The organism is Pseudomonas sp. SWI36 (assembly GCF_002948105.1).
GTDB classification, from domain to species: Bacteria; Pseudomonadota; Gammaproteobacteria; order Pseudomonadales; family Pseudomonadaceae; genus Aquipseudomonas; species Aquipseudomonas alloputida.
Window position 1 is genome coordinate 2,777,205 of sequence record NZ_CP026675.1, and the last position, 230,686, is coordinate 3,007,890.

The 230,686-nt window shown below is 62.5% G+C and carries 176 protein-coding genes, 4 pseudogenes and 2 riboswitches (2 of these 182 only partly in view); of the genes and pseudogenes, 97 read left to right on the top strand and 83 right to left on the bottom strand.

The features are described from left to right. Nucleotides 1-525, bottom strand: the 5' portion of a protein-coding gene (locus tag C4Q27_RS13390; protein WP_104886947.1) for a YggS family pyridoxal phosphate-dependent enzyme. 162 nt of this gene lie to the left of the window's left edge; the window shows 525 of its 687 coding nt (coding positions 1-525); the start codon lies at nt 523-525; its stop codon lies beyond the left edge, outside the window. Nucleotides 526-590: 65 nt separating this feature from the next. On the opposite strand from C4Q27_RS13390, the gene C4Q27_RS13395 reads away from it, so the two are divergent. Continuing rightward, nucleotides 591-1,589, top strand: coding sequence for a type IV pilus twitching motility protein PilT (locus C4Q27_RS13395; RefSeq protein WP_104886948.1), 999 nt, complete (start codon nt 591-593; stop codon nt 1,587-1,589). Nucleotides 1,590-1,716: 127 nt separating this feature from the next. On the opposite strand, the gene C4Q27_RS13405 is transcribed toward C4Q27_RS13395, so the two are convergent. Beyond that, a complete protein-coding gene (locus tag C4Q27_RS13405) occupies nt 1,717-2,340 on the bottom strand; it encodes a C40 family peptidase (protein WP_020191289.1) in 624 nt (207 codons plus the stop codon). 164 nt (nt 2,341-2,504) lie between these two features. Here C4Q27_RS13405 and C4Q27_RS13410 point away from each other — a divergent pair, with 164 nt between their 5' ends. Then, a complete protein-coding gene (locus C4Q27_RS13410) occupies nt 2,505-2,924 on the top strand; it encodes a TM2 domain-containing protein (RefSeq protein WP_010955634.1) in 420 nt (139 codons plus the stop codon). Between the two features lie 90 nt (nt 2,925-3,014). On the opposite strand, the gene C4Q27_RS13415 is transcribed toward C4Q27_RS13410, so the two are convergent. From C4Q27_RS13415 to C4Q27_RS13425, 3 genes are all read right to left on the bottom strand, one after another. Next, nucleotides 3,015-3,713: an SPOR domain-containing protein gene (locus C4Q27_RS13415; protein ID WP_014859104.1), complete on the bottom strand. Its 699-nt coding sequence runs from the start codon at nt 3,711-3,713 to the stop codon at nt 3,015-3,017. A 1-nt stretch (nt 3,714) separates the two neighbouring features. After that, entirely contained in the window at nt 3,715-5,451 is a 1,737-nt protein-coding gene (gene argS, locus C4Q27_RS13420) for an arginine--tRNA ligase (protein WP_010955633.1), read from the bottom strand. A gap of 187 nt (nt 5,452-5,638) precedes the next feature. Beyond that, nucleotides 5,639-7,858, bottom strand: a complete 2,220-nt coding sequence (locus tag C4Q27_RS13425; RefSeq protein WP_010955632.1) for a primosomal protein N' — start codon at nt 7,856-7,858, stop codon at nt 5,639-5,641. Nucleotides 7,859-8,025: 167 nt separating this feature from the next. Between C4Q27_RS13425 and rpmE the strand changes: the two genes are divergently transcribed. The 3 genes from rpmE (at nt 8,026) to C4Q27_RS13440 (ending at nt 10,511) form a co-directional block, all read left to right on the top strand. Then, the gene (gene rpmE, locus C4Q27_RS13430) at nt 8,026-8,241 is read left to right on the top strand and encodes a 50S ribosomal protein L31 (RefSeq protein WP_003249127.1); all 216 of its coding nucleotides are present in this window, start codon (nt 8,026-8,028) and stop codon (nt 8,239-8,241) included. 2 nt (nt 8,242-8,243) lie between these two features. Next, the gene (locus tag C4Q27_RS13435) at nt 8,244-9,065 is read left to right on the top strand and encodes a thermonuclease family protein (protein ID WP_064491030.1); all 822 of its coding nucleotides are present in this window, start codon (nt 8,244-8,246) and stop codon (nt 9,063-9,065) included. A gap of 177 nt (nt 9,066-9,242) precedes the next feature. Next, a complete protein-coding gene (locus C4Q27_RS13440; RefSeq protein WP_004575488.1) occupies nt 9,243-10,511 on the top strand; it encodes a malic enzyme-like NAD(P)-binding protein in 1,269 nt (422 codons plus the stop codon). A gap of 154 nt (nt 10,512-10,665) precedes the next feature. Here C4Q27_RS13440 and C4Q27_RS13445 read toward each other — a convergent pair whose 3' ends face one another. Beyond that, entirely contained in the window at nt 10,666-13,116 is a 2,451-nt protein-coding gene (locus tag C4Q27_RS13445; RefSeq protein WP_371919370.1) for a penicillin-binding protein 1A, read from the bottom strand. Between the two features lie 206 nt (nt 13,117-13,322). Here C4Q27_RS13445 and pilM point away from each other — a divergent pair, with 206 nt between their 5' ends. The 11 genes from pilM (at nt 13,323) to C4Q27_RS13500 (ending at nt 28,342) form a co-directional block, all read left to right on the top strand. Then, complete coding sequence (gene pilM, locus C4Q27_RS13450) at nt 13,323-14,204, top strand: type IV pilus biogenesis protein PilM (RefSeq protein ID WP_064491028.1); 882 nt, start codon at nt 13,323-13,325, stop codon at nt 14,202-14,204. Continuing rightward, complete coding sequence (locus tag C4Q27_RS13455) at nt 14,201-14,737, top strand: PilN domain-containing protein (RefSeq protein ID WP_020191285.1); 537 nt, start codon at nt 14,201-14,203, stop codon at nt 14,735-14,737. The genes pilM and C4Q27_RS13455 overlap by 4 nt, the downstream gene beginning before the upstream one ends. A gap of 11 nt (nt 14,738-14,748) precedes the next feature. Further along, the gene (locus C4Q27_RS13460; protein WP_064491027.1) at nt 14,749-15,750 is read left to right on the top strand and encodes a pilus assembly protein PilP; all 1,002 of its coding nucleotides are present in this window, start codon (nt 14,749-14,751) and stop codon (nt 15,748-15,750) included. Then, nucleotides 15,674-16,936: a type IV pilus secretin PilQ gene (locus tag C4Q27_RS13465; protein WP_010955626.1), complete on the top strand. Its 1,263-nt coding sequence runs from the start codon at nt 15,674-15,676 to the stop codon at nt 16,934-16,936. Before C4Q27_RS13460 ends, C4Q27_RS13465 begins: the two co-directional genes overlap by 77 nt. A gap of 4 nt (nt 16,937-16,940) precedes the next feature. Further along, on the top strand, nt 16,941-17,459 hold the full coding sequence (aroK, locus tag C4Q27_RS13470; protein WP_010955625.1) for a shikimate kinase AroK: 519 nt from the start codon (nt 16,941-16,943) through the stop codon (nt 17,457-17,459). Between the two features lie 96 nt (nt 17,460-17,555). Then, the gene (gene aroB, locus C4Q27_RS13475; protein WP_104886949.1) at nt 17,556-18,653 is read left to right on the top strand and encodes a 3-dehydroquinate synthase; all 1,098 of its coding nucleotides are present in this window, start codon (nt 17,556-17,558) and stop codon (nt 18,651-18,653) included. A gap of 15 nt (nt 18,654-18,668) precedes the next feature. After that, a complete protein-coding gene (locus tag C4Q27_RS13480; protein WP_020191281.1) occupies nt 18,669-20,258 on the top strand; it encodes an SPOR domain-containing protein in 1,590 nt (529 codons plus the stop codon). A 373-nt stretch (nt 20,259-20,631) separates the two neighbouring features. Continuing rightward, the gene (gene gltB, locus C4Q27_RS13485) at nt 20,632-25,077 is read left to right on the top strand and encodes a glutamate synthase large subunit (protein WP_020191280.1); all 4,446 of its coding nucleotides are present in this window, start codon (nt 20,632-20,634) and stop codon (nt 25,075-25,077) included. A gap of 123 nt (nt 25,078-25,200) precedes the next feature. Then, nucleotides 25,201-26,619 (top strand): FAD-dependent oxidoreductase, encoded by a 1,419-nt coding sequence (locus C4Q27_RS13490; protein ID WP_003249156.1) that lies wholly within the window; start codon nt 25,201-25,203, stop codon nt 26,617-26,619. Nucleotides 26,620-26,813: 194 nt separating this feature from the next. Beyond that, nucleotides 26,814-27,878, top strand: coding sequence for a uroporphyrinogen decarboxylase (gene hemE / locus C4Q27_RS13495; protein WP_064491024.1), 1,065 nt, complete (start codon nt 26,814-26,816; stop codon nt 27,876-27,878). Between the two features lie 116 nt (nt 27,879-27,994). Further along, a complete protein-coding gene (locus C4Q27_RS13500) occupies nt 27,995-28,342 on the top strand; it encodes a YgiW/YdeI family stress tolerance OB fold protein (protein ID WP_014859120.1) in 348 nt (115 codons plus the stop codon). A gap of 68 nt (nt 28,343-28,410) precedes the next feature. On the opposite strand, the gene C4Q27_RS13505 is transcribed toward C4Q27_RS13500, so the two are convergent. Continuing rightward, nucleotides 28,411-29,598 (bottom strand): MFS transporter, encoded by a 1,188-nt coding sequence (locus C4Q27_RS13505; protein ID WP_232968725.1) that lies wholly within the window; start codon nt 29,596-29,598, stop codon nt 28,411-28,413. Between the two features lie 165 nt (nt 29,599-29,763). Here C4Q27_RS13505 and C4Q27_RS13510 point away from each other — a divergent pair, with 165 nt between their 5' ends. Further along, nucleotides 29,764-30,663: a LysR family transcriptional regulator gene (locus C4Q27_RS13510; RefSeq protein ID WP_064491022.1), complete on the top strand. Its 900-nt coding sequence runs from the start codon at nt 29,764-29,766 to the stop codon at nt 30,661-30,663. Nucleotides 30,664-30,739: 76 nt separating this feature from the next. Next, complete coding sequence (locus C4Q27_RS13515; protein ID WP_010955617.1) at nt 30,740-31,513, top strand: ParA family protein; 774 nt, start codon at nt 30,740-30,742, stop codon at nt 31,511-31,513. On the opposite strand, the gene trxC is transcribed toward C4Q27_RS13515, so the two are convergent. From trxC to C4Q27_RS13540, 4 genes are all read right to left on the bottom strand, one after another. After that, nucleotides 31,510-31,944, bottom strand: coding sequence for a thioredoxin TrxC (gene trxC / locus C4Q27_RS13520; RefSeq protein ID WP_010955616.1), 435 nt, complete (start codon nt 31,942-31,944; stop codon nt 31,510-31,512). The genes C4Q27_RS13515 and trxC overlap by 4 nt on opposite strands. A 130-nt stretch (nt 31,945-32,074) precedes the next feature. Next, a complete protein-coding gene (gene selO, locus C4Q27_RS13530; RefSeq protein ID WP_104886951.1) occupies nt 32,075-33,535 on the bottom strand; it encodes a protein adenylyltransferase SelO in 1,461 nt (486 codons plus the stop codon). Nucleotides 33,536-33,718: 183 nt separating this feature from the next. Further along, entirely contained in the window at nt 33,719-37,027 is a 3,309-nt protein-coding gene (gene mscK, locus C4Q27_RS13535) for a mechanosensitive channel MscK (protein WP_104886952.1), read from the bottom strand. 35 nt (nt 37,028-37,062) lie between these two features. Continuing rightward, entirely contained in the window at nt 37,063-38,805 is a 1,743-nt protein-coding gene (locus C4Q27_RS13540; protein WP_104886953.1) for a potassium/proton antiporter, read from the bottom strand. Nucleotides 38,806-38,979: 174 nt separating this feature from the next. Between C4Q27_RS13540 and C4Q27_RS13545 the strand changes: the two genes are divergently transcribed. Continuing rightward, entirely contained in the window at nt 38,980-41,130 is a 2,151-nt protein-coding gene (locus tag C4Q27_RS13545; RefSeq protein ID WP_064491018.1) for a dermonecrotic toxin domain-containing protein, read from the top strand. Between the two features lie 42 nt (nt 41,131-41,172). Here C4Q27_RS13545 and betA read toward each other — a convergent pair whose 3' ends face one another. From betA to betI, 3 genes are all read right to left on the bottom strand, one after another. Then, entirely contained in the window at nt 41,173-42,870 is a 1,698-nt protein-coding gene (gene betA / locus C4Q27_RS13550) for a choline dehydrogenase (RefSeq protein WP_010955611.1), read from the bottom strand. Nucleotides 42,871-42,947: 77 nt separating this feature from the next. After that, entirely contained in the window at nt 42,948-44,420 is a 1,473-nt protein-coding gene (betB, locus tag C4Q27_RS13555; protein ID WP_003249182.1) for a betaine-aldehyde dehydrogenase, read from the bottom strand. Nucleotides 44,421-44,459: 39 nt separating this feature from the next. Next, on the bottom strand, nt 44,460-45,116 hold the full coding sequence (gene betI, locus C4Q27_RS13560) for a transcriptional regulator BetI (protein WP_014859113.1): 657 nt from the start codon (nt 45,114-45,116) through the stop codon (nt 44,460-44,462). 532 nt (nt 45,117-45,648) lie between these two features. On the opposite strand from betI, the pseudogene C4Q27_RS13565 reads away from it, so the two are divergent. The 3 genes and pseudogenes from C4Q27_RS13565 to C4Q27_RS13570 all read left to right on the top strand — a co-directional run bounded on the left by C4Q27_RS13565 (nt 45,649) and on the right by C4Q27_RS13570 (nt 52,398). Then, nucleotides 45,649-47,183 (top strand): annotated as a pseudogene (locus C4Q27_RS13565) (BCCT family transporter). Next, the gene (locus C4Q27_RS29435) at nt 47,131-47,595 is read left to right on the top strand and encodes a hypothetical protein (protein ID WP_172830944.1); all 465 of its coding nucleotides are present in this window, start codon (nt 47,131-47,133) and stop codon (nt 47,593-47,595) included. The pseudogene C4Q27_RS13565 and the gene C4Q27_RS29435 overlap by 53 nt, the downstream one beginning before the upstream one ends. 117 nt (nt 47,596-47,712) lie before the next feature. Further along, nucleotides 47,713-52,398, top strand: coding sequence for a dermonecrotic toxin domain-containing protein (locus C4Q27_RS13570; protein WP_104886954.1), 4,686 nt, complete (start codon nt 47,713-47,715; stop codon nt 52,396-52,398). A gap of 44 nt (nt 52,399-52,442) precedes the next feature. Here C4Q27_RS13570 and C4Q27_RS13575 read toward each other — a convergent pair whose 3' ends face one another. The 4 genes from C4Q27_RS13575 to gpmI all read right to left on the bottom strand — a co-directional run bounded on the left by C4Q27_RS13575 (nt 52,443) and on the right by gpmI (nt 57,606). Then, nucleotides 52,443-53,210 carry a divergent polysaccharide deacetylase family protein gene (locus C4Q27_RS13575; RefSeq protein WP_064491016.1) on the bottom strand — a complete coding sequence of 256 codons (768 nt, stop codon included), beginning with the start codon at nt 53,208-53,210 and terminating at the stop codon, nt 52,443-52,445. An 8-nt stretch (nt 53,211-53,218) separates the two neighbouring features. Further along, entirely contained in the window at nt 53,219-54,535 is a 1,317-nt protein-coding gene (locus C4Q27_RS13580; protein WP_004576741.1) for a S41 family peptidase, read from the bottom strand. A gap of 78 nt (nt 54,536-54,613) precedes the next feature. Then, on the bottom strand, nt 54,614-55,930 hold the full coding sequence (locus C4Q27_RS13585) for a murein hydrolase activator EnvC (RefSeq protein ID WP_014592693.1): 1,317 nt from the start codon (nt 55,928-55,930) through the stop codon (nt 54,614-54,616). 140 nt (nt 55,931-56,070) lie between these two features. After that, nucleotides 56,071-57,606: a 2,3-bisphosphoglycerate-independent phosphoglycerate mutase gene (gpmI, locus tag C4Q27_RS13590; RefSeq protein ID WP_104886955.1), complete on the bottom strand. Its 1,536-nt coding sequence runs from the start codon at nt 57,604-57,606 to the stop codon at nt 56,071-56,073. Nucleotides 57,607-57,813: 207 nt separating this feature from the next. Between gpmI and C4Q27_RS13595 the strand changes: the two genes are divergently transcribed. Genes C4Q27_RS13595 through secB form a run of 3 tightly spaced genes read left to right on the top strand, consistent with a single transcriptional unit; the run spans nt 57,814 to nt 59,008 of the window. Continuing rightward, nucleotides 57,814-58,227 carry a rhodanese-like domain-containing protein gene (locus tag C4Q27_RS13595; protein ID WP_010955605.1) on the top strand — a complete coding sequence of 138 codons (414 nt, stop codon included), beginning with the start codon at nt 57,814-57,816 and terminating at the stop codon, nt 58,225-58,227. Nucleotide 58,228: 1 nt separating this feature from the next. Beyond that, nucleotides 58,229-58,483, top strand: a complete 255-nt coding sequence (gene grxC / locus C4Q27_RS13600; protein ID WP_003249204.1) for a glutaredoxin 3 — start codon at nt 58,229-58,231, stop codon at nt 58,481-58,483. A 39-nt stretch (nt 58,484-58,522) separates the two neighbouring features. Next, the gene (gene secB / locus C4Q27_RS13605) at nt 58,523-59,008 is read left to right on the top strand and encodes a protein-export chaperone SecB (protein WP_003249206.1); all 486 of its coding nucleotides are present in this window, start codon (nt 58,523-58,525) and stop codon (nt 59,006-59,008) included. A gap of 155 nt (nt 59,009-59,163) precedes the next feature. Here the strand turns inward: secB and trmL are convergent, their stop codons facing one another. Continuing rightward, nucleotides 59,164-59,625: a tRNA (uridine(34)/cytosine(34)/5-carboxymethylaminomethyluridine(34)-2'-O)-methyltransferase TrmL gene (gene trmL / locus C4Q27_RS13610; protein WP_003249209.1), complete on the bottom strand. Its 462-nt coding sequence runs from the start codon at nt 59,623-59,625 to the stop codon at nt 59,164-59,166. On the opposite strand from trmL, the gene C4Q27_RS13615 reads away from it, so the two are divergent. Continuing rightward, entirely contained in the window at nt 59,624-60,061 is a 438-nt protein-coding gene (locus C4Q27_RS13615) for a hypothetical protein (protein WP_064491015.1), read from the top strand. The genes trmL and C4Q27_RS13615 overlap by 2 nt on opposite strands. An 891-nt stretch (nt 60,062-60,952) precedes the next feature. Beyond that, nucleotides 60,953-62,011, top strand: coding sequence for an IS110-like element ISPpu11 family transposase (locus tag C4Q27_RS13625; RefSeq protein ID WP_104887859.1), 1,059 nt, complete (start codon nt 60,953-60,955; stop codon nt 62,009-62,011). A 1,806-nt stretch (nt 62,012-63,817) separates the two neighbouring features. On the opposite strand, the gene ntrC is transcribed toward C4Q27_RS13625, so the two are convergent. The 4 genes from ntrC to glnA all read right to left on the bottom strand — a co-directional run bounded on the left by ntrC (nt 63,818) and on the right by glnA (nt 68,701). Continuing rightward, on the bottom strand, nt 63,818-65,254 hold the full coding sequence (ntrC, locus tag C4Q27_RS13645; RefSeq protein WP_010955601.1) for a nitrogen regulation protein NR(I): 1,437 nt from the start codon (nt 65,252-65,254) through the stop codon (nt 63,818-63,820). Continuing rightward, nucleotides 65,251-66,336 (bottom strand): nitrogen regulation protein NR(II), encoded by a 1,086-nt coding sequence (glnL, locus tag C4Q27_RS13650; protein WP_010955600.1) that lies wholly within the window; start codon nt 66,334-66,336, stop codon nt 65,251-65,253. Before glnL ends, ntrC begins: the two co-directional genes overlap by 4 nt. Before the next feature lie 267 nt (nt 66,337-66,603). Then, nucleotides 66,604-67,146: a gamma subclass chorismate mutase AroQ gene (gene aroQ / locus C4Q27_RS13655; protein WP_104886959.1), complete on the bottom strand. Its 543-nt coding sequence runs from the start codon at nt 67,144-67,146 to the stop codon at nt 66,604-66,606. Nucleotides 67,147-67,294: 148 nt separating this feature from the next. Continuing rightward, nucleotides 67,295-68,701, bottom strand: coding sequence for a type I glutamate--ammonia ligase (gene glnA / locus C4Q27_RS13660; protein ID WP_003249219.1), 1,407 nt, complete (start codon nt 68,699-68,701; stop codon nt 67,295-67,297). A 448-nt stretch (nt 68,702-69,149) separates the two neighbouring features. Here glnA and thiI point away from each other — a divergent pair, with 448 nt between their 5' ends. Further along, nucleotides 69,150-70,604 (top strand): tRNA uracil 4-sulfurtransferase ThiI, encoded by a 1,455-nt coding sequence (gene thiI / locus C4Q27_RS13665; RefSeq protein WP_003249221.1) that lies wholly within the window; start codon nt 69,150-69,152, stop codon nt 70,602-70,604. 128 nt (nt 70,605-70,732) lie between these two features. Further along, nucleotides 70,733-72,553 (top strand): translational GTPase TypA, encoded by a 1,821-nt coding sequence (typA, locus tag C4Q27_RS13670; protein ID WP_010955599.1) that lies wholly within the window; start codon nt 70,733-70,735, stop codon nt 72,551-72,553. Nucleotides 72,554-72,720: 167 nt separating this feature from the next. Here typA and C4Q27_RS13675 read toward each other — a convergent pair whose 3' ends face one another. Next, the gene (locus C4Q27_RS13675; protein ID WP_003249225.1) at nt 72,721-73,125 is read right to left on the bottom strand and encodes a YkgJ family cysteine cluster protein; all 405 of its coding nucleotides are present in this window, start codon (nt 73,123-73,125) and stop codon (nt 72,721-72,723) included. A gap of 184 nt (nt 73,126-73,309) precedes the next feature. Here C4Q27_RS13675 and C4Q27_RS13680 point away from each other — a divergent pair, with 184 nt between their 5' ends. The 5 genes from C4Q27_RS13680 (at nt 73,310) to C4Q27_RS13700 (ending at nt 78,658) form a co-directional block, all read left to right on the top strand. Continuing rightward, nucleotides 73,310-75,760 (top strand): glycogen/starch/alpha-glucan phosphorylase, encoded by a 2,451-nt coding sequence (locus C4Q27_RS13680; protein ID WP_020190970.1) that lies wholly within the window; start codon nt 73,310-73,312, stop codon nt 75,758-75,760. 237 nt (nt 75,761-75,997) lie between these two features. After that, the gene (locus C4Q27_RS13685) at nt 75,998-77,008 is read left to right on the top strand and encodes a class 1 fructose-bisphosphatase (RefSeq protein WP_010955595.1); all 1,011 of its coding nucleotides are present in this window, start codon (nt 75,998-76,000) and stop codon (nt 77,006-77,008) included. A gap of 3 nt (nt 77,009-77,011) precedes the next feature. Beyond that, nucleotides 77,012-77,608 (top strand): DUF924 family protein, encoded by a 597-nt coding sequence (locus tag C4Q27_RS13690; RefSeq protein WP_104886960.1) that lies wholly within the window; start codon nt 77,012-77,014, stop codon nt 77,606-77,608. Nucleotides 77,609-77,834: 226 nt separating this feature from the next. Then, nucleotides 77,835-78,089, top strand: coding sequence for an outer membrane protein assembly factor BamE (bamE, locus tag C4Q27_RS13695; protein WP_003249234.1), 255 nt, complete (start codon nt 77,835-77,837; stop codon nt 78,087-78,089). Then, nucleotides 78,086-78,658 (top strand): lipocalin family protein, encoded by a 573-nt coding sequence (locus tag C4Q27_RS13700; RefSeq protein WP_064491073.1) that lies wholly within the window; start codon nt 78,086-78,088, stop codon nt 78,656-78,658. The genes bamE and C4Q27_RS13700 overlap by 4 nt, the downstream gene beginning before the upstream one ends. Nucleotides 78,659-78,805: 147 nt before the next feature. On the opposite strand, the gene C4Q27_RS13705 is transcribed toward C4Q27_RS13700, so the two are convergent. Further along, nucleotides 78,806-80,170 carry a formimidoylglutamate deiminase gene (locus C4Q27_RS13705; RefSeq protein ID WP_064491074.1) on the bottom strand — a complete coding sequence of 455 codons (1,365 nt, stop codon included), beginning with the start codon at nt 80,168-80,170 and terminating at the stop codon, nt 78,806-78,808. A 144-nt stretch (nt 80,171-80,314) separates the two neighbouring features. On the opposite strand from C4Q27_RS13705, the gene hutC reads away from it, so the two are divergent. The 14 genes from hutC to C4Q27_RS13785 all read left to right on the top strand — a co-directional run bounded on the left by hutC (nt 80,315) and on the right by C4Q27_RS13785 (nt 97,983). Then, nucleotides 80,315-81,025 carry a histidine utilization repressor gene (hutC, locus tag C4Q27_RS13710; RefSeq protein ID WP_172830964.1) on the top strand — a complete coding sequence of 237 codons (711 nt, stop codon included), beginning with the start codon at nt 80,315-80,317 and terminating at the stop codon, nt 81,023-81,025. After that, complete coding sequence (locus C4Q27_RS13715) at nt 81,022-81,594, top strand: HutD family protein (RefSeq protein ID WP_064491075.1); 573 nt, start codon at nt 81,022-81,024, stop codon at nt 81,592-81,594. Before hutC ends, C4Q27_RS13715 begins: the two co-directional genes overlap by 4 nt. Before the next feature lie 426 nt (nt 81,595-82,020). After that, nucleotides 82,021-83,694 carry a urocanate hydratase gene (gene hutU / locus C4Q27_RS13730; RefSeq protein ID WP_014592682.1) on the top strand — a complete coding sequence of 558 codons (1,674 nt, stop codon included), beginning with the start codon at nt 82,021-82,023 and terminating at the stop codon, nt 83,692-83,694. A gap of 108 nt (nt 83,695-83,802) precedes the next feature. Further along, entirely contained in the window at nt 83,803-85,335 is a 1,533-nt protein-coding gene (hutH, locus tag C4Q27_RS13735) for a histidine ammonia-lyase (RefSeq protein ID WP_064491103.1), read from the top strand. 158 nt (nt 85,336-85,493) lie between these two features. Beyond that, the gene (locus C4Q27_RS13740; protein ID WP_003249253.1) at nt 85,494-86,897 is read left to right on the top strand and encodes an amino acid permease; all 1,404 of its coding nucleotides are present in this window, start codon (nt 85,494-85,496) and stop codon (nt 86,895-86,897) included. Between the two features lie 15 nt (nt 86,898-86,912). Next, the gene (gene hutI / locus C4Q27_RS13745) at nt 86,913-88,118 is read left to right on the top strand and encodes an imidazolonepropionase (RefSeq protein WP_104886961.1); all 1,206 of its coding nucleotides are present in this window, start codon (nt 86,913-86,915) and stop codon (nt 88,116-88,118) included. A gap of 10 nt (nt 88,119-88,128) precedes the next feature. Then, entirely contained in the window at nt 88,129-88,932 is an 804-nt protein-coding gene (gene hutG, locus C4Q27_RS13750; RefSeq protein WP_064491101.1) for an N-formylglutamate deformylase, read from the top strand. A 169-nt stretch (nt 88,933-89,101) separates the two neighbouring features. Beyond that, the gene (gene pip / locus C4Q27_RS13755; RefSeq protein ID WP_003249260.1) at nt 89,102-90,073 is read left to right on the top strand and encodes a prolyl aminopeptidase; all 972 of its coding nucleotides are present in this window, start codon (nt 89,102-89,104) and stop codon (nt 90,071-90,073) included. Beyond that, a complete protein-coding gene (gene dtd, locus C4Q27_RS13760; protein WP_003249262.1) occupies nt 90,070-90,507 on the top strand; it encodes a D-aminoacyl-tRNA deacylase in 438 nt (145 codons plus the stop codon). Before pip ends, dtd begins: the two co-directional genes overlap by 4 nt. A 263-nt stretch (nt 90,508-90,770) precedes the next feature. Further along, entirely contained in the window at nt 90,771-92,510 is a 1,740-nt protein-coding gene (locus tag C4Q27_RS13765) for a glucan biosynthesis protein G (protein ID WP_218277938.1), read from the top strand. After that, nucleotides 92,503-95,076, top strand: a complete 2,574-nt coding sequence (gene mdoH / locus C4Q27_RS13770; RefSeq protein WP_064491099.1) for a glucans biosynthesis glucosyltransferase MdoH — start codon at nt 92,503-92,505, stop codon at nt 95,074-95,076. Before C4Q27_RS13765 ends, mdoH begins: the two co-directional genes overlap by 8 nt. A gap of 340 nt (nt 95,077-95,416) precedes the next feature. Beyond that, a complete protein-coding gene (locus C4Q27_RS13775; RefSeq protein WP_029380729.1) occupies nt 95,417-96,214 on the top strand; it encodes a transporter substrate-binding domain-containing protein in 798 nt (265 codons plus the stop codon). A gap of 79 nt (nt 96,215-96,293) precedes the next feature. Beyond that, nucleotides 96,294-97,256 carry an amino acid ABC transporter permease gene (locus C4Q27_RS13780; RefSeq protein ID WP_010955582.1) on the top strand — a complete coding sequence of 321 codons (963 nt, stop codon included), beginning with the start codon at nt 96,294-96,296 and terminating at the stop codon, nt 97,254-97,256. Next, nucleotides 97,249-97,983, top strand: a complete 735-nt coding sequence (locus tag C4Q27_RS13785; RefSeq protein ID WP_064491104.1) for an amino acid ABC transporter ATP-binding protein — start codon at nt 97,249-97,251, stop codon at nt 97,981-97,983. Before C4Q27_RS13780 ends, C4Q27_RS13785 begins: the two co-directional genes overlap by 8 nt. 112 nt (nt 97,984-98,095) lie before the next feature. Here the strand turns inward: C4Q27_RS13785 and C4Q27_RS13790 are convergent, their stop codons facing one another. The 3 genes and pseudogenes from C4Q27_RS13790 to C4Q27_RS30010 all read right to left on the bottom strand — a co-directional run. Beyond that, nucleotides 98,096-99,046 carry an RHS repeat-associated core domain-containing protein gene (locus C4Q27_RS13790; protein ID WP_104886962.1) on the bottom strand — a complete coding sequence of 317 codons (951 nt, stop codon included), beginning with the start codon at nt 99,044-99,046 and terminating at the stop codon, nt 98,096-98,098. Nucleotides 99,047-99,199: 153 nt separating this feature from the next. Beyond that, a complete protein-coding gene (locus C4Q27_RS30005) occupies nt 99,200-100,093 on the bottom strand; it encodes a methyl-accepting chemotaxis protein (protein WP_371919371.1) in 894 nt (297 codons plus the stop codon). A gap of 9 nt (nt 100,094-100,102) precedes the next feature. Further along, nucleotides 100,103-101,419: pseudogene (locus tag C4Q27_RS30010) on the bottom strand (methyl-accepting chemotaxis protein); the annotation flags it as partial. Between the two features lie 302 nt (nt 101,420-101,721). On the opposite strand from C4Q27_RS30010, the gene C4Q27_RS13800 reads away from it, so the two are divergent. Next, nucleotides 101,722-102,780, top strand: coding sequence for an IS110-like element ISPpu11 family transposase (locus C4Q27_RS13800; protein WP_104887859.1), 1,059 nt, complete (start codon nt 101,722-101,724; stop codon nt 102,778-102,780). Nucleotides 102,781-103,451: 671 nt separating this feature from the next. Here the strand turns inward: C4Q27_RS13800 and C4Q27_RS30015 are convergent. The 11 genes and pseudogenes from C4Q27_RS30015 to ubiE form a co-directional block, all read right to left on the bottom strand. Beyond that, on the bottom strand, nt 103,452-104,324 hold the full coding sequence (locus tag C4Q27_RS30015) for a methyl-accepting chemotaxis protein (protein ID WP_370688723.1): 873 nt from the start codon (nt 104,322-104,324) through the stop codon (nt 103,452-103,454). Nucleotides 104,325-104,354: 30 nt separating this feature from the next. Then, nucleotides 104,355-105,368, bottom strand: a pseudogene (locus C4Q27_RS30020) (methyl-accepting chemotaxis protein); the annotation flags it as partial. A gap of 101 nt (nt 105,369-105,469) precedes the next feature. Next, a complete protein-coding gene (locus C4Q27_RS13815; protein ID WP_020192065.1) occupies nt 105,470-106,177 on the bottom strand; it encodes a 16S rRNA (uracil(1498)-N(3))-methyltransferase in 708 nt (235 codons plus the stop codon). After that, on the bottom strand, nt 106,174-106,962 hold the full coding sequence (gene tatC / locus C4Q27_RS13820; protein WP_104886964.1) for a twin-arginine translocase subunit TatC: 789 nt from the start codon (nt 106,960-106,962) through the stop codon (nt 106,174-106,176). Before tatC ends, C4Q27_RS13815 begins: the two co-directional genes overlap by 4 nt. Next, nucleotides 106,959-107,336, bottom strand: coding sequence for a Sec-independent protein translocase protein TatB (gene tatB, locus C4Q27_RS13825; protein ID WP_020192064.1), 378 nt, complete (start codon nt 107,334-107,336; stop codon nt 106,959-106,961). The genes tatC and tatB overlap by 4 nt, the downstream gene beginning before the upstream one ends. 3 nt (nt 107,337-107,339) lie before the next feature. Continuing rightward, nucleotides 107,340-107,612 carry a twin-arginine translocase TatA/TatE family subunit gene (locus C4Q27_RS13830; protein WP_010955575.1) on the bottom strand — a complete coding sequence of 91 codons (273 nt, stop codon included), beginning with the start codon at nt 107,610-107,612 and terminating at the stop codon, nt 107,340-107,342. An 81-nt stretch (nt 107,613-107,693) separates the two neighbouring features. Continuing rightward, nucleotides 107,694-108,029, bottom strand: a complete 336-nt coding sequence (locus tag C4Q27_RS13835) for a phosphoribosyl-ATP diphosphatase (protein WP_003249283.1) — start codon at nt 108,027-108,029, stop codon at nt 107,694-107,696. Between the two features lies 1 nt (nt 108,030). Further along, nucleotides 108,031-108,423, bottom strand: a complete 393-nt coding sequence (gene hisI, locus C4Q27_RS13840) for a phosphoribosyl-AMP cyclohydrolase (protein ID WP_064490835.1) — start codon at nt 108,421-108,423, stop codon at nt 108,031-108,033. 72 nt (nt 108,424-108,495) lie between these two features. Then, nucleotides 108,496-110,118 (bottom strand): ubiquinone biosynthesis regulatory protein kinase UbiB, encoded by a 1,623-nt coding sequence (gene ubiB, locus C4Q27_RS13845; RefSeq protein WP_104886965.1) that lies wholly within the window; start codon nt 110,116-110,118, stop codon nt 108,496-108,498. Next, a complete protein-coding gene (locus C4Q27_RS13850) occupies nt 110,115-110,738 on the bottom strand; it encodes an SCP2 domain-containing protein (protein WP_104886966.1) in 624 nt (207 codons plus the stop codon). The genes ubiB and C4Q27_RS13850 overlap by 4 nt, the downstream gene beginning before the upstream one ends. Continuing rightward, entirely contained in the window at nt 110,738-111,508 is a 771-nt protein-coding gene (ubiE, locus tag C4Q27_RS13855) for a bifunctional demethylmenaquinone methyltransferase/2-methoxy-6-polyprenyl-1,4-benzoquinol methylase UbiE (RefSeq protein WP_004576729.1), read from the bottom strand. The genes C4Q27_RS13850 and ubiE overlap by 1 nt, the downstream gene beginning before the upstream one ends. A 124-nt stretch (nt 111,509-111,632) precedes the next feature. Here ubiE and C4Q27_RS13860 point away from each other — a divergent pair, with 124 nt between their 5' ends. Further along, nucleotides 111,633-111,908 (top strand): polyhydroxyalkanoic acid system family protein, encoded by a 276-nt coding sequence (locus tag C4Q27_RS13860; protein ID WP_003249289.1) that lies wholly within the window; start codon nt 111,633-111,635, stop codon nt 111,906-111,908. A gap of 18 nt (nt 111,909-111,926) precedes the next feature. Here the strand turns inward: C4Q27_RS13860 and C4Q27_RS13865 are convergent, their stop codons facing one another. Beyond that, a complete protein-coding gene (locus C4Q27_RS13865; protein ID WP_371919366.1) occupies nt 111,927-116,687 on the bottom strand; it encodes a hypothetical protein in 4,761 nt (1,586 codons plus the stop codon). Nucleotides 116,688-116,867: 180 nt separating this feature from the next. Here C4Q27_RS13865 and C4Q27_RS13870 point away from each other — a divergent pair, with 180 nt between their 5' ends. Both C4Q27_RS13870 and C4Q27_RS13875 read left to right on the top strand, forming a co-directional pair. After that, complete coding sequence (locus C4Q27_RS13870) at nt 116,868-117,287, top strand: phasin family protein (RefSeq protein WP_020191651.1); 420 nt, start codon at nt 116,868-116,870, stop codon at nt 117,285-117,287. Between the two features lie 10 nt (nt 117,288-117,297). After that, nucleotides 117,298-118,089 carry a phasin family protein gene (locus C4Q27_RS13875; protein WP_020191650.1) on the top strand — a complete coding sequence of 264 codons (792 nt, stop codon included), beginning with the start codon at nt 117,298-117,300 and terminating at the stop codon, nt 118,087-118,089. Between the two features lie 111 nt (nt 118,090-118,200). Here C4Q27_RS13875 and C4Q27_RS13880 read toward each other — a convergent pair whose 3' ends face one another. From C4Q27_RS13880 to gshB, 14 genes are all read right to left on the bottom strand, one after another. After that, entirely contained in the window at nt 118,201-118,815 is a 615-nt protein-coding gene (locus tag C4Q27_RS13880) for a TetR/AcrR family transcriptional regulator (RefSeq protein WP_064490831.1), read from the bottom strand. A 12-nt stretch (nt 118,816-118,827) separates the two neighbouring features. Then, nucleotides 118,828-120,510, bottom strand: a complete 1,683-nt coding sequence (gene phaC / locus C4Q27_RS13885; RefSeq protein ID WP_010955568.1) for a class II poly(R)-hydroxyalkanoic acid synthase — start codon at nt 120,508-120,510, stop codon at nt 118,828-118,830. Nucleotides 120,511-120,559: 49 nt separating this feature from the next. Further along, complete coding sequence (gene phaZ / locus C4Q27_RS13890) at nt 120,560-121,411, bottom strand: poly(3-hydroxyalkanoate) depolymerase (RefSeq protein ID WP_010955567.1); 852 nt, start codon at nt 121,409-121,411, stop codon at nt 120,560-120,562. Nucleotides 121,412-121,473: 62 nt separating this feature from the next. Then, a complete protein-coding gene (gene phaC / locus C4Q27_RS13895) occupies nt 121,474-123,153 on the bottom strand; it encodes a class II poly(R)-hydroxyalkanoic acid synthase (RefSeq protein WP_020191647.1) in 1,680 nt (559 codons plus the stop codon). Between the two features lie 268 nt (nt 123,154-123,421). Further along, a complete protein-coding gene (locus tag C4Q27_RS13900; RefSeq protein WP_003249306.1) occupies nt 123,422-123,799 on the bottom strand; it encodes a gamma-butyrobetaine hydroxylase-like domain-containing protein in 378 nt (125 codons plus the stop codon). A gap of 166 nt (nt 123,800-123,965) precedes the next feature. Further along, nucleotides 123,966-125,309: an ATP-dependent protease ATPase subunit HslU gene (gene hslU / locus C4Q27_RS13905; protein ID WP_003249308.1), complete on the bottom strand. Its 1,344-nt coding sequence runs from the start codon at nt 125,307-125,309 to the stop codon at nt 123,966-123,968. Nucleotides 125,310-125,385: 76 nt separating this feature from the next. Then, complete coding sequence (hslV, locus tag C4Q27_RS13910; RefSeq protein WP_003249309.1) at nt 125,386-125,916, bottom strand: ATP-dependent protease subunit HslV; 531 nt, start codon at nt 125,914-125,916, stop codon at nt 125,386-125,388. Between the two features lie 210 nt (nt 125,917-126,126). Further along, a complete protein-coding gene (locus C4Q27_RS13915; RefSeq protein WP_010955564.1) occupies nt 126,127-127,398 on the bottom strand; it encodes a dihydroorotase in 1,272 nt (423 codons plus the stop codon). Next, on the bottom strand, nt 127,395-128,399 hold the full coding sequence (locus C4Q27_RS13920) for an aspartate carbamoyltransferase catalytic subunit (RefSeq protein ID WP_003249311.1): 1,005 nt from the start codon (nt 128,397-128,399) through the stop codon (nt 127,395-127,397). Before C4Q27_RS13920 ends, C4Q27_RS13915 begins: the two co-directional genes overlap by 4 nt. Before the next feature lie 12 nt (nt 128,400-128,411). After that, nucleotides 128,412-128,930: a bifunctional pyr operon transcriptional regulator/uracil phosphoribosyltransferase PyrR gene (pyrR, locus tag C4Q27_RS13925; RefSeq protein ID WP_020191541.1), complete on the bottom strand. Its 519-nt coding sequence runs from the start codon at nt 128,928-128,930 to the stop codon at nt 128,412-128,414. A gap of 49 nt (nt 128,931-128,979) precedes the next feature. Then, nucleotides 128,980-129,405: a Holliday junction resolvase RuvX gene (gene ruvX / locus C4Q27_RS13930; protein ID WP_010955563.1), complete on the bottom strand. Its 426-nt coding sequence runs from the start codon at nt 129,403-129,405 to the stop codon at nt 128,980-128,982. Then, on the bottom strand, nt 129,405-129,974 hold the full coding sequence (locus tag C4Q27_RS13935) for a YqgE/AlgH family protein (RefSeq protein ID WP_003249318.1): 570 nt from the start codon (nt 129,972-129,974) through the stop codon (nt 129,405-129,407). Before C4Q27_RS13935 ends, ruvX begins: the two co-directional genes overlap by 1 nt. A gap of 171 nt (nt 129,975-130,145) precedes the next feature. Next, nucleotides 130,146-131,051, bottom strand: a complete 906-nt coding sequence (locus C4Q27_RS13945; RefSeq protein WP_014592660.1) for an energy transducer TonB — start codon at nt 131,049-131,051, stop codon at nt 130,146-130,148. A 91-nt stretch (nt 131,052-131,142) separates the two neighbouring features. After that, nucleotides 131,143-132,096 carry a glutathione synthase gene (gshB, locus tag C4Q27_RS13950; protein ID WP_010955561.1) on the bottom strand — a complete coding sequence of 318 codons (954 nt, stop codon included), beginning with the start codon at nt 132,094-132,096 and terminating at the stop codon, nt 131,143-131,145. A gap of 238 nt (nt 132,097-132,334) precedes the next feature. Here gshB and C4Q27_RS13955 point away from each other — a divergent pair, with 238 nt between their 5' ends. From C4Q27_RS13955 to C4Q27_RS13985, 7 genes and pseudogenes are all read left to right on the top strand, one after another. Next, nucleotides 132,335-132,736, top strand: a complete 402-nt coding sequence (locus tag C4Q27_RS13955) for a PleD family two-component system response regulator (protein WP_010955560.1) — start codon at nt 132,335-132,337, stop codon at nt 132,734-132,736. 47 nt (nt 132,737-132,783) lie between these two features. After that, the gene (gene pilH, locus C4Q27_RS13960; protein WP_003249327.1) at nt 132,784-133,149 is read left to right on the top strand and encodes a twitching motility response regulator PilH; all 366 of its coding nucleotides are present in this window, start codon (nt 132,784-132,786) and stop codon (nt 133,147-133,149) included. Further along, nucleotides 133,146-133,700, top strand: coding sequence for a chemotaxis protein CheW (locus C4Q27_RS13965; RefSeq protein WP_010955559.1), 555 nt, complete (start codon nt 133,146-133,148; stop codon nt 133,698-133,700). Before pilH ends, C4Q27_RS13965 begins: the two co-directional genes overlap by 4 nt. Nucleotides 133,701-133,747: 47 nt before the next feature. Then, complete coding sequence (locus C4Q27_RS13970) at nt 133,748-135,772, top strand: methyl-accepting chemotaxis protein (RefSeq protein WP_231114307.1); 2,025 nt, start codon at nt 133,748-133,750, stop codon at nt 135,770-135,772. A 12-nt stretch (nt 135,773-135,784) separates the two neighbouring features. Continuing rightward, nucleotides 135,785-140,724: pseudogene (locus C4Q27_RS13975) on the top strand (Hpt domain-containing protein). After that, nucleotides 140,717-141,190 carry a chemotaxis protein CheW gene (locus tag C4Q27_RS13980; protein ID WP_003249336.1) on the top strand — a complete coding sequence of 158 codons (474 nt, stop codon included), beginning with the start codon at nt 140,717-140,719 and terminating at the stop codon, nt 141,188-141,190. Before C4Q27_RS13975 ends, C4Q27_RS13980 begins: the two are co-directional and overlap by 8 nt. A 140-nt stretch (nt 141,191-141,330) precedes the next feature. Continuing rightward, nucleotides 141,331-141,948, top strand: coding sequence for a hemolysin III family protein (locus C4Q27_RS13985; protein WP_010955556.1), 618 nt, complete (start codon nt 141,331-141,333; stop codon nt 141,946-141,948). Here the strand turns inward: C4Q27_RS13985 and C4Q27_RS13990 are convergent, their stop codons facing one another. Then, nucleotides 141,949-142,668, bottom strand: coding sequence for a 16S rRNA (uracil(1498)-N(3))-methyltransferase (locus tag C4Q27_RS13990; protein ID WP_019436737.1), 720 nt, complete (start codon nt 142,666-142,668; stop codon nt 141,949-141,951). Nucleotides 142,669-142,816: 148 nt separating this feature from the next. After that, on the bottom strand, nt 142,817-144,223 hold the full coding sequence (locus tag C4Q27_RS13995; RefSeq protein WP_104886968.1) for an adenosylmethionine--8-amino-7-oxononanoate transaminase: 1,407 nt from the start codon (nt 144,221-144,223) through the stop codon (nt 142,817-142,819). 371 nt (nt 144,224-144,594) lie between these two features. Here C4Q27_RS13995 and C4Q27_RS14000 point away from each other — a divergent pair, with 371 nt between their 5' ends. From C4Q27_RS14000 to C4Q27_RS14010, 3 genes are all read left to right on the top strand, one after another. Next, a complete protein-coding gene (locus C4Q27_RS14000) occupies nt 144,595-146,463 on the top strand; it encodes a flavin monoamine oxidase family protein (protein ID WP_064492984.1) in 1,869 nt (622 codons plus the stop codon). Between the two features lie 196 nt (nt 146,464-146,659). Next, complete coding sequence (locus tag C4Q27_RS14005; RefSeq protein WP_010955552.1) at nt 146,660-147,211, top strand: cytochrome b; 552 nt, start codon at nt 146,660-146,662, stop codon at nt 147,209-147,211. Nucleotides 147,212-147,243: 32 nt separating this feature from the next. Further along, nucleotides 147,244-147,822, top strand: coding sequence for a YceI family protein (locus C4Q27_RS14010; protein WP_020191536.1), 579 nt, complete (start codon nt 147,244-147,246; stop codon nt 147,820-147,822). Between the two features lie 140 nt (nt 147,823-147,962). On the opposite strand, the gene C4Q27_RS14015 is transcribed toward C4Q27_RS14010, so the two are convergent. From C4Q27_RS14015 to ahcY, 5 genes are all read right to left on the bottom strand, one after another. Then, nucleotides 147,963-149,843 carry a DEAD/DEAH box helicase gene (locus C4Q27_RS14015; protein ID WP_020191535.1) on the bottom strand — a complete coding sequence of 627 codons (1,881 nt, stop codon included), beginning with the start codon at nt 149,841-149,843 and terminating at the stop codon, nt 147,963-147,965. A 218-nt stretch (nt 149,844-150,061) separates the two neighbouring features. Next, a complete protein-coding gene (locus C4Q27_RS14020) occupies nt 150,062-150,850 on the bottom strand; it encodes an ABC transporter substrate-binding protein (RefSeq protein ID WP_012053904.1) in 789 nt (262 codons plus the stop codon). 169 nt (nt 150,851-151,019) lie between these two features. After that, nucleotides 151,020-152,096: a hypothetical protein gene (locus C4Q27_RS14030; protein WP_064492986.1), complete on the bottom strand. Its 1,077-nt coding sequence runs from the start codon at nt 152,094-152,096 to the stop codon at nt 151,020-151,022. 93 nt (nt 152,097-152,189) lie between these two features. Next, nucleotides 152,190-153,035, bottom strand: a complete 846-nt coding sequence (metF, locus tag C4Q27_RS14035; RefSeq protein ID WP_104886969.1) for a methylenetetrahydrofolate reductase [NAD(P)H] — start codon at nt 153,033-153,035, stop codon at nt 152,190-152,192. 166 nt (nt 153,036-153,201) lie between these two features. Next, a complete protein-coding gene (gene ahcY / locus C4Q27_RS14040; RefSeq protein ID WP_021783768.1) occupies nt 153,202-154,611 on the bottom strand; it encodes an adenosylhomocysteinase in 1,410 nt (469 codons plus the stop codon). A 20-nt stretch (nt 154,612-154,631) separates the two neighbouring features. Beyond that, a riboswitch (S-adenosyl-L-homocysteine riboswitch) is annotated at nt 154,632-154,728 on the bottom strand. Between the two features lie 178 nt (nt 154,729-154,906). Here ahcY and C4Q27_RS14045 point away from each other — a divergent pair. After that, on the top strand, nt 154,907-155,308 hold the full coding sequence (locus tag C4Q27_RS14045; protein WP_003249362.1) for an acyl-CoA thioesterase: 402 nt from the start codon (nt 154,907-154,909) through the stop codon (nt 155,306-155,308). 112 nt (nt 155,309-155,420) lie between these two features. Here the strand turns inward: C4Q27_RS14045 and C4Q27_RS14055 are convergent, their stop codons facing one another. Continuing rightward, nucleotides 155,421-156,656 carry a sodium:proton antiporter gene (locus C4Q27_RS14055; RefSeq protein ID WP_064492987.1) on the bottom strand — a complete coding sequence of 412 codons (1,236 nt, stop codon included), beginning with the start codon at nt 156,654-156,656 and terminating at the stop codon, nt 155,421-155,423. A gap of 282 nt (nt 156,657-156,938) precedes the next feature. On the opposite strand from C4Q27_RS14055, the gene C4Q27_RS14060 reads away from it, so the two are divergent. Together C4Q27_RS14060 and C4Q27_RS14065 are read left to right on the top strand one after the other, a co-directional pair. Then, a complete protein-coding gene (locus C4Q27_RS14060) occupies nt 156,939-157,772 on the top strand; it encodes a DMT family transporter (protein ID WP_020191826.1) in 834 nt (277 codons plus the stop codon). A 28-nt stretch (nt 157,773-157,800) separates the two neighbouring features. Beyond that, nucleotides 157,801-158,187 (top strand): MAPEG family protein, encoded by a 387-nt coding sequence (locus C4Q27_RS14065; RefSeq protein ID WP_010955544.1) that lies wholly within the window; start codon nt 157,801-157,803, stop codon nt 158,185-158,187. A 51-nt stretch (nt 158,188-158,238) separates the two neighbouring features. On the opposite strand, the gene C4Q27_RS14070 is transcribed toward C4Q27_RS14065, so the two are convergent. After that, nucleotides 158,239-159,390, bottom strand: coding sequence for a murein transglycosylase A (locus C4Q27_RS14070; protein ID WP_104886970.1), 1,152 nt, complete (start codon nt 159,388-159,390; stop codon nt 158,239-158,241). A 119-nt stretch (nt 159,391-159,509) separates the two neighbouring features. Between C4Q27_RS14070 and C4Q27_RS14075 the strand changes: the two genes are divergently transcribed. After that, a complete protein-coding gene (locus C4Q27_RS14075) occupies nt 159,510-159,968 on the top strand; it encodes a cytochrome c (protein WP_021783774.1) in 459 nt (152 codons plus the stop codon). A gap of 74 nt (nt 159,969-160,042) precedes the next feature. Here C4Q27_RS14075 and C4Q27_RS14080 read toward each other — a convergent pair whose 3' ends face one another. The 4 genes from C4Q27_RS14080 to C4Q27_RS14095 all read right to left on the bottom strand — a co-directional run bounded on the left by C4Q27_RS14080 (nt 160,043) and on the right by C4Q27_RS14095 (nt 164,698). Then, entirely contained in the window at nt 160,043-160,435 is a 393-nt protein-coding gene (locus C4Q27_RS14080; RefSeq protein WP_104886971.1) for a DUF1090 domain-containing protein, read from the bottom strand. A 132-nt stretch (nt 160,436-160,567) separates the two neighbouring features. Beyond that, nucleotides 160,568-162,268, bottom strand: coding sequence for an NAD-dependent DNA ligase LigB (ligB, locus tag C4Q27_RS14085; protein ID WP_104886972.1), 1,701 nt, complete (start codon nt 162,266-162,268; stop codon nt 160,568-160,570). 228 nt (nt 162,269-162,496) lie between these two features. Then, entirely contained in the window at nt 162,497-163,687 is a 1,191-nt protein-coding gene (metK, locus tag C4Q27_RS14090; RefSeq protein WP_003249375.1) for a methionine adenosyltransferase, read from the bottom strand. An 18-nt stretch (nt 163,688-163,705) separates the two neighbouring features. Further along, complete coding sequence (locus C4Q27_RS14095) at nt 163,706-164,698, bottom strand: metalloregulator ArsR/SmtB family transcription factor (protein ID WP_003249377.1); 993 nt, start codon at nt 164,696-164,698, stop codon at nt 163,706-163,708. Nucleotides 164,699-164,949: 251 nt separating this feature from the next. Between C4Q27_RS14095 and tkt the strand changes: the two genes are divergently transcribed. The 9 genes from tkt (at nt 164,950) to C4Q27_RS14140 (ending at nt 174,430) form a co-directional block, all read left to right on the top strand. Further along, nucleotides 164,950-166,947 (top strand): transketolase, encoded by a 1,998-nt coding sequence (tkt, locus tag C4Q27_RS14100; RefSeq protein WP_020191821.1) that lies wholly within the window; start codon nt 164,950-164,952, stop codon nt 166,945-166,947. 151 nt (nt 166,948-167,098) lie between these two features. Then, nucleotides 167,099-168,157 carry an erythrose-4-phosphate dehydrogenase gene (gene epd, locus C4Q27_RS14105; protein WP_064492596.1) on the top strand — a complete coding sequence of 353 codons (1,059 nt, stop codon included), beginning with the start codon at nt 167,099-167,101 and terminating at the stop codon, nt 168,155-168,157. Between the two features lie 12 nt (nt 168,158-168,169). Continuing rightward, complete coding sequence (locus C4Q27_RS14110) at nt 168,170-169,333, top strand: phosphoglycerate kinase (RefSeq protein ID WP_010955537.1); 1,164 nt, start codon at nt 168,170-168,172, stop codon at nt 169,331-169,333. Next, entirely contained in the window at nt 169,333-169,584 is a 252-nt protein-coding gene (locus tag C4Q27_RS14115) for a hypothetical protein (protein WP_020193575.1), read from the top strand. Before C4Q27_RS14110 ends, C4Q27_RS14115 begins: the two co-directional genes overlap by 1 nt. A gap of 160 nt (nt 169,585-169,744) precedes the next feature. Next, nucleotides 169,745-170,074, top strand: a complete 330-nt coding sequence (locus C4Q27_RS14120) for an MliC family protein (RefSeq protein ID WP_004576614.1) — start codon at nt 169,745-169,747, stop codon at nt 170,072-170,074. A 100-nt stretch (nt 170,075-170,174) separates the two neighbouring features. Further along, entirely contained in the window at nt 170,175-171,239 is a 1,065-nt protein-coding gene (fba, locus tag C4Q27_RS14125; protein ID WP_010955535.1) for a class II fructose-bisphosphate aldolase, read from the top strand. A 212-nt stretch (nt 171,240-171,451) separates the two neighbouring features. After that, a complete protein-coding gene (locus tag C4Q27_RS14130) occupies nt 171,452-173,581 on the top strand; it encodes a bifunctional diguanylate cyclase/phosphodiesterase (protein ID WP_064492595.1) in 2,130 nt (709 codons plus the stop codon). Between the two features lie 39 nt (nt 173,582-173,620). Then, complete coding sequence (locus tag C4Q27_RS14135; RefSeq protein ID WP_054889349.1) at nt 173,621-174,121, top strand: M48 family metallopeptidase; 501 nt, start codon at nt 173,621-173,623, stop codon at nt 174,119-174,121. A gap of 12 nt (nt 174,122-174,133) precedes the next feature. Next, entirely contained in the window at nt 174,134-174,430 is a 297-nt protein-coding gene (locus C4Q27_RS14140) for a helix-turn-helix domain-containing protein (RefSeq protein ID WP_003249396.1), read from the top strand. A 25-nt stretch (nt 174,431-174,455) separates the two neighbouring features. Here C4Q27_RS14140 and C4Q27_RS14145 read toward each other — a convergent pair whose 3' ends face one another. Then, nucleotides 174,456-174,908, bottom strand: a complete 453-nt coding sequence (locus C4Q27_RS14145; protein ID WP_064492594.1) for a GNAT family N-acetyltransferase — start codon at nt 174,906-174,908, stop codon at nt 174,456-174,458. 153 nt (nt 174,909-175,061) lie between these two features. Between C4Q27_RS14145 and C4Q27_RS14150 the strand changes: the two genes are divergently transcribed. Beyond that, on the top strand, nt 175,062-175,799 hold the full coding sequence (locus C4Q27_RS14150) for an ABC transporter substrate-binding protein (protein ID WP_020192742.1): 738 nt from the start codon (nt 175,062-175,064) through the stop codon (nt 175,797-175,799). Between the two features lie 18 nt (nt 175,800-175,817). Here C4Q27_RS14150 and yccS read toward each other — a convergent pair whose 3' ends face one another. The 7 genes from yccS to C4Q27_RS14185 form a co-directional block, all read right to left on the bottom strand. Beyond that, nucleotides 175,818-178,001, bottom strand: coding sequence for a YccS family putative transporter (gene yccS, locus C4Q27_RS14155; protein WP_020192743.1), 2,184 nt, complete (start codon nt 177,999-178,001; stop codon nt 175,818-175,820). Between the two features lie 211 nt (nt 178,002-178,212). Continuing rightward, nucleotides 178,213-179,394, bottom strand: a complete 1,182-nt coding sequence (locus tag C4Q27_RS14160) for an NAD(P)/FAD-dependent oxidoreductase (RefSeq protein ID WP_020190675.1) — start codon at nt 179,392-179,394, stop codon at nt 178,213-178,215. A gap of 122 nt (nt 179,395-179,516) precedes the next feature. Continuing rightward, nucleotides 179,517-180,854: an ATP-dependent RNA helicase DbpA gene (gene dbpA, locus C4Q27_RS14165; RefSeq protein WP_230065385.1), complete on the bottom strand. Its 1,338-nt coding sequence runs from the start codon at nt 180,852-180,854 to the stop codon at nt 179,517-179,519. A gap of 112 nt (nt 180,855-180,966) precedes the next feature. Further along, the gene (gene mdtD / locus C4Q27_RS14170; protein ID WP_003249408.1) at nt 180,967-182,394 is read right to left on the bottom strand and encodes a multidrug transporter subunit MdtD; all 1,428 of its coding nucleotides are present in this window, start codon (nt 182,392-182,394) and stop codon (nt 180,967-180,969) included. A 109-nt stretch (nt 182,395-182,503) separates the two neighbouring features. Beyond that, the gene (locus C4Q27_RS14175; protein WP_104886973.1) at nt 182,504-183,823 is read right to left on the bottom strand and encodes a TldD/PmbA family protein; all 1,320 of its coding nucleotides are present in this window, start codon (nt 183,821-183,823) and stop codon (nt 182,504-182,506) included. Continuing rightward, complete coding sequence (locus C4Q27_RS14180) at nt 183,823-185,265, bottom strand: TldD/PmbA family protein (protein WP_104886974.1); 1,443 nt, start codon at nt 185,263-185,265, stop codon at nt 183,823-183,825. Before C4Q27_RS14180 ends, C4Q27_RS14175 begins: the two co-directional genes overlap by 1 nt. A gap of 31 nt (nt 185,266-185,296) precedes the next feature. Then, entirely contained in the window at nt 185,297-187,099 is a 1,803-nt protein-coding gene (locus C4Q27_RS14185) for an acyl-CoA dehydrogenase (protein WP_104886975.1), read from the bottom strand. A 142-nt stretch (nt 187,100-187,241) separates the two neighbouring features. Here C4Q27_RS14185 and C4Q27_RS14190 point away from each other — a divergent pair, with 142 nt between their 5' ends. After that, entirely contained in the window at nt 187,242-187,925 is a 684-nt protein-coding gene (locus tag C4Q27_RS14190) for a hypothetical protein (RefSeq protein ID WP_104886976.1), read from the top strand. Nucleotides 187,926-188,919: 994 nt separating this feature from the next. Here the strand turns inward: C4Q27_RS14190 and putA are convergent. Then, nucleotides 188,920-192,873, bottom strand: a complete 3,954-nt coding sequence (gene putA / locus C4Q27_RS14200) for a trifunctional transcriptional regulator/proline dehydrogenase/L-glutamate gamma-semialdehyde dehydrogenase (protein WP_012053883.1) — start codon at nt 192,871-192,873, stop codon at nt 188,920-188,922. A gap of 355 nt (nt 192,874-193,228) precedes the next feature. On the opposite strand from putA, the gene putP reads away from it, so the two are divergent. The 9 genes from putP (at nt 193,229) to C4Q27_RS14245 (ending at nt 203,983) form a co-directional block, all read left to right on the top strand. After that, on the top strand, nt 193,229-194,707 hold the full coding sequence (gene putP / locus C4Q27_RS14205) for a sodium/proline symporter PutP (protein WP_041167205.1): 1,479 nt from the start codon (nt 193,229-193,231) through the stop codon (nt 194,705-194,707). A 106-nt stretch (nt 194,708-194,813) separates the two neighbouring features. Then, a complete protein-coding gene (locus C4Q27_RS14210; RefSeq protein WP_010955521.1) occupies nt 194,814-195,650 on the top strand; it encodes a 23S rRNA (adenine(2030)-N(6))-methyltransferase RlmJ in 837 nt (278 codons plus the stop codon). A gap of 192 nt (nt 195,651-195,842) precedes the next feature. Next, the gene (locus C4Q27_RS14215) at nt 195,843-197,600 is read left to right on the top strand and encodes a carbamoyltransferase (protein ID WP_003249431.1); all 1,758 of its coding nucleotides are present in this window, start codon (nt 195,843-195,845) and stop codon (nt 197,598-197,600) included. Continuing rightward, complete coding sequence (locus tag C4Q27_RS14220; protein ID WP_104886977.1) at nt 197,584-198,714, top strand: glycosyltransferase; 1,131 nt, start codon at nt 197,584-197,586, stop codon at nt 198,712-198,714. The genes C4Q27_RS14215 and C4Q27_RS14220 overlap by 17 nt, the downstream gene beginning before the upstream one ends. Further along, nucleotides 198,714-199,610 carry an antimicrobial resistance protein Mig-14 gene (locus C4Q27_RS14225; protein WP_064492588.1) on the top strand — a complete coding sequence of 299 codons (897 nt, stop codon included), beginning with the start codon at nt 198,714-198,716 and terminating at the stop codon, nt 199,608-199,610. The genes C4Q27_RS14220 and C4Q27_RS14225 overlap by 1 nt, the downstream gene beginning before the upstream one ends. Continuing rightward, entirely contained in the window at nt 199,607-201,010 is a 1,404-nt protein-coding gene (locus C4Q27_RS14230) for a PIG-L deacetylase family protein (protein ID WP_064492587.1), read from the top strand. The genes C4Q27_RS14225 and C4Q27_RS14230 overlap by 4 nt, the downstream gene beginning before the upstream one ends. Before the next feature lie 48 nt (nt 201,011-201,058). After that, entirely contained in the window at nt 201,059-202,015 is a 957-nt protein-coding gene (locus tag C4Q27_RS14235; protein WP_003249439.1) for a glycosyltransferase, read from the top strand. A 65-nt stretch (nt 202,016-202,080) separates the two neighbouring features. After that, complete coding sequence (locus tag C4Q27_RS14240; protein WP_010955517.1) at nt 202,081-202,854, top strand: glycosyltransferase family 2 protein; 774 nt, start codon at nt 202,081-202,083, stop codon at nt 202,852-202,854. A 37-nt stretch (nt 202,855-202,891) separates the two neighbouring features. Then, a complete protein-coding gene (locus tag C4Q27_RS14245) occupies nt 202,892-203,983 on the top strand; it encodes a glycosyltransferase (RefSeq protein WP_104886978.1) in 1,092 nt (363 codons plus the stop codon). 3 nt (nt 203,984-203,986) lie between these two features. On the opposite strand, the gene C4Q27_RS14250 is transcribed toward C4Q27_RS14245, so the two are convergent. Then, entirely contained in the window at nt 203,987-204,592 is a 606-nt protein-coding gene (locus C4Q27_RS14250) for a hypothetical protein (RefSeq protein ID WP_020191475.1), read from the bottom strand. A 100-nt stretch (nt 204,593-204,692) separates the two neighbouring features. Between C4Q27_RS14250 and C4Q27_RS14255 the strand changes: the two genes are divergently transcribed. From C4Q27_RS14255 to hldE, 3 genes are all read left to right on the top strand, one after another. Beyond that, nucleotides 204,693-205,868 (top strand): O-antigen ligase, encoded by a 1,176-nt coding sequence (locus C4Q27_RS14255; protein WP_104886979.1) that lies wholly within the window; start codon nt 204,693-204,695, stop codon nt 205,866-205,868. Nucleotides 205,869-205,883: 15 nt separating this feature from the next. Next, the gene (gene msbA / locus C4Q27_RS14260; RefSeq protein WP_010955513.1) at nt 205,884-207,692 is read left to right on the top strand and encodes a lipid A export permease/ATP-binding protein MsbA; all 1,809 of its coding nucleotides are present in this window, start codon (nt 205,884-205,886) and stop codon (nt 207,690-207,692) included. Nucleotides 207,693-207,822: 130 nt separating this feature from the next. After that, nucleotides 207,823-209,244: a bifunctional D-glycero-beta-D-manno-heptose-7-phosphate kinase/D-glycero-beta-D-manno-heptose 1-phosphate adenylyltransferase HldE gene (hldE, locus tag C4Q27_RS14265; protein WP_003249449.1), complete on the top strand. Its 1,422-nt coding sequence runs from the start codon at nt 207,823-207,825 to the stop codon at nt 209,242-209,244. An 81-nt stretch (nt 209,245-209,325) separates the two neighbouring features. Here hldE and C4Q27_RS14270 read toward each other — a convergent pair whose 3' ends face one another. The 4 genes from C4Q27_RS14270 to C4Q27_RS14285 form a co-directional block, all read right to left on the bottom strand. Next, a complete protein-coding gene (locus tag C4Q27_RS14270; protein ID WP_003249451.1) occupies nt 209,326-210,294 on the bottom strand; it encodes a hypothetical protein in 969 nt (322 codons plus the stop codon). Between the two features lie 58 nt (nt 210,295-210,352). Further along, on the bottom strand, nt 210,353-211,165 hold the full coding sequence (locus tag C4Q27_RS14275) for an aldo/keto reductase (RefSeq protein WP_064492584.1): 813 nt from the start codon (nt 211,163-211,165) through the stop codon (nt 210,353-210,355). After that, nucleotides 211,162-212,337 (bottom strand): FAD-binding oxidoreductase, encoded by a 1,176-nt coding sequence (locus C4Q27_RS14280; RefSeq protein ID WP_064492583.1) that lies wholly within the window; start codon nt 212,335-212,337, stop codon nt 211,162-211,164. Before C4Q27_RS14280 ends, C4Q27_RS14275 begins: the two co-directional genes overlap by 4 nt. 88 nt (nt 212,338-212,425) lie before the next feature. Continuing rightward, nucleotides 212,426-212,758, bottom strand: coding sequence for a multidrug efflux SMR transporter (locus tag C4Q27_RS14285; protein WP_004577390.1), 333 nt, complete (start codon nt 212,756-212,758; stop codon nt 212,426-212,428). An 86-nt stretch (nt 212,759-212,844) separates the two neighbouring features. On the opposite strand from C4Q27_RS14285, the gene C4Q27_RS14290 reads away from it, so the two are divergent. From C4Q27_RS14290 to C4Q27_RS14315, 6 genes are all read left to right on the top strand, one after another. Next, complete coding sequence (locus C4Q27_RS14290; protein ID WP_104886980.1) at nt 212,845-213,735, top strand: LysR family transcriptional regulator; 891 nt, start codon at nt 212,845-212,847, stop codon at nt 213,733-213,735. 11 nt (nt 213,736-213,746) lie between these two features. Further along, the gene (gene waaA / locus C4Q27_RS14295; protein WP_004577391.1) at nt 213,747-215,018 is read left to right on the top strand and encodes a lipid IV(A) 3-deoxy-D-manno-octulosonic acid transferase; all 1,272 of its coding nucleotides are present in this window, start codon (nt 213,747-213,749) and stop codon (nt 215,016-215,018) included. Between the two features lie 238 nt (nt 215,019-215,256). After that, nucleotides 215,257-217,401: a type I secretion system permease/ATPase gene (locus C4Q27_RS14300; protein WP_004577392.1), complete on the top strand. Its 2,145-nt coding sequence runs from the start codon at nt 215,257-215,259 to the stop codon at nt 217,399-217,401. Beyond that, nucleotides 217,398-218,816 carry an HlyD family type I secretion periplasmic adaptor subunit gene (locus C4Q27_RS14305; RefSeq protein ID WP_104886981.1) on the top strand — a complete coding sequence of 473 codons (1,419 nt, stop codon included), beginning with the start codon at nt 217,398-217,400 and terminating at the stop codon, nt 218,814-218,816. The genes C4Q27_RS14300 and C4Q27_RS14305 overlap by 4 nt, the downstream gene beginning before the upstream one ends. A gap of 243 nt (nt 218,817-219,059) precedes the next feature. Then, entirely contained in the window at nt 219,060-219,866 is an 807-nt protein-coding gene (locus C4Q27_RS14310) for a hypothetical protein (RefSeq protein ID WP_049587468.1), read from the top strand. Beyond that, nucleotides 219,863-225,280: a S8 family serine peptidase gene (locus C4Q27_RS14315; protein ID WP_256600081.1), complete on the top strand. Its 5,418-nt coding sequence runs from the start codon at nt 219,863-219,865 to the stop codon at nt 225,278-225,280. Before C4Q27_RS14310 ends, C4Q27_RS14315 begins: the two co-directional genes overlap by 4 nt. 130 nt (nt 225,281-225,410) lie before the next feature. On the opposite strand, the gene C4Q27_RS14320 is transcribed toward C4Q27_RS14315, so the two are convergent. Continuing rightward, on the bottom strand, nt 225,411-226,847 hold the full coding sequence (locus tag C4Q27_RS14320; RefSeq protein ID WP_064613788.1) for a TolC family outer membrane protein: 1,437 nt from the start codon (nt 226,845-226,847) through the stop codon (nt 225,411-225,413). A gap of 160 nt (nt 226,848-227,007) precedes the next feature. Continuing rightward, nucleotides 227,008-227,114: riboswitch (TPP riboswitch) on the top strand. Nucleotides 227,115-227,268: 154 nt separating this feature from the next. On the opposite strand from C4Q27_RS14320, the gene thiC reads away from it, so the two are divergent. Next, nucleotides 227,269-229,149, top strand: a complete 1,881-nt coding sequence (thiC, locus tag C4Q27_RS14325; RefSeq protein ID WP_003249473.1) for a phosphomethylpyrimidine synthase ThiC — start codon at nt 227,269-227,271, stop codon at nt 229,147-229,149. A gap of 144 nt (nt 229,150-229,293) precedes the next feature. Then, a complete protein-coding gene (cytX, locus tag C4Q27_RS14335; RefSeq protein WP_020190063.1) occupies nt 229,294-230,577 on the top strand; it encodes a putative hydroxymethylpyrimidine transporter CytX in 1,284 nt (427 codons plus the stop codon). On the opposite strand, the gene C4Q27_RS14340 is transcribed toward cytX, so the two are convergent. Beyond that, nucleotides 230,546-230,686 carry the 3' portion of an RsiV family protein gene (locus C4Q27_RS14340; RefSeq protein ID WP_003249476.1) on the bottom strand. 606 nt of this gene lie beyond the right edge of the window, so 141 of the gene's 747 nt are visible here — the last part of the coding sequence; its start codon lies beyond the right edge, outside the window; the stop codon is at nt 230,546-230,548. The genes cytX and C4Q27_RS14340 overlap by 32 nt on opposite strands.

The window sequence follows — 230,686 nt, forward strand, 5'->3', positions numbered from 1 at the left end:
GGCCTCCTGGGTGGCGCGGTCTTCGGTGGGTTCCGGGATTGCCATCAGCCCGCGCAGGCGCAGGTTGGGCAGTGCGGCTACGGCTTTGGCCAACGCGGGTAGGTCGGCCGGGGTGCAGCCGGATTTACTGTCTTCGCCGCTGACGTTTACCTGCAGGCAGATGTTCAGCGGCGCCAACCCGGCGGGGCGCTGTTCCGACAGGCGTTGGGCAATTTTCAGGCGGTCCACGGAATGCACCCAGTCGAAATGCTCGGCGATGGCTTTGGTCTTGTTCGACTGAATGGGGCCGATGAAGTGCCAGATCAAGGGCAAGTCGCTGAGGGCCTGCTGCTTTGTCAGTGCTTCCTGTAGGTAATTCTCCCCGAAGTCGTGCACACCGGCGGCATGGATCTCGCGGATAGCGCTGGCGGGCTTGGTCTTGCTCACGGCCAGCAACTGGACGCTGGCCGGATCACGCTCGACTGCCTGGGCAGCACTGGCGATACGGGCGGAAATCGCGGAAAGGTTGTCTGCTAGGGTGGACATGGATCGATGCCGGCAGCTGTGGGGTCTGCGGCATTCTACCTGCTTGAAGGCCTTTGGGGAGTCTTATGGATGTGACCGACCTGTTGGCCCGAGCTGTGGATGCGGGGGCTTCAGACCTGCACCTGGCGACGGGCCAGATTCCGATGCTGCGCCTGGATGGCGAGTTGCAGCGTATGGGCTTGCCGCCGTTGAATCAGGGTGCCTTGATCGAGGGCATGGCCAGCGTGCTGGATGACGATCAGCGCCGGCAGTGGGCCCAAGGCGATGAAATGGACCTTGCGCTGGAGTTGCCGGCGCTTGGGCGCTTTCGGCTGAACCTGTTTCGCCAGTTGAATGGCCCGGCGATTACCTTTCGGCTGATCCCGGGGCGCATTGCGACGGTGAGTGAGCTGGACCTTGCGGATGTGTTTCAAGCTGTTGCGCATTGCCGGGATGGCTTGATCCTCGTGGGCGGGCCGACCGGTAGTGGCAAGTCCAGCACCCTGGCAACGCTGCTCGACCAGCTGAACCGCGAGCGGGCGCTGCACATCATTACCCTGGAAGACCCTGTCGAGGTCATCCATGCCAGCCAGCGCAGCCTGGTCAACCAGCGTGAGATGGGGCGCCATAGTCGCGGCTTTGCTCAGGGGCTGCGCAGTGCGCTGCGCCAGGACCCGGACGTGATCATGATCGGCGAGTTGCGCGACCTGGAAACCATTCGCCTGGCCCTGCGCGCGGCCGAAACCGGGCACCTGGTGCTGGCAACCGTGCATGCGCGTTCGGCGACCAGCAGCATCGACAGGTTGGTGGAGGTGTTTGCTGCCGAGGAAAAGCCGTTGGTGCGGGCGATGCTGGCCGAGTCGCTGCGCCTGGTGGTCGCGCAGGTGCTGGTCAGGCGCGTAGGGGGTGGGCGGGTGGCGGCGCGGGAAGTGCTGGTGGCGACGCCGGCGGTGCGTAACCTGGTTCGGGAGGGGCGGTTGGCGCAGTTGTCTTCAGTGATGCAGGGCGGGGCGGCGGAGGGGATGCTGACGATGGAGGGGGCGTTGCGGAGGCTGAGGGAGCGAGGGTTGATCAAAGGCTTGTAGTACCTGCAAAGGCCCTTTCGCGGGCGCGCCCGCTCCCACAGGTATGGCGCTGCCCGCGAGAGCGACGCGCTACCTGTGGGAGCGGGCGTGCCCGCGAAGGGGCCGGTACCGGATAGCGCCGATCAGATTAACGCTTGGCCAGACTCAGCTGCTGCTCTTTCGGCAGCACCCGCTTGGCCACCACGTAGTGCTTCTGCCAGTAAGGCTTGCTCAAGGTGTCGATACTCACCCGCTTGCCACGACGTGGAGCGTGGATGAAGCGGTCGTTACCCAGGTAGATGGCTACGTGATTGACCCGACGGCTCTTGATGTTGAAGAAGATCAGGTCGCCAGGCTTCAGATCACCCTTGGCCACCTTCACCCCGTGGCCCCGGGCCATGGCATTGGAGGTGCGCGGCAGGTCGACGTCGGCGACGTCGTTGAAGGCGTATTTGACCAGCCCGCTGCAGTCAAAGCCTTTTTTCGGGCTGCTGCCGCCCCAAACATAAGGGGTACCGAGCACATTTACCGCACGGCTCAGCACATCGCTGCTTTGCTTAGGCGACATGGCGGCGACATTCGCACCGCGGCTGCTGGCGGCATTGCTCGGGCGGGCGCGTAGCGCGGTCTGTTTGACTGGTGCGCGTTTCACCGAGGCGTTGGTCGTGTAGCCGGTGAAACCATTGGGAAGACGTTGCTCACGATTGGTGGCGTGGGCGGCCAGGGGCAATAATAGGCAGAGGGTCAGCCATGTCTTGATCAAAGGCGGCATAGATGAAGCTCTTATGAATAGTTATGTGTTGGCGCGCAACTTTATAACAGCTTTTTGATCAGTTATTGATCCGTTGGTCGATTGCCAGGCGCCGTATGTCGGCTTGCGACGAAAAAGTCACATTTTTTCTTAGAAAATTTTCGGATAACCCACAGGGGCTATGAATGAACAGTTATCAACAGGGGGTGCCCTTTCACGACACCCACAGCAAAACCATCGGCTACCTGCTGTGGATTTTCGGCTTCACCGGTTCCCATCGTTTCTATTACGGCAAGCCGATTACCGGGACCATCTGGTTCTTCACCTTGGGCTTGCTGGGCATTGGCTGGTTGATCGACCTGTTCCTGATCCCGTCCATGGACCGTGAAGCCGACCTGAGGTTTCAGTCCGGGCGTATCGACTACAACATCGCCTGGATCCTGCTGACCTTCCTGGGGGTGTTTGGCCTGCACCGGCTGTATCAGGGCAAGTGGATCACCGCGATCATCTACTTCTTTACCGGCGGGTTGTTCCTGGTGGGGGTGCTGTATGACTTCTGGACGTTGAACAGCCAGGTGTCCGAAAGGAATGCGGGGCGGGGCTGACGGTAGCGGGGCTGCTTTACAGCCCCTTCACGGGCAATGCTGTCCATATAAAGAAGGCCTTGTCGCACCGCTGCGGCAAGGCCTTCTTCATTACTGACGGGTCTGCCGCTGTTGCAGCAACAGGTTGCTGAACCCGGCCCCAGCCAGCTGCTTCTGTGCCCCGGTCAACTGCTCGCGGTTGCTGAACGGCCCGACCAGCACGCGGTACCAGGTTTCATCCTTGACCGTGCCCGACTCCACTTTCACGGACTGGCCCAGCAGGATGATCTGTGCCCGTACCTTGTCGGCATCGGCCTGCTTGCGGAACGAGCCGGCCTGAAGGAAGTACTGCGTGGTCGCCGCCGGCTTGATCACGGGTGGTGGCGGTGGCGGGGTCTGGCCGAGCAACGCTGCCTGGGCCCTCGCCGTGTCGATTTTCGCCGCTTCTGCTGGTGTTACCGGGGTTACTGGCTGGGCCGGCACCGGTGGGGTTTTCTCCGGTACGGCTTCCGGCGGCACGATCACCTCAGACTCCGGCAGCAGGGTGTAGAAGTCGTACTTCGGCTTCACCGGCTGTTGCGGGGTAGCTTGCGCGGGCTTGCCGGCTTCGGCCGCTTTCGCCGGTTTCTCCTGCTCGGGCTTGGTGCGCTTGATGTCATCGCCACCGGGTTCGAGCTTCATCAGGAACACGATGAACGCGCCTACGGTCAGGCCGACCGCCAGCCATACCCAGCCGGGGATCGGCTGTTTGGCCGGTGCCGTCTGGCGGCTGGCGCCGCGTTTCGGGGCAGGTTTTTTCTTGGCAGCCAACTTACATGCGCTCCAGGGTTTCCAGGCCGAGCAGTTCCAGACCTTGTTTGAGGGTGCGGCCAGTCAGGGCGGCCAGGCGCAGCCGGCTCTGCTGCTGCGAAGGGGTTTCGGCTGCGAGGATCGGGCAGTTCTCGTAGAAGCTGGAGAACAGGCCGGCCAAGTCGTACAGGTAGCTGCACAGCACGTGCGGCGTGCCTTTTTCGGCGACGTTGTTGAGGATTTCGCCAAACTGCGCCAGGCGCGCGGCCAAGTCCTGCTCGTGGGCAGCTTGCAGCACGATTTTGCCGTCGACTTCGTCAAAGCCTTTGCCCAGCTTGCGGAACACGCCGGCTACGCGGGTGTAAGCGTACAGCAGGTAAGGCGCGGTGTTGCCTTCGAAGTTGAGCATCAACTCGAAGTTGAAGCTGTAGTCGCTGGTGCGGTGCTTGGACAGGTCGGCGTATTTCACCGCGCCAATGCCCACCACCTCGCCGATGTGGCGCAGTTCGTCGTCGGCCAGGCTCGGGTTTTTTTCCTTGACCAGCGCGTAGGCGCGCTCCTTGGCCTCGGTGAGCAGGTCGATCAGCTTCACGGTGCCGCCGTCACGGGTCTTGAACGGGCGGCCGTCGGCGCCGTTCATGGTGCCGAAGCCCATGTGCTCCATTTGCATCGGGTGGCCGACGAAGCCAGCGCGGCGGGCCACTTCGAACACCTGATTGAAGTGCAGGGCCTGGCGCTGGTCGACGAAGTACAGTGCGCGGTCAGCCTTCAACACGTTGCTGCGGTAACGCACGGCAGCCAGGTCGGTGGTGGCGTACAGATAGCCGCCGTCAGCCTTCTGCACGATCACCGGCAGGGGGTCGCCGTCGCTGTTCTTGAACTCTTCGAGGAACACGCATTGGGCGCCCTGGTCTTCGACCAGCAGGCCCTTGGCCTTGAGGTCGGCCACCACGTTGGCCAAGTCGTCGTTGTAGGCACTTTCGCCCATCACGTCGGCCATGGTCAGCTTGACGTTGAGCAGCTCATAGGTCTTCTGGCAGTGCGACAGCGAGATGTCCTTGAAGCGTGTCCAAAGGGCCAGACACTCGGGGTCACCGGCTTGCAGCTTGACCACCAGGCCGCGAGCGCGAGTGGCGAACTCTTCCGATTCATCGAAGCGTTTCTTCGCCGCGCGGTAGAAGTTTTCCAGGTCCGACAGCTCGTCGCTGGTGATCGGGTTTTCCTGCAGGTAGGCCATCAGCATGCCGAACTGGGTACCCCAGTCGCCGACGTGGTTCTGGCGGATGACGTTGTCGCCCAGGAACTCCAGCACGCGCGCAACGCTGTCACCGATGATGGTCGAGCGCAGGTGGCCGACGTGCATTTCCTTGGCCAGGTTGGGTGCCGACATGTCGATCACCACCTTTTGCGCCGGGCCGGCTTTGCGCGCACCCAGGTGGGCGTCGGCCAGGGCGGCATCCAGGCGGTTGGCCAGGGCGTCGGTGTTCTGGAAGAAGTTGAGGAAGCCGGGGCCTGCAATCTCGACCTTGCTGATGTCGGCGCTGGCCGGCAGGGCGTTGATCAGTTTTTCGGCGAGGTCGCGCGGCTTCATGCCGGCCGGCTTGGCCAGCATCATGGCGATGTTGCTGGCGAAGTCGCCGTGGGTCTTGTCCCGGGCGTTTTCCACCTGGATCGCCGGCGACAGCCCTTCAGGCAGCACACCGTCGGTGACGAGTTGGGTGAGGGCTTGCTGGATCAGCTGGCGAATGGTGTCTTTCATGGGGATCTCTTTTCGACCGCAAGCGCGGTGAGCGCCTGGATGCGCAGGTGGAAAAACTGGGCATTATCCGTTGCCGGGAGCAGGTTGCCAACCTTTGGGCGGCAAGCTGGGGGCCACAAGCGGCAAGAAAAAGCGGCATCGCACCCGCCCGGCGCTTGCTTGCGGCTGGCAACTCGCAGCTTGCAGCTCAATACAGGTCTACCGGGTCGACATCCAGCGACCAGCGCACCTGGCGCCCGCTCGGCAACTGCTCCAACACTAGCAACCAGGCGCTGATCAGTCGATGCAACGGCGCCCGGGTATTGGCCTGTATCAACAATTGTGCGCGGAATCGTCCGGCGCGGCGCTCCATGGGCGCCGGTACCGGGCCCAGCAGTTCGATACCCGGCAGGCGCTGTTCGGCCACCAGACGCTCGGCGGCGGCACAGGCTTCGTCGAGGAAACCTTCGGCCTGCCCCGGCTTGTGTGCTTCGGCACGCAGCAAGGCCAGGTGCGAGTAGGGCGGCAGCCCGGCGGCTCGGCGTTCGTCCAGGGCCTGTTCGGCGAAGGCGAAGTAGCCTTGCTCGGTTAGCTGGACCAGCAGTGGGTGGTCGGCCAGGTGGGTTTGGATGATGACCTTGCCGGGCTCTTCGGCCCGTCCGGCCCGTCCGGCCACCTGTACGATAAGTTGTGCCATGCGCTCGCTGGCGCGGAAGTCACCGGAAAACAGCCCGCCATCGGCATCAAGGATGGCCACCAGGGTCACCCGCGGGAAGTGGTGGCCCTTGGCGAGCATCTGGGTGCCGACGAGGATGCTCGGCTGGCCGCGCTGGATGGTGCTGAACAGGTTGTGCATGGCGTCCTTGCGCGCCGTGCTGTCGCGGTCCACGCGCAGGATCGGGTAATCCGGGAACAGCACCTTCAGGCGCTCTTCGGCGCGCTCGGTACCGGCACCGACCGGGCGCAGGTCGACGTGGTTGCATTGCGGGCACTGGTGCGGCAGGCGTTCGTCATAGCCACAGTGGTGGCAGCGCAGCACGCCGGAGCGCTGGTGCACGGTCATGCGCGCATCGCAGCGTGGGCATTCGGACAGCCAGCCGCAATCGTGGCACAGCAGGGTTGGAGCAAAGCCGCGGCGGTTGAGGAACACCAGCACTTGTTGGCCGGCCTCCAGCGTCTGTCGGATAGCCTGCTGCAGCGGGCCGCTGATACCGCTGTCCAGTGGCAGGCTCTTCACATCCAGGCGCAGCATGCGCGGCGGGCGTGCCCCCCCGGCGCGTTGGTTCATACGCAGCAGGCGGTAGCGGCCGGTCAGGGCGTTATGCAGGGTTTCCAGCGAGGGTGTGGCGGAACCGAGCAGGATCGGGATGTTCTCCTGGTGAGCGCGTACCAGCGCCAGGTCGCGGGCGTGGTACCGCAGGCCTTCCTGCTGTTTATAGGAGCCGTCGTGCTCTTCGTCGATGATGATCAGGCCGGGGTTTTTCATCGGCGTGAACAATGCCGAGCGGGTGCCGATGATGATATCGGCCTCGCCGTCCCGTGCCGCCAGCCAGGCATCCAGGCGTTCGCGGTCGTTCACCGCAGAGTGCAGCAGGGCAATGCGCGCGTTGAAGCGTTGCTCGAAGCGGGCCAGGGTTTGCGGGCCGAGGTTGATCTCCGGGATCAGCACCAGCGCCTGCTTGCCGGCTTCCAGGGTTTCACGGATCAGTTGCAGGTAGACCTCGGTCTTGCCACTGCCGGTGACGCCGGCCAGCAAGAACGCGCCGAAACCGCCAAAACCCTCGCACACGGCGTCGAAGGCTTCGCGTTGCTCTTCGTTGAGCGGCAGTTCCGGCTGTGCCAGCCAGTGCTCATGGCGTAGTGCCGGCAAGTGGCGGCGCGTCTCGATCTGCACCAGATCCTTGGCCAGCAGCAGGTCGAGGCTGTCCTTGTTCAGGTTGAGTTTGGCCAGCAGGCTGTGGGCCACGCCATGCGGGTGCTGAGCCAGGGTCTTGAGGGCGTCGCGCTGGCGCGGCGCGCGGGCGATGCGCGGGTCTTCCAGGCGGGCGCCAGGGGCTATGTGCCAGAAGCGTTCCTGGCGCATCTCGGCGGCCTCGCCCTGGCGCAGTAGCGTGGGCAGCGCCCAGCTCAGGGTATCGCCCAGACTGTGCTGGTAGTACTGGGCGGTCCACAGGCACAGCTTGAACAGCGACGCGGGGATGGGGGACACCGGGTCGAGCAGGGCGCTGGCAGGCTTCAGTTTGTCGGCGGGCACTTCGCTCTGCGTGCACACCTCTATCAGCACGCCGATCATTTCGCGGCGGCCAAAGGGCACGCGGATGCGCATGCCAGGGGTCAAGGTCAGGCGCGCCATGCTCGCCGGCGCCTTGTAGTCGAACAGGCGCCGCAGCGGAGAGGGCAGGGCAAGGCGCAGGATGACGTCGGACACGCGGAAAGTCTCGGAGGGCGTTACAAGGACTGGCGAGCCTAGCAGACGACGGTCGGTGCAAGCGACATCTTGCGCTGACGGTGTGCTCTGGTATTATTCGCCGCCTAATTACGTGCGGTATTCAACAATTGGTGTTGGGTGGCGGCACGCAGCTCGAGGAAGTGACCATGAAAGAAGGTATCCACCCGAACTACGAAGTAGTTGCAGTCACCTGCAGCTGCGGTAACAAGTTCGAAACTCGTTCGACCCTGGGCAACGTCCTGTCGATCGACGTTTGCAACCTGTGCCACCCGTTCTACACCGGTAAGCAGAAAGTTCTGGACACCGGTGGTCGCGTACAGAAGTTCGCCGATCGCTTCGGCATGTTCGGTGCCAAGAAGTAATCATGCGCATGGCGAATCCTTCGGGTTTCGCATTGTTGCTGAAGAAGGCGTCCCTTGTGGGCGCCTTTTTTGTGGGCGTTATCTGGCATTTCCCGGTCCTGGCGTTCTGCCCACAGCCGGACAAGCCCCAATGGGTAGCGGTACGACAGGTGGTTGATGGCGACACCTTGCGTCTGGTCGATGGCCGCAGCGTGCGGCTGATCGGTATCAATGCCCCGGAAATGGGTCGCAAGGGGCGTACCAGTGAGCCCTATGCCGAAGCTGCCAGGCGGCGATTGCAGGCCTTGGTCAAGGCCAATGACGATCGCGTCGGGCTGGTGCCTGGTGTTGAAGGTAAAGACAAGTACGGTCGCACACTGGCGCACATCTACAGCCGCAATGGCGACAATCTGGAAGCGCAATTGCTTAGCGAGGGCTTGGGCTACCGCGTGGCCATTGCCCCTAATGTACGTCTCAGCGGTTGTCAGCAGCTTGCCGAACAAGCTGCGCGCCAGGCTGGCGTTGGCCTGTGGCGGCATTCGCCCGTAGTGGCTGCAGGCAATGTCAGGCAGTCAGGTTTCGCTGTTGTGCGTGGTCGTATCGAAGGTATCGAGCGAAATCGTGGTGGGGTCTGGCTGACCCTGGGCAGTACCCTGGTGCTGCAGGTTCCCGCTCGTCTGCAGCGCAACTTCCCCGCCAGCTTCTTCGATAACCTCAAGGGACGCCAGGTCGAAGCGCGCGGGTGGGTGCTGGATCGTTCCCGCAGGGGTGGCCTCAAGCCCGGGCAGCGACGCTGGGTGTTGCCATTGACCGATCCGAGCATGTTGGAGCGCATTTCAGGCTAAAAGATGTAGACATTTCGCTACTGGATTGTACACACTGTTGGTCGTATGCCCCGTGGGTTGTAGCGTAAAGTCGTAGGCTAAAGGCCTTGACACAAGTGACCGGCCAGTCTTGTGGCTCCCCGGCTCTTTGCGTATCCTCGGCGGTCCGTCAGAACAGTAAATAGCGGAATGCCCACCATGTCAGACCTGAAAACCGCCGCTCTCGAATATCACGCTCAACCTCGTCCGGGGAAACTGAGCGTTGAACTCTCCAAGCCCACTGCCACCGCCCGTGACCTCGCCCTGGCCTACAGCCCAGGTGTTGCAGAGCCGGTGCGCGAAATTGGCCGTGATCCAGAGCTGGCTTACAAATACACCGGCAAAGGCAACCTGGTTGCGGTGATTTCCGATGGCACTGCCATCCTCGGTCTGGGTGACCTCGGCCCACTGGCTTCCAAGCCGGTCATGGAAGGCAAGGGTGTTCTGTTCAAGCGTTTCGCCGGTATCGATGTGTTCGACATCGAAGTCGAATCGGAAAGCCCGCAAGCGTTCATCGACACCGTTCGCCGCATTTCGATCACCTTCGGTGGCATCAACCTTGAAGACATCAAGGCACCTGAGTGCTTTGAAATCGAACGTACCCTGATCGAACAGTGCGACATCCCGGTGTTCCACGATGACCAGCACGGTACTGCCATCGTGACTGCCGCTGGCATGATCAACGCCCTGGAAATCGCCGGCAAGAAACTGGAAGAAGCCAAGATCGTCTGCCTGGGCGCCGGCGCTGCTGCCATTTCCTGCATGAAGCTGCTGGTAAGCATGGGTGCGAAGGTCGAGAACATCTTCATGATCGACCGTAGTGGCGTGATCCACGCTGGCCGTGACGACCTGAACCAGTACAAGGCGCAGTTCGCCCACGCGACCGACAAGCGCACCCTGGCCGACGCCCTTGACGGTGCCGACGTGTTCGTAGGTCTGTCTGGCCCGAACCTGCTGAGCCCGGAAGGCCTGAAGTCGATGGCTGCCAACCCGATCGTGTTCGCCTGCTCGAACCCGGACCCGGAAATCTCGCCAGAGCTGGCGCATGCCACTCGCAACGACGTGATCATGGCTACCGGTCGTTCCGACTACCCGAACCAGGTCAACAACGTACTGGGCTTCCCGTTCATCTTCCGTGGTGCTCTGGACGTTCGCGCCAAGCGTATCAACGAAGAGATGAAGATCGCTGCCGCTATCGCCCTGAAAGACCTGGCCAAGCTGCCAGTGCCGAAGGAAGTTTGCGAAGCCTATGGCGTTGAAGGCCTGGAGTTCGGCCGTGAGTACATCATTCCGAAGCCGCTGGATGCACGCTTGATCACCGTCGTTTCCGATGCTGTGGCCAAGGCTGCCATCGAATCCGGCGTGGCTACCCTGCCTTATCCGAAGCACTACCCGCTGACCAGCGTGGATGAAGTGTTCAACGGCTGATTGCAGCAAGCGACATAAAAAAGCCCCGGCTCGCATGAGCCGGGGCTTTTTGTTGGGGCTTGGGAATGTGTCAGGGCTGCAAGGTGTTGGTCAGGGCACTTGTGGCGCCTATCAGATCGATCGCCCACGCAAAACCTGAGTCAGGCGCCCTGCCTTAGAACAGATCCATCGGCGTCGCTTCATCGGCTGGCAGCGGGCTGCCCGGTGCCGCGCCATTGCCCAGCTCGTCCACCGACGGCGGAGAATCTTCGGCCTTGAACAGCTCGAAGTAGGCATTCGGTGTGCTCGGCGATGCAGCGCGCCCGCTGATCGGGTCGACGCGCAAGCTGAGAATGCCTTCCGGTTCTGCCGGGGCATGCGCAGGCTTGTCCTTGAGCGCCGCGCCCATGAAGTTCATCCAGATCGGCAGTGCCGCAGTCCCACCATATTCGCGGCGGCCGAGGGTTTCCGGTTGGTCGAAGCCGACCCAAACGGTAGTCACGTAATCGGCGTTGTAACCGGAGAACCAGGCGTCCTTGGATTCGTTGGTCGTACCCGTCTTGCCCGCCAGGTCGGTGCGGCCCAAGGCCAGCGCCCGGCGGCCGGTGCCGCGCTTGATCACGTCCTGCAGCATGCTGGTGAGGATGTAGGTGGTACGCCCGTCGATGATCTGTTCGGCCACTGCCGGCGCTTGCGATGCCGCGCCCACCTGGCTGAAGGCAGAAGGTGCCTCGCCTGGCATGGCCGCAGTGCTGATTGGCTGCTCGGGTGCGGCCAGGCCCGCCTGGTCTTCGGCACCTTGCGGTACGCGGGCCGGGTTGGCGGTGAACAGTGTCTCGCCGCTGCGGCTCTCGATGCGCTCGATCAGGTACGGGGTGATCTTGTACCCACCGTTGGCAAAGGTGCTCCAGCCGGTGGCGATTTCCATCGGGGTCAGGGTGGCGGTGCCCAGGGCCAGCGACAGGTTGCGCGGCAGGTCCTGCTTGTTGAAGCCGAACTTGGCGATGTAGTCGATGGTGCGGTCCACGCCCATGGCTTGCAGCAGGCGGATCGACACCAGGTTACGTGACTTGTACAGCGCCTCACGCATGCGGATAGGGCCGAGGAAGGTGTTGGTATCGTTCTTCGGTCGCCACACTTTATCCACTGACTCGTCAACGAACACGATCGGCGCATCGTTGACCAGGCTGGAAGCGGTGTAGCCGCTGTCCAGCGCGGCGCTGTAGATGAATGGTTTGAAACTTGAGCCCGGTTGGCGCTTGGCCTGCACGGCGCGGTTGTAGTTGCTCTGCTCGAACGAGAAACCGCCGACCAGGGCGCGGATGGCGCCGCTGTTCGGGTCGAGGGTGACCAGGGCGCTCTGCGCAACGGGCACCTGGCTGAACTTCAATGTGCCATCGTCAAGGCGTTGCAGGCGCACCAGGTCACCGACCTGGGCCACGTCGGCCGGCGATTGCGGCGAACGGCCCTGGGCGTTGTTGTTGATGAACGGGCGCGCCCATTTCATGGTGTCCCAGGCAACCTGCGCCTCTTGGCCGTCACGGGTCAGCACCTTGAGGCCGGTGTGTTCCACCTGGGTGACAATGGCTGGCTCCAGGCCGCCAAGGGTGCGTTGCTTGCCCAGCTCCTGCAGCCACGCTGCCTGGGTGCGGCCCGGGAAGCGTGCTTCAGGGCCACGGTAGCCGTGGCGCTCATCGTAATCGGAGAGACCCTTGAGGACGGCCTTGTTGGCCATTTCCTGCATGTCGCTAGGCACGGTGGTCGTGACGCGGAAGCCTTCGGTGTAGGCGTCGCTGCCGTAACGGCCGACCATTTCCGCGCGGGCCATTTCGGCGATGTAGGGGGCATTCACCTCAGGCGTCGGCACGTGATAGCTGGCATTGAGCGGCTCGGCCAGGGCGGCCTCGTAGCTGGCCTGGTCGATCTTGCCCAGCTTGTACATGCGCCCGAGGATCCAGTCGCGGCGCTCTTTGGCGCGCACAGGGTTGGCCAGCGGGTTGAAGCGCGACGGTGCCTTGGGCAGGCCGGCGATCATCGCCATCTGCGCCAGGCTCACGTCACGGATGGACTTGCCATAGTACACCTGCGCAGCTGCATCGATACCGTAGGCGCGGTTGCCCAGGTAGATCTTGTTCACGTACAGCTCGAGGATTTCGTCCTTGGTCAGCTCACGCTCGATCTGCAGGGCCAGCAGGATTTCGTTGGTCTTGCGTGAGAAGCTGCGCTCGCTGGTGAGGAAGAAGTTCTTCGCTACCTGCATGGTGATGGTGCTGCCGCCGGTCTGGATATGACCGGTTTTCACCAGCTGGGTTGCTGCGCGCATCAGGCTGCTGGGGTCGACGCCGTAGTGGTTGAGGAAATTGTCGTCCTCGGCTGACAGCAGCGCCTGAATGAATTGTGGGGGAATTTCCGCGAAGCGGATCGGCGAGCGGCGCATTTCGCCGAATTCGGCAATCAGCTTGCCATCGCTGCTGTACACCCTGAGGGGGATCTGCAACTGGATGCTTCTGAGGGACTCGACCGAGGGCAGGCTGGGACTAAGATACAGAAACGCACCGCTCACACCGAGTACGAGCGCGCAGATGACTGCGACGGAAGACCACCAGAAGAACTTCAGCAGACGTATCAAGGCTTTTCGGTGTCCAGGTTGGGAGTGGATTGCACGCAGGTCCGGTGGACCAAAAAACGCTGGGCATTATAAGCATTTTTCGCCTTTCCGGGTGACCGGCCAGGCTACTCGTCGACTCGATGGGTAGCCCTGGCCCAGTGTTGCCGCGGGGTTGCGACAGGTGGCTGCGCTTGGCAGCTGTAACAGACAGCAAAGGAGTCGCGATGTTTGGACGCTTCGGCAAGGATGCCGGTTCACTCGTGGGGGTGGAAATTACGCCCGACGCCGTTCGGATCATGCAACTGCAGCAGCGCAATCGACGCTGCCGTGTGATGGGGTCGGCACAAGAGCTGTTTCAGGCGCCGCTGGCCGATGACTGGGCTCAGGCGCCTGGGGGGGTGGTGGCTGCGCTGCAGCGAGCTTACCGGCGCAGCGGCCTCAGGCAACGCCGGGTAGCGCTGGCATTGCCGGCCAGTCAGGTTATCTGCAAGTTGTGCCATCTGCCGGTGGAGCAGAGCGGGGCGCAGTTGGAGGCACAGCTGCTTGCCGATGCAGAGCGGCTGTTTCCGTTTCCGCTGGAAGACCTGGCCTTGGATTTTCAGGTCATGGGGGCTTCCCATGACCAGCCAGGTTGCTCCGAGGTAATGGTTGCAGCCTGTCGGCAGAGTGCGCTGGCGTCACTCGAAGCCGTCGTCGAGGAGGCGGGCTTGCAGTTGGAAGCCGTCGAGGTCGACAACATTGCCTTGTGCCGCATGTTGCCACAGGGTGGCCTTGAGGGAGCAGCGCTGCTGCGTGTCGAAAACCGCAGCGTAACCCTTCATGACTGGCAGCCGGGCAGGGCGTACCAGCGCTGTGAGCTGCAAACGACTGGCCCGGACATGAACGGACAATGGCCAGAGCGTCTCCAGGCTTTACTGGTCGGGCAGAGCCGGCCTGCGGGGTTGTGGGTTGCCAGCAGCTCATCGATCAATCCGGGCTGGCTACAAGCTTTGGGCAGCCGGCTGAATGTGCCGTGCACCTACCTGCCTGGGCTGGCAGGGCTGGAACATGTTGATGGGGCGATGCTGCTGGCCTGCGCCTTGGCCTTGGGAGGGCTGCGCCCATGATGCGGCTGAACCTTCTGCCCTGGCGCGAACGGCAGCGTCAGGCGGCGCTGCGGCGCTTTCGAGGCCAGTTGATTGCTGGCGCACTCCTGGCTTTGTGCGCCGTGATGCTGGTCGATCAGCTGGCCCGCCAACGCGGGCAGCAGCAGGTGCTGGCCAATACCCAGCGCCAAGCGACCCTTGATATACAGGATGAGCAGTTGCAGCCGCTGGCCGAAGTGCGTGCACAGCATGAAGCGCTACTTGCCCGTGTGGTGGCCCTGGAGGGCCTGCGCGCCCATCAGGGTGTATTGGCCGGTGTCTTCGCCGACCTTGAAGGGGCGTTGCCTGAAGGTGTGCAGCTAGTCGGCCTGAGCCTTGATAGTGGTCGCCTGCAGGTGACAGGGTTGGCTGCGTCCGGTGCTGTGGTGGCGCAGTTCATGCGCGACTTGAACCGCTCGAACGTTTTGCTCGATCTGGAGCTCAAGCGCATCAAGAGCCTGCCGGACGGCGATGAGTTTCTGCTCACCGCTCGCGTTGCGGCGTTCTGGTCGTGAGTCCAGCGCAGATGCTCGCTTGGCTGGCGGTGGTCGAGGGCTCAGGCCGCTTCCGACGGTTGGCGCCAGCGCTGGTGGCTGTGGTGGTGTTCAGCCTGGGCTGCGCGATGCGCCTGCCTGCCCTGTTACAGCAGCAGGCGCGGGAGGATGCCAGGCATGTCGAGTTGAACCAGCTGCAGGCAGCCAATGCAGCGCAGTTGGCCGAACTGGAGCGGCTGAAGGCTTTAGTGGTGATTGCCGAACAGCGGTTGCAAGAGGCGCACTGGTATCTGGCCGCCGGGGAGAGCATGAGCGACCTGCTTGAACGGCTGGCAGTGTCGGGGCATGCACATGGCTTGCTTGTCGAACGCCTCGATGTAGAGGCGGGTGAGCAACAGGCCGGATTCAGCAAGGTACCGCTGGTAGTGCAAGTGGTGGGGCGTTATCCGGCCTTGCGGCTGTGGCTGGACGACTGGTTAGGGCAGGCACGGATTCTGCGCAGCGGTGACATGAGCCTGGCAACCGTTGATCGCCAGCCTGGACTGTTGCGCCTGCAGTTGCGGGTTGATGCCTATCACGCGGCTACGCCCGTGAAGGCACCTGCAATGCTGGCGCACCTGCCGGCAAGGGCCGCAATGGCTGCGCCTGAAGTGGACCCGTTTGCGCCCGCTGCGGCGCGAGTGGCCAGCGCCGGGCTGGTCGGCGTGCCGTTGGCGCAGCTGGAAATGGTCGGCAGCCTGGCGCGCGGGGCGGCACGCGAGGCTCTGCTGATGGCGGCTGGCAAGCTCTATCGCGTACGCCCGGGCGACCGGGTAGGGCGTGATCAGGGGGTAGTGATGCATATAGACCAACGTCAGGTCGAAGTGCGAGAGCGGCTGTTCATGGCGGGGGTATGGCACGAGCGCACGGCGTTCATCACCCTCACCAAGCGCCTGGGCAAGGAGGCCTCGGACCCGAATGAAAACGTGGATGAAATACCTGTTGGCGACCCTGCTGTCGATCCCGCTGGCTTCGGCGACGCCTTACCAGGGTGAACCCCTGTCGCTGAACTTCCAGGATGTTGAGGTGCGTGCGGTGCTGCAGGTGCTGGCTGACTACGCTGGCGTCAACCTGGTCGCCAGTGACGCAGTACAAGGCAGTGTCACTTTGCGTTTGCAGGACGTCCCGTGGGATCAGGCGCTTGACCTGGTGCTGCGCAGCAAGGGCCTGTCCCGGCGCCAGGAGGGCAATGTGCTGTTGGTGGCACCTGCAGCCGAGTTTGCCGCGCAATCAGCAGACGCCCGGGTGAGTCAGGCGCTGGATGCGCACCTGCAGCCATTGCGTCGGGAGCTGCTGCCCATTCACCACGCCAAGGCCGCCGATCTGGCGCAGTTGCTGCTGGCAGGCCTGGAGGGTGACGGCATCCCTCCGGCTAGCTTGAGTGTCGATGAGCGCACCAATACGTTGGTGGTGCATCTGCCCGCTGACCGCCTGGCCGAGATGCGCCAGCTGGTGGCGCAGTTGGATGTGCCGGTGCGCCAGGTAGCGATCGAGGCGCGTATCGTCGAGGCCAACGTCGATTATGAGAAAAGCCTGGGGGTACGCTGGGGTGGGCCGCTGTACGGCGAAAAACTGCGGCCCGGCAAGGAGCTGTTCGTCGACCTCGGTCTGGAGCGTGCCGGCAGCAGTATCGGCCTGGGTTTGTTGCGCGGTGACGTGCTGCTGGACCTGGAGCTCAGTGCCATGGAAAAAAGCGGCAACGGCGAAATCATTTCGCAGCCCAAGGTGGTCACGGCTGACAAGGAAACGGCGAGGATCCTCAAGGGTACCGAGGTGCCTTACCAGGAAACGAGCCAAAGCGGCGCTACCTCGGTATCGTTTCGCGAAGCCTCGCTGTCGCTGGAAGTAACGCCACAGATCACCCCGGACAACAAGGTGATCATGACCGTCAGGGTGACCAAGGACGAGCCGGATTACGTCAATGCCTTGAACAACGTACCGCCGATCCGCAAGAACGAGGTCAATGCCAAGGTTCGTGTGGCTGACGGCGAAACGATCGTGATCGGGGGCGTCTACTCGACTTCGCAAAACAATGTGGTCGACAAGGTGCCATTTTTCGGCGATCTGCCGTATGTTGGGCGGCTGTTTCGACGCGATGCATTACAAGAGAAAAAATCCGAGCTGCTGGTCTTCCTGACTCCGCGTATCATGAGTGACCAGGCGATTGCTGTGAGTCGTTGATTCTGTGCGAAATTTGATACTTGTGGGGCCCATGGGCGCTGGTAAAAGCACCATCGGACGCCTGTTGGCCAAAGAGCTGCGCCTGCTGTTCAAGGATTCCGACAAGGAAATCGAACTGCGATGCGGCGCGAACATCCCGTGGATATTCGACAAGGAAGGCGAGCCGGGTTTCCGTGATCGCGAGCAAGCGATGATTGCCGAGTTGTGCGCGCTCGACGGTGTGGTGCTGGCCACCGGCGGTGGCGCGGTGATGCGCGAAGCCAACCGGCAGGCGCTGCATCAGGGTGGCCGGGTGATCTACCTGCATGCTTCGGTCGAGCAGCAAGTCGGCCGCACCGCGCGCGACCGCAATCGCCCGCTGCTGCGCACGGCCAATCCTGAGGCGACCTTGCGCACCTTGCTGGAAACCCGCGACCCGCTCTACCGCGAGATCGCCGACCTGGTGGTTGAAACCGACGAGCGGCCACCACGCATGGTGGTGATCGATATTCTCGAGCGCTTGCAGCAGTTGCCGCCCCGTTAACCCGGGACTATTCTCGGCCTCCAGCGCCGAGGCGAGGCTCAACGTTACCGCGCAGGTCGCCGGATGGCGCCGCGCCCAAGTACATTGTGGGGATACATGCAGACACTAAAGGTCGACCTGGGCGAGCGTAGCTACCCGATCTACATTGGCGAAGGCCTGCTGGACCAGCCTGAGCTGCTGGCGCCGCACATTGCGGGTCGGCAGGTTGCCATCGTTTCCAACGAGACCGTCGCGCCGCTGTATCTCGAACGCCTGAGCAAGGCCCTTGGTGCCTACTCGGTACTGCCCGTTGTGTTGCCCGATGGTGAAGCCCACAAGAACTGGGAAACATTGCAGCTGATCTTCGATGGCCTACTGACAGCTCGGCATGATCGTCGTACTACTGTGGTCGCTCTGGGTGGTGGCGTGATTGGTGACATGGCAGGTTTCGCAGCCGCCTGCTACCAGCGCGGTGTCGATTTCATCCAGGTGCCGACTACCCTGTTGTCCCAGGTCGACTCTTCCGTAGGTGGCAAGACCGGCATCAATCATCCGCTGGGCAAGAACATGGTCGGTGCGTTCTATCAGCCCAAGGCGGTGCTGATCGATACCACCAGCCTCAAGACCCTGCCAGCGCGCGAGCTGTCTGCAGGTCTGGCCGAAGTGATCAAGTACGGCCTGATTTGCGACAAGCCGTTCCTCGCCTGGCTCGAAGACAATATGCAGGCACTGCGTGCCCTCGATTCGACAGCCCTGACCGAGGCCATCCGCCGCTCCTGCGCGGCCAAGGCCGCAGTGGTGGGTGCCGACGAGCGCGAGTCCGGCCTACGGGCCACGCTGAACCTGGGGCATACCTTCGGGCATGCTATCGAAACCCATATGGGCTATGGCGTGTGGCTGCACGGCGAAGCCGTCGCGGCGGGCACAGTGATGGCCCTGGAAATGTCCATGCGCCTTGGCTGGATCGACCAGGCTGAGCGCGATCGTGGAATCCGCCTGTTGCAGGACGCAGGTTTGCCGGTGGTGCCACCACAGGAAATGACCCCGGCGCATTTCATGGAGCACATGGCGGTCGACAAGAAGGTGCTCGACGGTCGTTTGCGTCTGGTGCTGCTGCGCCAGATGGGCGAGGCCGTGGTGACCGACGACTATTCGAAAGAGATTCTCCAGGCCACGCTGTCGGCGGACTACCGCGCGATCGTGGCCCAGCTTTGAGGTTGTGACAGCGCAATGACAAGTTTGCATGCCGATGAGGCCTTTCTCGACCATTACCAGTTGAGCCATGATCCGTTCGCGCCCCGCGTACCTGGCTTCAAGTTCTTCCCGGCCCAGCGCAAGCCCGTGCTTGGCCAACTGCACCACCTGGCGCGCTATAGCCAGTTGATGCTGGTGGTCAGTGGCCCATTGGGCAGCGGCAAGTCGCTGCTGCGCCAGGCCCTGGTGGCCAGCACCAACAAGCAGGCTGTGCAAAGTGTGGTGGTGTCGGCCCGCAGCGCCAGCGATGCCTCCAGTATGCTCGCGCAGGTTGCGCAGGAGCTGGGTGTCGCCCAGCCCGAGGTGCAGGCGATCCTGTCGAAGGTGGTGCAGCTGGCACTGACCGGGCAGGAAGTGTATTTGCTGGTGGACGATGCGGAACAACTCGACGAGTCGGCACTCCAAGCGTTGCTGGAGTTGGCGGCGGGGGTTCCTGAAGGGCGTCCGCACGTGTTTCTGTTCGGTGAGCCATCGCTGATTGCCGGGCTGGATGAGCTCAATGTCGAGGAAGAACGTTTTCACATCATCGAGCTTGCGCCCTACAGTGAAGAAGAAACCCGCGAGTACCTGGAACAGCGCCTGGAAGGGGCTGGTCGGGGCATCGAGGTGTTCAGCCGTGAACAGATCGCCGATATCCATGAAAACTCCGACGGCTGGCCTGGCAACATCAATCAGGTCGCCCGTGACACTTTGATCGAAGCCATGATCGCCAGCCGCTCGACGGCCAAGCGACCAACCATGGGGTTCAAGATGCCTAAAAAACATGTGCTCGCACTGTCCGCTGTGGTCGTGGTTGCCGTTGCGGCCGCGGTATTGATGCCCAAGAAAGGCGACAAGGCCCCTGCCGAAGCGCCGGCTGCCCAGGCCCAGTTGCCACTGGGCGACGGCAAGCAGGGTGCTGCCATCGAGTTCTCTGGCTCGTCCCAGCCAATGCCGCTGCCACTGGTTGGCCAGTCGCAGCCGGTGATGCGCGAGCCGCTGGCCCAAGCCGCAGGCATGGGCGAGGGTGAAGAGGGAGGCCCGGCTGTCGACACCGCGCTGCAGCCTGGCAACCCGCCACCCACCGTGACCACCATCGCTCCGCCACAAGGTGTGCCGGCTGGCCCGGCGCCTGCGCCTGCCCAGCCCGTGCAGTCGGTTGCGCCTGCGCCCAAGCCTGTTGCAACCCAGCCCGCCAAGCCGGTTGCGCCGGCCAAGCCAGCACCGGCGCCGACCCAGGTCGCCGTGGCCAAGCCGGCTGCCAAAGCTGCGGAAAAACCAGCCGCCGCTGGCGCTGGCAACAGTGGCTGGTATGCCGGACAGAAGCCGGGCAATTATGTGGTGCAGATCCTTGGTACCAGCTCCGAGGCGTCGGCCCAGGCTTACGTCAAGGCCCAGGGTGGCGACTATCGCTACTTCAAGAAAAACCTACAGGGCAAGCCTCTGTACGTCGTGACTTACGGCAGTTTCGCCAACCGCGACGCAGCGGTTGCGGCAATCAAGAACTTGCCAGCGAAGGTCCAGGCTGGTAAACCTTGGCCACGTACCGTCGGCAGCGTCCAACAAGAGCTGGCCACGGCCCGCTGATACCTTCCGGGCGGCATCACCCCGCCGCCCAGTAGCTAAGCGAATTCTAGCTTTCGACTAGCCTGCTGCGCCCGAGCGCGGCAGGCTTTTCTGTCCCGGACTGCCGGCCACAAGCCCTTAGTTGCAGTCATGGCTGAAACGCTTCAGACTCGAGCCAAGCCGCTATCACGGCGCATGGCGCAAAAACATTCAAAATTGCGACATAAATTTTCAATGACGAGACATGAAAATTTGTGGGCGTCGCTGTCGCTGTGCAACAATGGTTTTCCATGACCACCGCAAAAAAGCTGGCGTTTGATCGGCGTGGATGGTAAGTGGTTGTTAAAAAAGAGATTTACCTCCGTTGAGAGGTGAACCTGGTGAGAATGTGTCTATGAAAACAGGTCTGTACCATCCCGAAGAATTCAAGGACAACTGTGGTTTTGGCCTGATCGCCCATATGACGGGTGAGCCGAGCCACCACCTTCTGCAAACTGCCATGCAGGCGCTGACATGCATGACCCACCGCGGCGGCATCAATGCCGACGGCAAGACCGGTGACGGTTGCGGTCTGCTCATGCAGAAGCCCGATCAATTCCTGCGTGCCATGGCCCAGGAGCACTTCGCTGTCGAGCTGCCCAAGCAGTACGCCGTCGGCATGGTGTTCTTCAACCAGGACCCGGTCAAAGCCGAAGCTGCCCGCGCCAACATGGACCGCGAGATCCTCGCCGCTGGCCTGAAACTGGTCGGCTGGCGCAAGGTGCCGATCGACACCAGCGTCCTCGGCCGCCTGGCCCTGGAGCGCCTGCCGCAGATCGAGCAGGTGTTCATTGGCGGTGAAGGCCTGAGCGACCAGGAATTCGCCATCAAGCTGTTCAGTGCCCGTCGTCGTTCGTCGGTGGCCAACGCCCACGACGCCGACCACTACATCTGCAGCTTCTCGCACAAGACCATCATCTACAAAGGCCTGATGATGCCGCGCGATCTCGCGGCGTTTTATCCAGACCTGGGTGACGAGCGCCTGCAAACCGCGATCTGCGTGTTCCACCAGCGCTTCTCCACCAACACCCTGCCGAAATGGCCGCTGGCGCAGCCGTTCCGCTTCCTCGCCCATAACGGCGAGATCAACACCATCACCGGCAACCGCAACTGGGCCGTTGCTCGTCGCACCAAGTTCGCCAATGACCAGATCCCGGACCTCGAAGAGCTCGGCCCGCTGGTCAACCGCGTCGGTTCCGACTCGTCCAGCATGGACAACATGCTGGAACTGATGGTCACCGGTGGCATCGACCTGTTCCGCGGCGTGCGCATGCTGGTACCGCCAGCGTGGCAGAACGTCGAGACCATGGACGCCGACCTGCGCGCCTTCTACGAATACAACTCCATGCACATGGAGCCGTGGGATGGCCCGGCCGGTATCGTCATGACCGAAGGCCGCCACGCGGTGTGCCTGCTCGACCGTAACGGTCTGCGCCCGGCGCGCTGGGTGACCACCACCAATGGTTACATCACCATCGCCTCGGAAATCGGCGTATGGGGCTATCAGCCTGAGGAAGTGCTGGCCAAGGGCCGTGTCGGCCCGGGCCAGATCCTTGCCGTGGACACCGAAACCGGCCAGATCCTCGACACCGACGCCATCGACAACCGCCTGAAGTCGCGGCACCCGTACAAGCGCTGGCTGCGTCAGCACGCCACCCGCATCCAGGCGACGCTGACCGACGACCAAGGTGTGGCCAGCTACGACGCTGACCAGCTCAAGCAATACATGAAGATGTTCCAGGTCACCTTCGAAGAGCGTGACCAGGTACTGCGCCCGTTGGGTGAGCAGGGCCAGGAAGCCGTTGGCTCGATGGGTGACGACACGCCGATGGCCGTGCTGTCGCAGCGCGTGCGCTCGCCGTACGACTTCTTCCGCCAGCAGTTCGCTCAGGTAACCAACCCGCCGATCGACCCGCTGCGCGAAGCGATCGTGATGTCGCTGGAAATCTGCCTGGGTGCAGAGCGCAACATCTTCCAGGAGTCCCCGGAGCACGCTTCGCGGGTCATCCTCAGCTCGCCGGTCATCTCGCCCGCCAAGTGGCGTTCGCTGATGAACCTGGAGCGCGAAGGCTTCGACCGCCAGCTGATCGACCTCAACTATGAGCAGGGCGTCGGCCTGGAAGCGGCCATCCGCAACATTGCCGACCAGGCCGAAGAAGCTGTGCGTGGCGGCAAGACCCAGCTGGTGCTGAGCGACCGTTATATCGCCCCGGGCAAGCTGCCGGTGCACGCTTCGCTGGCCGTTGGTGCAGTGCACCACCGCCTGACCGAACAGGGCCTGCGTTGCGACAGCAACATCCTGGTGGAAACCGCTACCGCCCGTGATCCGCATCACTTCGCCGTGCTGCTGGGCTTCGGTGCCTCGGCCGTTTACCCGTACCTGGCGTATGAAGTTCTGGCTGACCTGATCCGTACCGGCGAAGTGCTGGGCGACCTGGACGAAGTGTTCAAGTACTACCGCAAAGGTATCTCCAAGGGCCTGCTGAAGATACTGTCCAAGATGGGTATCTCCACCATCGCCTCATACCGCGGTGCACAGCTGTTCGAAGCCATTGGCCTGGCCGAGGAAGTGGTAGGCCTGAGCTTCAAGGGCGTGTCCAGCCGCATCAAGGGTGCGCGCTTCGAAGACCTGGAAAACGACCAGAAGCTGCTGGCGGCCGAAGCCTGGAGCGCGCGCAAGCCGATCCAGCAAGGTGGCTTGCTGAAGTTCGTCCACGGTGGCGAATACCACGCCTACAACCCGGACGTGGTCAACACCCTGCAAGCCGCCGTGCAGCAGGGCGACTACGCCAAGTTCAAGGAATACACCACGCTGGTGGACCAGCGCCCGGTGTCGATGATTCGTGACTTGCTCAAGGTGAAAGTGGCCGACCAGCCGCTGGCGCTGGAGCAGATCGAGCCGCTGGAGGCGATTCTCAAGCGTTTCGACTCGGCGGGTATCTCGCTGGGTGCACTGTCGCCGGAAGCCCACGAAGCGCTGGCCGAGGCCATGAACCGCCTGGGCGCACGCTCCAACTCTGGTGAAGGCGGCGAAGACCCGTCGCGCTATGGCACCATCAAGAGCTCGAAGATCAAGCAGGTGGCCACCGGCCGTTTTGGTGTGACCCCGGAGTACCTGGTCAACGCCGAAGTGCTGCAGATCAAGGTTGCCCAGGGCGCCAAGCCGGGTGAGGGCGGCCAGTTGCCGGGCGGAAAGGTCAACGGCCTGATCGCCAAGCTGCGTTATGCGGTACCGGGCGTGACCCTGATCTCGCCACCGCCACACCATGACATCTACTCGATCGAAGATCTGGCGCAGCTGATCTACGACCTCAAGCAGGTCAACCCGCAGGCGCTGGTATCGGTCAAGCTGGTAGCCGAAGCGGGCGTGGGCACCATCGCCGCAGGTGTGGCCAAGGCCTATGCCGACCTGATCACCATCTCCGGTTACGACGGTGGTACCGGTGCTTCGCCGCTGACCTCGATCAAATACGCCGGCGCCCCTTGGGAACTGGGCCTTGCGGAAACCCACCAGACCCTGCGTGGCAACGACCTGCGTGGCAAGGTGCGGGTGCAGACCGACGGCGGCCTGAAAACCGGCCTGGACGTGATCAAGGCGGCCATCCTCGGCGCCGAAAGCTTCGGCTTTGGTACCGCGCCAATGATTGCCCTGGGCTGCAAGTACCTGCGCATCTGCCACCTGAACAACTGCGCCACCGGCGTGGCCACCCAGAACGACAAGCTGCGCAAGGACCACTACATCGGCACCGTCGACATGGTGATCAACTTCTTCACCTTTGTCGCCGAAGAAACCCGCGAGTGGTTGGCCAAGCTGGGCGTGCGCAGCCTTGGCGAGCTGATCGGCCGTACCGACCTGCTCGAAGTGCTGCCAGGTGACACCGAACGCCAGCAATACCTGGACCTGTCGCCGCTGCTGGGCAGCTCGCACATTCCTGCGGACAAACCGCAGTTCTGCGAAGTCGACAAGAACCCGCCGTTCGACCTGGGCGAGTTGGCCGAGAAGATGGTTGATATGGCCATGCCGGCCATCCGCGACCAGGCGGGTGGCGAGTTCAGCCTCGACATCTGCAACTGCGACCGCTCCATTGGTGCGCGTGTGTCGGGCGAAATCGCCCGTCTGCACGGCAACCAGGGCATGGCCGCGGCGCCGATCACCTTCCGCTTCAAGGGCACTGCGGGCCAGAGCTTTGGCGTGTGGAACGCTGGTGGCCTGAACCTGCACCTGGAAGGCGACGCCAACGATTACGTCGGCAAAGGCATGACCGGTGGCAAGGTCACCATCGTGCCGCCAGCCGGCAGCCCGTTCGAAACCCAGCACAGCGCCATCGTCGGCAACACCTGCCTGTACGGTGCCACTGGCGGCAAGTTGTTTGCCGCAGGTACTGCGGGCGAGCGCTTCGCTGTACGTAACTCCGGCGCCCATGCTGTTGTCGAGGGCACTGGCGATCACTGCTGTGAATACATGACCGGCGGCTTTGTCTGCGTTCTGGGCAAGACCGGTTACAACTTCGGTTCTGGCATGACTGGCGGCTTTGCCTACGTGCTCGACATGGACAATAGCTTCGTCGACAAGCTCAACCACGAGCTGGTGGAAATCCAGCGTATCAGTGGTGAAGCGATGGAGGCCTACCGTAGCCACCTGGCGCGTGTCCTTGCCGAGTATGTGGATGAGACCGGCAGCGAGTGGGGGCGTGAGCTCTCGGAGAACCTGGACGACTACGTGCGGCGCTTCTGGCTGGTCAAGCCGAAGGCAGCCAACCTGAAGCAGCTGCTGTCCAGCACCCGTGCCAACCCGCAGTAAAAACAGCTGCAAGTGGCAAGCCTTGAGCTGCACGTAATGGCAGTGAGAGGTTTGCCCGGCTTAAGTGATCGTCTTGCGGCTTGCAGCGTGTAGCTTGCAGCTGCTGTAAAGAGGTTTTGAAAAATGGCTGAACGTCTGAACAACGACTTCCAGTTCATCGAAGTGGGCCGAAAGGACCCGAAAAAAAAGCTGTTGCGCCAGCGCAAGAAGGAGTTCGTGGAAATCTACGAACCGTTCAAGCCGCAGCAGTCCGTGGAGCAGGCGCACCGCTGCCTGGGCTGCGGTAACCCGTATTGCGAGTGGAAGTGCCCGGTACACAACTTCATCCCCAACTGGTTGAAGCTGGTCTCCGAAGGCAACATCCTGGCCGCGGCGGAACTGTCGCACCAGACCAACACCCTGCCGGAAGTATGCGGCCGTGTTTGCCCGCAAGACCGCCTGTGCGAGGGTGCCTGCACCCTGAACGACGGTTTCGGCGCGGTGACCATCGGCTCGGTGGAGAAGTACATCACCGACACCGCCTTCGCCATGGGCTGGCGTCCGGACATGTCCAAGGTCAAGCCAACCGGCAAGCGCGTTGCCATCATCGGCGCCGGCCCGGCGGGCCTGGGCTGCGCCGACGTGCTGGTGCGCGCCGGGGTAACCCCGGTGGTGTTCGACAAAAACCCTGAGATCGGTGGCCTGCTGACCTTCGGTATCCCCGAGTTCAAGCTGGAAAAGACCGTGCTCAGCAACCGCCGTGAAGTGTTCACCGGCATGGGCATCGAGTTCCGCCTGAACACCGAGGTGGGCAAGGACGTGACCATGGAACAGCTGCTCGCCGAGTACGACGCGGTGTTCATGGGCATGGGTACCTACACCTACATGAAGGGCGGCTTCCCGGGTGAAGACCTGCCGGGCGTGCATGACGCACTGGACTTCCTGATCGCCAACGTCAACCGCAACCTGGGCTTCGAGAAGTCGCCGGAAGACTTCGTCGACATGCAGGGCAAGAAAGTGGTGGTGCTGGGTGGTGGTGACACCGCGATGGACTGCAACCGTACCTCGATCCGTCAGGGTGCCAAGGCAGTGACCTGTGCTTATCGTCGTGACGAAGCCAACATGCCGGGTTCGCGCAAAGAGGTGAAGAACGCCAAGGAAGAGGGCGTGAAGTTCCTCTACAACCGTCAGCCCATTGCCATTGTGGGTGAGGACAAGGTCGAAGGCGTCAAAGTGGTCGAGACCCGCCTGGGCGAGCCTGATGCCCGTGGCCGCCGCAGCCCTGAGCCAATCCCGGGCTCCGAAGAGATCCTGCCGGCAGACGCCGTGGTAATCGCCTTCGGCTTCCGCCCGAGCCCGGCACCGTGGTTTGAACAGCATGGCATTCAGCTGGACAGCCAGGGCCGTGTGGTTGCCCCGGAGAAGGGCAAGTTCAAGCACCAGACCAGCAACCCGAAAGTGTTTGCAGGTGGCGACATGGTGCGCGGTTCGGACCTGGTGGTGACTGCGATCTTCGAAGGGCGTACGGCTGCCGAGGGTATCCTGGACTACCTCGAAGTCTGAGGTTCGACCTGTTCGCGGGCATGCCCGCTCCCGCAGGGTTAAGCGCAGAACCCGTGGGGGCAGGCATGCCCGCGAAGCTTTTGTATACAAAAACGCTTGATCTGTGGCATCCAATAGACAAAACACATGGCCATGGCCGTGCCTTTTGCGCTGGTGTCTGAGAAAATGCCCGCACTATTTTTCCGGATGCCGACATGACTGCCCTGAAGAACGATCGTTTCCTGCGTGCACTGCTCAAGCAACCCGTAGACGTCACCCCGGTGTGGATGATGCGCCAGGCCGGCCGCTACCTGCCGGAGTACCGCGCCAGCCGCGCCAAGGCCGGTGACTTCATGAGCCTGTGCATGAACCCGCAGTTCGCCTGCGAGGTCACCCTGCAGCCGCTGGACCGCTACCCGCTGGACGCAGCGATCCTGTTCTCGGACATCCTTACCATTCCCGATGCCATGGGCCTGGGCCTGTACTTTGAAACCGGTGAAGGCCCGCGTTTCAAGAAGGTCATCAGCACCCCCGCCGACATCGAGGCGCTGCCAGTTCCGGACCCACAGAAAGACCTCGGCTACGTGATGGATGCGGTCAGCACCATTCGCCGTGAGCTCAATGGCCGTGTGCCGCTGATCGGCTTCTCCGGCAGCCCGTGGACCCTGGCCACCTACATGGTCGAGGGCGGCTCGTCGAAGGACTTCCGCAAGACCAAGGCCATGGCCTACGACAACCCGCAAGCCCTGCACCTGCTGCTGGACAAGCTGGCCCAGTCGGTCACCAGCTACCTTAACGGCCAGATCCTGGCCGGCGCCCAGGCCGTACAGATCTTCGACACCTGGGGCGGCAACCTGTCGGCGGCGGCCTACCAGGAGTTCTCACTGGCCTACATGCGCAAGATCGTCAGCGGCCTGATCCGCGAGCACGAGGGGCGCAAGGTGCCGGTGATCCTGTTCACCAAGAATGGCGGCTTGTGGCTGGAATGCATTGCTGAAGCTGGTGCCGACGCGCTGGGCCTGGACTGGACCTGCGAGATCGGCGACGCCCGTCGCCGCGTGGGTGACAAGGTGGCGCTGCAAGGCAACATGGACCCGACCGTGCTGTACGCCAAGCCCGAGGCCATTCGCAAGGAAGTGGCGCGCATCCTGGCCAGCTATGGCCACGGCACTGGCCATGTGTTCAACCTTGGCCACGGCATCACGCCGGAAGTTGACCCGGAACATGCGGGTGCATTCATCAACGCCGTGCACGAACTGTCGGCGCAGTACCACCAGTGACTTGATGCACTGCACAGTAAACCCGGCTTCGATGCCGGGTTTTTTGTACGTTAAGTTTGAATTCAGCGATCGTCGCTAATCTGGTCCCATCGAAACCGAAACAGGACCCGATCCTCATGAAAATCCGTTATCTCGCGCTCATCCTCGCCCCCTTGTTCAGCACTGGCGCATTTGCCGCTGGCTACACCGGCCCTGGCGCCCAGTCGGTAACTACGGTTGCCGCCGCCAACGACGCCGCCGATGACACCCCGGTTGTGCTGCAGGGCTTCGTGACCAAGAAGATCAACAACGACGACAAGTACGAGTTCAAGGACAACACCGGCACCATCACTGTCGAGATCGACGATGAGGACCTGCCGCCGACGCCGTTCAACGACAAGACCAAGGTGAAGCTGACCGGTGAGGTTGAAAAGCACCTGATGAGCCGGGAAGTGGATGTGGATATTGTCGAGATCATCAACTGATCTGATGGCCTCTTCGTGGTCACCCCCCGCACCCACAGGTTGTGGGTGCGGGCGTGCCCACGAACGCATCAAACCGTTTTGGGTGGTAACTTGCTCAGGTGCAACGCCACCATCAAGGCCACCGCCAGCAAGCTGCCAATGAACAGCCCGATCCCGTTCCAGCCCCACTGGTGCCAGAACACCCCGCCCGCCGTACCGGCCACGCTGGAGCCAGCGTAGTAGCAGAACAGGTACAGCGACGACGCCTGCCCCTTGGCCTTCAGCGCCCGGCGGCCGATCCAGCTGCTGGCCACCGAGTGCGCACCAAAGAAGCCGAAGGTGAACACCAGCATGCCCACGATCACCATCACCAGTGGACTGGCCAGCGTCATCAGCAAGCCAACCGCCATTACCACGATACTGGCCCAGAACACCTTGCGCCGGCCCAGTTTGTCCGCCAGGGCGCCGACCTGTGCCGAACTGTAGATACCCGACAGGTAAACCACCGACAGCAGGCCGACCAGCGCCTGGTTCATGTGGTAGGGCTCGGCCAGCAGGCGGTAGCCGATGTAGTTGAACAATGTGACGAAGGCGCCCATCAGCAGGAAGGCTTCAAGGAACAGCCAAGGCAGGCCGGCGTCCTTGAAGTGCATGACAAAGCCGTCCAGCAGGCTGCGTGGGTTCATCGTCTGTGCGCGAAAATTGCGTGACTCCGGCAGCACCTTCCAGAACACCAGCGCGGCCACCAGGGCCAGGCCGCCAATGGTCAGCATCGCCATGTGCCAGCTGACGAAGTCGATCAGTACGCCCGTGATGAGCCGCCCGCTCATGCCGCCAATCGCGTTGCCGCCGATGTACAGGCCCATGGCCAGGCCAATGTGTTGCGGGTGGATCTCTTCGCTCAGGTAGGTCATTGCCACTGCCGCCAGGCCGCTCAGCGACAGGCCGACCAATGCGCGGGTGGCCAGTACCAGCTCCCAGCTGGGCATCACTGCGCTGGCCAAGGTGGACAGGGCGGCGCAGACCAGCGCGAATACCATCACGGGCTTGCGTCCGATGCGGTCAGAAATGGGGCCGGTGATCAGCAGGCCGAACGCCAGCATGGCGGTGGACACCGACAGCACCAGGCTGCTCTGTGCCGCGTTGATGGCAAACTCCCTGGACAGCAGAGGCATCATCGGCTGTACGCAGTACAGCAAGGCGAAGGTGGCGAAACCGCCGCTGAACAAGGCCAGCACGGTTTTCATGAAGGCAGGTGTGCCTTTTTCGATCCACATTTCGGTCAGGGTGGCAGGTTTTGGCTCAAGGAGGAGGGGGGCTACTGCAGTTTTCACGGGCGGGTACCTCTGGCGCAATGAAAAAAGCATATAGCTGGCTAACGATTAGATCCAATATATTGTTCGACCTATTTGAGATGTTTGGCGACTTGTTTGGAGCGGATCATGGAACTGCGTCATCTGCGTTACTTCATTGCTGTGGCCGAAGAGCTGCACTTTGGCCGCGCCGCCCAGCAGCTGGGTATTTCCCAGCCGCCCTTGAGTCAGCAGATCCAGGCCCTGGAGCAGGAGTTGGGGGCCCGGTTATTCGACCGGACCAACCGTCGTGTCGAACTGAGCGAGGCCGGTCGATTGTTCCTCGAGGAAGCGCGCCAGGTATTGGCGCAGGTGGAGAAGGCCGCGGATGTCGCCCGGCGTGCGCAGTTGGGCGAGCTGGGCGAGATGAAAATCGGTTTCACTTCCTCGGCCCCGTTCACCTCGAAAATCCCCAAGGCCATTCACGCCTTCCGTCAGCGCTTTCCGGCGGTGCACCTGAACCTCAAGGAAATGAGCAGCCGTGACGTTGCCGAAGGGGTATTCGACGAGTCCATCGAGGTGGGGTTGATGCGGCCGATGCCGCTGCCGGAGGGGTTGGTGGCCACCGAGTTGTTCCGAGAACCGTTGGTGGCGGTGATCAATGCCTCGCATCCGCTGGCCGAGGGCACTGAGCAAGGCGTCTACATGGCGGCGTTGGCCCCTGAGCCCTTCGTGTTCTTCCCGCGCAGCTATGGCAGCGGCTTGTATGCACAATTGCTGAGCATGGCCCGGCATGCGGGTTTCAGCCCCCATTTTGCGCAAGAGGCAGGGGAAGCGATGACCATCATCGGCCTGGTCTCGGCGGGGCTGGGGGTGTCGGTGTTGCCGGCGTCGTTCCAGCGCATGCGCATCGAAGGGGTGGTGTACCGCACCTTGCTCGATGAAGAGGCGATGACGGCGGTGTGGCTGGTGCAGCGCGAGCGTGGTCATTCGGTGATGGCCAAGGCATTTGCCGAGTTGTTGACAGGGCAGGTGGTCGGTCAGGCGTGATGCCGGTCAAATGGCACTGGTCATTGCCCCACTGCCACCACATACTCGGGCATTCGTTGATACACGGAGGTCAATCATGCGGCGCGTGGTGTTCAATCAGAAAGGTGGCGTGGGCAAGTCGAGCATTGCCTGCAACCTGGCGGCGGTCAGTGCCAATGAAGGCTACCGGACCTTGTTGATCGACCTGGATGCCCAGGCGAACTCGACCCAATACCTCACCGGCCTGACCGGAGAGGACATCCCCATGGGCATCGCCGATTTCTTCAAGCAAAGCCTTTCCAGCGGGCCGTTCAGCAAGAAGAACAAGGTCGATATCTACGAAACCCCGTTCGACAACCTGCATGTGGTCACCGCCACTGCCGAGCTGGCCGACCTGCAGCCAAAGCTGGAGGCAAAACACAAGATCAACAAGCTGCGCAAGTTGCTCGACGAGCTGGACGAGGATTACGAGCGTATCTACATCGATACCCCGCCGGCGCTTAATTTCTATGCGGTTTCTGCGCTGATCGCTGCCGATCGCGTGCTGATCCCCTTCGACTGCGACAGCTTTTCGCGCCAGGCCCTGTATGGCCTGCTGGCCGAGATCGAAGACCTCAAGGAAGACCACAACGAAGACCTGGTGGTCGAAGGCATCGTGGTCAACCAGTTCCAGTCACGTGCCAGCCTGCCACAGCAGATGCTCGACGAGCTGTTGGCCGAAGGTTTGCCGGTGCTGCCGGTGTACTTGGGCAGCTCGGTGAAAATGCGCGAATCGCACCACGCCAGCCTGCCGCTGATTCACCTGGAGCCGCGGCACAAGCTGACTCAGCAGTTTGTCGAGTTGCATTCGCTGCTTGAAGAAAACGCTTAAACCCCTTGGCTACGCAGCCACTCTAGCAGCGACTGGAGTGGAAACGCCCCGGCCTGACGGCTGATTTCGCGGCCGTTCTTGAACAGCAGCAGGCTGGGGATCGAGCGTATGCCCAGTTGCCCTGCGAGGTTACGGTTGGCTTCGCTGTCGAGCTTGGCCAGGCGACAGCGGCCAGCAAGCTTCCGGGCGGCCTCTTCGAAGGTGGGGGCGAATGACTTGCACGGGCCGCACCAGTCGGCCCAGATGTCGACCAGCAGCGGCAGGTCGCCTTTGATCTGGCTGGCGTAGCTGGCTTCGGTAAGTTCGAAGGGGGTGCTCAACAGCACATCCTTTTTGCAGCGACCGCATTTCGGCGCATCGCCCAGGCGCTCGGCGGGCAGGCGGTTGAGGCCGTTGCAGTGGGGGCAGGGGATTACCAGTGGGTCGGTCATTTCATCTCCGGTGTTGGGTTCACGGTTTCCTTGTGGGAGCGGGCGTGCCCGCGAACACCGGCGAAGCCGGTGCAATCCATCACGTTGCCTGCTTCGCGGGCACGCCCGCTCCCACAGGATTCGGCGCTAATCAGGAAGAGCAGCTGATTTCCAGGTGCTTGCCCCACTCCGGCGGTCGCTCGGCGTAGGCCTGCATCCCGGGCTGTTCCTCGAACGGCCTGGTCAGGACTTGGTGCAGCCGTCGAACTTCACTGTAATCCCCCGCCTCGGCCGCTTCGATGGCTTTCTGCGCCAGGTAGTTGCGCAGCACGTACAGCGGGTTTACCGCATGCATACGCTCACGGCGGCCTTCGGCATTGCCGGGTTCACGCCCACAGCGGGCCAGGTAGTCTGCGCCCCAGGCATCGAAACCGGCCAGGTCGATAAAGTCATCGCGCGCCACCTTCAGCGCCTCAGCCACCGGCTGCTCACCCAGTTTGCGGAAGAACAGGCTGTAGTCCACGCCACCGCGTTGCATGCACTGCAGCAGGCGCTCGACCAGCGCCATGTCATCATCTTCGGCGGTGGTCAGCCCCAGGCGCCGGCGCATCAGGTCCAGGTAATGGGCCTGGTACAGCGGCAGGAACAGGCCCAACGCTTCCTTCAGTGGCTCAACTTCGATCACGGTGGTCAGTGCCTGGGCCAGCGCGCTGAGGTTCCAGTGGGCGATGGGCACCTGGTTGGCGTAGCTGTAGCGGCCTCGATCGTCGGAGTGGTTGCAGATGAAGTTGGCGTCGAAGTCATCCAGGAACGCATAGGGGCCAAAATCGAAGGTGATGCTGAGGATCGACATGTTGTCGGTGTTCATCACGCCGTGGCAGAAGCCATACGTCTGCCAGCGGGCGATCAGTTCGGCATTGCGCTCGACGATGGTGCGGAACATGGCCAGGTAAGGCTGCTCGGCGTCACGGCATTCGGGATAGTGCTGTTCCAGCACATGGTCGATCAACACGCGCTGCTGCTCAGGCTGCTTGGTGTAGTAGAAGTACTCGAAATGGCCGAAACGCACATGGCTCTGCGCCAGACGCGTCAGCATGGCCGCGCTTTCACGGGTTTCGCGCCACACTGGGGTGCTGGAACCGATTACGCACAGTGCCCGGCTGGTAGCGATACCCAGGGCGTGCAGGGCTTCGGAGGCGAGAAACTCGCGAATCGACGAGCGCAGCACGGCGCGGCCGTCACCCATGCGGGAGTAGGGTGTCTGGCCGGCGCCCTTGAGGTGCAGGTCCCAGTGTTCGCCTGCGTCGTTGAGCACTTCGGCCAGCAGCAGGCCACGGCCGTCGCCCAGACGTGGGTTGTACGAGCCGAACTGGTGGCCGGAATAAACCATCGCCCGAGGGTCGGCCTCTTCCCACAGTTTGTGGCCGCTGAACAGTTCGGCGAACACCGGCAGCTCGGCCTGGGCGGGGTCGAGGTCGAGCAAGGCCATGGCCGACTCGCTCGCTACCACCAGGCGCGGGTCTGCGATGGGTTCAGGCAGCACCTGGGTGGAGAACGCATCGCCCAGGCGGGCGAAGCGGTTGTCGAAGGTGAGTTGGTCGAGGGCTTTCACGGGACTGCTCCTTGGAATCGGTGCCTATGGGGCCGCTTGGCGGCCCTTCGCGGGTGAACCCGCCCCTACAAAGAACATGCAGTGCCTGAAAGCAGTGCGGTCCCTGTGTAGGAGCGGGTTCACCCGCGAACGAGGGCGAAGCCCTCGCAGCCATTTTGCACACAATAAAGTATTCGAGCCTATTCAGGCCGAAGCAGTGCCATCCGGTTTCGGCTGCTCCATCGGAATCAATTGCTGCTTGCTGCCCTTCGCATCCATCAGGAACACCTCTACCTGGCGTACCGAGATCTTGATGTTGTGGGCCTTGAACTCGCGGTTGATGTAGCGGTTGATCTCGTCCAGCGTCGGGTTGCGGTCGCCCAGGTCGCGGACGTGCATGCGCAGTTCGTGGTCCAGCGAGCTTTCGCCGAAGTTGAGGAAGTACACGATCGGTTCCGGATCCTTGAGCACGCGTGGGTTCTCATGCGCGCCCTTGAGCAGCAGGTCGCGCACCAGGTCGAGGTCTGAGCCATAGTCGATGCCCAGCTTCAGCGTCACCCGGGTGACCGTGTCGGTCAGCGACCAGTTGATCAGTTGGCCAGTGATGAAGGTCTTGTTGGGGACGATGATGTCCTTGCGGTCGAAGTCGGTGATGGTGGTGGCGCGGATGCGGATCTTGCTTACCGTGCCCGACAGGTTGCCGATGGTGATGGTGTCGCCAATCCGTACCGGGCGCTCGAACAGGATCATGATGCCGGAGATGAAGTTGGCGAAGATTTCCTGCATGCCGAAGCCCAGCCCTACTGACAGCGCGGCCACCAGCCATTGCAGCTTGTCCCAGCTCACCCCCAGGGTCGACAGGGTGCTGACGATGCCGATGCCGACGATGGTGTACGACAACAGTGTGGTGGTGGCGTAGGCACTGCCCTGGGCCAGGTTCAGGCGAGACAGCACCAGTACCTCCAGCAGGCCTGGCAAGTTACCGGCCAGGGCGAAGGTGATGCCGACGATCACCAGCGCGCCGAGCAGGTCGCCGAGGCTGATCGGTACCATGCTGGCGGCGGCGCCGGTGCCGCTGGTGTATTCGTAGAGGACGAAATTGTTGAGGTAGGCGAACACCGAGATCAGGTCGGCCCACACCCAGTACAGGCCGGCGATGAAGCCGCCGAGCAGGGCCAGGCGGATCAGGCGCAGCGACTGCTGGTTGACCTGTTCGATATCCAGCGTTGGCTCCTCGGTGATGACTTCGCCATCCAGCCCTTCCTTGGCTGCCGCACGCTTGGTCAACGCACGCTGGTAGGCCAGGCGTCGTGCAGCCACCGACAGGCCGCGCACGAAGGCGGCTTCTATCACCAACCAGAACAGCAGCAGGTACAGGGTGTAGATGAGGCGGTCAGTAAGCTTCAGTGCCGTGTAGTAGTAGCCGAAGCACACGGCAACGAACAGGGCGATGGGCAGGGCGGTGAATGCTACCCCCACCGCCCTGCGGAACAGCGAGGTGTCACGGTGTGCCGGGCTGCTGAGCAGCAGACGGCTGAGCAGCCAGGCCATCAGCGCATAGCAGGTCAGCACCACGCCGATGCCCAACACGTCGTCTGCCAATGCCGAAGGCTGGTGCTCGGCCACCGCCACCACGCCGACCAGTGCCAGCACAACGGTGCCCAGGCGGCGAACCCAGCCGCGCAGGAACTCGACCTGCGGTTTGTGCCAGCGGAAGTGGACTTCCGCCACGCCACCGGGTGCGAGGATACGGTAGGCGGTATAGAACACCAGCCAGGCCTGGGCCAGCTGCCAGAGTGCGGCGCCCAGGTTGGCATTCTGCCCGCGGGCGTCGATCTGCAGGGCGTAGCTGCACAGCGCCAGACCAAGGCTGACCGGCATCGCCAGCAGAATGTTGATTAGGATTGCCTGGGGCGTGTGCCATTGGCTGTCACGGCGGAAGTGGCCGATATCCTGGTGCACTTTGCCTAACCGTTGGTAAAGGTATTTGCGCCGCCACAACAGCGCGCCGATCACCAACAGCAGCGGCAGGAACAGCAACGGGCGCTGGCTCAGGCCATCGGCCAGCTCTTTCAGGCTGGAGCCCCATGGCAGGTTGGCGACCTGGTCGGCCAGGCGCTTCGGCACGTATTGCAGCCAGTCCCAGTCCAGCGGCTTGTTGCTGGGGATCCAGAACATTTGCTCGTCGAGGGTGGTGCGCAGGCTCTGCGCGGTGCCCAGCAGCTGCTTCTGGTTGAGCTGCAGGGTGATCGATTCGTTGAGCAGCGCCGACAGCTCGCGGTTCAGCCGCTCCAACAGGTCGCTGCGGGTGATGGCCACTTCCAGCAGGGCCTTGCGCAGCTGCGGTGTCACATCTTCCTGCGGTTGCGCCGCCAGCAGCTTGTCGACGTAGGTGACCGGGCTGCTCATCTGCTCGCGTTGCTGGTTGACTTCGAACTGGTACAGGCGGGTGTCGGCGATCTGGTCGGCCAGGTCGCGGTCGACCTTCAGGTGCGGTAGGGTCTGTTTCTGTTTATAGAGAATCTTCGACAGCAGCAGGCTTCCCTTGAGCACGTTGATCTGCTCGTCAAGCGCCTGGTCGGCCTGGGTCAGGCTGTCGAGCTGCTGCTTGGTGCGCAGGTTCTGCTGGGTCAGTTCGTTAAGGCGATCGGTGCTCTTGAGCAGGTAGTCGGAAAGCTTGAGGTTGATCGCACTTTCAGTGGCCAGCAGGCTGCTGCCGCCGGCCTTCTGAGCCTCGATCGACTGCTGGGTGACGGCTTCCTGGGACTGGGCCAGGCGTTTGGCGTTGATCAGGGTCTGCAGGTCCTGGATTTCCTGCTCCAGGCGCGCAGCGCGCTCGACCAGCAGGTCGTGACGCGCATTGCCGAGGTCTTGCAGCAGGCTGTTGCCGGCCAGTTCCTGGCGGCGCAGCAGGGTCAGCGCGTTGAGCGAGGCCAGCTCGGCGTTGAGCTGGTTGCGCTGGTCGGCATTGATGGCTTTGCCACCGTCCTTGCCGGTTTTGAGGATGTTGTTGATCTGCTGGGTGCGGGTCTGGCTGCTGCTGATCTCGGCCTGGGCGCGCTCGGGGCGGGTTTGCGAGTTGATGATCAGGCTGTTGGCTTCAGACAGCGCCTTTTGCAGCTCGCCCTGCTGCGTGTTGCGTTCGCTGAGCATCTGTTCAAGCTGTGGCACGGTGAGGTTGGCGTAGCGCTGTGCCACCGGTTGTGCCTTGGTTTCCTTGAGCTTGGCCAACTCCTTCTGGCTGTCGCTGGTCTCCTTGGGGGCACTGCTCAGCTGCTGCTTCAGTGCAGCCAGTTTCTTTTCGTTGTCTTCCTTGGCAGCAAGCAGGCTCAACGTTTGCTCGAGCACCTGCTGCAGCGCCTTCTGGTCTGCCTCGGGCAGCTTGCGCTCGGCGATCTTGTCGAGGCTGTTCTGGATACTGGCGGTGGTCGGGGCTTCTGCCGCGCTAGCGGCAAAAGAAAGGGACAGGCACAACCCGAGCAGGGTTGTGCGAAGGTACACGCGCAGGGACATAGGCAGACTACTTGTGGATCCGGCTGAAACGAAGTTTAGAGGAACAATCCTGGTCCGGGTCGCGTTCCTTCGGGGAATCTGACGCCTACTTTCTGGATCTTGTTCCCGTCCATGGTCGCCACGGTCCAGATCGTGCCATGCCATTCGACCTGGTCCCCCACTACTGGAGCGCCTCCGACCTTCTGTCGGATGAACTGCGCCAGCGGCATTTTCGCGTCGAGGCCATCGAGCTTCAGGCCATACAACGCTGCCACCGCCCCCAGTTCGGCATCGCCTTCGAGCACGAAGTCGCCGAAGAAACGCAGGTCCAGGCCACGCTGTGGCGCTTGGCTGAACAACTTGCCGAGGGCCGGCAGGTTGTGTTCGTGGCCGATCACGCAGAGCATGTCGCCAACCTCCAGCACGGTGCTGCCCGACGGGTGCAGCAGTTGCTCACCACGGAACAGCGCGGCAATCCGCGTGCCTTCGGGCATTTTCAGTTCGCGCAGGGCGGCACCGATGCACCATTTTTCTGCGCCCAGGCGGTAGACGAACATCTCCCACTCGCTGGTGATGTGCACCTCAAGGGCGGAGCGGGAGATCGGCGCCGGGTCTGGCGGCACCGTTACTTTCAGCAGCTTGGCCACCCACGGCAGGCTGGTGCCTTGCACCAGCAGCGATACCAGCACGATGAAGAAGGCCAGGTTGAAGAACAGCTGGGCGTCTGGCAGGCCCGCCATCAGCGGGAACACCGCCAGAATGATCGGTACCGCGCCGCGCAGGCCGACCCACGAAATGAAGCCCTTTTCGCGGCCGTGGAAAGCCTTGAACGGCAGCAGGGCCGCGACCACCGACAGTGGCCGCGCCACCAGGATCATCCACAGCGCCAGGCCCAGTGCCGGCAGGGCGATGGGCAGCAGGTCGTGCGGGGTGACCAGCAACCCCAGCACCAGGAACATGCCGATCTGGGCCAGCCAGGCCATGCCGTCGAGCATATGCAGGATGCCATGGCGGCTACGGATCGGCTTGTTGCCCAGCACCAGGCCGCACAGGTAAACGGCGAGGAAGCCGCTACCATGCAGGGCGTTGGTCAGCGAGAACATTACCAGGCCGCCGGCCACTACCAGAATGGGGTACAGGCCGCCGGCCAGATTGATACGGTTGACCAGTTGCAGCATCAGCCAGCCGCCACCCAGGCCCAGCAGCGCGCCGATACCGAACTCACGCAGCAAGTGGCCCAGCAGGCTCCAGTGCAGGCCGGTCTCGCCGCTGGCGATCATGTCGATCAAGGTGACAGTGAGGAACACCGCCATCGGGTCGTTGCTGCCCGACTCGATCTCGAGGGTAGCGGAAACCCGCTCGTTCAGGCCTTTGCCGCCAAGCAGTGAGAACACTGCAGCGGCGTCGGTGGAGCCGACGATGGCGCCGATCAGCAGGCCCTGGATCAGGCTCAGGTTGAACAGCCAGGCGGCGATCAGGCCGGTGAGGGCGGTGGTGATCATCACCCCGACCGTGGCCAGCGACAGCGCCGGCCACAGCGCCACGCGGAAGCTTGCCACCCGCGTACGCAGGCCACCGTCAAGCAGGATGACGGCCAGTGCCAGGTTGCCCACCAGGTAGGCGGTTGGGTAATTGTTGAAGATGATGCCGCCACCATCGACACCGGCGAGCATGCCGACGGCGAGGATGATGACCAGAATAGGGATACCCAGGCGCGATGACAGCGAGCTGACCAGGATACTTGCACCCACCAGCAATGCGCCGATCAGGAACAGGCTGTTGATGGTGCTTGCATCCAAAGGCAGGTACTCCGAGACAGCGGGGAAGGGGCGTGGTAGCGCATTCAGCAACAGCTAGCAGGTCGCGTGCCAATCGATTCTAACCTGAGGCCGACGCAGGCTGTAAAGCGATACCGCATCGTCGCTGCGGCTTGCGGCTGTAATGGTTCGCCCACTGTCAGGCAGCCAAGTGACATGAATGTCAAAGAAACCACTTCTCTCGCCCAGGTGGCCCAGCGCCTGCTCGGGCAATTTCCTGATTTGCACAATCTGGCGCGCCAGGCGGCGGGCCACGTGCTTCGCCGCCAACTGGGGTACTGGCTGGACCCGGACGGGCTCTATTGGCACGAGTTCCAGTCGGCGGCCAGCAGTTCGTCGAGCTTCACCGGCTGGCGCCACAGTGGGCCGCCACTGCGGTCTTTGAGCCTTACCGAACTGGTCATCCAGCGATTCGGCCCGCAGCAGCAGGCCAGTGCTGACGAGTTGAGTGTTTATGGTGGTTTCTACCGGGTGGATGCCAGCCACGCAGTTTACGACGAGCGCAACGAAGTGCGGCTCGACCCTCGGCAAGTACTGACGGCGTTCTGGCAGTTGGATTTTGCAGGGCGCTACACCGAGGCGCTGAGCAAGTTCCGGTCACGGCATGGCGAAGACTATTGTGTCCTGGCCCGTGCCCGCTTCATTGCTGCTGTGGGCCAATCTGCGCTGAGCCAACCTGAGCGCCAGGAACTGATGGCGGTGACGGTCGCTGATGCCGCTCTGCCAAGCACCGTGCAAGGCCTGCGACAGGCCAGGCAAGCGAATGCCCAACCTCAATGGAACGCACTTGTCATCGGCGGTATCAGCGCCAAGCTGATGTTCTTGCACAAGCTGAAGACTGGCAGGTTGTGCCTCTATCTTGCCGATGCGCAGGCTGTGGTGAAGGTATTCGACGATCGCCATGCGTTCCAGATGTGGATGGCTGACCAGGCCACCACGACTGCGGGGCGAGAGCGGCTGGTCAGGCTGTTCGTCGGGGACGGGGTACTGGCGCAGTCGCTACGCCCGCGTCTACGCAATTACTTCAAGTTGCTCGCACAGTCGCGAGGCGACACCACGTTTTCAGGACAGGCCATTGAAGGGGACCTGTTCGTTCGTCTGCGCGATTCGGTCATGGATGATCTGACCAGCGACGCCCACGAACGGCTGACCACCAACGCACAGTTGCGCAAGGCCGATTGGCTGTCGGGCTTGCAAGCAGCGAGTTTTATAATTGCGCCGATGGCGCCGCTTGGCTGGCCAGTGATATTGGCATCGCTCGGTCTGGGCACCGCAAGCCTGGCGCTGCACCTGGACCGGGCAATCAATGGCAAGCAAGCCTGGCGCACGGCGGCATGGTGGTCAGTGCTGACGGATATCCTGTTCATCCTGCTCGATATAGCCATGATGCGTGCCAGCGAGCTGTTCACTGATGGCCACGTCCCCCCGCGTGTGACTGGTCAGGCGCAAGCCTCCGCTGCCAAGGTCGATTGGGAGCTTTACATGGCGCCGGCGGCAGACGACCTGCTGGCTGTGTCGGATCAGGCGCTGGCCCGCCAGGAAGCCCTGTTGGGCGCGGTTCCGTGGGCTGATCTCGATGCCGTGGGGCCCAATGGCGAGTATCTGGATGCATTCGGTGAGCCCTACCCCGTCTACCGCGATGAGCTCGGGTTTGGTTCGCCCGCCATTGCCGAGTACACCAGCTCGCCGGAGCGCTACAACAACCTGTGGCGGGGTATGCCGCTGGAGGGCACTCGCGCCGGGAATATCCAGCGCAGCCATGACCTTGCCCGCGCACTTGGGCAGATTGGCGTCAGTAATCAGGTGAGGCTGTATCGGGCTGCCTCCAGCCTGCGGGGCACGGGTTTTCAGGCAGTTGGTGAGGGTGCCATTGAAGTGGGTGACGTGCTGGTGACCACCGACTTCACGTCATTCACGGAAAACCCCTATGCCCTCTGGGAGGTTTTCAACGACCCGCAGACCCAGGTCAGCGGCCGGGGGGCTTTTGATGAAAATGCGTTGGTGTATGTATTGGAACCGGGCGAAGACATGCAGGCGACGCCCATCGGGCCCTTTTCAAGGCGACCTGATGAAGCGGAGTCTTTGATGATGCCCGGGCGCTACCTGCAAGTGGAAAAGGTGACGGCCGTTCAAGGGCACAATTATCGCTTTACCGAGGTGTGCCTGAAGGCACTGGCGCAGGCGCCAGGCGGGAAGGCCGTGCGTGAAATGCGCACAGGACAGTTGTTCGATCGCCAGGCGCTGGCGGGGCGACTGGGTGTCGAGGATGATTCGTTGATGCGCACATTCTTTGCGCTGCCCGCCTGAGCAAACGTGAAAGGGGCCGCTGCGCGGCCCCTGATCAAGGCCTCAGCCCTGTTTCACTTCACGCATCGGCTTGCCTTTCACTGGTGCATCCCCCGCCACGTAGTACTTGGCGGTGCTGCGCGGCAGTGGCTTGCGACCACGGATCTTGTCCGAAATCTTCTCGGCGATCATGATCGTGGTGGCGTTGAGGTTGCCGGTGATGATCAGCGGCATGATCGAGGCATCGACCACGCGCAGGCCCTTCATGCCGTGCACGCGGCCTTCACCATCGACCACCGCCATGTCGTCGGTGCCCATCTTGCACGAGCAGGACGGGTGGAAGGCGGTTTCGGCGTGCTCGCGGATGAACTTGTCCAGCTGCTCGTCGGTTTGCACGTCGGCGCCCGGGCTGATTTCGCGGCCACGGTACGGGTCCAGCGCCGGCTGGGCCATGATTTCACGGGTCAGGCGGATGCCGTCACGGAATTCCTGCCAGTCCTGCTCGGTGGACATGTAGTTGAACAGGATGCTCGGGTGCTGGCGTGGGTCTTTCGACTTGACCTGAATGCGGCCACGGGCAGGCGAGCGCATGGAGCCCATGTGCGCCTGGAAGCCATGTTCCTTCACGCCATTGGAGCCGTTGTAGTTAATCGCAACCGGCAGGAAGTGGTACTGGATGTTCGGCCACTTGAATTCCGGACGAGTCCGGATGAAACCCCCGGCCTCGAACTGGTTGCTGGCGCCGATACCGGTGCCGTTGAACATCCATTCGGCACCGATCGCCGGCTGGTTCCACCATAGCAGCGACGGGTATAGCGAAACCGGCTGGGTGCAGGCGTACTGCAGGTAAAGTTCCAGGTGGTCCTGCAGGTTTTCGCCAACGCCCGGCAGGTCGTGCACAACCGGGATGTCGAGGCTTTCCAGCAGGGCGCGCGGGCCGACGCCGGAGCGCTGCAGCAGTTGCGGCGAGGCGATGGCCCCGGAGCTGACGATCACTTCCTTGCGGGCGCGGGCTTCAACGCGCTCTTCGCTGTCGCCGACCAGGTAGGTCACGCCGATGGCGCGCTTGCCGTCGAACAGAACGCGATCCGTGAGGGCGTGAGTGACGATGGTCAGGTTCGGGCGCTTCTTGGCCTGGTCCAGGTAACCACGGGCAGTGCTGGAGCGGCGGCCGTTCTTGGTCACGGTGCGGTCCATCGGACCGAAGCCTTCCTGCTGGTAACCGTTGAGGTCTTCTGTGCGTGGGTAACCGGCCTGTACGCCAGCTTCGACCATGGCATGGAACAGCGGGTTGTTGCCGGCTTTCGGCGTGGTAACGCTGACCGGGCCTTCGCCGCCATGGTAGTCGTTCGGGCCGATGTCACGGGTTTCGGCCTTGCGGAAGTACGGCAGGCAGTCCAGGTAGGTCCAGTCTTCCAGGCCTGGCAGTTCTGCCCAGCCGTCGAAGTCCATGGCGTTGCCGCGGATGTAGCACATGCCGTTGATCAGCGACGAGCCACCCAGGCCCTTGCCACGGCCACATTCCATGCGGCGGCCGTCCATGTACGGCTCCGGGTCGGTCTCGTAGGCCCAGTTGTAGCGGCGGCCTTGCAGCGGGAAGGCCAGGGCGGCTGGCATCTGGGTGCGGAAGTCGAAGCGGTAGTCGGGGCCACCGGCTTCCAGCAGCAATACGGTGACGCCGGCGTCTTCGGTCAGGCGGGTCGCCAGGGTGTTACCGGCCGAGCCGGCACCGACGATGATGTAATCGAATTCTTGGGACATGAAAGTACCCTCGTGTTGGCGGTGATCGGGGAGCGGGAACGCCCGTGCGCGGTGGCACGGGCGAGGCTAGACAGGGTTCAGAAAACCGAGTTGTAGCCGCCCAGCTCGACCTGGACCGACTTGATGCGAGTGTATTGAGCCAGCGAGCTGACGCCGTTTTCACGGCCGACGCCCGACTGCTTGTAGCCACCTACCGGCATTTCGGCCGGCGATTCACCCCAGGCGTTGATCCAGCAGATACCGGCTTCGAGCTTGTGGATGATGCGGTGGGCGCGGGTGATGTCGTTGGTGCAGACGCCGGCGGCCAGGCCGTAGTCGGTGTCGTTGGCACGGCGGATCACTTCTTCTTCGGTTTCGTAGGTGAGGATGCTCATCACCGGGCCGAAGATCTCTTCCTTGACGATGGTCATGTCGTCGGTGCAGTCGGTGAACACGGTCGGGGCAACGAAGGCACCTTTGGCGAAGTCACCGGCAGTCAGACGCTCGCCGCCGCACAGCACGCGGGCACCTTCTTCCTTGCCTTTGGCGATGTAGCCCAGCACGCTTTCCATGTGCTGGAAGCTGACCAGCGGGCCGAAGTTGGTGTTTTCGTCTTCCGGGTTGCCAACGCGGATGCGGGCAACGCGCTCGGCGATCTTGGCTTCGAAGGCCGCCTTCATTTCAGCCGGGATGAACACGCGGGTGCCGTTGGTGCACACCTGGCCCGAGCTGTAGAAGTTGGCCATCATGGCGATGTCAGCGGCCTTGTCCAGGTCGGCGTCGGCACAGATGATCAGTGGCGACTTGCCGCCCAGCTCCATGGTCACTTCCTTCAGCGAAGAGCTGGAGGCGCTGGCCATGACTTTCTTGCCGGTGGTGGTGCCGCCGGTGAAGGACACTTTTTCGATGCGCGGGTGCTCGGTCAGCCAGGTGCCGACTTCGCGGCCGCTGCCGGTCAGAACGTTGAACACACCGTTCGGCAGGCCGGCTTCGGTGTAGATCTCGGCCAGTTTCAGGGTGGTCAGCGAGGTGACTTCCGACGGTTTGAAGATCATCGCGTTGCCAGCGGCCAGGGCCGGGGCAGACTTCCACAGGGCGATCTGGATCGGGTAGTTCCAGGCACCGATACCCACGGTCACGCCCAGCGGCTCGCGGCGGGTGTAGACGAAGGACGATTCGCGCAGCGGGATCTGCTCGCCTTCGATGGCCGGTACCAGGCCTGCGTAGTATTCCAGCACGTCGGCGCCGGTGACGATGTCGACGTAGCGGGTTTCGGAGTACGACTTGCCGGTGTCCAGGGTTTCCAGCATGGCCAGCTCGTCGTTGCGCTCGCGCAGGATGTCGACGGCGCGGCGCAGGATGCGCGAACGCTGCATGGCAGTCATCGCAGCCCAGACTTTCTGGCCACGCTCGGCGCTTTCCACGGCCTTCTCGACGTCAGCCTCGGTAGCACGCTGTACGTGGGCGAGGACTTCGCCGGTGGCCGGGTTGATGGCTTCGAAAGTGGCATCGCTGCCAGCGTCGACGTAAGCGCCATCAATGTAGAGTTTTTGCGTTCCGAAACGGGCCATAGTGTCCTCGCAAGTGCAGTTTGTGGTTTGGCTTGCGCGTCATGCTCCTGCCGGGTTGGCAAGGGCCCTGCGCGCATTGTCAGCAGCCTGGTCGTTTGTGCCCAGGGTGTGCTGCTTGGCCAGTTGTAGTTCCATGTATTCGTAAGCAATCCGTATCGCCTGGTCGGTGTCGAATGCATCACCCGACAGGGCGCCACGCAGCCACAAACCGTCGATCAGGGCTGCCAGGCCGCGGGCTGCCTTGCGCGCATGGTAGAGCGGCAGGGCGCGACGGAACTGGCAGCACAGGTTGGAATACAAGCGGTGGTCGTTGATCCGCTGCAACCTGTGCAAATCGGGCTGGTGCATGCTGGAAGCCCAGAAGGCCAACCAGGTTTTCATTGCCGGGCCGTTTACCTGGCTGGCATCGAAGTTGCCCTCGATGATCACTTTCAGGTGAGCGCGCGGGCTGTCGTCTTTCAGGGCCTGGCGACGTGCTCTGACGCCTTCGTTGAGCATGCTCATGATGTAACCCATCGTCGCTGCGATCAGGCCGTTCTTGTCCCGAAAGTAGTGACTGATGATGCCGTTCGACACACCGGCCAAACGGGCAATCAGCGCAATGCTGGCGTCCCCCAGTCCGACCTGATCGACCGCCTGCAATGTGGCTTCGATCAACTGCTGGCGCCGGATGGGTTGCATACCGACCTTGGGCATCTTGCTATCTCCTCAGGCCTGCGAGCAGACGACAGGCGGCTGACTCGGCGAAGGCCAGTCTATTTTGTTTTGATTGAACGTTCAATCAATAAAGAATAAGCTCTGCGACAATTTGTGCCATTGACAGTTTTTCAGGCGGTCGAGAAGGCACGGATTGACACCCCAGGAAATCGCGTAACCCCCGGAATACAAGGTGTTGACGGGCATGAGCGATGCGAAATGCAGATTCTGCCGCACGGCCATTGGCCCTGCGACAGGCCCTTGGAGCGGGCGGGGTGACCTGTGACGAATGCGCGCACCTCCGTTGAGGCGTGGCATTTTCAGCAGGCCACCTGTCTGTTTTTGGCAACGTATCGATTCGGGATCACGGTTTCCAGGGTTCTTTTATAACACCTGATGCAGTGGGGATATTCCACCAATTGCTCGGGAAAGACTGATTAGCCTCCACAGCCGCACTGCCCGGAGCATTCGTGCAATGAGTTCTGCCTCACTTACCAAGCCCCCCGCCGAGAGGGTACGGGTCAACCGCGTGGTGTTTTTCACCTCCGCGCTGATGATCCTTGTTCTGACTGCCTTGCTGATCGCTGTACCCGAAACCGCCGGCCAGGTGCTGGGCGTGGCCCAGAAGTGGCTGACGCGCACCTTTGGCTGGTACTACATGCTGGTCATCTGCGGATACCTGCTGTTCGTCGTCTACCTGGCTTTCTCCGACTACGGCAGCCTCAAGCTGGGTGGCAAGGACGACCAGCCTGACTTCAGCTATGGCGCCTGGGCCGGCATGCTGTTCTCGTCCGGTATCGGTATTTCGCTGCTGTACTTCGGCGCCTCCGAGCCCCTGGACCACTACTTCAACCCACCGGAGGGCACTCCTGCCAGCCTCGAGGCCGCGCGCCAGGGCCTGCAGCTGACCTTCCTGCACTGGGGCCTGCACGGCTGGGCGATCTATGCCCTGGTCGGCCTGGCCGTGGGTTACTTTGCCTACCGCCACAACCAGCCGTTGGCACTGCGCTCGGCGCTGTACCCGCTGGTGGGCGAGCGTTGGGTCAAGGGCGCTGCCGGCAACGCCGTCGATATCTTCGGCATGTTCGTCACCCTGCTGGGCCTGGTGACCAACCTGGGCATCGGCGCGATGCAAGTGTCGTCCGGCCTGGAATACCTGTTCGGCATGGACCACAGCAAGACCAACCTGCTGGTGGTGATCCTGGTCATGGCCGGCGTGGCTACCGTGGCAGCGGTATCGGGCGTGGAAAACGGCATCCGCCGCCTGTCCAACCTGAACATCATGCTGTTCAGCGGCCTGTTGATCTTCGTGCTGCTGGGCGGCGAGACCCTGCACCTGCTCAACGGCTTCGTGCAGAACGTCGGCGACTACCTGAACGGCATCGTGCTGAAAACCTTCGACCTCTATGTGTATGAAGGCGAAGCCGGCAAGTCGGAGCGCTGGTTGGGCCTGTGGACCGTGTTCTACTGGGCCTGGTGGATCTCCTGGGGCCCGTTCGTCGGCATGTTCATTGCGCGTATTTCCAAGGGCCGCACCGTGCGCCAACTGGTGATGGGCGTGCTGCTGATCCCGCTGGGCTTCACCCTGGCCTGGCTGTCGATCTTCGGCAACACCGCACTGGACCTGGTGATCAACCAGGGCGCCGTGGAGCTGGGCAAGACTGCGCTGGAACAGCCATCGATGTCGATCTACCAGCTGCTGGAATACTTCCCGGCAGCCAAGATCGTCATTGGTGTGGCAGTGTTCGTCGGGTTCGTGCTGTTCCTCACGCCGGCCGACTCCGGCGCGGTGATGATGGCCAACCTGTCGTGCACAGGCGGCAAGGTCGACGAAGATGCCCCGCACTGGATGGTGGTGTTCTGGTCCGTGGTGATCACCCTGGTGACCATCGGCCTGCTGTTTGCCGGTAACTTCGAAGCCATGCAGACCATGGTCGTGCTGGCGGGCCTGCCGTTCTCGGTGGTGCTGGTGCTGTTCATGTTCGGCCTGTACAAGGCCATGAAGCAGGACGTGGTGATCGAGCAGGAGCGCGCCGAACTGGCCGCCCGTGGCCGTCGCGGCTTTAGCGAGCGCCTGACCCAGCTGGAACTGCAGCCGACCCAGGCCGTGGTGCAGCGCTTCATGGACAAGCAGGTCAGCCCGGCGTTGAAAGAAGCCGCTGCACAGCTGCAGACGCAGGGCTTCGAGGTGGAAACCCGCGTTGGCCAGTCGCGCAACCTGATGGGCTTGCGGGTGATGATGGAAGAGGGCAACCCGTTCGTCTACGAAGTGAGCCTTGACGGCTATATGGCCGCGCCGAGCGAGGCGCCGGTCGAGGGTGAGCCTGAACTGCGCCAGCGCTTCTACCGCGCCGAGGTCTATCTGCATGACGGCAGTCAGGAGTACGACCTGATGGGCTTTGCCCCAGACCAGATCGTGCGTGATGTGCTCGATCAGTTCGAGAGCCATCGCCAGGTGCTTGGCCGCGTCTATAGCTGACAGCCCGGCAGGTCGCCGCACCGCCAGGTGCCGCGGCCTGCCAGCAGCAATATGTAGCACCTGTTTCGATACCATTTCCAGGACGCTTTGTGGTTCATTCCACAACGAGTCCTGGTCATGCCCGCCACTCACGCGCACAACCTCAAACACGCAGTCGCCGCCCAGTTCGCCAGCCGTCCCATGCTCCGCCAGGTCGTAGGCGAACAGGTCATGAAGGTGATCCTGGAGCACTATCCTCTGGTTGGCGTGCATCGCCCTGAAATGACCTCGGCTGCACCGCTGTACCTGATGTCCCTGCAGCCGGATGGTGTCTGGCGCCCTCAGCCGCTGGTGGATGTTGTGCTGCAGGCCCTGCTTGCGGCTAAACCACTGGACCTCGCCCCGGCGGGCGACTACCGCCTTAGCCTGAACCCGCCCCGGCGCTTTTTCGCCATCGAGTCGAGCTTCGAAACGGCTGAGGGCGATTTGATCGAGCCCGCGCGCCTGACCGATGGCCTCAACGCGTTGCTGCCAATGCTGCTTTGGCACTTCCAGCAAGCGCAGATCGACTATTGGAACGGCGACGGCACGATCGACCGGGACCTGTGGTTGCAACAGTTGTTGCGCGCCAACCTGCTCGATGGCCTGAAAGACGAAGCGCTGGACGACGAACAGCGCAAGCTTCTGCGTGACCTGATGATGGGCAACCGCACCGGGCTCGATGTGCAGCTGGTGCGGGTAGCCTTACGTGAGGGCGAAGACACGTTCCATGAGCTGTTGCCCGGCTTGCTGATTACCGCCTCCAGTGAGGTTCGCGAACTGACACTCTGGTGTTCTCCCGAAGGCCTGGTCCGCAGTTTCGACGCCCAGGCTGCATTCGGCGCGGCGTTGCAAATACAGATGGCTGGACGTTACCGGTTTGATGAGTTGAACTGGCAGGGCCTGACCGTGGAGGGCGACGCTTTCGCCCTGTACAGCGCCTCGCTGCTGGAAATCTTGCTCGAGCGCGTGGCCCGCCTGCGCTGGAGTGCGATCGACAGCGTCGACCAACTGGAGCACTACTGCCACTTGGCCTGCGACCCCGCATCATTTTTCGCCGAGTTCAGTGACCATGGCACCGGTGGGCTGGGCCTGGCGCTTCCCAAGGGCCTGTCGCGAGCCGATACGGATAGCCAGACCGCTTACCTCCAAGCCATGCTCGACTTGTCGCTACTGCAACAGCACAGCCCAGCGCAGGGCATTCAGGACGGTCTGCCGGACTTGCACACCTATGCGGCGACGCGCCTGCGCGAAGCGATGCTGCATGACCACCCGGTAGACGCCAATTATTTTCCTGATGACCTTCTCCTCACGGTCGAGACCTTTGTCAGTGACGGTCACGGGCTGGGCTTCGGCCAGAAGACCGGTGAAAAGACGTTGACCCTGACGCAGCTGGCGATCGGCCGCCTGGATGCCACCGCAGGCGGGGTGGTGACACACATCGCCCACCGGGAAAACCAGCTGATCATGAAGTGGATGACCATTGATTACGTCCGTGAGCTGGTGCAGCGAGTCGATATCGGCGGCAGTTATCCACGGCATGTTCAGTCGATGCTCGATCGCTCGGCGAGCCGCGCCGAACACATCTCGGCATTTGCCATACGCTGGCGTGTCACCCTGATGTTCGATGCTGCGCGGGCGCGTGCCGTCAAACGGCTCGACAAATTCGCCTACGGCGCCCTGGCAGAATTCTGCCGTAGCGGCGCGGAAGGGGCAGCCGCTGTGCGGATTGCACCGCTTGCGTTCAAACGCTCGCCGACATCAGAGAGGGTCGACGTCGCGCATGGTTTCTACGTGATCGAACTCATCGAGTTGGGTGTTCATCTGTTGTACTGCCCGCTGTACACCGAAAAGGCGCTGATTCAGTACGACAGCGCTCAAGCACTGTTGGATGCGATCAGCCGCCCGGGGGCGTTGCAGGACAACGTGCTGCTGTGGATTGAGCAAGCTCAGCGCGCGGTCTACGACAATGGTGGCTTCCGGGAGCCGCACCTGCCCCAATGGCTGCTCGACCCTTACACCCTCCCGGAGAAACCGCAGCCTGTTCAGTTGGCGCTGCAATTCTGGGCGCGGGACGTGGATCGGCAGATGTTCGAAGCCAAGGGCCGGATGTTGCTGGAGCTGGCGGATCGCAGCGCCATGAGCAACAGCGAGGTGCGCTGGCGACTGGTCACCGCATTTTCCTGGGAACTGCTGAATGTTGTGTTTCCGGTGTTGCCAGGGCCGCTCACCTCGGTTGCCTGGCTCTACATCGGCATGCGCAGCTTGATCAACGATGTGCAAGGACTGGCCAGCTCGCATCTCGACGAGCGCATCCAGGCGATGGTCGATGTGCTGAACAACACCTTGCTGGCGCTGATACACCTGCAGACGCCGAAACTGGCAGCGCCGCCCGTTTCTGGCGACCTGCCGCCAGTGCTGTTCCAGGGGCCACCTGCCGGCACTGGGGTCGAGCTGGCGAACCTTTGCGCAGCAACGCGGGAGCCCAGCGCCTCGGTCGACAGCCTGCAGGCCATGGCCAACACCCACCTCGATTTTTCCTGGCGTGGGGCTGGGGGGCTCAATGGCCTGTCAAGTGCCCAGCGCGGCCAGATGCGCGCGTTGGCGGTCAGTGTTTTGCTGGAAGGGCGCGAACCGCAGACGCAGGGCGTGGCCGCGGGGCTGGTACGGATCGGGGATGATTTCTATGTGTCTCTGGACGGTGATGTCTACCGAGTCAGCCTTGATAACGCAGCGTTTCGCATCATTGGTCCGGACGGCACGGTTGGGCCATACCTGATGCGCGACGGCAATGTCTGGCGCCTCAATAATTCGCGCTTGCACGGTGGCAATGATCGCTCCGGCGAGTTGGCCCGCGAGCGATTGCGCAAGAAGCTTGACGGGCCGATCGCCAAGGCTCAGGCCGAGATAGAGCGGCTTATCCTGGCCGCAGAGGCTGCCACGAAGGATTTCAACGCGTTGAGCGAGCAGATTGTCGGTTTGCGTGATCCGGTAAAAAAAGTCGAGGAACGGTTGCAAAAGGCGCCACCCACCGAGCCGGGCGAACGTGCGCAATTCGAGCAGGCTACCGAGTTGTTCAAGCTCAAGTTCCAGCAGTTGCAAGAGCAGACGAGTAAGTTGCGCAACCAGCGCCTGCCCTTGAACGAGAGATTGTTCCTTGATTATCTCGAGGCCGAACGCAACATTACCTACGTGCTTGACAAGTCGAGCGCCTCGACGCACGTCGGCAGCGTAAGAGATCAACGGATACTCTTGGGCCAGGTCCGCAAGAACCTGATCAGCTTTGGCATGTTTTTCATTGATGAGCTACTGGCCTTGGGTGGGTTCAGGGAATATGACCAACTCACCAATGCGCTCAATGTCGCACCGCCAGAGAAACAGGCCGAGTTGTATGCCAGGTTCCGGACGATGTTGGAAAAGTTGCTTGAAGAGCAGCCCAGGATCATCAATGTCTCCAGCCAGCTGGATCGCCTGTTGGCCATCACCGACATCGACATGCAAGTGCCTTACGTCAATACCACGCTGACCGTTTCGAGCATTATCGAGAGCCGTAAGACGACCACGATCAACATCCGGTTTTTCCAGGCCATGGGCCTGGTCGAGCTGGCCCTGCAGTGGCACAAAGGCACGCCTACCCAGCACTACATGATCTTCCGCCATGCGCTCGCCAGTCAGCGTTTGCGGGTGGCTGCACAAACCCATCATCTGCTGATGTTCTGTGACTTGCCTGTCGCCGAACGAATCGAGGTGCTGCAAAGTGCGTGGGACGAATACCTCGCGGCGATTCTCAACGCCGAACGGATCAAGACACTCGGCAGCAAGCTCATCGATGTCCAGCGCCTTGAGGCCTACAAGCAACAGATGGTGGAACTGAAAACCATAGCCGGTGAGGCGTTGGTCGAGGCCATGCGCGAGCAGGCGGACGGGCAGGTCCGTGGCACACGTCGTGCGGTCTATTCACGAAAGAGCCTGCAGGTGGCCCATACGCGGGCTGGTCAGATAGTCATTGGCAGCGAATCGGTGGTCGACGGGCAGGCTGTGCTGCAAGTTGTAGCGGCTTTCAACAAGAGTGCGCTGCATCGCTTCCAGAAGCAGGGAAACACCTGGGTTGAAGAGGTAGCCGCGGGCGAACCGGAACAGCAGTCGCGGACTTCTACGCCGGAGTCCGAAAGGAACAACCGGGAACTGGCCGAGGCCATGCTGGCACAGAACGAAAATGTCATCGCTCAAGCCAGAGCCCTGGTTGCCAAGGATGCTGACGACATGGGCCTGATGTCGATGCTGGACGGCCAGATCAACGAAGTGTCCGAGTTGCGTGAACAGCTCAGCGATGCCAACGCAGAGCACGCGCTGCTGGCGGGCATGGACGATGCGCTGATTCAGTTGCGTCAGGCCCGCCGCGACTGTTTGGTAGCGCTTTACAGCAAGACGCGCTATCCAGGTGCCAGAGGGCTGAATTTTCTCCATCAGCAGGGTTTGCTCGCCGTGGAATATGTCGGGCCTCGGCAGGTGGTTTCCGATGGCTATCTGGACGAGTACCGGATCAGCCTGTTGCGTGCTCCCGGTGAGAGTCGAGGTAAACCCTTGTGGGCCGCGCATTTCCATTTTGCCGACTCGCAGGCGGCGCCGACGGCGTTTGGCAAAGGCCATCTCAAGCTGTGGAGCCAGCGCAAGATGGGGTATCGCGAGCAAATGAAGGCGGCGAGCGAGGGGCAGGTACTGAGCATTTATCGGGGTAACCTGACCTACGCACAGGCCAGGGATGTCATTCCGTTCAACCTCTGAACATTCGCCCGGGTGGCCCAGCGGCTGCCCGCGATCGGCAAATGCTAGCGATTGCTGTAACGGCCATGCTTACCGTGTGCAGGCATGGCCTGGTTGCCACGTGTGGCGATCATCTGTTGCAGCGTGACCAGTTCGATACCCAACTGCTTGAGCCGTGGAATCTGACTTTCCAGCACCGCTAGCGTCTGCGGGTAGGGGTGGCCGATCAACACGGCCGAGCCTTGCTTGCGGGCCAGCGTAATACCCTGTTGCAGCTGAGCGTCGATGGCTTCCGGCGTGCGCACGTCATCCAGAAATACATCCCGTGATACATGCGCGACATCGTGTGCTTGAGCCTCGGCCGCGGCAACCGTGGCGGCACTGGTGCGGCTGTCGACAAAGAACAGATGGCGCCGCTGCAGCTCGCCCATCAACCACGCCATGGGTTCACGCTGTGCGGTCATGCGGCTGCCCATGTGGTTGTTGATGCCGGCGGCGTAGGGCACCTTGACCAATGCTGCGTCCAGGCGCCGCGCCAGCTCTTCGATGGCGATGCCCGGGTGCCAGGCATAGGGCCCGGTGGCCGGGTCCATGGGCATGTGCAGGATCACCGTCTTGCCGGCCTTGTGCGCCTGGCGTGCAAAGTCGGTGGCATGCGGGGTGTCGGGCATGATCGCCATGGTCACCGGCCCAGGCAGGGCCAGGGTACGGCTGTCGCGCTCCGGGCTCTGGCCCAGGTCGTCGATGATGATGCTCATGTAGGCCTTGTTGGCCGGTGCCGCTTGCGCGATTCCGGCCATCAGGCAAAACAACAGACACAGCAGAAAACGCATAGGGTGGCTCAGTCGCCCTTGGTGATGTTCAGGCCCTTGAGCAGGCTCAGTGCCTGGCTCAGCTGGAAGTCGTCATCCTGCGGGCGTTCCTTGCGCTTGCTGCTGCCGGTCGGGCGGTCGGCGCCGCCGTTGCCGTTGCCCAGGTGGCCCTGCAGGTCGGCTTCCTTGAAGTTTTCGGTGTCGGCTTCGGCGGTGAGCTTGGCCGGGCGCACCTCGATGTCCGGGACAATGCCCTGGGCCTGGATCGAGCGGCCGTTGGGGGTGTAGTACAGCGCAGTGGTGAGCTTCAGGGCGCGGTCGTTGGCCAGTGGCAGCACGGTCTGCACCGAGCCTTTGCCGAAGCTGTCGGTGCCCATCAGCACGGCGCGCTTCTGGTCCTGCAGGGCGCCGGCGACAATTTCCGATGCCGATGCACTGCCACCGTTGATCAGTACCACCAGCGGCACGCCTGCGCTGGCATCGGCCGGGTCGGCCGAGAAACGCAGCTCGGAGTTGGCGATGCGGCCCTTGGTGTAGACGATCAGGCCTTTGGTCAGGAAGTGGTCGGCCACTTCCACTGCCGATTGCAGCACGCCGCCTGGGTTGTTGCGCAGGTCCAGCACCACCCCGCGCAGCTTCTTGCCGTTGTCCTTGCGCAGCTTGGCCAGGGCCTTGCCCACTTCGTCACCGGTCTTGACCTGGAACTGGGTGATACGGATGTAGCCGTAGTCGTTCTCCAGTAGCTGGCTCTTCACGCTCTTGACCTGAATGACTGCACGGGTCAGGTTCACGTCGAACGGGTTGCCGCCGTCGCGCACCAAGGTCAGGGTTATCTTCTCGCCGACCTTGCCGCGCATCTTGTCGACGGCTTCGGTCATGGTCTGGCCGCGGGTCGGGGCGCCGTTGATCTTGACGATCAGGTCACCAGCCTGCACGCCGGCCCGCGAGGCTGGGGTGTCGTCGATTGGCGAGACCACCTTGATGAAGCCGTCTTCCTGGCCTACTTCAATGCCCAGCCCGCCGAACTCTCCGCTGGTGCTTTCCTGCAGCTCCTGGAAGTCCTCGGGGCCAAGGTAGGCCGAATGCGGGTCAAGGTTGCTGAGCATGCCCTTGATGGCGTTTTCCAGCAGGGTCTTGTCGTCTACCGGTTCGACGTAGGCGGCCTTGATGCGGTCCAGGACCTCGGCGAAGGTGCGCAGTTCTTCCAGCGGCAGTGGCGCCTTGGCGGTCACCTCGGTGGCTGGCACTGCGGCGGCCTTGGCCGGCTCTGCGGCGGTGGCCAGGGGCGCGCCGACCGCCAGGGCGATGGACAGGGCCAGCTGGGTGAGACGAGGCGAGTGCAGCATGTCGAACGAACTCCTGATCCTGTAAGCGCTCCCTGGGGAGCATCGGCGCAGCACTCAGGCTGCGCCGTAGAAATTTGACTAGCCCCGGCACCACTGCGAAGGGTCGGTAGGCCGGCCCTGCTGGCGGATAGCGAAATACAAGCCTGCCGCGTCCTGACCACCGCTGTCGCCAACGGTGGAAATGGCTTCACCGGCCTTGACGATATCACCGGCATTCTTGAGCAGGCTCTGGTTGTGGCCGTACAGGCTCAGGTAACCGTTGCCATGGTCGAGAATGACCAGAAGCCCGGCACCGCGCAACCAGTCCGCGAATACCACACGCCCGCCGTGCACGGCACGTACCTGGGTGCCTGGGTTGGCGCTGATCATAACCCCGTCCCACTTGGCACGGGCGTCGCTACCGCGGGCATCACCGAAACGTGCCAGCAATCGACCATTGACTGGCCATGGAAGTTTGCCCCGCGCAGCAGAAAATGCGCCGCCGTAGTTGGCGCCATCGCTGGAAACCATCGGCCCGAGGGTGGTACGGGCCTTTTTCGGCGGTTCCACTGGCTCTGCAGGCTCACGGGCCCGGTCGCGGGCAGCGGCGGCGGCCAGCGCTTCCTGCTGGCGGCGTTTTTCCGCTTCCTGCTGCGCCAGCAGGGCCTTCTTGCGTGCCTCTTCAGCTTCACGCGCCTGGCGGGCGAGGGTTTCCTCGATGGTCTTCAGGACCTTGGCCAGGTCGGCCTGGTCCTGTTCGCGCGCTTGCAGCTTCTGATCGCGGTCCTTCACATCGCTGTTGAGCTTTGCCAGTACCTGCTGGCGCTTGGCGCGCTCGGTTTCCAGGGCCTGGCGACGGCTGTCGAGGTCGGTGCGCTGGGCCAGCAGTTGTTGTTGCTGGCTGGAAATTTCCTGTTCGACGTTGGCCAGTTGGCGCAAGGTCTCGTTGAAGGTGCGCAATTGCTCCAGGCGCGCCTTGCTCAGGTAGTCGTAATAGGTGAGGGTGCGGGCGAATTTCTCGGGGTTCTGCTGGTTGAGCAGCAGCTTGAGGTATTCCTCGCGACCGTTGTTCTGGTAGGCCGAACGGGCCTGAATGGCGATCAGTCGTTGTTGTTCAACGCGGGCGCTCTGGAGTTTTTTTTTCTCGGTATCAAGGCGCTCCAGCTCGCCTTCAGTCTTTTTTAGTTCTTGCTGCAGGGCCTCCACCTGCTTTTCGAGGTTGCCGATGTCGGTTTCGGTGGCTTTGAGGTCTTTTTGCACACCTGCCTTTTCTTCCTGGAGCTTGCTCAGCGTTTTCTTGAGCTCGGCAATGTCCTGGCGGGTGGCATCCAGTTGCTGCTGGGTCTGCGCACGCTCATCGGCGAAGGCCGGGCTGAGCAGGCAAGACAGGGCTAGGAGGATCAGGGCGCGAAGCATGGGGTTTGGCGTACCAAGGATGGAGACTGGCCTAGTATGCCCGCCTGGGCAGGCAAAAAAAACGCCTCGCTGCGGATGCAGGGGGGCGTTTGTCTGGAATTCATGTGCAATTGGGGCTGCAACGCAGCCCCTTTCGACATTCAGGCGTCGACCAGAATCGAAGTACCGGTCATTTCCACCGGCTTTGCCAGCCCCAGCAGCTTCAGCATGGTCGGCGCCACGTCGGCCAGCACGCCGCCCTCGCGCACTTTCACGTTGCGCTTGCCCACGTAGATGAACGGTACCGGCTCGGTCGTGTGCGCGGTGTGCGCCTGGCCGGTGCACTCGTCCTCCATCTGCTCGACGTTGCCGTGGTCAGCGGTGATCAGCGCTTCGCCGCCGACCTTGTCCAGTGCCTCGACAATGCGCCCTACACAGGTATCCAGTGCTTCGACGGCCTTGACCGCTGCCTCGAACACGCCGGTGTGGCCGACCATGTCGCCGTTGGCGTAGTTGACCACGATGACGTCGAAGCGCTGCTGTTCGATGGCTTCGACGATGCGATCGGTCACTTCCGGCGCGCTCATTTCCGGTTGCAGGTCATAGGTGGCGACCTTCGGCGACGGGATCAGGATGCGTTCTTCGCCTTCGAACGGCTCTTCGCGGCCACCCGAGAAGAAGAAGGTGACGTGGGCGTATTTCTCGGTTTCGGCAATGCGCAGCTGGGTCTTGCCGTTTTTCGCCAGGTATTCGCCCAGCACGTTGTTCAGGCTGGACGGGGCAAAGGCTGCTGGTGCCGGGATCTTCGCCGAATACTGGGTCAGGCCGATGTACGCCGCCATCTTCGGCAGGCGCGCACGGGCGAATTCCGTGAAGTCTGGCTCTACGAATGCACGCGACAGCTCGCGAGCACGGTCGGCGCGGAAGTTCATGAAAATCACGGCATCGCCATCTTCGACCTTGACGGCTTCGCCAATGCGCGTGGCCTTGACGAATTCGTCGCTTTCGTCGCGGGCGTAAGCTGCTTCAAGGCCTGCCAGGGCTGTGTCAGCGGTGTACTCGGCAGCGCTGTCGACGATGAGGTTGTAGGCAGCGCTGACGCGGTCCCAGCGGTTGTCGCGGTCCATGGCGTAGTAGCGGCCGATCAGGCTGGCGATACGGCCCTTGCCCAGTTTGGCGAAGGTGGCGTCGAGCAGTTCGATGGACGACTGCGCGCTGCGTGGCGGGGTGTCGCGGCCATCGAGGAAGGCGTGCAGGTAGATCTTTTCGGCGCCACGCTGGGCGGCCAGTTCGGCCATGGCCACCAAGTGGTCCTGGTGGCTGTGTACGCCACCATCGGACAGCAGGCCGAGGATGTGCACGGCCTTGCCAGCACCGACTGCCTTGTCCACAGCACCGGTCAGTACCGGGTTTTCGAAGAACTCGCCGTCGCGGATGGCCTTGGTCACCCGCGTGAAGTCCTGATACACGACGCGACCTGCGCCGAGGTTCATATGACCGACTTCGGAGTTGCCCATCTGCCCGTCCGGCAGGCCGACATCCATGCCCGAGCCGGAAATGAGGCCATGCGGCTGGGTGGCGCACAGGCGGTCATAGACCGGTTTATTGGCGGCAAAGATGGCGTTGTGTTCGGGGATATCGCTATGGCCGAAGCCATCCAGGATAATCAGGACCAGGGGTTTGGGCGTGCTCGTCATCAATCAAACTCACGGTTGTTCAAAGATGATAAAGACACGCATTTTAGGGCAAATACGCCACCTGCGGCGAATATTCGTCCCATTCCACCGACCGGCGCACCTGTGGTGGCAACATGAAGGTGGTTTTGTGGCCGGCCCGTCGGGCTTTGGTGGCACCAAGGGGCTGTGTATACTGGCCGGCATTTTCAATCGCCTGGAACACCGCTGATGGTTGCTCACCTGATTCAATTCGCGACAGATCACTACATCCTGGTTGCGATCTTCCTCATTCTGCTGGTCCTGCTGCTCATCAATGAAATCCGTCGTGGTGGCCAAAGCCTGACTAACGGCCAACTGACAGCCCTGGTCAATGCCGAGAAGGCCCTGGTGATCGACATTCGCCCGGCCAAGGAATACTCCGCCGGTCATATCGTCGGTGCGGTGAACATCCCGCAGGACAAGCTGGCCAACCGCATGACCGAGCTGGGCAAGCATAAAGAAAAGACCCTGATCGTCGTCGACGCGATGGGCCAGCAGTCCGGCACCATTTGCCGCGAGCTGCTCAAAGCTGGTTACAACGCCGCCAAACTGAGCGGTGGCGTTTCCAGCTGGAAAGCCGATAACCTGCCCCTGGTGAAGTGATATGAAGCCTGTCATCGTCTACTCCAGCGACTACTGCCCCTACTGCATGCGCGCCAAGTACCTGCTCGAGAGCAAGGGCGTGGCCTTCGAGGAAATCAAGGTCGACGGCAAGCCGCAGGTTCGCGCCGAGATGAGTCAGAAAGCCGGCCGCACGTCGGTGCCGCAGATCTGGATCGGCAGCACCCATGTCGGTGGATGCGATGACCTCTATGCCCTGGAGCGCGCGGGCAAGCTCGACGCGTTGCTGGCGGCCTGATTTGCACTGCATTCAAAAACATTAGGATAAGGATCTGACATGACTGACCAACAGACCAACGGCGCTGCTGCAGAAGACAACAGCCCTCAGTTCTCCCTGCAACGCATCTATGTGCGTGACCTGTCGTTCGAGGCCCCGAAAAGCCCGCAGATCTTCCGTCAGACCTGGGAACCGAGCGTTGCCCTGGACCTGAACACCAAGCAGAAATCCCTGGAAGGCGACTTCCACGAGGTCGTGCTGACCCTGTCGGTTACCGTCAAGAACGGTGACGAAGTGGCCTTCATTGCTGAAGTGCAGCAGGCCGGTATCTTCCTGATCGCCAACCTCGATGCGCCTTCGATGAGCCACACCCTGGGTGCGTTCTGCCCGAACATCCTGTTCCCTTATGCCCGTGAGGCCCTGGACAGCCTGGTGACCCGCGGTTCGTTCCCGGCGCTGATGCTGTCGCCGGTCAACTTCGACGCCCTGTACGCGCAAGAAATGCAGCGTATGCAGGAAGCGGGTGAAGCGCCTACTGTGCAGTAATTACTGCCGGTATAAAGAAAGCGCCTCTCGGGGCGCTTTTTTGTTGCCTGTGCGGGCCTCTTCGCAGGTAAACCCGCTCCTACAGGGGATCGCGCCGTTGCCTCGACCTGCGTAGGAGCGGGTTTACCCGCGAAGAGGCCGGCACAGGCAACACATCAGCTCCCGGCAAACCCGTTCTGCCGCCACGCCTCATACACCGTCACCGCCACGGTATTGGACAGGTTCAGGCTACGGCACCCCGGCCGCATCGGCAGGCGCAGGCGATGCTCGGCCGGCAGGCTGTCCAGCACCTCGGCCGGCAACCCGCGGCTCTCTGGCCCGAACAGGAAGGCGTCGCCCGGCTGGAAGGCCACTTCGTGGAACGGGTGCGAGCCCTTGGTGGTAAAGGCGAACAACCGTGGGTTGCCAAGGCTTTCCAGGCATCCGGCCAAGCTCTCGTGGCGCTTGAGCGTGGCATACTCGTGGTAGTCCAGCCCTGCGCGGCGCAGGCGCTTGTCATCCAGTTCGAAGCTGATGGGTTCGATCAGGTGCAGGGCGCAGCCGCTGTTGGCGCATAGACGAATGATGTTGCCGGTATTCGGCGGAATTTCTGGTTGAAAAAGGATGACGTGAAACATGCACGGCTCCAAACGTGAAGATGACGGGCATTCTACCCCTGAACCGGACGTGCGTTCGAAGGCCTTCCCACGGGTGATGCTGTCGTTGGCGATCGTCGGCTTGATGGTAGGGCTGATGATCGGTCGCCTGACTACGCCGGACGAGCGTGAACTGCAGCAGGTGCAAGTGATGCAGGATGGCCTGGAGCTGTGGTTCAACGAAGAGCCCCAGCTGCATGGCGAGAACGTGGAAGGGACGGTGGCGTTGCTGTTCCAGGCCCAGGGCAAGGCTCAGCAAGGGCAGCTCAGCTTGCAGGGCAAGCCGGTGAGCTGGCGGGTACAGCACAGCAAGGAAGGTTTGTTGCTGACGGTGGTGGCCGCGCGCCCCCTGCACGGCGAATGGGCCGGTGCAGAGGACGCTGGGCGCTGGCGGGTGCAAGTGAAACTGCACGAATAAAAGAGGGGATATCCCGGCCTGCCTGTACCAGGGTCCCCAAAAGGGGTACTGCGTATAAAGGGGGGATGCCCGGCCTGCCTGTACCGAGGTCCCCAAAAGCGGCGGTGCTGCAAATAAAAGAGGGGTTCACCCGGCCTGCCTGTACCAGGGCCCCCGAAACTGGAGATGTATTGCTTATTGCAGGGGGCGTGCCAGTTTTGCAAAAGCCGTGAATACTGGGCTTTGCGGGTGATTTGGCCGGATTTTGAGGGGATTTGTGCCTTCGAGAGGTGCAGCGGGCACAGGAACGGTGCATTCAGACGGCTGAAATGGCTGGGGCCGCTTTGCGCCCCATCGCGACACAAGGCCGCTCCCACAGGACCGTGGTAGGAGCGGGTTTACCCGCGAATACGGTGGCGGCGGCAACGGTGAGCGGCAGGTGGAGATTGGCCAGCAGGCCCGGCCTCTTCGCGGGTGAACCCGCTCCTACGACGACCGCGATGTGTGCCCACCGCCGTGGTAGGAGCGGGTTTACCCGCGAATACGGTGGCGGCAGCAACGCTGAACGGCAGGTGGAAATTGGCCAGCAGGCCCGGCCTCTTCGCGGGTGAACCCGCTCCTACGACGACCGCGATGTGTGCCCACCGCCGTGGTAGGAGCGGGTTTACCCGCGAATACGGTGGCGGCGGCAACGCTGAACGGCAGGTGGAGATTGGCCAGCAGGCCCGGCCTCTTCGCGGGTGAACCCGCTCCTACGACGACCCCGATGTGTGCCCACCACCGTGGTAATCGATGGACTCGCCCCCGCCGAGGCATCACAGTGCCACGGTGGTGTTCGAAGAAGCCAACGGCAGCGAGGGCGAGACCATGAAAAAGCATAGTTCGAAACACGATTCCCTGTCTTCCACTGATGTGGAGCTTTGCACAACCATCTGCGTAGACCTGGCCAAACAGGTCTTCCAATTAGCAGGCGAGGACGCTACCGGTCGGGTGATCTACGAAGATCGCATCAAATCCCGCCAAGCGTTCCACGATTTCCTGCTCAGGCTGCCAACGACCGTGGCCGTCTTGATGGAGTGCGGTCCAGGTGCACAAGCCTGGGCCAGACTGCTGCAGGCCAAAGGTAATCCGGTTCGCATCCTGCCGGCGCAACGTGTCGCCGAACATCGCAGCGGTGCTAAGAACGATCGTAACGACTGCTATGCCATTTTGCGTGCCGGTCGCGATACGAGCATCGCTTCGATACCGATCAAGAGCACCACAGCACTGGCTATTCAAGCGCTGCACCGTATCCGGCGCGGTAACATCAAGCGACATACCGCGCTGGGTAATCAGATCCGTGGTTTGCTACTCGAGCATGGCGTATCCATGCCCCAGGGCGATGCCGCGGTCAATAAGCATGTGCCTCAGGCGCTTGAGGATGCTTCCTTGCCTCTACCCGACCTGTTGCGCGAGTTGCTCGATGAGTTGCTGATGGACTGGTTGTCTCTAGGTGAACGCATAGCGGCGCTGAGCCGCCGGCTCGAAGCGACTGCCCAAGAGGATAAAGTCGCTCAGCGACTGATCACCATTCGTGGCGTCGGCCCTATCATTGCCACGGCGATCGTGGCGAAACAGACCGACCCCAGCCGCTTCGCCAGTGGCCGAATGTATTCCGCCTTCTTCGGTATCGTGCCCGATCAGCACAGCAGCGGAAACAAAATCAGATTGGGCAAGATGAGCAAGCGCGGTGACGGCTACATACGCAGCCTGATGATCCAGGGCGCGCATGCTGTCTTGAGTCAGTTAAGGCCTGATTCCGATCAGCCAGATGATCGCCGCCTCTTGCGCTGGCTATCCCGCCTTGGGCGCAAGGAGGCGGCGATCAGGCTGGCTAATCGAAATCTGCGGATTATCTGGGCCCTGTTACAGAGCGATCAGGTTTACCAACGCAAACCGAACGAAAAACCGGAGGCGGCTATGAGCCTCTGACCAACCGGGTAATGCCACCGGGGCGCTAGGCGCTCCAACCCCTGCTAGTGAACATTGACCCTAGGTAAGACCGTCGCAGACCGATGCCTCCGCTCCTACAGGCCTGATAGTGGCCTCAATGTAAACGGCACACTGCGAGCTCACCACGATGTTGGCCAGAAGCAAAAAGCTTCCTCGAACAGGCCTGATACATAGATGCAACCGGGTTCCTATGTTCAAAAAAGCAGCTAGACAGTGTGGGCGAGTCCATACATAGGAGCGGGTTTACCCGCGAATACGGTGGTGGCGGCAACGCTGAACGGCAGGTGGAGATTGGCCAGCAGGCCCGGCCTCTTCGCGGGTGAACCCGCTCCTACGACGACCGCGATGTGTGCCCACCACCGTGGTAGGAGCGGGTTTACCCGCGAATACGGTGGCGGCAGCAACGCTGAACGGCAGGTGGAAATTGGCCAGCAGGCCCGGCCTCTTCGCGGGTGAACCCGCTCCTACGACGACCGCGATGTGTGCCCACCACCGTGGTAGGAGCGGGTTTACCCGCGAATACGGTGGTGGCGGCAACGCTGAACGGCAGGTGGAGATTGGCCAGCAGGCCCGGCCTCTTCGCGGGTGAACCCGCTCCTACGACGACCGCGATGTGTGCCCACCACCGTGGTAGGAGCGGGTTTACCCGCGAATACGGTGGTGGCGGCAACGCTGAACGGCAGGTGGAGATTGGCCAGCAGGCCCGGCCTCTTCGCGGGTGAACCCGCTCCTAAGACGACCCCGATGTGTGCCCACCGCCGTGGTAGGAGCGGGTTTACCCGCGAATACGGTGGCGGCAGCAACGCTGAACGGCAGGTGGAAATTGGCCAGCAGGCCCGGCCTCTTCGCGGGTGAACCCGCTCCTACGACGACCGCGATGTGTGCCCACCGCCGTGGTAGGAGCGGGTTTACCCGCGAATACGGTGGCGGCGGCAACGCTGAACGGCAGGTGGAGATTGGCCAGCAGGCCCGGCCTCTTCGCGGGTGAACCCGCTCCTACGACGACCCCGATGTGTGCCCACCACCGTGGTAGGAGCGGGTTTACCCGCGAATACGGTGGTGGCGGCAACGCTGAACGGCAGGTGGAGATTGGCCAGCAGGCCCGGCCTCTTCGCGGGTGAACCCGCTCCTACGACGACCCCGATGTGTGCCCACCACCGTGGTAGGAGCGGGTTTACCCGCGAATACGGTGGTGGCGGCAACGCTGAACGGCAGGTGGAGATTGGCCAGCAGGCCCGGCCTCTTCGCGGGTGAACCCGCTCCTACGACGACCGCGATGTGTGCCCATCACCGTGGTAGGAGCGGGTTTACCCGCGAATACGGTGGCGGCGGCAACGGTGAACGGCTGGTGGAAATTGGCCAGCAGGCCCGGCCTCTTCGCGGGTGAACCCGCTCCTACGACGACCGCGATGTGTGCCCACCGCCGTGGTAGGAGCGGGTTTACCCGCGAATACGGTGGCGGCGGCAACGCTGAACGGCAGGTGGAGATTGGCCAGCAGGCCCGGCCTCTTCGCGGGTGAACCCGCTCCTACGACGACCCCGATGTGTGCCCACCACCGTGGTAGGAGCGGGTTTACCCGCGAATACGGTGGTGGCGGCAACGCTGAACGGCAGGTGGAGATTGGCCAGCAGGCCCGGCCTCTTCGCGGGTGAACCCGCTCCTACGACGACCGCGATGTGTGTCCATCGCATCAGCCTTGGGGGCAGAGGTGATCCTGTGGGAGCGGCCTTGTGTCGCGATGGGCTGCAAAGCAGCCCCAGCAATCTAGAAGGCTAATTCAGAGCTCAGTGGTCATCACCTTCCTCATCATCCCCACCAGCCACATTCATCCCCAGCTCCTTGATCTTGCGTGTCAGGGTGTTACGCCCCCAACCCAGCAACAGCGCGGCATCGCGACGGCGACCGGCGGTGTGCTTGAGTGCCGTCTCGATCATGATCCGTTCAAAGCTCGGCACTGCGCTGTCCAGCAGGCTGGTCTGCCCGCGCGCCAAGGCCTGGTCGGCCCACTGGCGCAAGGCCTGCTCCCAGTTGGTTACCGGCGCGGCATCGTGTGGCAGGTTCAGCAGTTCGGGTGGCAGGTCGCCGATCAGCACTTCGCGGCTGGAGGCCATCACGGTGATCCAGCGGCAGGTGTTCTCCATCTGCCGCACATTGCCAGGCCATGGCAGGTTGCGGATGAACTCTTCGGTTTCCGGCTTGAGGATCTTCGGCTCGACTGCCAGCTCCTGGGCCGCCCGGGCAAGGAAGTGGCGGGCGAGGGCGGGGATATCCTCGCGGCGGTCGGCCAGGCGCGGAATATGGATACGGATCACGTTCAGGCGGTGGAACAAGTCCTCACGGAACTTGCCGGCCTGCACCAGTGACTCCAGGTTCTGGTGGGTGGCGGCGATGATGCGCACGTCGACCTTGACCGGCACATGGCCGCCCACGCGATAGAACTCGCCATCGGCCAGCACACGCAGCAGGCGGGTCTGGGTGTCGGCAGGCATGTCCCCGATTTCGTCGAGGAACAGCGTGCCACCATCGGCCTGCTCGAAACGGCCGCGACGCAAGTTGGCAGCACCTGTGAAGGCGCCTTTCTCATGGCCGAACAGCTCCGACTCCATCAAGTCCTTGGGGATGGCAGCCATGTTCAGGGCAATGAACGGCGATGCTGCGCGTGGGCTGTGCCGGTGCAGGGCGTGGGCCACCAGTTCCTTGCCGGTGCCGGACTCGCCGTTGATCAGCACGGTGATGTTGGAGTGGCTGAGGCGGCCGATGGCGCGGAACACCTCCTGCATCGCCGGAGCTTCACCAATGATTTCCGGGGTGCGCGCCAGGTTCTGTGGCACATCCAGGCCTTGCTGCTCCTGGGCGTGCTGGTTGGCGCGCTTGACCAGCGATACCGCTTCGTCGACGTCGAATGGCTTGGGCAGGTACTCGAAGGCACCGCCTTGGTACGAGGCCACGGCGCTGTCCAGGTCGGAGTGGGCGGTCATGATGATGACCGGCAGGCGCGGGTGCTGCTCGCGGATCTGCGCCAGCAGGTCGAGGCCGCTGGTGCCAGGCATACGAATGTCGGAAATGATCACGTCGGGTTGCTGACGTGCCAGGCGCCCCATGACACCGTCTGCGCTGTCGAAGCTCTGGGTGGTCATGCCTTCCTGTTGCAGGGCTTTTTCCAGGACCCAGCGGATGGAGCGATCATCGTCGACGATCCATACGGTTTCACTTCGGCTCATGAGGCGGTGGCTCCTTGTTCCAGAGGCAGGTAAATCGAGAAGGCGGTATGGCCAGCGTGGCTTTCACACTCGATCAGGCCCTGGTGCTGGCTGATGATGTTCTGGGTAATGGCCAGGCCCAGCCCGGTACCGTCCGGGCGGCCACTGACCATGGGATAGAAGAGGGTTTCCTGCAGTTCCGGCGGGATGCCTGGGCCGTTGTCGATGATCTCTACCCGCGCTACCAGGCGGTGACGCACGTGGCCGATGGTGAACTGGCGCAGGGCGCGGCTGCGCAAGGTGATGCGACCCAGGCGCAGCTCATTCTGCGAGCTGATCGCCTGCATGGCGTTGCGCACGATGTTGAGTACGGCCTGAATCATCTGTTCTCGGTCGATCAGCACGTCCGGCAGGCTTGGGTCGTAATCGCGCACCAAAGTGATGCACCCTTGGCTTTCGGCATCGACCAGGCTGCACACCCGCTCCAGCACTTCGTGAATATTGGTCATGGCCAGCGACGGCAGCTTGTTGGAGCCCAGCATGCGGTCGACCAGGTTACGCAAGCGGTCGGCCTCTTCGATGATCACATTGGTGTAGTCGCGCAGCCCTTCCTCGGGCAGTTCGCGGGCCAGTAGCTGGGCCGCTCCGCGGATGCCGCCAAGGGGGTTCTTGATTTCGTGGGCCAGGCCGCGCACCAGCATCTTGGTGGTTTCCTGCTTGCTCAGTTGGGCCTCTTCCTTGGTGATGCGCAGCAGACGGTCCCGCGGGTGCACCTCGAGCAACAGCAGGGTCTGGCCTTGATGCAGTATCGGCGTTACCGCGTAGTCGACGGTGATGGTCTGCCCGGTCAGCGATGTAAGCTGCGCTTCACGCTTGGTGAACGGGTGCGCCTGCTCGACCGCCTGGCGCAGCGAACTGAGCGCCTCGGTCGATTCGGTGAACAGCTCGCTGATGAATTGCCCATGGCTGCGCTGGCCACTGACGGCCAGCAGCATTTCTGCGGCCGGGTTCATGTACTCCAGGCGCAGCTCGGCGTTGAGCAGCAACGTGGCGGTGGTCAGGTTGTCCAGAAGCAGACGGTGCTGTGCATCGCTGATGGTCATAAGGCGTCGTTGACCTCGTTTGGCGCTTGCCTGGCACTTGGGGCCAGAACCGGGCGTGCTGTGGATCCGCTGATGCGAGACTCTCTTCCTGCAAAAAATGCAAGAAACAAACCAAGGCTCCGAAAAGAAGCGGAAATAGCTGAGAAAGGCCTGGATTTGCGCTTAATCGGATCAAAATGTGCTGAGCGGGCGCTCCGCGCGACCTGTTTTGGGGTGCATGGCGGAGCGTTTGGCGTTGTTATGCACCAATATAGAGCATTGACGCATCTAGTGTTTCGGGCACAGCTGTGCGGTCGCCCGGACCAGGACAAGGTGGCGTATCGGGTCATTGGTGCGGGCGTGCAGGGCGTTGGCGAGTTTACGCGCGCAGTCCTTTGGAGGGTGCCGGTCGAAGCGCCCCAACTCGAACAGAAGCGTTGCCTGAAGCTTGTCCAGACGAGGTCGCAGTTGGTCGACCAAATCAAGGACGGCTGCTGATGGCCTCTGCTCTAGCATGACCCAGCGATCGAGCAAGGTGTACTGCACCAGCTTGTTGGCCTCGATCTGGTCGCTGAAGAAAGCTGCGGCGCGTTCAGGGCTGAGGTCATGGTCGGCAGCCTGCTGGCGCACCAGGGCAAGGACTTCGCGCTCGCGCTCGGGCGCTGCTACGGCAAGGTTGTGTTCCCACTTGTGCAGTGCAACCGAGCTGGCCAGCTCCAGTCGGTACTCGATGTTGGATAGGAGTGGGTTGAATTCAGGCTGGGAGGCTTCAGGAGCGATGCAGCCGATCAAGGCAAACGGCAAGCAAAGTGACGTGATGGCCAGGCGCATGGTGTTCTCCATTCAGAGGGAGAATGGATTGTGCGCAGTTGACCAACTGCTGCTTGTAGGGGCGTTCTGATTCGCATGTATGAAAACAAAAACGGCCTCCCGAGGGAGGCCGTCGTGATCATGTCATCGGCGCGAGGCGCCAATCAGATCAGCAGCTGTAGTACAGCTCGTATTCCAGCGGGTGTACGAAGGTACGGACCTTGATTTCTTCTTCGCTCTTCAGCTCGATGAAGGCATCGATGAAGTCGTCGGAGAACACGCCGCCCTTGGTCAGGAACGCACGGCCTTTATCCAGCTCTTCCAGAGCTTCTTTCAGGCTGCCGCACACTTGCGGGATGTTCTTGGCTTCTTCTGGCGGCAGGTCGTACAGGTTCTTGTCGGCCGCGTCGCCTGGGTGGATCTTGTTCTGGATGCCGTCCAGGCCAGCCATCAGCAGGGCCGCGAACGCCAGGTACGGGTTGGCCGATGGGTCCGGGAAGCGTGCTTCGATACGGCGGGCTTTCGGGCTGCCGACGTAAGGAATACGGATCGAGGCGGAACGGTTGCGAGCCGAGTAGGCCAGCATTACCGGGGCTTCGAAGCCTGGGACCAGACGCTTGTACGAGTTGGTCGACGGGTTGGTGAAGCCGTTCAGGGCCTTACCGTGCTTGATGATGCCGCCGATGAAGTACAGGGCGGTGTCGGACAGGCCGGCATAGCCTTCACCCGAGAAGGTGTTCTTGCCGTCTTTCCAGATCGACATGTGCACGTGCATGCCCGAGCCGTTGTCGCCGTACAGTGGCTTCGGCATGAAGGTGGCGGTACGGCCGTAAGCGTCGGCAACGTTGTGCACGACGTATTTCAGCGCCTGTACTTCGTCAGCCTTCTTCACCAGGGTGTTGAACTTGACGCCGATTTCGTTCTGGCCGGCAGTCGCCACTTCGTGGTGGTGAACTTCAACGGTCTGGCCCATTTCTTCCAGGGCGTTGCACATGGCAGTACGGATTTCGTGGTCGTGGTCGAACGGCGGAACCGGGAAGTAGCCGCCTTTCACGCCTGGACGGTGGCCTTTGTTGCCGCCTTCCACGTCAGCGCCGGTCATCCACGAGCCCTGCTCGGAGAAGATCTTGAACATCGAACCGGAGATGTCCGAGTGGAACTTCACTTCGTCGAAGATGAAGAACTCAGGCTCTGGGCCGGCGAATACGGTGTCACCGATGCCGGTGCTCTTCAGGTACTCTTCAGCGCGCTTGGCGATGGCGCGTGGGTCGCGGTCGTAGCCCTGCATGCTCGACGGGTCGACGATGTCGCAGGTGATGATCAGGGTTGGTTCTTCGGTGAACGGGTCCAGAACGGCGGTTTCGTCGACCGGCATCAGGATCATGTCGGAAGCTTCGATGCCTTTCCAGCCAGCGATGGAGGAACCGTCGAACATCTTGCCGACTTCGAAGAAGTCTTCGTCCAGCGCATCACGCGACGGCATGGTCACGTGGTGCTGAATGCCTTTGGTGTCCGTGAAACGCAGATCAATCCACTTGACGTCATGATCTTTGATGAGTTGAACCGACTTCGACATGTTGTCCTCCGGATGGTCTAGAGCGCGGTGGGCCGCTGCCCTGGAAAAAGGGTGTTGCCGGGCGCGGATAGTCGGCCAAGCTTACCTGCCTCACAAGGGAGCAAATTGCATGCCAGTGCCCGAAAATGGCGAGGGTGGGATAAAAGGGGGCGTTTGCGGGCATTTGGCGTTGGGTTAGCGGGTGAAAGTGCACACTTACGATGCGTTTTTTGATCGTGTCGCACCAATAGGGTGCGTGGCGTGTGGCGTGCCAGCTTCTAGGGCCTCTTCGCGGGTAAACCCGCTCCTACGGGCGGGTTTGCCCGCGAAAGGGCCGGAACAGGCGCTGCAAAACCTGGCCTCTGCATTTATCTCAAAGCTTCTGATCAAAAGTTGGTCAAATCCTGAGCAATTTCCGATATAATTCGCGCCCCTCATTTTCGGCAGGCCCTGCGCGCGCTGTTAACCAATGAAACTTATCGTCAAAGTCTTCCCAGAAATCACCATCAAAAGCCGGCCGGTGCGCAAGCGCTTCATCCGCCAGCTTGGCAAGAACATCCGCAACGTGCTCAAGGATCTCGACCCTGAGCTCGCGGTCGATGGTGTCTGGGACAATCTCGAGGTGGTCACCCGCGTCGAAGACGAAAAAGTCCAGCGCGAGATGATCGAACGCCTCACCTGCACCCCGGGTATCACCCACTTCCTGCAGGTAGAGGAATACCCGCTGGGTGACTTCGACGACATCGTCGCCAAGTGCAAGCACCACTTCGGCCACCTGCTGGCCGGCAAGCACTTCGCCGTGCGCTGCAAACGCGGTGGCCACCATGACTTCACCTCGATGGACGTCGACCGTTACGTCGGCAGCCAGCTGCGCCAGCAGTGTGGCGCCGCCGGGATCGAGCTGAAAAAGCCTGAAGTGCTGGTGCGCATCGAAATCCGCGACCAGCGCCTGTACGTGATCCACAACCAGCACAATGGCATCGGCGGTTATCCGCTGGGTGCCCTGGAGCAGACCCTGGTGCTGATGTCCGGTGGTTTCGACTCCACCGTTGCGGCCTACCAGATGATGCGCCGCGGCCTGATGACCCACTTCTGCTTCTTCAACCTCGGCGGCCGTGCCCACGAGCTGGGCGTGATGGAAGTGGCCCATTACCTGTGGAAAAAGTACGGCAGCAGCCAGCGCGTACTGTTCATCAGCGTGCCGTTCGAAGAAGTGGTTGGCGAGATCCTCAACAAGGTCGACAACAGCTACATGGGCGTGACCCTCAAGCGCATGATGCTGCGCGGCGCCGCCCATATGGCCGACCGCCTGCAGATCGACGCGCTGGTGACCGGCGAAGCGATTTCCCAGGTGTCCAGCCAGACCCTGCCGAACCTGTCGATCATCGACTCGGCCACCGACAAGCTGGTGCTGCGCCCGCTGCTGGCCAGCCACAAGCAGGACATCATCGACCAGGCCACCGAAATCGGCACCGCGGACTTTGCCAAGCACATGCCGGAATACTGCGGCGTGATCTCGGTAAACCCGACCACCCATGCCAAGCGTCACCGCATGGAGCACGAAGAAAAGCAGTTCGACATGGCCGTGCTGGAGCGCGCTCTTGAGCGCGCCAAGTTCATTTCCATCGATCATGTGATCGATGAGCTGGGCAAGGACATCGAAATCGAGGAAGTGGCCGAGGCGCTGCCAGGCCAGATCGTCATCGACATTCGCCACCCCGATGCCCAGGAAGACGAACCTCTGGTGCTGGAAGGTATCGAAGTCCAGGCCATGCCGTTCTACGCCATCAACAGCAAGTTCAAGCACCTGGACCCCACGCGCCAGTACTTGCTGTATTGCGACAAGGGTGTGATGAGCCGTTTGCACGCACACCATCTGCTCAGTGAGGGACATGCCAATGTGCGTGTTTATCGTCCGACATAAGACGCCGGGGCTGTATGGCGGCAGTATTCGCCATCGCCCTCCCGACCGCCGGGCCCGCTGAGCCTTAAACGGTACATATTGGCCGCCTACACTGGGCGGCAACCGAATCCTCTGATCGAGATACACTTGTGATCGAAAATCTGCGTAACATCGCCATCATCGCCCACGTTGACCATGGTAAAACCACTCTGGTCGACAAACTCCTGCGTCAGTCCGGCACTCTGGAGCGTAACGAGCTCAACGACGAGCGCGTCATGGACTCCAACGACCAGGAAAAAGAGCGCGGTATTACCATTCTGGCGAAAAACACCGCCATCAACTGGAACGGCTACCACATCAACATCGTCGACACCCCCGGCCACGCCGACTTCGGTGGCGAGGTTGAGCGTGTAATGTCGATGGTCGACTCCGTGCTGCTGCTGGTCGACGCCCAGGACGGCCCGATGCCGCAAACCCGCTTCGTGACCAAGAAGGCTTTCGAAGCCGGCCTGAAGCCAATCGTCGTGATCAACAAGGTTGACCGTCCGGGCGCACGTCCTGACTGGGTTCTGGACCAGATCTTCGACCTGTTCGACAACCTCGGTGCCACCGACGAACAGCTGGACTTCAAAGTGGTCTACGCCTCGGCCCTGAACGGCATTGCCGGCCTGGACCACACTGCCATGGCCGAAGACATGACCCCGCTGTACCAGTCGATCGTCGACAACGTACCAGCACCGTCTGTTGACCGCGACGGCCCGTTCCAGATGCAGATCTCGGCACTGGACTACAACAGCTTCCTCGGCGTGATCGGTGTTGGCCGCATCGCCCGTGGCCGCGTCAAGCCGAACACCCCGGTTGTCGCCATCGACACCAACGGCAAGAAGCGCAACGGCCGTATCCTGAAGCTGATGGGTCACCACGGTCTGCACCGCGTTGACGTCGAAGAAGCCCAGGCTGGCGATATCGTCTGCATCAGCGGTTTCGATGAGCTGTTCATCTCCGACACCCTGTGCGCCCCGGATGCGGTAGAAGCGATGAAGCCGCTGACCGTTGACGAGCCGACCGTTTCGATGACCTTCCAGGTCAACGACTCGCCGTTCTGCGGTAAAGAAGGCAAGTTCGTCACCAGCCGTAACATCAAGGATCGTCTGGACAAGGAGCTGCTGTACAACGTTGCCCTGCGCGTTCAGGAGACCGACTCCCCAGACAAGTTCAAGGTTTCGGGCCGTGGTGAGCTGCACCTGTCGGTGCTGATCGAAACCATGCGTCGTGAAGGCTTCGAAATGGCCGTGGGCCGTCCTGAAGTGATCATCCGCGAAGTCGACGGCGTGAAGCAGGAGCCGTTCGAGAACGTCACCATCGACATCCCTGAAGAATCCCAGGGCAAGGTCATGGAAGAGATGGGTCTGCGTAAAGGCGACCTGACCAACATGGTTCCGGATGGCAAGGGCCGTGTTCGTCTGGAGTACAACATTCCAGCCCGTGGTCTGATCGGTTTCCGTAACCAGTTCCTGACCCTGACCAACGGTGCAGGCATCCTGACCTCGATCTTCGATCGCTACGACACCATGAAGTCGGGCCAGATGTCCGGCCGCCTCAACGGCGTACTGGTTTCGGTCGAGACCGGCAAGGCACTGACCTACTCGCTGGAAACCCTGCAGGCTCGCGGCAAGCTGTTCGTTGAACACGGCCAGGAGATCTACAACGGTCAGATCATCGGCCTGAACAGCCGTGACAACGACCTGGGCGTGAACCCGACCAAAGGCAAGAAGCTCGACAACATGCGTGCTTCGGGCAAAGACGAAGTCATCGCCCTGGTACCACCAGTTCGCCACACCCTCGAGCAGGCCCTGGAATTCATCCAGGACGACGAGCTGTGCGAAGTGACGCCTAAGTCGATCCGTCTGCGCAAGAAGATCCTGGACGAAGGCGAGCGTACCCGCGCAGCCAAGAAAGCCAAGAACTGAGTTAGCTCAGGCTGAATGAAAACGCCCCCGGCCGAAAGGCCGGGGGCGTTTTTGTTTGTCTGGGTTTTTTGTGCTGGTGGTACCGGCCTCTTCGCTACAGGATATCCACCAAGGTCAAGACCTGTAGGAGCGGGTTTACCCGCGAAGAGGCCGGTGCAGGCAATAGATCAGCGCCCAACCACCTTGGGCTTGTAGGCGCAATAGCCCGGCCGCGGTCCGACCTTGGGGTGGTTGCGGCAGGTATCCGGGCGCTTGTCATAAATGGTGCACAGGCGGCTTTTACGATCCAGGTACATGCAGTCGTCGTTGCTCATCCGGGTCAGGGTGAAGATCCCGGACTTCTGGTTGAAGCGCTCGATGATGCCTTCTTTTTGCAGGCGCTTGGCCACGTTCTTGGGTGGTTCGTCTTTTTCGAACTCGTCAACCACGCCGATACGGATCAGATCCTTGATCTTCACCTCCACCGGCAGGGTGCAGCAGGTCGAATGGCAGCCATGGCACATGTTGCTGGTGTAGCGCTGCCAGGTCTCCAGGCGGTCGACTTCGGCCGCGGCGATCAGGGTCGTTTTCATCTTTATAGGGTGGATCACGGTCTTGGGGCGCGCGATGATACCGGAATTGTTCAATTTATGAACAACCTTTTGCCGGAATCGCAAAGTGGGCATGAAAACTGCGAACCGTAACTGTCGCTCTCTGTCGAAGGGTCTAGTCTCAACACTCTCCCTCCGCTTTCGTCAACTTGCCCGAGGATGCCGCATGTCCCAGGAACCTAAAGCACGTGACGCCGAAGTCGCGGATTTTCGCGCTGCTGTACTGAACAAGCTGACCTATGCGGTCGGCAAGGACCCCGAGCACGCCTTCGACCATGACTGGTTCGAAGCCATTGCCCTGGCCGCGCGCGATCACATGGTCGACCACTGGATGGATCACACCCGGCAGGCCTATCGGCGCAGCCAGAAGCGGGTCTACTACCTTTCCCTGGAGTTTCTCATCGGCCGCTTGCTGTACGACAGCCTGAGCAACCTGGGCCTGCTGGACATCGCCCGCGATGCGCTGGAAGGGCTGAATGTGGACCTCGAACGCATTCGCCTGCTCGAGCCGGACGCCGCGCTGGGCAATGGTGGCCTTGGCCGTCTGGCGGCGTGCTTCATGGAGAGCATGTCTACCCTGGGTATCGCTGCCCATGGTTACGGCATCCGCTACGAGCACGGGCTGTTCCGTCAGGCCGTGGTCGATGGCTGGCAGCAGGAACAGACCGAGAACTGGCTGGATTTCGGCAACCCCTGGGAGTTCGAGCGCGCCGAGGTGATCTACCCGATCAGCTTTGGCGGCAGTGTCGAAACGGTGCACGATGCAAGCGGCACCCAGCGCCAGGTATGGTGGCCGGGCGAGACGGTGCGGGCGGTGGCCTACGACACGCCGGTAGTCGGCTGGCGTGGATCCAGCGTCAACACCCTGCGCCTGTGGCGTGCGCGGGCGCTGGAAGAGCTGCATCTGGAGCGCTTCAACGCCGGTGACCACTTGGGGGCTGTGGCTGAAGTGGCGCGTGCCGAGAGCATTTCGCGTGTGCTGTACCCAGCCGACAGCACCGAGGCCGGCCAGGAACTGCGCCTTCGCCAGGAGTACTTTTTCGTCTCGGCTTCGCTGCAGGACTTGCTGCGGCGCCACCTGAACATGCACAAGGACCTGCTCAACCTGCCTGATGCAGCGGCCATCCAGCTAAACGACACCCACCCTTCGATTGCGGTGGCGGAGCTGATGCGGTTGCTGGTGGATCAGCACGAAGTGCCTTGGGAAAAGGCCTGGGAGCTGACCGTCGGCACGCTCGCCTACACCAACCATACCCTGTTGCCAGAAGCCCTGGAAACCTGGCCGGTAGCGCTGATGGAGCGCATGCTGCCGCGGCACATGCAGATCATCTACCTGATCAATGCCTACCATATCGATGCGTTGCGGGCCAAAGGCCTGCACGATTTCGACGTGCTGCGCGCGGTTTCGCTGATCGAGGAAGACAACGGCCGAAGGGTGCGCATGGGTAATCTCGCGTTTCTCGGCTCGCACAGCGTCAACGGTGTGTCGGCGCTGCACAGCAAGTTGATGAAGAGCACGGTGTTCTCCGAGCTGCACAAGCTCTACCCGCAACGGATCAACAACAAGACCAACGGCATTACCTTCCGCCGCTGGTTGTACCAGTCCAACCCTCAGCTGACCGAGATGCTGGTCGAGGCGCTTGGGCCGGAACTCAAGGACGACCCGCAGACGCTTCTGGCGGGCCTGGTGCCGTTCGCCGACAAACCCGGTTTCCGCAAGCAGTTCGCTGCCCAGCGGCTGCACAGCAAGCGTGCCCTGGCCAGCATCATTCAGGATCGCATCGGCGTCACGGTCAACCCCGAGGCGTTATTCGACGTTCAGGTCAAACGCATTCACGAATACAAGCGCCAGTTGCTCAACCTGCTGCACACCGTTGCACTGTACCAGGCCATACGCAACGACCCTGGCACCAACTGGGTGCCGCGGGTGAAGATCTTCGCCGGCAAGGCTGCGGCCAGTTACCACCAGGCCAAACTGATCATCAAGCTGGCCAACGATATCGCCCGGGTGGTGAACAACGACCCGACAGTGCGCGGCCTGCTGAAGGTGGTGTTCCTGCCCAACTACAACGTCAGCCTGGCCGAGAGCATCATCCCGGCGGCGGACCTTTCCGAGCAGATATCCACCGCGGGCTACGAAGCTTCCGGTACCAGCAACATGAAGTTCGGCCTCAATGGTGCGTTGACCATTGGCACCCTGGATGGCGCCAACGTGGAGATGTGCGAACAGGTGGGGGCCGACAACATGTTCATCTTTGGCCTGACCTCGCAGCAGGTTGAAGCGCGCAAGCGTGCCGGTGATTTTGGCGCCAATGCTGCCATAGCCGCTTCCAACCGCTTGACCGATGTGTTGCAGGCCATTCGCAGTGGTGTGTTCTCGCCAGACGACCCTTCCCGGTACACCGGGTTGATCGACGGCCTGGTGGCCTATGATCGCTTCCTGGTGTGTGCCGATTTCGATGACTACTGGGATGCTCAGCGCCGGGTCGAGGATCTGTGGCACACACCGCAGGAGTGGTGGCGCAAGGCGGTGCTCAATACCGCGCGGATGGGCTGGTTCTCGTCGGATCGGACCATTCGCGAGTATGCGACCGAGATCTGGAAGGCGCTGGATTGAGACAGGCCTGTGCTGGCTTGTTCGCGGGTAAACCCGCTCCTGCAGGGCTCTCATAAGCCTGTAGGAGCGGGCGCGCCCGCGAATCGCCCCACAACCAGACCACCGGCCTGGCGAAGGCTGAACTACCGACCTATTGTGCCGTCTGAGAGCCGTGGCGAGTCTCATCACTCGCTAGCCCGTCACTCTCCCTGTAAACTGCGTGGGTTTTTCATCCCCCCAATCCGTTCGGAGCCATACATGTCCCGCGTTACCCTGAGTCGCTATCTGATTGAGCAGACCCGCAGCAACAACACCCCTGCCGATCTGCGCTTCCTGATCGAAGTGGTAGCGCGTGCGTGCAAGGAAATCAGCCACCACGTGTCCAAAGGCGCCCTCGGTGGTGTGCTGGGCAGCATGGGCACTGAAAACGTGCAGGGCGAGGTCCAGAAGAAACTGGACGTGATTTCCAACGATATCCTGCTGGAAGCCAACGAGTGGGGCGGTCACCTGGCTGGCATGGCTTCCGAAGAAATGGACAACGCGTACCAGATCCCGGGCAGGTACCCGAAAGGCGCCTACCTGCTGGTCTTCGACCCGCTGGACGGTTCGTCGAACATCGACGTCAACGTGTCGGTCGGTACCATCTTCTCGGTTCTGCGTTGCCCTAACCAGTACCTGAGCCAGAACGAAAGCCTCAACGAAGAAGCGTTCCTGCAGCCAGGTACCGAGCAGGTTGCTGCCGGTTATGCCATCTACGGCCCGCAGACCATGCTGATCCTGACCCTGGGCAACGGCGTCAAGGGCTTCACCCTGGATCGCGAACTGGGCAGCTTCGTGCTGACTCACGAAAACATCCGCGTACCGGAGACCACCGCCGAGTTCGCCATCAACATGTCCAACCAGCGTCACTGGGAAGCCCCGGTACAGCGCTATGTGGGCGAACTGCTGGCAGGCGAGACCGGCCCGCTGAAGAAGAACTACAACATGCGCTGGATCGCCTCGATGGTGGCCGACGTGCACCGCATCCTGACCCGTGGCGGCCTGTTCATGTACCCACGTGACGCCCGCGAACCAAGCAAGCCGGGCAAGCTGCGCCTGATGTACGAAGCCAACCCGATGTCGTTCATCATCGAACAGGCCGGTGGCGCTTCCACCAACGGTTACGATCGCATCCTCGACATCAAGCCAGAAAGCCTGCACCAGCGCGTGTCGGTGATTCTCGGCTCGAAGGAAGAGGTCGAGCGCGTCACCGCTTACCACAAGGAGTAAGTCATGCTCGCACCTTGGCAGCCGTTGCTGGAATGGTGGTTCGGTTGGGGCACCAGTGCCCAGGCCGTGGCTGACGAGAAGAGCACGCTGTGGTTCGGCAAGCATTACGATGCCGACGCCCATGCGCTGTTTGGCGACCTGGTCGAGCACGCCCTGGCGGGTGGGCTCGAAGAGTGGCAGCAAACCCCGCAGGGCTGGCTGGGCCTGCTGATTTTGCTCGACCAGCTGCCACGCATGATCTACCGCGACACGCCGCGTGCCTTCGACGGCGACCGGCGTGCCCAGGTAGTCGCCATGCAGGGCCTGCAGAAGGGCTGGGACTACCAGCTGCTGCCGATCCAGCGCGTGTTCGTGCTGCTGGTACTGGAGCATGCCGAAGTGCTGGACTGGCAGAACCTGTGCGTGGAGCGTTATCGAATGCTGCTGGACGAACAGCCCGAGGCCAACCGCCGGCTGTTCGAAGGCTTCCTCGACTATGCCGAGCAGCACCAGCGGGTAATTGCCCGCTTCGGGCGCTTCCCGCACCGCAACCTGGTGCTGGAGCGGCCGAGCACCAGCGAAGAGATGGACTTTTTGCTGGAACCTGGTTCCCGTTTCTGAGGCCCAGGGAGCCTGCTGCGCAGGCATCGCAACGCAAGGCCGCTCCAACGGGGGCGGCCTTTTTTATTGGGCGCATGATTAATGCTTTGTGATTAATCGCACAGTAGTGGCCATCCGACCAATGGTGTAGGGGCATAGGGGGTGGGGCAGGGAACCTGGGAGGGATTTTCACGTCGAAGGTCACTGCAGGCCACTCGCCTGTATCATCTTTCAGGAGTGTCCCTTCATGTCGTTGCGTTCCCTCGCCCTGTTGTCGCTGTGCGTCGTGCTGACTGCCTGCAGCAAGATCAATCAGGAAAACTATTCCAAGATCAAGGCCGGTATGAACAAGGCCGAGGTCGAGCAGTTGCTCGGCACGCCGACCGAATGTTCTGGCGCGTTGGGCATGAGCAGCTGCACCTGGGGGGACGAGAAGAGCTTCATCAGCGTGCAGTACGCAGCTGACAAGGTGCTGATGTATTCCGGGCAGGGCCTCAAATGAGGCGTGCGTACCTGCTGATGGGGGTATGCCTGGCGTTGCTGCTGGGCGGCTGTGCAGGTTCCGTGCACGACCCGCTGGCGCCGAAAACCGCCGGAAATGTCGACCTCAAGCGCTACCAGGGCAAATGGTACGAGCTGGCGCGCCTGCCCATGCGCTACCAGGAAGGCTGCGAGCAGTCCGAGGCCCATTACAACCTCAGGCCTGATGGCAGTTATGGCGTGCTCAACCGCTGCCGCACCATGGGTGATGAATGGCTTCGCGCCGAAGGGCATGCGAATATCCAGGAGCCGGGGCACACCGACAAGCTATGGGTCGAGTTCGATAACTGGTTCACCAGGCTGGTGCCAGGCGTGGCGCGGGGTGAGTACTGGATTCTTTATGTGGACGACCACTACCGTACGGCCATCGTCGGTAGCCCGGACCGCAAATACCTTTGGATTCTGTCGCGCACGCCGACACTGCCGGCCTGGGAGCGTGAGAACCTGCTGTCCAGGGCGCGGCAGCAGGGGTATGACACCAGCCGCTTGATCTGGCGGGCGTCCGATCAGCAAATAGTAAAAATGCACTGAGTTTTTTGGGGTTGCGTTGCAACCCTTCGCGGGCAAACCCCACAGGTTCTGCACTGAACCCTGGGCTGCCCCCAAGACATTTTGTGGGGCAGTCAACCTGTGGGAGCGGGCTTGCCCGCGAAGGGCTGCAACGCAGCCCCGGTACACTCAGCCCAAAAGCTGGCGCAACACCTCGGCAAACGCCCGCCCGCTTTCTTCTTCTTGCGCATGCCGCCCCTGGCGCACCACCCACTGCCCATTCACCATGACATCGCGCACCTGGCGATCGCCGCCGGCAAACAGCCAACGGTTGAGAATGGCATCACCCTCCGCCATGGCGATGTAGGGGTCCTGCCCATCGAGCACCAGCCAGTCGGCACGCTTGCCCACCGCCAACTCGCCGACCGCCTGCCCCAGCGCCTGCGCACCACCGGCCAGCGCCGCGTCATACAGCGTGCGCCCGACCATCGGTTGGTCGCCGCGATACAGGCGGTTGCGCCGCTGGTCCCGCAGGCGTTGGCCATATTCCAGCCAGCGCAACTCCTCCACCACGCTTAACGACACATGGCTGTCCGAGCCAATGCCCATGCGCCCGCCCTGTGCCAGGAAATCCACTGCCGGGAAGATCCCATCGCCCAGGTTGGCTTCGGTGGTCAGGCACAACCCGGCCACCGCGCCGCTGCGGGCCATGGCGGTCACTTCGTCCGGTTCGGCATGGGTAGCGTGTACCAGGCACCAGCGGCGGTCCACGTCCACGTGCTCGTACAGCCACTGCAGCGGGCGCAGGCCGCTCCAGGCCAGGCAGTCGTCGACTTCCTTCTGCTGTTCGGCGATGTGGATATGCACTGGGCACTGCCTGTCGCTGGCCGCTAACACTTCGGCGATCTGCCCAGGCGTTACCGCCCGCAGCGAGTGGAAGCACAGGCCCAGTTGCTGCGCCGGTTGCGCGGCCAGCAGCGGGGCGAGCTGGGCTTGCAGCTGCAGGTACTGCCCGGTGGAGTTGATGAAGCGCCGCTGCCCGTCGTTCGGCGCCTGGCCGCCAAAGCCTGCATGGCTGTACAGCACCGGCAGCAAGGTCAGGCCGATGCCGCTGTCGGCTGCGGCCGCGCTGATGCGTCGCGACAGCTCGGCGGGGTCGGCGTAGGGCTTGCCGGCCTGGTCGTGGTGCACGTAGTGGAACTCCGCCACCGAGGTATAACCGGCCTTGAGCATCTCGATGTACAACTGGCGAGCGATGACCTGAAGCTGCTCTGGGTTGATCTGCCCGACCAGGCGGTACATCAGGTCTCGCCAGGTCCAGAAACTGTCGTTGGGGTTGCCGGCAACTTCCGCCAGGCCTGCCATGGCGCGCTGGAAAGCGTGCGAGTGCAGGTTGGGCATGCCGGGCAGTAGCGGGCCGGCCAGGCGCTCGGCGTCTTCGGCCGAAGCGCCAGGCTCGATGCTGGCCACACGGCCATCGCTGGCGACCTCAATACGCACATGGCTGGCCCAGCCCGTAGGTAGCAGGGCGCGTTCGGCGAAGTAGGCTGACATCGGTGGAATCCTGTTATTGTTAACTTGTATATACATATACAGGCGTTTGCCTGCCGGGTAAACTGCGGCAAGCTACCGCTCATTTCATTTGCACAAGGATCCATCGCCGTGCCGACACCTCCTGTCTCCGTGCTGGTTGCCCAGATGGGCGAGGGCCCGGCGCCGCTCTACGCCCGGGTCAAACAGATGATCATCCAGCAGATCGACAACGGCAGCTGGCCACCGCATCACCGGGTACCCTCCGAGAGCGAGCTGGTCAACGAGCTGGGCTTCAGCCGCATGACCATCAACCGCGCCCTGCGTGAACTCACCGCCGAAGGCCTGCTGGTGCGCATGCAAGGGGTCGGCACCTTCGTGGCCGAGCCCAAGGGCCGTTCGGCGCTGTTCGAGGTCAACAACATTGCCGACGAAATTGCCGCGCGCGGGCACCAGCATAGCTGCCAGGTGATCACGCTTGCCGAAGAAGCGGCCGGCTCCGAACGGGCGCTGGCCCTGGACATGCGTGAAGGTCAGCGAGTCTTCCATTCGCTGATCGTGCATTTCGAGAACGGCGTGCCGGTGCAGATCGAGGACCGTTACGTCAACGCGGCCATTGCGCCCGATTACCTCAAGCAGGATTTCACCCGGCAGACGCCTTACGCCTACCTGTCCCAGGTGGCGCCGCTGACGGAGGGCGAGCATGTGGTCGAGGCAATCCTGGCCGAGCCGGAAGAATGCACCCTGTTGCAGATCGACCGGGGCGAGCCCTGCCTGCTGATTCGTCGTCGCACCTGGTCCGGCCGCCAGCCGGTGACCGCTGCACGGCTGATCCACCCCGGTTCCCGTCATCGCCTGGAAGGACGTTTCAGCAAATGAGTCAGCTGCAATTGTTGCGTGCGCACAATTACCCGCGCATGCCTTGGAAGAATGGTGGTGGTTTCACCGAAGAGATCACCCGCGACAGTGGCGAGGGCCTGGACGGTTTTGGCTGGCGTCTGTCGATTGCCGATATCGAAGAGTCGGGAGGGTTTTCCACCTTTGCCGGCTACCAGCGGATCATCACCGTGCTGCAGGGCGACGGCATGCGCCTGCTGGTCGATGGCCAGGCCAGTCGGCCATTGCTGGCGTTCGATGCGTTTGCGTTCAGCGGCGAGAGCCAGGTCAGCTGCAAGTTGCTGGGCGGGGCGATCCGCGATTTCAACCTGATCTATGCACCGCAGCGATATCGGGCGCGGTTGCAGTGGCTGGATGGCACCAGCCGGGTGTACAGCTCGGCATCGACGGTGTTGTTGTTTGCTGCCAGCAGCCATGTTGAGGTGACCATCGTGGGGCGTGAAACGCAGCGGCTAGGGTTGTATGACTGCCTGCGGCTGGAGGGCAATGACGAATTGCTTGGGCTGGAGGTTCAGGGGCGGTTCTGCCTGATCGAACTGGTTGAACGCTGAGGGTCTGGCTGTAGGTTTTTGTCGCCTGTGAGATCGAGCGCCGCAGGTGTCCGGCTCGACACATTCTGCGCCTGTGAGATCGAGCGCCGCCGCAGAACTCAAGCCGGACTACGTTTGTTTCGGGCCAATTATGCCTGTGGGATTTGCGCGCGAACGCCTTGGTGCCTATCTCGATATCGCGTCGTACCAACAAGGCGGTCGCGCGCGCCAGGCACATGATGGACTGGCCCGAAACAAACGTAGGAGCGGGTTTACCCGCGAAGCGCCGCGCGGGCGGCGCTCGATCTATACCCCAACATAAATCTCAAGCCAGGAACGGCAAGGTCCGATTATTTTGGTTGTCCATGCTTGTACATACAAGTAAAGGTGTGTTTGTATATTGACCACGACATACCCGCCCGCGGACGACCGCAGAGGACCTTTCCCGTGACCGACAACAACAAATACCGTGACGTTGAAATCCGTGCCCCACGTGGCAACAAGCTGACCGCCAAAAGCTGGCTGACCGAAGCGCCACTGCGCATGCTGATGAACAACCTCGATCCACAGGTCGCGGAAAACCCGAAAGAGCTGGTGGTATACGGCGGTATCGGCCGCGCCGCGCGCAACTGGGCCTGCTACGACAAGATCGTCGAAACCCTGACCCGCCTGGAAGACGACGAAACCCTGCTGGTGCAGTCGGGCAAGCCGGTCGGTGTGTTCAAGACCCACAGCAACGCACCGCGCGTGCTGATTGCCAACTCCAACCTGGTGCCACACTGGGCCAACTGGGAACACTTCAACGAACTGGACGCCAAGGGCCTGGCCATGTACGGCCAGATGACCGCCGGCAGCTGGATCTACATCGGCAGCCAGGGCATCGTCCAGGGCACCTATGAAACCTTCGTCGAAGCCGGTCGCCAGCACTACGGCGGCAGCCTGAAAGGCAAGTGGGTACTCACCGCTGGCCTGGGCGGCATGGGCGGCGCCCAGCCACTGGCCGCGACCCTGGCCGGGGCTTGCTCGCTGAACATCGAATGCCAGCAGAGCCGTATCGACTTCCGCCTGGAAACCCGCTACGTCGACGAGCAGGCCACTGACCTCGACGACGCCCTCGCACGCATCGCCAAGTACACCGCCGAAGGCAAGGCCATCTCCATCGCCCTGCACGGCAACGCCGCCGAAATCCTCCCAGAGCTGGTCAAGCGTGGCGTGCGCCCGGACATGGTCACCGACCAGACCAGCGCCCACGACCCACTGAACGGCTACCTGCCAGCCGGCTGGACCTGGGAACAGTACCGCGACCGCGCGCAGACCGAACCGGCTGCAGTGGTCAAGGCCGCCAAGCAGTCGATGGCCGTGCACGTGCAGGCCATGCTGGACTTCCAGAAGCAGGGCATCCCGACCTTCGACTACGGCAACAACATCCGCCAGATGGCCAAGGAGGAGGGCGTGGCCAATGCCTTCGACTTCCCAGGCTTCGTCCCGGCCTACATCCGCCCACTGTTCTGCCGCGGCGTCGGCCCGTTCCGCTGGGCGGCGCTGTCCGGTGAAGCCGAGGACATCTACAAGACCGACGCCAAGGTCAAGGAACTGATCCCCGACGACGCCCACCTGCACCGCTGGCTGGACATGGCTCGCGAGCGCATCAGCTTCCAGGGCCTGCCGGCACGTATCTGCTGGGTGGGGCTGGGCCTTCGCGCCAAGCTGGGCCTGGCTTTCAACGAAATGGTCCGCAGCGGCGAGCTGTCGGCACCGGTGGTGATCGGCCGTGACCACCTCGACTCCGGCTCGGTATCCAGCCCGAACCGCGAAACCGAGGCCATGCGTGATGGTTCGGACGCTGTTTCCGACTGGCCGCTGCTCAACGCCCTGCTTAACACCGCAGGCGGCGCCACCTGGGTATCGCTGCACCATGGCGGTGGCGTGGGCATGGGCTTCTCGCAGCACTCGGGCATGGTCATCGTCTGCGACGGTACCGATGAGGCCGCCGAGCGTATCGCCCGGGTACTGACCAACGACCCAGGGACTGGCGTCATGCGTCACGCCGATGCCGGTTATGAAATCGCCATCGACTGCGCCAAGGAGCAGGGCCTGGACCTGCCGATGATCACCGGCTGATCACCACGCTTTGGATCGCACCCTGCAAGGGGTGATACTGAACAACAAGAAGGAGCGCGCAGGCACCCACAAGCGGGCCTGCGGCTCCACGCGATTTGGAGTAGTAACGTGACCGAACTCACCCTCAAGCCCGGCACCCTGACCCTGGCCCAGCTGCGCGCGATCCATGCCGCGCCTGTGCGCCTGCAACTGGATGCCAGCGCCGCACCGGCCATCGACGCCAGCGTCGCCTGTGTCGAGCAGATCATTGCCGAAGACCGTACTGCCTACGGCATCAACACCGGTTTCGGCCTGCTGGCCTCGACCCGCATCGCCAGCCATGACCTGGAGAACCTGCAGCGTTCGCTGGTGCTGTCCCACGCTGCCGGTATCGGCGCGCCGCTGGATGACGACCTGGTGCGGTTGATCATGGTGCTGAAGATCAACAGCCTCAGCCGTGGCTTCTCCGGCATCCGCCGCAAAGTCATCGACGCGCTGATTGCCCTGGTCAACGCCGAAGTCTACCCGCACATCCCGCTGAAAGGCTCGGTAGGCGCATCCGGTGACCTTGCCCCGCTAGCGCATATGTCGCTGGTGCTGCTGGGCGAAGGCAAGGCCCGCTACAAGGGCCAGTGGCTGCCGGCCACCGAAGCCTTGGCGATTGCCGGCCTCGAACCGCTGACCCTGGCCGCCAAAGAGGGCCTGGCCCTGCTCAACGGTACCCAGGCCTCCACCGCCTATGCCTTGCGTGGCCTGTTCCAGGCCGAAGACCTGTATGCCGCGGCCATCGCCTGCGGCGGCCTGAGCGTCGAAGCTGCGCTGGGCTCGCGCTCGCCCTTCGATGCGCGTATCCACGAAGTGCGTGGCCAACGCGGCCAGATCGACACCGCGGCCTGCTTCCGCGACCTGCTGGGCGACTCCAGCGAAGTGTCGCTGTCGCACAAGAACTGCGACAAGGTCCAGGACCCGTACTCGCTGCGCTGCCAGCCGCAGGTCATGGGTGCCTGCCTGACCCAGCTGCGCCAGGCCGCCGAGGTACTGGGCATCGAAGCCAACGCCGTGTCGGACAACCCGCTGGTGTTCGCTGCCGAAGGTGATGTGATCTCCGGCGGCAACTTCCACGCCGAACCGGTGGCCATGGCCGCCGACAACCTGGCCCTGGCCATCGCTGAAATCGGCTCGCTCAGCGAGCGCCGCATCTCGCTGATGATGGACAAGCACATGTCCCAATTGCCGCCGTTCCTGGTGGAAAACGGCGGGGTCAACTCTGGCTTCATGATCGCCCAGGTCACCGCTGCCGCCCTGGCCAGCGAGAACAAGGCTTTGTCGCACCCGCACAGTGTCGACAGCCTGCCAACTTCGGCCAACCAGGAAGACCACGTGTCGATGGCCCCGGCTGCCGGCAAGCGCCTGTGGGAAATGGCCGAAAACACCCGTGGCGTGCTGGCCATCGAATGGCTGGGCGCGTGCCAGGGTCTGGACCTGCGCAAAGGCCTGAAGACTTCGGCCAAGCTGGAGCAGGCGCGCCAGGCGCTGCGCAGCGAGGTGCCGCACTACGACCGTGACCGTTTCTTCGCGCCGGATATCGAAAAGGCCGTGGACCTGTTGGCCAAGGGTAGTCTGACCGGCTTGCTGCCGGCGGGTGTGCTGCCAAGCCTGTAATGCTCCTTGGGGCCGCTTGGCGGCCCTTCGCGGTCAAGCCCGCTCCTGCACAGATTGCGATCTGCAAACGCTATCCATGTAGGAGCGGGCTTGCCCGCGAAGGGGCTGCGCAGCAGCCGCTCAATCTCACGACCACAAAAACAATTCAAGGACGTGACATGCAACAAGCTCAAGGTCTCAAGCGCGGGCTAAGTGCCCGCCACATCCGTTTCATGGCCCTCGGCTCCGCCATCGGCACCGGCCTGTTCTACGGCTCTGCCTCGGCCATCCAGATGGCAGGCCCGGCCGTGCTGCTGGCCTACCTGATCGGCGGCGCTGCAGTGTTCATGGTCATGCGCGCTCTTGGCGAAATGGCCGTGCACAACCCGGTGGCCGGCTCCTTCGGCCACTACGCCACCACCTACCTCGGCCCAATGGCCGGTTTCATCCTTGGCTGGACCTACGCTTTCGAGATGGTCATCGTCGCCATCGCCGACGTCACCGCGTTCGGTATCTACATGGGCTTCTGGTTCCCGGAGGTAGCCCGCTGGATCTGGGTGCTGGGCATCGTTTTCCTGATCGGCGGCCTCAACCTGTGCAACGTCAAGGTATTCGGCGAAATGGAATTCTGGCTGTCGCTGCTCAAGGTCGGCGCCATCGTGGCGATGATCCTGGCCGGCCTCGGCATCATGGCCTTCGGTTTCAGCCAGGTGGGTACCGGGCATGCCGTGGGCATGAGCAACCTGTTCGACCATGGCGGCTTCATGCCTAACGGCGTGGGTGGCTTGATCGCGTCGTTTGCGGTGGTGATGTTCGCCTTCGGCGGTATCGAGATCATCGGCGTCACTGCCGGCGAGGCAAAAGACCCGCAGCGCGTCATTCCCAAAGCGATCAACGCGGTGCCACTGCGGATCCTGCTGTTCTACGTGCTCACCCTGTTCGTGCTGATGTGCCTGTACCCATGGCCGCAGATCGGCAGCCAGGGCAGCCCTTTCGTGCAGATCTTCAGCAACCTGGGCATTGGCTCTGCCGCTGCCGTGCTGAACGTCGTGGTGATTTCCGCTGCCATCTCCGCCATCAACAGCGACATCTTTGGCGCTGGCCGCATGATGTATGGCCTGGCCCAGCAAGGCCACGCCCCGCGCGGCTTCAGCAAGTTGTCGAAACATGGCGTACCGTGGATGACCGTTGTGGTGATGGGGGCTGCGCTGCTGATCGGCGTATTGCTCAACTACCTGATCCCGGAAAATGTGTTCCTGCTGATTGCCTCGATCGCCACCTTCGCCACGGTGTGGGTGTGGCTGATGATCCTGCTCACCCAGGTAGCCATGCGCCGCAGCATGAGCCGCGAGGAAGTGGCCCAGCTCAAGTTCCCGGTACCGTTCTGGCCATACGGCCCGGCCATGGCCATTGCGTTCATGGTGTTCATCTTTGGCGTGCTCGGCTACTTCCCGGACACCCAGGCGGCATTGATCGTCGGCGTGATCTGGGTGGTGTTCCTGGTGGCGTCCTACCTGCTGTGGTGCAAGCCGCGCGCAGGGCAGGGCCAGCCGGTAGCGGAGCCGGCCGAGCTGCACCGCTAGCAAAGGAGATTGTGCATGAGAACCCTCTGGCAGCATTGCCATGTTGCGACCATGGCCGATGGCCGTTACTCGGCCATCGAGGACGCGGCGATCGTCACCAGCGCCGGGCTGATCGAGTGGATAGGCCCACGCGCCGAGCTGGCGCCCGTCGAAGCTGACCGCACGGTTGACCTGGGTGGTGCCTGGGTCACTCCCGGGCTGATCGACTGCCACACCCATGCGGTGTTCGGCGGCAACCGCAGCGGCGAGTTCGAGCAACGCCTGCAGGGCGTGAGCTATGCCGAAATCGCCGCGCAGGGCGGTGGTATTGCGAGTACCGTGCGGGCTACCCGGGCAGCCAGCGAAGACGAACTGTTCGCCAGTGCTCGCCAGCGCGTTCAGGCACTGATGCGCGATGGCGTGACCACCCTCGAGATCAAGTCCGGCTACGGCCTGGACCTGGCCAACGAGCGCAAGATGCTGCGAGTGGCCCGCCGCCTGGCCGACGAGCTGCCGCTGACGGTGCGTGCCACGTGCCTGGCGGCGCACGCTTTGCCCCCGGAGTACGCGGGTCGGGCCGACGACTACATCGCGCACATCTGTGACGAGATGTTGCCTGCCCTGGCCAGCGAAGGCCTGGTGGATGCCGTGGATGCCTTCTGCGAACACCTCGCGTTCTCGCCGGCCCAGGTCGAGCGGCTGTTCATCAAGGCGCGCGAACTGGGCCTGCCGGTCAAGCTGCATGCCGAACAGCTGTCATCGTTGCACGGCTCAAGCCTGGCCGCGCGTTACCAGGCACTGTCGGCTGACCACCTGGAGTTCATGATAGAGGAAGACGCCGTGGCCATGGCAAACGCCGGCACGGTCGCCGTGCTGCTACCGGGTGCGTTCTACTTCCTGCGTGAAACCCAGCTGCCGCCAATGGATGCATTGCGCCGCCACGGGGTAAAGATTGCCCTGGCCAGCGACCTCAACCCCGGCACCTCGCCAGGGTTGTCGCTGCGGTTGATGCTGAACATGGGCTGCACCTGCTTCCGCATGACGCCGGAAGAAGCCCTGGCCGGCGTTACGGTCCACGCTGCCACGGCATTGGGCCTGGGTGACAGCCACGGCTCGCTGCAAGTGGGCAAGGTGGCCGACTTCGTCGCCTGGCAAATCGAACGCCCCGCCGACCTGGCCTACTGGCTGGGTGGCGACCTGCCCAAGCGCGTAGTGCGCATGGGCCATGAAATCTCCAACTGAGCGAGGCACGATGGACAAGGTACTGAGTTTTCACCAAGGTCGCCTGCCGCTGCTGATCAGCATGCCGCACGCTGGCTTGCGTCTGACCGACGCCGTGCGCGACGGCCTGGTCGACCAGGCGCAAAGCTTGCCGGACACCGACTGGCACATCCCGCAGTTGTACGACTTTGTCCGTGACATGGGCGCCAGCGTGGTGGCCGCAGAGTACTCACGCTTCGTCATCGACCTGAACCGTCCGGACGACGACAAGCCGCTGTACGTCGGCGCCACCACGGGCTTGTACCCGGCGACCCTGTTCGGCGGCGAACCCCTCTTCAAAGACGGGCTGGCGCCGTCTGGCGAAGAGCGCAGACGCTACCTGGAGCAGATCTGGCGCCCTTATCACGCGACCATTCGTCGTGAGCTGGACCGCTTGCGTGAGCAGTTTGGCTATGCGCTGCTGTGGGATGCCCATTCGATCCGTTCGCTGATCCCGCACCTGTTCGACGGCAAGTTACCGGACTTCAACCTGGGTACTTTCAACGGCGCCAGTTGCGATCCGGCACTGGCTGAGCGGCTGCAGGGTGTGTGCGCCAAGGTGCAAGGTTACAGCCATGTGCTTAATGGTCGGTTCAAAGGCGGTCACATCACCCGGCATTATGGCGACCCGGCCAACCATATCCATGCTGTGCAGCTGGAGCTGGCGCAAAGCACCTATATGGAGGAAGTCGAGCCATTTGCCTACCGGGAAGACTTGGCGCAACCGACGCAAGCGGTATTGAGGCAGCTACTGCAAGCGCTGCTGGCCTGGGGCGACGAGCGTTACAAGCGTTGAGTGGAGGCGGCGACGCTATCGGCGTCGCCAGGCACCGTGGGAGGCAGTTGCCGGAATTCTGCGCAAGGGTCGATTCGCGCCGTTCGAACGCGTCAGCAAGGACGGTGCTGAAAGCGCAATTCAGGTTTATGATGGCCCACGGCCGAATAATCCTCACACGGAGTGCGCAATGCAGACCCTCTACCCGCAGATCAAACCCTACGCCAGGCACGATCTGGCCGTGGAAGCGCCGCATGTGCTTTATGTCGACGAAAGCGGCTCGCCGGAAGGTCTGCCCGTGGTGTTCATCCACGGAGGCCCCGGTGCTGGCTGCGACGCCCAGAGCCGCTGCTACTTTGATCCCAACCTGTACCGCATCATCACCTTCGACCAGCGCGGCTGTGGCCGCTCCACGCCCCATGCGAGCCTGGAGAACAACACCACCTGGCACCTGGTCGAAGACCTGGAGCGCATTCGCGAACACCTTGGCATAGACAAGTGGGTGCTGTTTGGTGGCTCTTGGGGCTCGACCCTGGCCCTGGCCTACGCTCAGGCTCACCCCGAACGCGTGCACGGCCTGATCCTGCGCGGCATCTTCCTGTGCCGGCCGCAGGAAATCGAGTGGTTCTACCAGGAAGGCGCCAGCCGCCTGTTCCCCGACTACTGGCAGGACTACATCGCACCGATTCCACCGGAGGAACGCGGCGACCTGGTCAGGGCCTTCCACAAGCGCCTGACCGGTAACGACCAGATCGCCCAGATGCACGCCGCCAAGGCGTGGTCCACCTGGGAAGGCCGTACCGCCACCCTGCGCCCCAACCCGCTGGTGGTCGACCGCTTTTCCGAACCGCAGCGGGCGCTGTCGATCGCCCGCATCGAATGCCACTACTTCATGAACAACGCCTTCCTCGAACCGGACCAGCTGATCCGCGATCTGCCCAAAATCGCCCACCTGCCGGCGGTGATCGTGCATGGTCGCTACGATGTGATCTGCCCCTTGGACAACGCCTGGGCGTTGCACCAGGCCTGGCCGAACAGTGAGTTGAAAGTGATCCGTGACGCCGGTCACGCGGCTTCCGAGCCTGGCATCACCGATGCCTTGGTGCGTGCCGCCGACCAGATGGCCCGACGCCTGCTCGACCTGCCCCTGGAAGAAGCATGAGGGGCCTGCTGCAGCGCGTGCGCGGTGCGCGGGTTGAAGTGGCGGGGGAGGTGGTCGGCGCCATCGACCAAGGGTTGCTGGTGCTGGTCGCGGTCGAGCCTGAAGATTCCCGTGAACAGGCCGATAAGCTGTTGCACAAGCTGCTGAACTACCGGGTGTTCAGTGACGAGCAGGGCAAGATGAACCTGTCGCTCAAGGATGTCGGGGGTGGCCTGCTACTGGTGTCACAGTTCACCTTGGCGGCCGACACCCGCAATGGCATGCGTCCAAGCTTCTCGACCGCAGCGCCACCGGCCCTCGGCGCCGAGTTGTTCGACTATCTTTTGCAACAGGCAAAAGCTCAGTACGCCGACGTGGCCAGCGGCCGTTTTGGTGCGGATATGCAGGTGCACCTGGTCAATGATGGCCCGGTAACATTTATGTTACAAATATGAGGTCAAAAAACCCGTTGTTCACAGGAAAACAAGGGGTTTTGTACGATAAATAGTTGCTCCAGCCTGATGCGTTGTCACGCAACCTGCTGGATAATCGCGCGCTGCATGGACCTGCGTTCGTAGGTCCGTTTCACTCTGACTCGAGCATTGTCTGGATCCGTTTGGGGAATCATTACGCCCTCTCGGGGTCCGAACAGTGCTCGCCAACCCGGCATTTGTCGCTGGCCGTTGGTTTCATGATCTGTTTTCGGCGAGGGTTGCTCGTGATTGTTAGTCCCCAAAAAGCATCAAGAATCCCCAGCGTCGGGCTACGCAAGGCGCTGATGGCCAGTGTGGCTCTGGTCGGCCTGATGAGCGCGGGCCAGCTGTGGGCATTCAATCTTGACGATGTTGCTGCCAAGGCAAAGGATCTGGCCGGCCAGAAGTACGAAGCGCCAAAAAGCAACCTGCCGGCCGTGTTCCGCGACATGAAGTTCGCGGACTACCAGAAAATCCGTTTCCTGCAGGAAAAGGCCGAGTGGGCCAAGGACAAGACCCCGTTCAAGCTGTCGTTCTATCATCAGGGCATGCACTTCGACACCCCGGTGAAAATCAACGAGGTCACCGCCACCAAGGTCGAGGAAATCAAGTACGACCCGGACCGCTTCGAGTTCGGTGACGTGCCGCACGACCCGGAAACCACGAAAAACCTCGGTTATGCCGGTTTCCGCGTGCTGTACCCGATCAACAAGGCCGACAAGCAGGACGAGATCATGACCCTGCTTGGCGCCAGCTATTTCCGCGTGGTCGGCAAGGGTCACGTGTACGGCCTGTCTGCCCGTGGCCTGGCCATCGACACCGCCCTGCCGTCGGGCGAAGAATTCCCGCGCTTCACCGAGTTCTGGGTTGAAAAGCCCAAGCCAGCCGACAAGCACCTGGTGATCTACGCGCTGCTGGATTCGCCGCGCTCCACCGGCGCCTACAAGCTGACCCTGCGTCCAGGCAACGACACCGTGGTCGACGTGCAGTCCCGCGTGTTCCTGCGTGACCATGTCAGCCGCCTGGGCATTGCGCCGCTGACCAGCATGTACCTGTTCGGCCCCAACCAGCCGTCCAAGGTGCTCAACTACCGCCCGGCCCTGCACGACTCCGAAGGCCTGTCGATCCATGCCGGCAACGGCGAGTGGCTGTGGCGCCCGCTGAACAACCCGAAACACCTGGCCGTGAGTAACTTCAGCGTCGAGAACCCACGTGGTTTCGGCCTGATGCAGCGTCAGCGCGCCTTCAGCGACTACGAAGACCTCGACGACAACTACCAGAAGCGCCCAAGCGCCTGGATCGAGCCGAAGGGTGACTGGGGCAAGGGCAGCGTCGACCTGGTCGAAATCCCGACCGCCGACGAGACCAACGACAATATCGTGGCCTTCTGGAGCCCGGAGAAACTGCCGGAGCCAGGCAAGCCGTTCGAGTACGCCTACCGCCTGCACTGGACCATCGACGAGCCGAAGTTCCAGGCCCCTGATCTGGGCTGGGTCAAGCAGACCCTGCGTTCCACGGGTGACGTCAAGCAGTCCAACCTGATCCGCCAGCCAGATGGCAGCGTGGCATTCCTGGTCGACTTCGCCGGCCCGGCGCTTGCCGCCCTGCCGGAAGACGCCGCCGTGCGCAGCCAGATCAGCGTGGGCGACAACGCCGAGGTGGTCGAGAACAATCTGCGCTATAACCCTGAGACCAAGGGCTGGCGCCTGACCCTGCGCCTGAAGGTCAAGGAAGCCAACAAGTCGACCGAAATGCGCGCCGCACTGGTGCGTGATGTACCGGTCGAGCCTGCCAAGCCTGCCCAGGACGCCAAGCAGGACAAGGCCGCAGCCAAGCATGCCAAGGCCGAGAAAGCCGTCAAGGCTGAGCAATCTGCCAAGGCCGAACAACCTGCCGCCGATGCGGCGCCCACCAACGGGGCCCCGGCCACCACCGAGAAGGTGCTGACCGAGACCTGGAGCTATCAGTTGCCTGCCGATGAGTAACTCAAGCGCAAGGCCGGAATCGCTTGGCGAGTACCTGGCCCACCTACCACTGAGCGACGAGCAGCGGGCTGAACTTGCCAGCTGCACCTCGTTCAGTGAGCTACACCAACGCTTGGCGGCCAACCCGGCCGCCAGCTCTGCCGAGGCCGTGCAGGCCTCGGTGGGCCCGCGCCTGACCGTGGGCAGCGCCGCCGAGCTGGAAGAAGCCGAAATGCTCGGCGTCGACGGCAGCGGCCGCCTGTGCCTGAAGATCGCCCCGCCGATCAAACGCACCAAGGTCGTGCCCGAGCCATGGCGCACCAATGTGCTGATCCGCATGTGGCGACGCATGACCGGCCGGCCCAACGCCCCGCAGCCGCCCAAGCGCGAGCTGCCGCCGGCCCGCTGGCGCACGGTCGGCTCTATCCGCCGTTACATTCTGCTGGCGCTGATGATCGGCCAGACCATCGTCGCTGGCTGGTACATGAAAGGCATCCTGCCGTACCAGGGCTGGTCGTTCGTGGACCTTGACGAAATCGTCAACCAGCCGCTGTGGGACACGGTGGTGCAGGTGTGGCCGTATGCCCTGCAAACTTCCATCCTGATCCTCTTCGGCATCCTGTTCTGCTGGGTGTCGGCGGGCTTCTGGACCGCGCTGATGGGCTTCCTCGAGCTGCTCACCGGGCGCGACAAATACAAGATTTCCGGTAGCAGCGCAGGCAACGAGCCGATCGCGCCCGAGGCGCGTACCGCGCTGGTGATGCCGATCTGCAACGAAGACGTGCCGCGGGTGTTCGCCGGCCTGCGCGCAACGTTCGAGTCGGTGGCCGCCAGCGGCAACCTCGACCGGTTCGACTTCTTTGTGCTCAGCGACACCAACGACACCGACATCGCCGTGGCCGAGCAACAGGCCTGGCTGGATGTGTGCCGTGAAACCAAAGGCTTTGGCCGCATCTTCTACCGCCGCCGTCGGCGCCGTGTAAAGCGCAAGAGCGGCAACCTCGACGACTTCTGCCGTCGCTGGGGTGGCGAGTACAAGTACATGGTCGTGCTCGACGCCGACAGCGTCATGAGTGGCGAGTGCCTGAGCAGCCTGGTGCGCCTGATGGAGGCCAACCCGGACGCCGGCATCATCCAGACCGGGCCGAAAGCCTCGGGCATGGACACCCTGTATGCACGCATGCAGCAGTTCGCTACCCGCGTGTACGGCCCACTGTTCACTGCCGGTCTGCACTTCTGGCAGTTGGGTGAGTCGCACTACTGGGGCCACAACGCGATCATCCGCATGAAGCCGTTCATCGAGCACTGCGCCCTGGCGCCGTTGCCGGGCAAGGGCGCGTTCGCCGGTGCCATCCTTTCCCACGACTTCGTCGAAGCCGCGCTGATGCGCCGTGCCGGCTGGGGTGTGTGGATTGCCTACGATTTGCCGGGCAGCTACGAAGAACTGCCGCCAAACCTGCTCGACGAGCTCAAGCGCGACCGTCGCTGGTGCCACGGCAACCTGATGAACTTCCGCCTGTTCCTGGTCAAGGGCATGCACCCGGTTCACCGTGCGGTGTTCCTTACCGGGGTGATGTCTTACCTGTCGGCGCCGCTGTGGTTCCTGTTCCTGGTGCTGTCGACCGCGCTGCTGGCGACCAACACGCTGATGGAGCCGCAGTATTTCATCGAGCCGTACCAGCTTTACCCGCTGTGGCCGCAGTGGCACCCGGAGAAGGCTGTGGCGCTGTTCTCCACCACCATTGTGCTGCTGTTCCTGCCCAAGCTGCTCAGCGTCATCCTGATCTGGGCCAAGGGCGCCGTCGAGTACGGTGGACGCGTCAAGGTCACCTTGTCGATGCTGATGGAGATGCTGTTCTCCATGTTGCTGGCACCGGTACGCATGATCTTCCACACCCGCTTCGTGCTGGCCGCGTTCCTCGGCTGGGCTGCGACCTGGAACTCGCCGCAGCGTGACGACGATTCCACGCCGTGGGGCGAAGCGGTGCGCCGGCATGGCCCGCAGACGCTGCTGGGCATTGCCTGGGCCGCACTGGTGGCGTGGTTGAACCCGAGCTTCCTGTGGTGGCTGGCGCCTATCGTCGGTTCGCTGGTGCTGTCGATCCCGGTATCGGTGATTTCCAGCCGCACCCGCCTGGGCCTGGCGGCCAAGGACGAGAAGCTGTTCCTCATCCCAGAGGAATACGCCACGCCACAAGAGCTGTTGGCTACCGACCAGTACACCCACGAAAACCGCTGGCATGCCCTGCATGATGGCTTCGTGCGGGCCGTGGTCGACCCGCGGCAGAATGCCCTGGCCTGTGCCATGGCCACTGCCCGCCATGGCCAGGCGGCACCGATCGAAGCGTTGCGTGCCGAGCGCGTTGCCAAGGCGATTGAAGTCGGACCAAAAGGCCTGGACCTCAATACTCGCCTGGCCCTGCTCAGCGACCCGGTGGCACTGAGCCGCCTGCACGAGCAGGTGTGGGCCGAGCACAATGCGGCATGGATCGATGTGTGGCGTGCGTCGATCAACAATGACCCGCATTCGCCGCTGTTGCCGTTGCACCCTGAAAACGCAGGCCAACCGAGCCTCGTCGGCGCCTGATCGGGCCTGTTCGCGGCGGTTCGGCGCCCCGATGAACCCGCTCCTACGGGGCGCCTGATCGGGGCTCTTCGCGGGTGAACCCGCTCCTACGGGGCGCCTGATCGGGCATCTTCGCGGGTGAACCCGCTCCTACCAGGGATACACATGCCCTTGTAGGAGCGGGTTCACCCGCGAAGCTTTTTGGCCTAACCCCCTCATTTTGGCCAACAAAGTCCCCCCGCGGCTATAGGTCCACGGGCCGCCATGCGTTAGCATCCCTCTCCGATACGACGCTTCGGCCAGTACGGCCGTGCCAACACAATAAGATTCGCTACTTTTCTTGCTAGGGGACTTGGTGATGATCAAGAAATACCTTTCGCGACTGCTGGTCGGTGTGACCGCCCTGGTCGCCGTGACCGCGGCCCAGGCGGGCGCCATCGATGACGCGGTCAAGCGCGGCACCTTGCGGGTGGGCATGGACCCAACCTACATGCCGTTCCAGATGACCAACAAACGTGGCGAGATCATCGGCTTCGAAGTCGATATCCTCAAAGCCATGGCCAAGTCCATGGGCGTGAAGTTCGAGGCCGTGTCCACCGCCTATGACGGCATCATCCCGGCCCTGCTGACCGACAAGTTCGACATGATCGGCAGCGGCATGACCCTGACCCAGGAGCGCAACCTGCGTCTGAACTTCAGCGAACCCTTCATCGTGGTTGGCCAGACCCTGCTGATCCGCAAGGAACTGGCTGGCGAGATCAAGTCGTACAAGGACCTGAACAACGAGAAGTATCGCCTGACCTCCAAGCTTGGCACCACCGGCGAAATGGTGTCCAAGAAGCTGATCAGCAAAGCCAAGTACCACGGTTACGACAACGAGCAGGAAGCGGTGATGGACGTGGTCAATGGCAAGGCCGACGCCTTTGTCTATGACGCGCCGTACAACGTGGTGGCGGTAGAGAAAGCCGGCGCCGGCAAGCTGCTGTTCCTCGAAGAACCCTTCACCTACGAGCCGCTGGCCTTCGGCCTGAAGAAAGGCGACTACGACAGCATCAACTTCATCAACAACTTCCTGCACCAGATCAAGCACGACGGGACCTACGATCGTATTCACGACAAGTGGTTCAAGAACAAGGACTGGCTGAAGGAAATGGAATAAGGCTCAGGCCACAAGCCCGGCTTTATGACCCCGACGCGCAGGCAAACCCTGCGCGTTCGCATTTACGGAAGTACCCCACGTGATCAAACACAAGAAAGCCCAGTGGCCTTGGCATGGGTTGACTGCCCTGGTCCTGGTAGGCCTGGCGCTCAGCCTTTACATGGCCACCTCGATGATTTCCTACGAGTGGCGCTGGAACCGCGTACCGCAGTACTTCGCCTACAAGGCCGAGGAAACACAACGCGCTGCCGGCTACGGCACTGTGCAGGAAATCGTCATTTCCGGTGACAACGCCCGCGTCACGCTGAAGGACGAAAGTGGTGCCGAGCAAGTGCTCGATGTGGACAAGGACAGCCTGCAACTGAGCCGCGGCGACGATGTTGCCGAAGGCGACCAGATCGGGGTAACCCGCCATTGGGCCGCTGGCCCGCTGGCATGGGGCCTGTGGACCACCTTGTGGATCTCGGTGGTGTCCGGGGCGCTGGGCCTGGTGATCGGCCTGTTCGCCGGATTGTGCCGGTTGTCGAACAACCCGACCCTGCGCGACCTGTCGACCGTCTATGTCGAACTGGTGCGCGGCACGCCGCTGCTGGTGCAAATCTTCATCTTCTACTTCTTCATCGGCACCGTGCTCAACCTGTCCCGCGAGTTTGCCGGGGTAGCGGCGCTGGCATTGTTCACCGGTGCTTACGTGGCCGAGATCGTCCGTGCTGGCGTGCAGTCGATCGCCAAGGGCCAGAACGAGGCTGCCCGGTCGCTGGGCCTGAACGCTGGCCAGTCGATGCGCCATGTGATCTTGCCGCAGGCGTTCAAGCGCGTGCTTCCGCCCCTGGCCGGCCAGTTCATCAGCCTGGTCAAGGACACCTCGCTGGTGTCGGTGATCGCCATCACCGAGCTGACCAAGAGTGGCCGTGAGGCCATCACCACCTCGTTCTCTACTTTCGAGATCTGGTTCTGCGTGGCAGGCCTGTACCTGCTGATCAACCTGCCGCTGTCGCACATCGCCAGCCGGCTCGAGCGGAGGCTTGCGCAAAGTGATTGAAGTTCGTGACCTGCTGAAAGTCTTCGACACCCGTGGCCAGGTGGTAAGGGCTGTGGATAACGTCACCACTCAGGTCGCCAAGGGCGAAGTGGTGGTCGTGCTCGGCCCGTCGGGGTCGGGCAAGTCGACGTTCCTGCGCTGCCTCAACGGCCTGGAGCATTTCGACCAAGGCCATGTGGCCATCGACGGCCTGCAACTGGCCGACCCCAAGACCGACATCAATGCCTACCGCCGCGAAGTCGGCATGGTGTTCCAGCACTTCAACCTGTTTCCGCACATGACTGTGCTGGAAAACCTGTGCCTGGCGCAAAAGGTGGTGCGCAAGCGCAACAAGGCTGACCGCGAAGCCAAGGCCCGGGCGTTGCTGGAGAAGGTGGGTATTTCGCAGAAGGCCAACGAGTACCCGTCGCGCTTGTCTGGCGGCCAGCAACAGCGGGTGGCGATTGCCCGGGCCCTGGCGATGGACCCGAAAGTGATGCTGTTCGACGAGCCGACCTCGGCGCTTGACCCGGAAATGGTCGGCGAAGTGCTGGACGTGATGAAGACCCTGGCCCAGGAAGGCATGACCATGGTCTGCGTCACCCACGAAATGGGCTTTGCCCGCGAAGTGGCTGACCGGGTGCTGTTCTTCGACCATGGCAAGCTGCTGGAAGATTCCGCGCCAGGCGCGTTCTTTGATTCGCCGAAGGACCCGCGCGCGCAGGCGTTCCTGCGCCAGGTATTGTGAAACTTGGTGGGCGGTAGAGCGTAGCCAACCCCCGAAACTCGCTTTCTGCGGGTTGGCTATTTCACTCATCCGTTGATTTGGAATACAGCTGGCAAATGAATAATTGCGTGGCTTAAGTGATTTTTCTAATTGCTTTTGAAGCTACATGAGGATATTTATTCGTTAGGTAATTTAGACGGCTGCGCGCTGCCTGAATTGCTATTTTGTTCTGTTCAACTCGCCACTTTGCTGCCTCAACTTTCGACGGTGTTTGCTCTAGTTGGAGGCGCTTTGTAGTCAACTGGTCATGCTTGGCTGCAAGCTTCCTCAATCCGGACGCTTTATCGGCGTAACCTGCGTATAAGTAACTTCCCTTTACGCCGTGCTTGCTATTTTCGTATATGACTGTTCCATCCATTTTGCTCATGTCGTCCATGAGCGCTAACATTTCCTCATTTATTTCTTGGAGTCTGGTATCAGTCGTTTGAATATCTTGCTGTATCTGAGCGTGTTTTCTTTCTTCGTTTCCGACGTTAAACTCTAAATTTTCAGTGCTGTCTATGTGATGTTTCAAATTTTTTGAAGCTTTGACTAGAGACTTTCCAGCTTTCCAATCCTTGTAGCGCGCTATAAGTCCACGGGCATTTCCTGAAGGATCATTATAATTAATCGGGTCTCCCGCAGTGTAAGCATATGCATTAAGATTTCCGGCCAAGAATATGCTGGCACGATCGGCAGAAATAAATCGCCTCAGACGGGGGCTGTATCCACGTTCTCCGCGGCCTAACAAGTACACGCCGAAATATTCCAGATACTCTCCGTTGAAGCCTAGTGTTACAGGTAAAGGCCCAGTGCCGTAATTTCCATAAGCACAGTATGTCACGCTGTTGATGGCAGAACTCTGGGTCGAAACCAACACGGACTTTGCTCTGTCCAAAGCAATCAGGTTGGTCTCGGTAAAGAGTGACCCCCCTAGCTGGCACAGCGGAGTGCCGGCCGCGTTCATTACTCTTATTGAACTACCAGGCACTCCAATAGATGCGAGCCGATCATGCTCATAAAAGCGTAACTGACGAGTAGCCATCAGAAGATTCCCTGTTGAATCATGACCTCAAGGATGCGGGCAGCAAGGTAGCCCCGACAACTGGCAAAAATGCCAGGTTGGTGCGCTCCGGTAATTCTTTATGCCCAAGCCTGGGTTGAACGGTCGAGGGGCTGCAAAGCAGCCCCGCTAACCTCAGATGCTGAACCGCCCAACCATCCCCCGCAATTGCTGCCCCAACTGCTCCAGCTCCCCGCTCGAGGCTGCCGTCTGCTCACTGGCCGCACTGGTCTGATCCGAAACATCCCGCACATTGATCACACTTCGGTTGATCTGCTCGGCCACCACGCTCTGTTCCTCACTGGCGGTGGCGATCTGCTGGTTCATGCCCTGAATGCTCGATACCGTGTCGGTGATCTGGCTCAATGCGTGCCCGGCCCTGCGGCTCAGCTCCACGCTTTGTTCGGTCAGGCTCTTGCTGCTGTCCAGCAAGCGGGTCACTTCGTCGGTACCGTTGTGCAGGCTGTCGATCAGTTGGCCGATCTCCTCGGTCGCCGTCGACGTGCGCTGGGCCAGGCCACGCACCTCATCGGCCACCACGGCAAAGCCGCGCCCGGCTTCACCGGCCCGTGCCGCTTCGATCGCTGCGTTCAGCGCCAGCAGGTTGGTCTGTTCGGACACCGACTTGATCACATCGAGGATGCTGCCAATCCGCTGGCTCTCGCCTGCCAGGTGCTGCATGGCCGCCAGACAATGGTCCATCTGTCCGGCCAGTTGTTCGATACGGCCGATGGCTTCGGCGACTACCTGGTCACCCACCTGTGCCTGCTGGTCAGCGTTGGTCGCGGCCAGGGAGGCTTGCTCGGCGTTCTGTGCCACTTCCTGTACGGTGGCGCTCATCTGGTTCATGGCAGTGGCCACCTGGTCGGTTTCCTCGCGCTGCTGATTGATGCGCAGCTTGGTGTCTTCGCTACTGGCCGCCAACTGCGTGGCGGCCTGTGACAGCTGGCCGACACCCTGATCAATGCCGCCGATCAGCTCGCGCAGGCTCAAGGTCATCTCGCGCATGCTGGTTTGCAGCTGGCCCATTTCGTCGCGACGTTGCACGGTGTCGACCTGGCTCAGGTCCCCTTTGGCGATGCGGGCGGCCACAGCCAGCGTCTGGCGCAACGGCTGGGTGATCTGCAAGGTGATCAGCCAAGCCGCCAGAGCCCCTACCACCATTGCCAGTAGCGCCACACTGGTCAGCAGCGACCGGGCGGCCAGGGCCTCACTGTCGCGTTGTTCGACCTTGCGTTTGCCCAGTTCGAGGCTCACTGTTCGCAGCTCATTGCCCATGTTTTCCATGTTGTTCTGCAACTGCTCGACACGTACGGCGGCGCGGCGATACTGATCCAGGCTGGTGCGGTACTTGCTCAGCTCGACACCCGGTTGCTCACTGATGGCGCGTGGCAAGCCCAACGGCGCAAGGCCTTCAAGCAGTTGCGCAAGGCTACTGTCGGCGGCGTCGAGGGCGTTATCACCGACTTTGGCAAAATCCTCGACCGGGACGAAGGTGTAGGCTGGAACCAGGCTTTGCTGGTTGGCACCTTCGACATGCCGGCTGAGGGTGTCCATCAGGCCCAGCACACCACTTTGCTGACTGTCGTCAGGCATTTTCAGCAAGGCCTGGGTCTGCAGTTGGTCAATCGCCTCGCTGAGTGCATGCTCCTGCGACTGCAGGGCTTCGCGCAGGGCTACACGGCTGGCGACGCTGCGCTGCAGTTCGCTGAAGTTGTCGCGCAGGCTCTGCAACAATGCCATTTTTTCTGTCAGCAACTGCCGTGACTCATCGACGTTGCTGCGTTGTTGCAGGGTAGTGAGCATGCTGTTGAGCTGGTCGAGGATATTGCTGATGCGCGCTCTGCTGGCATCGTCGTTGAGCACGCGGTAGGTGATGCGTTCCGCGCGCAGGTCTTTTGTCAGATCGTTGATCAGGCCTATTTCGCTGAGTTGCTGTGAGCGCACGATGGCACCATCCAGGGCACGCCAGCCGCTGATGGTGGTGGCCAGGGTGAGCAGCAGGACCACGGCAAAGCCGAGGGCCAGCTTGGCGGCGACACTGATGTTGCCGAGCTTGCGGTTGAGGGAGCCAAGCATGGGGAATCTCCGAGCGAGTGAGAGAAAGGATGCAGGCGCATGGCTGGCATCACATCCCTGCCCATCGGCAGCGGAGCTGTAGGACTTGACCTGATAATCAGGTAGGAAAGTTCGCCGCGAACAGTAGGATACATATCCTCCTGTGCCGTCCTCTTCGCGGGTAAACCCGCTCCTACGACGGCCTGTGCATGTGTGTAGGAGCGGGTTTACCCGCGAATACGTTGGCGGCGGCAACGGTGAACGGCGGGTGGAGATTGGCCAGCAAGGCCGGCCCATTCGCGGGTGAACCCGCTCCTACGAAGGCCTGTGCATTTGTGTGTAGGAGCGGGTTTACCCGCGAATACGGTGGTGCCGGCAACGGTGAACGGCGGGTGGAGATTGGCCAGCCGGCCTGGCCCATTCGCGGGTGAACCCGCTCCTACGACGACCCCGATGTGTGCCCACCACCGTGGTAATCGATGGACTCGCCCCCGCCGAGGCATCACAGTGCCACGGTGGTGTTCGAAGAAGCCAACGGCAGCGAGGGCGAGACCATGAAAAAGCATAGTTCGAAACACGATTCCCTGTCTTCCACTGATGTGGAGCTTTGCACAACCATCTGCGTAGACCTGGCCAAACAGGTCTTCCAATTAGCAGGCGAGGACGCTACCGGTCGGGTGATCTACGAAGATCGCATCAAATCCCGCCAAGCGTTCCACGATTTCCTGCTCAGGCTGCCAACGACCGTGGCCGTCTTGATGGAGTGCGGTCCAGGTGCACAAGCCTGGGCCAGACTGCTGCAGGCCAAAGGTAATCCGGTTCGCATCCTGCCGGCGCAACGTGTCGCCGAACATCGCAGCGGTGCTAAGAACGATCGTAACGACTGCTATGCCATTTTGCGTGCCGGTCGCGATACGAGCATCGCTTCGATACCGATCAAGAGCACCACAGCACTGGCTATTCAAGCGCTGCACCGTATCCGGCGCGGTAACATCAAGCGACATACCGCGCTGGGTAATCAGATCCGTGGTTTGCTACTCGAGCATGGCGTATCCATGCCCCAGGGCGATGCCGCGGTCAATAAGCATGTGCCTCAGGCGCTTGAGGATGCTTCCTTGCCTCTACCCGACCTGTTGCGCGAGTTGCTCGATGAGTTGCTGATGGACTGGTTGTCTCTAGGTGAACGCATAGCGGCGCTGAGCCGCCGGCTCGAAGCGACTGCCCAAGAGGATAAAGTCGCTCAGCGACTGATCACCATTCGTGGCGTCGGCCCTATCATTGCCACGGCGATCGTGGCGAAACAGACCGACCCCAGCCGCTTCGCCAGTGGCCGAATGTATTCCGCCTTCTTCGGTATCGTGCCCGATCAGCACAGCAGCGGAAACAAAATCAGATTGGGCAAGATGAGCAAGCGCGGTGACGGCTACATACGCAGCCTGATGATCCAGGGCGCGCATGCTGTCTTGAGTCAGTTAAGGCCTGATTCCGATCAGCCAGATGATCGCCGCCTCTTGCGCTGGCTATCCCGCCTTGGGCGCAAGGAGGCGGCGATCAGGCTGGCTAATCGAAATCTGCGGATTATCTGGGCCCTGTTACAGAGCGATCAGGTTTACCAACGCAAACCGAACGAAAAACCGGAGGCGGCTATGAGCCTCTGACCAACCGGGTAATGCCACCGGGGCGCTAGGCGCTCCAACCCCTGCTAGTGAACATTGACCCTAGGTAAGACCGTCGCAGACCGATGCCTCCGCTCCTACAGGCCTGATAGTGGCCTCAATGTAAACGGCACACTGCGAGCTCACCACGATGTTGGCCAGAAGCAAAAAGCTTCCTCGAACAGGCCTGATACATAGATGCAACCGGGTTCCTATGTTCAAAAAAGCAGCTAGACAGTGTGGGCGAGTCCATACATAGGAGCGGGTTTACCCGCGAATACGTTGGCGGCGGCAACGGTGAACGGCGGGTGGAGATTGGCCAGCAGGGCCGGCCCATTCGCGGGTGAACCCGCTCCTACAGCGGCCTGTGCATGTGTGTAGGAGCGGGTTTACCCGCGAATACGGTGGTGCCGGCAACGGTGAACGGCGGGTGGAGATTGGCCAGCAAGGCCGGCCCATTCGCGGGTGAACCCGCTCCTACGACGGCCTGTGCATGTGTGTAGGAGCGGGTTTACCCGCGAATACGGTGGCGGCGGCAACGGTGAACGAAGGGTGGAGATTGGCTAGCAGGGCCGGCCCTTTCGCGGGTGAACCCGCTCCTACAGCGGCCTGTGCATATGTGTAGGAGCGGGTTTACCCGCGAAGAGGACGGACCGGGCGACCGCTAGTTCAGATCACAGCCTGAACCGCCCAACCAACCCTTGCAAATGGGTACCCAACCGCGCCAGTTCCACGCTGGAGCTGGCCGTCTCCTCACTGGCCGCCGAGGTCTGGTCGGAAATATCACGCACATTCATCACGCTGCGGTTGATTTCTTCGGCCACCGCCGTCTGCTCCTCGGCCGCCGTGGCAATCTGCTGGTTCATCGCCTGGATCGACGACACCGTGCGGGTGATGGTTTCCAGCGAGCTGCCGGCGCGGCGGGTCAGCTCGACGCTGCTGTCGGTCAGTTGGCGGCTGTTGTCCATCACGCTGGCCACCCGTTGGGTGCCGCTTTGCAGGCCGGCAATCAACTCTTCGATCTCTTCGGTCGACTGCTGTGTGCGCTGGGCCAAGCTGCGCACTTCGTCGGCAACCACGGCAAAGCCACGCCCGGCCTCACCGGCGCGGGCGGCTTCGATTGCTGCGTTGAGGGCCAGCAGGTTGGTTTGCTGGGCCACCGATTTGATTACGTCGAGTACGCTGCCGATCTTGTCGCTTTCGGTCTTGAGCAGGTTCATCGCTTCGCTGGAGTTGACCACTTCGCTGGCCAGGCGCTCGATCTGTGCCACTGCCTCGCCCACCACGCGATCGCCCTCGCGGGCCTGCTGGTCGGCCATCAAGGCGGCTTCCGAAGCCTGTTCGGCATTGCGTGCCACTTCGTGCACGGTGGCAGTCATCTGGTTCATCGCAGTCGCCACCTGGTCGGTTTCGACCTTCTGGTTGTTGACCCCGGCGCTGGTCTGTTCTGTCACCGCCGACAGCTCCTCGGCAGCGCTGGCGATCTGCGTGACGCCGTCGCCAATGCCGCCTATCAGTTCACGCAAACCTTGGGTCATGCGATGCATGCTGGCCTGCAATTGGCCCAGTTCGTCGCGGCGTTGCACCTGCAGGCTCTGGGTCAGGTCTCCGCTGGCCACACGCTCTGCGGCGCGCAGTGTTTGGCGCAGCGGGATGATGATTTGCCGGGTAATGGCCCAGGCGGCCAGCAGGCCAAGGGCCAGTGCCAGCACGGTGGCAACCGTGAGCAGTGTTTTGGCCTGCGCGGCAGCGGCATCGCGCACCTCGGTTTGCGAAGCGGTCATCATCTGGCTGGCCTGCAGCAGTACCGTGCCTTGTTCAACCATGCGTTGCAGCGCTTGCTCGCTGGCGAGCTGGGCATTGCCGAACTGGGTCACCGCATCGCGGTAGCCGCCCATGGCTGTGGCGGCATCATCCAGGCTGGCAGCATGTTCGGCTGGCACTTTGGCCGGCAGGGCGCGCAGTTCGGCCAAGGCCTGGTCGATGGCCTTCAGTGCCGTTTGCTGGTAATCGGCATTGCCGCTGTAGGTGTAGCCACGCACCTGGAAACGCGCTTGTTGCAGCAGGGCGCTGACGTCCACCGCGTGCTGGTACTGATTGATGTCAGCGCCTTGCAGCAGGCTACGCTGTACGCGGCCTATCAGATCCACGGCCTTATCGGCGCTGCTACCCAGTACATCACGGCTGGCTTCGCGGCGTTGGTCGGCCTGCTTCAGCTCGTTGAATGCCTGCTGGTAGATGCGCACTGCCTCGCGTTGCTGTTCGAGGCGTTGGCGATCGGCGGGTTGTTCGATCTGGCCAAGCATCAGCTGCACCTGGCGATCGAGGTTGCTCAGGGCTTTTTCCAGTTCTGCCAGCGAAGCGTCGTCGCGGCGGCGATCGTACTGCTGGCGGGCGATGCGCAATTCCTGGGTGTATTGCTGGATGACCGAGATGTTTCCCAGTTTGTCGCCACGGTCGATGATGCTGTCCATGCCGTGCCAGCCGGTCAGGGTAATCGCCAAGGTCAACAGAAGCACCAGGCCGAAACCCAGCCCCAGTTTGCGATTGACGCTCACATTGCCTAGCGATTGGGCTAACCATTGATACATGTTCGACTCCCCGGCGGCTTGGCAGCACAAATAATTGTATTGTTGCCAAGGCCATCGGCCCGGGAGGGGGAAACTTGATGGGCGAAGAAGGGGTGTTTGTGTCAGAAAATACGCGAAAGCAGCGCGGTGACGGCGGTCTCCACCCGCAAGATGCGATCACCCAGCTGTACCGGCGCCAGGCCTGCCTTGCCCAGCAGGTCGACCTCGTAGGGGATCCAGCCACCCTCAGGGCCGATGGCCAGGGTAACGGCTTGTTCTACGGCGCGCGGACAGGCTGGGTAAGGGCCGGGGTGGCCGACCAGGCCTAGGGTGCCGGCGGCGATGGTGGGCAGGCGGTCTTCGACAAAAGGCTTGAAGCGCTTTTCGATGATCACCTCGGGCAGCACGGTGTCACGCGCCTGTTCCAGGCCCAGGATCAGGTTCTCGCGAATGGTGTCGGGCTGCAGAAAGGGCGTTTGCCAGAAGCTTTTCTCGACCTTGTAGCTGTTCAGCAGGATCAGCCGCGGCACGCCCAGCGTGGCCACGGTCTGGAACAGCCGTCGCAGCATTTTGGGCCGAGGCACCGCCAGCACCAGGGTCAGCGGCAGCTTCGCCGGTGGCTGCTGGTCGAAGGCCACTTCAAGTTCGGCTTCGTGCTTTTCCAGGCGCAGCACCGTGGCCTTGCCCATCAGGCCGTTGATACGGCCCACGCGCAGGTTGTCGCCCACTGCCACGCGGTGGATTTCCTGCATATGGGTGAAGCGCCGATCAGCAAGAACGACGCGGTTGGCCGAGACGAAGTCGGCCTCTTCAAGAAGCAACAGGTTCACGGTTGGGTCGCTGGTGGCTGGTCGTTATGGTCGTCGGCGGTTTCGTCGTGGGCGCTGCGCTTGCGGATCAGGCTGCCGCACAGCACGCCGACCTCGAACAGCAGCCACATGGGCACGGCCAGCAGGGTCTGGGAGAAGATGTCCGGTGGGGTGAGGACCATGCCGACCACGAAGCAGCCGATGATCACATACGGGCGGACTTTCTTCAGATACTTCACGTCGACCACGCCGATCCACACCAGCAGCACCACCGCCACCGGGATTTCGAAGGCCACGCCAAAGGCGAAGAACAGCGTCATCACGAAGTCGAGGTAGCTTGCGATGTCGGTCATCATCGCTACGCCTGCCGGGGTGGCAGCGGCGAAGAACTTGAACATCAGCGGGAACACAAGGAAATAGGCAAAGGCCATGCCGGCGTAGAACAGCAGGATGCTCGATACGAGCAGCGGAATGGCAATGCGCTTCTCGTGACGGTACAGCCCGGGGGCGATAAAGCCCCAGATCTGCTGGAGGATGAACGGGATGGCCAGGAACAGCGCCACTATCATGGTCAGCTTGAACGGCGTGAGGAACGGCGAGGCCACATCGGTGGCGATCATCGTTGCATTGGCCGGCAAGTGCTCGCGCAGTGGCGCGGAAACCAGTGTGTAGATCTGCTGGGCGAAGGAGAACAGCCCGGCAAAGATCAGGAAAATGACGGCAACGCAGCGCAGCAGGCGGGTGCGCAGTTCGGTCAGGTGCGAAACCAGCGGCATTGGCTGGTCGTGTTCCGGATTCTCGCTCATGGGGCTCGCGGCGGTTGAGGCGGTTCAGACGGTGCGGCCGGGGCAGCGGGTGCTTCGACCGGCCTGGCTTCGAGCCCGGCAGGTGGCTGCACGCTGGCCGTGGTGACCGGCGGCTGCGCGGGTGGCGTCATTGGGTTGAGGATACGCTTGGCTTCCTCTTCCATCTGCAGGATGTGCTCGTTATGCAGTTGGCGGCGGATGTCGTCGGCGCCTATTTCGCGCTCCACTTCCATCTTGATGCTGTTGAAGCTGCGTTTGAGCCGGCCGATCCACAGCCCTGCCGTGCGCGCGGCACCCGGCAGGCGCTCGGGGCCGAGCACCAGCAGGGCGACCAGGCCGACGAGCAGCAGCTCGCTGAAACTCATGCCGAACATGGGTCAGTCTTTCCGCTGCGGCTCTTGGACCGGGTGGGCCTGGCCTTCGATGGTGTGGCCTTGCTGCGGCTGCGCGGTGTTTTGCACCGGTGGCACAGGCTGCGCAGGCGGCGGAGTCTGCTCGGCCGGCTTGGTCTCTTCTTCGTTCATGGCCTTGCGGAAGCCCTTGATCGACTCGCCCAGGTCGCTGCCGAAGTTCTTCAGCTTCTTGGTGCCGAACACCAGGACCACGACGACCAGCAGGACGATCCAGTGTTTCCAGTCAAAGATACCCATTTCGTACTCCTGAAAATTGTGTATACAGCATATCGATGCGGCAACCCGGCGCCTGTGGGAGCGGGCGTCCCCGATAAAACATCAGGCAGATGGCTGGCGAGCGGCCTTTTCATCATGCCCGGAAAGCCCGAAGCGGCGTTCCAGTTCATCCAGCACGGCTTGCGGATGCTGGCCCAGCGCGCTGAGCATCACCAGGCTATGAAACCACAGGTCGGCGGTTTCGTAGATGACATCGCTGTAATCCTTGCTGATCTGGGCATCCTTGGCCGCAATGATCGTTTCGACCGACTCTTCGCCGAGCTTTTCAAGGATCTTGTTCAGGCCCTTGTGGTACAGGCTGGCCACGTAGGAGCTGTCAGGCGCCGCTTGCTTGCGTTCTTCAAGCACTTCGGCCAGGCGGTTGAGGGTGTCGCTCATGTCAGTGTCCTGCGCTGTAGATGGCATCCGGGTCCTTCAGGACCGGGTCGACGATTTTCCACTGGCCGTCTTCAAAGACGCGGTAGAAGCAGCTTTCACGACCGGTATGGCAGGCGATATGGCCCAGTTGCTCGACCATCAGGATGATCACGTCGGCGTCACAGTCCAGGCGCAACTCATGCAGTTTTTGCACATGCCCGGACTCCTCGCCTTTACGCCACAGCTTGCCACGCGAACGCGACCAGTAGATGGCACGCTGCTCGGCGGCGGTCAGGGCCAGCGATTCACGGTTCATCCAGGCCATCATCAGCACGCGTCCGGTCTTGTGGTCCTGGGCGATCGCCGGTACCAGGCCATCGCTGTTCCACTTGATCTCGTCCAGCCAGTCTTTCATCGTCGACTCCAAAGCGGGCCCGCTCCTGTGCCGGGCCCTTTGCGCTAGTGTGCCAGCCACAGGCGCGGCTGGCTATTGGCGCACGATCAGGTAAAGGCCCGCAGCCAGCATCAACCAGGCTGGCCAGGCGGCCGGGGCGGCCAGGCTGGCGGTTTCGGCAGCGCCTGCGGCCAAGACTGCGCCACCGCCAAGCAGGCCGGCACCCAGCAGGCGCAGCGCCCAGCGGTCGCCCTGGCGGCGCCGTTCCGGCAATTGTGGATCGTGCAGGTGAGGCTGCGACAGGCGTTCGAGCAGGTCGCGGGTCATGCCGGCCAGGTGCGGCAGTTGCTCTACCTGGCTGTGCAGGTTGCCGAACACGGCCTTGGGGCTATAGCGGTCGCGCATCCAGCGTTCGAGGTACGGCTTGGCGGTGCTCCACAGGTCCAGGTCGGGGTACAGCTGACGGCCCAGACCTTCGATGTTGAGCAGGGTTTTCTGCAGCAATACCAGCTGTGGCTGTACTTCCATGTTGAAGCGCCGTGCAGTCTGGAACAGGCGCATCAGCACCTGGCCGAAGGAAATATCTTTTAACGGTTTCTCGAAGATCGGCTCGCACACGGTGCGTATCGCTGCTTCGAACTCGTTGACCTTGGTGTTTGCCGGCACCCAGCCCGAGTCGATGTGCAGCTGGGCGACGCGGCGGTAGTCACGCTTGAAGAAGGCAAACAGGTTGCGCGCCAGGTAGTCCTGGTCCTCGGCGGTGAGGCTGCCGACGATGCCGCAGTCGATGGCAATGTACTGCGGGCTCCACGGTTTGACCGTGCTGACGAAGATGTTGCCGGGGTGCATGTCGGCATGGAAGAAGCTGTCGCGGAATACCTGGGTGAAGAACACTTCCACGCCGCGCTCGGCCAGCAGCTTCATGTCGGTGCGCTGGTCGGCCAGGGTGGCCATGTCGGTCACCGGTACGCCGTAGATACGCTCCATCACCAGCACCTTGGGGCGGCACAGGTCCCAGTACACCTGGGGCACGTACATCAGCTCGGAGTCTTCGAAGTTGCGCCGCAGCTGGCTGGCGTTGGCAGCCTCGCGCAGCAGGTCGAGCTCGTCGTAGATGGTTTTTTCGTAGTCGCCGACGATTTCCACCGGGTGCAGGCGACGGGCATCCGCCGAGGCGCGTTCGGCGGCCTTGGCGATCAGGAACAGCCAGGCCAGGTCCTGGGCGATGACCGGCTTCAGGCCCGGGCGCACCACCTTGACCACCACCTCTTCGCCGGTTTTCAGGCGTGCGGCGTGCACCTGGGCCACCGAGGCCGAGGCCAGAGGCTCGACGTCGAAGCGGCTGAACACCTCGCCGACCTTCGCACCGAGCTGTTCCTCGATCAAGGCCACGGCTTGTTTCGGGTCGAACGGTGGCACACGGTCCTGCAACAGCATCAGCTCGTCGGCGATGTCGGGGGGCAGCAGGTCGCGGCGGGTGGACAGCAACTGGCCGAACTTGATGAAGATCGGCCCCAGGTCTTGCAGTGCCAGGCGCAGGCGCGCGCCACGGCTGAGTTCGGTGGGCTTGCGTGGCAGCCAGCGCCACGGCATCAACAGGCGCAGGCTGGCCAGCCACCAGGGCAGCAAGGGCTGGTCGAACAGCAGGTCATCGAGGCGGTAGCGGATCACCACACGCTGGATGCGAAAAAGACGTCGGACGGCGAGCAGCTTCATGCGTTATCGCTGGTATCAAGGGATCGGGAGAGGCGCCTGAGGCGCGCTTCGAGGCGTTCTGTATCAAGCTTCAAGGCATCGAGCTCGCTGAAGGCGGCTTCGGCCTCGCGCTTGCCGACCAGGGTACGGGATTCTTCGGCCAGGTATTCGGACAGGTTCTGGCTGAACCGTGCCAGGCCTTGGCGAGTCCAGCGAGCGCGCAGGCGGATATGGCCGGCCAGCATTGCCGTGGCGACCGGGCCAAGCCAGCGTTGCAGCTCGTGCTCCCAGTCCAGCTCCAGGTCCTGCAGCACACCGAACAGGTCGAGCAGTACGGCGCTGTCGCCGTGCAGTTCGACCTGCGGGCTGTGCAGCACGGCGGTCTTGTCCTTGGCCAGGGCCAGTTGCGCCAGGCTACCGGCGGGGGCGCGCAGGCTGCAATCGACCTCACCCTGCCAATGGGCGGCGAGCATCAGGCCCTCCTCATCGGGCAAGATGAACACCTGCAGGGCCGGTTGGCGGCAGTCGATCTCGATGACCTTGCCTTCCAGCGCGGCCAGCCGCGGCAGGGCCGTGCTGTCCAGGCGCAGGACGCGGTTCAGGCCATGTTCGACGCTGGCGAGCAGCCCGGCCAGCAACATCAGGGCTTGATCCCCCGGTGCACGGCAACGATGCCGCTGGTCATGTTGTGGTAGGTGACGCGGTCGAAACCGGCCTCGACCATCATGCTCTTCAGGGTTTCCTGGTCCGGGTGCATGCGGATCGACTCGGCGAGGTAACGGTAGCTCTCGGCGTCATTGGTGATCAGCTTGCCAGCCAGCGGCATGAAGGCGAACGAGTAGGCGTCGTAGGCCTTGGACATCAGCTTGTTGGTCGGCTTGGAGAACTCCAGGATCAACAGGCGGCCACCGGGCTTGAGCACGCGCAGCATCGAACGGATGGCGGCGTCCTTGTGGGTGACGTTGCGCAGGCCGAAAGCGATGGTCACGCAGTCGAAGTGGTTGTCCGGGAACGGCAGCTTTTCAGCGTCGGCCTGGACGAACTCGATGTTGCCGGCCACGCCACGGTCAAGCAGGCGGTCACGGCCAACCTTGAGCATCGAATCGTTGATGTCGGCCAGCACCACCTGCCCGGTCGGCCCGACAAGACGCGAGAACTTGGCCGCCAGGTCACCGGTACCGCCGGCGATGTCCAGCACGCGGTTGCCGCTGCGCACGCCCGACAGCTCGATGGTAAAGCGCTTCCACAGGCGGTGCATGCCGCCGGAAAGCACGTCGTTCATCAGGTCGTACTTGGCTGCTACCGAGTGGAACACTTCGGCGACTTTTTTCGCCTTCTGGCTTTCAGGCACGTCCTGGTAGCCGAAATGGGTGGTGGGTTCGGCGTGGTCGCCTTTGCGCTGGTCGTTCATATCGCTTCACCGGAAAAAATTACCGCCATTCTAGGGCGAACGGGCGGATTTGTCTTGGCGGGGTGTGCCAGTGGGCAGGGGCGGGCATAATGCTCATTATGTCTACATCTTCAGGAACGCCCGCATGACCCAGATCAGCGTCGAACGCAAACACTCCCTCGGCCGTGATGCCGCCCGCGCCAAGGCCGAAGCGCTGGTCGACAAGCTCAGCCGTGAGTACGACCTCAAGGCCACCTGGAACGGTGACCGCGTGGACGTTGCGCGCAGTGGCGCCAATGGCAGTGTGCACATTGGCGACGACAGCATCCGTGTCGAATTGAAGCTGGGCATGATGCTGTCGATGATGAGCGGCACCATCAAGGGTGAGATCGAGCGGGCGCTGGACAAGGCCCTGGCCTGAGCCAGAGCCGCTCTCAGATTACTGCGGCGCGTCCGCCGGAAAGGGAATGATGCCAATCACCTGCTCCAGGCGCAGATCGCCGCGGTAGATCGCGATGCGCTCGTGTGCGTCTGCGGCCTGCTCGAGCATGGCCTTTCGGCCCCTTACGCCTGCATCCCAGAATTTGAGGTGGCCCTTGACGAAGTCATGCCCCCTCGCTTCGAGGCTGGGATAGTGAAAATGTGCCTCCCACAGTACCCGCTGTGGCGCTTGCACATCGCGAATCTCGTAGACGTCGAGGTAATCATTGGCGTGACGTAGCTGCCGGCGAATCACGGTCTGTCTGATCCGAATCCGCTTCTGCTCAGCCAGGAAGCGAAGGGCCTTGCCGTCGGGATGGCGGGTGTTCAGATACGCGTCGGTGAGCAGCCGAAGCCTTTCGTGATGGACGCGGTCTACCGCTGCCCGAAGGAGATCGACCAAGCTGGCATCCAGTGGATTGTTCAGCTCGGTCAGTTGCTGCTGCACGTCGCGCATGTCACCTGCTGGCCATTCCAGAAAGTCGGCCAGGCTGTTGGGCTCATCGGCATAGTGCGCGGCGAAGGCAATTTTCCCATCCACCTCTGCCAGCAGGCGGCTTGCTCGCTGGCGCAGCTGTGCCCGGTCGTGCTGGGCCGGCCGCGCTTGCTCAGGCACGGCATGCCACACCCCGTCGCGTTGCGCGAAACTGCCCGCAGGCTCCTGGTTGAATGCACTGCGCTGGATGGCCCGATTGCCCATTTGGTCGATTTCCACCAGCAGCGGTCGACCTCGGTCAACACGGATGACCCGGCGCCTGATCGTTGCGGGGCGATGGTAGGGCGCTGGCGAGGGGGGACTGATGCCGCTGTCGAGGTTGGTCAGGGTCGCGCTCAGTTGCTGCTCCGTGATCTGGGTAATGCTGGACAGTTCGCGTATGTATTCGTCCAGCACGTCAGCGACCAGCGCAGGCGAGTCCAGTGTCCTCATGTATTGGGCGCGATCCAGCACAGTACGGTATTTCTGAAGGATATCCTCAAGCAGTTCGGCTTTGACCTGGGCCGTCTCTTCGGTGGCTGCCAGCCCGTCGTGGCTCCAAACCGTACGGCTGAATTCGATGCCGCTGAGCGGCGCGCGCATCGCAAGCAAATGCTCGGCCGTGTCCGCAGAGAGCCGGGTCTTGTCCACGGCGAGGTAGGCCAGGTCACTGAGCAGCTGGGCCCGAATGACCAGTGTCGAATACGTCCTGCGTCGAATGGTCTGGGCGAGTTTCGTGGCTTTATTGGGAAAATCGATCTTGGGGTCCTGCAGTGCTTGCGCGAGGGTCCGGTCCAGCCGCTGGCTGACGACAAGCAGGCGGCGGCTGGCCTGGCTAGAATTGCGTACCCGTTCGCGATAATCGAGGTATTGCTGTATCTGCTCGGCAGTCTCTGGAACGCGGGGCAGCCCGATGGACTGTGCGCTCAGTGCCTGGTGGTCGACCTGCTCCAGCAAGCGGCGGCACAACAGCATGTCGTTTTCGATGGCTGCACCGTACCAATTGCCGTATCGGCGTCGGTTCGGGGCTCGGGTGTCGAATTTGCTGAACCGTGGTTCGGCCATCTCCTTGAATACTTCGATATTCCCGTGCAGCAGCGTGCTCTGCCGTTCCAGGTACAGCGCGGATGCCCTGATTTCCGGTAAGTGGCGTAGGCGCTGGGCTTTGAGTGCCTGCACCTGAAGCTGCAAGGCTGGCGGCGGGGTAGCGCGCTCATGTGCAGGTAATGCATCGATAGCCAGGCTGTATTCCAGCGCGAGGTCGTCATAAGCCTGCAGTTGTACTTGGCTGCGCTCCATCAGTGGTGCCATCTGATTCAGCGCTTGTTGGTTAGCCGTGGCGGTTGCGCTCAACGTGTCGAACCGCTGGCGGTTTTCCGCGTTGATGGATTGCCTGTTCCTTGGCATGCCGCCAAAGAGGGTCAGATTCAAAGTCCATTGGCCATGCCAGCGCGTCAACCAGGGGCCTTTCTGGCGTTCACGACCCACGATATGGTAGCCGTCCGGGGCGCCATTCCATTGGGACACCCATTCGCTGCTGCTCGGCTCTGGGCCGATGATCTGCATGCCGTTCCAGGTCTCGATGACCTCATAGACGTCATCGCCCAGCTTGACGTAGTAACGGCCGGCGATATTGAACAACCCACGCAAACGGCCCTTTGTCAGTGGCGAGTGCCCTTCCAGCGACTGCGAGGCTTGCAACTGGGCCATTGCCTGGCGTTCCTGTACCGACAGGTTGCTCAGGCGCTGCTCGTCATGCCAGCTTTCTACACGAACGCGCGTGGGCTGCGGCGCCTCGACGGGGGCCTGCCACGGTTTCTCCTGTGGCTGCTCGAGCGCTGGGGGCGGGGATTCTTCCTTCGGCGCAGGGCCTGAAAAACGCAACGTAGTGGCCGCTTCGCTGTTGGCAGGTGGCGTTGCGGGGCGATGCGCAAGGAGCAAGGCCAGGTTGGTGAGAAGGTCTATGGCGGCGACGATCTTATCGTCACCGCTGCGCTTGATCAGCGCCTCCACGTCTTCCTTGGCCGCCGACAGCGCCACGACCAGCCATAGCAGGGTGGTCATCGGGCCATGCCAAAGCTGGGTGACGGTATTGAAGATCGCCCAGGCAGCCTCCTTCACCAAAGCCCGCACTTCCTGGGCATTTGAGACGCTGTTGCTGGCTGAGGCCAATAACATGGTGTCGATGCGGGCGTTGAACAGGTGGGTGTCCAGATCATCCGTCCAGGCTTGGAACGAGGCCTGAACCGGGCGTCTTAGGCGTTGCAAGAGACCGTCCAGCAGCTCGACCGGCACATTGAGCAGGTGCGTCAGTTTGGTAATGTTCGGGTGCAGGTGCGGGTGCTTGAAGCCGTCGTTCTGGTAAATCGGACGCGCGGCATCGTCGAGCCAGGCCAATACGCTCTCTTGCAGTTCGCCCCTGCTGCGGATTGCGTCCATCAGCAGTTCGAGGGTCGGAAATTCCTGCAACGTTCTGTCGGCATAGAAGGGGCGGTACAAGACCCAGCTGCCGCTTGCCGGTATTTCGATGATGAACATCCCGTGCACCACATCGCTTGCCGAAGCGCCAGGCGCGCAAAGGAACGCCAGGGGGGCGACGCGCAGAAGGTCCGCGCGATTGTCCATGCCCTGGCAGAAGCTGAGCATTGCCTGGCTTGCCGTTTCGCCAAGCTGTCGCTCGATCTTGGCCTTCAGGGTGCTGAACCGAAGGGCGTAACGCCACTCCCTGGCATGTTGCCTGATTCGTTCGGACCTGCGCGGTTCGGTTCTGACTTGATCTTGCAGGTAAGTGGGGTAGTGACCGCCGATATCGACCTGATGAATCAGCGCCCTGATCTGCTCGATGCTTAGCCAGTCCTTCACGGGCGAGCCATCCTCGAAACTGATACCGGTCATCACCTCGCCAGCCTCAAGGCGCAGCCGGGAGATCGCCAGGTCGGTCAGGGGCTCCGTGCGCAAGAACAGTGACTGCCCTTGTGTGCCGGTGCCGATGATGGCCTGGGAAATGCGGATGTGCACCTTGTTCGGGTCTAGTACCGCCTTGTCTGGGTAGCGGGTCTGCAGGGTCTCACGCAAGCGGCGAGCGGCGTAATCACGGATATCCTCGACATCGCCCAGCGATGTGCAGCCCTTCGACCGACCTTGGTTCGCCGCCAGATCGAGCAGTGCAGTGTGATAGGCGTAGCGGTCCTCAGCGCTGGCATTGAGCAGCCATCGCGGTGGGCTGACAGCGGGTGCAGTTCGTTCCTGCGAAGGCAGGTCGAAGAAGTAAGCTGACGGGTCGCTCACCTGGCGCAGTTGTCGCTCCAGCTCGTCGACGGTTGCCACGCCACCAATACGCAGGCGCCCGATGTCGTCAAGGATATCGTTCAGCAGCTGCCTGGCCTGGAAGGCGAAAGGGCGTCCGATCACCGGTGTGTGCGCCCAGGACAACGCTTTGAAGCGATAGCGTTGCGCTAGCTGCCGTTGCAGCGCGGTGGCAAAGCTGGGCAGGTCGACATGACGGTGAACCGAACCGCAGGGCTTGCATTGCAGAACCAGGTTGCGGTTGCCACTTGTGGTGATGAGCAATAGATCCGGTAGGGTAACGGTGTGTGCCCCGCCATCCGTTTCGAGCGTGACTTGTATCGCCTCGACAGCCAGGCTCTCGAATACCCCGTCGAGCAGTGCGTACATTGCAGCTTTTTCATCATCTGCCAGGCCTTGGCCAGGGAGGTTCTCGAGCAATGCGGCCTTGATGGTGTGTTCCAGCCAGAGCATGCGCGAGACTTGGCTGTCTTCGTCGAGCCCGTTCCAGAAGCCGATCTGGGCTTGCTGGAAGGCGGGTATCAACGCACCAAGCACTGTATCGAAGTCATCGTTGAGCTTCGTCAGGTCAGGGATGATTTCGGGTTGGCGGAGGTTGTCCGGGCTTTGCTGCTGAATTTGAAACACATGGGGTGGGCTGATGCTCAGCTTGTCTGCGGCGCTTAGTTGCACACGTTCCTTGGCCAGAAAATGCCTGAGAAGCTCGTCCGGCAGCCCGCTCTGACGTGGGAGATCACCTGTGCTGGCCGGTGCATGCAGGATGACGAAAGGATCGAGCGATGTGATGTGAGGGTGGTTGCGGTGCAACCATGGATACCGGTCGCTGAAAGTCTGGAATGCTTCTTTTGATAAAACGTCCCGCAGGCTGGGTCGTTTGGAGAAACAGGCTGCCACGCTTTGCTTGAACGTCAGCCTGGGTGGGTTTGCTACAGCAGTCATGGCGTCGATGTCCGTGAGGTGAAGCCTGCGACGCTAGCGCTATGGTCAACGGGGCTTGCGGTATATAGATGCGACAACGACGACCTTAGGGTGAGGTTTCTAATTTTCTTCCCTACCTTAATGCTCAAGCCCAGCCTCCATGGGCGGTTTTCCACCACTCATGAGCATGAGGTACACAGCATGGCCAAAGTGATTGTGAAGAAAAAAGACGAAGCCCTGGGCACGCTTGGCGAGGTGCGCGGCTATGCGCGCAAGATCTGGCTGGCCGGTATCGGCGCCTACGCCCGCGTCGGTCAGGAAGGCTCTGACTACTTCAAAGAGCTGGTCAGGGCGGGTGAAAGTGTCGAGACGCGCGGCAAGAAGCGCATCGACAAAGAGCTCGATGCCGCCAACCACCAGCTTGACGAAGTCGGTGAAGAAGTGAGCCGCGTACGCGGCAAGGTAGAAATTCAACTCGACAAGATCGAAAAAGCTTTCGACGCACGGGTCGGTCGCGCCTTGAATCGCCTGGGTATTCCGTCTAAACATGACGTTGAGGCGTTGTCGATCAAGCTTGAACAGTTGCATGAGCTGCTTGAGCGCGTCGCGCACAAACCATAAGGAGAGCAGGATGGCTGGCAAGAAGAACACCGAAAAAGAAGGCAGCTCCTGGGTCGGCGGGATCGAGAAATACTCCCGCAAGATCTGGCTGGCGGGGCTGGGTATCTATTCGAAGATCGACCAGGACGGCCCGAAGCTGTTCGACTCGCTGGTGAAGGATGGCGAGAAGGCCGAGAAGCAGGCGAAAAAGACGGCTGAAGATGTTGCCGAGACTGCCAAGTCTTCGACCACTTCGCGGGTGTCAGGCGTGAAGGACCGTGCGCTGGGCAAGTGGAGCGAACTTGAAGAAGCCTTCGACAAGCGCCTTAACAGCGCCATCTCGCGCCTTGGCGTGCCGAGTCGCAACGAGATCAAGGCACTGCACCAGCAGGTGGACAGCCTGACCAAGCAGATCGAGAAGCTGACCGGTGCTTCGGTTACGCCGATTTCGTCGCGCGCTGCAGCAACCAAGCCGGCTGCAAGCAAGGCGGCGGCCAAGCCACTGGCCAAGGCAGCAGCCAAGCCTGCGGCGAAAACGGCGGCGGCCAAACCTGCTGGCAAAACCGCAGCGGCCAAACCCGCAGCCAAAACCGCAGCGGAAAAACCTGCCGCCAAGCCCGCGGCAGCCAAGCCAGCGGCGAAGCCGGCAGCGGCCAAAAAACCTGCGGTGAAGAAGGCGCCGGCCAAACCGGCAGCTGCCAAGCCAGCCGCCCCAGCGGCCAGCGCTGCGCCTGCTGCGACCGCGGCACCGGCACCGGCACCTGCCGCCACTCCGGCCAGCAGCACGCCATCGGCACCTACCGGCACCGGTACCCTGATCTGATACCGCGTCGCCTTCTTCGCGGGTAAACCCGCTCCCACAAGATGCGCCAAACCTTGTAGGAGCGGGTTTACCCGCGAATGCGTCGGCTGCAACACTACATCTCCAGCAGGCCTACCCCTCCAGGTACTTCACTGCCAGCTGCTCCGCCGCCGCCCGGGCCTGGGCCTGCAGATGCGGCGCCACCAGCATCATCACCTGATACACCACGATCCCCACATCCCCCTCGCGCCCCAGCACACGCTGGTAATCCAGCGAGAACATCAGCGTCAGTGTGATCTGCTCAACCAGTTGCCCCAGCGCCTGGGTATCACTCTCTACCAGCCCCTGGCTCTTGAGGCTGGCCAACAGCGCCGCCAGCGTGCGTTTGATTGCATTGATCAGGCTGCGCATGCCTCGGGCGAGTTTGGGCAGGCGCCCGGTCAGGTTGGACAGGTCCTGGAGCAGGAAGCGGTACTGAGCCATGCGCTCGACGATCAAGTGCAGAAACAGCCAGTAATCCTCTGCGTCCAGCCGCACCTCCAGCGGTGGGTCCAGCAACGGCATCAACGCTTCTTCAAAACGCTCGAACAAGCCCAGTACCAAGGGCTCCTTGCCATGGAAGTGGTAGTACAGGTTGCCTGGGCTGATGCCGAGTTCGTTGGCAATTTCCAGAGTGGATACGTTGGGTTCGCCCTGCTGGTTGAACAACTGCAGGGCGCATTCAAGGATACGGTCGCGGGTTTTCATCCAGTCAGCAGCTCATCGGGTCAGCACGTAGGTGCCTGGCGCGGGGCCCAGCGGTGGATAAGTGGCGTTGCCCAGTTCAGTGCGTGGTGCCTTGAGCAGGCCGGAGCGGGCGGTGATCCACTCCAGCCACAATGGCCACCAGCTGCCTTCGCTGCGCTTGGCGTCGTGGAACCAGGCGCGTGGGTCGCTGCTCAGCTTGGGGTTGGCCAGGTAGTAGGCCTTGGGGTTGCCTGGCGGGTTGATGATGCTCTGGATATGCCCGCTGTTGGCCAGCACGAAGCGCCGCTCGCCACCCAGCAGCAAGGCCGAGCGGTACACCGCGTCCCATGGTGTGATGTGGTCGTTGCTGCCGGCCACGGTAAAGCTGTCGATATTGACCTGCTGCAGGTCGATCGGCGTACCGCACACCTCCAGCCCGGACGCATAGGTCAACGGGTTGAGCTTGAAAAACTCCAGCAGGTCGCCATGCAGCGCGGCGGGCAGGCGCGTGCTGTCGGCATTCCAGTACAGGATGTCGAACGCCGGCGGTGTCTTGCCGAGCAGGTAGTTGTTGACCCAGTAGTTCCAGATCAGGTCGTTGGGCCGCATCCAGGCGAAGATCCGCGCCACTTCGCCACCGTCCAGCACGCCACGCTGATAGGAGCGTCGCTTGGCCGCTTCGATGGTCTGCTCATCGGCGAACAGGCTGGCCGGGCTTTCGAACTTGCTGTCCAGCAAGCTGACCAGATACGTGGCACTGCGCACCCGGCGCAATTGCTTCTTGGCTTGCAGGTGGCCTTGCAGTGCGGCCATGGTCAGGCCGCCGGCACAGGCACCCATCAGGTTGGGGTCGCGGTTGCCGCTGATACTGCGGCAGGCATTGAGCGCTTCCTCCAGGGCTTGCACGTAGCTGGAAAGGCCCCATTCACGGTGGCGTGGGTCGGGGTTGCGCCAGCTGACCATGAACACCTGCAAGCCGCTTTTGAGCATGTACTGGACGAAGCTGTTGGTGGCGCTGAGGTCGAAGATGTAGAACTTGTTGATCTGAGGCGGCACGACCAGCAGTGGGCGTGCGTGCTGCTTTTCGCTCATCGGCGAGTACTGGATCAGCTCCAGCAGCTCGTTGCGAAATACCACTGCGCCAGGGGTTGCGGCCAGGTTGACGCCCACTTCGAAGGCGCGCTCGTCCACCTGACGCGGCAGCCCATCGTTGTGACGCAGGTCGTCGAGCAGGTGGGCCACGCCGCGCACCAGGCTCTGGCCGCCGGTGTTGAACAGCTCCTTGACCGCCAACGGATTGAGCAGTGAGTTGCTGGGCGCCAGCGCATCGTTGATCAGGTTGAACAGGAAGTGGGCGCGGGCTCGATCATCGTCGTTCAAATGGCTTTCATCGATCCACTGGCGTGTCTGCTTCTGCCAGGCCAGATAGGCTTGCAGGCCGCGGCGGTAGAACGGGTTCTGGCTCCAGGTCGGGTCACTGAAGCGTGCGTCACGCGGGTTCGGCTGGTAGGGCGTGTCCCCCAGCATCACCCGCCCCAACTGCCCGCCAAGCGCCAGCAGATGATGCGCGGTATGCAGCGGGTGGCGCAGGCCGTGGCGGCCGACGTTGCGCAGCGTGGAAAGCAGGTCGCGGCCGCGCAGGCCGAGGATGGCGTTCTGCACGTTCATGCGGGTGGCGGGGAGCGTTGTCGATCCTTTGGCCGGTTTGTCTGTCATGGCAACACTCCCTCGTCTGATCCATTTCCCCTGTCAGGCCGCAGCTGTTTCACCCCCCCGAGGCCGGACGGGGATGCATGACCGCACGCTGACGTTCTTCCTGCAGGAACTTCATGATGATCGGGGCGACGGCTTCGGCACGGGTGATCAGGAACAGATGGCCGTCGTCGATAATGTGTAGCTGGGCATTGGGAATCCGCCAGGCCAGCAGGCGCATGTTGATCAGCGGGATCAACGGGTCGTCGTCGCCAGCCAGTACCAGGGTGGGCTGCCGGATCTTGTGCAGCCAGTGGATGCTGGTCCAGCCCAGCCCTGCGAACAGCTGCCAGTAGTAGCCCAGCTTGCCGCCGGAGCGCACCTTGGCGGCATGGTGCATGGCCAGGTCGGGGTCACGTCGGAAGCCGCCGCCATAGATCATCGGCGCAATGCGGATGACATGCGATGGCTGCACGTAACGCCGGGGGCTGGCCATCATCCACAGCACCTTGGGCTTGCCTGGCACCATTACCGCGCCAGCAGCGGTGGCGGCCAGCACCAGTTTCTTGCAGCGCTCGGGGTAATCGTGAGCAAACTGCTGGGCCAGGGCGCCGCCCCAGGACACGCCGATGACGTTGACCTGGCCGTAGTCGAGGTAGTCGAGCATCCGCGCGGTCAACTTGGCCAGCCCAGGGAAACGGTACGGGTTGCGTGGCGTAGACGAGCCGCCGACCCCGGGCACATCGAAGGCGATGACTTCCAGGTCCGGGTCAAGTGCATCGATGAACGGGAACACCAGCTCGAGGTTGGCGCCGATGCCGTTGAAGATCAGCAACGGCGTCAGGTGCGGCTTGCCGGGGCGAACAGCGGTGCGGATGGACTGGTTGTCCAGCTCGACGGTCCTGAAAATATAGGGTTGCGGCATGCACGTGACTCTTGGGTGAAGTAAACACCGTGGCGCCGTGCAGGCCGCCACGGCGCTGTAACTCAACGCTCGTGAACGTAGGTGCCTGGGGAGGCTTCGCCGGCGGCATAGGTACGGTTGCCCAGGCGGGTCGGTGCCTTTTTCAGCGCGCCGGCACGCTCGCCCAGCCAACTCTGCCAGTGCAACCACCAGGAGTCTGCATGCTTGATGGCATTTTCCTGCCAGGCCACCGGGTCACCCGGGCGATCGGCACCGGTCATGAAACGTGCCTTCGGGTTACCCGGCGGGTTGAGGATGCTCTGGATATGCCCGCTGTTGGACAGTACGAATTCGATCTTGCCGCCGAACAGATGTGCCGAGCGGTAGCATGACGGCCATGGGGTGATGTGGTCGTTGGTGCCGGCGAGGCTGTAGATGTCGCATTTGACCTGTTTCAGGTCGATCGCGGTGCCGCACACTTCCAGGGCGTCGGGGCGGGTCAGCGGGTTGCTCTTGAACATTTCGATCAGGTCGCCGTGGAAGGCGGCCGGCAGGCGTGTGGTGTCGTTGTTCCAGAACAGGATGTCGAACACGGGGGGCTCATTGCCGAGCAGGTAGTTGTTTACCCAGTAGTTCCAGATCAGGTCGTTGGGGCGCATCCAGGCGAACACCTTGGCCATTTCGCTGCCTTCCAGCACGCCCGCCTGATAGGAGTGGCGCTTGGCGGCCTCCAGGGTCTGCTCGTCGACAAACAATGCAACCTGGTTGTCCATGGTGGTGTCCAGCACGCTGACCAGCAGGGTCAGGGCGTTGACCTTGTTCTCGCCAATGGCGGCATAGTGGCCCACCAGTGCGGTACAGGTGATGCCACCGGAGCAGGCGCCGAGCATGTTCAGGTCCTTGCTGCCGGTAATCGACAACACCGCGTCGACGGCTTCTTTCAGCGCATCAATGTAGGTGGACAGGCCCCATTCGCGCTGGGCCTTGGTCGGGTTGCGCCAGCTGATGATGAAGGTCTGCTGCTGCGAGCGCAGGCAGAAGCGCGCCAGGCTCTTTTCCGGGCTGAGGTCGAACACGTAGAACTTGTTGATCTGCGGTGGCACCACCAGCAGCGGACGGGCATGCACCTGCTCGGTGATGGGGCTGTACTGGATCAGTTCCAGCACATCGTTGCGGTACACCACCGCGCCTTCGCTGGTGCCCAGGTTCTTGCCCACTTCGAAGGCATCCATGTTCACCTGGCTGGGCATGCCGCCGTTGTTGACCATGTCCTTGGCCAGGTTGGACAGGCCATCGAGCAGGCTCTTGCCGCCGGTTTCGAAGAAGCGTTTGACCGCAGCCGGGTTGGACAGGGTATTGGTCGGCGCCATGGCCTCGGTCATCAGGTTGATGACGAACTGGCCGCGGCTGATGTCCTGGGGGGACAGGTCGCTGCTGCTCACCCAGTCCTGCAGCTCCTTGCGCCAGGCCAGGTAGGTTTGCAGGTAGCGGCGGTACAGCGGGTTGTTGCTCCAGGCCGGGTCATTGAAGCGACGGTCGTCGCTGTCCGGGGCCAGGCTGGATTTGCCCAGCAACACGTTCTTCAGCTCCAGGCCAAAGTGAGCCACATGCTTGGCGCTGTGCAGCGGTTGGCGCACGGCCTGGCGCAGCACGGTGCGTGCCGAGCTAAACAGGTCCTTGCGGCGGATGCCGATGACCGGGTTCAGCCCCAGGGTGTTTTCCGAGGCCTGCCGCTGCAGCTCATCGTTGTTCTTGTTACTCATCTACGACGCTCCGTTGTCCTGAGACGAGTACCGGTTGCTGTGGCGGGTGCACAGCCCTGAGCCCGGTACTGCTACTCGGGTGACCAGTGATAAGGAACAGCGGTGCTGCGTGGGTTCTGCCGACCTGCAAAGTCATGCAGGGAACTTGCCACACCCATTGGTTACCCGACTTTCGTGTAATGCGCAAGACAGCCCTTCACTGGGCTGTCTGCAAGTCATTCAAACAGATGAATTTAGAAAATGCGCTCTAAACCCCGCAGGCCTTGCGCTAGAGCATGAGCTTGACCACAGATTCGGCTGGGTCGCGGGATTTGCCGGCCTTGTGCAACTCGTCGAGGTATTCCGCCCACAGTTGTTCCTGGCGCAGGCACAGTTGCTCAAGGTATTCCCAAGTGAACAAGCCGCTGTCATGGCCGTCGTCGAAGGTCAGTTTCAGTGCATATTGGCCGGCAGGTTCCAAGCCACTGAGGCCGACGTTGATCTTGCCGAACTGCAGGATGGGGTTGCCGTGGCCCTGGACCTCGGCGGAGGGAGAGTGCACGCGCAGGAATTCGGCGGGCAGGTGGTAGACCTCGCCGGGCGCGTAGGTGAGGCTGAGGGTCTTGGAGGCTTTGTGCAGGTTGATGGCGGTAGGCAGGCGGGCCATGGGCAGAATCTCTCGGGAGCTGATGAAGCACAGCTTCCAGCTTATGGGGGAGGGATTCAAGGGCCTCTTCGCGGGCAAGCCCGCCCCCGTACGGATCACCACAGGCCCAAGGGTTGTGGTGGCGCGTGCAGGAGCGGGCTTGCCCGCGAAACTGTCGAAACCGGTCTTACAGAATGTAACGCGACAGGTCTTCGTTCTGTGCCAGCTCACCCAGGTGGCTGTTCACATACGCCGCGTCGATCTGGATCGGCGCTTCGTCATGGGTGCTGGCCAGGTCGCCCGCACTGAACGACACTTCTTCGAGCAAACGCTCGAGCAGGGTGTGCAGGCGGCGGGCACCGATGTTTTCGGTCTTCTCGTTGACCTGGTAGGCAATCTCGGCCAGGCGCTTGATGCCGTCGGCGAGGAACTCGATGTTCAGGCCTTCGGTCTTCAGCAATGCCTGGTACTGCTCGGTCAGCGACGCGTGCGGCTCCTGCAGGATGCGCTCGAAGTCTTCCGGGGTCAGTGCCTTCAGCTCGACACGAATCGGCAGACGGCCTTGCAGCTCGGGCACCAGGTCGCTCGGCTTGCTCAGGTGGAATGCACCCGAGGCAATGAACAGAATGTGGTCGGTCTTGACCATGCCCAGCTTGGTGTTGACGGTGCAGCCTTCGATCAGCGGCAGCAGGTCGCGCTGTACGCCTTCACGGGACACGTCGGCGCCGCCAACGTTGCCACGCTTGGCAACCTTGTCGATTTCGTCGATGAACACGATACCGTGCTGTTCGACTGCTTCCAGGGCCTTGGCCTTGAGCTCTTCCTCGTTGACCAGGCGGCTCGCTTCTTCATCGCGAACCATCTTCAGCGCTTCTTTCACCTTCAGCTTGCGCGCTTTGCGCTTGCCCTTGCCCATGTTGGCAAACAGGCTCTGCAGCTGGTTGGTCATTTCTTCCATGCCAGGCGGCGCAGCAATTTCGACACCGACGGCATCGGCCACTTCGATCTCGATTTCCTTGTCGTCCAGCTGGCCTTCGCGCAGGCGCTTGCGGAACAGCTGGCGGGTGTTGGAGTCGCTGCTGGTCTGTGCGGCTTCTTCGCTGAAGCTGGTGACGCGTGCCTGGGGCAGCAGGGCGTCGAGGATGCGGTCTTCGGCGGCGTCTTCGGCGCGGTGGCGCACGCGGATGATTTCCTGCTCGCGCAGCATCTTCAGCGCGGCATCGGCCAGGTCACGGATGATCGACTCGACGTCGCGGCCCACGTAGCCCACTTCGGTGAACTTGGTGGCCTCGACCTTGAGGAACGGCGCGTTGGCCAGTTTGGCCAGCCGGCGGGCGATTTCGGTCTTGCCGACGCCGGTAGGGCCGATCATCAGGATGTTCTTGGGGGTGACTTCGGCACGCAGCTCGGCAGGGAGCTGCATGCGCCGCCAGCGGTTGCGCAGGGCAATGGCCACGGCGCGCTTGGCGTCGTCCTGGCCGATGATGTGGCGGTTGAGTTCGTGGACGATCTCGCGGGGGGTCATGGACATGATCAATACGGTCCTTGGGCAGGTGAGTCAGCGTGGAAAAGCCCCTTCACCGGGAAGGGGCGCCAGAACAGCTGAATCAGTCGGCCAGGTCCTGCTCCTCGATGGTCAGGTTGTGGTTGGTGAACACGCAGATGTCGCCGGCGATGTTCAGGGCGGTCTCGGCGATTTCGCGGGCCGAGAGGTCGGTCTTGTTCAGCAGGGCACGGGCTGCGGCCTGGGCATAGGCGCCGCCGGACCCCATGGCGATCAGGCCATCTTCGGGTTCGACCACGTCACCGTTGCCGGTGATGATCAGGGATGCATCCTTGTTGGCCACGGCCAGCATGGCTTCCAGGCGGCTCAGGGAGCGGTCGGTACGCCATTCCTTGGCCAGCTCGACGGCGGCGCGTACCAGGTGACCCTGGTGTTTTTCCAGCTGACCTTCAAAGCGCTCGAACAGGGTGAAGGCGTCGGCAGTGGCGCCGGCGAAGCCCGCGATGACCTGGCCGTGGTACAGGCGGCGCACCTTCTTGGCGTTGCCTTTCATCACGGTGTTGCCGAGGGATACCTGGCCGTCGCCGCCCATGACGACTTTGCCGTTACGGCGGACAGAAACGATTGTGGTCAAGGGGAGAGTCTCCACGCAGCGGGGCGAAAGTGCCTGATGCAGACTCATATGGGGGTGGGGGGAAGGATTTCAACCGGGGGGGATGAATGGTCGCGCTTGGCGGGGGACTATGTGAAGGCATTCGCGGGCACGCCCGCTCCCACAGGGTTACCACATGCCTTGGAATTGTGGTGATCCTGTGGGAGCGGGCGCGCCCGCGAAGCATGTTACTCAGGCCTCGTGGCAGATGTGCCCATCGACCAAGGTATAACGCACCGCGCCCGGCAGGCAGTGGCCGATGAACGGGCAGTTCTCGCCACGGGAGAACCATTGTTCGCCAGCAACGGTGGACGCTTGCGGGTCGAACAGCACCAGGTCGGCCGCGCCACCCACTTTCAGCTCACCGGCCGGCAGGCGCAGGGCGGCAGCCGGGCCGCTGCTCAGGCGGGCCAGCAAGGTCGGCAGGTCGAGCAGGCCGTCCTGCACCAGGGTCATGGCCAGTGGCAGCAGCAACTCGACGCTGCTGATACCCGGCTCGGTGGCGCCGAACGGGGCCAGCTTGGCATCGCGCTCGTGCGGCTGGTGATGGCTGGAGATGGCCTGGATCACCCCCGACTTCACCGCCTCGCGCAACCCGTCACGGTCGGCAGCGGTGCGCAGCGGCGGCTGCACGTGGTACAGGCTGGAGAACTCGCGCAGCGACTCGTCCGTGAGGATCAGCTGGTACAGCGCTACATCGGCGGTTACCGGCAGGCCCAAGGCCTGGGCCTGGGCGATCAGCCGCGCGCCACGGGCGCTGGTGATCTGGCTGAAGTGCGCACGCACGCCGCTCTGTTCCACCAGCAGCAGGTTGCGCGCCAGGGCCACGGTTTCGGCGCTCTCCGGGATGCCCGGCAGGCCGAGGAAGCTGGCCATGGCACCTTCGTGGGCCAGGCCGCCCTGGGCCAGATCGCGGTCCTGGGAGTGGAACACCACCGTCAGGTCGAAGGTGGCGGCATACTCCAGGGCGCGGGCTAGGGTACGGTTGTTGGGGATTTCCTTCAGGCCGTTGCCAAACGCTACGCAACCGGTGTCACGCAGGGCCACCAGTTCGGCCAGTTGCTCGCCCTCCAGGCCCTTGGTCAGGGCGCCGACCGGGTAGACCTTGCTGTTGGCGGCTTCGCGGGCGCGGTCAAGGATAAGTTCGGCTACCGCCGAGGTGTCCAGCACCGGCTTGGTCTGTGGCGGGCAGCACAGGCTGGTGACACCGCCGGCAACGGCAGCGCGGGTTTCACTGGCGATGTTGCCTTTGCGGCTGTAACCCGGCTCGCGCAGGGACACGCCCAGGTCAACCAGACCGGGCGCAGCGACCAGGCCATCAGCCTGGATCGTGCGGCTGGCGCTGAAACCGGCCGGTGCGGCGCCGATGGCGACAATGCGGCCGCCGTCCAGGTGCAGGTCGGTGACCTGGTCCAGGCCGCTGTTGGGGTCGATGACCCGGGCGCCGAGAATACTGATGGTCACTGGGCGTTCTCCTGGTCCAATTGACGTTGCGCGTTCTGCCCGCTCATGGCCATGGACAGCACGGCCATGCGCACGGCGATACCGTAGGTGACCTGGTTGAGGATCACCGAGTGCTTGCCATCGGCAACCGCCGACTCGATTTCCACGCCACGGTTGATCGGGCCCGGGTGCATGACGATGGCGTCAGGCTTGGCCCCGGCCAGGCGCGCGGTCGTCAGGCCGAACAGGCGGTAGAACTCACCTTCGCTGGGCAGCAGGCCACCGGCCATGCGCTCACGCTGCAGGCGCAGCATGATCACCACGTCGACGTCCTTCAGGCCTTCGGCGAGGTCGGTGTAGACCTTTACGCCGTACTGCTCGATACCGATCGGGATCAGGGTTTTCGGCCCGATCACGCGGATGTCCGGGCAACCCAGCGCTTTGAGCGCGAGCATGTCGGAACGGGCCACACGCGAGTGCAGGATGTCGCCGACGATCGCCACGGACAGGTTTTCGAAGCTGCCTTTGTGACGGCGGATGGTGAGCATGTCGAGCATGCCCTGGGTCGGGTGCGCGTGGCGGCCGTCACCGCCATTGATCACGGCCACTTCCGGGCACACGTGCTCGGCGATGAAGTGCGCGGCGCCGGAGTCGGAGTGGCGTACGACGAACATGTCGGCGGCCATGGCTTCGAGGTTGCGCAGGGTGTCGAACAGGGTTTCGCCCTTGCTGGTCGAGGAGGTCGACACGTTCAGGCTGATCACGTCGGCCGACAGGCGCTGGGCTGCCAGTTCGAAGGTGGTACGGGTACGGGTCGAGTTCTCGAAGAACACGTTGCACACAGTCTTGCCGCGCAGCAACGGGACTTTTTTCACAGCCCGGGCACCGACTTCCAGGAAGGAGTCGGCGGTGTCGAGGATCTCGGTGAGCAGTTCGCGGGGCAAACCGTCAAGCGAGAGGAAGTGGCGCAGCTGGCCCTGATCATTGAGCTGCAGCGGGCGCTTGGCGTCGATTGGCGTCATCGCGGGGGACTCTTAAAGGGCGGAAGCGGAGGCGAGGTCCTGGCGCTCGAGGGCGAGCGGTGCGGGTCCGGTCAATTTTACCCGTTCATGGGCGGCCAGCGACAGGGTAGCGCCGAGCACGTTCGGGCGAATCGGCAGTTCGCCGGCATCCAGGTCCAGCAGGCAGACCAGGGTGACGCTGGCCGGGCGGCCGTAATCGAACAGTTCGTTGAGCGCAGCGCGGATGGTACGACCGCTCATCAGCACGTCATCCACCAGCACCAGGTGCTGGCCTTCGACCTCGAACGGCAACTCGGACGGGCGCACTTGTGGGTGCAGGCCGTTCTGGCTGAAGTCGTCGCGGTAGAACGACACGTCCAGGGTGCCCATTGGGCTGGTGTCGCCCATGGCATCCTGCAGGGCCTGGGCAACCCAGACGCCGCCGGTGCGGATACCGATGTAACGGGGCTCGGTGATTGCCCGGCGCGCCAGGTGGGCACGAAGGTCGACAGCCATCTGCCGGATCAGCTCGGCGGGATTGGGTAGGCTCATTGCGGGCTCCTCGGAAGGGTGCGCCGGGTGGGCCCGGCGGCAAAGATGATCAGGTATTGGCCTCCAGCCAGCCTTGCAGCAACAAGGCGGCGGCAATGGCATCGACCGGGTTGTCGCGGTAGCTGCCACGCTGGCCGCCACGGGCCATGCGCTCGCCTTTGGCCTCGAAGGTGGTCAGGCGCTCGTCGTGCGTGTGCACGGGCAGGTTGAAGCGGCCGTTCAGGCGGCGGGCGAACTTTTCGGCGCGGGCGCTCATTTCGCTGGGTGTGCCGTCCATGTTCAGCGGCAGGCCTACGACAATGGCATCTGGCTTCCATTCGGCAATCAGCTTTTCCACCTGGGCCCAGTCCGGTACGCCGTTCTGCGCCTTCAGGGTGCACAGTTCGCGGGCCTGGCCGGTAATCACCTGGCCGACGGCCACGCCGATCTGTTTGCTGCCATAGTCGAAGCCCAGCAGCAGGCGTAGATCAGCCATCAGGCGTGGCCCGCCTGGCTGGTCAGCAGGTGCAGGTTGATCCCCAGGCTGGCGGCCGCAGCCTCAAGGCGCAGGTCGCTGGCCATGCCGAAGACGATTTCCGGGTCGAACGGGCAGTTCAGCCAGGCGTTGTCGGCCAGTTCCGCTTCCAGTTGGCCCGCTTCCCAACCGGCATAGCCCAAGGTGATCAGGCTCTGTTTCGGGCCCACACCGGCGGCGATAGCCAGCAATATGTCCTGTGACGTGGTCAGCGACAGCCCTTCCAGCGCCACGCTGGCCTGGAAACTGCACTCGCTGCTGTGCAGCACGAAGCCGCGGTCGGTTTGTACCGGGCCACCCTGGTAGATCGGCACCTGCAAGGTGCTGGCCGGCGGCGTTTCGTCCGGGCGCAGTTGCTCGAGGATGTCGGCCAGGCTCAGTTCCTGTGGTCGGTTGACCACCAGGCCCATGGCGCCATGCTCATTGTGCTCGACGATATACGTGAGGGTCTGGGCGAAGTTCGGATCGGCCATGTGCGGCATGGCGATCAGGAACTGGTGCTTGAGGTAGCTGGGTGCGAGGGTTTTCATGGGGGATAGTGTGGCGCCAGGTGGCGAGACTGACAAGGTGGGCTTTGTGTCGCTTGTGCCGGCCCCTTCGCGGGCATGCCCGCTCCCGCCGATACTCCACAGGCTTCAGCGCCGGTGAGCAACCTGTGGGAGCGGGCGTGCCCACAAAAAGAGGCCGGCACAGGCAGAAAATCAGTTACTGGACAAACGGTCCCCACGGGCAAAGCGCCAGGTGCGGATGATCTCCAGCCGGTCGAACTCGGCCAGATCCCCGGTAAACGGTGCAAACGGCGCGGCCAGCCGCACGATGCGTTGCGCCGCCTGGTCCAGCACGGGCTGCCCGGATGATTCCAGTACCAGCACCTCGTACAGCGAGCCATCGCGGTTGATCGACACCATCATGCGCAAGTTGCCGTAGATCTGCTGTCGGCGTGCTTCGTCGGGGTAGTTGAGGTTACCCACGCGCTCGACCTTCTTGCGCCACTCTTCCTTGTACCAGGCGCCCTTGTCGCGCATGGTCGACGCGGCGTTCAGGCGATGGATGCGCGGGCGCTTGGCGTACATCTGCTGCTCGTTGGACAGCTCCGCTTCCAGGCTGGCGATCTGGCTGGACAGCTGCGAGCTGTCGAAGTCCGGTGCCGGTGCGGCTGGCTTGGGCTGCGCCTTGCTTTCCTTGGGTTTGGGCTCGACCTTGTGCGGCTTGGGCGCCGTCGTCACCACTGCCGACTTTTTCGGGGGAGGGGGTGGGACCACCTCGGGCCTGGCCGCAGGCGGTGGGGTGATCTTGTTGATCTTGCTGTCCTGGAACGGCGCCAGCTCGGTGGTCTTGGGCACCGCTTTCTTGTCCAGGGTGCCGCTGCCTTGCTGGTTGTCCTGGGCCTGGAAGTCAGCCTTCTCGGGCGGTTTCTCGCTCTTGAAGGTGGCCAGGGTGATGTCCATGGTGTGGCGGATTTCGGCAGGCTTGACCACGGTGAAGCCGACGCCAAGGATCAGCGCCAGGTGCACCAGCGCAGCCAGGAACAGGGTGAAGCCAAGCCGGTCCGCAGGGCGAACACGGGGAGGCAGCAGGTCGGCAGGGACGTCAGCGGGGTGCGTCATCAGGTATCCAGCAACCGCAGGGCGGGGCAGCAGCTCAGTCGAATAGGACCGGCATCATACCCCACTCTACGGCTTTACTTCGCGTTGGCTGTCAGCGTGCCTTTAGCTTGCGATCAATGGCATCCATCAGCTTGCCACCGATATCGGTGTTGTAGGCGGCATCGATCTCGCGGATACAGGTGGGGCTGGTGACGTTGATTTCGGTGAGGTAGTCGCCGATCACGTCCAGGCCAACGAACAGCAGGCCCTTCTCGCGCAGCGTCGGGCCGACCTGGGCGGCGATCCAGCGGTCGCGCTCGGTCAGTGGGCGGGCTTCGCCACGCCCGCCCGCGGCCAGGTTGCCACGGGTTTCGCCGCTGGCCGGAATGCGTGCCAGGCAATAGTCCACTGGCTCGCCATCGATCATCAGGATGCGCTTGTCGCCGTCCTTGATTGCCGGCAGGTAGGCCTGCGCCATGATCTGCTGGGTGCCCAGTGCGGTCAGGGTTTCTAGGATCACCGACAGGTTGGGGTCGCCAGCCCGGTGACGGAAGATCGACGTACCGCCCATGCCATCCAGTGGCTTGAGGATCACGTCGGCATGCTTGGCGGTGAATTCGCGAATGATGTCCGGGCGGCGGCTGACCAGGGTCGGGGTGGTGCATTGCGGGAACAGCGTGGCAAACATCTTCTCGTTGCAGTCGCGCAGGCTTTGCGGGCGGTTTACCACCAGTACGCCGTCGTTCTCGGCTTGTTCCAGCAGGTAAGTGCTATAGACGAACTCCATGTCGAAGGGCGGGTCCTTGCGCATCAGGATCACGTCCAGCTCGGCCAGCGGGCTGTCCTGCTCCTCGCCCAGTTCGAACCAGCGTGCAGGGTCGGCAAACACCTTCAGCGGGCGCATGCGGGCGCGGGCCTTGCCTTCGCCCTGATACAGGTCTTGCTGTTCCATGTAGAACAGGCTCCAGCCGCGTGCCTGGGCGGCCAGCAGCATGGCCAGCGAGCTGTCCTTCTTGTAGGAGATGGACGCGATGGGGTCCATCACAATGCCGAGGCGAACGCTCATGGTGGGTCCTCTTGGCGGCAGGTGGCCGCGGTGGATCGAAAGAAAAGTGGCTCAGGGTGGCGCCGCGAACGCCGACGGTCAAGGGGCGCGGCAGATGGAATGGCCACCCGGAGTATGCTAAAAATGCAGCTGCAAGCCTTGAGCTACAAGCCTCAAGAAAAGAGCATCCATGCGCCGAGCTGCTTTCTTGCAGCTTGCCGCTTGCAACTTGCGGCTTCAATCCTACTGGTAGGCGTCTATGGAACAACCCCTGAAGGTGATGGTGATCGACGATTCCCGCACGATCCGCCGCACCGCGCAGATGTTGCTCGGTGAAGCGGGCTGCGAGGTGATCACCGCCAGCGATGGCTTCGATGCCCTGGCCAAGATCGTCGACCATCAGCCCAGCATCATTTTCGTCGATGTGCTGATGCCACGCCTGGACGGCTACCAGACCTGCGCGGTAATCAAGCACAACAGTGCCTTCAAGGACACCCCGGTTATCCTGCTGTCGTCCCGCGATGGCCTGTTCGACAAGGCCCGCGGGCGGGTGGTCGGTTCCGATCAGTTCCTGACCAAACCGTTCAGCAAGGAAGAACTGCTCGACGCGATCCGCGCCCATGTGCCCGGGTTTGCCGCACCTCAACAACACGCACCCTGACCGAGCCCCGCCATGGCGCGGTCCTACTTTCCTGATGGGGAAACAGCATGGCCCGAGTTCTGATTGTCGACGACTCGCCGACAGAGATGTACAGATTGACCGAATGGCTGGAAAAGCACGGCTACCAGGTGCTCAAGGCCAGCAACGGTGCCGACGGCGTGGCCCTGGCCCGGCAGGACAAGCCCGACGCGGTGCTGATGGACATCGTCATGCCTGGCATGAACGGCTTCCAGGCCACCCGCCAGCTCAGCAAGGACCCGGACACCAGCGCTATTCCAGTGATCGTGGTAACCACCAAGGACCAGGAAACCGACCGTATCTGGGCCACGCGCCAGGGTGCCCGTGACTTCCTGACCAAACCGGTGGAAGAGGAGGCGCTGATCGCCAAGCTCAAAGAAGTGCTGGGGGCTTGACCACCCGCCCGCAAGGCGCGTCGCTGACCGCCTTTGAGTTGTTGCTGGACATCGACCGGCGCTGTCGCCTGCTGGTTGCCGACCAGCCGCCGCAGGACAACCGCGTGCAGCAGTGGAGCGGCATTGGCTTTCGCATTGCCGGGCAGTGGTTCGTCGCGCCCATGGGCGAAGTGGCCGAGGTGCTGCGCGAGCCGCGCAGTAGCCGCGTTCCCGGCGTGCAGCCGTGGGTGTGCGGGGTGGCCAACCTGCGTGGCCGGCTGTTGCCGGTGATGGACCTGAGCTGCTTCTTCGGCCTTGGCCACGCCGCACCGGGCAAGCAGCGGCGAGTGCTGGTGCTGGACCACGACGACCTGTTCGTCGGTTTGCTGGTCGACGAGGTGCTGGGCCTTCAGCACTTTGCCCTCGACAGCCTGCAGCTGTCGCCGCCGCAGCCGCTGATCCCTGCCGCTGCACGCTTTGTGCAGGGGTATTTTCCGCGTGAACGTAACTGGGCGATCTTCAGCCCCTTTGCCCTGGCCCAGGCGCCGGGCTTTCTCGATGTGGCGTTATAGGACCTGCGAACGTGAACAAGCCTGCCACCCCCGTCACTGCCACCACCGTGAGCCCACGTACCCGCAGCATCGCGCAGATCACCGTGCTGTTCCTGATCCTGATCCTTTCGATCATCTTGCTGTTCGCCAACTTTGCTTACCTGAATACCCAATCCAACTACGACAAGCAGTACATCGGCCATGCCGGCGAGCTGCGCGTGCTGTCGCAGCGTATCGCCAAGAACGCCACCGAGGCGGCCACCGGCAAGGCCCTGGCCTTCAAGCTGCTGTCGGATGCACGCAATGATTTCGAGCGGCGCTGGGGCTACCTGCGCCAGGGTGACAAGTCCACTGGCCTGCCGCCTGCGCCACCTGCGGTGCGTGACGAGATGGAATCGGTACGCCGCGACTGGGAAAACCTGCGCAAGAACACCGACATCATCCTGGCCAGCGAGCAGACCGTGCTGTCGCTGCACCAGGTGGCAGCGACCCTGGCCGAGACCGTGCCGCAGCTGCAGGTGGAATACGAAAAAGTGGTCGAGATCCTGCTGCAGAGCGGTGCCCCGGCCAATCAGGTTGCGGTGGCCCAGCGCCAGCTGTTGCTGGCCGAACGCATCCTTGGCTCGGTCAACACCGTGCTGGCCGGTGACGACAGCGCCGCCCAGGCGGCCGATGCCTTCGGCCGTGACGCCGGGCGCTTTGGCCAGGTGCTGGAGGGTATGCTCGATGGCAATGCGACAATCCAGATAACCCGCGTCGAGGACGCCGATGCGCGTGCGCGGCTGGCCGAAATTGCCGAGTTGTTCCAGTTCGTTGCCGGCTCGGTGGATGAAATCCTCGAAACCTCGCCCGAACTGTTCCGTGTGCGGGAGGCTGCGGGCAACATCTTCAGCCTTTCGCAAACCCTGCTCGACGAAGCGTCGCACCTGGCGAACGGTTTCGAGAACCTGGCTGGCGGGCGCACCCTCGACACCGTTGGCGGCTATGCCCTGGGGCTGCTGGCGCTGGCCTCGATCATCCTCATCGGTCTGGTCATGGTGCGCACCACCAACCGCCAACTGCGCGAGACCGCAGAAAAGAACGAACGCAACCAGCAGGCCATCATGCGCCTGCTCGACGAAATCGAAGAGCTGGCAGATGGCGACCTGACGGTAACCGTATCGGTGACTGAAGACTTTACCGGCGCCATTGCCGACTCGATCAACTATTCCGTGGACCAGTTGCGCGACCTGGTCGCTACCATCAACCACAGTGCAGTGCAGGTCGCCGCCGCCGTGCAGGACACGCAGAACACTGCGCGGCAACTGGCCAAGGCCTCCGAGCACCAGGCTGCACAGATCAGCGAGGCGTCCGAGGCGGTGGGTGACATGGTCGAGTCGATCGACCGGGTTTCGGCGCATGCCTACGAATCGGCCAAGGTGGCCGAGCGTTCGGTGGCCATTGCCAACAAGGGCAACGAGGTGGTGCACAACACCATCAACGGCATGGACAACATTCGCGAGCAGATCCAGGACACCGCCAAGCGGATCAAGCGCCTGGGCGAGTCCTCCCAGGAAATCGGCGACATCGTCAGCCTGATCGACGACATTGCCGACCAGACCAACATCCTTGCCCTGAACGCCGCCATCCAGGCCTCGCTGGCCGGTGAGGCCGGGCGCGGGTTTGCCGTGGTTGCCGACGAGGTGCAGCGCCTGGCCGAACGCTCATCGTCTGCCACCCGCCAGATCGAGGCGTTGGTGCGTACCATCCAGGCCGATACCAACGAAGCGGTGATCTCCATGGAGCAGACCACCGCCGAAGTGGTGCGTGGCGCACGCCTGGCCCAGGATGCCGGGGTGGCGCTGGCCGAGATCGAAGGGGTATCGCAGAACCTCGCCGACCTTATCCACAGCATCTCCGACGCTGCCCAGTTGCAGACCTCGTCGGCCGGGCAGATCTCCCACACCATGGCGGTGATCCAGCAGATTACCGCGCAAACCTCTGCCGGCTCCGGTGCCACCGCCGACAGCATCCGCCACTTGGCCCGCATGGCCAGCGAGATGCGCCGTTCGGTGTCCGGTTTCACCCTGCCACCACCGACCGAGCCGCGTTAAGGAATAGTGACCATGGCTTCTGCAGTAAGCCCCGAGCGTCACGAAACAGTGGCGCTGGCCTGGACCAAGGCCGCCATCCTCGATTGCCTGGGCCAGGCACGGCAGGCGCTGGAGCGCTTTGCCGGCGAGACGGGCGACCTGTCGATGATGGCTTTCGTGGTCGACAACCTGCACCAGGTGCACGGCTGCCTGCGCATGCTCGAACTGCGCGGCGCCACGCGCCTGGCGGAGGAGCTGGAGCTGTTTGCCAGGGCGTTGGCCGACGGCCAGGTCAGCCCCCGGGGTGATTGCCTGGGCGCATTGTTCCGCGGCCTGGAGCAGTTGCCCTCGTACTTGGAGCGGTTGCGCGGTGCCCGCCACGACCTGCCACTGGTGATGCTGCCGTTGCTCAACCAGCTGCGCGCCTGCCGGGGGAGGAACCGCTGGCCCAGGCCAGCCTGATGACCGGCGCCGCCCAACGCTTTGCGGGTGACGATGACCTTGCCAACCTCGACCTGTCGCTGGGCAACTGGCGTGATCAACTGCAGGCCGGGTCGGGGCGCGATGCGCTGCGTTCGGTGGTGACTGCACTGTGCGATGACTTGATGCGCATCAAGGAGCGCCTGGACCAGTTCGGGCGCGGCGACCGTCAGCACCGCGAACAGCTCGATGCGCTGCTGGCACCGTTGCGCCACGTGGCTGACACCCTGGCGGTACTGGGCTTTCAGCAACCGCGGCGGGTGATCATCGACCAGGTGCTGGCGTTGCAGGCATTGGCTCAGGGCGAGCGGGCGGTGGACGACGCGGTGTTGATGGATGTGGCGGGGGCCCTGCTGTACGTGGAGGCCTCCCTGAACGGCATGGTCGGCCCTTTGGAGGAAAACGGCCAAGGCAGCCTGCCGGGCTCGGACCTGGCCGAGATACGCCAGCTGGTGCTGAATGAATCGCTGAACGTGTTGCAGCAGGCCAAGGATCTGATCGGCGATTACCTGGAGTCCGACTGGCCGCGGCAACGCCTGCAGCCCTTGCCGGGGCTGTTACAGCAGATCCGCGGGGCATTGGCCATGTTGATGCTGCCGGCCGTGGCCGAGCTGTTTGTCGGCTGCGCAAGCTATGTGCAGCGTTGGTTGCAGCACCTGGAGGAAGAGCCGCCGATTGATGAGCTGACGCACTTGGCCGAGGCACTGAGCGCTGCCGAATGCTACCTGCAATGGCGGACGGCAGACCCGCTGGCCGATGGCCAACCCTTTATCGAGATGGCACGGGCCAGCCTGGCGGCGCTGGGTGTGCAGTGCGCGGTGATCGGGGCCAGCCCAGACCAGGACGGCAATGGCGATGGCATCGATGACGAGCTTCGCCAAGTGTTCCTTGACGAGGCGGGCGAACTGCTGCCGGAAATCGAGCGCCACTGGCTGCGCTGGCGTGCCGACAACCAGCAGCGCGAGGCACTGGGCGAAGTGCGTCGCGCGCTGCATACACTCAAAGGCAGCGGCCGCATGGTCCATGCCGAGGCGGTGGCTGAACTGGCCTGGGGCGCCGAGCACCTGCTGAACCGGGTGCTCGAGGGCCGCAGCGTGCTCACCCCGGAAGGGGTTGTAGCGCTGCAGCAGGTGTTCGTTCACCTGCCTGACTTGCTGGCCGACTTTGCCGCCGGCCAGTTGCCGCAACTGACTGAAATCGAGCAATTGGCCGGGCACCTGCACAGCCTGGCCGAAAACGATGCCCCGACGGCTGCCGGTGTCGATGGCCTCGATCCGCAGTTGCTGGGCATTTTTCGTACCGAGGCGCAGGGCCATCTGGCCAGCCTTGAGGTTTATCTGCAAAGCACCGGTGGCCACGACACGCCGGTCAGTGATGACTTGCAGCGTGCCTTGCACACACTCAAAGGCAGTGCCGCCATGGCCGGTGTGATGCCGGTGGCCGAACTGGCCACTGCCTTCGACCGCCTGGCCCGTGAGTACAAGGGCCATCAACTGCCACTGCAAATGGCCGAAATGGAATGGCTGGAGGCTGCGCGGTCGTTGTTCCATCTGGGCTTGGCGCAACTCGATAGCACGCCCCTGGCCGCCATCCCCGGTGCCGCGGAACTGATCGAGCAGGTTGGCCAGGCCGTGGACCGCCGCCTGGCCAGCCTGCATGAAGACCCGCACCATGCCGGCCGCAGCAAGCGTGATCCGCAGTTGGTCGCCAGCTTCCTGGCCCAGGCCATGGACATCCTGCTCGATGCAGAGACGTTGTTGTCGCGCTGGCAGCAACAGCCCGCCCAGCGCGACGCACTGGATAACCTGCTCGACCAGATGACCACCCTGGGGCACGCCGCGCACCTGGCCGACCTGTGGCAGATGGATGACGTGTGCGAGGCGTTGCTGGACCTGTATGGCGCTGTGGAGGAGGGCAGCCTGCCTGCCGATGCCCGCTTCTTCAGCCAGGCGCAGCGGGCCCATGAAGCCTTGCTGGACATGCTGGACGAAGTGGCGGCCGGGCAGGATATTCCACCGCGCCCGGAGCTGGTCGACAGCCTGCGCAACCTGCTGGACCAGGCCTTGGCGCCAGATGCCACCGGCCTGGTGGGCATCGATACGGTCACACCACTGCACCCGGACATGGACCTGTCCGATACCTTGGGGTTGCCACGCCCGCCGTTGCAACCGCAGGTGGCCGAGCCGCTTGCCGAGGAGCCGGAAAGCCCCGGCGAAGAGCTGCTGGAAGTGTTCCTGGAAGAAAGCTCGGACATCGTCGAGAGCGCCGCGGCGGCCCTGGCGCGCTGGCAGGCCGACCCGCGCAGCAGCGTCGAGGTGGACAACCTGATGCGCGACCTGCACACCCTCAAGGGCGTGGCGCGCATGGTCGAAATTACCCCGATCGGCGACCTGGCCCACGAACTGGAGTTCCTCTATGAGCTGTTGGCTGCGGGTAGATTGCCGCCAAGCGCGCCACTGTTCGCACTGCTGCAGAACTGCCACGACCGGCTGGCGCATATGCTTGACGCCGTGCGCCTGGGGCAGCCGCTGCATGCCGCTACAGCGCTGATCGACTACATTCGCAACTTCAGCAGCGCCGCACTGACAGACAGTGCCGCGGGCCAGGGGCCGCCAGAAGCTGCAACTGCCGAAGTACCGGCAGCAGCGCCAGAGCGGGCACCAGGTGACATGGTCAAGGTCGACGCCGAGCTGCTCGACGACCTGGGTAACCTGGCCGGCGAGCACTCGATCATCCGGGGGCGCATCGAGCAGCAGGTCAACGATGCGCAGTTCGCCCTCAACGAGATGGAGACCACACTCGAGCGCATGCGTGATCAGTTGCTGCGTCTGGATGTCGAGACCCAGGGGCGAATCTCCAGCCGGCAGCAGTTCGAAGGCGATGCCTATGACGACTTCGACCCGCTGGAAATGGACCGCCATTCCCAGCTGCAGCAGCTGTCACGGGCCCTCTTCGAGTCTGCCTCGGACCTGCTGGACCTGAAGGAAACCCTGGCTCAGCGTGCTCAGGAGGCCTACAGCCTGCTGCAACAGCAGGCGCGGGTGAACAGCCAGTTGCAGGAGGGCCTGACTGCCACCCTGATGGTGCCGTTCGAGCGCCTGGTGCCGCGCTTGCAGCGCGTGGTGCGGCAGGTGGCCAGCGAGCTGGGCAAGCAGGTGGAACTGGTGGTTGGCAATGCCGAGGGCGAACTGGACCGCAGCGTGCTGGAACGTATGGTGGCGCCGCTGGAGCATATGCTGCGCAACGCCGTTGACCACGGCCTGGAAAGCCGCGCAATGCGCCTGGCCGCCGGCAAGCCGGAGCAGGGCACCATTCACTTGAATTTGCTGCATGAGGGCGCCGATATCGTCATCGAAATGACGGATGATGGTGCTGGCGTGCCACTGGAAGCGGTGCGGCGCAAGGCCATCAAGCGCGGCCTGCTGGACCCGCAGGCGCAGTTGAGTGACCACGAGATCCTGCAGTTCATCCTGCGGCCAGGCTTTTCCACCGCCGAAAAGATTACACAGATTTCCGGGCGTGGGCTGGGCATGGATGTGGTGCACGAGGAGGTCAAGCAACTGGGTGGCTCGATGAGTATCGAGTCGGCGCAGGGCAAGGGGGCGCGTTTCCTGATCCGCCTGCCGTTCACCGTGTCGATCAACCGTGCGCTGATGGTGCACCTGGGCGAAGAGCAATACGCCATTCCGCTCAATACCATCGAGGGCATCGTCCGCGTGCCACCTGCCGAGCTTGCGGCGTGCTACCAGCTGGACTCGCCGCGCTATGTCTATGCCGGCCACGAATACGAGCTGCGCTATCTGGGCGAGTTGCTGCAAGGCCTGCCGCGCCCCGCGCTGCTGGGGCAGAGCGTGCCGTTGCCGGTGCTGCTGGTGCATTCCAAGGAGCAGTCGTTCGCCATCCAGGCCGACAGCCTGTCGCCCAGCCGCGAGATCGTGGTGAAAAGCCTGGGGCCGCAGTTTGCCGCGGTTGCCGGGTTATCGGGGGCGACACTGCTGGGCGATGGCCGGGTGGTGCTGATTCTTGACCTGCTGGGCCAGCTGCGCGGCCAGCAGCGACGGCTGGCCCGCTTGCCTGGTGGCGGTAGCCAACGCCAGTTGCTTGGCCCGGCACCGCGCCGTGCCTTGCTGGTGATGGTGGTGGACGATTCGGTAACCGTACGCAAGGTAACCAGCCGCCTGCTGGAGCGCCACGGCATGAGCGTGCTCACGGCCAAGGATGGCGTCGATGCCATGGCCCTGCTGGAAGAGCACCGGCCCGACGTGTTGTTGCTGGACATCGAGATGCCGCGGATGGACGGCTTCGAGGTGGCCACACGCATCCGCCGTGACGCACGGCTGAAAGACTTGCCGATCATCATGATCACCTCGCGCACCGGCCAGAAGCACCGGGACCGCGCCATGGCCATCGGCGTCAACGAATACCTGGGCAAGCCGTACCAGGAATCGCTGCTGTTGCAGAGCATCGCCCATTGGAGCCAGGCCCATGCTTGAACTGATTTCCGGCCAGCGCAGCAGCCTGACCGGGCTGTTGCTGCCGTTGGGCGACCGCACGCTGGTGTTGCCCAACGTGGCGGTGGCCGAGTTGAGCGGGCAGCGTAACCTGGTGTGCCAGCACGGCGACCCCGCCTGGCACCTGGGGTGGATCGACTGGCGTCAGCAACGCCTGCCGTTGATCGGTTTCGAGGCCGCATGCGGTGGTGAGACACCGTGCGGGGAGCGGGCTCGCGTGGTGGTGCTCAATGCGTTGGGCGATACCGGTTTGCGCTACCTGGCGCTGTTGCTGCAGGACATTCCGCGCTCGTGCAAGCTCGACAGTCAGCTTAACTACGTGGATGTGGCGCTGGGCAGGTTGGAGCTGGCGGCGGTGCAGGTGGGTGAGCAGGTGGCGCGGGTGCCGGACCTGGTCGCATTGGAAAGGCTGGTGCGTGACGCGGATCTGCAACCTGACCTTGGTTAGGATGTGAGGCGCAGGGCCTCTTCGCGGGTAAACCCGCTCCTACAATGGCTGCGCGCTCCGTTGTAGGAGCGGGTTTACCCGCGAAGGGGTCATCAGCATCACAACAGGAACCCAGCCCACCTCAGGAGGTCTGTGTTTGCATGTATTACGGTGAACGCTTCAACGCCTGGACCCACCTGGTCGGTGCCGTCCTCGCTGCTATTGGTGCCATCTGGCTGATCGTGGCTGCGGGCCTGCAAGGCGACCCGTGGAAGATCGTCAGCTTCTCCATCTACGGCGGCACGCTGCTGTTGCTGTACAGCATTTCCACCCTGTACCACAGCACCCGTGGGCGGGCGAAAGTGATCATGCGCAAGCTCGACCACCTGTCGATCTATCTGCTGATTGCCGGCAGCTACACGCCGTTTTGCCTGGTCAGCCTGCGCGGCCCTTGGGGATGGAGCCTGTTCGGCGTGGTCTGGGGGCTGGCGATCATCGGCATGTTGCAAGAGATCAAGCCGCGCTCCGAGGCGCGGATCCTTTCGATCATCATCTATGCGGTAATGGGCTGGATCGTGCTGGTGGCAGTCAAGCCGCTGCTGAACTCGCTGGGCACTGCAGGCTTCGCCTGGCTGGCTGCCGGCGGCGTGTTCTACACCGTCGGCATCATTTTCTTCGCCTTCGACAGCCGTTTCCGCCACTGGCATGGCATCTGGCACCTGTTCGTCATCGCTGGCAGCCTGATGCACTTCGTGGCGGTGTCGCTCTACGTGCGCTAGTTAAAAGTCGCCCCACAACTGCTGTGCCACCGACAGCGCCACCACCGGCGCGGTCTCGGTGCGCAGCACGCGCGGGCCAAGGCGTGCTGCGTGGAAGCCGGCGGCTTTGGCCTGCTCGACCTCGGCTTCGCTAAGGCCGCCTTCGGGGCCGATCACGAAGGCCAGGGTGGCGGGCTTTTCATGGCTGGTGAGCGGCTCGGCCACCGGGTGCAGGACCAGCTTCAGGTCAGCCTTGGTGCTGCTCAACCATTCGGCCAGGGTCACGGGTGGATGGATGACGGGCAAGGTAGAACGCCCGCATTGTTCACAGGCGCTGATCGCCACTTGGCGCCAGTGGGCCAGGCGCTTGTCGGCGCGCTCGTCTTTCAGGCGCACTTCGCAGCGCTCGCTGACGATCGGGGTGATTTCGTTGGCACCAAGCTCGGTGGCCTTCTGGATCGCCCAGTCCATGCGCTCGCCACGGGAAAGGCCCTGGCCCAGGTGCACATGCAGCGGTGAATCGGCCTGGCCGGCAAAGGCCTGGTCAAGGCTGACGCGGACAGTTTTCTTGCCCACCTCGAGCAACTGACCACGGTATTCCTGGCCGCTGCCATCGAACAGCTGCACGGCGTCGCCGGGTGCCATGCGCAGCACGCGGCCAATGTAATGGGCCTGGGCCTCGGGCAGGTCGTGCTCGCCAAGGCTCAGGGGGGCGTCGATGAAGAAGCGGGACAGTCTCATGGGTTTGCTCGGTAAATAGAGAGACGCAGATCCCCTGTGGGAGCGGGCGTGCCCGCGAATCAGGCGCCGCGGTGCCTGGCAAGGGCTTCGCCCTTGTTCGCGGGCTCGCCCGCTCCCACAGGAAAAGTGGTGTGGCGAATTGCCGGGCCTAGCCCGGGTCGCGGAAGTCGGGGTGGAAGTTGGCCGGCACTGCGACACTGACGCTGTCGCGGGTGGCGATATCGATGCCTTCGCTGGCCACTTCGGCAAGGAAGTCGATCTGCTCGGGGGTGATCACGTACGGCGGCAGGAAGTACACCACGCTGCCCAGCGGTCGCAGCAGGGCGCCGCGGGTCAGGGCGTGCTCGAACACCTTCAGGCCACGGCGCTCCTGCCATGGGTAGGCAACCTTGCCTGCCTTGTCTTGAACCATTTCGATGGCCAGGGCCATGCCAGTCTGGCGTATTTCGGCAACATGAGCATGATCGGCCAAATGTGCAGTGGCTGTGGCCATGCGCGTGGCCAGGACCTTGTTGGCCTCGATCACGTTGTCCTGCTCGAAGATATCCAGGGTCGCCAGCGCTGCAGCGCACGCCAGCGGGTTGCCGGTGTAGCTGTGCGAGTGCAGGAACGCGCGCAGTGTCGGGTAGTCGTCGTAGAACGCCTGGTACACCTTGTCGGTGGTCAGGCAGGCGGCCAGCGGCAGGTAGCCGCCGGTCAGGGCCTTGGACAGGCACAGGAAATCCGGGCGGATGCCGGCTTGCTCGCAGGCGAACATCGTGCCGGTGCGGCCGAAGCCCACGGCGATCTCGTCGTGGATAAGGTGCACGTCGTAACGGTCGCAGGCCTCGCGCAACAACTTGAGGTACACCGGGTGGTACATGCGCATGCCACCGGCACCCTGGATCAGCGGCTCGACGATCACGGCGCTGATCGAGGCGTGGTGTTCGGCCAGGGTCTGCTCCATGGCCTGGAACATGTTGCGCGAGTGCTCCTCCCAGCTCATGCCCTCGGGGCGCAGGTAGCAGTCAGGGCTTGGCACCTTGAGAGTGTCGAGCAGCAGCGCCTTGTAGGTTTCGGTGAACAGCGGCACATCACCCACCGACATGGCGGCAATGGTTTCGCCGTGATAGCTGTTGGTCAGGGTGACGAAGCGCTTCTTGTCCGGTTTGCCGATGTTCTGCCAGTAGTGGAAGCTCATCTTCAGCGCCACCTCGATGCACGACGAGCCATTGTCGGCATAGAACACCCGGTCGAGACCGGCCGGGGTCATGGCGACCAGGCGCTCGGACAGCTCGATCACTGGCTGATGACTGAAACCGGCCAGGATCACGTGCTCGAGCTGGTCGACCTGGTCCTTGATGCGCTGGTTGATGCGCGGGTTGGCATGGCCGAAGACGTTGACCCACCAACTGCTCACCGCATCCAGATAGCGTTTGCCCTCGAAGTCTTCCAGCCACACGCCTTCGCCGCGCTTGATCGGGATCAGCGGCAGCTGCTCGTGGTCTTTCATCTGGGTACAGGGGTGCCACAGGACCTTGAGGTCGCGTTGCATCCACTGATCATTGAGGCCCATGGGCACTTCTCCTGGCTTTGCGGCGTGGTTCGACCGCGTAAGCCTAAGCAATGCCGCAGGGCAGGACAACCGCTGCCGTTCAATGGCGGTGGGTGCCGGTCCATTCGAGCCTGCTGCCATGCACAGAGCAAAGCCCTGCAGGATGTGTTGCCGGAGTGAAGGCTCAGGCCTGAGGCTGCGCGAAGTCACCAGGCTCATGCAGAGGTCCCTGCTACTGTGTGGCATAGCTACCGACAAAAATATGAGCTGCCAAAAGGACTTGATGTCACTGCGCTGGCAGGGTGCTCGGACCTGACGTATTCTTAACGCATCTTCCTGGGGCATTCCTGCCTCTCCCCGTTTCTGTAACCTCTGACTCGGAGTTCGCCGACATGGCTGCTGCTTGGGTGCGCCTGTGCGCGTTGGTATTGATTGGTGTGTCCAGCGGCGCTGCGCTGGCAAAAGACAAGACGCCCACGGCGATTGTCGTGGGGGGTGGCCTGGCAGGCCTGACGGCAGCCTACGAGCTGCAGAACAAAGGCTGGCAGGTGACCCTGCTGGAGGCCAAGGCGGGCATGGGCGGGCGTTCGGGCCTGGCCACCAGCGAGTGGATCGGCAACGCCAAGGCACAGCCGGTGCTCAACCAGTACCTCGACCGTTTCAAGCTTGAAACACTGTCGGCGCCCGAGTTCGTGCGTACCCCGGGTTACCTGATCGACGGCGAGTACTTCAGCGCCAGCGACCTGGCCACCAAGCAACCGGCCACTGCCGAGGCGCTCAAGCGTTACGAGAAAACCCTCGATGACCTGGCCCGCTCGATCGATGACCCGCTGAACCCGCAGGCAACCAGCACGCTGTTCGCCCTCGACCAGATCAACGTATCCACCTGGCTGGACAAACTGCAACTGCCGGCCACCGCCCGTCAGTTGATCAATCAGCAGATCCGCACCCGTTACGATGAACCGTCGCGCCTGTCGCTGCTGTACTTCGCCCAGCAGAACCGCGTCTACCGCGGCGTCAGCGACCGCGACCTGCGCGCTGCGCGCCTGCCCGGTGGCAGCCCGGTGCTGGCCCAGGCTTTCGTCAAGCAGCTGAAAACCATCAAGACCAACTCGCCGGTTACCGCCATTGTCCAGGACAAGGATGGTGTCACGGTAAAAGTCGGCAGCGTCGGCTACAAGGCGGACTATCTGGTCATGGCTGTGCCCCTGCGCGCGCTGGCCAAGATTCAGATGACCCCTGGCCTGGACAGCCAGCACCTGGCGGCGCTCAAGGGCACCAACTATGGTTGGCGCGACCAGATCATGCTCAAGTTCAAGAAACCCGTATGGGAAAGCCGTGCACGCATGTCGGGCGAAATCTACAGTAACGCCGGCCTCGGCATGCTGTGGGTCGAGCCGGCGCTCAAGGGTGGTGCCAATGTGGTGATCAACCTGTCCGGCGACAACGCACGCCTGCTGCAGGCCTTTGGTGAAAAGCAGATGGTCGACCAGGTGCTGATCCGTCTGCATGCGTTCTACCCCCAAGCCCGTGGCGCGTTCACCGGTTACGAGGTCAAGCGATACAGTGCTGATGCTGGCACGGGTGGTGCCTACCTGGCCTACGGCCCAGGGCAGATCAGTAAATACTGGCGCCTGTGGGAACGTCCGGTGCAGCGCATGACCTTTGCCGGTGAGCACACGGATGCCCTGTACCCGGGCACCCTGGAAGGCGCCCTGCGCAGTGGCCAGCGTGCGGCCAGCCAGGCACAGGACCTGTTGGCCGGCAAGTCGTTCGACCCGGCCAAGGCGCTGCCGGTTGCGGCGGCGGCAGGTGCGGCGGCCGCCAAGGAGAGCAAGGGCGGCTTCTTCTCCAATATGTTCGGCGGTTCGTCCGACAAGGGCGACAAAGCTGACAAGGCGCCGGCCAAAGCTGAGCCTAAGCAGGCCGAAGAGGCCAAGCAGGACACGCAGGACAAGCCAGGCTTCTTCAAGCGCCTGTTTGGCGGGGCGCAAGCGCCAGAGGCGAAGGTTGAGCCAATTGCCAAGGCTGAGGAAGTGGCGCCTGCACCTGCGCCCGCTCCACAGGCAGCTCCGGCTCCTGCAGCACCTGCGCCTGTGGCCAAGGAAACGGCTGCCAAGCCTGCGGCAACCAAAGCCGCTCCCGCCAAGCATGCGCCCGCGCACAAGCCAGCCCACAAGCCTGCCGAGACGAAGAAGGCGACAGCCAAGTCGGAGCCTGCGAAGAAGGCTGTAACCAATACCCAGGCCAAGGCGGGCTGATCGATCGACAGTGCCGGCCTGTTCGCCTGAGGGCCGGCACTGCAACCCCAACTCTCCTACTATCGTTAATGTTTTCTTAATGGTCAGCTAACACAATAAATATCGGATTCCTCGATAATCCGAAGCAATTTTTTCCGCTTTTCTTCGATACGTTACGCGTTAGTCTGTGCATAGCTTTCACGGGGAAACACGCAACATGCAACTGCGCAATTCACCTTCTCGCTACGGCGTGGTCAGCATCATCCTGCACTGGGGCGTGGCGCTGGCAGTTTTCGGCCTGTTCGGCCTGGGCTTGTGGATGGTCGGCCTCGACTACTACAGCCCTTGGCGCAAAGCTGGCCCGGACCTGCACAAGAGCATCGGCCTGGTGCTGCTGGCGGTGATGCTGCTGCGGGTAGTCTGGCGTTTCATCAGCCCGCCACCACCGGCACCAACCAACCATGGTGCGGTCACACGCCTGGCGGCCAAGCTGGGCCACCTGGCCCTGTACCTTGGGCTGTTTGCGGTGATGGTTGCCGGTTACCTGATTTCCACCGCCGACGGCGTCGGCATTCCGGTGTTCGGCCTGTTCGAAGTGCCGGCACTGATCAGCGACCTGCCTGACCAGGCAGATGTGGCGGGTGTGGTTCATTTGTGGCTGGCTTGGGGGCTGGTGATTTTTGCCGTGCTGCATGCCCTTGCCGCGCTCAAGCATCATTTCATCGACCGTGACGCGACCCTGACTCGCATGCTGGGCCGCAAAGCTTGACTCTCAACCTCAATTACACAGGAAGGAACAGGATGTTGAAAAAGACTTTTGCCGCTCTGGCGCTCGGTACCGCTCTGCTCTCTGCTGGCCAGGCCATGGCTGCCGAGTACAAGATCGACAAGGAAGGCCAGCACGCGTTCGTTGACTGGAAAATCAGCCACCTGGGCTACAGCTTCATCCACGGTACTTTCAAGGATTTCGACGGCAGCTTCACCTGGGACAGTGCCAAGCCTGAAGCCAGCAAGATCAGCGTCGACTTGAAAACTGCCAGCCTGTGGTCGAACCACGCCGAGCGTGACAAGCACATCGCCAGCGCCGATTTCCTCGACGTGAAGAAGTACCCGGACGCCAAATTCGTCTCCACCAGCGTCAAGTCGACTGGCGACAAGACGGCTGACGTGACTGGCGACCTGACCATGCACGGTGTCACCAAACCGGTGACGTTCAAGGCTACCTTCAACGGTGAAGGCAAGGACCCATGGGGTGGTGAGCGCGCAGGCTTCAACGCCACCACGACGCTGAACCTGAACGACTTCGGCATCAAAGGCCCAGGTGCTACCTCGCAGACCCTGGACCTGGATATCAGTGTCGAAGGTGTGAAGCAGAAGTAATTTCTGCCAGCTGAAAACCGAGGGGGCCGCTTTGCGGCCCTATCACGACACAAGGCCGCGCCTGCAGAGATCAAGAAATTCTCTGCAGGCGCGGCCTTGTGTCGTGATAGGGCTGCGAAGCAGCCCCCTCGGTACTTCTATCAGCCCTTGCGGGTCAGCAGCGCCGGGCGCTCACCGCGTGGGCGGCTTGGCAGGTCATCCAGTTGCTCAGGCGTCGGGAAACGGTCCAGCTTGGACTCCTTGCGAATGATCACTGGCTGTTTTTCCGGCTGACGCGGGTTGCGCACGGCCGGCTCTTGCCGGGCAGCATCGTCACGCGCAGGGCGACCACGGCCACCGCCGCCATCACGACGGGCACCGCCACCGTTGTTGGCGCGGGGCGGGCGTTTTTCTCCGCCACCACTGCGTGGCTGGCCGCCATTGCGGGCTTGGCCCTGGCCGCCAGCGTTGCTGCGTTGGCCATTGCCTTGCCCCTGACCTTGGCCAGCACCACCCGGGCGGCGGTTGCGGCCCTGGTTCTTGCCTTGGTACGGACTGACATAGTCGGCGCGGTTACCGAAGTTATCGAGCTCGTCGTCCAGGAATTCTTCCGGGTCGCGGTCTGCCGGCGGCTTCGGAACGCTATTACTGCTGGCCTGCTGCGGGCGTGGTTTCTTGTCACGCGGCTTGCGCGGTTGCTGCTTGTCGCCGCTCTTTTCCTTGTCGTCCGGCTTGGCCGCAGCTTGCTGCCTGGCTTTGCCTTTGTCCTTGCCTTTGTCCTTGCGGCCGCCGTTGCTGTCTTTAGCACCTTCGCCACGGGCTTGCTGGTTGCGGCCGCCGCGGCCGTTGTTCTGCGGGCGCTCGCGTGCTTCAGGCTTCTCGGCTTCTACCTGGCTGGCGTCGAAGCCCATCAGGTCGCCATCCGCGATGCGCTGCTTGGTCACCCGCTCGATGCTCTTGAGCAGCTTTTCTTCATCTGGTGCGACCAGGGAAATTGCTTCGCCCGAACGACCGGCACGGCCGGTACGGCCAATGCGGTGGACGTAGTCCTCCTCGACATTCGGCAGCTCGAAGTTGACAACGTGGGGCAACTGGTCGATGTCCAGGCCGCGGGCAGCGATGTCGGTGGCGACCAGTACGCGCACGCTGTTGGCCTTGAAGTCGGCCAAAGCCTTGGTGCGGGCGTTCTGGCTCTTGTTGCCGTGGATCGCGGCGGCGGTCAGGCCTTGCTTTTCCAGGTACTCGGCCAGGCGGTTGGCGCCATGCTTGGTTCGGGTGAACACCAACACCTGTTCCCAGGCGCCCAAGGTGATCAAGTGCGCCAGCAGGGCACGCTTGTGGCTGGCAGGCAGGCGATACACCCGCTGCTCGATACGCTCGACGGTGGTGTTCGGCGGGGTGACCTCGATACGCTCCGGGTTGTGCAGGAGCTTGTCGGCGAGGTCGGTGATGTCCTTGGAGAAGGTGGCCGAGAAGAGCAGGTTCTGGCGCTTGGCCGGCAGGCGGGCGAGGACCTTCTTGACGTCGTGGATGAAGCCCATGTCGAGCATGCGATCGGCTTCATCAAGTACCAGGATTTCCACGTGGGCCAGGTCGACCTTGCCTTGGCCGGCCAGGTCGAGCAGGCGGCCTGGGCAGGCGACCAGCACATCAACGCCTTTGGCAATGGCCTGGATCTGCGGGTTCATGCCAACGCCGCCGAAGATGCAGGCGCTGACCAGTGGCAGGTCACGGGCATAGACCTTGAAACTGTCATGCACCTGGGCTGCCAGTTCGCGGGTCGGTGTCAGGACCAGCACGCGAGGCTGGCGTGGGCCGTGGCGCTGCGATTTGTCGGGATGGCCGGCCGGGAACAGGCGCTCGAGAATCGGCAGGGCGAAGCCGCCGGTTTTACCCGTACCTGTCTGTGCGGCAACCATCAGGTCGCGGCCTTGCAACACGGCGGGAATAGCCCGCTGTTGCACGGGGGTCGGCTGGGTGTAGCCCGCAGCCTCGATAGCGCGGACAAGAGCCTCGGAGAGACCGAGGGAAGCAAAGGACATGGGCGATCCTGTTCTCGTGTGGGCTGGGCCCGTTGGGATGTTCTGCCTGGCGCGACGGGCATCGATGAAATGCGATCGCGTCCGGTCCAGCTGGGCTTTCACTGCACATCCGGGAAACGGAGGCTGGACGCGAAGGGGCGTCGGTACCGATCGGGATGCCTGTTGCGAGGCCGAGCGTCCGGGCGTGAGCCGGGCGGGAAGGCCCGAGTATAACAGAGCTATCGCGCTGTGCTGCTTTCCTGCTGCTCAACGGCGTTGAGAATGTTTCCAGTGTCGCTTGTATAACGGTTGCTGATCGCTGCATAGGCCGGTTCCTGCTTGAACCGCTGCAGCTCTTCGGCAAAGGCCACGGCCAGTGCCTCGCGCCCAGGCTTGCGCACCAGGCCCAAATACTGCGCCTGGCGGCTGACTACCAGCGGCAGTTCTTCGACTTGCTGTTGCAGGCCGAGCTGGCGGAGCAGGTAATGCCCGACCCTGCGGTCGGTGATCGCCAGGTCGATACGGCCCAGCACCAGCTTGCCGAAGTTGGCTTCGTGGGTGGGTGCGGCTTCGCGCTTGAAGTGTGGGGCCTCGGTGAACGCTTTACCGTAGGCGTAGCCGGGCGATGTGCCGACGGTGAGGCCGGCGAGGTCGTCCAGGTGGGTGACGGCATGGCGGCGCGAGCGGCTTTGGAACAGGACGAATTCGACCTCCGACATGGGTTCGGAGCCATACACCATGTAGGGTTGGCGCGCGTCCGTCTGGAAGATGTCGAGAATGCCATCGGCCAGGCCCTGCTCAGCCATCGCCAAGCAGCGCTTCCAAGGCAGGAATTGCCACTCCACCTCGACGCCGAGGCGTGCGAAGACCTGGCTGGCGACTTCATAGTCGATGCCGCGCGGTTGGCCGTTGTGCTGAAACACATAAGGTGCCCAGTCGTCGGTTACCAGGCGCAAGCGTTCGCCCAGAGCCAACGGGCTCAGGCAAACGAGCAGCAGGATCCAGAACAGACGGGCGATATGTGGCATGGCCGGAGATTACGCGCTCGGCCGGTGTACGGTAAAGGCATGCATTATCGATGTGGGAGCGGGCGTGCCCGCGAACACCGGCGAAGCCGGTGTCAACGATCGGGTTGCTCTCTTCGCGGGCACGCCCGCTCCCACAAGACCGCGCAAGGCAATGAGTTTTGCGGGCACATCAGGCTTGGGTGGATCGCAGCAGATGCGCCTCGATATCCTTGCGCCGCTCGCCCAGCGATAGCCGTAGCCCCGGATGGCGCAGGCACTGACGCAGCCGCTCGGGCTCCACGTGGCCGTAGCGGTCATTGAGGTTTTCCAGGGCTTTGTCCCACCAGGCAGACGCACAGGCGCGATCGAACTCATTGGGGTAGGGGTAGCAGCCATAGAGCAATTCGCGGGCGAACTGGCGCTCGTGACTGGGCAGGGTCAGGCTCAACGCCTTGTAACCCAGGCGGTGCAGAGTGGGTGGCCGCGGCAGTTGGTCGTTGACCAGCGCAACGTCGGCCAAGGCCGAGGGGCTGAGTGGGTCGTGCTCGTGCTTGCGCAGCCAGGCCTGGATCTTGGCGCGGAACTGCGCCTTCCGGCTCCAGTAGTGATGAATGACATCGGTACACTCGGCCAGCTCCAGGTTGCGGTAGGCCGCTACTGCCAGGCAGAACTCCTCAAGGGTATAGGCCTCCCGAGCCAAGGGGTAGAATTCGTCCATCATGGCGATGGAGCGGTCCAGGGTGTCGCAGTTCTCGGCAGTGAGGCCGATAACGCCGGAATTGACGAGCGGCATCTGGCAGTCGGCCAGTCCCCGGGACTCGAGAATGGCCAGCAGGTTCTTGTACAACAGGCACTTCTGGTCAGCGCCGTAGCGCGTGCCGATGGCGTTGCACAACAGGCGGTTGGGCGCCACGCGGGCGAACAGATGCAACGGCGAAGTGCGGAAGAAGGTGTCGGTGTCGATCAGCACTGCCAGCGGGTGTTGCTGCAGTACCTGGCGCAACAGCACATGCTTGCTGCGAAAGTGATAACCGTGCGGGGCATTCCATGCCTGACGCGTGGCCTCGTCCAGCAGGTGGACGGTGACGGGCAGCCTGGCGTAGGGCTGCGCATTGTCGGTGTAGACCTGGATGTCCATGGCCTCGCCGGCTGCGCTGCCTAGCTGGGCGAGGGCGCTGACGATGCTGAAGCAGGCTTCCTGATGGTAGGTTGCCGGGCCAAAAGCCAGGTATACAAGCTGTGGGCGCGAAGGTTGGGTGTGCTGCATGGCAGGCAAGACCTGTTTAACCCGAAAATGAATAAGGCTTTAGTCTATGACCAAAGCCTTAATCATTTCTTAAGCAGACTTTGCCAAAAGATTTCAGCGCGGCAGCTTCAGGTTGTTCCAGATCGCCAGGCTCGGTTCGGCCTGGTTCAAGGTATAGAAGTGCAGGCCCGGCGCGCCGCCTTGCAACAGCTGTTCGCACATGCGGGTAATCACTTCTTCGCCGAACGCCTGGATGCTGGCGGTGTCGTCGGCATAGGCTTCCAGCTGCTTGCGGATCCAGCGCGGGATCTCGGCGCCACAGGCATCGGAGAAGCGGGCCAGCTTGCTGTAGTTGGTGATCGGCATGATGCCCGGTACCACCGGAATCTCCACGCCCAGCTTCTGTGCACGCTCGACGAAGTAGAAGTAGCTGTCGGCGTTGAAGAAGTACTGGGTGATGGCGCTGTCGGCACCGGCCTTGACCTTGTGCACAAAGTTGGCCAGATCCGACTCGAAGTTGCGCGCCTGCGGGTGCATTTCCGGGTAGGCAGCCACTTCCAGGTGGAAGTGATCAGCGGTCTCCTGGCGGATGAACTCGACCAGGTCACTGGCATAGCGCAGTTCACCACTGGCCATGCCCATGCCCGACGGCAGGTCACCACGCAGCGCGACAATGCGTTTGATGCCGGCTGCCTTGTACTCGGCCAGCAGGGCACGCAATTCGGCCTTGGTGTCGCCCACGCACGACAGGTGCGGCGCGGCAGGTATCTTCACTTCGCTTTCCAGCTGCAGCACGGTATTGAGCGTGCGGTCGCGGGTCGAGCCACCGGCACCGTAGGTGCAGGAGAAGAAGTCCGGGTTATAGGTGGCCAGCTGGCGGGCGACGCCCATCAGCTTTTCGTGACCGGCATCGGTCTTGGTCGGGAAGAACTCGAAACTGTAGCGGCGTTCTTGTGACATCAGGCGTTCCTCTGGCAACAAGCGTCTGGCGGCAAGCTGCAAGTAAAAGCCAGATCGGTGATGGCCGGGCTGGCTTGGGCGTCGTTCAAGATCTGTGTTTCCGGAGCTGCAAGTGGCAACGGCACGGTATGCCTTTGCCTGCCACTTGCAGCTTCATGCTTGCCGCTTAGTAGCGGTAGGCGTGCGGCTTGAACGGGCCTTCGACGGTCACGCCGATGTAGTCGGCTTGCTGCTTGGTCAGCTGGGTGACCACGCCGCCGAAGCCGCGGACCATTTCCAGGGCCACTTCTTCGTCGAGTTTCTTCGGCAGCACTTCAACGGTCAGGCGCTCGGCTTTCTTTTCGGCCGGCAGGTCAGCGAACTTCTGCTCGAACAGGAAGATCTGTGCCAGAACCTGGTTGGCGAACGAGCCGTCCATGATGCGGCTTGGGTGGCCAGTGGCGTTGCCCAGGTTGACCAGGCGGCCTTCGGCCAGCAGGATCAGGTAGTCGTCGTTCTGCGGGTCGAAGCTGCCAGCGCCGGTACGGTGGATCTTGTGAACCTGCGGCTTGACCTCTTCCCAGGCCCAGTTCTTGCGCATGAAGGCGGTGTCGATCTCGTTGTCGAAGTGGCCGATGTTGCAGACTACGGCACGCTTTTTCAGGGCCTTGAGCATGTTGGCGTCGCAGACGTTGACGTTACCGGTGGTGGTCACGATCAGGTCGATCTTGCCCAGCAGGGCCTTGTCGATGCTGGCTTCGGTGCCATCGTTGATACCGTCGATGAACGGCGAGACCAGCTCGAAGCCGTCCATGCAGGCCTGCATGGCGCAGATCGGGTCAATTTCGGAGACCTTGACGATCATGCCTTCCTGACGCAGGGACTGGGCCGAGCCCTTGCCCACGTCACCGTAGCCGATCACCAGGGCCTGCTTGCCCGACAGCAGGTGGTCGGTACCACGCTTGATGGCATCGTTCAGGCTGTGACGGCAGCCGTACTTGTTGTCGTTCTTGCTCTTGGTGACCGAGTCGTTGACGTTGATCGCCGGGACTTTCAGCTCGCCCTTGGCCAGCATGTCGAGCAGGCGGTGTACGCCGGTGGTGGTCTCTTCGGTCACGCCGTGCACGCGGTCCAGTACCTGCGGGTACTTCTTGTGCAGCAGTTCGGTCAGGTCACCACCGTCGTCGAGGATCATGTTGGCGTCCCATGGCTGGCCATCTTTCAGGATGGTCTGCTCCAGGCACCACTCGTACTCTTCTTCGGTTTCACCTTTCCAGGCGAACACCGGGATACCGGCGGCGGCGATCGAGGCGGCGGCCTGGTCTTGAGTCGAGAAGATGTTGCAGGACGACCAGCGCACTTCGGCACCCAGGGCAACCAGGGTTTCGATCAGCACGGCGGTCTGGATGGTCATGTGGATGCAGCCCAGGATCTTCGCACCCTTGAGCGGTTGCTCGGCCAGGTACTTGCGACGCAGGCCCATCAGCGCAGGCATTTCCGATTCGGCAATGATGGTTTCGCGACGGCCCCAGGCGGCCAGGGAGATGTCGGCGACTTTGTAATCGGTAAAACCAGCAGGCATGTTTGCAGCGCTCATGAGAGCCTCCATTCGTAATGTGCGAATGGGCGCCGTTGTGCGTTAAGCGCTCGCGGGAGCGAGCAACGCCCCATCCGAGCCTGACAGGCCTAGCCTGCTGCAGCGCCCCTCGGACAGGTGGCGGGCATGGCACCGCTGTGGGCAACCATGTAAAACGGCGCAGATTATAGCTGCCCCTGCCGGCTTGCCCAAGGTTTTCCGTCGATTAATCGCGACGATAGTCGATGTTCAATGGAGCGAAGGCAGCCGCTCTGCCATCATTGCTACACGTTAGCCAAGCAGGTCAGGAGTACAGATGAACTTTCACACCCGCAAGTGGGTTAAACCCGAAGACCTCAACCCCAATGGCACCCTGTTCGGTGGCAGCCTGTTGCGCTGGATCGATGAGGAGGCGGCAATTTACGCCATCGTCCAGCTGGGCAACCAGCGTGTGGTGACCAAGTACATGTCGGAAATCAACTTCGTCAGCGCTTCGCGTCAGGGTGACATCATCGAGCTGGGCATCACCGCTACCGCGTTCGGCCGCACCTCGATCACCCTCAAGTGCGAAGTGCGTAACAAGATCACCCGCAAGAGCATTCTGACTGTCGACAAGATGGTGTTCGTCAACCTGGGCGAGGATGGCTTGCCGGCAGCCCATGGGCGCACCGAGATCAAGTACGTGCAGGACCAGTTCCCGGATTCGGCAGTCGAATAGACCCTGGTTGCCTGTGCCGGCCTCTTCGCGGGTGAACCCGCTCCTACAGGGGTACGCGCCCCCGTAGGAGCGGGTTCACCCGCGAATGGGCCGCAAAGCGGCCCCGGCATTCTCAAGGCTGGGCGCTGACCTTGCGCACCACCCGCCCAATGCTCAACCCCTGCACCAGAATCGACGACAACACCACGATGTAGGTGATCGACAGCAGCAGGTCCCGTTCATCGCCCAGCGGTAGCGACAGCGCAAGTGCCACCGACACGCCACCGCGCAGGCCGCCCCAGGTCAGCACCCGCACCGTGCCTTTGGGCACCGGGCGCCAGCGCCGCAGCAGTACGATCGCCGGGGCCACCGTCAACAGGCGCGACAGCAGCACTGCCAGCGCCAGCACGCCGCCGGCCGCCAGGTGCATCCAGTTGAACGGCAGCAGCAACAGCTCCAGGCCGATCAATGCGAACAGCAGGGCATTGAGCATGTCGTCGATCAGCTCCCAGAAACCATCCATGTAACGGCGGGTCATGTCATTCATCGCCAGGTTGCGCCCCAGGTTGCCGATGATCAGGCCTGCCACCACCATGGCGATCGGTGCCGACACATGCAGCTCGTAGCACATCGCCGAACCACCGATTACCAGCGCCAGGGTCAGCATGACCTCCACCTGATACTGCTCGACACTCTTGATCATGCGGTAGGTGGCGTAGCCGATCAGGCCACCGAACACCACACCGCCAATGGCCTCGCGGGCGAACAGGATCGCCGTGTCGGCCATGCTCGGTGTTTCACCCAGCTGGATGATGCCCAGCAACACGGTGAATACCACGACTGCCGTGCCGTCGTTGAACAGTGACTCGCCGACGATGGTGGTTTTAAGCGGTTTGGGCGCATTGGCAGTACGCAGCGCGCCAAGCACTGCAATCGGGTCGGTCGGTGAGATCAGTGCACCGAACAGCAGGCAGTAGATCAGGGGCACCTGCCAGCCGAACAGGGCAAACACCCAATGCGCCAGGTAGCCGATGACCACGGTGGCGATCAGCACGCCCAAGGTGGCCAGCAGGCCGATCGGCCAGCGGTAGCTGCGCAGGTCGCTGAGGTTGACGTGCAGGGCGCCGGCAAACAGCAGGAACGCCAGCATCCAGTGCATGAGCAGATCGTTGAAATCGATCTGGTTCATCAGCCCTTCGACGCGCTCTTCCAGGCCGGGGAAGCCGACAAGGCTCAGGCCTTGCAATATCAGGGAAAACAACAGCGCCGTAACCATCACGCCGATAGCGGGGGGCAGGCCGATGAAGCGGTAGTTCACATAGGTCAGAAGTGTGGTGAGGCAGATAAAAGCGGCAACTAATTCAAGCATCCCGAATCCTGTAACAGTGGCTTCCAAGTCGTTACCCGAGTGACTCGGGCAGTTCTTTGATGACCTGGCACGGGGTTCGGGGCACAGGGTTTGACCGAATTAGTCCAAATCGTTCCCGTGACAGTCTGCACTGGTTACCCTGTGGGAGCGGGCGTGCCCGCGAACACCGGCAAAGCCGGTGCCATACACCGAGTTGCATTCTTCGCGGGCATGCCCGCTCCCACAAAGCCCCCCTGAACGCTATATATTCACAGCCATGAAAAGCCATAAGGATAAGAAGGCGTGTTGGCAACATCTCTGGTGCTGGTTGCCGCCCTGCTGCATGCAACCTGGAATACCTTGATCAAATTCAGTGGCGAGCGCTTGCTGGTAATTGCCAGCATGGACACGGTAGCGCTGGCCTTCGCGGTGCTGGCGGTGCCCTTTGTCGATGTTCCGCCTGCTGAAATCTGGCCCTGGTTGGTAGCCTCGGCACTGGCTGAGCAGTTGTACCGCTACCTGCTGATCAAGGCCTACCGCGTGGGCGACCTGGGGCTGGTCTATCCTCTGATGCGCGGGCTGTCACCGCTGGTGGTGCTGGGGCTGACCCTGGCCTTTGCCGGGGAATCGCTGAGCCAGCAGCAGATCATCGGTATCCTGTTGATCCCCTGTGGCATGGCCTGCCTGTTGTGGCAGGGCGGCGGCGGTGACCGGCTGCCATGGTCGATGCTGCCGGTAGTTGCCTTGATTGGCCTGTGCATTGGTTGCTACACCTGGTTCGACGGCCAGGCCGTGCGCCTGTGGGGCAAGCCGTGGGATTACCTGGTCTGGCTGACCCTGCTCAGCGCCTGGCAATTCCCGTTGTTGGCGGGCGTAGCGCGGCGGGCGCCCTTCGTACTGTTCTGGCGAACCCAATGGCGCCTTGGCTTGGCGGTAGGGTTCTGCGTATTGTTCAGCTATGCCCTGGTGCTGTGGGCCATGCACCTGGGGTCAGTGGCCGAAGCGGCGGCACTGCGGGAGTTGAGCGTGATCCTGGTGGTGCTGCTGGGCATGCGCTACCTCAAAGAACCTTTTGGCGGGCCAAGACTCCTAGCTTGCGGGCTGGTGTTGGCCGGCATGCTGGTAATGAAGCTTTGAACTGAAGACTGAACAAGGAGTCCTGTCCATGACTGTTGCCCTGTGGTGCATCCTGATTGCGCTGCTGTTGAACCCGCTTTGTGCCTTGATCGCCAAGGCGAGCAGTGGCCGTTTCGGCCTCAAGGACAATCACGATCCGCGAGCCTTTCTCGATACCTTGTCGGGCCTGCCGCGGCGTGCTCATGCAGCGCAGCAGAATGGCTACGAAGCGTTTCCGGCATTTGCTGCGGCGGTGCTTGTGGCGGATATCGTGGGCAATGCCGAGCAGGTGACCCAGGATGTGCTGGGGGTGATGTATATCACCAGCCGCTTGCTTTACATCATCTGCTACCTGGCCGACTGGGCTGCCTTGCGGTCGCTGGTGTGGTTTGCCAGCCTGGCACTGATCGTGTCGTTCTTCGTGGTTTCCATCTGAAACCGGCTGGCCATCTTCGCGGGCAGCCCCTCGCGAAGATAGCCACAACGATCAAGGTACCTTGGGTACCTCAGGCAGTGGCTGGCCCTTGGGCCACAGCATCCAGATCTGCCCTTGCTGCTTCATGTTCCCGGCCAGTTCGCCGGCTTCCGGCCCGGTGCCCCAGAACAGGTCGGCACGCACTTCGCCGGTAATCGCCCCTCCGGTGTCCTGCGCGCCAACCGGTCGTACCACCGGCGTGCCGTCCGGGCGTGTGGTAGACAGCCACAACAAGCTGCCCAGGGGAATCACCTTGCGGTCGATGGCCACGCTGTAGCCGGCGGTAAGCGCTACGTTCAGCGAGCCGCGCGGGCCTTCGTTACTGTCCGGGCGGGTGCTGAAGAATACGTAGCTGGGGTTGCTGGCCAGCAGCTCTGGTACGCGCTGCGGGTTGGCCTGGGCCCAGGCATGAATGGCGCCCATGCTCACTTCTTCTTTTTTCAGCTGACCTTGCTCCACCAGCCAGCGGCCGATCGGCCGATAGGGGTGGCCGTTCTGGTCGGCGTAGCCCAGGCGCAGTTGACGGCCGTCCTCCAGTTGCACCCGGCCAGAACCCTGGATCTGCAGGAATTGCAGGTCCATCGGGTCGGTCAGCCAGGCCAGCACCGGTGCCTTGACGCCGTTACGGTTGATGACTTCGGCCGTGTCGTAGGGCTTGAGTACCCGCCCCTCCAGGCGGCCGCGCAGGCGTTTGCCCTTCAGTTCGGGGTACACGCTGGCCAGGTCGACCACGATCATGTCATCAGGGATGCCGTAGACCGCCACATGGTTGGTTGCCGATTGGCTCAGGCTGCCTGGGTAGACAGGCTCGTAGTAGCCGGTAATCAGGCCGTTGGCATTGTTCTCTGCAGAGCGCAGGCCGTACACCTGCAGGTTCTGTTCAAGGAAGGTTCGCACTTGGGCGGCGCTGGCTGTCGCGCTGCCGGCCGCTTCGCAGGTGGCGGCCCACACCGGGTCGCGCTTGAGTTTTTCGCAGCCGTTGCGCCATGCATAAAAGCCTGCCAGCAGGTCTTCATCGCTGACGGCCGGCAAGTCTTTCCAAGTGGCCGGGGCATAGGTGGCGACAGCGTGGGGCTCGGGCTTGGCGCTCTCGCCGCCGTTGCAGCCGGCCAGCAAAGCCAGCACCGGCAGTGTCCAGGCCAGGTGGCGCAGGGCAGATTTCATGTGTGCATTCCTGTCATGAGCGAACATGAAGGTTCGCCCCTGTCTTTTATGTGGCTATTGGTGTTTGGCCCAGGGGCAGCGATACTGGCCGCCCATTTGCGTAGGCCGAAGTGAGCGTGATGTTGAAGCGATTGACCGTTGTTCTGCTGGCAGCACTTGCCCTGGGAGGGGCTCTGACGGGTTGTGACCGGGTTGACCCGAATTCGCCGCTGGGCAAACGCAAGGTGATCTTCAAGGACATGCTCAAGACCAGCGAGGACCTCGGCGGCATGCTGCGTGGCCGGTTGCCGTTCGACGGGGTGAAGTTTGCCGACGGTGCGCTGAAGCTGGACAGCCTGTCGCATCAGCCGTGGCAGCATTTTCCACAGGTGCGCGATGGTGGTGACAGCGCCGCCCGTGCCGAAGTGTGGGAGCGCCAGGCGCGGTTCCATGACCTGGCCCGGCAGCTTGAGGGCGTCACCGGCGAACTGGTCGATGTCACCCGCAACCAGCCACTGGATGCTGCGCAACTGAAGGCACCGATGGACAAGGTCGAGGCTGCGTGCAAGGCCTGTCATAGCGAATTTCGTAATCATTGAATGGCTGTGCTGTTTGCGCAAACCTTCGAGGCGTGTACAAATTCCACAAAGACCAGGCTTGCCGGCCAGATGCCTTAGCGGTCGAGAGCGTCGACCGCTTCCTGCAGCTCTTTACGCGACTCGGCCAGCTTGTCCTTGCGCTTGTTGATCTTCTCGGCGTCGCCTTTCTTCTCTGCCTTCTTCAAGTCCTTTTCCCGCTGCGCCACTTCGTGACGCGCATCGAGCACCTTCTGCTCACGTTCCTTGCGCAGGCTGGCGTCGGTGCAGTTGTCCACACCGCGCAGGGCTTCCTCCAGCCCTGCAACCTGGTCCCTGTTGCCGTGGTCACGGGCAATTTTCAGCTGGTTTTCGATGGCGCTGCGCTTGGCGGCGCAACCGGTCAGGCCGGCATCCGGCTGGGCAGCCTGAGCAGTGCCCGCGGCCAGGCCCAGTGTTGCGAGCAGGAAAAGAGTCGAAATACGTTTCATGAAAAGCCTCCCTAACGGGGCGGGGCAGCAAAAGTTGGGGGAAATCCTGCCTTGGTTTTGCCCATTTAGAAACCCTTGGTGAGGTTTTCTGCCGGAGTCTCGGGTTTTTCCTACGCACTATTTGGTAAAAAATCATTGCTCAATGCGCTGGGGTGGGGTCCGGAAACCTTCTATGCCGGCTTCGGCCAACTGTGCGGCAATGGCTTGCACCTCGGAGGCCGCGAAAAATTCCACAAGTTGGCGCGAGCGTTTTGCGCCGATGCCGGGCACGGTTTGCCATTGCCCGGCACTGCGTGAGGCCAGCGCCTGCCAGTCGCCAGTCAGTGGCAAATGCTTGCCAATGGGCATACCAAGGGCGCGCAGCCACTGATCGAATGGGCGTGAGCGAGCTTCGTCGAAACTGCCCATCAGGTGTGCCGCAGTGAGCCTGCTGATACCGGGGGCCTGCTGCAGGCGCTCGGCATCGAGCTGCAGCCAGTCGGTCATGGACGTTACCAAGCCAGCTTCGACCAGCCGACGCCATGTGCCGGGCCCGGTGCGTGGCAAGGCCAGGCCCTGTTTACCGCCAAGCCAGGTGAGGCGGGCAATGAACTGCTCATCACAGCCCTCGCTGGCCTGCCAACAGCTGTGGGCATGATGCTGGTCGGGTGCTGGTGCGGTTATCGGTTGGCGCTCTACAGCGCGGTGCACGACGTGTTCGAGCCGGGGAATGGTCAGCCCGGCAAGGCTGACGGCCACCTGATCGCCGGGGCGAATATCCAGGCGTTGCCAGCGCGCCAGCGACCCAAGGCTGACTTGGGTAATGCGCCGGTCATCGAGGGTAACGGGTTGCAGGTGAAGAACGGGCGTGACCCTGCCAGTGCGGCCGACCCGAAAGCGCACGTCGCGTACTTCGGCCAAGGCTTGTGCATAGGGGTACTTCCAGGCCGCGATCCAGTAGGGCGCCTTGGCCTGCCAGCGCTCGGCAGGTGGCCGACTGCCCTGGCGCAGGATCACACCGTCGGTGGCGAAGGGCAGAGCAGAGCGATACCAGTGCTCGCGCCAGTGTGCTGCATCCTCCAGCGTATCGATGGCGATGCTGTAAAGCTGGCTATCCGGAAAACCCAGTCGTGCCAGCTGGGCGAGGCGTTCGGCCTGTTGCTCGGGGCCGTGCGGCCAGCCCCATACGAACAGGCCGATAGCGTTGCCTTGTGCGCCAGTCAGTTGCTTGCGTGCGAGCAGCCCTGCCACGGTACCCCGGGCGTTGGCGCTGCCTGCCTTGGCTTGCACATGTTCGTCCAGGCGCAGATACAGCTCACCTTGCAAGTGCAGGTCGACCGCCTCAGGCAACTGCCGGGTGACAGCGCCGAGCTGTGGGATGTGTCGGCTCCAGTCATGGCCGTGTACACCGTCCCCCCGGCTGGTCAGCTGCACCAATCGGCCCTGTTGGTAAGTGAGGGAAACGGCTACGCCGTCGACCTTGGGCTGTACCCACACGCCGGTCTTGCCGGCCATCCATCGCGCCACGGCCTGGCGGTCTGCCAGCTTGTCGACGCCGGTATGCGGCACGGGGTGGGGGACCGGGCCGCGAGCACTGGCCAGGGGGGAGGGGCTGGTGCCAACCGCGAAGCACTGCTGCAGGTGGTTCAGGCGCTCGCGGCTCTGGTCGTACAGTTCGTCGGCCACCAGGGCTATGCCCTGCCGATGGTAGTGCTCGTCCCATCGGGCAAGCGTGGCGCGCAGTTGCGCAACTTCGGCCTTGGCCTGTTGCGGGTTCCAGTGTGGGCATGAGGCAGCCCTGGCCAATGGGGTGTTCAGCACAAATAGCAGGGCGAACAACAACAGGTACGGCATGGCCTGGCATCCTTGCATGGCGGGGAAGCGCTTAGCGTAGGCGGGTGGCGGGGCGGGCGGTGCGTGCAGTTGTCAGGTGATATTTCGCTGGTGCTCGTCTCCAAGCCCGAGGCGGAGCAAGAAACGAGCGCGGCGCTCGATCTCACGGGCGATGAACATGCCGTGACAGGCACAAAAAAGCCCCTGCCGATCGCTCGGCAGGGGCTTTCGTCTGGCGCTGCAGGAAGCTTACAGGCCGGCAGCGTCACGCAGCGACTGGGCGCGGTCGGTGCGCTCCCAGGTGAAGGTGGTGAAGGTGTCGTCGCCGACAGTCTTCTGCTGCGGAGTACGGCCGAAGTGGCCGTAGGCAGCGGTTTCCTGATACATCGGGTGCAGCAGGTCGAGCATGGTGGTGATGGCGTACGGACGCAGGTCGAAGCACTCGCGCACCAGCTGGATGATCTTGTCGTCGGAGACCTTGCCGGTACCGAAGGTGTTGATCGAGATGGAGGTCGGCTGGGCCACGCCAATGGCGTACGACACCTGGATCTCGCAACGCTCGGCCAGGCCGGCGGCGACGATGTTCTTGGCCACGTAGCGGCCGGCGTAGGCGGCGGAACGGTCGACCTTGGACGGGTCCTTGCCGGAGAACGCGCCACCCCCGTGACGGGCCATGCCGCCGTAAGAGTCGACGATGATCTTGCGGCCAGTCAGGCCGCAGTCACCCACCGGGCCACCGATGATGAAGTTGCCGGTCGGGTTGATGTGGTACTGGGTGCCTTTGTGCAGCAGTTCGGCCGGCAGGGTGTGCTTGACGATCAGCTCCATCACGGCTTCTTGCAAGTCTTTCTGCGAAACCTCCGGGTTGTGCTGGGTCGACAGCACCACGGCGTCGATACCGACCACTTTGCCGTTCTCGTAGCGGCAGGTGACCTGCGACTTGGCATCCGGGCGCAGCCATGGCAGCAGGCCGGACTTGCGCGCCTCGGCCTGGCGTTCTACCAGACGGTGCGAGAAGCAGATCGGTGCAGGCATCAGGACTTCGGTTTCGTTGCTGGCATAGCCGAACATCAGGCCCTGGTCACCGGCGCCCTGGTCTTCCGGCTTGGAGCGGTCCACGCCCTGGGCGATGTCTACCGACTGTTTGCCGATGATGTTCATCACGGCGCAGGTGGCGCCGTCGAAGCCGACGTCGGAGCTGTTGTAGCCGATGTCGATGATGACTTTGCGCACCAGGTCTTCCAGGTCGACCCAGGCCGAAGTGGTGACTTCGCCGGCGATGATGGCGACACCGGTCTTGACCAGGGTTTCGCAGGCTACGCGGGCGTATTTGTCCTGAGCGATGATGGCATCAAGGACTGCGTCCGAAATCTGGTCGGCGATCTTGTCCGGATGCCCTTCGGACACGGACTCGGAGGTGAAAAGGGAGTATTCGCTCATCTCGAAGGTTCCTGAAATTTACCGATGGTGTATGTCGCCAGCCGTCCGCTGAAAATGGCGGACCTGGATCTGGAAACCGTTACGCAAGCCCACGTACAGGCTGTCCGCATGGGCCAGCCCGGCAGCGTTGGCCCAGCGCGCCAGGTCGTCCTGTTCGAAGCCCAGCCAGAGGTCGCCGCAGGCTTCGCGCGCCCACCCCTGGTCATGGCTGCACAGTTCGGTGACCAGCAGGCTGCCGCCTGCCTTCACCCGTTTGGCCAGCTGGCGCAAGGCCAGGGCCGGGTCGCTGAAATGGTGCAGCACCATGTTCAGCACAACGCAGTCGGCGGCCACATCCGTTGCACCCAGTGCATCGGCCAACTGCAGGTTCACGTTGTCGAGCCCTTCGCGCTGGCACACCTGGCGCGCAAGCTCGAGCATGGTAGGGCTGTTGTCCAGGGCGGTGACCTGGGCGAAGCGCCGGGCCAGGTCGGGCAGGAAGCCACCGTCGCCGGGGCCGACTTCCAGCGCGCTGGCGGCCGGGTCGAAATGCAGTTTGTCGAGCAGCGCCAGCAGGCTGTCGCGGTACTGCGGAAGGCCGGCGATCAGGTCCTGCTGGGCACGGAACTTCTCTTCCACGCGCAGGAAGAAGTCCTGGCTGGTGGCCGCCCGGCGCTGCTGGACATGGGCTATGCGCGCCTGCACATCGGGCGGCAGGGCCAGGTCGTCGACTTCTTCGAGCAGCGCCGCGTGCAGCCGGCCACCCAGGCGCAGGCCATCGGGCAGGGCACGGCGGTAGAAGATGGCGTTGCCTTCGCGGCGGGTTGCCACGAGGTCGGCCTGAGCCAGCACCTTGAGGTGATGGCTCATGCCCGACTGGCCGATGTCGAAGATCTGCGCCAGCTCCAGCACACCGAACGAGTCATTGGCCAAGGCGCGCAATACGTTCAGGCGCAACGCATCGCCACTGGCTTTGCACAGGGCGGCCAATGTTTCGCGTTGCTCGGGGATCGATTGCGCACGCAGATTCATGGGGCGGCAGTCTAGACAGGCATCGATGCCCTAGCAAGGCCAATATCAAAAAGTTTTGATATTGGCGATGAGCTGCAAGCCGAAAGCCTCAAGTTACACGCTTTGGGGCGCCCCGAGTCGCGCTCTGCTTCTTCAGTTGCGGCTTAAAGCTGGCGCTTGGCGCTTAAATGTTTGCCCCAAGCGCCCCCAGTGGGCGAAAATGGCCGCCTTTTTCGTGACACCACCTATTCAAGCCCCCTAGGAGATCAGCGATGCCCAGCCGTCGTGAACGTGCCAACGCCATTCGTGCCCTCAGCATGGATGCCGTGCAAAAGGCCAACAGCGGCCACCCAGGTGCCCCCATGGGCATGGCGGATATCGCCGAAGTGCTTTGGCGCGACTACCTGAAGCACAACCCGAGCAACCCGAGCTTCGCCGACCGTGACCGCTTCGTGCTGTCCAACGGCCACGGTTCGATGCTGATCTACTCGCTGCTGCACCTGACCGGCTACGACGTCACCATCGATGACATCAAAGGCTTCCGCCAACTGCACAGCCGCACCCCGGGCCACCCGGAATACGGCTACACCCCAGGCGTTGAAACCACCACCGGCCCGCTCGGCCAGGGTATCGCCAACGCCGTGGGCTTCGCCCTGGCCGAAAAAGTGCTGGCTGCCCAGTTCAACCGTGACGGCCACAATATCGTCGACCACAACACCTATGTGTTCCTCGGCGACGGCTGCATGATGGAAGGCATCTCCCATGAAGTCGCCTCGCTGGCCGGCACCCTGGGCCTGAACAAGCTGATCGCCTTCTACGATGACAATGGCATCTCCATCGACGGCGAAGTGCACGGCTGGTTCACCGACAACACCCCGGCGCGCTTCGAAGCCTACAACTGGCAGGTGATCCGCAACGTCGACGGCCACGATGCCGAAGAAATCAAGATGGCCATCGAGACCGCCCGCAAGAGCGATCGCCCGACCCTGATCTGCTGCAAAACCACCATCGGTTTCGGTTCGCCGAACAAGCAGGGCAAGGAAGACTGCCACGGTGCCCCGCTGGGCAACGACGAAATCGCCCTGACCCGCCAGGCCCTGAACTGGAACCACGGCCCGTTCGAAATCCCGGCCGACATCTACGCCGAGTGGGATGCCAAGGCCGCCGGTGCCAAGGTTGAAGCCGAGTGGAACCAGCGCTTCGACGCCTACGCCAAGGCCTACCCGGAGCTGGCTGCCGAGTTCAAGCGCCGTGCCAGCGGCGAGCTGCCGGCCGACTTCAGCGAAAAGGCCCAAGCCTACATCAACGAAGTGGCTGCCAAAGGCGAAACCATCGCCAGCCGCAAGGCCAGCCAGAACGCCCTGAACGCCTTCGGCCCGCTGCTGCCCGAGTTCCTCGGCGGTTCGGCGGACCTGGCCGGCTCCAACCTGACCCTGTGGAAAGGTTGCAAGGGCGTCGAAGCCAATGACGCCAGCGGCAACTACGTGTTCTACGGCGTGCGCGAGTTCGGCATGACCGCCATCATGAACGGCGTTGCCCTGCACGGTGGCCTGGTACCTTACGGCGCGACCTTCCTGATGTTCATGGAATACGCCCGCAACGCCGTGCGCATGTCGGCACTGATGAAGCAGCGCGTGATCCACGTGTACACCCACGACTCCATCGGTCTGGGCGAAGACGGCCCGACGCACCAGCCGATCGAGCAGCTGACCAGCCTGCGCAGCACCCCGAACCTGGACACCTGGCGCCCGGCCGACGCGGTGGAGTCCGCTGTGTCCTGGAAAAGCGCCCTGGAGCGCAAGGACGGCCCATCGGCGCTGATCTTCTCGCGCCAGAACCTGCAGCACCAGGACCGCGATGCCCAGCAGATCGCCGACATCAGCCGCGGTGGTTATGTGCTCAAGGACTGCGCCGGCGAGCCTGAACTGATTCTGATCGCCACCGGTTCCGAAGTGGGCCTGGCTGTTCAGGCCTTCGACAAGCTGACCGAGCAAGGCCGCAAGGTGCGCGTGGTTTCCATGCCGTGCACCAGCGTGTTCGATGCCCAGGACGCTGCCTACAAGCAGTCCGTGCTGCCGCTGGAAGTCGGTGCGCGCATCGCCATCGAAGCTGCCCACGCCGACTTCTGGTACAAGTACGTCGGCCTGGAAGGTCGTATCATCGGCATGACCACCTACGGTGAGTCGGCGCCGGCTTCGGCATTGTTCGAAGAGTTTGGCTTCACCCTGGAGAACATCCTCGGTACTGCCGAAGAGCTGCTGGAAGACTGATTTAAAGATCTGCGGGCGGTGTCGCCTTCATTCGCGGGCAAGCCCGCTCCCACAGAGGTTGCATGAAACCCTGTGGGAGCGGGCTTGCCCGCGAATGCCACACCGCAAATTCCGCAGGCTGACGACAATTGAACTGTCTCGTGAGCCCCGAATGCCCCACCGTCCCTACAAAGTTGCACTCAACGGTTATGGCCGTATCGGCCGCTGTGTCCTGCGCGCGCTGTTCGAGCGGGGGGCAAAGGCCGGTTTCGAGATCGTCGCGCTGAACGATCTGGCCGATCAGGCCAGCCTCGAATACCTGACACGCTTCGACTCCACCCACGGGCGTTTTCCCGGCGAGGTCAAGGTCGACGGCGACTGTCTGCACATCAATGGCGACTGCGTGAAGGTAATGCGCAGTGCCACCCCCGAAGGCATCGACTGGGCTGCGCTGGGCATCGACTTGGTGCTGGAGTGTTCCGGTGCCTATAACACCCGTGCCGATGGCCAGCGTTTCCTCGAAGCCGGGGCGCCAAGGGTGCTGTTCTCGCAGCCCATGGCCAGCGAGGCTGACGTTGACGCCACGGTGGTCTACGGCATCAACCAGGACTGCCTAACCGGTAGCGAGCGCCTGGTGTCCAACGCCTCGTGCACCACCAACTGCGGCGTGCCGCTGCTGCGTGTGCTGGACCAGGCGTTTGGCATCGAATATGTGCAGATCACCACCATCCACTCGGCGATGAACGACCAGCCGGTGATCGATGCCTATCACCACGAAGACCTGCGCCGCACGCGTTCGGCCTTCCAGTCGGTGATCCCCGTGTCCACTGGCCTGGCGCGTGGCATCGAGCGCCTGCTTCCGGAACTTGCCGGGCGAATCCAGGCCAAAGCGGTACGTGTACCGACCGTCAACGTCTCGTGCCTGGACATCACCCTGCAGACCGCCCGCGACACCAGTGCGGCCGAAGTCAACCGAGTGCTGCGCGAGGCCGCGCTGGAAGGCCCGCTTAAAGGCTTGCTGGCCTACACCGAGCTGCCGCACGCCAGCTGTGATTTCAACCATGACCCGCATTCGGCGATCGTTGATGCCAGCCAGACGCGTGTTTCCGGGCCCCGCCTGGTAAACCTGCTGGCCTGGTTCGACAACGAATGGGGTTTTGCCAACCGTATGCTCGACGTTGCCGAACACTTTCTGCACGTCGTTCACCCAACCCGCAACAAACAGCCCTGAAGGACTGCATTCATGACCGTGTTGAAGATGACCGACCTCGACCTGCAAGGTAAGCGCGTACTGATCCGCGAAGACCTCAACGTGCCTGTGAAGGACGGTGTGGTAGCCAGCGACGCGCGTATCCTGGCAGCGCTGCCGACCATCAAGCTGGCCCTGGAGAAGGGCGCAGCGGTAATGGTCTGCTCGCACCTGGGCCGCCCGACCGAAGGCGAATTCTCTGCCGAGAACAGCCTCAAGCCGGTCGCCGATTACCTGAGCAAGGCCCTGGGCCGTGACGTGCCGCTGGTTGCCGACTACCTGGACGGTGTCGCGGTACAGGCCGGTGAACTGGTGCTGTTCGAGAACGTGCGCTTCAACAAGGGCGAGAAAAAGAACGCCGACGAGCTGGCGCAGAAATACGCAGCCCTGTGCGACGTATTCGTCATGGACGCTTTCGGCACCGCACACCGCGCCGAAGGCTCGACCCATGGCGTCGCCAAGTTCGCCAAGGTGGCCGCTGCCGGCCCACTGCTGGCAGCCGAACTGGATGCCCTGGGCAAGGCCCTGAAAGCCCCGGCCAAGCCAATGGCGGCCATCGTTGCCGGCTCCAAGGTTTCCACCAAACTGGACGTGCTGAACAGCCTGAGCAGTGTTTGCGACCAGCTGATCGTCGGTGGCGGTATTGCCAACACCTTCCTGGCCGCTGCCGGCCACCCGGTGGGCAAGTCGCTGTACGAGCCTGACCTGGTCGACACCGCCAAGGCCATTGCCGCCAAGGTCAGCGTGCCGCTGCCAGTCGACGTGGTGGTTGCCAAGGAGTTTGCTGAGAGCGCCGAAGCTACCGTCAAAGCCATTGCCGACGTAGCTGCCGACGACATGATCCTGGACATCGGCCCGCAAACCGCAGCCAACTTCGCCGAGCTGCTGAAATCGTCGAAAACCATTCTGTGGAACGGCCCGGTTGGCGTGTTCGAATTCGATCAGTTCGGCAACGGCACCAAGGTACTGGCCAAGGCCATCGCCGACAGCGCCGCGTTTTCTATCGCCGGTGGCGGTGACACCCTGGCCGCCATCGACAAATATGGCGTCAGCAAGGAAATCTCCTACATTTCTACCGGTGGTGGCGCCTTCCTCGAGTTCGTCGAGGGCAAGGTCCTGCCAGCTGTGGCAATCCTGGAAGAGCGGGCCAAGGCCTGATGACGTCGGCGCTTGGCAAAGGGAGTGGCCTGGTGGTCAAACAATTGCCTGTGATGATGCTGGCCGGTCTGCTGAGCGCTTGCGCGGGCAGCCCGGCCTCGGATACCGACCCGGCGCAGTCGCACAAGGGCGGTTGCTATCAGTCCGACTGGCAGGCCGAGACTGTGCCGGTCATCGGCAAGCGCGTGGGCCCGGAAGGCCTGGAAAAGTACGACGAAGACCACCAGCGCAAGGCGCCGGGTTGCCCTTGATCGGGTAATAGGCAACCTGAACGTTGATTTGTGGTCTTGAAGAAGGGGCCGCTGTGCGGCCCTTCGCGGGCTCGTCCGCTCCCACAGAGACTGCACTGTACCTGTGGGAGCGGGCGAGCCCGCGAAGGGCTGCACTGCAGCCCCAAATCGAGGAAACTGAATGAAAGCGCTTTTGGCCGTGACGGCCCTGGCGACACTGGCAGGATGCTCACTGCTGCAGCCGGCGCAACCGGCCCCGGCAGACAACTGGACCCGTTGGGTCTGCGACACCCAGGCTGAGGTGCTTTGGCGCTTCGCCGATGCGCAACGTGACCAGGTTGACGTGCGCCTTGGCGGCGGCGACCAGGTCTATCGGCTCAAGGCTGAACCGGGTGCCTCGGGTGCGCTGTACAGCGATGGCATGCTGGCCTTCCACACCAAGGGCGAAGAAGGCCTGGTGTACTGGGTGGCAACCAACGATCTGATTGGGCGGGGCTGCAAGGCACCGTGACTGAGGGGGCCGCGAGGGTGGCCCACACTACTTGAACAGCAACCGCCCCTGCGGCAGGCTTGCACGAAACAAACGACGCTTGTCGGGAGAGAGATACACAATGGCACTCATTAGCATGCGCCAGATGCTGGACCACGCCGCCGAGTTCGGCTACGGCGTACCAGCTTTCAACGTCAACAACCTCGAGCAGATGCGCGCCATCATGGAAGCGGCCGACAAGACCGACTCCCCCGTGATCGTCCAGGCTTCGGCCGGTGCCCGCAAATACGCTGGTGCGCCTTTCCTGCGCCACCTGATCCTGGCTGCCATCGAAGAGTTCCCGCACATTCCGGTGTGCATGCACCAGGACCACGGTACCAGCCCTGACGTCTGCCAGCGCTCGATCCAGCTGGGCTTCAGCTCGGTCATGATGGACGGCTCGCTGGGTGAAGACGGCAAGACCCCGACCGACTACGAGTACAACGTCCGCGTTACCCAGCAGACCGTTGCCATGGCTCACGCCTGCGGCGTTTCGGTTGAAGGCGAGCTGGGCTGCCTGGGTTCGCTGGAAACCGGCATGGCCGGTGAAGAAGACGGGATCGGCGCCGAAGGCGTGCTGGATCACAGCCAGATGCTGACCGACCCGGAAGAAGCCGCCGACTTCGTCAAGAAGACCCAGGTCGACGCCCTGGCGATCGCCATTGGTACCAGCCACGGTGCCTACAAGTTCACCAAGCCACCAACCGGTGACGTGCTGGCCATCGATCGCATCAAGGAAATCCACAAGCGCATCCCCAACACCCACCTGGTGATGCACGGTTCGTCCTCGGTACCGCAAGAGTGGCTGGCGATCATCAACCAGTACGGCGGCGACATCAAAGAAACCTACGGTGTACCGGTCGAAGAAATCGTTGAAGGCATCAAGCACGGCGTGCGCAAGGTCAACATCGATACCGACCTGCGTCTGGCCTCTACCGGTGCCATGCGCCGCCTGATGGCGCAGAACCCGAGCGAGTTCGACCCGCGCAAGTTCTTCGGTGAAACCATCAAGGCCATGCGCGACGTGTGCATCGCGCGTTACGAAGCCTTCGGCACCGCGGGCAATGCCTCGAAGATCAAGCCGATCTCTCTGGAAGGTATGTACCAGCGCTACCTGAAAGGTGAACTGGCCGCCAAGGTCAACTGATCGACAGGTAACCCTGAAAAACCCGCAGCGATGCGGGTTTTTTTATGGGCGATGGAAACCTGTACATAATTCCGGCAGACCGACCGTTAGTCGGCTACCGTACAGTTTGACCATTGATAGCGTTCTGATTGCATTGCGTGTTGCAGCCTCAGGTCTAGAGTACTAATGGATCCAACAGTATTTTGAAGTCGGTCACATAACAGAGAAGCAGCATGGATGGCGCTCACCCTCAACAGCAGCAGCCACTGGATGGCAGCTCAGTTCTTCTGGTGGTAGACGACTACCCCGAGAACCTCATCAGCATGCGGGCCTTGCTGGCCCGGCAGGATTGGCAAGTATTGACGGCAAGCTCTGGGATAGAAGCCTTGAGCGCGTTGCTTGAGTACGAAGTCGACCTGGTGTTGATGGATGTACAGATGCCGGAAATGGACGGCTTTGAAGTCGCCCGGCTGATGCGCGGCAATCAGCGTACCCGACTGACCCCGATCATTTTCCTCACCGCCAACGAACAGTCCGAAGCGGCCGTGCTCAAAGGCTACGCCAGCGGCGCCGTGGACTACATGTTCAAACCGTTCGACCCACAAATCCTCAAGCCCAAGGTCCAGGCGCTGCTCGACCAGCAGCGCAACCGGCGCATGCTGCAGCAGCTGAGTCGCGAGCTGGAGACGGCCAGGGCCTTCAATGCGTCCATCCTGGAAAATGCCGCCGAAGGCATTCTGGTGGTTGATGCCCAAGGCATCATCAGTTTTGCCAATCCGGCCATTTCCCGTTTGCTGGCGGCACCGGTGCAACACCTGCAGGGCACCCAATTGCTCGACGTTGTGCAACTGACCAGTACCAGCCTGTGGCGCGAGTCGGACTTCTACAAGGCCTACCAGGGGCGGCAGATCTACCGCGTACACGATGCCCAACTGCGTACCCAAGGCGGTGAGCTTGTGCCGGTGGCGCTGTCCTGTGCGCCGTTGCCGGCCGATCAACAGGCCATGGTGGTGACCGTGCTGGACATGTCGGCAGTGCGTAACTTGCACCAACAGCTGGAATACCAGGCCATTACTGACCCGCTCACCGGCCTGCTCAACCGCCGTGGTTTCTACCAGGCGGCTGAAGGTGCACTGTTGCGCAACGAGCGCTCGGACAAGGCGCAGGCGCTGATGTACATGGACCTGGATGGCTTCAAGCGCATCAACGACTCGCTCGGCCACGACGCGGGCGACCGGGTGTTGCGCTGGGTGGCCGAGCAGCTCAAGGACTGCCTTGGCAGTGAGGCCTTGCTGGCGCGTATGGGTGGTGATGAGTTCACTGCACTGTTCGACAGCTTGCCCTACCCGGAGCAGGCCGGGCGTTTTGCCGAGCGGTTGCTCGAACGTGTTTCCATCAGCCATGAGGTAGACGGGCTCGATGTGTGCCTTGGGGTCAGCATCGGCATTGCCACCTACCCGGACTGCGGCGCCAATGTCGAAGGCCTGCTGCGTTCGGCCGATGCTGCGATGTACGCCGCCAAGCAAGCGGGGCGTCAGCAATACCGCTTCTACGATCAGGAACTCAACGGACGGGCGCGCTCGCGATTGATGCTCGAGGACAGCGTGCGCACGGCCATCGAGCAGCAGGACTTTACCTTGGTGTACCAGCCACAGGTCGCCTTCCACGATGGCCGCCTGCGTGGTTTCGAGGCCTTGCTGCGCTGGCAGCACCCCAGCGTTGGCGATGTGCCGCCGGGGCTGTTCATCCCGCTGCTGGAAGAAGCGCGGCTGATCAACCGCCTGGCCAGCTGGATCTACCGCCAGGGGGCCGCCCAGCGGCAGGCCTGGTACGACAGGTTTCCGCCGGACCTTGTGCTCGGCATCAGTCTGAGCCGCGCGCAGTTCGTCATGCCTGGCCTGGTCGAAGAACTGCAACGGGTCATCCAGCTTTACCAGCTTGTCCCGACGCAGTTGGAGGTGGAAGTGGCGGAAACGTCGCTGATGTACAACATCGATGCGGCCGTCAAACAGATACACCGCTTGCGTGAGCTGGGCGTGAGGGTGGCCCTGGATGACTTCGGTGCGGGTGACTGTTCGTTGCGCATGCTGCGCGACCTGCCTATCGACACACTCAAGCTCGACCGTCATCTGGTGGCACGTCTGCCCGATTCGGCGGTAGATGCTGCGTTGGTTCGCAGCGTGATCGGCCTGTGCGCCGACTACCGTATCACGGTGATCGCCGAGGGGGTGGAGACCCCGGCGCAGGCAGCCTGGCTCAAGGCCAATGGCTGCGAATACGTTCAGGGTTTCCTGGTGGCTTATCCGATGACCGCGACTGACGCTAGCAGCTTCCCGGCAATTTTCTCCTGGCCAGGGCCGTGATTGGCTAGAATCGGCATTCGTTACGCCGAATACAGCGCCATGACCGTACTACGTTACTTGCAAGCCTACCCCCCGCACCTGCAGGAGCAGGTGCGGCAGATGATCGACAGCGACCGCCTGGGTGAATACCTGCAGCGCCGTTACCCTGACCGCCATGACGTGCAAAACGACAAGGCGCTGTATGGCTATGCCCAGGATTTGCGCCAACAGTACCTGCGAAGTGCGCCAAACCTGGACAAGGTGCTGTTCGACAGCCGCCTCGATCTGACGCATCGGGCCCTGGGCTTGAACACGGCGGTGTCGCGGGTGCAGGGCGGCAAGCTCAAGGCGAAGAAGGAAATCCGCATTGCCTCGCTGTTCAAGGAGGCCGCGCCACAGTTCTTGCGCATGATTGTTGTGCACGAGTTGGCGCACCTGCGCGAGCGAGATCACAACAAGGCGTTCTACCAGCTCTGCCAGCACATGGAGCCGGACTATCACCAACTGGAATTCGACCTGCGCGTCTACCTGACCTATCGGGAGCTGCCGGGCAACCTCTAAGGAACATGCAGCATGGAAGTGAGCAAGACCAAGAGCAGCTTCTACCGCCGCCTGTACGTGGCCTGGCTGATCGATAGCCAGACTGCGACCAGCGTGCCCGCCCTGATGGAAGCCACCGGCATGCCTCGTCGCACAGCTCAGGACACTATCGCCGCGCTGGCCGACCTGGACATCGTCTGCGAGTTCGAACAGCAGGAAGGCGCACGCAACCACGCCGGGCATTATCGCATTCATGACTGGGGGGCGATCGACAAGCAGTGGATCATCCGTCACTTGCGGCAGATCCGCGAAGTGCTGGGTTACCCCTGATGTGCAAAGCCCGCACAGGGTGGGCTCATCCCTTGCGCATTCCAATGGACGCGATGCCGTCCTCCGAAGACTCCTCGCCCACCACGGCAAACCCATGGCGGGCATAAAACGCCTGTAAATGCGCTGGAGCCGACAGATAAACCGGCACCCCCGGCCAACAATGCTCCGCCGCTTCCAGCCCCTTGAGCAGCAAGCTTTCGTCGAGCTGCAAACCTCGCGCCTGCGGTGATGTCACCACTCGTCCGATCACCACATCCCCACCTTGTGACTGCGGATCCAGCAGGCGCAGGTAGGCCACCAGCTTGTCCTCCTGCCAGGCCATGAGGTGCAAGGTATCGCCAGTCAGGTCCTGACCATCGACTTCCTGGTAGGCGTGGCGCTGCTCCACCACGAGCACTTCAGTGCGTAGCTGCAAAATGGCATAGAGCTGCTCCTTGCCGAGGTCGGTGTGGTGCTTGCAGAGCCAGTCGATTGACATGGGCACGAACTCCTTGGATGGGGCTCGATCATCGCATGCTGCATGTGCTTCGGCCAAAATAGAGGCTAAATGACACTATTGGCCGCTGCCCTCGGCAAGCGCTTTGTGTAATCTCACTGGCAGTGTTGCCCTCCATTGCGAAAGGACGTGAGCATGCGGCCACTGCTTTGTGTTCTGGGATTGCTGACAACGATGCTGGCAACACCTGCCCCGGGTCACGACAAGCTACGCCTGGTGGCCGACAACTGGCCACCGTTCACCGATGCCAAGATGCCGGGCGGCGGCCTTGCGACCAGCATCGTTACCACCGCACTGGCCCGTGCCGGCTACGCCAGCGGCTATGAAGAGGTGCCGTGGGCGCGGGCGTTGCTGGGGGTAGGTGAAGGGCGCTACGACGTGCTGATCAATGCCTGGTACAACGACTCGCGCGCCAATATCGGGCAATTCTCCAGCGCCTACCTGAGTAATCGTATTCGCCTGCTGCAACGTAAGGGCGAGGCGTTCAGCTACACGCGTCTGTCTGACCTTTATGCCTACAGCATTGCGGTAGTGCGTGATTACGCCTATTCACCGGAATTCGACGGGGATCCGCGTCTGAACAAAGTGCCGGTGCGCAACTTTTCTTCTGCGGTACGCATGTTGGCGGCAGGGCGGGTAAGCCTGGCGGTGGAGGACGAGTACGTGGCCCGCTACAACCTGCAGCGCGAGCCGCAGGAAGTGCGTGACAGGGTGATGCTGGTGGATCCGCCGCTGGGGGAGAACACCCTGCATGTCCTGGTCAGCCTGAAGCACCCGGAGCACAAGCGGATCGTCGAGCGCTTCGAGCAGGCGATAGCGGCGATGAAGGCCGATGGCAGCTATGCCCGGCTGCTGCGTCAGTATGGCTTTTGAGCACAGGCAATAAAACGATCAGGCCGGGGCATTTTCCTTGATCAGGTGTGCCGCCAGGGTCCGCAATGGCCCCAGCTGCCGGCATATCAACGCCAACTGCGTCTGCACCAACCGCTGATGCTCATCCAGATCTTCCGGCATCTGCTCCAGGGCATTGGCCAGCGCCTCTTCGGCATCACTGTGAATCGCCACCGGCAGCCGTGCGGCCAGGCCGTTGGCAATCTCGTCCAGGCTGCTGGCCAGGCTTTGCCCGGCGCCTTCGATCAACTGCTCCTGCACCTCCGCCGGCAACGCCGTGTCGCGGTGCGCGCCTAACCCCGAGAGGTAGCTGAGCAAGGTGTGCGACAGCACCAGGAAGCGAAAGCCAACGTCGGCCTCCTTACGGAAATGCCCCGGCTCCATCAGCATGTTGGCCAAGGTGGTGGACAACGCCGCGTCAGCGTTGTGGGCATTGCGCCGGGCCAGGCGGTAGGCCAGGTCGTCGCGCTTGCCGTGGGCGTACTGCTGCATGATCTGGCGCAGGTACACGCTGGCGCAGGCCAGGGTATTGGCCAGCGCCTTGTTCAGCCGTCGGCCCTGCCAGTCAGGCAGGAACAGGAACACTGCAAGAATGGCAATCAGGCTGCCCACCAGCGTATCGAACAGGCGTGGCAGGAACAGGCCGTAGCCATCGCCGATCTGGTTGAAGCAGAACAGCACCATCAGGGTGATCGCCGCAGTGGCCAGGGTGTAGCGGGTGGTGCGGTTGACGAAGAACACCACCCCGGCAACCACGGCGAACAACGACTGGATGACCGGGTTGGGGAACAGGTCGAACAAGGCCCAGCCCACGGTCAGGCCAACGGCAGTGCCGAAGATTCGCTGCACCAGCTTGCGCCGCGTGGCCCCGTAGTTGGGCTGGCAGACGAACAGCGTGGTGAGGATGATCCAGTAGCCCTGGGTCGGGTGAATCAGGTGCACCATGCCATAGCCGATCGACAACGCCAGCGGCAGGCGCAAGGCATGGCGGAACAACAGCGAAGTCGGTGTGAGCTGAGTGCGCAGGCGCGTCCACACGTCCTTCAGCGAGTGTGGCGAGCGGTCGAGCAGGCTGCTGTCGCTGGCGTCGGCCAGGCTATCCGGGTTGCTGGCGGCACTGAGCAGGCGGTCCAGCGTTGCCAGGTTGGCAGCCAGCGCCCGCAGCGACCGCAGCAGGCTGCGCCAGGCCGGGTTGCTCTGGATGCGCAGGTGCTCGAGCGAAGCGTTGAGGTCCTCGAGGGCTTCTGGATAACCGCTGGCCAGTACGAACGGTTGGCGCAGGCGGATCGAGCGGGCCAGTTCCTGGCAGGATGAACCCTGCTTACGCAACAGGCGCTGGCAGCGGAACATGACATCACTGTGGAAAAACGCCTCGGTCAGTGCGTTGTAGGGGTAGTGCGAGGCACTGACACGCTCGTGGATGTCCTGGGCCAGGAAGTACAGCTTGAGGTAGCGGCTTACCTTCGAGTTTGGCTGGCTGTTGCCCACCCGGTGCAGGATGATCTCCTTGGCTGCGTTCAGCGCGGCCACCACCTTGCCGTTCTGCTGCGCCAGTTCCAGGCGCCGTGCCTCGACGTCGAGCGTGCGGACCGGTTCAAACAGGCTGGCCTTGAGCTTCAGGTAGCTGCCCAGCTCGAAGAACAGTCTGGCCAGGCTCTGCTGTACCGGCTGGTTGGAAAACAGCGCCTGCCACAGCACCGACAACAACCCGTACCAGGCCGCACCTGCCACCAGCAGCAGCGGTTCGTGCCAGAAATCGGTGACCTGGCCGCCGCGCTGGTCCACCCCGATCATGGTGTAGACCGCAGTGATCAAGGTGGCCGAAGCGATGGCGCCGTAGCGCTCGCCCAGCGCCCCGAGCATGGTCAGGCCAAAGGCAGCCAGGGCCAGGGCAATGACGAAGATCCAGGGGTAGGGGAACAGCAACTCGACTGCCAGTGCAGCGATGGCGAAGCACACCAGGGTAACGGCCAGGGCGCTGAGGCGGCCCTGCCAGCTGTCGTCGGTTTCGGCCAGGGCGCTGGCGATGATGCCGAGGAACAGCGGAATCAGCAGGGCCATCTCGTTCTGGTACCAGCACAGGGCCAGGCTGCCGGTGAGGGCAATGGTGACCCGGATGCTGTAGCTGAACTTGTCTTGGCCCCACAGGCGACGCAGTGACTGACGGAACGAGCTCGATGACATGATGGCCTGCCAGGCGGTGATCAGAAGAATACCTTTCAGGGCCGGTTATTGGGGCCGCTTCGCGCCCCTTCGCGGGCACGCCCGCTCCCACGCATACGACACAGGGCCCTGCGGGAGCGGGCGCGTCCGCGAAGGGGCGCGCAGCGGCCCCAATAACGGCGCCAAGCACGGGCCAGCAAGAAGCGTTCCGTGCTGCTGAAAGGATTCTACTCTACACGAACTGCGCGGCGGCGTTCGCCGATGCCCAAGCCCACTGGAAGTTGAAACCGCCCAGGTGGCCGGTGACATCCAGCACTTCACCGATGAAGTACAAGCCGGGGCTTTTCAGCGATTCCATGGTCTTGGACGACACCTCGCGGGTATCCACGCCGCCCAGGGTCACTTCGGCGGTACGGTAGCCTTCGGTGCCGGCCGGTACAACTTGCCAGTTCGCCAGCTTTTCGGCGATTTGCGCCAGTTCCGCCGGGGTGTACTGCTTCATTGGCTTCGACTCGAACCACTGCTCGGCCAGCAAGTTGGCCAGCTTGCGGGTGAACACCTCGCCCAGCACGGTCTTCAGTTCGGCGTTGGCGCGTTCGGCCTGCATCTGTTGCAGCCAGGAAAGCGCATCACGGTCGGGCAACAGGTTGATCTCGACCGTGTCACCGGCTTCCCAGAACGATGAGATCTGCAAGATTGCCGGGCCGCTCAGGCCGCGGTGCGTGAACAGCAGGTTTTCGCGGAAGCTGGTGCCATTGCAGCTGGCGGTGCAGTCCAGCGAGGTGCCGGACAACTCGGTGCACATCGCCTTGAGTTGGGGCTCGGTGATGGTGAATGGCACCAGCCCAGCGCGGGTTGGCAGCAGGGTGTGGCCGAACTGGCGGGCCACCTGGTAGCCGAAACCGGTGGCGCCCAGGGTCGGGATCGACAGGCCGCCGGTGGCGATGACCAGCGACTGGCAGGCGAACTGGCCGCCGCTGGTCTGCAGCAGGTAGCCGCTTTCGGTCTTCTCGATCTGTTCGATGCTGGTGTGCATGCGGATCTCGGCACCGGCCTCGTCGCACTCGGCCAGCAGCATGTCGAGGATGTCGCTGGCCTTGTTGTCACAGAACAGCTGGCCGAGCTTCTTCTCGTGGTACGCCACGCCGTGCTTGCACACCAGCTCGATGAAGTCCCACTGGGTGTAGCGGGCCAGGGCCGACTTGCAGAAGTGCGCGTTGTGCGAAAGGAAGTTGGCCGGCTCGGTGTACAGGTTGGTGAAGTTGCAACGCCCGCCGCCGGACATGAGGATTTTCTTGCCTGGCTTGTTGGCGTGGTCGAGCAGCAGCACCCGGCGGCCGCGACGGGCGCTGAGCTGGGCGCACATCAGGCCGGCGGCGCCGGCGCCAAGGATGATCACGTCGGTGGAGTGCACGGTATGAACCTTCAGATTTGAAATGCTGAACCCTGTGGGAACGGGTTCACCCGCGAATGCGACGATGCATTTACTGCCGCGTTCGCGGGTAAACCCGCTCCTACAGGGGGCTTTGCCTGGCTTTAGATAATGCGGACTTTCAGGGCGCGACCCTTGATCTTGCCGCTGTTCAGCCGCTGCATGGCCTGCTTGGCCAGCGCCCGCTCCACGGCCACAAACGCCTGGAAGTCGAAGATGGCGATCTTGCCCACTTGCTTGCCCGGGATGCCGGCATCACCGGTCAGGGCCCCCAGGATGTCGCCAGGGCGCAGCTTGTCCTTGCGGCCAGCGGCAATGCACAGTGTGGTCATCACCGGCAGCAGGGGCTCGCCGCCCTTGTTTTTCAGGCTGTCCAGCTGGTCCCAGCGCAGCGGGCTCTTCTGCAGCGCTTCGATGGCCTGGGCGCGGTGGCCTTCGGCCGGTGCCACCAGGCTGACCGCAACGCCTTTCTCGCCGGCGCGGCCGGTACGGCCCACGCGGTGCACGTGGATTTCGGCATCACGCGCCAGCTCCACGTTGATGACCATGTCCAGGCCATCGATGTCCAGGCCGCGCGCGGCCACGTCGGTAGCCACCAGCACCGAGCTGCTGCGGTTGGCGAACATGGTCAGCACCTGGTCACGGTCGCGCTGCTCCAGGTCGCCGTGCAGGGCCTGGGCGACGATGCCCTTGGCGGTCAGGTGGGCGACCACGTCCTCGCATTGCTGCTTGGTGAAGCAGAACGCTACGCACGACTGCGGGCGGTAGTGGCCGAGCACGCGGGTGACGGCTTCCAGGCGTTGCTGCGGGTCAATCTCGATGAAACGCTGCTCGATCTGGTTGTCGGTGTGCAGGCTTTCGACCTTGACCTGCTGCGGGTTGCGCATGAAGTCGGCGGCCAGTTGCTTGATGCCGGCCGGGTAGGTGGCCGAGAACAGCAGGGTCTGGCGGCGCGACGGGGTCTTGCCGATGATGCTGGCGATGGCGTCGAAGAAGCCCATGTCGAGCATGCGGTCGGCTTCGTCCAGCACCAGGGTGTTCAACCCGTCCAGGACCAGAGTGCCTTTGTCCAGGTGCTGCTGGATGCGCCCTGGGGTGCCGACGATGATGTGCGCGCCGTGCTCCAGCGAAGCGATCTGTGGGCCCAGCGAAACGCCGCCGCACAGGGTCAGGATCTTGATGTTGTCCTCGGCACGGGCCAGGCGGCGCAGCTCCTTGGCCACCTGGTCGGCGAGTTCGCGGGTAGGGCAGAGCACCAACGCCTGGCAGCCGAAGTAGCGCGGGTTGATCGGGTTGAGCAGGCCGATGCCGAAAGCGGCAGTCTTGCCGCTACCGGTCTTGGCCTGGGCGATCAGGTCCTGGCCTTTAAGGATGACAGGCAGGCTCTGGGCCTGGATCGGCGTCATCGAGGCATAGCCGAGGGCCTCCAGGTTGGCCAGCATGGCAGTGGACAGCGGCAAGGTGGCAAAGGCGGTGGATTCGGTGGTCACGAGGCGGGCCTGCGGTGCGAAGCGAAAAATGCCGCATAGTCTACCAGCCTCGTGGCCATTCGCCCTACGACTCCATGTGTTGTTCCGGACGACGGGCACGCCTTCCGTCCGTCGGCGCCAGCTGCAGGAAGATCGCCGCTGCCAGCATGGCCATTACACCGATGGTGACGAAGGTCAGCTGGAACGCGCCCAGGGTGGTTTCCACGCCTTCGGCGCTGCCTGCCGCAGTAAAGCCGCCCAACAGTGCGCCGGCGCAGGCCACACCCAGGCTCAGCGACAGTTGCGCGACCACCGACAGCAGGCTGTTACCGCTGCTGGCGCTGGCGTCGTCGAGATCGATGAGCGTCACTGTGTTCATCGCAGTGAACTGCATGGAGTTCACTGCACCCAGAAGGCCAAGTTGCACCAACAGCAGCCAATAAGGGGTCTGCTCGTCCACCAGGCCCAGGCTTGCCAGCAGGATGCCCAGCAGCAAGGTATTGCCGGTGAGGATGATGCGATAGCCGAACCGTTCGATCAGCGGTCGGGCAATGGATTTGGCCAGCATGGCCGCCGCCGCCAGCGGGATCATGCTCATGCCGGCCTGGGCGGGTGAGTAGCCCAGCGCGACCTGCAGCAGCAACGGCACCAGGAACGGCAGCGCGCCGCTGCCCAGGCGGGCGAACAGGTTGCCGAGGATGCCGATGGCGAAAGTACGCACGCGGAACAGGCTGGGCGAGAACAGCGGCTCCGGGTCGCGCCCGGCGCGCAGCCAGTACGCGGCCAGGCAGGCCATGCCGGCGAACAGCAGCAACATTACCCGCAAGTGCGGCAGGTGCAGCTCGCCCAGGCCTTCCATGGCAATGGTGATCAGTACCATCGCTGCGCCGAACAGCAGGAAACCAGGGCCGTCGAAGGTGGTGCGCTCGGCGCCGCGCAAGTCCGGGATGAACTTCCACACGGCAATGCAGCCAAGCAGGCCGACTGGCAGGTTGAGCAGGAAGATCCAGTGCCAGCTGAGGATTTCCACCAGCCAGCCACCGACCGTTGGGCCCAGCAATGGCCCGAGCAGGCCGGGGATGGTGATGAAACTCATGATCCGCACCAGCTCGCTGCGTGGGTAGGCGCGCAGCACCACCAGCCGCCCGACCGGCAGCATCAGCGCACCGCCCAGGCCCTGCACCACGCGGGCGAAGATCAGGAAGCCAAGGCTGTTGGCTGCAGCGCACAGCAGCGAGCCAAAGCTGAACAGCAAGATGGCGCTGAAGAAGATGCGCTTGGTGCCGAAACGGTCGGCGATCCAGCCTGAGGCGGGGATCAGCAGGGCCACGGTGAGCATGTAGGCAATGATCACACCCTGCATGCGCAAGGGGTCTTCGGCCAACGAGCGGGCCATGGCCGGCAGTGCGGTGTTGAGGATGGTGCCGTCCAGGGACTGCATGAAGAAGGCGATGGCCACCACCCAAGGGATCCAGCGGGCAGTGACGGGGTCCAGCGGGGTGCGTTCGGGCATGACGTCCTCGTTTGTCAGTGCCGGCCCTTTCGCGGCTAAAGCCGCTCCTACAGGGGTTACGCGTTCCTTGTAGGTGCGGCTTTAGCCGCGAAAGGGCCGGCAAGTCCAGTCACAATGTCAGGGTCAGGCCTTTGACCAGTGCCCCGGGCAAATGACTCGACCCGGTACTGCGCTGTCCATAAGTACTTGTCGACAGGATCATCTCGCGCTCCTGGGTCAGGTCCTCAAGCTGGCTGCCCAGCAAGCTGTACAGGCTGTCATCGAAGCGCATGGTACTCACCGGCCCCTGGATCTGCCCGTCTTCTACCCAGAAAGTGGCGAAGCGGGTCAGCCCGGTCATGCGCGCCGCTGGCAGGTCCGAGTAGTTCAGGTACCACAGGTTGCTGATGTACAGCCCGGTGCCAAGCCGCTGCAGGATTTGCTCGGTGGGCAAACTACCCGGCGCCAGGCTGAGCGCGCAAGGCGACTCGTAGCTGTCGGCGCCATTGGCCAGCAGCCCGAATTCGGCCGCACTGCGCGCACTGATCAGCCGTTGCAGCGCCTCTCCTTGCTGAATCAACGGCACATCCAGGCGCGGCGAGCCTTCATCGGAAAACGCCGGGCTCAACGAGCCACTGACCTGCTCGGTAAAGCTCACCAGCGGGCTAAGCCGCGCATCGCCGTTGTACAGGCGCTGCAAGGCACTGTTGCCAGTCGCCAGGGCCTGCGCGGAAAAACCGCCCCAGCACAACATGCCGGCGATCTCGTCCATCGCTGCCGGCGCCAGGAAAGCGCGGTAGCTGCCTGGCTTGAGGGTCACCGCCGGGCGCCCAAGAAAGCCCAATTGCTCCCGCGCCTGGCGCAGGCGTGCGCTGAAGTCGTCGGCGTTCCACAGCTGGCCGGCATAGTTGGCTTTCACCGCTTCGCCGTTTGGGTGGAACAAGCTCCAATCAAAGTTGAAGCTGTTGGCCTGGTGCCAGCCGAAAGCGCCGAACGAGCTGGCGAAGCCCCGGCAGACCGGGCCAGCGGCGTATATACCGACCAGGTCCAGGTCACCGGCATCACGCTCCAGCAGTGCCAGCACTTCGTTCAGGTCTGGCAGCGCCTGCGCTTGCTGGCTATGGCTGTGCCAGGGGCTCTCGTCCAGCCGCAGGTAAGGGTCGACGGCGAGTAGCGGCAGTGTCTGGCGCAGCTGCTCCAGGGCATCCGCCAGGCGTTGGCGGTCCAGCTGCGCATCGCCACTCAAGGTCACTTGCTGTTCAGCCTGGCGGCCATCGTGGATCAGCCGCAATTGCACAGTGGCCTGGTTTACTTCGCCGGCCTGGCGCACCTTGGCATGGTTGAAACGCACGAACTGCGATTGCTCGGCACTGTAACCGAGGGTGAACTGCTCGCCCGCCTGAAGGGCGGTGCGCACCTCCCCGACCAGGGTTTCGAAAGCCTGTTTCATCACGCGTCTCCTCCGAATACATCGATCTGGCGGAACACACAGGCCGGCGAGGCGTGGCCGACCCGCACCACCTGATTGGGTTCGCCCTTGCCACAGTTGGGCGTGCCCAGCACCTGGAAGGTACTGTGGTCGCCAACCGCCGACAGGTTGCGCCAGAACTGCGCGGAGATGCCGCGGTAGTTGGGGTTCTTGACGATGCCCTTGAGCTCGCCATTTTCAATCAACTGGCCCCATTCGCAGCCGAACTGGAACTTGTTGCGCGCATCGTCGATGGACCAGGAACGGTTGGTACGCATCAGGATGCCGTGCTCGATGCCTCCGATCAGTTGCTCGAAAGACTGGTCGCCCGGCTCGATGTTGAGGTTGGCCATGCGGTCGATCGGCGCGCGGTTCCAGCCGCAGGCACGGCTGTTGGCCACGCCGTCCAGGCCAGAGCGGAACTGCGACAGCGCGCCACCCAGCGGGCGCAGCAGCAGGCCGTCGCGTATCAGGAACGCTTTGCTGGCCGGGGTGCCGTCATCGTCATGACTGTAGCTGGCCAGCTCTTCGCCAATGGTCGGGTCGAAGGTCACGTTCAGCAGGCTGGAGCCGTACTGCAGGTGGCCGAAGTCGCTGGCTTTGACGAAGCTGGTGCCGGCGTAGTTGCGCTCGTCGCCGAGAATGCGGTCCATCTCCAGCGGGTGGCCGATGGATTCGTGAATCTGCAGCATCATCTGGTCCGGCATCAACAGCAGGTCGCGCGGGCCACTGGGGGTGTTCGGTGCCAGCAGCAGTTGCAGTGCTTCGTCGGCCACCCGGCTGGCCGCGCCGACCAGGCCGCAGCGCTCGATGATCTCGAAACCACCCTGTTGGCCGAAGTTGTCGCGGCCCAGGCTGCGGCTCTGGCTGTCCTGGCCGTCGCTGGCGGTCACCCCCAGGCCCGGGAACAGGAAGCGCTGGGCATGGCGCAGTTCGGCGCCGGCCGAGTTCAGGTAGGTTTGCTCGACCAGGCTCAGCCCCAGGCTGGCCTGCCAGTCCACCAAGCGGCTGTCCTTGGGCACGCTGGCCGATTCGGCGGCGAGCAGGCCAAGGCAGTCGGCGAGGCTGGGCACGGGTTGGTCGAAGTTGGGCGAAACATGGTCGTGGCGTGCGCTGGTCACGGCGTGTTCGCGCAGGTCCAGCAGGCTGTGCCGGGCGATCTGCCGCGCCAGCGCCTCGGCTTGCTCAAGGGCGCGCTGCAGGCCAGCCTGGGACAGGTCGGTGGTGGCAGCGTAGGCCTCCACGCCATTGACCCGCACGGTGAGCATGGCGCCCTCATCCTGGTTGAAGAAGGGTGGTTCGGCGACGTTGCGGCGAACCGAAAGCGCCTGGTGCGACTGTTTCACATGGCGCAGGGAAAACAACTCGGCCGTACTGCGCAGCGCAGCAAAGCGCTGGCGCAGCAGGGCGCTGGAATCGAACATGCGGATGCCTCCGTGTACACGGTGGCTCCCCCTAGAACCACCCGTCTTGCATGCCGAGGCAGGTATCGTCGTGTGCCTCGAGCAATGCCAGCTCATTATGGCAGCCCGGTACTTCCCAGGTCAGGAAATAACGCGCAGCTTGCAGCTTGCCGAGGTAGAAGTCGCGATCAGCAGCCGTTCCCTTGAGCATGCCAAGCTCGGCGTGAACCGCCTGTTCCAGCCAGCGCCAGCCGATCACGCAGTGGCCGAAGGCCTTGAGGTACAAGGCAGAGTTGGCCAGGGCACCAGCGACTTTGCCTTGGGCCAGGTCGCCGAGCAGGGCCAGGGTTACGCCTTGCAGGCGGTTGGCCAGTTGCTCCAGCGGCTGACGCAGTGGGTCAAGGTTCGGGTGATGGCTGGCGCGCTCGCAGGTGGCGGCGATCAGGCGGATCAATTGCTTGAGGCCGGCACCATTGTGCTGTGCCAGCTTGCGGCCGAGCAGATCGAGCGACTGGATACCCTCCGTGCCTTCGTGGATCGGGTTCAGGCGATTGTCACGGTAGTACTGCTCCACCGGGTATTCGCGGGTGTAGCCGTGGCCGCCAAGAATCTGGATCGCCAGTTCGTTGGCTTTGAGGCAGAACGCCGAGGGCCAGGATTTGACGATCGGGGTCAGCAGGTCGAGCAGGTCCTGCGCCGGTTTGCGGGCGTTTTCGTCAGGGGCCGTATGGGTGTCGTCGAACAGGCGCGCGGCGTACAGGCCCAGATCAAAGGCGCCTTCTACGTAGGCCTTCTGCGCCAGGAGCATGCGTTTCACATCCGTGTGCTCGATGATCGGTACCGCCGGGCTGTGTGGGTCCTTGTTGTCCGGCAGCCGGCCCTGCGGCCGCTGGCGAGCGTATTCCAGGGAGTAAAGGTAGCCGGCGTAACCCAGCATCACCGCGCCCATGCCTACGCCTATCCGCGCCTCGTTCATCATCTGGAACATGCAGGCCAGGCCCTGGTGCGGCTGGCCGACCAGATAGCCGACGCACTGGCCATTGTCGCCGAAGTTCAGCGCGGTCGAGGTGGTGCCGCGCCAGCCCATCTTGTGGAACAGCCCGGCCAGCAGCACATCGTTGCGCGGGCCGCGGCTGCCGTCCGGGTTAACGTGGTACTTGGGCACGATGAACAGCGAAATGCCCTTGACCCCGGGCGGGGCGTCCGGAAGCTTGGCCAGCACCATGTGCACGATGTTTTCCGACAGTTCGTGGTCGCCGCCGGAAATGAAGATCTTGTTGCCTTTGAGCCGGTAGCTGCCGTCGCCTGCTGGTTCGGCGCGGGCGCGTATGTCGGCCAGCGACGAGCCGGCGTGGGGTTCGGTCAGCGCCATTGTGCCGAAGTAGCGGCCGTCGATCATCGGTTGCAGGAACAGGCGCTTCTGTTCATCGGAGCCGAAGCTCTCGATCAGGTTGGCCGCGCCCATGGTCAGGAACGGGTAGGCCGTGGTGCCGGCGTTGGCGGCCTGGAAGTGGGCGAAGCAGGCTTGCGAGACCAGGCTGGGCAGCTGCATGCCGCCGACCTCGAAGTCCCGGTTGGCGTTGAGGAAGCCGGCTTCGAGGAAGGCATCGACGGCGGGCTTCACTTCGGGGATCAGCTCGGCGCGGCCGTCCACGTAGCGTGGTTCGTTTTCGTCGGCCTTGCGGTTGTGCGGGGCGAAATACTTTTCGGCGATGGTGCGGGCGGTGGTCAGTGCCGCATCGAAGGTTTCACGGCTGTGCTCGGCGAAGCGCGGGCGCAGGGTCAGGGCTCCGGCGTCGAGGACTTCGTAGAGCTCGAAGGCGAGGTTGCGGGGGCTGAGCAAGGTCTCGGGCATGGTGGCGGTCCTGAGGCGGGATGCTGCGAGTGTAGGAGCGTGGTGAGACTGGGGACAGGTTAATAGGTTTGCGTGATATGGGTTGAGAACGCCGGGAAGCCTGCCGGTTATTGGTGAAACCAACGCAAGGTCAGGTCGTGTAATGCCTGCTCGGAACAACATAGAGACGTTTCCCACAATCCCGATCGGAAATGGACTGCTGCGGATCGAATGTCAGTTGGCCTTGAATGTGCTTTTTGGTGTTCACAAGGAAACGTTTCAGATGAGTGATGCCCACCCCGCTGACTTGGCTGAGGCCAACGGCAACCAGGTTCCCTTCTTCGTAGTCTCACCCATGAAATTTGGCGTAATGACTTTCTTTACCTTGGGCTTCTACTGGGTTTACTGCTTCTATCAAAGTTGGAGTCTGCATAGAGAGAAAACGGGAGAGCGCGTAAGTCCGCTCTGGCGAAGCGCTTTTGCAGTGTTCTTCATCTATCCATTATTGAGAAGGGCAAATGACCATATTCGCGACTCAGGTAAAACCTATCCGTGGTCCATCCTGGGGCTCACGCTGGGCTATTACGGTTTTTGCGTTGTCTGGGTGGCTGCCGGCGTCGTGTTGGAAGGCCAGCTGTGGCCGGCCTATTTTGCGGGTTTAGCCATTCAGGTAGCTTGGCTGATCATTCTGGTGTTCATGCAGAAGGGCATCAATTTCAGTGCGGGTGACAAAGAAGGGAAGGCCAACAGCCGGTTCACGCTGGCAAATTGGCTTTGGATGCTGTTGGGTATTGGGCTTATGGCAGCACAGCTGTCTGCTTTGATTGCGCTTTCACCAATGGTTTGAGCAACTTTTGGCCGGAGCTCTGTCTGAGGGGAGCTCCGGATAGTCCCCGATCCACCCCGCGCTTTCACTTGCCTTGAAGACAATACGATGCTGGGGTAGAAGCCTGCTGCAAGGCTTTTTTGATATGCCTGTCTAGGCTGGTCCTTTTCGCGGGTAAACCGTACAGCGGCCTGTGTCCAACCCCCGATGTGTGTCCACCACCGATCAGTGGTAGGAGCGGGTTTACCCGCGAATACGGTGGCAGCTGCAACGGTGAACGTCTGGTGGAAATTGGCCAGCAGGCCCGGCCCTTTCGCGGGTAAACCCGCTCCTACACGACGGCCTGTGTCCAGCCACCGACCTGTGTCCGCCACCGATCCGGTGTAGGAGCGGGTTTACCCGCGAATACGGTGGCGGCGGCAACGGTGAATGGCGGGTGGTAATTGGCCAGCAGGGCCGGCCCTTTCGCGGGTGAACCCGCTCCTACACGACGGCCCGTGTCCAGCCACCGACCTGTGTCCGCCAGCGATCCGGTGTAGGAGCGGGTTTACCCGCGAATACGGTGGCGGCGGCAACGGTGAATGGCGGGTGGTAATTGGCCAGCAGGGCCGGCCCTTTCGCGGGTGAACCCGCTCCTACACGACGGCCCGTGTCCAGCCACCGACCTGTGTCCGCCAGCGATCCGGTGTAGGAGCGGGTTTACCCGCGAATACGGTGGTGGCGGCAACGGTGAACGACGGGTAGAAACTGGCCGGCAGGTCCGGCCTCTTCGCGGGTGAACCCGCTCCTACACGACGGCCTGTGCATGTGTATAGGGGCGGGTTTACCCGCGAAAGGACCGGCCCAGGCAGCCGAGAATTTCCAGGGGATAAACGGTAACAACAGAAGACACCCAAGTCACCGTTGGCATGACCACGTTCTGGTGAGCACCTGTTAGTCCAGCCCCTGCTTCAGGACATGCACGCATAAAAAAGGAGAGCCGAGGCTCTCCTTCTTCTTCAACAACCCTCAGCCATTAGCCAATGGTCATCAGGCTGGCGTTACCACCCGCCGCTGCAGTGTTCACGCTCACCGCGCGCTCGATGACCAGGCGCTCCAGCGCAATCTGGTGATCCCCGCTGGACAGCCCGTGCACCCCAACGATCGCCCCGGCACGCTTGGCCACCTGCTGGCATACGCCGCGCAGCTGGTCCGAGTCGCCATGGTGGATCACGGCGTCGAACGCCACTTCATCCTTGTTCCAGTCCGCGACCAGCTTCACCTTGGCCTGCAGCTCACGCGGCAGGCGGGCGCGCAGGGCCTTGCCCGGTTCACCGTCAACCCACACCGCCGAGCTGCCAACGGCCAGTACCGCGGCGAACTGCGCCAGCAGGTCGGTTTCGTTGTCGGCCAGGCACAGCACGTGCTCACGCGGCAGAATGGTGTAGCTGTTGCGCTCGCCGGTCGGGCCTGGCAGCAGGCGAGCGATGCCGCTCTGCGACTGGCTGGCGAACTGGCTGCACAGCGCGGCCAGATCAGCCAGCTGGTTGCTCTCGGCCCAGGCCTTCAGGCCGTGCAGTGGCTTGACCAGCTGTTCGTGCAGAGTGCGGTCCGGCTTGCCTTCGCCGTCCTGCTGCTGGAAGTGGCGGCCAATGGCATCGGCCGGGCGGGTCGACAGCAGGCGGTAGAGGTACAGCGGGCCGCCGGCTTTCGGGCCGGTGCCAGACAGGCCTTCACCACCGAACGGCTGCACGCCCACCACTGCACCCACAATGTTGCGGTTGACGTACATGTTGCCGGCGTTGGCGGTTTCCACCACTTTGGCGATGGTCTCGTCGATACGGGTGTGCACGCCGAGGGTCAGGCCGTAGCCGGAGTTGTTGATCTGCTCGATCAGCTGGTCCAGATTGCGGCGGTTGTAGCGCACCACGTGCAGTACGGGGCCGAAGATTTCGCGCTTCAGCTCGTCGAAGCTGTCCAGCTCGATCAGGGTTGGCATGACGAAGGTGCCGCGCTTGATCTCGGCAGCATCAGCAATGGCGACTTGGTAGACCGGGCGGCCTTTCTCGCGCATGCCCTGGATGTGCTTCTCGATGCCGGCCTTGGCTTCGGCATCGATCACCGGGCCGATGTCCACGGCCAGGCGGTCCGGGCAGCCCAGGCGGCTTTCAGCCATGGCGCCCTTGAGCATTTCGATCACGCGGTCGGCAGAGTCTTCCTGCAGGCACAGCACGCGCAGGGCCGAGCAACGCTGGCCGGCACTGTCGAAGGCCGAGGACACCACGTCGATCACGACCTGTTCGGTCAGTGCCGAGGAGTCGACGATCATCGCGTTCTGGCCGCCGGTTTCGGCGATCAGCGGGATCGGGCGGCCCTGGTTGTCCAGGCGGCCAGCGACGTTGCGCTGCAGCAGGCGGGCCACTTCAGTGGAGCCGGTGAACATCACGCCTTTGACGCGCTCGTCTCCGACCAGGCCGGCACCGACGGTTTCACCGCGGCCCGGCAGCAGCTGCAGCACGCCTTCTGGGATGCCCGCTTCCAGCAGCAGGCGCACGGCCTGGGCGGCGATCAGCGGGGTTTGCTCGGCAGGCTTGGCCAGTACCGGGTTGCCGGCAGCCAGGGCTGCGGCCACCTGGCCGGTGAAGATCGCCAGCGGGAAGTTCCACGGGCTGATGCACACCACAGGGCCCAGCGGGCGGTGGGCGTCGTTGCTGAAGTCGTTACGTGCCTGCACCGCGTAGTAGCGCAGGAAGTCCACGGCTTCACGCACTTCGGCGATGGCGTTGGCGAAGGTCTTGCCGGCCTCGCGGATGAGCAGGCCCATCAGCGGCTGGATCTCGGCCTCCATCAGGTCGGCGGTGCGCTCCAGAATGGCAGCACGTTCGGCTGGCGGGGTGGCCTGCCAGATCGGCGCGGCGTTCAGTGCGCACTGGATGGCGTTGTCCACGTCGGCAACGGTGGCCTCCTGCACATGGCCGACGACGTCGCGGTGGTCTGCCGGGTTCAGCACCGGTGCGGCAGCGCTCTCGCTGGCGGCGCAGGCCAGCAGCGGGGCAGCCTTCCAGTCATTGTGAGCGGTGGCCAGCATGGCGCAGGACAGTGATGCCAGGCGGTGTTCGTTGGCCATGTCGATGCCGGCCGAGTTGGCCCGTTCAGTGCCATACAGATCGCGCGGCAGGGGAATGCGTGGGTGCGGCAGGCCGATACTGCCTTCCTGGGTACCCATGCGCTCGATGCTGGCCACCGGGTCGGCGACCAGTTCCTGGATGGAAATCGAGTGGTCGGCGATGCGGTTGACGAACGAGGTGTTGGCGCCGTTTTCCAGCAGACGGCGCACCAGGTAGGCCAGCAGCGTTTCATGGGTGCCGACCGGTGCATACACGCGGCACGGGCGGTTCAGCTTGCCATCGGCAATCTTGCCGACCACTTGCTCGTACAGCGGCTCGCCCATGCCGTGCAGGCACTGGAACTCGTACTGGCCCGGGTAATAGTTCTGCCCGGCAATGTGGTAGATGGCCGACAGGGTGTGGGCGTTGTGGGTGGCGAACTGCGGGTAGATGGCTTCTGGCACGGCCAGCAGCTTGCGGGCGCAGGCGACGTAGGACACGTCGGTGTACACCTTGCGGGTATAGACCGGGTAGCCTTCCAGGCCTTCGACCTGGGCACGCTTGATCTCGCTGTCCCAGTAGGCGCCTTTTACCAGGCGGATCATCAGGCGGTGGCGGCTGCGCTTGGCCAGATCGATGACGTAGTCGATCACGTACGGGCAGCGCTTCTGGTAGGCCTGGATAACGAAGCCGATGCCGTTCCAGCCAGCCAGGGATGGCTCGAAGCACAGGCGTTCGAGCAGGTCCAGCGAAAGCTCCAGGCGGTCGGCTTCTTCGGCGTCGATGTTAAGGCCGATGTCGTACTGCTTGGCCAGCAGTGTCAGCGACAGCAGGCGCGGGTACAGCTCTTCCATCACGCGCTCGTACTGGGCCCGGCTGTAGCGCGGGTGCAGTGCCGACAGCTTGATCGAGATGCCTGGGCCTTCATAGATGCCACGGCCATGCGAGGCCTTGCCGATCGAGTGGATGGCCTGCTCGTAGGACGCCAGGTACTTCTGCGCGTCGTGTTCGGTCAGTGCGGCTTCGCCGAGCATGTCGTAGGAGTAACGGAAGCCTTTGGCCTCGAAACGGCTGGCGTTTGCCAGGGCTTCGGCAATGGTCTCGCCGGTGACGAACTGCTCACCCATCAGGCGCATGGCCATGTCGACGCCCTTGCGGATCATCGGTTCGCCGCTCTTGCCGATGATGCGGGTGAGCGAGGAGGTGAGGCCGGTTTCGTTATGGGTGCTGACCAGCTTGCCGGTCAGCAGCAGCCCCCAGGTGGCGGCGTTGACGAACAGTGACGGGCTGTTGCCCAGGTGCGGCTGCCAGTTGCCGGTACTGATCTTGTCGCGGATCAGCGCATCACGGGTGCCTTTGTCGGGGATACGCAGCAGGGCTTCGGCCAGGCACATCAGCGCCACGCCTTCCTGAGACGACAGCGAGAATTCCTGCAGAAGGCCCTGGACGATACCGGCACGGCCGCCGGCGCTTTTCTGGTTGCGCAGTTTTTCGGCAATGCCCGCGGCCAGCTTGTTGGTGGCTTCGGCCAGTGGCGCGCTCAGGCGCGCCTGCTCCAGCAGCATCGGCACCACTTCCTGCTCCGGTCGGCGGTAGGCAGCGGTGATCGCCGAGCGCAGTACCGACTGCGGCAAGATGCTTTCGGCAAATTCGAGGAAGCACTGGTGGCTGTGGTCAGCCTGGACTTCACCGGCATCGTCGGCCAGGTTGCTGACATGACCGTTGAGTTCGGTCAGGGTGGCGCCACCCTCGAGCTTCTCCAGGTAGTTGAAGATCGCTTGCTTGATCAACCAGTGCGGCGTGCGGTCAATGGACTGCGCAGCTGCTTTGAGTCGCTCACGGGTCGGGTCGTCGAGTTTGACCCCAAGGGTGGTAGTCGCCATTTCTTATCCTCGTTATTGCCACGGTTGTGGCCTAAGCTGGCGTCAAGAGTATCTGTAGGACAATTCGGGTGCAACCAGGTGCAACCCGATTTTTTCGTGTGAAAGGTGCAACTCGTCCGACAGCTATTCCCATACCCTGAAAAGGGGCGCTTTCGGTGCGATTTATTCTGAAAAAGCGGTTTTTTGCTCCCGAAAGGAGCAAGAAGTGGGCTTTGTCGGAAAATGCACGGGCAGGTGCAACTTGCAAAAGAAAAATGGTTGCACCTTCTTTGCGTTGTTGCATAGCATTCGCCGCCTGGGTGCAACCACCAACGCTGTGGTTGCGCATGATAAAAACAAACGCCAGGGCACACGCATGGGCAATCCACTAACGATCACCTTCGTGATCTACATCGCAGCAATGGTGCTGATCGGCTTCGCCGCCTATCGCGCTACCAACAACCTTTCCGATTACATTCTGGGTGGTCGCAGCCTGGGTAGCGTGGTTACCGCGCTGTCTGCCGGTGCCTCCGACATGAGTGGCTGGCTGCTGATGGGCCTGCCCGGTGCCATCTACTTCGCGGGCCTGTCCGAGGCCTGGATCGCCATCGGCCTGACAGTGGGTGCCTACCTGAACTGGCTGTTCGTGGCAGGCCGGCTGCGCGTGCAGACCGAACACAACGGTGACGCGCTGACCCTGCCGGACTACTTCTCCAGCCGTTTCGAAGACAATAGCGGGCTGCTGCGTATCATTTCCGCCATCGTCATCCTGGTGTTCTTCACCATCTACTGTGCCTCCGGCATCGTGGCCGGTGCCCGTCTGTTCGAGAGCACCTTCGGCATGTCGTACGAAACCGCTTTGTGGGCTGGTGCGGCGGCGACCATCGCCTACACCTTCGTTGGTGGCTTCCTGGCGGTGAGCTGGACCGATACCGTACAGGCTTCGCTGATGATCTTCGCGCTGATCCTGACCCCGGTAATCGTGCTGATCTCCACCGGTGGCTTCGACCAGACCTTCGCCGCTATCGAGGCGGTGAACCCGGCGAACTTCGACATGCTCAAGGGTGCCACCTTCATCGGCATCATCTCGCTGATGGGCTGGGGTCTGGGTTACTTCGGCCAGCCGCATATCCTGGCGCGCTTCATGGCCGCTGATTCGGTGAAGTCGATCGCCAAGGCGCGCCGCATTTCCATGACCTGGATGATCCTGTGCCTGGCGGGTACCTGTGCCGTTGGCTTCTTCGGCATTGCCTACTTCTCGGCCCATCCTGAGCTGGCAGGCCCGGTTAGCGAGAACCACGAACGTGTGTTCATCGAGCTGGCCAAGATCCTGTTCAACCCATGGATTGCGGGTGTCCTGCTGTCGGCCATCCTGGCCGCAGTCATGAGTACCCTGAGCTGCCAGCTGCTGGTGTGCTCCAGTGCCCTGACCGAAGACTTCTACAAAGCCTTCCTGCGCAAGAATGCTTCGCAGGTCGAACTGGTGTGGGTCGGCCGTCTGATGGTGCTGGCCGTGGCCCTGATCGCCATCGCCATGGCCGCCAACCCGGAAAACCGCGTGCTGGGCCTGGTGGCCTATGCCTGGGCTGGCTTCGGTGCCGCCTTCGGCCCGGTGGTGCTGATTTCGGTGCTGTGGAAAGGCATGACCCGTAACGGTGCGCTGGCCGGTATCGTGGTGGGTGCGCTGACGGTGATCCTGTGGAAGAACTTCGACACCCTCGGGTTGTACGAAATCATCCCGGGCTTCCTGTTCGCCAGCATCGCCATTGTTCTGGTGAGCAAGCTGGGCAGCCCTTCGCAGACGATGGTCAAGCGCTTCGAAGCTGCTGATGCGGCGTATCACGCCGACAAGTAACACCCGTTGAATTGGCGGCGCCTGCTTTGCGGGTGCCGCCAATCAGCAGCCAGGCCTGACTCCGCCTGCAAGGCAAGGTAAACTTGCCGCCTTCGCAGGAGTTGCCATGAACTATCGTCACGCCTTCCACGCCGGCAACCACGCCGACGTCCTCAAACACATCGTGCTGACCCGCCTCATCGCCCTGATGTCGCGCAAGGAGCAGCCGTTCGCCTATATCGATACCCACGCAGGGCTCGGCCTGTACGACCTGCAAGGCGACCAGGCAAGCCGTACCGGCGAGTACCTGGAAGGCGTAGCCCGCCTGTGGAATCGCGATGACCTGCCGGCCATGGCCGACGACTACCTGCGCATCATCAAGCGCCTGAATGCCGATGGCGAGCTGCGCTACTACCCGGGGTCGCCCGAACTGGCCCGTCGCCTGATGCGCCAGCAGGACCGCGCCCTGCTCAACGAGAAGCACCCCGAAGACGGGCCGCTCCTCAAGGAAAACATGAAAAAAGACCCGCGCGTGACCGTGCACCTGGGTGAAGGCTGGCATGTGCCGCGGGCCTTGCTGCCGGTGCAGGAAAAGCGCGCGATCATGCTGATCGACCCGCCGTTCGAGCAGGCCGATGAGCTCAAGCGCTGCACCACGGCCATGAAAGAAGCGATCGGCCGCATGCGCCAGACCGTTGCGGCCATCTGGTATCCGATCAAGGACCAGCGCTCGCTGACCCGCTACTACCAGGACCTGACAAGCACCGGCGCGCCAAAGCTGCTGCGGGTCGAGCTGTATGTGCATCACCAGGACAGCCCGCAGGGCCTGAATGGTTCGGGCCTGGCCATCGCCAACCCACCATGGGGGCTGGAGGATGAACTCAAGGAGCTGCTGCCATGGCTGGCCAAAGAGCTGGCACAGACCGCCGGTAGTTACCGCATGGACTGGCTGATCGCCGAGTAAGCCTGTAGGCGCGGGTTTGCCCGCGAACACCGGCGACGCCGGTGCCATCCACCGCGTTGCCTGCTTCGCGGGTGAACCCGCTCCTACAAGGGGGCGGTGTGCCTCCAATGTTTGCGTTATAATCCCGCCCTTTAGCCGCCATCCGCCCAAGAGGCCGCTGGCGCATTTTTACCGAATGAAGAGGCTAATCCCTTGGCATTGACGATTCTTGGCCTGTCCGGCGCCCTTAGCCATGACCCTTCCGCGGCCCTGTACATTGACGGCAAGCTGATTGCCGCCGCCGAAGAAGAGCGCTTCGTGCGTGACAAGCATGCGAAGAACCGCATGCCCTACGAGTCGGCGAAGTTCTGCCTGGAACAGGCAGGCATCAAGCCGTCCGACGTCGACGTGGTAGCCATCCCGTTCGCCCCGATCAGCCTGTTCGGCAAGGCGCGGTGGCACTATGCCAAGCGCTATTGGTACGCCCCGGATCGTGCACTCGATGCCATCCTGATGGGCAACCGTCGCTACAAGCGCTATCGCAAGAAGATCGTCTGGTGCCTGGAGCAACTGGGCTTCGACCCGAAAAAGGTCAAGATCGAGCCGGTCGAGCACCACCTGGCCCACGCTTCCAGCGCTTATCATTGCTCGGGTTTCAAGGAAAAAACCGCAATCCTCGGCATTGACGGCAAGGGCGAGTACGCCACCACCTTCTTTGGTTACGGCGAAAACGGCAAGATCCACAAGATCAAGGAATTCTTCGACCCGGACTCGCTGGGTGGCCTTTACGGTGCCATTACCGAGTTCCTGGGCTTCGAAATGCTCGATGGCGAGTTCAAGGTCATGGGCATGGCGCCGTATGGCGACGCCAGCAAGTATGATTTCTCGCGTCTGGCCAGCTTCGAAAACGGCGAGTTGGTCATCAACACCGAGTACGCCAACGTTATCGGCCTGCGCCGCTATAAAGAGAAGGGCAAGGGCTTCTACTTCTCGCCAAAGCTGATCGAATGGCTGGGCCCCAAGCGCGAAGGCGACATCGCCGACGAGCCGTACATCCATTACGCCGCCAGCATGCAGGCGCTGTTCGAGAAACTGGCGCTGCAGATGATCGACCATTACCTGGGCGACACCCTGCGCGAAACCGGCAAGCTGGCCTTCGCCGGCGGCTGTGCGCTGAACGTCAAGCTCAACCAGAAGATCATCGCCCGTCCGGACGTGAAAGAGCTGTTCGTCCAGCCGGCCTCCGGCGACGCCGGGACTGCCGTTGGCGCCGCTGCCTATGTTTCCCACGCCCGTGGCGTTCCGGTCGAGAAGATGGAGCACGTCTACCTCGGCCCGTCGTACTCCAACGAAGACGTGATCGCCGCCTGCGCCCGTCACCCGAACCAGCCGAAGTGGCGCAAACTCGAGAACATGCCGCAGCAGATCGCCCAGATCATGGTCGATGGCAACCCGGTAGCCTGGTTCCAGGGCCGCATGGAGTTCGGGCCGCGTGCCCTGGGTGGCCGATCGATCATCGGCTGCCCAAGCGTGGAAGGCGTGGCTGACCGCATCAACCACCAGATCAAGTTCCGTGAACGCTGGAGACCTTTCTGCCCGTCGATGCTCGACACTGTCGCCCCGCAGATGATCAAGGTCGACCATCCCGCGCCGTTCATGACCTTCACCTTCGAAGTCGCTGAAGAGTGGAAGACCCGCGTGCCGGAAGTGGTGCATGAGGACGGCACTTCGCGTGCCCAGGTGCTCAAGCGCGAGTACAACCCGCGCTACTACGACATGATGAAGGCACTGGAAGACCTGACTGGCAACGGCGTGTCGCTGAACACCTCGCTGAACCGTCGTGGTGAACCGATGATCTGCTCGCCGACCGATGCCCTGAATATGTTCTTCGGCTCGGACCTGCAGTACCTGATCATGGAAGACATCCTGGTTGTGAAGGACGGCGCGGCCCCGTATGACCAGCCGCTCTGAACCGCGCATCCTGCAGTTCTGCCATGGCTATGACGGGCCGTTCCTGGACTGCGCCCGTCAGTACGCCAGCCTGTTTCAGGGGCGTGGGTACCAGGTGACCACGGTATTCCTCACCGGCGCCGCCGATGCGCAGGTGGCGGCTGGCTGTGCGTCGGACGAGGTGCTCTTCCTTGAGTTCAGTTCCAAGGCCGTGCGTGGCCTGAAACTCGGCGCCATCCGCGCATTGCGGCGCATTGCGGCCGAGCGCAATTTCGCTTTCTGCATCGCCCACCGCTTCAAGCCGATCTACGTTGCCCTGCTGGGGACCGGCCTGCCGGTGATTGGTGTGCACCATGCCTTTGGCGACTACCAGCGCAAAGGCCGCCGCCTGTTCGCGAACCTGTTCAGCAAGCGTCTGAGCCTGCTGGGCGTTTCGGATGCGGTACGTGACGATATGCGCCGTTGCTTGCCGCAGTGGCCGGCCGAACGCATCCAGACCCTGTACAACCGCATCGACATTGACGCCCTGCAAGCAGCCCTGGTGCCGCGCGCTGACGCACGCCAGGCCTTGGGCCTGGATCCTCAGGCATGGATCGTCGGCAATGTCGGGCGCCTGCACCCGGACAAGGACCAGGCCACCCTGTTGCGCGGTTTTGCCCAGGCATTGCCGGGGCTGCCGGCTGGCGCCCGCCTGGCAATCCTCGGCAAGGGGCGTCTGGAGGCCAAGCTCAAGGCGTTGGCCGCCGAGCTTGGTATTGCCGGGCAAGTCGACTTTCTTGGCCAGGTACCGGATGCGCGCCGTTATTTCCAGGCTTTCGACGTGTTCGCGCTGAGTTCCGATCACGAGCCGTTCGGCATGGTCCTGCTCGAAGCGATGGTTGCCGGTGTGCCGGTGTTGGCCACGGCCTGTGGCGGTGCTCGCGAAGTGGTCGAGGGCGTTGGCGTGCTGTTCCCGCTGGGCGACGCCGCGCAGCTGGCCCAGGGCCTGCAGCACATGGCCATACTGGACGCTGGGCAGCGCCAGGCCTGTGCCAGGCACATGCTGCAGCGCCTGGGTGAGCGTTTCTCTGACCAGGCGGTGCGCGAGGCCTTCTGGCAACTCCCACAGGTGCGCGCGTTGGTGGGGCAGGCCTGATGCTCAATCGTATCCAGGCCTTCCGCGAACGCGGTTGGCAAGCTATCGATGCCAATGCTTATGCCCAGGTATGGGCGCGCTTTGGCGGCAGTGTCGCCACCCATCCGCTGGTGGTCGAGCAACTGGCGGACCTGGCACAGATCCCGGTGCGTTACCTGGGCTGGTACCAGGCTGGCGAGCTGCAAGCCGCCATCCCGGCCTGGGGGCGTCACCTGGCGCTGTCCAAGGACGTGCTGAAGCGTGCTGGCAAGAAGGCCCTGTTCGACCTCGGTAATGCCGAGATCATTCTGCCGGCGGCGTCTGATGCCGCTGCGCCGTTGCGCCATACAATGCGTTACCTGTCCGAACTGAACCAGGGCCGCTTCAGCGGCCTCAAGGCGCAGAAGGAGCAGTTGGCCATGGCCCGGGCGCCTGAAGACCTGTCGAAGAAGTTCCGCTACAACCAGCGCCGTGAACTGCGCCTGCTGGAAGAGGCGGGTGGCGTGGTACGCCCGATCAGCGACTTCAGTGCCCAGGAAATCGCCAGCATGTACTGCGACCTGTTCCTGCGCCGCTGGGGGTTCCCGGCTACCGGTGCCGAGCGTATGGCCGATGTGCTGGAGCGCCTGCGTGAGCTGCTGATCGGCTCGGTGTTGCTGCTGGACGGTAAGCCGATTGCCATCCAGCTGGTGTACCGCGTCGAAGCGCCGGAGTGGATCAGCGTCGAGTACATCAATGGCGGCGTCGACCCTGAAACCAAGGCCTTCAGCCCAGGTAGCGTGCTGAGCTTCCTCAATACCCAGGCCGCCTGGGAAGACGCCCGGTCGCGCAACAAGCCGCTGCGGTTCTCTTTCGGTCGTGCTGACCGTGAGTACAAGGACCGCTGGTGCAACCCTGTGCCGGTGTATCAAGCGTGAGCCGCAAGCAGCAGTTGCTCAAGCGCCACCGGCACAACAAACGCCTGGGGCTGCTGGCGGGCCTGGTTGCGCTGGTCGCCCTCGGTGTTTTCAGCTGGTGGTGGCTGCCACTGCTGTTGTTGCCGCTGCTCTGGGCTGCCCATGAGGCCTGGTTTGCCGACCACCTGTTCTATGCACCGGGTGAGGACTATGCCTACGACTTCGGCGATCAGGTGCAGCAGGTTCCTGCCAGCCTGCACGATGGCTGGCTCAAGGCTGATTGCACGTTGCAGGGCGACGAAACCCTGGTGCTTGAACTGCGGCTAAAAAGCAGGTGGTTGGGGCGCTTTCTCGACCCTCGGGTCGAGCTGCTGGATGGCGAACAGGCCGATCGGCAAGCGTTCGAGCGTGGCGTCGATGGCGTGCGCTTCCTTAACCTGACGGGTCTTGCTGCGCCACTGCAGGCCGGTACGTTGCGACTGCGCGGCCGGCATTGCCGGCTGCAGGGTCAGTTGCGCCTGTGGATAACCCCCTCGGTCGAGCTGCAGCGGCGCCGGGTGATGGTGATCGCGCCACATGCCGACGACGCCGAGTTGGCCGCGTATGGTTTGTACAGCCAGGCCGACGAAAGCTGGGTGGTGACCCTGACCGCCGGTGAGATAGAGGCCGAGCACTACCAGCAGATGGGCCTGGCAAAGGCCGAGGCCGCGCGCCTGAAGGGGCGCCTGCGTGCCTGGGACAGCATCGTCGTGCCGCGTTGGGCCGGCGTGCCGGAGTCGCGTTGCATACAGCTGGGCTACTTTTGCCTGCAGCTGCCTGCCATGCAGGCAGCACCCGACCAGCCGGCCGCCTCACGTGAAGCCGACCTGGCCGATATCCGCGTGTTCCGCCAGTTCAACCCGTTCCCGTTACCGGGCGACCGTGATGGCGCACCCACCTGGCACAACCTGCTGGCCGACCTGCGAGCCTTGCTGGAGCTGGCCAAACCAGAGGTGCTGGTGATGCCGCACCCGCAGCTAGACCCCCATCCGGACCATATCTGCGCTCAGGCGGCGGTATTGGAAGCCTTGCAAGGCATGGCCTGGCAGCCGCAAACCTTGCTGTGCTACGCCAACCACCTGCACGATAACGACCGCTGGCCGATGGGCGACAGTGGCGATGGCGTGGCTTTACCGCCGCAATTGAGCGCTGCCCAGGCCTGGGCACCCTGCAGTCTGGTGCTGGACTGCGCGACCCAGCGCGACAAGGCGATGGCCCTGGGCATGATGCATGACCTGCAGCCGCCGGCACCGTTCAAGCGCCGCCTGCGCCGCCTGCTGCAACGCTGGCTTGCCGGGCGACAGCCATCGCCTTATGGGGAGAACGAATTCTTCCGCAAGGCCGTGCGCCGACACGAACTGTTCTGGCGGCGTGAGCTGTAAGCACGCCCCATGGTTGACCGCGAAGGCGCAGAGCGCCCAAGGAAAGCAATGAAAGTCCTATTTCTGGTGCAGAAGGAACAGCGGGCGATTCTTGACCGCCTGTACGATGGCGTCGCGGCCAACTGCGAGTGCGACCTGCGCTGGTTGACCAGCCAGGATCAGCGCAACCTGCGCCGTTACTTCAAGCGTGAGGTGCAAGTCGAGCGCTATGACCGCATCGTGTTCTTCCTGCGTTTCAAGCAGGAGATCCGTCAGGTGGCCTTCATCCGCACTGTGCCGAACCTGGTGATTCTCGAGCACGACGCCTACCAGAACTACATCCCGTGCAAGTACACCGGCAAGTTCAGCGCTCATTACCGCCAGTTGCCATGGGCGCGGGTGATCAGCTCCGGCTACATGGTCAGCGAGCGCTTGCGCCAGGAAGGTTTCGACGCGGTGTTCGTGCCCAAGGGCTATGACGAGCAGTTGCTGGCTGACCAAGGGCGTGAGCGTGATATCGAACTGGCCTTTGTCGGCAGCGTCAACAGCGTGGCCTACAGCGGCCGCAAGGCACTGCTGGACGAGTTGGGGCAGGTCGAGAACCTGTTGGTAACCCGTACCAAGTCGGGCGAGGACTACTGCAACACGCTCAACCGTATTCGTTTCTTCGTCAGTGCCGATGTCGGCATGGGCGAATACATGATCAAGAACTTCGAAGCCATGGCCTGTGGCTGTGTGCTGCTGGCATACGACCAGGGCGAGGAAGAGAACCGTGCACTGGGCCTGCAAGACATGCACAACGTGGTGTTCTATGACAACATCCCGACCCTTCAGGAAAAGCTCCGTCGTTTGCGCGCGAACCCCGAGCTAGCCCGGCAGATTGCAGAAAATGGCCGCCATCTGGCGGTTTCCCGTTTTAGTTTCGGCGCAGTTGGACGTAGCATCGTCGACCACATGCGCCCGGCGCTCAGGCCCCACCCGCCATTGTCTGCATGGCAGCGGCTGCGTCTGAAGCTGGGCATCTAAACAAGAGCTTTCACGCCCAGGAGCGGGTTGTTGAAGGCCGATAGTCGTAATGCGGAGGGAATCCGGTGCGCTTTTCAAATGAGAGTGACGTCACGCTCGTCGTGACCAGTTGTGGGCGGTTCGATCTGCTCAAAGACACCCTTGAGAGTTTCGATCGCTACAACACCGCGCCCATTCGCGAGGTATTCATCACCGAAGACTCTGGCGATGATGCTGTGCATGCCGCTGTGCCGGCGCACTGGAAGCCGCACTGCAAGGTGTTCGTCAACCGGCCCAAACTTGGCCAGTTGCCGTCTATCGACTTGGCCTACAGCCAGGTCAAGACGCCGTACATTTTTCACTGCGAAGACGACTGGCAATTCTATCGCCAAGGCTTTGTCGAAGACTCGCAGGCCATCCTGGATGTCAGTCCCAACATCTTGCAGGTCTGGTTGCGCAGCCATGCCCACGACCTGGCCATCCACAGCCCGTACATCCACTTGGGCGATCGCCAGGTGATCGCTGGGGTGCCGTGCTATCCGCTGCTGTCCGACAAGGCCGAGTGGCAGGCGTTCTCGCTCAACCCTGGGCTGCGCCGATTGAGCGATTACCAGCGCTGTGCGCCATTTGCCGCCTATGCTGGAGAAAAGGCGCTTTCCCGCCGCTACGCTGAGTTAAATCTGACAGCGGTCACCTTGGAGGGTGACGCAGTATTGCACACTGGATTCGGCAATCACGTGACCTTGCCCATTGAAGTGGAGCGTAAGGCCAAGCGTCGTCAGCGTGATCGGTTGAAGCTGGCATTGACGCTGGTTGCGGGGGCCTTGATCGGCATGGGAATCACCATTTTTGTTCAATGAAGTCGCTGTCCCACCTGACTTGAGCGGGAGAGGGCCCATGAACATCGTCAATATGATGTGGGCGGGTGGAACGCCGTACATGTCCATCCACAAGGTGCACCGGCAGGTCTTGTCGAACGCGGGTGCCGATGCCCGGATCAGTAACTGGCTGCTGCTGGGGAGCGGGCTCTGCTGTGGGCTCGGTTCGACCCGGGAATGGCATATGCCCTCACGTGCGCTCAAAGGGCGGCACTTGTGGCGCTTGCTGCGCCCGTGGCTGCGCATGCGCTTGCGCAAGGCATTGGCCGAGGCCGGGGCAGAAGTGGTGCTGCTCGATGGTATTGGCGTCGCCCGGTTGGTGCTGCCGTTGTTGCAACGCATCGGGCACGTACGTGCCAAGGTCCTGTTCCATGGCAAGACGCGTCTGCATGCCAGCGATATCCGCTTGTTGCAGAGTTTTCCGTCCGAGCGTCTGAGTATCGCGGCGGTATCACAGACGTTGGCCGAGTCGTTGGAGCGTGACCTGGGCAGGCCGGTGCAGACGCTGCGCATGGCGCTCGACCCGCTTGCATTCGTCGAGCCTTTGCTGAGCCGGGACCAGGCCAGGCAGGCGCTGAAGTTGCCTCAGGACGCCGAGGTGATGCTGGGTGCGGTAGGGCGATTGGTAGAGAGCAAAGGCTTCGAAATGCTGATCGAGGCATTCGCCAGGGCCAGTGCACGGCAACCGGGCTTGCAGCTGGCGATCATTGGCGAGGGGCCGCAGCATGCCGTGCTGCAGCAGCGTATCGACGCGTTGGGCCTGGCCGAGCGCGTTCATCTGCGCGGTCATCGCGAAGACCTGCAGCAGCTGTATCGGGCATTCGACTGGCTATTGGTACCTTCGCGTTCCGAAGGCCTGGGGCTGGTGGTGCAAGAGGCGGTGATGGCCGATGTACCGGTGGTGTGCAGCGACCTGGAAGTGTTTCGCGAGCAGTTGCGCGACACGGGTGGCTACCTGCCGGTTGCCGACGAAAGCGCCTGGGCTGAGGCGATCGAGCGCTGTACGGCGCTCAGTGCATCGACGATCGCCGCTAAGCAGCGCCAGGCACTGGCACCGGAGCAGGCCTGGCAGGCGTTCTGCAGCGGCTCGCAGAGCCTGTTGCGCAGCTGACCTTCAGCGTGTCAGCAAGGCTGCCTCGAAGGCGGCAAGGGGGAACCGGTCGCCCAGGTTCTCCCGCTCGATATAGCGCACCATGTGCTGCACATTGCGTCGAATCATGCGGGCCGACAGTGGCGGGCGCAAAAAGCGCATGTCGGCCACGTCGATCAAACCCAGACGCTGGTCGGGGGTGACCACCACGTTGCCCAGGTGCAGCGAGCGGAAATAAATGCCGCTGCGGTGCAGCTGACGGATCAGTTCGATCAGGCGTGGCAGGTAAGTGTCCCAGCTGAAGCCGTCATCGCGCGACATCTGCAGCAGCGTTCGCCCGGGTAGCGGGCGATACAGCACCGCAGTGCGGCCCGGCAGGTCGAGCTTGTGCTGGCTGATCACTTCGAGGGTAGGGATGCCCAGTTGCGCCAGGCGCGCGGCGTTATCGACGAAGCGCTGCGAGTAAGGACGTAGCAGTGCAGATGAAATCAGACGCTTCCTACGAAAAACCTTGAGGAAATTTCCATCTGTGAGCAGGTAGACTTTGGCGCCATGGCTGTCTGCCTCAAGCACCTGTGCGCCGAGTGTCAGCTGATCGAAGTCGACCTGGGTGAGCCGGGAGCATTGCATGAATAGAGCCTTGTCGTCTGGCGAGCAAAATGACCGGCAATAATGCCGAAAATAATGCTGTAGCACCATGGATGGTGTTTCTGATTCATCGGGGGAAAGGATGTTGTATCAAAAAAACTGGGCACAAGCGTGGTTAGGTTTGGGCCTGGTCTGGTTCATGGCGGCGATTGCCCTGGCACCCAGCAACAAGGTTTATCAGCAAGGTCTGGTGTTGTTCTTGTGGCTGCCAACGCTGGTATTGGCCTGGTCGGCTCGAGGTGTGCTGGTGCAAGCCTGGAGGCGGCAACCGGCGCTGTGGGGGAGTGTGCTGCTGCTGTTGGCCTGGAGCGGCCTGAGCCTGGCATGGTCGCCCGCCGAGGAGCCCATGCGCGAGCTCAAGCGCTTGCTCTACATTCTGGTGTTCCTGCTGGCGTTTCCGCTGTTGGCCCAGCTTGGCCAAGCCCGCATTCGTCAGTTATTGCTGCTTGGCAGCGCGCTGCTGGCCATCGCTGCGTTGGTCTCCATCATCAAGTTCTATGGGGTGCAGCGTGCGCCTTTGTTGTTCAGGCTGGCGGGTATCGGCGAGATATCCCACCCCATCCTGGGGGCTTATGTCATTGGTTCGGCCTTGCTCTTGATGCTCTACGAGCCACCTCGGCGACGTGGCTTGCAGTTGTTGTGGCTGGCGGTACTGGCTTGCCTGGGGGCCTTCGCCATGCTCAGCCAGAGCCGTGGTGCGGTTCTGGCACTGGTGATTACCGTGGTGATGGCGCCGTTGTGGTTCCGTGACCGCCACAGCCGGGTGTTCTCTGTTCTGGCACTGCTTGCCACCGGCCTGGCCTTTTTGGCCGTGTACGACGTTATCGCCCAACGGGGCTCGTCCTACCGGCCGGAAATTTTCCATGCCGTTCTCCAGATGATTGCCGCGCACCCTTGGACTGGTCTTGGCCTGGGGGCTGATTACGAGGTGAGCGCCGTCGGCATGCACTTCGATCACACCCACAACATGTTCACCCATGTTGCCGTTGAAATGGGCTTGCCCGGCATGTTGCTGTGGGTAATGGTGTGGCTGTTCACGCTGGGCGAAATCGTTCGCGCCCGTGGCACCCTGTTCGGCAAGGTCCTGCTGGGCTTCTGGGTCTACTCGACCCTGGCCATGCAGTTCGATGCCGCCAGCCTCACCGGTACGCCACGTGCCGAATGGTTCATCAGCTGGCTGCCGGTGGGCCTTGCCATGTTGCTGCCATGGGGGCGTGCCGAAAATGACGCCTGTGGTAAAATTGCCGGTTCAACCTGAACAGCGAGCTCGATAATGGCCGAAACACCGCGACCAGCGGAGCACACCTCCAGCCTGAAGATCTACTTCCGGCTGTTGAGCTATGTGAAACCCTATGTCGGCATTTTCCTGCTGAGCATTGTCGGTTTCGTGATCTTTGCCTCGACCCAGCCAATGCTGGCCGGCATCCTCAAGTACTTCGTCGATGGGCTGAGCAACCCCGAAGCGGTATTGTTCCCCAACGTCCCCTACCTGCGTGACCTGCAACTGCTGCAGGCGGTGCCGCTGCTGATCATCCTGATCGCTGCGTGGCAGGGCCTGGGCTCGTTCCTCGGCAACTACTTCCTGGCCAAGGTCTCTCTGAGCCTGGTGCATGACCTGCGGGTGGCATTGTTCAACAAGCTGCTGGTGTTGCCCAACCGCTACTTCGACAACCACAACTCCGGGCACCTGATTTCGCGCATTACCTTCAATGTGACCATGGTCACCGGCGCCGCTACCGACGCCATCAAGGTGGTGATCCGCGAAGGCCTGACCGTGGTGTTCCTGTTTGCCTACCTGCTTTGGATGAACTGGCACCTGACCCTGGTGATGGTCGCCATCTTGCCGGTGATCGCGGTTATGGTCAGCATCGCCAGCAAGAAATTCCGCAAGCAGAGCAAAAAGATCCAGGTAGCCATGGGCGACGTCACCCACGTTGCCTCGGAAACCATCCAGGGTTACCGCGTGGTCCGTAGCTTCGGTGGCGAGGCCTACGAACAGCAGCGATTCGGCCAGGCCAGCCAGAGCAACACCGACAAGCAACTGCGCATGACCAAGACCGGCTCGCTGTACACGCCGATGCTTCAGCTGGTGATCTACAGCGCCATGGCTGCGCTGATGTTCCTGGTGTTGTTCCTGCGCGGGGACTCTACTGCTGGTGACCTGGTGGCGTATATCACCGCTGCCGGCCTGCTGCCCAAGCCGATTCGCCAGTTGTCGGAAGTCAGCTCGACCATCCAGAAGGGCCTGGCAGGTGCCGAGAGCATCTTCGAGCAACTGGACGAAGCGCCTGAAGTGGACACTGGTACGGTCGAGAAGGAACGCGTGGAAGGGCGCCTGGAAGTGCGTAACCTGAGCTTTACCTACCCGGGTACCGAGCGTGAAGTGCTGAGCGATATCAGTTTTGTCGCCGAGCCCGGGCAGATGATCGCCCTGGTCGGCCGCTCCGGCAGTGGCAAGTCCACCCTGGCGGCGCTGATCCCGCGCTTCTATCACCACGACAAGGGGCAGATCCTGCTCGATGGCGTGGAGATCGAGCACTATCGCCTACGTAACCTGCGTCGCCATGTTTCGCAAGTCACCCAGCATGTCACCCTGTTCAACGACACCGTGGCCAACAACATCGCTTATGGCGATCTGGCCGGCGCGCCGCGCGCAGACATCGAAGCCGCCGCGGCCGATGCCTATGCCAAGGAGTTCGTCGACCGGCTGCCAAAGGGCTTCGATACCGAAGTGGGTGAGAACGGTGTACTGCTTTCCGGTGGCCAGCGCCAGCGCCTGGCAATTGCCCGTGCGCTGCTTAAAAACGCGCCGTTGCTGATCCTCGACGAAGCGACTTCGGCGTTGGATACCGAGTCCGAGCGGCATATCCAGGCCGCCCTGGACCACGTGATGCAAGGCCGTACCACGCTGGTGATTGCCCATCGCCTGTCGACCATCGAGAAGGCTGACCAGATCCTGGTCATGGACCAGGGCCGCCTGGTCGAGCGCGGTACTCACACCGAACTGCTTGCGGCTAATGGCCATTATGCCCGTCTGCATGCCATGGGGCTGGATGAGCCGGCCAAGGCCGATATCACCTGAACCCTCCTTGATCGGGGCCGTCATGGCCCCGATTGTCACGGGAATTTTCCAGGGATGATCTGGCCACAAAGCCATTGACTACCCTGTGCTAATATCCTGCCCCTGTTCATTATTTCCATATGGGTTGCCCATGAAGTTGTCCATGCCGCGTTTCGATCAAGCCCCGGTACTGGTGGTCGGCGATGTCATGCTCGACCGCTACTGGCATGGCGGTACTTCGCGTATTTCGCCTGAAGCGCCAGTCCCGGTGGTCAAGGTCGATCAGATCGAGGATCGCCCCGGCGGCGCGGCCAACGTTGCCTTGAACATTGCTGCGCTGGGCGCGCCGGCTTCGCTGATCGGCGTCACCGGCCAGGATGAGGCTGCCGACAGCCTGGCCAACAGCCTGCAGGCTGCCGGTGTCCGTTCGGTGTTCCAGCGCATCGCGCACCAGCCGACTATCGTCAAGCTGCGGGTCATGAGCCGTCACCAGCAGCTGCTGCGTATCGATTTCGAAGAGCCGTTCGCCACCGACCCACTGTCGTTGGGAGCGGAGGTCGACAGCCTGCTCGAAGGCGTCAAGGTGCTGGTCCTGTCCGACTACGGCAAAGGCGCACTGAAAAATCACCAAAACCTGATCCAGGCGGCGCGGGCCAAGGGCATTCCGGTGCTGGCCGACCCCAAGGGCAAGGACTTTTCCATCTACCGTGGCGCCAGCCTGATTACCCCGAACCTCAGCGAGTTCGAGACCATCGTCGGCCGTTGCGTCGATGAGGCCGAACTGGTCGCCAAGGGCTTGCAGTTGCTGCAGGACCTGGACCTGGGCGCCCTGCTGGTCACCCGCGGTGAGCATGGTATGACCCTGCTGCGCGTTGGTCAGCCGGCGTTGCACCTGCCAGCGCGGGCACGCGAAGTGTTCGATGTGACCGGTGCCGGCGATACTGTCATTTCCACCCTTGCCGCGGCCATTGCTGCGGGTGAGGACCTGCCCCATGCGGTGGCCCTGGCCAACCTGGCGGCGGGCATTGTGGTCGGCAAGCTGGGTACGGCTGCCATCAGCGCCCCTGAGCTGCGCCGGGCCATCCAGCGTGAGGAAGGCTCCGAACGCGGCGTGCTGGGCCTTGAGCAACTGCTGCTGGCCATTGATGACGCGCGGGCACACAACGAGAAGATCGTCTTTACCAATGGCTGCTTCGACATCCTGCATGCCGGGCATGTCACTTACCTGGAGCAGGCGCGGGCCCAGGGTGATCGCCTGATCGTTGCGGTAAACGACGATGCCTCGGTAAGCCGCCTGAAGGGGCCGGGCCGGCCGATCAACAGCGTTGACCGGCGTATGGCCGTGCTGGCCGGTTTGGGCGCGGTGGACTGGGTGATCAGTTTCCCGGAAGGCACCCCGGAAAACCTGCTGAGCCAGGTCAAGCCGGATGTGTTGGTCAAGGGTGGAGACTATGGCATCGACCAGGTGGTTGGCGCTGATATCGTCAAGGGCTATGGCGGCACCGTGAAGGTGCTGGGGCTGGTCGAGAACAGCTCGACCACGGCGATTGTCGAGAAAATTCGCAAGAACTGATCTGACCTTGGGGCCGTTGTGGCGGCCCTCGGCTGGGGCGGGTTTACCCGCCCCAGCAAGCAGGCGAAAGCTCCCGGGATGTCACTTGTTCAGCGAGGTCCGCGCCCGCTCCAGCAGCGCTCGCGCCTTGTCGCCAAACCTTTGCAAGTGCGACGCCCTTGCGGGCTTGCTTTCCACCAACCCCTGCTGCTTCACCCAATCCTTCCAGCGTACCCGTTCATCTGCCACCACCCAGCCTTCCTGCCGGGCAAAACTTTCTGCCAGGTACAGCCCACGCGTACTCGCCGGCACCAGCTCATCCTTTTTCAGCGTGTACAGCTCTGCCAGTGGCTGGCCGTCCTTCAATGGCATCAGGTACAGGTCGGGGCGTTTGCGGTTGAGCCGCGCCACCAGCTGGTCGCCCTCCAGCCGCTCGTCAACGTGGAACAAGCTGAGTTTCTTGGCGTCCCGGGGCACTTGCAGGCGCATGTCATAGATCAGCTGTAGCGAAGCGGTGGGCAAGTGCACATAGGCCCGTGGGCGCTCCAGGAGCATCAGCTTGCCGCAATGCACCGGGCGTGCGGCACCGGACTCCGGAGCCAGCACGAAGTGGGGTGTTTCGCGGTAGTGCAGGGCGGCGGCGTAGGGGATGGGCAGCCAGGTGTCGTTGAAGCGCCCGCCCAGCCAACCTTCCGGGGTTTCCAGCAGGCACTCCTCGGCCACTTCCTGTACGGCCGTGTGCAGCGGCAGGTTCAGCTCCTGCGCCGGTACATAACCGGAAATCAGTTTCAGTACCACATCGCCACGGTCTTGTCGGCGCTGACGCACCAGTACCCAGTAATCGCGGTTCTGCCAATGCAGCGTGAGGCGCACTGACACGCCCAGGTTGGCCAGTTCGACCACGAAGTGTTGTGTATCGGGTAACTGGATGGCCTTGCGCCGTTGCTGGGTCTGGGCAAAGTTCAGCGGCATGCCGATGCTTTGGTAGATCAAGCCTTCGGGCGTGGCCTCGACATGCAGTGGCAGTGTCTTGAAGTTGCTCGGGTTCTTGCGGATCAGCGTTCGCGCCACGAGGCTCCTCCTTGCGTCGGGTCAGTCTCCAGTCCCTGAATCGGGAGCCTGAGGTAACTCAATGCTGGCCCAGGATACGGGCGACGGTGGCCACGTTGTGGGCCAGGTGCAACGGGTTGATGGTGCCGACAATAGCACTGCTGACGCCCGGGTGGGCGAACAGCAGCTCGAAGCTGGCCTGCACCGGGTCGACGCCCGGGGCCAGGCAGATATGCCCGCTCGCCAAGGCCTTCTTTACCAGGATGGCCTTGCCGTGTTCGGCAGCGTAGTCCAGCACCGGGCGTTCTGCCTGTTCGTTGAGGTTGTAGGTGACCATGGCGCAGTCGCCTTGCTCCAGTGCCTTCAGGCCGCCGGCGACGGTCTTGCCGGACAGTCCGAAACCGAGGATCTTGCCCTCCTGCTTGAGTTCGGCCAGGGTCTGGTAGACCTCCTGCTGTTCGAGGATGGCCAGGTCATTGCCGTCGGAATGCACCAGCACCAGTTCGATGCGGTCGGTTTCGAGCCGGCGCAGGCTGCGCTCCACCGAGCGGCGGGTGTGGGCAGCGCTGAAGTCGAAATGCGACAGGCCTTCCTCGAACTCTTCACCGACCTTGCTGACGATTACCCATTCATCACGTTGGCCGCGCAGCAGCGGGCCCAGGCGTTCTTCGCTACGGCCGTAGGCCGGGGCGGTGTCGATCAGGTTGATGCCAAGCTCGCGGGCCTGGGCCAGTAACAGGCGGGCTTCCTCATCGCCGGGGATCGTGAAGCCACTGGGGTACTTCACGCCCTGATCGCGGCCCAGCTTGACCGTGCCGAGGCCCAGTGGGGAGACCGTGAGGCCGGTGCTGCCCAGCGGGCGATGGAATGCGTGCAGGGTTGGCAGGCTCATGGCAGCAACTGCTCCCAGGCCGGTACGCTCAGTGGAGGGCGTGGGAGGTCGGCCAGGTCGGCCTGTGCTTGTGGACGAATGCCGTCGCGCTCCAGGTGGCTGATCACCCGGTCGCTGAAGTCCGGTGCCAGTGCCAGTTTGGTCGGCCAGCCCACCAGCAGGCGCTGCTGGTCGGCAAGGAAGGCGTTGTCCGGGCGTGCCAGGCCGGATTGCGCAGGCTCTGCGCGGTCGACGCGCAGTGTGGCCCAGCGCACCAGGCTCTGATCGACCCAGGGCAGCAGGTTGGCGATTTCCTTCTGCGCTGCGGCAATCTGCGCTGCAGGCTCGCGCGCCACGCCATCGGCTTCGGCCAGGTCCCCACCGAGGTACCAGACCCACTGGCCATCGGCTGCCGGATGGGTGGTTACCGTTACCCGCGGCTTGGGCCCGCCGCCGAGGCAGTGGGCGTACAAAGGTTTGAGGTTCGGGCCCTTGGCTATGACCATGTGCAGCGGACGGGTTTGCATGGCCGGCTGATCCAGGCCCAGCGCCTGCAGCAAGCCTTCGGTGCCGGCTCCGGCACTCAATACGATGCGTTGGGCACGGATTTCCCGGTCGTCCACGCGCAGGCCGACCAACGCATTACCTTCACGCAAGGGTTCGATGCGTTCACCTGCCAGCAAGGATTCGCCGGCCAGCTCGGCCAGGTTGGCCAGCAGGCTCGGGACATCGACCACCAGTTCCGCCAGGCGGTACACCTTGCCCTTGAATGCGCGGTCCTGCAGTGCCGGTGGCAACTGGTCACCTTTGACCTGGTCGACCCGACCGCGCACGGCCTTACTGGCGAAGAAGCTTGTGAGGTTGCCGGCCAAGGTGCCCGGCGACCACAGGTAGTGGGCATCGGAGAGCAGGCGGGTACGCCCGAGGTCGAGTTCGCCGTTGCCGGCCAAGGCCTCGCGCCAGCGGCGCGGCATGTCGGCGATGGCTTCCGAGGCGCCGGTCAGGGCGCCGTGCAGGGCGTATTTGGTGCCGCCGTGGATGATGCCCTGCGACTTGATGGTCTGCTCGCCGCCAAGGCTGGCGCGCTCCACCAGCACTGTCGAGTAGCCCAGGCGGCGCAGTCGGGCATTGAGCCAGAGGCCTGCGACCCCGGCGCCGACGATCAGCACGTCAGTGGAAATGGCAGATGGCATGGCGGTACCTCGAAGACTGGGACAGCTGGCAAGTATACAGGCTATACCTGAGATGGCCCTATCGTCGGCGAGCCCCGCACACGGGCTCTCAATGCCCAGCGGTCTTCGAGAACAGCTGAATCACCACCACGCCACCCACGATCATGGCCATGCCAAGCATCGCCGGCATATCCAGCTTCTGCCCATAGATCACTAGCGCCGCCACACTGATCAGCACAATCCCCAGCCCCGACCAGATGGCGTAGGCAATCCCCACCGGAATGCTGCGGACTACCAGCGTCAGCATCCAGAACGCAATGCCATAGCCAACCACCATCAGCAGCAGTGGCAAGGGCGTGCTCAGGCCTTTCACCGCTTTCATCGAGGCGGTGGCGATGACTTCGGCGCAGATGGCAATGGCGAGGTAGGTGTAGGCATTCATGGCGGGATCCTCCGTTACTGAGCGGGCATTCTAGACGTTGCCTGGATGGGGTAAAGTCATTACCTATCAATGTGGGAGATAGGTTGATGGCCGAGCAGTGGAACCTTGAACAATTGCGTACCTTTTTGCGCGTTGCAGAACTGCGCTCGTTCTCCGCGGTGGCACGTGAGCAGCACAAAGCCCAGTCGGCGATCAGCAGTGCCATCGCGCTGCTCGAAACCGACCTAGGGGTCACCCTGTTCGAGCGCAGCAGCGGCCGGCAACCGAAATTGACTGAAAACGGCAGCGCCTTGCTGGAAGACGCCCGCGAATTGTTACGCCAGTGCGAACGCCTGGATGGCCGCGCCCTGGCCCTGATGCGCGGGCAGGAGGCCTTGCTGCGGGTCGCGCAGGACGAAGCCATGCCGTATCAGCCGGTGATCGACAGCCTCGACGAACTGGCGAGCCGCTACCCGTTCCTGGAGGTGCAACTGGCCAGCGGAGCCCAGGGCGATGTGGCGCGCAAGCTGGTGGAGCGGCGCGCCGATCTGGGCCTGTTCTTCCTCCACGAAAGCATCCCGGCTTCCTTGGAACGCCGTGCCTTGGGCAGCGTGGAGATGGTCACGGTGTGCGCGGTCGGCCACCCGCTGGCGGGCGAAGGCCGGGTCACTCGCCAACAATTGGCCCGCCACCGGCAGTTGCTGATCACGCCACAACAAAGCGGTTACCCCGGCGGCGAGGCGATCAGCCCGCAGGTATGGCGTGCCGACAGCTTCTACGCCATGGCCGAACTGCTGATGCGCGGCCTGGGCTGGGCCTGGTTACCCCGGCATGTGGTGCAGTACCCGACCTACCAGGCGCACATGGTCGAACTGGACAGCAACTGGCGGCCGCCGGCCTTGGTGGCAGAGCTGGCCTGGCGCCGCGATGAACCTCTGGGCCCGGCCGCGCAGTGGCTGGCCGAGCGCTTTGCAGTGCACCTTCGCGCGATCGGGTAGACTTAGCCGCCATGAACAGAACTCTCTATACCTTGCTGTTTCACCTGGGCCTGCCGCTGGTTGCGCTGCGCCTGTACCTGCGCGCGCGCAAGGCGCCGGCCTATGGCCAGCGCATCGGCGAGCGCTTTGCTTTCAAGCTGCCGGCCATGCGCCAGGGTGGTATCTGGGTGCATGCGGTATCGGTGGGCGAGAGCATTGCTGCCGCACCCATGGTGCGTGCCTTGCTAAAGGCTTACCCAGAGCTGCCGATCACACTGACCTGCATGACCCCTACTGGCTCTGAACGCATTCGCGCCCTGTTCGCCAACGAACCACGCGTGCAGCATTGCTACCTGCCCTATGACCTGCCTTGGGCGGCGGGGCGTTTTCTCGATCATGTGCAGCCTAAGCTGGGCATCATCATGGAAACCGAGCTTTGGCCCAACCACATTCACCAGTGTGCCAGGCGCGGCATTCCGGTGGCGCTGGCCAATGCGCGCTTGTCCGAGCGCTCGGCCCGTGGCTATGGGCGCTTTGCCAGGCTGACCCGGCCGATGCTGGCCGAGATGAGCCTGATCGCCGTGCAGACCGAAACCGAGGCCCAGCGCTTCCGTGACCTGGGTGCACGCCCTGAGCGCGTGCAAGTCACCGGTTCGATCAAGTTCGACCTGACGATCGACGAACAGCTGCTGCCGCGCGCCAGGACATTGCGTGAACAGTGGGGGGGCGGCCAGCGCCCTGTGTGGATCGCCGCCAGCACCCATGAAGGGGAGGATGCCTTGATCCTGCAGGCGCATCGGCAGTTGTTGCAGGTGCATGGCGATGCCTTGCTGATCCTGGTGCCGCGCCATCCCGAGCGCTTCAATGCAGTGCATGCGTTGTGCAGCGAGCAGTTCACCACCGTGCGCCGCTCTGCCGGCACGCTGGTCGATGCGCAAACGCGGGTATTGCTGGGCGACACCATGGGCGAACTACTGTTCCTGTATGCCCTGGCCGACATTGCCTTCGTCGGTGGCAGCCTGGTGCCGACCGGTGGGCACAATCCGTTGGAGCCTGCGGCGCTGGCCTTGCCGGTGCTCATGGGGCCGCATGTGTTCAACTTCCTCGAAATCAGCGCGATGCTGCGCGAGGCGGGTGCGTTGCAGCAGGTGGATGATGCTGACGGGCTGGCCGGTGCGGTGCGCCGTCTGGTGGAACTGCCGCAGGACGCCCAGCGCATGGGCGAGGCGGGCAGGGCGGTGATGCGGGCCAATCAGGGGGCGCTGCAGCGATTGCTCGAGGGTCTGGGGGCCTTGATCCGCTGATAACCGACATATCCACTCAAAGACCCGGTCTAGAGTGGATATGTCTGATTCTGGTTATTTATTCCTACGGCGTAAGTTATAACTTCCTACACTGGATTTCTCGCCGTTAGGAAACTTCCTACGAATAGACTTTAAAAGTCAGAAGTGTCACACGCTTGCGTCGGAAGCTTGTAGGACGTTTGTCCTATTGCTTCGGGCTAGTATCGCCTCATGTCCGGTTTTCATAAGAGGTGGCGTGATGGCTGATTTATCTGATGGCAATGCCAACACTATTGAAAGTGGGCTGGTGTGTCTTATCACGCTGGCGCGTTACCATGGTGTTGCCGTCTCTGCCGAGCAGTTGCAGCACGATCATGCAGCAGCGGGTGAGCGGTTCTCTACCGGCACACTACTTCGGGCATTTCAGCAACTTGGCCTCAAGGCCAAACACCGCAGCGTCGATCCGGCCCGGCTGCAGCAGACGCCTTTGCCCGCTATTGCAGTGGATACGCGTGGTGAGTACTTCATCATCGCGCGTGTGGAGGGCGAGCAGGTTCTGGTGCAGGACCCGCACTCCCGCGCGCCGCAAGCGCTGACCCTCGCGGAACTGGTGGTGCGCTGGTCGGGAGAACTCATTCTGGTTCGCTCCGATGCCCAGTTGCCCCTTGGGCTGTCACGCTTCGACTTTACCTGGTTCATACCTGCCCTGGTGAAGTACAGGCGGCTATTTGGCGAAGTGCTCGTGGTTTCCCTGGTCATTCAGATACTGGCTTTGCTGACGCCTTTGTTCTTTCAGGTGGTAATGGACAAAGTCCTGGTGCATCGCGGTTTGACCACGCTGGATGTTATCGCCTTGGGTTTATTGGTCGTCGTTCTATTTGAAACATTGCTGAGTGGGTTGCGTACCTATGTGGCAGCTCATACAGCGTCAAGAATCGATGTCGAACTGGGCGCAAAACTGTTCAGGCATTTGATCGATCTTCCCACCGCCTATTTTCACGCCAGGCGAGTCGGTGACTCGGTTGCCCGAGTGCGAGAACTGGAGAACATCAGAAGTTTCCTGACCAACAACAGCATCACGCTAGTGCTGGATGTGCTGTTCTCGGTGGTCTTCATCGCTGTCATGTTCCTCTATAGCGGATGGTTGACGCTGGTCGTCGTTGGCTCGCTGCCTTTCTATTTTCTCGTATCCCTGGTCGTTACTCCGCTACTGCGGGCGTTGATTGATCAAAGCTTCCAACGCGGCGCCGAGAACCAGGCTTTTTTGGTCGAGGCGGTCAACGGCATCGACACACTGAAGTCGATGGCCGTGGAACCTCAGGTGACCCGGCGCTGGAATGATCAGTTGGCCGCTTATGTATCTGCCAGTTTCAAGACCCAGAACCTTTCCAGTCTGGCCAATGAAAGCGTCGGCCTGATCGGCAAGCTGGTCACGGTAGCCACCTTGTGGCTGGGGGCCCGGCTGGTCATCGAAGGCGCACTCACGGTGGGCGAGCTGATCGCCTTCAACATGCTCGCAGGGCGCGTGTCGCAGCCCATCATCCGCCTGGCCCAACTCTGGACCAGCTTCCAGCAGACAGGGGTATCGATTCAACGCCTGGGTGACATTCTCAACACCCGTACCGAGGTCAACCAAGGCAAGGGCACGGTACTGCCCACACTTGTCGGGCAGATTGAGCTCGATCGTGTGTGTTTTCGCTATCGGCCGGACGGGGGCGAAGTGGTGCGCGATGTCAGCCTGAAGATCGCCGCCGGAGAAGTGATAGGCGTTGTAGGTCGCTCGGGGTCAGGCAAGAGCACGCTGACACGCTTGATTCAGCGGCTGTACTCACCTGAGCGGGGGCGGGTATTGCTCGACGGTGCTGACCTGGCGGTAGCCGATGTGGCGTCACTGCGTCGGCAGATCGGCGTGGTGTTGCAGGACAACGTGCTTTTTCGGCGCACCGTGCGCGAGAACATTGCCCTCGGCAACCCAGCAGCACCGCTTGAAGAAGTGATCGCCGCAGCGACGCTGGCAGGTGCTCACGAGTTCATCCTCGAATTACCGGATGGCTACGAAACCCTGATTGGTGAGCACGGCGCCAGCCTGTCGGGTGGGCAGCGACAGCGCATAGCCATCGCCCGAGCGCTGTTCGGCAACCCACGCATCCTCATTTTCGACGAAGCCACCAGTGCGCTGGACTATGAGTCCGAACGGATCATCCAGCAGAACATGGCGCGGATTTGCGCGCAGCGCACGGTCATCATCATTGCCCATCGGCTTTCGGCAGTACGCCATGCCGACCGCATCGTGGTCATGGAGCGTGGGCAGATCATCGAGCAAGGGACTCATGATGAGCTGCTGGTTTATCCACAGGGCACCTATGCCTACCTGCATCAACTGCAGCTCGGGGCCGCCGTATGAGTGTGGCGTTCAAAGACCTTGCCGAGCGCTACCGGGATGCGTGGATAACGGCATGGCGAAAGCGCCGGAGCATGGACGGCCCCGTACGTGAGTCCGACGAACTGGCCTTTTTACCTGCGGCACTGTCCTTGCAGGAAACGCCAGTGCATCCCTTGCCGCGCTACCTGCAGTGGAGCCTGCTGATGTTCATCGGGCTGGCGCTTGCCTGGGCTTGCATCGGTGAGATCGATGTCATCGCCAGTGCCGAAGGCAAGATCGTGCCCAGTGGCAGGAGCAAGTTGATACAGGCCAGCGAGGTCGCGGTGGTGCAGTCGATCCACGTCGTCGATGGCCAGCCGGTGCGCAAAGGCGATGTGCTGGTCGAGCTGGAAGGGCAGTTGACCGAGGCTGATATCAAGCGCCTAGGCAGCGAACTGCTGGCTGCGCAGATCGACCAGGCCCGCGCCAGCACACTGCTGAGTGCGCTGGACGGCGATGTGGCACCTGCCTCCCTGGCACCACTGATACCGCAGGCCACGGCCGCGCAGCAGGCAGGCGCGCAGCGCTGGCTGGAGGGGCAATACCTGGAGTTACAGGCCACGCTGGAACAGGCCGATGCCGAAATCGGTCAACGCGCTGCCGAAATCCGTTCCGCCCAGGGCCGGGCTGACGCGCTCCGGCAACTGTTGGTGATCACCCGCCAACTGACGGCGGATTACAAGCTGTTGTTCAGCGAATCGGCCGTGGCCAAGCACACCTACCTGGAAAAGGAGCAGGCCCGCCTGGAGCAGGAACGCGAACTGGCACTCCAGCGCTCGCGCATAGACGAACTGAACGCTGCACGGCTTGCTGCTCAGCACCGCCGTAGCGGTGCCATTGCCCAATTGCGCAGAGCCATGCTCGACCTTCACGGTGAGGCGCAACGGCGCATTGCAACCCTTGAGCAGGAGTTGAACAAGGCCGAGCAGCGGCATCGCCTCAAGGTACTGACATCCCCCGTTGACGGCACCGTCCAGCAGTTGGCGATCCATACACAGGGCGGGGTGGTTACACCCGCGCAGACACTGATGGTCATTGTGCCGACGGGCGAGCCGGTGGAAGTGGAAGTGAAAGTCGAGAACAAAGATATCGGCTTTGTTTTTCCGGGGCAGCACGTGGAAGTGAAGATCGAGACATTCACCTTTACCAGGTATGGCGTTGTACCGGGGGTGGTGGAGAGTATTTCCGATGATGCCATTGAGGATGATAGGCACGGTCTTTTGTATAGCGCTCGAATCAAGTTGGCCAAGGAAGCTTTGCGCGTAGGGGATAACGACTTGCCGTTGACGGCGGGCATGGCTGTGCGTGCAGAAGTGATTGTGGATAGACGCAGGGTTATCAGTTTCTTCTTGAGTCCCCTGCAGCGGCATGCAAAGGAAAGTCTGAAGGAGCGATAAATGAAATATAAAAATGCGTGCATTGTATATAGAGCGGCTTGGAGCTTACTGCGGATCTGTAGTGCAATAATATTGGCTGGTATGGCGAGTTGCTGTGCTGTCGGTCTCGGTGGTTCAGATGCGTTTGGGGCTGGGAGCAGCATTTCCGTGTTGTACGAAAGAAATTTTGGAAAAGTTCATGCATTGTCTGAAGCGAAGTTTGCTTAGTGGCTGATATGGGCAGGCTGGCTCTAGGGAGGGGTGATGATTAGTTATAGGTATATCTTTCTCTTTGGGAAGGTGCTGTTCGGAAAGCTAATTGCGCTGTGTAGAAGATTTGGTTTGGTGCTGTGGGGTTTTAGCAAGTTGTTGTTGTTGCTAAGTGTGGTGTGGTTATTGGTCGCCATTGTTATTACTCCGACTTGGGCGCCGAAGAAGCTGAAGACCCCTAATCCAATGGTGTGTGGAAAGATCTCGGGTGTTGTTTATGAGCTCCCTAGGAAGTATGTGATCTATTGGCCTGAGTATGAGGGTAAGAGTTCTTGGGAGCCGGGATTTACAAATAACAAAAAAGGCTGTGGTGCAAACTTGGTGTCACTCTATATGGCAATGAGTTGGCCGGAGATGCAGCCCGTCTCTTACGGTGAGGCGACGTCTTTTAGTTTTGATGGAATATCGGTCGCAATTGAGCCTTGGCCGCATGGGGAAGCGGGGTTGAGAAAACAGCTCCAGCATTACCTTCGTGAAACACCTGCGCCTCTAGTTCAGGCTAGCAAGCTGAACGAAGATCTCGGTCTAAATTTTCTCGAGGGAGTTGATAGTGCATTTCCTAATCAGCGCAAGGGCTTTTTCTGGCTGGAGGCCAAGGGGCGCATGCAATATATCGGTTATTGCAACTGGGTCGAGCATAAGGCCAATTACTCGCGTTGCTATTTGGAGTTTTTGATGCCCGGAGACAACGCAATTGTAAATGTGGAGTTTTTATGGGGGCGGCTAGGGGAGTGGCATAACATTGTTTTGACGGTGGGTGAGTTTTTCATGAATGCTGTAAAATATGGAGTCGATAAATGATTAGGATAGAGCTGTCCGATGTGGATGAGGCACGTCAGGCTTTGCGTGATAAGGGGCCGGATGCAATGTATGATGTCCTGGCAAAAAAAGGAGACAAATACGCTGTCCTTGCAAATGGCGTTGCGCGCGGGGACTCTTTGTCAGGTGTTGCGGCAATAAATTATATGAAGTCGGTAGCGGCAGGTGTCGGTCGTCCGATGCAAGAAATCGATGTGGATAAGGTGAGGGTTGAAATGGCAAATAAATATATGGAGGTGTTGCTAAAGAAGATTAGTAAAGGTCCTATTGTCGGTCAGGTAAGCCAAAAAGAGGTCGCGGCATTTCATAAGGAAACTTTCGAAAGCCTTGAATATCCTGAGAGGGCATGGACGTTGAGTCCGGTGTTTGATGTGATTGCTGTCGAAAATCGAGAGGACTACTGGCGGCATGTGCTTTCCTCAGCGGGGAATCTAACGGATGAATTTACACTTTCCTTTCACACTCACCGCATGATGGCAATGGCATCAGTAGTTTCTTCCGCCGAAAACCGTTTAATTGCTAAGGAGTGGATATCCAGGGTCGAGTCACCCACTGGTGTTCCTGACCTTATCAGTGCTGCCGCAGCTTCGCTTTTCAATTCCATCAATAATGCCTTTAAAGCCGCTAGTCACTTTGATAATGCAACTGATCAAACACTGCAGATCGAAATCACCCCCACAACCGAATCCCGCCGCGACCTCCAAGGCCAGGACGATATCCGCAATGACGTCTCCAACGGCTACGTCGATCGTCGCCTGACCCACAGTATCGCATTCACCGACAGCACCCTCGACAACACCGACTTCACCTCCGCTCAGTTGGGCAGTTTGGCCACCGGTGGTGTTCGCCCTGGCGAGCTCCAGATCGACCCCAACGTGCGACCCAATCAGCATCTGGCTCAGTTCTATCGTGATGGCAATGAACAACCGGATTTCAGCCTGCGCAATGCCGTGGTACTCAACGGGTTGGCAGCAATGACCACGGTGAACACGTTTGTCGACCCGCTCTTGCTCGACCTCAGCGGCAAGGGCGTTGGTCTGACGGGTATCGAGGAAGGCGTACTGTTCGATATCGATAACAGTGGTTCACTGCGCCGCACCGGCTGGGCAGACCGGCTGACCGGCATGCTGGTGCATGACAACGGTACCGGCCAGGTGAGCAACGTCAGCCAGCTGTTCTCCGAATACTACGGCGGCAAGGCAGGCAGCGACGGCAGCTCTGGTGAAACACCGTTCAAGGATGGCTTCGCCGCCCTGGCAAGTGTTGACGCCAACGCCGATGGCGTCATCAACGTTGAAGACGCCGTCTGGGCGCAATTGAAAGTGTGGGTCGATGGCAACCACGACGGGCGTGCCGATGCCGGTGAGCTGAGGGCATTGCAGGAGCATGGCATTAGCCAGATCAAGCTCGGCCAGGTCGAGCCGGTAGGAGAGGTGCGTCAGGGTAACGAGGTCATTTCCCGAGGCGCTTTCACTGTTAATGGTGAGGACCGGGAAGTACTGGCGGTGAGGTTTCTCGCCGATACCGTCGGTAATCGGATCGAGGCCCAGGAGGGTGGCACTCTACTGACTTCGTCAAGCGGGCCCACTTCCCGAAGGGCCTACATCAGCCAGAGTGCTCAAGGCAGCACGCTGGACGCCGCAGCGCTCGGCGTACAGACGCTGTACGGCAGCGCGGGCGATGATGTCTTGACCGCGGCCCCAGAGGGCAGTTGGCTGGTTGGTGGCGGTGGCAGCAACACCTATCACGGCGGGGCGGGCGACGATGTATTCGTGATCAGTGCCAGCGACGATTGGGCGAACATGCAGGGCAATGGTGGGCGCGACACGGCACTGATCGTGGGGGAGCATGGCGTTGGGCTGAACATGGCCAAGGCCGGGCTGACCATTGCGCAAGGCGGGCGGGGTAAGGACATCATCGCCAGCGGCGGTCAACGCGGAGTTTTCATCAAGGGCGGCTCGGGCGACAGCTTGCTGATCGGTGGTGGCGGCAACGATGTGCTGGTTGGCGGTACGGGCCGTAACGACATCATTGGTGGTACCGGCAAGTCGGTGATCTATGCGGGCCCCAAGGGTGATCGCATTCAGGCCTCGGCGGGCGGAAGTATCATTTACGCCGGTGGTGGCGCTGATCGGATTACGGGCGGTGCTGCCGATGACGTGATCGAGGCCGGACGCGGCGATGCCACGATCGACGGAGGCGCGGGCACCAACCTGGTCAGTTTGCATGGTGCTCACGACGAGTACCTGATCACACGTACCGAATCGGGCCACCTGATCACCGACACCGTGGCGGGACGAGATGGCCGCCTGAGCCTGAGCAACATCCAGAAACTCAGCTTCGCCGACATTGCTGCCATCGATCTTCTCGGCCGGGGAGCCATGCCAATCGGCGACAGGCTCTCGCCTGAGCAACTGGCTACATTCGCCACCACTGACACGGCGCTGATAGTCCCTGCAACGGCGCTGCTGGGCAATGACCAGCCACTTGGCAGCAGCGGGCCATTGCGCATCGCCTCAGTCAGCGCTGGCAAGGGTGCAACAGTGCGGCTGAATGAGCAGGGTGATGTGGAGGTCACGCCGTTGCCAGGCCATGACGGTGATGTCAGTTTCCGCTACGACTTGGTCGATGCTGCCGGCAACGCCTCCATGAGTGTGACCGAGGTGGGCAGTGCTGCATCAGCACCCTTGCGGGCAACGGTAACGTTGCGCCATGAACAATCCCCCGCTGACCCGCTGTCGGGGCGGCAGTGGTATCTGGACGAGATCAATGTCGCGCCGGTATGGCGTGACTTCACGGGCAAGGGGGTGAGGATAGGGCAGTTCGAGCCGGGTGGGGAGTTTGCCGTGGCGCCGGAAATCTTCGACATCGGGCACCCCGATCTCAAGCCGAATATCGATCCTATCTGGCTACAAACTCAACGCACTAATGGCACGCTGCCCGCTCTGGCGTCCAATCACGCCACTCAAGTGGCTGGGGTCATGGTTGGCGCGCGCAATGATCAAGGAGGGATCGGCATCGCATATGATGCGAAGATCGGCGGGCACTACCTGGCCAACAAAGGCGATGACCTGACCAATCTGGGGCAAATGGTCAACTACGACATAGCCAACAACAGTTGGGGTTTCAAAACGGACTTCGGACTTACAAATGTTCCAGAAGGAAAAGTCGATACTGCTCTGGCGCTGGCATTCAGCACTACGCTTGCCGCCACCAACGGCCGTGGCGGGCTAGGCACCATCGTCGTCGCCTCTGGTGGCAACCAGCGCCATAAAGGCGGTAATGCACAGGGCTCGCTGACCAACAACAACCGCCATGCCATTGAAGTGGCGGCCATCAATGCAAAGGCAGACCTCTCGGTACTGCAAGCTGCAACGGCACCCTTTTCCAATCCAGGTTCCAGCTTGCTGGTCGCTGCACCGGGGAGCCATGTTTTATCCAGTGGCGTCAGCCTTGAAGCGGAGCGCGGTGCGTCGGTCGGCAGCGCCTATAGCACGACTCAGGGCACCAGCTTCGCCGCGCCGATCGTCTCAGGCGTGGTGGCGTTGATGTTGCAGGCCAACCCGGGGTTGGGTTACCGGGATGTTCAGCAGATCCTCGCACTGTCTGCGCGCAAAGTGGATGACGCATCAACCCAATGGGCTTACAACGCAGGGCGCAATTGGAATGGCGGTGGCATGCACGCCAGCCACGACTACGGCTTTGGCATGATCGACGCCCGCGCCGCGGTGCGCCTTGCCGAGTCCTGGGGGAGCCGGGCGACCAAGGCCAATGAACGACTGCTGACAGCCAGCAGTGCACCAGTGGCTCAACAGGTTGCGGCGGGGCAGGTTGCGACTTTGTCTTTGACCCTGCCGGCTGATTTGCTGGTGGAGCATGTGGAGGTCGATGTCCACTCGATGGTCGGCCGCCTTGGCGACATGACGCTCACGCTGGTGTCGCCTGGCGGCACGCGCAGCGTACTGCTCGATCGCACAGGCAAGGCGCCGGGCTCTGGTGATGACGATCTGGGCGATTCGCGTTCAGGGGCGTTCAAATATGGGTTCATGTCGACCCATCATCGCGCAGAGCGCTCGGCTGGGGAGTGGAAGCTTGAGGTGCGTAATGCTGTTGCTGGCTTACCGCTAACGCTTGATCGCTGGACGCTGCGCCTCGTCGGCAGCCCCGGCACCACCGATGATGTCTATTACTTTACCGACGACTACGCGAACCTGGTGGCAGAAAACCCAGGGCGCGCGAAGCTTGACGATGCCATCAGCGGCACCGCTGGCGGGCGCAATACGTTGAATGCGGCTGCAGTAAGTCGCAGTATCTCGGTGGATCTGGCCAGCGGCAGCGCCAGTATTGCCGGTGCGGCGCTCACCATAGCCCCTGGTTCGGTGCAAAACCTTATCAGTGGTGATGGCGACGATACCTTGATCGCCGGGCCCGCCGGGGCATTACTGGATGGTGGCCGTGGGTACAATCTCCTCAAGGGGGGTGAGGGTACCGACCGCTTTGTCATCCACAGGCGTGCAGGCGGTAACGATGTACTCAAGCAGTTCGAGACTTCGCGTGAGGTGATCGACCTGGTCGGCTTTGGTGGTTCAGGGTTTGCTGACTTGCAGATGCAACAGGACGGCAATTCGACTGTGCTCGACCTTGGCAGTGGGCAGAAGCTGACGCTTGCGGACACTACGATTGCCGAACTGCGGTCAGCGAACTTCCGTTTCCTTGACGCTTTCACCGCTGCGCCAGGTTATTTCGAGGGCAGCCCTGAAGAGCAGACGACCCCGCCTGTCACCGCGAATGTTCTGCTTACCGGTGGTGCAGGTGGCGTGTCGCTTGCCAGTGACGCATCCGGGCAGTTGGTGGCTTCGTTGGCAGGCACGGTATATTCCCCGCCGACGGTTGCGCCCAGCGTGTTTCTGGTGACAAAACAAGAAGGTGTGAGCGACTACAAGAACACCCTTCGGGGGTTCCGACACGGTATCGACAAGATTGACCTGACCCAGGTAGGCATCAGTCGCTTCGAGGATCTGCACGTCAGCAAAGTCCAGCGCTTCAAACTCAATGACTTTGCGCAGATTCACGGTGTAGCCGTTGATACCCAGGCAGTGCCGGGGCAGGAAGGTATTGTGAAGATGCTGTACCTGGATGCGCTCGAAGTTGCGCAGGTGACAGCGGAGGACTTTATCTTTGCGCAGCCGGCAATGGTCACATCTGAAGCGGTTGCCGTGCCTGAGATTTCCGCCCTTTCAGCAGGGTCATCGCTGGTTGCTGTCGAGCACTCGCTACCGAGCCTGGGGAATCTTGTTGATGCAATGGCTGCGTTCGCCCCTGAACCTGCGGGGCCTGTGCTAATCGGCGATATGTCGGCTCAACGCATCGACTCGACGATTGCCGTAGCCGCCTAGGCGTTGTCGTTCAGGGCTGGAGTGATATTGGAGGCCTATCGCCAGCAAGCCAGCTCTCACAGGTGCATCATGCCTTCAGGCCTGGCACCGTGTGGGAGCGGGCAAGCCCGCGAAGAGTCCAGCACCTATCTCAAGGCCTGCGCTCGAAGTTCTTGGCCGCTGCTGCCGCCAAGTCCGGCGGCAGGAAGTCCTTGTCCGGGTTGTAGTCAGGTTTCAGGTAGCGCTTCAGGTCCTGCAGGTCTTGCGGGCTCAGGGTGCCGGCTGCCTGCTTCAGGCTCAGGTTGTCGAGAATGTAGTCGTAACGGCTATTGTTGTAGTCGCGCACCGAGGTGTACAGCTGGCGCTGGGCATCAAGCACGTCGACGATGTTGCGGGTACCGACCTGGTAGCCGATTTCAGTGGCTTCCAGCGCACTCTGGTTGGAAATGATCGACTGCTTGCGCGCCTGTACCTGTTCCACATCGGTGTTCACTGCGCGGTGCAGGTTGCGGGTGTTTTCCACGACCTGGCGGCGCAGGCTTTCACGCTGTTGCTCGCTCTGGCTCAGGCGCTGGTAAGCCTCGCGTACCTGCGAGCTGGTCAGGCCGCCACTGTAGATCGGTATGTTCAGTTGCAGGCCAACGCTGGTCTGCTCGACGTCGCCGCCGTAGCGCACGTTTTGCTGCGGCGCCGGGTTGGTGAAGCCAAGGCTGTCGTTGTCACCCTTCTGGTACTTGGCCACGGCGTCCAGTGTCGGTGCATGCCCGGCCTTGCGCTGACGCAGGGTCTCTTCTGCGGCAGAAACCGCGTAGTTGGTGGCCAGCAGGTTGAGGTTCTGGCGCCCGGCGGTTTCGACCCAGGCTTTGGCATCGTTGGGCGTTGGCACTTGTACCGGCAGGCTATGCACCACGCCCTGGATAGAGGTGTACTCACGGTTGGTCAGGGTCACCAGGGCCTCGAAGGCATCCTGCACCTGGCGTTCGGCGATGATCCGGTTGGCCCGTGCAGTGTCATAACTGGCTTGGGATTGCAGCACGTCGGTCTTGTCCGAAAGGCCCACGTCGAAACGCTCGTTGGACTGGTCCAACTGGCGCTTGAAGGCGGCTTCTTCTGCCTTGGTGGCGGCCAGGTTGTCCTGGGCGCGGAGGACGGCGAAGTAGTTTTGCGCGGTTTGCAGGATCAGGTTTTGCTCGGTCGCCGACAGCTCCAGGGCTGCCTGTTCGTTGACTGCTTCGGCGGCTTGCAACTGGAACCAGCGATCAGCGCGGAAGATCGGCTGAGCCAGGGTCGCGCTCCAGGCGTTGCCGCTGCGATTGGACGTCATGGACGGCTCGTCCAGCTTGGTGCGGGTGTTCATCATCTCGGCACCGGCCGACAGGTTTGGCAGCAACCCGGCGCGGGCCTGCGGCACCACTTCGCGGCGCGCCCCGTAATCGGCGCGGGCTGCAGCCAGGTCGGCGTTGTTGTCCACTGCTTCCTGGTAGACGCTGACCAGATCGGTTTTGACTGTCGAGGGCACGTCCGCTGCCCAGACCACTCCGTTGGACGCACAAGACACGGCTATCGCCAGTGAGAGTTTGCGCAGCATAGAGGCAATCCTTGTACGAAATTTAATTACTGAACTGTTGAGTATCGAGCGATGGGCCAGTGTAGTGCCATGCGCACCCGGCAACAATCGCTCGGTGTGCCTTTCATCATCCGCGCATTTACCTGCTTGGCTTTGCTGACCACTCCAGTCTAGACTGCGCATGTTCTTGTCGGGGTGCCTTGAAGCAAAGGCTGAGATCGCAGAGGTGCGGATCCCGTTGAACCTGATCAGGTTAGCGCCTGCGTAGGGAACAAGATTGCTCGCCTTCCCGGGGAGCCTCTTGTGCCAGGTCCGGGATTGTCACAGCTGCATACAGCTTCAGGCACCCCCATGTCCGGCACTGCACCCAAAGAGGGTGCGTCCGCGCGTTTCAGGTTCACCCCGACATTCCACTGCTAGGAAGCCGTCAGGAGAGCCTGTGATGACCAAACAAGAAAAAGCGATCAACCTCAGCGAATCGGCACAAGTCGATCAGCAGTCCGTGCAACCCTTCCCGCGTTCGCGCAAGGTGTATGTCGAAGGCTCGCGCCCGGACATCCGTGTCCCCATGCGTGAAATCAGCCTGGATGACACCCCGACCGATTTCGGCGGCGAGTCCAACGCCCCGGTGCTGGTGTATGACACGTCTGGCCCGTACACCGACCCCGACGTGATCATCGACGTGCGCAAAGGCCTGGCCGATGTGCGTTCGGCGTGGATCGAAGCCCGCGGTGACACCGAGCGCCTGGAAGGCCTGAGCTCCGACTTCGGCCAGCAGCGCCTGAACGATGCAGAGCTGGCCAAGCTGCGTTTCGCCCATGTGCGCAACCCGCGTCGTGCCAAGGCCGGCGCCAACGTCTCGCAGATGCACTATGCCCGTCAGGGCATCATCACAGCCGAAATGGAATACGTGGCCATCCGCGAAAACATGAAGCTGCAGGAGGCCCGCGCCGCCGGCCTGCTGAATGAGCAACATGCCGGCCACAGCTTCGGTGCCAACATCCCGAAAGAAATCACCCCTGAATTCGTTCGCCAGGAAATCGCCCGTGGCCGCGCGATCATTCCGGCCAACATCAACCACCCGGAAGTAGAGCCGATGATCATCGGTCGCAACTTCCTGGTGAAGATCAACGGTAACATCGGCAACAGCGCCCTGGGTTCCTCGATCGAGGAAGAGGTGGCCAAGCTGACCTGGGGCATCCGCTGGGGCTCGGACACGGTCATGGACCTGTCCACCGGCAAGCACATCCACGAAACCCGCGAGTGGATCATTCGCAACTCGCCGGTGCCGATCGGTACCGTGCCGATCTACCAGGCCCTGGAAAAGGTCAACGGCGTGGCAGAGGACCTGACCTGGGAACTGTTCCGCGACACCCTGATCGAGCAGGCCGAACAGGGCGTGGACTACTTCACCATTCACGCCGGTGTGCTGCTGCGCTATGTGCCCCTGACCGCCAAGCGGGTCACCGGCATCGTCAGCCGCGGTGGCTCGATCATGGCCAAGTGGTGCCTGGCGCACCACAAGGAAAACTTCCTGTACACCCACTTCGACGAAATCTGCGAAATCATGAAGGCCTACGACGTCAGCTTCTCGCTGGGCGACGGCCTGCGCCCTGGCTCGATTGCCGACGCCAACGACGCCGCGCAATTCGGTGAGCTGGAAACCCTCGGCGAGCTGACCAAGATTGCCTGGAAGCACGACGTGCAATGCATGATCGAAGGCCCCGGCCACGTGCCGATGCAGTTGATCAAAGAGAACATGGACAAGCAGCTGGAGTGCTGCGACGAGGCGCCGTTCTACACCCTCGGCCCACTGACTACCGACATCGCGCCGGGTTACGACCACATCACCTCGGGCATTGGTGCGGCGATGATCGGCTGGTTCGGTTGCGCCATGCTCTGCTACGTCACGCCGAAGGAGCACCTGGGCCTGCCGAACAAGGACGACGTCAAGACCGGCATCATCACCTACAAGATCGCCGCGCATGCCGCCGACCTTGCCAAGGGCCACCCGGGTGCACAGATCCGCGACAACGCCTTGTCCAAGGCGCGTTTCGAGTTCCGTTGGGAAGACCAGTTCAACCTGGGCCTCGACCCGGACACCGCCCGTGCTTTCCACGACGAGACCCTGCCGAAGGAATCGGCCAAGGTCGCGCACTTCTGCTCGATGTGCGGGCCGAAGTTCTGCTCGATGAAGATCACCCAGGAAGTGCGTGAGTACGCTGCCAAGATCGAGGCCGTGGATGTGACGGTCGAGCAAGGCATGCGTGAGCAGGCCGAGCGGTTCCGCCAGGAAGGCAGCCAGCTGTACCACAAAGTCTAAACCGCAGCACCTTACCCTGTGGGAGCGGGCTTGCCCGCGAAGCAAGCACTGCGGTGCATGGCACCGGCTTTGCCGGTGTTCGCGGGCAAGCCCGCTCCCACAGGGTGGTGTATGCCACTTAACATCACTCCTGCGGACATGACCATGACATCACCCAGCCAGTTCTCTCCCGACCATCCAATCCCCATCCAGCAGCGCATCTTCGGTGCTCGCGACCTGTTTTCACTGTGGTTTTCCCTCGGCATCGGCCTGATGGTGCTGCAGGTCGGCGCTATGCTGGCGCCAGGCCTGGGCCTTGCTGGCGCGGTGCTGGCCATCGCTCTGGGCACCGGTGTCGGTGTGCTGTTGCTGGGGGCGGCGGGGGTTATTGGCAGTGACACCGGGCTGTCCGCCATGGGCACCCTGAAACTCAGCCTGGGCAGCCATGGCGCGCGCTTGCCGGCGCTGCTCAACTTGCTGCAACTGGTGGGTTGGGGCGCTTTCGAGATTATCGTCATGCGCGATGCTGCCAGCTTGCTGGGTGCGCGAGCGTTCGGTGAGGAAAGTGCCTGGAACAGCCCCATGCTCTGGACGCTGTGCTTCGGTGCCCTGGCCACCCTGCTGGCTGTCAGCGGGCCACTGGCCTTCGTGCGCAAGGTGCTGCGCGCCTGGGGCATCTGGTTGTTGCTGGGCGCCTGTCTGTGGCTGACCTGGAACCTGTTCGCCAAGGCCGACCTGGCGGAGCTGTGGAACCGTGCCGGGGATGGTTCGATGTCGCTGGCGGTTGGCTTCGATATCGTCATCGCCATGCCGCTGTCCTGGCTGCCGCTGATCGCGGACTACTCGCGCTTTGCCCGCAATGGCAGGCATGTGTTCGGCGGTACGGTAGTGGGCTACTTCATCGGCAACACCTGGCTGATGAGCCTGGGCGTGGCGTACACGCTGGCGTTCGCCGCCAGTGGCGAAGTCAATGCCTTGCTGCTGGCCCTGGCGGGCGCCGGCATGGGGATTCCGCTGCTGCTTATTCTGCTGGACGAGTCGGAAAAGGCCTTCGCCGACATCCACTCGGCGGCGGTTTCCACCGGTGTGCTGCTACCGCTGAAGGTCGAGCACCTGGCGTTGGCCATCGGCGTGTTGTGCACCCTGATCGCCCTGTTGGCGCCACTGGCACAGTACGAAAACTTCCTGTTGCTGATCGGTTCGGTGTTCGCACCGCTGTTCGGCGTGGTGCTGATGGACCACTACGTGGTCCGTCGACGCCGTCTGCCAGCACAGGTCAATGGCTTGCACTGGCAGGCGTTGGTGGCCTGGTTTGCCGGGGCGGTGGCCTATCACCTGATTGCCGCCAAGGCGCCCGAACTGGGCGCTACCCTGCCCGCATTGCTGCTGGCAGGTGTGCTGCATGGGCTGCTAAGCCTCAGCCGCGGCCGGGAAACAGTTCAGGCTTGAGTACGCCATTCAGGCGCGGGTAGGGGATCTTCAGTTCCACGTGGCCCATGGAATAGGGCGCGATGGCATAGACCTCGTACTTGACCACTACCGCGCCGTACGTCAGGGC

What these genes read in the sequence shown, in the direction of transcription:
- C4Q27_RS13395 (WP_104886948.1), top strand. Translation starts at nt 591, where the DNA reads ATGGATGTGACCGACCTGTTGGCCCGAGCTGTGGATGCGGGGGCTTCA.
- C4Q27_RS13405 (WP_020191289.1), bottom strand. Translation starts at nt 2,340, where the DNA reads ATGCCGCCTTTGATCAAGACATGGCTGACCCTCTGCCTATTATTGCCC.
- C4Q27_RS13410 (WP_010955634.1), top strand. Translation starts at nt 2,505, where the DNA reads ATGAACAGTTATCAACAGGGGGTGCCCTTTCACGACACCCACAGCAAA.
- argS (WP_010955633.1), bottom strand. Translation starts at nt 5,451, where the DNA reads ATGAAAGACACCATTCGCCAGCTGATCCAGCAAGCCCTCACCCAACTC.
- rpmE (WP_003249127.1), top strand. Translation starts at nt 8,026, where the DNA reads ATGAAAGAAGGTATCCACCCGAACTACGAAGTAGTTGCAGTCACCTGC.
- C4Q27_RS13435 (WP_064491030.1), top strand. Translation starts at nt 8,244, where the DNA reads ATGCGCATGGCGAATCCTTCGGGTTTCGCATTGTTGCTGAAGAAGGCG.
- C4Q27_RS13440 (WP_004575488.1), top strand. Translation starts at nt 9,243, where the DNA reads ATGTCAGACCTGAAAACCGCCGCTCTCGAATATCACGCTCAACCTCGT.
- pilM (WP_064491028.1), top strand. Translation starts at nt 13,323, where the DNA reads ATGTTTGGACGCTTCGGCAAGGATGCCGGTTCACTCGTGGGGGTGGAA.
- C4Q27_RS13455 (WP_020191285.1), top strand. Translation starts at nt 14,201, where the DNA reads ATGATGCGGCTGAACCTTCTGCCCTGGCGCGAACGGCAGCGTCAGGCG.
- C4Q27_RS13460 (WP_064491027.1), top strand. Translation starts at nt 14,749, where the DNA reads ATGCTCGCTTGGCTGGCGGTGGTCGAGGGCTCAGGCCGCTTCCGACGG.
- C4Q27_RS13465 (WP_010955626.1), top strand. Translation starts at nt 15,674, where the DNA reads ATGAAAACGTGGATGAAATACCTGTTGGCGACCCTGCTGTCGATCCCG.
- aroB (WP_104886949.1), top strand. Translation starts at nt 17,556, where the DNA reads ATGCAGACACTAAAGGTCGACCTGGGCGAGCGTAGCTACCCGATCTAC.
- C4Q27_RS13480 (WP_020191281.1), top strand. Translation starts at nt 18,669, where the DNA reads ATGACAAGTTTGCATGCCGATGAGGCCTTTCTCGACCATTACCAGTTG.
- gltB (WP_020191280.1), top strand. Translation starts at nt 20,632, where the DNA reads ATGAAAACAGGTCTGTACCATCCCGAAGAATTCAAGGACAACTGTGGT.
- C4Q27_RS13490 (WP_003249156.1), top strand. Translation starts at nt 25,201, where the DNA reads ATGGCTGAACGTCTGAACAACGACTTCCAGTTCATCGAAGTGGGCCGA.
- hemE (WP_064491024.1), top strand. Translation starts at nt 26,814, where the DNA reads ATGACTGCCCTGAAGAACGATCGTTTCCTGCGTGCACTGCTCAAGCAA.
- C4Q27_RS13500 (WP_014859120.1), top strand. Translation starts at nt 27,995, where the DNA reads ATGAAAATCCGTTATCTCGCGCTCATCCTCGCCCCCTTGTTCAGCACT.
- C4Q27_RS13505 (WP_232968725.1), bottom strand. Translation starts at nt 29,598, where the DNA reads ATGTGGATCGAAAAAGGCACACCTGCCTTCATGAAAACCGTGCTGGCC.
- C4Q27_RS13510 (WP_064491022.1), top strand. Translation starts at nt 29,764, where the DNA reads ATGGAACTGCGTCATCTGCGTTACTTCATTGCTGTGGCCGAAGAGCTG.
- C4Q27_RS13515 (WP_010955617.1), top strand. Translation starts at nt 30,740, where the DNA reads ATGCGGCGCGTGGTGTTCAATCAGAAAGGTGGCGTGGGCAAGTCGAGC.
- trxC (WP_010955616.1), bottom strand. Translation starts at nt 31,944, where the DNA reads ATGACCGACCCACTGGTAATCCCCTGCCCCCACTGCAACGGCCTCAAC.
- mscK (WP_104886952.1), bottom strand. Translation starts at nt 37,027, where the DNA reads ATGTCCCTGCGCGTGTACCTTCGCACAACCCTGCTCGGGTTGTGCCTG.
- C4Q27_RS13545 (WP_064491018.1), top strand. Translation starts at nt 38,980, where the DNA reads ATGAATGTCAAAGAAACCACTTCTCTCGCCCAGGTGGCCCAGCGCCTG.
- betA (WP_010955611.1), bottom strand. Translation starts at nt 42,870, where the DNA reads ATGTCCCAAGAATTCGATTACATCATCGTCGGTGCCGGCTCGGCCGGT.
- betB (WP_003249182.1), bottom strand. Translation starts at nt 44,420, where the DNA reads ATGGCCCGTTTCGGAACGCAAAAACTCTACATTGATGGCGCTTACGTC.
- betI (WP_014859113.1), bottom strand. Translation starts at nt 45,116, where the DNA reads ATGCCCAAGGTCGGTATGCAACCCATCCGGCGCCAGCAGTTGATCGAA.
- C4Q27_RS13570 (WP_104886954.1), top strand. Translation starts at nt 47,713, where the DNA reads ATGCCCGCCACTCACGCGCACAACCTCAAACACGCAGTCGCCGCCCAG.
- C4Q27_RS13575 (WP_064491016.1), bottom strand. Translation starts at nt 53,210, where the DNA reads ATGCGTTTTCTGCTGTGTCTGTTGTTTTGCCTGATGGCCGGAATCGCG.
- C4Q27_RS13580 (WP_004576741.1), bottom strand. Translation starts at nt 54,535, where the DNA reads ATGCTGCACTCGCCTCGTCTCACCCAGCTGGCCCTGTCCATCGCCCTG.
- C4Q27_RS13585 (WP_014592693.1), bottom strand. Translation starts at nt 55,930, where the DNA reads ATGCTTCGCGCCCTGATCCTCCTAGCCCTGTCTTGCCTGCTCAGCCCG.
- gpmI (WP_104886955.1), bottom strand. Translation starts at nt 57,606, where the DNA reads ATGACGAGCACGCCCAAACCCCTGGTCCTGATTATCCTGGATGGCTTC.
- C4Q27_RS13595 (WP_010955605.1), top strand. Translation starts at nt 57,814, where the DNA reads ATGGTTGCTCACCTGATTCAATTCGCGACAGATCACTACATCCTGGTT.
- grxC (WP_003249204.1), top strand. Translation starts at nt 58,229, where the DNA reads ATGAAGCCTGTCATCGTCTACTCCAGCGACTACTGCCCCTACTGCATG.
- secB (WP_003249206.1), top strand. Translation starts at nt 58,523, where the DNA reads ATGACTGACCAACAGACCAACGGCGCTGCTGCAGAAGACAACAGCCCT.
- C4Q27_RS13615 (WP_064491015.1), top strand. Translation starts at nt 59,624, where the DNA reads ATGCACGGCTCCAAACGTGAAGATGACGGGCATTCTACCCCTGAACCG.
- trmL (WP_003249209.1), bottom strand. Translation starts at nt 59,625, where the DNA reads ATGTTTCACGTCATCCTTTTTCAACCAGAAATTCCGCCGAATACCGGC.
- ntrC (WP_010955601.1), bottom strand. Translation starts at nt 65,254, where the DNA reads ATGAGCCGAAGTGAAACCGTATGGATCGTCGACGATGATCGCTCCATC.
- glnL (WP_010955600.1), bottom strand. Translation starts at nt 66,336, where the DNA reads ATGACCATCAGCGATGCACAGCACCGTCTGCTTCTGGACAACCTGACC.
- aroQ (WP_104886959.1), bottom strand. Translation starts at nt 67,146, where the DNA reads ATGCGCCTGGCCATCACGTCACTTTGCTTGCCGTTTGCCTTGATCGGC.
- glnA (WP_003249219.1), bottom strand. Translation starts at nt 68,701, where the DNA reads ATGTCGAAGTCGGTTCAACTCATCAAAGATCATGACGTCAAGTGGATT.
- thiI (WP_003249221.1), top strand. Translation starts at nt 69,150, where the DNA reads ATGAAACTTATCGTCAAAGTCTTCCCAGAAATCACCATCAAAAGCCGG.
- C4Q27_RS13675 (WP_003249225.1), bottom strand. Translation starts at nt 73,125, where the DNA reads ATGAAAACGACCCTGATCGCCGCGGCCGAAGTCGACCGCCTGGAGACC.
- C4Q27_RS13680 (WP_020190970.1), top strand. Translation starts at nt 73,310, where the DNA reads ATGTCCCAGGAACCTAAAGCACGTGACGCCGAAGTCGCGGATTTTCGC.
- C4Q27_RS13685 (WP_010955595.1), top strand. Translation starts at nt 75,998, where the DNA reads ATGTCCCGCGTTACCCTGAGTCGCTATCTGATTGAGCAGACCCGCAGC.
- C4Q27_RS13690 (WP_104886960.1), top strand. Translation starts at nt 77,012, where the DNA reads ATGCTCGCACCTTGGCAGCCGTTGCTGGAATGGTGGTTCGGTTGGGGC.
- bamE (WP_003249234.1), top strand. Translation starts at nt 77,835, where the DNA reads ATGTCGTTGCGTTCCCTCGCCCTGTTGTCGCTGTGCGTCGTGCTGACT.
- C4Q27_RS13700 (WP_064491073.1), top strand. Translation starts at nt 78,086, where the DNA reads ATGAGGCGTGCGTACCTGCTGATGGGGGTATGCCTGGCGTTGCTGCTG.
- C4Q27_RS13705 (WP_064491074.1), bottom strand. Translation starts at nt 80,170, where the DNA reads ATGTCAGCCTACTTCGCCGAACGCGCCCTGCTACCTACGGGCTGGGCC.
- hutC (WP_172830964.1), top strand. Translation starts at nt 80,315, where the DNA reads ATGGGCGAGGGCCCGGCGCCGCTCTACGCCCGGGTCAAACAGATGATC.
- C4Q27_RS13715 (WP_064491075.1), top strand. Translation starts at nt 81,022, where the DNA reads ATGAGTCAGCTGCAATTGTTGCGTGCGCACAATTACCCGCGCATGCCT.
- C4Q27_RS13740 (WP_003249253.1), top strand. Translation starts at nt 85,494, where the DNA reads ATGCAACAAGCTCAAGGTCTCAAGCGCGGGCTAAGTGCCCGCCACATC.
- hutI (WP_104886961.1), top strand. Translation starts at nt 86,913, where the DNA reads ATGAGAACCCTCTGGCAGCATTGCCATGTTGCGACCATGGCCGATGGC.
- hutG (WP_064491101.1), top strand. Translation starts at nt 88,129, where the DNA reads ATGGACAAGGTACTGAGTTTTCACCAAGGTCGCCTGCCGCTGCTGATC.
- pip (WP_003249260.1), top strand. Translation starts at nt 89,102, where the DNA reads ATGCAGACCCTCTACCCGCAGATCAAACCCTACGCCAGGCACGATCTG.
- dtd (WP_003249262.1), top strand. Translation starts at nt 90,070, where the DNA reads ATGAGGGGCCTGCTGCAGCGCGTGCGCGGTGCGCGGGTTGAAGTGGCG.
- mdoH (WP_064491099.1), top strand. Translation starts at nt 92,503, where the DNA reads ATGAGTAACTCAAGCGCAAGGCCGGAATCGCTTGGCGAGTACCTGGCC.
- C4Q27_RS13790 (WP_104886962.1), bottom strand. Translation starts at nt 99,046, where the DNA reads ATGGCTACTCGTCAGTTACGCTTTTATGAGCATGATCGGCTCGCATCT.
- C4Q27_RS30005 (WP_371919371.1), bottom strand. Translation starts at nt 100,093, where the DNA reads ATGGGCCAGCTGCAAACCAGCATGCGCGAGATGACCTTGAGCCTGCGC.
- C4Q27_RS30015 (WP_370688723.1), bottom strand. Translation starts at nt 104,324, where the DNA reads ATGCATCGCATGACCCAAGGTTTGCGTGAACTGATAGGCGGCATTGGC.
- tatC (WP_104886964.1), bottom strand. Translation starts at nt 106,962, where the DNA reads ATGAGCGAGAATCCGGAACACGACCAGCCAATGCCGCTGGTTTCGCAC.
- tatB (WP_020192064.1), bottom strand. Translation starts at nt 107,336, where the DNA reads ATGTTCGGCATGAGTTTCAGCGAGCTGCTGCTCGTCGGCCTGGTCGCC.
- C4Q27_RS13830 (WP_010955575.1), bottom strand. Translation starts at nt 107,612, where the DNA reads ATGGGTATCTTTGACTGGAAACACTGGATCGTCCTGCTGGTCGTCGTG.
- C4Q27_RS13835 (WP_003249283.1), bottom strand. Translation starts at nt 108,029, where the DNA reads ATGAGCGACACCCTCAACCGCCTGGCCGAAGTGCTTGAAGAACGCAAG.
- hisI (WP_064490835.1), bottom strand. Translation starts at nt 108,423, where the DNA reads ATGAAAGACTGGCTGGACGAGATCAAGTGGAACAGCGATGGCCTGGTA.
- ubiB (WP_104886965.1), bottom strand. Translation starts at nt 110,118, where the DNA reads ATGAAGCTGCTCGCCGTCCGACGTCTTTTTCGCATCCAGCGTGTGGTG.
- C4Q27_RS13850 (WP_104886966.1), bottom strand. Translation starts at nt 110,738, where the DNA reads ATGTTGCTGGCCGGGCTGCTCGCCAGCGTCGAACATGGCCTGAACCGC.
- ubiE (WP_004576729.1), bottom strand. Translation starts at nt 111,508, where the DNA reads ATGAACGACCAGCGCAAAGGCGACCACGCCGAACCCACCACCCATTTC.
- C4Q27_RS13860 (WP_003249289.1), top strand. Translation starts at nt 111,633, where the DNA reads ATGACCCAGATCAGCGTCGAACGCAAACACTCCCTCGGCCGTGATGCC.
- C4Q27_RS13865 (WP_371919366.1), bottom strand. Translation starts at nt 116,687, where the DNA reads ATGACTGCTGTAGCAAACCCACCCAGGCTGACGTTCAAGCAAAGCGTG.
- C4Q27_RS13870 (WP_020191651.1), top strand. Translation starts at nt 116,868, where the DNA reads ATGGCCAAAGTGATTGTGAAGAAAAAAGACGAAGCCCTGGGCACGCTT.
- C4Q27_RS13875 (WP_020191650.1), top strand. Translation starts at nt 117,298, where the DNA reads ATGGCTGGCAAGAAGAACACCGAAAAAGAAGGCAGCTCCTGGGTCGGC.
- C4Q27_RS13880 (WP_064490831.1), bottom strand. Translation starts at nt 118,815, where the DNA reads ATGAAAACCCGCGACCGTATCCTTGAATGCGCCCTGCAGTTGTTCAAC.
- phaC (WP_010955568.1), bottom strand. Translation starts at nt 120,510, where the DNA reads ATGACAGACAAACCGGCCAAAGGATCGACAACGCTCCCCGCCACCCGC.
- phaZ (WP_010955567.1), bottom strand. Translation starts at nt 121,411, where the DNA reads ATGCCGCAACCCTATATTTTCAGGACCGTCGAGCTGGACAACCAGTCC.
- phaC (WP_020191647.1), bottom strand. Translation starts at nt 123,153, where the DNA reads ATGAGTAACAAGAACAACGATGAGCTGCAGCGGCAGGCCTCGGAAAAC.
- C4Q27_RS13900 (WP_003249306.1), bottom strand. Translation starts at nt 123,799, where the DNA reads ATGGCCCGCCTGCCTACCGCCATCAACCTGCACAAAGCCTCCAAGACC.
- hslU (WP_003249308.1), bottom strand. Translation starts at nt 125,309, where the DNA reads ATGTCCATGACCCCCCGCGAGATCGTCCACGAACTCAACCGCCACATC.
- C4Q27_RS13920 (WP_003249311.1), bottom strand. Translation starts at nt 128,399, where the DNA reads ATGACGCCAATCGACGCCAAGCGCCCGCTGCAGCTCAATGATCAGGGC.
- pyrR (WP_020191541.1), bottom strand. Translation starts at nt 128,930, where the DNA reads ATGAGCCTACCCAATCCCGCCGAGCTGATCCGGCAGATGGCTGTCGAC.
- ruvX (WP_010955563.1), bottom strand. Translation starts at nt 129,405, where the DNA reads ATGGCTGATCTACGCCTGCTGCTGGGCTTCGACTATGGCAGCAAACAG.
- C4Q27_RS13935 (WP_003249318.1), bottom strand. Translation starts at nt 129,974, where the DNA reads ATGAAAACCCTCGCACCCAGCTACCTCAAGCACCAGTTCCTGATCGCC.
- C4Q27_RS13945 (WP_014592660.1), bottom strand. Translation starts at nt 131,051, where the DNA reads ATGACGCACCCCGCTGACGTCCCTGCCGACCTGCTGCCTCCCCGTGTT.
- gshB (WP_010955561.1), bottom strand. Translation starts at nt 132,096, where the DNA reads ATGAGCGTTCGCCTCGGCATTGTGATGGACCCCATCGCGTCCATCTCC.
- C4Q27_RS13955 (WP_010955560.1), top strand. Translation starts at nt 132,335, where the DNA reads ATGGAACAACCCCTGAAGGTGATGGTGATCGACGATTCCCGCACGATC.
- pilH (WP_003249327.1), top strand. Translation starts at nt 132,784, where the DNA reads ATGGCCCGAGTTCTGATTGTCGACGACTCGCCGACAGAGATGTACAGA.
- C4Q27_RS13980 (WP_003249336.1), top strand. Translation starts at nt 140,717, where the DNA reads ATGCTTGAACTGATTTCCGGCCAGCGCAGCAGCCTGACCGGGCTGTTG.
- C4Q27_RS13985 (WP_010955556.1), top strand. Translation starts at nt 141,331, where the DNA reads ATGTATTACGGTGAACGCTTCAACGCCTGGACCCACCTGGTCGGTGCC.
- C4Q27_RS13990 (WP_019436737.1), bottom strand. Translation starts at nt 142,668, where the DNA reads ATGAGACTGTCCCGCTTCTTCATCGACGCCCCCCTGAGCCTTGGCGAG.
- C4Q27_RS13995 (WP_104886968.1), bottom strand. Translation starts at nt 144,223, where the DNA reads ATGGGCCTCAATGATCAGTGGATGCAACGCGACCTCAAGGTCCTGTGG.
- C4Q27_RS14000 (WP_064492984.1), top strand. Translation starts at nt 144,595, where the DNA reads ATGGCTGCTGCTTGGGTGCGCCTGTGCGCGTTGGTATTGATTGGTGTG.
- C4Q27_RS14005 (WP_010955552.1), top strand. Translation starts at nt 146,660, where the DNA reads ATGCAACTGCGCAATTCACCTTCTCGCTACGGCGTGGTCAGCATCATC.
- C4Q27_RS14010 (WP_020191536.1), top strand. Translation starts at nt 147,244, where the DNA reads ATGTTGAAAAAGACTTTTGCCGCTCTGGCGCTCGGTACCGCTCTGCTC.
- C4Q27_RS14015 (WP_020191535.1), bottom strand. Translation starts at nt 149,843, where the DNA reads ATGTCCTTTGCTTCCCTCGGTCTCTCCGAGGCTCTTGTCCGCGCTATC.
- C4Q27_RS14020 (WP_012053904.1), bottom strand. Translation starts at nt 150,850, where the DNA reads ATGCCACATATCGCCCGTCTGTTCTGGATCCTGCTGCTCGTTTGCCTG.
- C4Q27_RS14030 (WP_064492986.1), bottom strand. Translation starts at nt 152,096, where the DNA reads ATGCAGCACACCCAACCTTCGCGCCCACAGCTTGTATACCTGGCTTTT.
- metF (WP_104886969.1), bottom strand. Translation starts at nt 153,035, where the DNA reads ATGTCACAAGAACGCCGCTACAGTTTCGAGTTCTTCCCGACCAAGACC.
- ahcY (WP_021783768.1), bottom strand. Translation starts at nt 154,611, where the DNA reads ATGAGCGCTGCAAACATGCCTGCTGGTTTTACCGATTACAAAGTCGCC.
- C4Q27_RS14045 (WP_003249362.1), top strand. Translation starts at nt 154,907, where the DNA reads ATGAACTTTCACACCCGCAAGTGGGTTAAACCCGAAGACCTCAACCCC.
- C4Q27_RS14055 (WP_064492987.1), bottom strand. Translation starts at nt 156,656, where the DNA reads ATGCTTGAATTAGTTGCCGCTTTTATCTGCCTCACCACACTTCTGACC.
- C4Q27_RS14065 (WP_010955544.1), top strand. Translation starts at nt 157,801, where the DNA reads ATGACTGTTGCCCTGTGGTGCATCCTGATTGCGCTGCTGTTGAACCCG.
- C4Q27_RS14070 (WP_104886970.1), bottom strand. Translation starts at nt 159,390, where the DNA reads ATGAAATCTGCCCTGCGCCACCTGGCCTGGACACTGCCGGTGCTGGCT.
- C4Q27_RS14075 (WP_021783774.1), top strand. Translation starts at nt 159,510, where the DNA reads ATGTTGAAGCGATTGACCGTTGTTCTGCTGGCAGCACTTGCCCTGGGA.
- C4Q27_RS14080 (WP_104886971.1), bottom strand. Translation starts at nt 160,435, where the DNA reads ATGAAACGTATTTCGACTCTTTTCCTGCTCGCAACACTGGGCCTGGCC.
- ligB (WP_104886972.1), bottom strand. Translation starts at nt 162,268, where the DNA reads ATGCCGTACCTGTTGTTGTTCGCCCTGCTATTTGTGCTGAACACCCCA.
- metK (WP_003249375.1), bottom strand. Translation starts at nt 163,687, where the DNA reads ATGAGCGAATACTCCCTTTTCACCTCCGAGTCCGTGTCCGAAGGGCAT.
- C4Q27_RS14095 (WP_003249377.1), bottom strand. Translation starts at nt 164,698, where the DNA reads ATGAATCTGCGTGCGCAATCGATCCCCGAGCAACGCGAAACATTGGCC.
- tkt (WP_020191821.1), top strand. Translation starts at nt 164,950, where the DNA reads ATGCCCAGCCGTCGTGAACGTGCCAACGCCATTCGTGCCCTCAGCATG.
- epd (WP_064492596.1), top strand. Translation starts at nt 167,099, where the DNA reads ATGCCCCACCGTCCCTACAAAGTTGCACTCAACGGTTATGGCCGTATC.
- C4Q27_RS14110 (WP_010955537.1), top strand. Translation starts at nt 168,170, where the DNA reads ATGACCGTGTTGAAGATGACCGACCTCGACCTGCAAGGTAAGCGCGTA.
- C4Q27_RS14115 (WP_020193575.1), top strand. Translation starts at nt 169,333, where the DNA reads ATGACGTCGGCGCTTGGCAAAGGGAGTGGCCTGGTGGTCAAACAATTG.
- C4Q27_RS14120 (WP_004576614.1), top strand. Translation starts at nt 169,745, where the DNA reads ATGAAAGCGCTTTTGGCCGTGACGGCCCTGGCGACACTGGCAGGATGC.
- fba (WP_010955535.1), top strand. Translation starts at nt 170,175, where the DNA reads ATGGCACTCATTAGCATGCGCCAGATGCTGGACCACGCCGCCGAGTTC.
- C4Q27_RS14130 (WP_064492595.1), top strand. Translation starts at nt 171,452, where the DNA reads ATGGATGGCGCTCACCCTCAACAGCAGCAGCCACTGGATGGCAGCTCA.
- C4Q27_RS14135 (WP_054889349.1), top strand. Translation starts at nt 173,621, where the DNA reads ATGACCGTACTACGTTACTTGCAAGCCTACCCCCCGCACCTGCAGGAG.
- C4Q27_RS14140 (WP_003249396.1), top strand. Translation starts at nt 174,134, where the DNA reads ATGGAAGTGAGCAAGACCAAGAGCAGCTTCTACCGCCGCCTGTACGTG.
- C4Q27_RS14145 (WP_064492594.1), bottom strand. Translation starts at nt 174,908, where the DNA reads ATGTCAATCGACTGGCTCTGCAAGCACCACACCGACCTCGGCAAGGAG.
- C4Q27_RS14150 (WP_020192742.1), top strand. Translation starts at nt 175,062, where the DNA reads ATGCGGCCACTGCTTTGTGTTCTGGGATTGCTGACAACGATGCTGGCA.
- yccS (WP_020192743.1), bottom strand. Translation starts at nt 178,001, where the DNA reads ATGTCATCGAGCTCGTTCCGTCAGTCACTGCGTCGCCTGTGGGGCCAA.
- dbpA (WP_230065385.1), bottom strand. Translation starts at nt 180,854, where the DNA reads ATGCTGGCCAACCTGGAGGCCCTCGGCTATGCCTCGATGACGCCGATC.
- mdtD (WP_003249408.1), bottom strand. Translation starts at nt 182,394, where the DNA reads ATGCCCGAACGCACCCCGCTGGACCCCGTCACTGCCCGCTGGATCCCT.
- C4Q27_RS14175 (WP_104886973.1), bottom strand. Translation starts at nt 183,823, where the DNA reads ATGAAACAGGCTTTCGAAACCCTGGTCGGGGAGGTGCGCACCGCCCTT.
- C4Q27_RS14180 (WP_104886974.1), bottom strand. Translation starts at nt 185,265, where the DNA reads ATGTTCGATTCCAGCGCCCTGCTGCGCCAGCGCTTTGCTGCGCTGCGC.
- C4Q27_RS14185 (WP_104886975.1), bottom strand. Translation starts at nt 187,099, where the DNA reads ATGCCCGAGACCTTGCTCAGCCCCCGCAACCTCGCCTTCGAGCTCTAC.
- C4Q27_RS14190 (WP_104886976.1), top strand. Translation starts at nt 187,242, where the DNA reads ATGCCTGCTCGGAACAACATAGAGACGTTTCCCACAATCCCGATCGGA.
- putA (WP_012053883.1), bottom strand. Translation starts at nt 192,873, where the DNA reads ATGGCGACTACCACCCTTGGGGTCAAACTCGACGACCCGACCCGTGAG.
- putP (WP_041167205.1), top strand. Translation starts at nt 193,229, where the DNA reads ATGGGCAATCCACTAACGATCACCTTCGTGATCTACATCGCAGCAATG.
- C4Q27_RS14210 (WP_010955521.1), top strand. Translation starts at nt 194,814, where the DNA reads ATGAACTATCGTCACGCCTTCCACGCCGGCAACCACGCCGACGTCCTC.
- C4Q27_RS14220 (WP_104886977.1), top strand. Translation starts at nt 197,584, where the DNA reads ATGACCAGCCGCTCTGAACCGCGCATCCTGCAGTTCTGCCATGGCTAT.
- C4Q27_RS14225 (WP_064492588.1), top strand. Translation starts at nt 198,714, where the DNA reads ATGCTCAATCGTATCCAGGCCTTCCGCGAACGCGGTTGGCAAGCTATC.
- C4Q27_RS14235 (WP_003249439.1), top strand. Translation starts at nt 201,059, where the DNA reads ATGAAAGTCCTATTTCTGGTGCAGAAGGAACAGCGGGCGATTCTTGAC.
- C4Q27_RS14245 (WP_104886978.1), top strand. Translation starts at nt 202,892, where the DNA reads ATGAACATCGTCAATATGATGTGGGCGGGTGGAACGCCGTACATGTCC.
- C4Q27_RS14250 (WP_020191475.1), bottom strand. Translation starts at nt 204,592, where the DNA reads ATGCAATGCTCCCGGCTCACCCAGGTCGACTTCGATCAGCTGACACTC.
- C4Q27_RS14255 (WP_104886979.1), top strand. Translation starts at nt 204,693, where the DNA reads ATGTTGTATCAAAAAAACTGGGCACAAGCGTGGTTAGGTTTGGGCCTG.
- msbA (WP_010955513.1), top strand. Translation starts at nt 205,884, where the DNA reads ATGGCCGAAACACCGCGACCAGCGGAGCACACCTCCAGCCTGAAGATC.
- hldE (WP_003249449.1), top strand. Translation starts at nt 207,823, where the DNA reads ATGAAGTTGTCCATGCCGCGTTTCGATCAAGCCCCGGTACTGGTGGTC.
- C4Q27_RS14275 (WP_064492584.1), bottom strand. Translation starts at nt 211,165, where the DNA reads ATGAGCCTGCCAACCCTGCACGCATTCCATCGCCCGCTGGGCAGCACC.
- C4Q27_RS14280 (WP_064492583.1), bottom strand. Translation starts at nt 212,337, where the DNA reads ATGCCATCTGCCATTTCCACTGACGTGCTGATCGTCGGCGCCGGGGTC.
- C4Q27_RS14285 (WP_004577390.1), bottom strand. Translation starts at nt 212,758, where the DNA reads ATGAATGCCTACACCTACCTCGCCATTGCCATCTGCGCCGAAGTCATC.
- C4Q27_RS14290 (WP_104886980.1), top strand. Translation starts at nt 212,845, where the DNA reads ATGGCCGAGCAGTGGAACCTTGAACAATTGCGTACCTTTTTGCGCGTT.
- waaA (WP_004577391.1), top strand. Translation starts at nt 213,747, where the DNA reads ATGAACAGAACTCTCTATACCTTGCTGTTTCACCTGGGCCTGCCGCTG.
- C4Q27_RS14300 (WP_004577392.1), top strand. Translation starts at nt 215,257, where the DNA reads ATGGCTGATTTATCTGATGGCAATGCCAACACTATTGAAAGTGGGCTG.
- C4Q27_RS14305 (WP_104886981.1), top strand. Translation starts at nt 217,398, where the DNA reads ATGAGTGTGGCGTTCAAAGACCTTGCCGAGCGCTACCGGGATGCGTGG.
- C4Q27_RS14310 (WP_049587468.1), top strand. Translation starts at nt 219,060, where the DNA reads ATGATTAGTTATAGGTATATCTTTCTCTTTGGGAAGGTGCTGTTCGGA.
- C4Q27_RS14315 (WP_256600081.1), top strand. Translation starts at nt 219,863, where the DNA reads ATGATTAGGATAGAGCTGTCCGATGTGGATGAGGCACGTCAGGCTTTG.
- C4Q27_RS14320 (WP_064613788.1), bottom strand. Translation starts at nt 226,847, where the DNA reads ATGCTGCGCAAACTCTCACTGGCGATAGCCGTGTCTTGTGCGTCCAAC.
- thiC (WP_003249473.1), top strand. Translation starts at nt 227,269, where the DNA reads ATGACCAAACAAGAAAAAGCGATCAACCTCAGCGAATCGGCACAAGTC.
- cytX (WP_020190063.1), top strand. Translation starts at nt 229,294, where the DNA reads ATGACATCACCCAGCCAGTTCTCTCCCGACCATCCAATCCCCATCCAG.